The organism is Brachybacterium ginsengisoli (assembly GCF_002407065.1).
Taxonomy (GTDB): domain Bacteria; phylum Actinomycetota; class Actinomycetes; order Actinomycetales; family Dermabacteraceae; genus Brachybacterium; species Brachybacterium ginsengisoli.
Map to the genome: position 1 here is coordinate 1,652,963 of NZ_CP023564.1, position 228,054 is coordinate 1,881,016.

Annotated in this window: 205 protein-coding genes, 4 tRNA genes and 1 riboswitch (1 of these 210 running past the window's edge); of the genes, 131 read left to right on the forward strand and 78 right to left on the reverse strand. The window is 71.7% G+C overall.

Translation table 11 applies throughout. From position 1 onward, the window contains the following. The first annotated feature begins 121 nt into the window (after positions 1-121). Entirely contained in the window at positions 122-670 is a 549-nt protein-coding gene (locus CFK41_RS07295) for a DUF2199 domain-containing protein (RefSeq protein WP_169928798.1), read from the forward strand. 17 nt (positions 671-687) lie between these two features. On the opposite strand, the gene CFK41_RS07300 is transcribed toward CFK41_RS07295, so the two are convergent. Further along, positions 688-1,773 (reverse strand): LLM class flavin-dependent oxidoreductase, encoded by a 1,086-nt coding sequence (locus tag CFK41_RS07300; protein WP_096799057.1) that lies wholly within the window; start codon positions 1,771-1,773, stop codon positions 688-690. A 276-nt stretch (positions 1,774-2,049) separates the two neighbouring features. Here CFK41_RS07300 and CFK41_RS07305 point away from each other — a divergent pair, with 276 nt between their 5' ends. Continuing rightward, positions 2,050-3,099, forward strand: a complete 1,050-nt coding sequence (locus CFK41_RS07305; protein WP_151904703.1) for a WXG100 family type VII secretion target — start codon at positions 2,050-2,052, stop codon at positions 3,097-3,099. A gap of 34 nt (positions 3,100-3,133) precedes the next feature. Here CFK41_RS07305 and CFK41_RS07310 read toward each other — a convergent pair whose 3' ends face one another. Then, a complete protein-coding gene (locus tag CFK41_RS07310) occupies positions 3,134-3,970 on the reverse strand; it encodes a hypothetical protein (RefSeq protein WP_096799059.1) in 837 nt (278 codons plus the stop codon). Positions 3,971-4,032: 62 nt separating this feature from the next. After that, the gene (locus tag CFK41_RS07315) at positions 4,033-4,563 is read right to left on the reverse strand and encodes a PH domain-containing protein (protein ID WP_096799060.1); all 531 of its coding nucleotides are present in this window, start codon (positions 4,561-4,563) and stop codon (positions 4,033-4,035) included. A gap of 92 nt (positions 4,564-4,655) precedes the next feature. On the opposite strand from CFK41_RS07315, the gene CFK41_RS07320 reads away from it, so the two are divergent. From CFK41_RS07320 to CFK41_RS07345, 6 genes are all read left to right on the forward strand, one after another. Beyond that, positions 4,656-5,432 (forward strand): fumarylacetoacetate hydrolase family protein, encoded by a 777-nt coding sequence (locus tag CFK41_RS07320; protein WP_096799061.1) that lies wholly within the window; start codon positions 4,656-4,658, stop codon positions 5,430-5,432. Positions 5,433-5,484: 52 nt separating this feature from the next. Further along, on the forward strand, positions 5,485-7,005 hold the full coding sequence (gene gltX, locus CFK41_RS07325) for a glutamate--tRNA ligase (protein ID WP_096799062.1): 1,521 nt from the start codon (positions 5,485-5,487) through the stop codon (positions 7,003-7,005). A 182-nt stretch (positions 7,006-7,187) separates the two neighbouring features. Beyond that, positions 7,188-7,259, forward strand: a tRNA-Gln gene (locus tag CFK41_RS07330). Between the two features lie 33 nt (positions 7,260-7,292). Beyond that, positions 7,293-7,365, forward strand: a tRNA-Glu gene (locus CFK41_RS07335). A 28-nt stretch (positions 7,366-7,393) separates the two neighbouring features. Continuing rightward, a tRNA-Glu gene (locus CFK41_RS07340) sits at positions 7,394-7,466 on the forward strand. A gap of 84 nt (positions 7,467-7,550) precedes the next feature. Then, on the forward strand, positions 7,551-8,369 hold the full coding sequence (locus CFK41_RS07345) for a universal stress protein (protein WP_096799063.1): 819 nt from the start codon (positions 7,551-7,553) through the stop codon (positions 8,367-8,369). A gap of 18 nt (positions 8,370-8,387) precedes the next feature. On the opposite strand, the gene CFK41_RS07350 is transcribed toward CFK41_RS07345, so the two are convergent. Continuing rightward, entirely contained in the window at positions 8,388-9,122 is a 735-nt protein-coding gene (locus tag CFK41_RS07350) for an IclR family transcriptional regulator (RefSeq protein ID WP_096799064.1), read from the reverse strand. A gap of 142 nt (positions 9,123-9,264) precedes the next feature. Here CFK41_RS07350 and leuC point away from each other — a divergent pair, with 142 nt between their 5' ends. The 7 genes from leuC to CFK41_RS07385 all read left to right on the forward strand — a co-directional run bounded on the left by leuC (position 9,265) and on the right by CFK41_RS07385 (position 16,261). After that, a complete protein-coding gene (gene leuC / locus CFK41_RS07355; protein WP_096799065.1) occupies positions 9,265-10,704 on the forward strand; it encodes a 3-isopropylmalate dehydratase large subunit in 1,440 nt (479 codons plus the stop codon). A 32-nt stretch (positions 10,705-10,736) separates the two neighbouring features. Then, the gene (leuD, locus tag CFK41_RS07360; protein ID WP_096799066.1) at positions 10,737-11,351 is read left to right on the forward strand and encodes a 3-isopropylmalate dehydratase small subunit; all 615 of its coding nucleotides are present in this window, start codon (positions 10,737-10,739) and stop codon (positions 11,349-11,351) included. An 85-nt stretch (positions 11,352-11,436) separates the two neighbouring features. Beyond that, positions 11,437-12,756 (forward strand): UDP-N-acetylglucosamine 1-carboxyvinyltransferase, encoded by a 1,320-nt coding sequence (murA, locus tag CFK41_RS07365; RefSeq protein WP_096799067.1) that lies wholly within the window; start codon positions 11,437-11,439, stop codon positions 12,754-12,756. Next, entirely contained in the window at positions 12,756-13,337 is a 582-nt protein-coding gene (locus CFK41_RS07370) for a DUF2867 domain-containing protein (protein ID WP_096799068.1), read from the forward strand. The genes murA and CFK41_RS07370 overlap by 1 nt, the downstream gene beginning before the upstream one ends. Next, on the forward strand, positions 13,334-14,137 hold the full coding sequence (locus CFK41_RS07375) for a lysophospholipid acyltransferase family protein (protein ID WP_096799069.1): 804 nt from the start codon (positions 13,334-13,336) through the stop codon (positions 14,135-14,137). The genes CFK41_RS07370 and CFK41_RS07375 overlap by 4 nt, the downstream gene beginning before the upstream one ends. Next, entirely contained in the window at positions 14,134-15,132 is a 999-nt protein-coding gene (locus CFK41_RS07380; RefSeq protein WP_096799070.1) for an NAD(P)H-dependent glycerol-3-phosphate dehydrogenase, read from the forward strand. Before CFK41_RS07375 ends, CFK41_RS07380 begins: the two co-directional genes overlap by 4 nt. 13 nt (positions 15,133-15,145) lie before the next feature. Further along, on the forward strand, positions 15,146-16,261 hold the full coding sequence (locus tag CFK41_RS07385; RefSeq protein WP_096799071.1) for a D-alanine--D-alanine ligase family protein: 1,116 nt from the start codon (positions 15,146-15,148) through the stop codon (positions 16,259-16,261). Positions 16,262-16,282: 21 nt separating this feature from the next. Here CFK41_RS07385 and CFK41_RS07390 read toward each other — a convergent pair whose 3' ends face one another. After that, on the reverse strand, positions 16,283-16,774 hold the full coding sequence (locus CFK41_RS07390) for a DUF3515 family protein (protein WP_096799072.1): 492 nt from the start codon (positions 16,772-16,774) through the stop codon (positions 16,283-16,285). Positions 16,775-16,837: 63 nt separating this feature from the next. Here CFK41_RS07390 and thiL point away from each other — a divergent pair, with 63 nt between their 5' ends. The 4 genes from thiL to CFK41_RS07410 all read left to right on the forward strand — a co-directional run bounded on the left by thiL (position 16,838) and on the right by CFK41_RS07410 (position 20,725). Continuing rightward, a complete protein-coding gene (gene thiL / locus CFK41_RS07395; protein ID WP_096799073.1) occupies positions 16,838-17,866 on the forward strand; it encodes a thiamine-phosphate kinase in 1,029 nt (342 codons plus the stop codon). Positions 17,867-17,976: 110 nt separating this feature from the next. Then, positions 17,977-19,053 (forward strand): NAD(P)-dependent alcohol dehydrogenase, encoded by a 1,077-nt coding sequence (locus tag CFK41_RS07400; protein WP_096799074.1) that lies wholly within the window; start codon positions 17,977-17,979, stop codon positions 19,051-19,053. Next, positions 19,050-19,985: a GNAT family N-acetyltransferase gene (locus CFK41_RS07405; protein WP_096799075.1), complete on the forward strand. Its 936-nt coding sequence runs from the start codon at positions 19,050-19,052 to the stop codon at positions 19,983-19,985. The genes CFK41_RS07400 and CFK41_RS07405 overlap by 4 nt, the downstream gene beginning before the upstream one ends. Next, on the forward strand, positions 19,982-20,725 hold the full coding sequence (locus CFK41_RS07410) for a Type 1 glutamine amidotransferase-like domain-containing protein (protein ID WP_096799076.1): 744 nt from the start codon (positions 19,982-19,984) through the stop codon (positions 20,723-20,725). The genes CFK41_RS07405 and CFK41_RS07410 overlap by 4 nt, the downstream gene beginning before the upstream one ends. Positions 20,726-20,931: 206 nt before the next feature. On the opposite strand, the gene rpmB is transcribed toward CFK41_RS07410, so the two are convergent. Further along, a complete protein-coding gene (gene rpmB / locus CFK41_RS07415) occupies positions 20,932-21,129 on the reverse strand; it encodes a 50S ribosomal protein L28 (protein ID WP_087485416.1) in 198 nt (65 codons plus the stop codon). Positions 21,130-21,399: 270 nt separating this feature from the next. Here rpmB and CFK41_RS07420 point away from each other — a divergent pair, with 270 nt between their 5' ends. Together CFK41_RS07420 and rsmD are read left to right on the forward strand one after the other, a co-directional pair. Then, positions 21,400-23,613, forward strand: coding sequence for an ATP-dependent DNA helicase RecG (locus CFK41_RS07420; RefSeq protein WP_096799077.1), 2,214 nt, complete (start codon positions 21,400-21,402; stop codon positions 23,611-23,613). A gap of 1 nt (position 23,614) precedes the next feature. Next, positions 23,615-24,169: a 16S rRNA (guanine(966)-N(2))-methyltransferase RsmD gene (gene rsmD, locus CFK41_RS07425; protein ID WP_096799078.1), complete on the forward strand. Its 555-nt coding sequence runs from the start codon at positions 23,615-23,617 to the stop codon at positions 24,167-24,169. 9 nt (positions 24,170-24,178) lie between these two features. Here the strand turns inward: rsmD and CFK41_RS07430 are convergent, their stop codons facing one another. Continuing rightward, entirely contained in the window at positions 24,179-24,694 is a 516-nt protein-coding gene (locus CFK41_RS07430; protein WP_096799079.1) for a GNAT family N-acetyltransferase, read from the reverse strand. 366 nt (positions 24,695-25,060) lie between these two features. Here CFK41_RS07430 and CFK41_RS07435 point away from each other — a divergent pair, with 366 nt between their 5' ends. Then, a complete protein-coding gene (locus CFK41_RS07435) occupies positions 25,061-26,632 on the forward strand; it encodes an HNH endonuclease signature motif containing protein (RefSeq protein WP_174705963.1) in 1,572 nt (523 codons plus the stop codon). A 105-nt stretch (positions 26,633-26,737) separates the two neighbouring features. Beyond that, a complete protein-coding gene (locus tag CFK41_RS07440; RefSeq protein WP_096799080.1) occupies positions 26,738-27,319 on the forward strand; it encodes a GNAT family N-acetyltransferase in 582 nt (193 codons plus the stop codon). 1 nt (position 27,320) lies between these two features. On the opposite strand, the gene CFK41_RS07445 is transcribed toward CFK41_RS07440, so the two are convergent. Further along, the gene (locus CFK41_RS07445; RefSeq protein ID WP_169928799.1) at positions 27,321-27,755 is read right to left on the reverse strand and encodes a VOC family protein; all 435 of its coding nucleotides are present in this window, start codon (positions 27,753-27,755) and stop codon (positions 27,321-27,323) included. 18 nt (positions 27,756-27,773) lie between these two features. On the opposite strand from CFK41_RS07445, the gene CFK41_RS07450 reads away from it, so the two are divergent. The 6 genes from CFK41_RS07450 to mutM are packed head-to-tail and all read left to right on the forward strand — an operon-like array spanning position 27,774 to position 31,911. Beyond that, positions 27,774-28,658 (forward strand): helix-turn-helix domain-containing protein, encoded by an 885-nt coding sequence (locus tag CFK41_RS07450; protein WP_227873247.1) that lies wholly within the window; start codon positions 27,774-27,776, stop codon positions 28,656-28,658. Then, positions 28,655-29,035, forward strand: coding sequence for a DUF3224 domain-containing protein (locus CFK41_RS07455; RefSeq protein WP_096799082.1), 381 nt, complete (start codon positions 28,655-28,657; stop codon positions 29,033-29,035). The genes CFK41_RS07450 and CFK41_RS07455 overlap by 4 nt, the downstream gene beginning before the upstream one ends. A gap of 31 nt (positions 29,036-29,066) precedes the next feature. Next, a complete protein-coding gene (coaD, locus tag CFK41_RS07460; RefSeq protein WP_096799083.1) occupies positions 29,067-29,558 on the forward strand; it encodes a pantetheine-phosphate adenylyltransferase in 492 nt (163 codons plus the stop codon). A 31-nt stretch (positions 29,559-29,589) separates the two neighbouring features. Continuing rightward, the gene (locus CFK41_RS07465) at positions 29,590-30,171 is read left to right on the forward strand and encodes a YceD family protein (RefSeq protein ID WP_096799084.1); all 582 of its coding nucleotides are present in this window, start codon (positions 29,590-29,592) and stop codon (positions 30,169-30,171) included. Then, positions 30,171-30,923: a ribonuclease III gene (gene rnc / locus CFK41_RS07470; RefSeq protein WP_096799085.1), complete on the forward strand. Its 753-nt coding sequence runs from the start codon at positions 30,171-30,173 to the stop codon at positions 30,921-30,923. The genes CFK41_RS07465 and rnc overlap by 1 nt, the downstream gene beginning before the upstream one ends. Positions 30,924-30,927: 4 nt before the next feature. After that, the gene (gene mutM / locus CFK41_RS07475; protein WP_096799086.1) at positions 30,928-31,911 is read left to right on the forward strand and encodes a bifunctional DNA-formamidopyrimidine glycosylase/DNA-(apurinic or apyrimidinic site) lyase; all 984 of its coding nucleotides are present in this window, start codon (positions 30,928-30,930) and stop codon (positions 31,909-31,911) included. On the opposite strand, the gene CFK41_RS07480 is transcribed toward mutM, so the two are convergent. Further along, on the reverse strand, positions 31,892-32,233 hold the full coding sequence (locus CFK41_RS07480) for a carboxymuconolactone decarboxylase family protein (RefSeq protein ID WP_096799087.1): 342 nt from the start codon (positions 32,231-32,233) through the stop codon (positions 31,892-31,894). The genes mutM and CFK41_RS07480 overlap by 20 nt on opposite strands. 314 nt (positions 32,234-32,547) lie before the next feature. On the opposite strand from CFK41_RS07480, the gene CFK41_RS07485 reads away from it, so the two are divergent. Further along, the gene (locus tag CFK41_RS07485; RefSeq protein WP_096799088.1) at positions 32,548-33,177 is read left to right on the forward strand and encodes a response regulator transcription factor; all 630 of its coding nucleotides are present in this window, start codon (positions 32,548-32,550) and stop codon (positions 33,175-33,177) included. 10 nt (positions 33,178-33,187) lie between these two features. Here the strand turns inward: CFK41_RS07485 and CFK41_RS07490 are convergent, their stop codons facing one another. The 5 genes from CFK41_RS07490 to CFK41_RS07510 are packed head-to-tail and all read right to left on the reverse strand — an operon-like array spanning position 33,188 to position 40,328. Further along, positions 33,188-34,333: a GAF domain-containing sensor histidine kinase gene (locus tag CFK41_RS07490; protein ID WP_096799089.1), complete on the reverse strand. Its 1,146-nt coding sequence runs from the start codon at positions 34,331-34,333 to the stop codon at positions 33,188-33,190. Further along, positions 34,330-36,003 carry a thiol reductant ABC exporter subunit CydC gene (cydC, locus tag CFK41_RS07495; protein WP_096799090.1) on the reverse strand — a complete coding sequence of 558 codons (1,674 nt, stop codon included), beginning with the start codon at positions 36,001-36,003 and terminating at the stop codon, positions 34,330-34,332. The genes CFK41_RS07490 and cydC overlap by 4 nt, the downstream gene beginning before the upstream one ends. Further along, positions 36,000-37,670 carry a thiol reductant ABC exporter subunit CydD gene (gene cydD / locus CFK41_RS07500; RefSeq protein ID WP_096799091.1) on the reverse strand — a complete coding sequence of 557 codons (1,671 nt, stop codon included), beginning with the start codon at positions 37,668-37,670 and terminating at the stop codon, positions 36,000-36,002. The genes cydC and cydD overlap by 4 nt, the downstream gene beginning before the upstream one ends. Further along, positions 37,670-38,752: a cytochrome d ubiquinol oxidase subunit II gene (gene cydB / locus CFK41_RS07505; RefSeq protein ID WP_151904704.1), complete on the reverse strand. Its 1,083-nt coding sequence runs from the start codon at positions 38,750-38,752 to the stop codon at positions 37,670-37,672. The genes cydD and cydB overlap by 1 nt, the downstream gene beginning before the upstream one ends. A 19-nt stretch (positions 38,753-38,771) precedes the next feature. After that, positions 38,772-40,328 carry a cytochrome ubiquinol oxidase subunit I gene (locus tag CFK41_RS07510; protein ID WP_096799092.1) on the reverse strand — a complete coding sequence of 519 codons (1,557 nt, stop codon included), beginning with the start codon at positions 40,326-40,328 and terminating at the stop codon, positions 38,772-38,774. A 368-nt stretch (positions 40,329-40,696) separates the two neighbouring features. Between CFK41_RS07510 and CFK41_RS07515 the strand changes: the two genes are divergently transcribed. The 12 genes from CFK41_RS07515 to CFK41_RS07570 all read left to right on the forward strand — a co-directional run bounded on the left by CFK41_RS07515 (position 40,697) and on the right by CFK41_RS07570 (position 51,024). Further along, on the forward strand, positions 40,697-43,525 hold the full coding sequence (locus CFK41_RS07515; protein WP_096799093.1) for an Rne/Rng family ribonuclease: 2,829 nt from the start codon (positions 40,697-40,699) through the stop codon (positions 43,523-43,525). A 251-nt stretch (positions 43,526-43,776) separates the two neighbouring features. Continuing rightward, a complete protein-coding gene (rplU, locus tag CFK41_RS07520; RefSeq protein WP_089063991.1) occupies positions 43,777-44,085 on the forward strand; it encodes a 50S ribosomal protein L21 in 309 nt (102 codons plus the stop codon). 33 nt (positions 44,086-44,118) lie between these two features. Beyond that, complete coding sequence (gene rpmA, locus CFK41_RS07525) at positions 44,119-44,373, forward strand: 50S ribosomal protein L27 (RefSeq protein ID WP_096799094.1); 255 nt, start codon at positions 44,119-44,121, stop codon at positions 44,371-44,373. Positions 44,374-44,477: 104 nt separating this feature from the next. Then, positions 44,478-46,010: a GTPase ObgE gene (obgE, locus tag CFK41_RS07530; protein ID WP_096799095.1), complete on the forward strand. Its 1,533-nt coding sequence runs from the start codon at positions 44,478-44,480 to the stop codon at positions 46,008-46,010. Beyond that, positions 46,007-47,152, forward strand: a complete 1,146-nt coding sequence (gene proB, locus CFK41_RS07535) for a glutamate 5-kinase (protein ID WP_096799096.1) — start codon at positions 46,007-46,009, stop codon at positions 47,150-47,152. The genes obgE and proB overlap by 4 nt, the downstream gene beginning before the upstream one ends. 34 nt (positions 47,153-47,186) lie before the next feature. After that, a complete protein-coding gene (locus CFK41_RS07540) occupies positions 47,187-48,461 on the forward strand; it encodes a glutamate-5-semialdehyde dehydrogenase (protein ID WP_096799097.1) in 1,275 nt (424 codons plus the stop codon). Between the two features lie 89 nt (positions 48,462-48,550). Then, entirely contained in the window at positions 48,551-48,739 is a 189-nt protein-coding gene (locus CFK41_RS07545; RefSeq protein WP_096799098.1) for a hypothetical protein, read from the forward strand. A gap of 5 nt (positions 48,740-48,744) precedes the next feature. Continuing rightward, complete coding sequence (nadD, locus tag CFK41_RS07550; protein WP_096799099.1) at positions 48,745-49,350, forward strand: nicotinate-nucleotide adenylyltransferase; 606 nt, start codon at positions 48,745-48,747, stop codon at positions 49,348-49,350. Next, positions 49,347-49,895, forward strand: coding sequence for a hypothetical protein (locus CFK41_RS07555; RefSeq protein ID WP_096799100.1), 549 nt, complete (start codon positions 49,347-49,349; stop codon positions 49,893-49,895). Before nadD ends, CFK41_RS07555 begins: the two co-directional genes overlap by 4 nt. Further along, on the forward strand, positions 49,892-50,269 hold the full coding sequence (gene rsfS / locus CFK41_RS07560) for a ribosome silencing factor (RefSeq protein ID WP_096799101.1): 378 nt from the start codon (positions 49,892-49,894) through the stop codon (positions 50,267-50,269). Before CFK41_RS07555 ends, rsfS begins: the two co-directional genes overlap by 4 nt. After that, on the forward strand, positions 50,266-50,898 hold the full coding sequence (locus CFK41_RS07565) for a histidine phosphatase family protein (protein ID WP_096799102.1): 633 nt from the start codon (positions 50,266-50,268) through the stop codon (positions 50,896-50,898). Before rsfS ends, CFK41_RS07565 begins: the two co-directional genes overlap by 4 nt. A 53-nt stretch (positions 50,899-50,951) precedes the next feature. Then, positions 50,952-51,024 (forward strand) — tRNA-Ala (locus CFK41_RS07570). Positions 51,025-51,116: 92 nt separating this feature from the next. Here the strand turns inward: CFK41_RS07570 and CFK41_RS07575 are convergent. Then, a complete protein-coding gene (locus CFK41_RS07575; protein ID WP_227873248.1) occupies positions 51,117-52,121 on the reverse strand; it encodes an aldo/keto reductase in 1,005 nt (334 codons plus the stop codon). Positions 52,122-52,222: 101 nt separating this feature from the next. On the opposite strand from CFK41_RS07575, the gene CFK41_RS07580 reads away from it, so the two are divergent. Next, positions 52,223-53,062, forward strand: coding sequence for a helix-turn-helix transcriptional regulator (locus CFK41_RS07580; protein ID WP_096799104.1), 840 nt, complete (start codon positions 52,223-52,225; stop codon positions 53,060-53,062). Between the two features lie 15 nt (positions 53,063-53,077). On the opposite strand, the gene CFK41_RS07585 is transcribed toward CFK41_RS07580, so the two are convergent. Beyond that, the gene (locus tag CFK41_RS07585; protein ID WP_096799105.1) at positions 53,078-54,094 is read right to left on the reverse strand and encodes an NAD(P)H-dependent flavin oxidoreductase; all 1,017 of its coding nucleotides are present in this window, start codon (positions 54,092-54,094) and stop codon (positions 53,078-53,080) included. A gap of 27 nt (positions 54,095-54,121) precedes the next feature. Next, positions 54,122-54,595: a MarR family winged helix-turn-helix transcriptional regulator gene (locus CFK41_RS07590; protein WP_096799106.1), complete on the reverse strand. Its 474-nt coding sequence runs from the start codon at positions 54,593-54,595 to the stop codon at positions 54,122-54,124. A gap of 57 nt (positions 54,596-54,652) precedes the next feature. Here CFK41_RS07590 and CFK41_RS07595 point away from each other — a divergent pair, with 57 nt between their 5' ends. Then, positions 54,653-55,489 carry an alpha/beta fold hydrolase gene (locus CFK41_RS07595; protein WP_169928800.1) on the forward strand — a complete coding sequence of 279 codons (837 nt, stop codon included), beginning with the start codon at positions 54,653-54,655 and terminating at the stop codon, positions 55,487-55,489. Here the strand turns inward: CFK41_RS07595 and CFK41_RS07600 are convergent. From CFK41_RS07600 to CFK41_RS07620, 5 genes are read right to left on the reverse strand one after another with little or no spacing between them, the layout of a single operon-like run. Next, complete coding sequence (locus CFK41_RS07600; RefSeq protein ID WP_096799108.1) at positions 55,452-56,066, reverse strand: endonuclease III domain-containing protein; 615 nt, start codon at positions 56,064-56,066, stop codon at positions 55,452-55,454. The genes CFK41_RS07595 and CFK41_RS07600 overlap by 38 nt on opposite strands. Then, positions 56,063-57,073 (reverse strand): sulfate/molybdate ABC transporter ATP-binding protein, encoded by a 1,011-nt coding sequence (locus CFK41_RS07605; protein WP_096799109.1) that lies wholly within the window; start codon positions 57,071-57,073, stop codon positions 56,063-56,065. Before CFK41_RS07605 ends, CFK41_RS07600 begins: the two co-directional genes overlap by 4 nt. Next, a complete protein-coding gene (locus CFK41_RS07610; protein ID WP_096799110.1) occupies positions 57,070-57,840 on the reverse strand; it encodes an ABC transporter permease in 771 nt (256 codons plus the stop codon). The genes CFK41_RS07605 and CFK41_RS07610 overlap by 4 nt, the downstream gene beginning before the upstream one ends. Continuing rightward, the gene (modA, locus tag CFK41_RS07615) at positions 57,837-58,610 is read right to left on the reverse strand and encodes a molybdate ABC transporter substrate-binding protein (protein WP_096799111.1); all 774 of its coding nucleotides are present in this window, start codon (positions 58,608-58,610) and stop codon (positions 57,837-57,839) included. The genes CFK41_RS07610 and modA overlap by 4 nt, the downstream gene beginning before the upstream one ends. 35 nt (positions 58,611-58,645) lie before the next feature. After that, positions 58,646-59,683 carry a YeiH family protein gene (locus CFK41_RS07620; RefSeq protein WP_227873249.1) on the reverse strand — a complete coding sequence of 346 codons (1,038 nt, stop codon included), beginning with the start codon at positions 59,681-59,683 and terminating at the stop codon, positions 58,646-58,648. 71 nt (positions 59,684-59,754) lie between these two features. Here CFK41_RS07620 and CFK41_RS07625 point away from each other — a divergent pair, with 71 nt between their 5' ends. From CFK41_RS07625 to CFK41_RS07640, 4 genes are all read left to right on the forward strand, one after another. Then, positions 59,755-60,654 (forward strand): LysR substrate-binding domain-containing protein, encoded by a 900-nt coding sequence (locus tag CFK41_RS07625; RefSeq protein WP_096799113.1) that lies wholly within the window; start codon positions 59,755-59,757, stop codon positions 60,652-60,654. A gap of 69 nt (positions 60,655-60,723) precedes the next feature. Then, entirely contained in the window at positions 60,724-61,074 is a 351-nt protein-coding gene (locus tag CFK41_RS07630) for a cupin domain-containing protein (protein ID WP_096799114.1), read from the forward strand. A gap of 83 nt (positions 61,075-61,157) precedes the next feature. Further along, on the forward strand, positions 61,158-62,186 hold the full coding sequence (locus tag CFK41_RS07635; RefSeq protein WP_096799115.1) for an NYN domain-containing protein: 1,029 nt from the start codon (positions 61,158-61,160) through the stop codon (positions 62,184-62,186). A 71-nt stretch (positions 62,187-62,257) separates the two neighbouring features. Further along, positions 62,258-62,632 carry a DoxX family protein gene (locus CFK41_RS07640; RefSeq protein ID WP_096799116.1) on the forward strand — a complete coding sequence of 125 codons (375 nt, stop codon included), beginning with the start codon at positions 62,258-62,260 and terminating at the stop codon, positions 62,630-62,632. A 3-nt stretch (positions 62,633-62,635) separates the two neighbouring features. Here the strand turns inward: CFK41_RS07640 and CFK41_RS07645 are convergent, their stop codons facing one another. After that, positions 62,636-63,799 (reverse strand): benzoate/H(+) symporter BenE family transporter, encoded by a 1,164-nt coding sequence (locus CFK41_RS07645; RefSeq protein WP_096799117.1) that lies wholly within the window; start codon positions 63,797-63,799, stop codon positions 62,636-62,638. Between the two features lie 61 nt (positions 63,800-63,860). Here CFK41_RS07645 and CFK41_RS07650 point away from each other — a divergent pair, with 61 nt between their 5' ends. Next, entirely contained in the window at positions 63,861-64,823 is a 963-nt protein-coding gene (locus CFK41_RS07650; protein ID WP_096799118.1) for a squalene cyclase, read from the forward strand. A gap of 9 nt (positions 64,824-64,832) precedes the next feature. Here CFK41_RS07650 and CFK41_RS07655 read toward each other — a convergent pair whose 3' ends face one another. Then, a complete protein-coding gene (locus tag CFK41_RS07655) occupies positions 64,833-65,354 on the reverse strand; it encodes a hypothetical protein (protein ID WP_096799119.1) in 522 nt (173 codons plus the stop codon). 199 nt (positions 65,355-65,553) lie between these two features. Here CFK41_RS07655 and CFK41_RS07660 point away from each other — a divergent pair, with 199 nt between their 5' ends. The 5 genes from CFK41_RS07660 to CFK41_RS07680 all read left to right on the forward strand — a co-directional run bounded on the left by CFK41_RS07660 (position 65,554) and on the right by CFK41_RS07680 (position 72,376). Next, complete coding sequence (locus tag CFK41_RS07660) at positions 65,554-67,200, forward strand: ABC transporter substrate-binding protein (RefSeq protein ID WP_096799120.1); 1,647 nt, start codon at positions 65,554-65,556, stop codon at positions 67,198-67,200. Beyond that, positions 67,197-68,282 (forward strand): ABC transporter permease, encoded by a 1,086-nt coding sequence (locus CFK41_RS07665; RefSeq protein ID WP_096799121.1) that lies wholly within the window; start codon positions 67,197-67,199, stop codon positions 68,280-68,282. The genes CFK41_RS07660 and CFK41_RS07665 overlap by 4 nt, the downstream gene beginning before the upstream one ends. An 18-nt stretch (positions 68,283-68,300) precedes the next feature. Further along, positions 68,301-69,344, forward strand: coding sequence for an ABC transporter permease (locus CFK41_RS07670; protein ID WP_096799122.1), 1,044 nt, complete (start codon positions 68,301-68,303; stop codon positions 69,342-69,344). After that, on the forward strand, positions 69,341-71,035 hold the full coding sequence (locus CFK41_RS07675) for an ABC transporter ATP-binding protein (RefSeq protein WP_096799123.1): 1,695 nt from the start codon (positions 69,341-69,343) through the stop codon (positions 71,033-71,035). The genes CFK41_RS07670 and CFK41_RS07675 overlap by 4 nt, the downstream gene beginning before the upstream one ends. Positions 71,036-71,173: 138 nt before the next feature. Further along, positions 71,174-72,376, forward strand: coding sequence for a metallophosphoesterase family protein (locus CFK41_RS07680; protein ID WP_096799124.1), 1,203 nt, complete (start codon positions 71,174-71,176; stop codon positions 72,374-72,376). 2 nt (positions 72,377-72,378) lie between these two features. Here the strand turns inward: CFK41_RS07680 and CFK41_RS07685 are convergent, their stop codons facing one another. From CFK41_RS07685 to recQ, 3 genes are read right to left on the reverse strand one after another with little or no spacing between them, the layout of a single operon-like run. Continuing rightward, the gene (locus tag CFK41_RS07685) at positions 72,379-73,023 is read right to left on the reverse strand and encodes a (deoxy)nucleoside triphosphate pyrophosphohydrolase (protein WP_227873250.1); all 645 of its coding nucleotides are present in this window, start codon (positions 73,021-73,023) and stop codon (positions 72,379-72,381) included. A 29-nt stretch (positions 73,024-73,052) separates the two neighbouring features. Further along, the gene (locus CFK41_RS07690) at positions 73,053-74,180 is read right to left on the reverse strand and encodes a hypothetical protein (RefSeq protein WP_096799125.1); all 1,128 of its coding nucleotides are present in this window, start codon (positions 74,178-74,180) and stop codon (positions 73,053-73,055) included. Positions 74,181-74,232: 52 nt separating this feature from the next. Further along, positions 74,233-76,122: a DNA helicase RecQ gene (recQ, locus tag CFK41_RS07695; protein WP_096799126.1), complete on the reverse strand. Its 1,890-nt coding sequence runs from the start codon at positions 76,120-76,122 to the stop codon at positions 74,233-74,235. 185 nt (positions 76,123-76,307) lie between these two features. On the opposite strand from recQ, the gene CFK41_RS07700 reads away from it, so the two are divergent. Next, positions 76,308-77,816 carry a polysaccharide pyruvyl transferase family protein gene (locus CFK41_RS07700; RefSeq protein ID WP_096799127.1) on the forward strand — a complete coding sequence of 503 codons (1,509 nt, stop codon included), beginning with the start codon at positions 76,308-76,310 and terminating at the stop codon, positions 77,814-77,816. On the opposite strand, the gene CFK41_RS07705 is transcribed toward CFK41_RS07700, so the two are convergent. From CFK41_RS07705 to CFK41_RS07735, 7 genes are all read right to left on the reverse strand, one after another. Continuing rightward, entirely contained in the window at positions 77,791-78,792 is a 1,002-nt protein-coding gene (locus CFK41_RS07705; RefSeq protein ID WP_096799128.1) for a carbohydrate kinase family protein, read from the reverse strand. The genes CFK41_RS07700 and CFK41_RS07705 overlap by 26 nt on opposite strands. After that, positions 78,789-80,210: a glycoside hydrolase family 32 protein gene (locus CFK41_RS07710; protein WP_096799129.1), complete on the reverse strand. Its 1,422-nt coding sequence runs from the start codon at positions 80,208-80,210 to the stop codon at positions 78,789-78,791. Before CFK41_RS07710 ends, CFK41_RS07705 begins: the two co-directional genes overlap by 4 nt. Before the next feature lie 59 nt (positions 80,211-80,269). Beyond that, the gene (locus CFK41_RS07715) at positions 80,270-81,853 is read right to left on the reverse strand and encodes an extracellular solute-binding protein (protein ID WP_096799130.1); all 1,584 of its coding nucleotides are present in this window, start codon (positions 81,851-81,853) and stop codon (positions 80,270-80,272) included. 88 nt (positions 81,854-81,941) lie between these two features. Then, positions 81,942-82,898 carry a carbohydrate ABC transporter permease gene (locus CFK41_RS07720; protein WP_096799131.1) on the reverse strand — a complete coding sequence of 319 codons (957 nt, stop codon included), beginning with the start codon at positions 82,896-82,898 and terminating at the stop codon, positions 81,942-81,944. A gap of 5 nt (positions 82,899-82,903) precedes the next feature. After that, positions 82,904-83,908 (reverse strand): ABC transporter permease, encoded by a 1,005-nt coding sequence (locus CFK41_RS07725; RefSeq protein WP_096799132.1) that lies wholly within the window; start codon positions 83,906-83,908, stop codon positions 82,904-82,906. 3 nt (positions 83,909-83,911) lie between these two features. Continuing rightward, positions 83,912-84,931, reverse strand: a complete 1,020-nt coding sequence (locus tag CFK41_RS07730) for a LacI family DNA-binding transcriptional regulator (protein WP_096799133.1) — start codon at positions 84,929-84,931, stop codon at positions 83,912-83,914. A gap of 127 nt (positions 84,932-85,058) precedes the next feature. Next, positions 85,059-85,709 carry a response regulator gene (locus tag CFK41_RS07735; RefSeq protein ID WP_096799134.1) on the reverse strand — a complete coding sequence of 217 codons (651 nt, stop codon included), beginning with the start codon at positions 85,707-85,709 and terminating at the stop codon, positions 85,059-85,061. 108 nt (positions 85,710-85,817) lie between these two features. Between CFK41_RS07735 and CFK41_RS07740 the strand changes: the two genes are divergently transcribed. Further along, the gene (locus tag CFK41_RS07740) at positions 85,818-87,068 is read left to right on the forward strand and encodes a sensor histidine kinase (RefSeq protein WP_096799135.1); all 1,251 of its coding nucleotides are present in this window, start codon (positions 85,818-85,820) and stop codon (positions 87,066-87,068) included. A 73-nt stretch (positions 87,069-87,141) separates the two neighbouring features. Then, on the forward strand, positions 87,142-87,408 hold the full coding sequence (locus CFK41_RS07745; RefSeq protein ID WP_096799136.1) for an SHOCT domain-containing protein: 267 nt from the start codon (positions 87,142-87,144) through the stop codon (positions 87,406-87,408). 54 nt (positions 87,409-87,462) lie between these two features. Here the strand turns inward: CFK41_RS07745 and CFK41_RS07750 are convergent, their stop codons facing one another. Then, entirely contained in the window at positions 87,463-88,872 is a 1,410-nt protein-coding gene (locus CFK41_RS07750; protein WP_096799137.1) for a DUF3100 domain-containing protein, read from the reverse strand. Beyond that, complete coding sequence (locus tag CFK41_RS07755; protein ID WP_096799138.1) at positions 88,869-90,197, reverse strand: M20/M25/M40 family metallo-hydrolase; 1,329 nt, start codon at positions 90,195-90,197, stop codon at positions 88,869-88,871. Before CFK41_RS07755 ends, CFK41_RS07750 begins: the two co-directional genes overlap by 4 nt. Before the next feature lie 369 nt (positions 90,198-90,566). Between CFK41_RS07755 and CFK41_RS07760 the strand changes: the two genes are divergently transcribed. Together CFK41_RS07760 and CFK41_RS07765 are read left to right on the forward strand one after the other, a co-directional pair. Next, on the forward strand, positions 90,567-91,508 hold the full coding sequence (locus CFK41_RS07760; RefSeq protein ID WP_227873251.1) for an endonuclease/exonuclease/phosphatase family protein: 942 nt from the start codon (positions 90,567-90,569) through the stop codon (positions 91,506-91,508). 114 nt (positions 91,509-91,622) lie between these two features. Then, positions 91,623-92,723, forward strand: a complete 1,101-nt coding sequence (locus tag CFK41_RS07765; RefSeq protein ID WP_096799139.1) for a DNA glycosylase AlkZ-like family protein — start codon at positions 91,623-91,625, stop codon at positions 92,721-92,723. A 36-nt stretch (positions 92,724-92,759) separates the two neighbouring features. Here the strand turns inward: CFK41_RS07765 and CFK41_RS07770 are convergent, their stop codons facing one another. Together CFK41_RS07770 and thiC are read right to left on the reverse strand one after the other, a co-directional pair. After that, positions 92,760-93,443 carry a hypothetical protein gene (locus CFK41_RS07770; protein WP_151904705.1) on the reverse strand — a complete coding sequence of 228 codons (684 nt, stop codon included), beginning with the start codon at positions 93,441-93,443 and terminating at the stop codon, positions 92,760-92,762. A gap of 135 nt (positions 93,444-93,578) precedes the next feature. Beyond that, on the reverse strand, positions 93,579-95,330 hold the full coding sequence (thiC, locus tag CFK41_RS07775) for a phosphomethylpyrimidine synthase ThiC (protein ID WP_096799141.1): 1,752 nt from the start codon (positions 95,328-95,330) through the stop codon (positions 93,579-93,581). Position 95,331: 1 nt separating this feature from the next. Continuing rightward, a riboswitch (TPP riboswitch) is annotated at positions 95,332-95,441 on the reverse strand. A 107-nt stretch (positions 95,442-95,548) separates the two neighbouring features. Here thiC and CFK41_RS07780 point away from each other — a divergent pair. Continuing rightward, complete coding sequence (locus tag CFK41_RS07780) at positions 95,549-96,310, forward strand: SAM-dependent methyltransferase (RefSeq protein ID WP_096799142.1); 762 nt, start codon at positions 95,549-95,551, stop codon at positions 96,308-96,310. A gap of 15 nt (positions 96,311-96,325) precedes the next feature. Here CFK41_RS07780 and CFK41_RS07785 read toward each other — a convergent pair whose 3' ends face one another. Further along, positions 96,326-97,876: a DUF1846 domain-containing protein gene (locus CFK41_RS07785; RefSeq protein ID WP_096799143.1), complete on the reverse strand. Its 1,551-nt coding sequence runs from the start codon at positions 97,874-97,876 to the stop codon at positions 96,326-96,328. A gap of 393 nt (positions 97,877-98,269) precedes the next feature. Between CFK41_RS07785 and CFK41_RS07790 the strand changes: the two genes are divergently transcribed. The 6 genes from CFK41_RS07790 (at position 98,270) to CFK41_RS07815 (ending at position 104,444) form a co-directional block, all read left to right on the forward strand. Then, complete coding sequence (locus tag CFK41_RS07790) at positions 98,270-99,565, forward strand: ABC transporter substrate-binding protein (RefSeq protein ID WP_227873252.1); 1,296 nt, start codon at positions 98,270-98,272, stop codon at positions 99,563-99,565. Positions 99,566-99,576: 11 nt separating this feature from the next. Continuing rightward, entirely contained in the window at positions 99,577-100,527 is a 951-nt protein-coding gene (locus CFK41_RS07795) for a carbohydrate ABC transporter permease (protein ID WP_096799144.1), read from the forward strand. Between the two features lie 4 nt (positions 100,528-100,531). Next, positions 100,532-101,407 carry a carbohydrate ABC transporter permease gene (locus CFK41_RS07800; RefSeq protein WP_096799145.1) on the forward strand — a complete coding sequence of 292 codons (876 nt, stop codon included), beginning with the start codon at positions 100,532-100,534 and terminating at the stop codon, positions 101,405-101,407. A 92-nt stretch (positions 101,408-101,499) separates the two neighbouring features. After that, positions 101,500-102,300 carry a ThuA domain-containing protein gene (locus CFK41_RS07805; RefSeq protein WP_096799146.1) on the forward strand — a complete coding sequence of 267 codons (801 nt, stop codon included), beginning with the start codon at positions 101,500-101,502 and terminating at the stop codon, positions 102,298-102,300. Further along, positions 102,297-103,421: a Gfo/Idh/MocA family protein gene (locus CFK41_RS07810; RefSeq protein WP_096799147.1), complete on the forward strand. Its 1,125-nt coding sequence runs from the start codon at positions 102,297-102,299 to the stop codon at positions 103,419-103,421. Before CFK41_RS07805 ends, CFK41_RS07810 begins: the two co-directional genes overlap by 4 nt. Before the next feature lie 30 nt (positions 103,422-103,451). Continuing rightward, positions 103,452-104,444 (forward strand): LacI family DNA-binding transcriptional regulator, encoded by a 993-nt coding sequence (locus tag CFK41_RS07815; protein WP_096799148.1) that lies wholly within the window; start codon positions 103,452-103,454, stop codon positions 104,442-104,444. On the opposite strand, the gene CFK41_RS07820 is transcribed toward CFK41_RS07815, so the two are convergent. The 7 genes from CFK41_RS07820 to CFK41_RS07850 all read right to left on the reverse strand — a co-directional run bounded on the left by CFK41_RS07820 (position 104,410) and on the right by CFK41_RS07850 (position 112,875). Further along, complete coding sequence (locus CFK41_RS07820) at positions 104,410-105,123, reverse strand: YesL family protein (protein WP_096799149.1); 714 nt, start codon at positions 105,121-105,123, stop codon at positions 104,410-104,412. The two genes, CFK41_RS07815 and CFK41_RS07820, sit on opposite strands and share 35 nt — an antisense overlap. Then, entirely contained in the window at positions 105,120-106,055 is a 936-nt protein-coding gene (locus tag CFK41_RS07825; protein WP_096800995.1) for a carbohydrate ABC transporter permease, read from the reverse strand. The genes CFK41_RS07820 and CFK41_RS07825 overlap by 4 nt, the downstream gene beginning before the upstream one ends. A gap of 8 nt (positions 106,056-106,063) precedes the next feature. Next, positions 106,064-107,065: an ABC transporter permease gene (locus CFK41_RS07830; protein ID WP_227873253.1), complete on the reverse strand. Its 1,002-nt coding sequence runs from the start codon at positions 107,063-107,065 to the stop codon at positions 106,064-106,066. After that, positions 107,062-108,645 carry a type 2 periplasmic-binding domain-containing protein gene (locus CFK41_RS07835; protein ID WP_227873254.1) on the reverse strand — a complete coding sequence of 528 codons (1,584 nt, stop codon included), beginning with the start codon at positions 108,643-108,645 and terminating at the stop codon, positions 107,062-107,064. Before CFK41_RS07835 ends, CFK41_RS07830 begins: the two co-directional genes overlap by 4 nt. Positions 108,646-108,764: 119 nt before the next feature. Continuing rightward, a complete protein-coding gene (locus tag CFK41_RS07840) occupies positions 108,765-110,705 on the reverse strand; it encodes a glycoside hydrolase family 127 protein (protein WP_227873255.1) in 1,941 nt (646 codons plus the stop codon). 128 nt (positions 110,706-110,833) lie between these two features. Further along, positions 110,834-111,850, reverse strand: coding sequence for a LacI family DNA-binding transcriptional regulator (locus CFK41_RS07845; protein ID WP_096799152.1), 1,017 nt, complete (start codon positions 111,848-111,850; stop codon positions 110,834-110,836). After that, positions 111,838-112,875: a LacI family DNA-binding transcriptional regulator gene (locus tag CFK41_RS07850; protein WP_096799153.1), complete on the reverse strand. Its 1,038-nt coding sequence runs from the start codon at positions 112,873-112,875 to the stop codon at positions 111,838-111,840. The genes CFK41_RS07845 and CFK41_RS07850 overlap by 13 nt, the downstream gene beginning before the upstream one ends. A gap of 137 nt (positions 112,876-113,012) precedes the next feature. Between CFK41_RS07850 and CFK41_RS07855 the strand changes: the two genes are divergently transcribed. The 10 genes from CFK41_RS07855 (at position 113,013) to CFK41_RS07900 (ending at position 124,912) form a co-directional block, all read left to right on the forward strand. Beyond that, complete coding sequence (locus CFK41_RS07855) at positions 113,013-114,200, forward strand: peroxidase-related enzyme (protein ID WP_096799154.1); 1,188 nt, start codon at positions 113,013-113,015, stop codon at positions 114,198-114,200. A gap of 61 nt (positions 114,201-114,261) precedes the next feature. After that, positions 114,262-115,329, forward strand: coding sequence for an ABC transporter substrate-binding protein (locus tag CFK41_RS07860; protein ID WP_096799155.1), 1,068 nt, complete (start codon positions 114,262-114,264; stop codon positions 115,327-115,329). After that, positions 115,326-116,426: a FecCD family ABC transporter permease gene (locus CFK41_RS07865; RefSeq protein ID WP_096799156.1), complete on the forward strand. Its 1,101-nt coding sequence runs from the start codon at positions 115,326-115,328 to the stop codon at positions 116,424-116,426. The genes CFK41_RS07860 and CFK41_RS07865 overlap by 4 nt, the downstream gene beginning before the upstream one ends. Further along, entirely contained in the window at positions 116,423-117,238 is an 816-nt protein-coding gene (locus CFK41_RS07870) for an ABC transporter ATP-binding protein (protein WP_096799157.1), read from the forward strand. Before CFK41_RS07865 ends, CFK41_RS07870 begins: the two co-directional genes overlap by 4 nt. Beyond that, entirely contained in the window at positions 117,235-119,142 is a 1,908-nt protein-coding gene (locus CFK41_RS07875) for an FAD/NAD(P)-binding protein (RefSeq protein ID WP_096799158.1), read from the forward strand. The genes CFK41_RS07870 and CFK41_RS07875 overlap by 4 nt, the downstream gene beginning before the upstream one ends. Before the next feature lie 170 nt (positions 119,143-119,312). Next, complete coding sequence (locus tag CFK41_RS07880; RefSeq protein ID WP_096799159.1) at positions 119,313-121,136, forward strand: ABC transporter substrate-binding protein; 1,824 nt, start codon at positions 119,313-119,315, stop codon at positions 121,134-121,136. A 9-nt stretch (positions 121,137-121,145) separates the two neighbouring features. Continuing rightward, positions 121,146-122,156, forward strand: coding sequence for an ABC transporter permease (locus tag CFK41_RS07885; RefSeq protein ID WP_096799160.1), 1,011 nt, complete (start codon positions 121,146-121,148; stop codon positions 122,154-122,156). A 1-nt stretch (position 122,157) separates the two neighbouring features. Beyond that, a complete protein-coding gene (locus CFK41_RS07890; RefSeq protein WP_096799161.1) occupies positions 122,158-123,156 on the forward strand; it encodes an ABC transporter permease in 999 nt (332 codons plus the stop codon). Beyond that, entirely contained in the window at positions 123,153-124,082 is a 930-nt protein-coding gene (locus tag CFK41_RS07895) for an ATP-binding cassette domain-containing protein (protein WP_096799162.1), read from the forward strand. The genes CFK41_RS07890 and CFK41_RS07895 overlap by 4 nt, the downstream gene beginning before the upstream one ends. Then, a complete protein-coding gene (locus tag CFK41_RS07900) occupies positions 124,079-124,912 on the forward strand; it encodes an ABC transporter ATP-binding protein (protein ID WP_096799163.1) in 834 nt (277 codons plus the stop codon). Before CFK41_RS07895 ends, CFK41_RS07900 begins: the two co-directional genes overlap by 4 nt. Positions 124,913-124,979: 67 nt before the next feature. On the opposite strand, the gene CFK41_RS07905 is transcribed toward CFK41_RS07900, so the two are convergent. From CFK41_RS07905 to CFK41_RS07920, 4 genes are all read right to left on the reverse strand, one after another. Further along, on the reverse strand, positions 124,980-125,600 hold the full coding sequence (locus tag CFK41_RS07905; protein WP_096799164.1) for a TetR/AcrR family transcriptional regulator: 621 nt from the start codon (positions 125,598-125,600) through the stop codon (positions 124,980-124,982). Between the two features lie 83 nt (positions 125,601-125,683). Further along, a complete protein-coding gene (locus tag CFK41_RS07910) occupies positions 125,684-126,424 on the reverse strand; it encodes a sulfite exporter TauE/SafE family protein (protein ID WP_151904708.1) in 741 nt (246 codons plus the stop codon). A gap of 73 nt (positions 126,425-126,497) precedes the next feature. Beyond that, on the reverse strand, positions 126,498-128,033 hold the full coding sequence (locus tag CFK41_RS07915) for a UDP-N-acetylglucosamine 1-carboxyvinyltransferase (RefSeq protein ID WP_151904709.1): 1,536 nt from the start codon (positions 128,031-128,033) through the stop codon (positions 126,498-126,500). Positions 128,034-128,119: 86 nt separating this feature from the next. After that, a complete protein-coding gene (locus CFK41_RS07920; protein ID WP_096800998.1) occupies positions 128,120-128,647 on the reverse strand; it encodes an HNH endonuclease in 528 nt (175 codons plus the stop codon). A gap of 254 nt (positions 128,648-128,901) precedes the next feature. On the opposite strand from CFK41_RS07920, the gene CFK41_RS07925 reads away from it, so the two are divergent. Both CFK41_RS07925 and nagE read left to right on the forward strand, forming a co-directional pair. Continuing rightward, positions 128,902-130,620: a cation:proton antiporter gene (locus CFK41_RS07925; protein WP_227873256.1), complete on the forward strand. Its 1,719-nt coding sequence runs from the start codon at positions 128,902-128,904 to the stop codon at positions 130,618-130,620. A gap of 178 nt (positions 130,621-130,798) precedes the next feature. Further along, complete coding sequence (gene nagE / locus CFK41_RS07930) at positions 130,799-132,757, forward strand: N-acetylglucosamine-specific PTS transporter subunit IIBC (protein WP_096799166.1); 1,959 nt, start codon at positions 130,799-130,801, stop codon at positions 132,755-132,757. Positions 132,758-132,824: 67 nt separating this feature from the next. Here the strand turns inward: nagE and CFK41_RS07935 are convergent, their stop codons facing one another. Continuing rightward, the gene (locus CFK41_RS07935; RefSeq protein WP_096799167.1) at positions 132,825-136,220 is read right to left on the reverse strand and encodes a phosphodiester glycosidase family protein; all 3,396 of its coding nucleotides are present in this window, start codon (positions 136,218-136,220) and stop codon (positions 132,825-132,827) included. Between the two features lie 144 nt (positions 136,221-136,364). On the opposite strand from CFK41_RS07935, the gene CFK41_RS07940 reads away from it, so the two are divergent. Both CFK41_RS07940 and helR read left to right on the forward strand, forming a co-directional pair. Next, the gene (locus CFK41_RS07940) at positions 136,365-137,741 is read left to right on the forward strand and encodes a hypothetical protein (RefSeq protein ID WP_096799168.1); all 1,377 of its coding nucleotides are present in this window, start codon (positions 136,365-136,367) and stop codon (positions 137,739-137,741) included. 171 nt (positions 137,742-137,912) lie between these two features. After that, complete coding sequence (gene helR, locus CFK41_RS07945; RefSeq protein ID WP_227873257.1) at positions 137,913-140,117, forward strand: RNA polymerase recycling motor ATPase HelR; 2,205 nt, start codon at positions 137,913-137,915, stop codon at positions 140,115-140,117. On the opposite strand, the gene CFK41_RS07950 is transcribed toward helR, so the two are convergent. Both CFK41_RS07950 and CFK41_RS07955 read right to left on the reverse strand, forming a co-directional pair. Then, positions 140,074-141,594, reverse strand: a complete 1,521-nt coding sequence (locus CFK41_RS07950) for a peptide MFS transporter (protein ID WP_096799169.1) — start codon at positions 141,592-141,594, stop codon at positions 140,074-140,076. The genes helR and CFK41_RS07950 overlap by 44 nt on opposite strands. Positions 141,595-141,660: 66 nt before the next feature. Continuing rightward, positions 141,661-143,160: a phytoene desaturase family protein gene (locus tag CFK41_RS07955; protein WP_096799170.1), complete on the reverse strand. Its 1,500-nt coding sequence runs from the start codon at positions 143,158-143,160 to the stop codon at positions 141,661-141,663. 75 nt (positions 143,161-143,235) lie between these two features. Here CFK41_RS07955 and CFK41_RS07960 point away from each other — a divergent pair, with 75 nt between their 5' ends. The 5 genes from CFK41_RS07960 to CFK41_RS07980 all read left to right on the forward strand — a co-directional run bounded on the left by CFK41_RS07960 (position 143,236) and on the right by CFK41_RS07980 (position 148,172). Next, positions 143,236-144,087: a siderophore-interacting protein gene (locus CFK41_RS07960; RefSeq protein ID WP_096799171.1), complete on the forward strand. Its 852-nt coding sequence runs from the start codon at positions 143,236-143,238 to the stop codon at positions 144,085-144,087. Then, on the forward strand, positions 144,084-144,728 hold the full coding sequence (locus CFK41_RS07965) for a DNA-3-methyladenine glycosylase I (protein ID WP_096799172.1): 645 nt from the start codon (positions 144,084-144,086) through the stop codon (positions 144,726-144,728). The genes CFK41_RS07960 and CFK41_RS07965 overlap by 4 nt, the downstream gene beginning before the upstream one ends. Before the next feature lie 67 nt (positions 144,729-144,795). Then, positions 144,796-146,160 carry an O-acetylhomoserine aminocarboxypropyltransferase/cysteine synthase family protein gene (locus CFK41_RS07970; RefSeq protein ID WP_096799173.1) on the forward strand — a complete coding sequence of 455 codons (1,365 nt, stop codon included), beginning with the start codon at positions 144,796-144,798 and terminating at the stop codon, positions 146,158-146,160. 50 nt (positions 146,161-146,210) lie between these two features. Next, positions 146,211-147,347, forward strand: a complete 1,137-nt coding sequence (locus CFK41_RS07975) for an FAD-dependent oxidoreductase (protein WP_096799174.1) — start codon at positions 146,211-146,213, stop codon at positions 147,345-147,347. 60 nt (positions 147,348-147,407) lie between these two features. Then, complete coding sequence (locus CFK41_RS07980; RefSeq protein WP_096799175.1) at positions 147,408-148,172, forward strand: PIG-L deacetylase family protein; 765 nt, start codon at positions 147,408-147,410, stop codon at positions 148,170-148,172. 30 nt (positions 148,173-148,202) lie between these two features. On the opposite strand, the gene CFK41_RS07985 is transcribed toward CFK41_RS07980, so the two are convergent. The 3 genes from CFK41_RS07985 to CFK41_RS07995 form a co-directional block, all read right to left on the reverse strand. Continuing rightward, a complete protein-coding gene (locus tag CFK41_RS07985) occupies positions 148,203-149,423 on the reverse strand; it encodes a Fic family protein (protein WP_321169388.1) in 1,221 nt (406 codons plus the stop codon). 103 nt (positions 149,424-149,526) lie between these two features. Further along, complete coding sequence (gene metG / locus CFK41_RS07990; protein WP_096799177.1) at positions 149,527-151,329, reverse strand: methionine--tRNA ligase; 1,803 nt, start codon at positions 151,327-151,329, stop codon at positions 149,527-149,529. Between the two features lie 41 nt (positions 151,330-151,370). Then, a complete protein-coding gene (locus CFK41_RS07995) occupies positions 151,371-152,021 on the reverse strand; it encodes an HAD-IA family hydrolase (RefSeq protein ID WP_096799178.1) in 651 nt (216 codons plus the stop codon). 118 nt (positions 152,022-152,139) lie between these two features. Here CFK41_RS07995 and CFK41_RS08000 point away from each other — a divergent pair, with 118 nt between their 5' ends. Next, positions 152,140-153,528, forward strand: coding sequence for a UTP--glucose-1-phosphate uridylyltransferase (locus tag CFK41_RS08000; protein ID WP_096799179.1), 1,389 nt, complete (start codon positions 152,140-152,142; stop codon positions 153,526-153,528). A 101-nt stretch (positions 153,529-153,629) separates the two neighbouring features. Here CFK41_RS08000 and CFK41_RS08005 read toward each other — a convergent pair whose 3' ends face one another. The 3 genes from CFK41_RS08005 to CFK41_RS08015 form a co-directional block, all read right to left on the reverse strand. Next, positions 153,630-154,895, reverse strand: coding sequence for a glycoside hydrolase family 76 protein (locus CFK41_RS08005; protein ID WP_096799180.1), 1,266 nt, complete (start codon positions 154,893-154,895; stop codon positions 153,630-153,632). Positions 154,896-154,977: 82 nt separating this feature from the next. Then, complete coding sequence (locus CFK41_RS08010) at positions 154,978-156,084, reverse strand: acyltransferase family protein (RefSeq protein WP_096799181.1); 1,107 nt, start codon at positions 156,082-156,084, stop codon at positions 154,978-154,980. 142 nt (positions 156,085-156,226) lie between these two features. After that, a complete protein-coding gene (locus tag CFK41_RS08015; protein ID WP_227873289.1) occupies positions 156,227-159,673 on the reverse strand; it encodes a bifunctional proline dehydrogenase/L-glutamate gamma-semialdehyde dehydrogenase in 3,447 nt (1,148 codons plus the stop codon). A gap of 306 nt (positions 159,674-159,979) precedes the next feature. Here CFK41_RS08015 and CFK41_RS08020 point away from each other — a divergent pair, with 306 nt between their 5' ends. Then, on the forward strand, positions 159,980-160,396 hold the full coding sequence (locus tag CFK41_RS08020) for a hypothetical protein (protein ID WP_096799182.1): 417 nt from the start codon (positions 159,980-159,982) through the stop codon (positions 160,394-160,396). A gap of 31 nt (positions 160,397-160,427) precedes the next feature. Here the strand turns inward: CFK41_RS08020 and CFK41_RS08025 are convergent, their stop codons facing one another. Next, entirely contained in the window at positions 160,428-161,036 is a 609-nt protein-coding gene (locus CFK41_RS08025) for a thymidine kinase (RefSeq protein ID WP_096799183.1), read from the reverse strand. 62 nt (positions 161,037-161,098) lie between these two features. After that, positions 161,099-162,340 carry a GNAT family N-acetyltransferase gene (locus CFK41_RS08030; RefSeq protein WP_096799184.1) on the reverse strand — a complete coding sequence of 414 codons (1,242 nt, stop codon included), beginning with the start codon at positions 162,338-162,340 and terminating at the stop codon, positions 161,099-161,101. Between the two features lie 65 nt (positions 162,341-162,405). On the opposite strand from CFK41_RS08030, the gene CFK41_RS08035 reads away from it, so the two are divergent. From CFK41_RS08035 to holA, 8 genes are all read left to right on the forward strand, one after another. Continuing rightward, positions 162,406-163,404: a sugar phosphate isomerase/epimerase family protein gene (locus CFK41_RS08035; protein ID WP_096799185.1), complete on the forward strand. Its 999-nt coding sequence runs from the start codon at positions 162,406-162,408 to the stop codon at positions 163,402-163,404. 106 nt (positions 163,405-163,510) lie between these two features. Beyond that, a complete protein-coding gene (locus CFK41_RS08040; RefSeq protein WP_096799186.1) occupies positions 163,511-164,542 on the forward strand; it encodes a 3-oxoacyl-ACP synthase III in 1,032 nt (343 codons plus the stop codon). Further along, on the forward strand, positions 164,536-167,238 hold the full coding sequence (locus CFK41_RS08045; RefSeq protein WP_407641143.1) for an alpha/beta fold hydrolase: 2,703 nt from the start codon (positions 164,536-164,538) through the stop codon (positions 167,236-167,238). The genes CFK41_RS08040 and CFK41_RS08045 overlap by 7 nt, the downstream gene beginning before the upstream one ends. Continuing rightward, positions 167,235-168,227 (forward strand): NAD-dependent epimerase/dehydratase family protein, encoded by a 993-nt coding sequence (locus CFK41_RS08050; protein ID WP_096799187.1) that lies wholly within the window; start codon positions 167,235-167,237, stop codon positions 168,225-168,227. The genes CFK41_RS08045 and CFK41_RS08050 overlap by 4 nt, the downstream gene beginning before the upstream one ends. A 49-nt stretch (positions 168,228-168,276) precedes the next feature. Further along, positions 168,277-168,969: a vitamin K epoxide reductase family protein gene (locus CFK41_RS08055; RefSeq protein WP_096799188.1), complete on the forward strand. Its 693-nt coding sequence runs from the start codon at positions 168,277-168,279 to the stop codon at positions 168,967-168,969. An 82-nt stretch (positions 168,970-169,051) separates the two neighbouring features. Beyond that, positions 169,052-169,900 (forward strand): ComEA family DNA-binding protein, encoded by an 849-nt coding sequence (locus tag CFK41_RS08060; RefSeq protein WP_096799189.1) that lies wholly within the window; start codon positions 169,052-169,054, stop codon positions 169,898-169,900. Then, a complete protein-coding gene (locus tag CFK41_RS08065; protein ID WP_096799190.1) occupies positions 169,897-172,257 on the forward strand; it encodes a ComEC/Rec2 family competence protein in 2,361 nt (786 codons plus the stop codon). The genes CFK41_RS08060 and CFK41_RS08065 overlap by 4 nt, the downstream gene beginning before the upstream one ends. A gap of 34 nt (positions 172,258-172,291) precedes the next feature. Then, positions 172,292-173,278 (forward strand): DNA polymerase III subunit delta, encoded by a 987-nt coding sequence (gene holA, locus CFK41_RS08070; RefSeq protein WP_096799191.1) that lies wholly within the window; start codon positions 172,292-172,294, stop codon positions 173,276-173,278. 132 nt (positions 173,279-173,410) lie between these two features. Here holA and rpsT read toward each other — a convergent pair whose 3' ends face one another. Both rpsT and CFK41_RS08080 read right to left on the reverse strand, forming a co-directional pair. Then, a complete protein-coding gene (rpsT, locus tag CFK41_RS08075; RefSeq protein ID WP_096799192.1) occupies positions 173,411-173,677 on the reverse strand; it encodes a 30S ribosomal protein S20 in 267 nt (88 codons plus the stop codon). A gap of 334 nt (positions 173,678-174,011) precedes the next feature. Next, positions 174,012-174,647 (reverse strand): type II toxin-antitoxin system PemK/MazF family toxin, encoded by a 636-nt coding sequence (locus CFK41_RS08080; RefSeq protein ID WP_096799193.1) that lies wholly within the window; start codon positions 174,645-174,647, stop codon positions 174,012-174,014. A gap of 63 nt (positions 174,648-174,710) precedes the next feature. Here CFK41_RS08080 and CFK41_RS08085 point away from each other — a divergent pair, with 63 nt between their 5' ends. From CFK41_RS08085 to CFK41_RS08125, 9 genes are all read left to right on the forward strand, one after another. Further along, positions 174,711-176,354 carry a circularly permuted type 2 ATP-grasp protein gene (locus CFK41_RS08085; protein ID WP_174705964.1) on the forward strand — a complete coding sequence of 548 codons (1,644 nt, stop codon included), beginning with the start codon at positions 174,711-174,713 and terminating at the stop codon, positions 176,352-176,354. Next, complete coding sequence (locus CFK41_RS08090; protein ID WP_227873259.1) at positions 176,341-177,258, forward strand: alpha-E domain-containing protein; 918 nt, start codon at positions 176,341-176,343, stop codon at positions 177,256-177,258. Before CFK41_RS08085 ends, CFK41_RS08090 begins: the two co-directional genes overlap by 14 nt. A 49-nt stretch (positions 177,259-177,307) precedes the next feature. Beyond that, positions 177,308-177,901 (forward strand): M23 family metallopeptidase, encoded by a 594-nt coding sequence (locus tag CFK41_RS08095; protein WP_096799195.1) that lies wholly within the window; start codon positions 177,308-177,310, stop codon positions 177,899-177,901. An 80-nt stretch (positions 177,902-177,981) separates the two neighbouring features. After that, a complete protein-coding gene (locus CFK41_RS08100; RefSeq protein ID WP_096799196.1) occupies positions 177,982-179,124 on the forward strand; it encodes an L-talarate/galactarate dehydratase in 1,143 nt (380 codons plus the stop codon). 2 nt (positions 179,125-179,126) lie between these two features. Beyond that, on the forward strand, positions 179,127-179,849 hold the full coding sequence (locus tag CFK41_RS08105; protein ID WP_096799197.1) for a FadR/GntR family transcriptional regulator: 723 nt from the start codon (positions 179,127-179,129) through the stop codon (positions 179,847-179,849). A 124-nt stretch (positions 179,850-179,973) separates the two neighbouring features. Next, entirely contained in the window at positions 179,974-181,854 is a 1,881-nt protein-coding gene (gene lepA, locus CFK41_RS08110) for a translation elongation factor 4 (RefSeq protein ID WP_096799198.1), read from the forward strand. Between the two features lie 67 nt (positions 181,855-181,921). Next, positions 181,922-182,674 carry an MOSC domain-containing protein gene (locus CFK41_RS08115; RefSeq protein ID WP_096799199.1) on the forward strand — a complete coding sequence of 251 codons (753 nt, stop codon included), beginning with the start codon at positions 181,922-181,924 and terminating at the stop codon, positions 182,672-182,674. Further along, entirely contained in the window at positions 182,671-183,846 is a 1,176-nt protein-coding gene (gene hemW, locus CFK41_RS08120; protein ID WP_096799200.1) for a radical SAM family heme chaperone HemW, read from the forward strand. Before CFK41_RS08115 ends, hemW begins: the two co-directional genes overlap by 4 nt. 25 nt (positions 183,847-183,871) lie before the next feature. Next, complete coding sequence (locus CFK41_RS08125; protein ID WP_096799201.1) at positions 183,872-184,252, forward strand: iron chaperone; 381 nt, start codon at positions 183,872-183,874, stop codon at positions 184,250-184,252. A 119-nt stretch (positions 184,253-184,371) separates the two neighbouring features. On the opposite strand, the gene CFK41_RS08130 is transcribed toward CFK41_RS08125, so the two are convergent. Then, a complete protein-coding gene (locus tag CFK41_RS08130; RefSeq protein ID WP_096799202.1) occupies positions 184,372-185,220 on the reverse strand; it encodes a DUF4870 domain-containing protein in 849 nt (282 codons plus the stop codon). 152 nt (positions 185,221-185,372) lie between these two features. Continuing rightward, positions 185,373-186,254 carry a DUF3097 domain-containing protein gene (locus CFK41_RS08135; RefSeq protein ID WP_096799203.1) on the reverse strand — a complete coding sequence of 294 codons (882 nt, stop codon included), beginning with the start codon at positions 186,252-186,254 and terminating at the stop codon, positions 185,373-185,375. Positions 186,255-186,467: 213 nt separating this feature from the next. Between CFK41_RS08135 and hrcA the strand changes: the two genes are divergently transcribed. From hrcA to CFK41_RS08165, 6 genes are all read left to right on the forward strand, one after another. Beyond that, complete coding sequence (gene hrcA, locus CFK41_RS08140) at positions 186,468-187,478, forward strand: heat-inducible transcriptional repressor HrcA (RefSeq protein WP_096799204.1); 1,011 nt, start codon at positions 186,468-186,470, stop codon at positions 187,476-187,478. 102 nt (positions 187,479-187,580) lie between these two features. Beyond that, positions 187,581-188,708: a molecular chaperone DnaJ gene (dnaJ, locus tag CFK41_RS08145; RefSeq protein WP_096799205.1), complete on the forward strand. Its 1,128-nt coding sequence runs from the start codon at positions 187,581-187,583 to the stop codon at positions 188,706-188,708. Between the two features lie 19 nt (positions 188,709-188,727). Beyond that, positions 188,728-189,516, forward strand: a complete 789-nt coding sequence (locus tag CFK41_RS08150) for a 16S rRNA (uracil(1498)-N(3))-methyltransferase (protein ID WP_096799206.1) — start codon at positions 188,728-188,730, stop codon at positions 189,514-189,516. A gap of 54 nt (positions 189,517-189,570) precedes the next feature. Beyond that, positions 189,571-190,566, forward strand: coding sequence for an ABC transporter ATP-binding protein (locus CFK41_RS08155; RefSeq protein WP_227873260.1), 996 nt, complete (start codon positions 189,571-189,573; stop codon positions 190,564-190,566). After that, complete coding sequence (locus CFK41_RS08160) at positions 190,563-191,405, forward strand: ABC transporter permease (RefSeq protein WP_096799208.1); 843 nt, start codon at positions 190,563-190,565, stop codon at positions 191,403-191,405. The genes CFK41_RS08155 and CFK41_RS08160 overlap by 4 nt, the downstream gene beginning before the upstream one ends. Beyond that, a complete protein-coding gene (locus CFK41_RS08165; RefSeq protein ID WP_151904710.1) occupies positions 191,398-192,267 on the forward strand; it encodes an ABC transporter permease in 870 nt (289 codons plus the stop codon). The genes CFK41_RS08160 and CFK41_RS08165 overlap by 8 nt, the downstream gene beginning before the upstream one ends. A 50-nt stretch (positions 192,268-192,317) precedes the next feature. On the opposite strand, the gene CFK41_RS08170 is transcribed toward CFK41_RS08165, so the two are convergent. Then, positions 192,318-192,860: an NADPH-dependent FMN reductase gene (locus CFK41_RS08170; protein WP_096799210.1), complete on the reverse strand. Its 543-nt coding sequence runs from the start codon at positions 192,858-192,860 to the stop codon at positions 192,318-192,320. 77 nt (positions 192,861-192,937) lie between these two features. Here CFK41_RS08170 and CFK41_RS08175 point away from each other — a divergent pair, with 77 nt between their 5' ends. From CFK41_RS08175 to leuA, 6 genes are all read left to right on the forward strand, one after another. Beyond that, positions 192,938-193,312: a histidine triad nucleotide-binding protein gene (locus CFK41_RS08175; RefSeq protein WP_096799211.1), complete on the forward strand. Its 375-nt coding sequence runs from the start codon at positions 192,938-192,940 to the stop codon at positions 193,310-193,312. Next, positions 193,309-194,355, forward strand: coding sequence for a PhoH family protein (locus CFK41_RS08180; RefSeq protein ID WP_096799212.1), 1,047 nt, complete (start codon positions 193,309-193,311; stop codon positions 194,353-194,355). The genes CFK41_RS08175 and CFK41_RS08180 overlap by 4 nt, the downstream gene beginning before the upstream one ends. 2 nt (positions 194,356-194,357) lie before the next feature. Next, positions 194,358-194,819 carry an rRNA maturation RNase YbeY gene (gene ybeY, locus CFK41_RS08185; protein ID WP_096799213.1) on the forward strand — a complete coding sequence of 154 codons (462 nt, stop codon included), beginning with the start codon at positions 194,358-194,360 and terminating at the stop codon, positions 194,817-194,819. 46 nt (positions 194,820-194,865) lie between these two features. Next, a complete protein-coding gene (locus CFK41_RS08190) occupies positions 194,866-196,200 on the forward strand; it encodes a hemolysin family protein (protein ID WP_096799214.1) in 1,335 nt (444 codons plus the stop codon). Continuing rightward, positions 196,190-197,176 carry a GTPase Era gene (gene era / locus CFK41_RS08195; protein WP_096799215.1) on the forward strand — a complete coding sequence of 329 codons (987 nt, stop codon included), beginning with the start codon at positions 196,190-196,192 and terminating at the stop codon, positions 197,174-197,176. Before CFK41_RS08190 ends, era begins: the two co-directional genes overlap by 11 nt. A gap of 344 nt (positions 197,177-197,520) precedes the next feature. Next, entirely contained in the window at positions 197,521-199,239 is a 1,719-nt protein-coding gene (gene leuA / locus CFK41_RS08200) for a 2-isopropylmalate synthase (RefSeq protein WP_151904835.1), read from the forward strand. 33 nt (positions 199,240-199,272) lie between these two features. Here leuA and CFK41_RS08205 read toward each other — a convergent pair whose 3' ends face one another. Further along, positions 199,273-200,328: an EamA family transporter gene (locus CFK41_RS08205; RefSeq protein WP_227873261.1), complete on the reverse strand. Its 1,056-nt coding sequence runs from the start codon at positions 200,326-200,328 to the stop codon at positions 199,273-199,275. A gap of 91 nt (positions 200,329-200,419) precedes the next feature. Here CFK41_RS08205 and CFK41_RS08210 point away from each other — a divergent pair, with 91 nt between their 5' ends. The 3 genes from CFK41_RS08210 (at position 200,420) to CFK41_RS08220 (ending at position 204,520) form a co-directional block, all read left to right on the forward strand. After that, positions 200,420-201,346, forward strand: a complete 927-nt coding sequence (locus tag CFK41_RS08210; protein WP_096801004.1) for a LysR family transcriptional regulator — start codon at positions 200,420-200,422, stop codon at positions 201,344-201,346. A gap of 99 nt (positions 201,347-201,445) precedes the next feature. Next, on the forward strand, positions 201,446-203,680 hold the full coding sequence (locus CFK41_RS08215; RefSeq protein ID WP_096799217.1) for a M28 family peptidase: 2,235 nt from the start codon (positions 201,446-201,448) through the stop codon (positions 203,678-203,680). A 75-nt stretch (positions 203,681-203,755) separates the two neighbouring features. Beyond that, entirely contained in the window at positions 203,756-204,520 is a 765-nt protein-coding gene (locus CFK41_RS08220) for a methyltransferase domain-containing protein (RefSeq protein ID WP_096799218.1), read from the forward strand. Between the two features lie 23 nt (positions 204,521-204,543). On the opposite strand, the gene CFK41_RS08225 is transcribed toward CFK41_RS08220, so the two are convergent. After that, positions 204,544-205,260, reverse strand: coding sequence for an EcsC family protein (locus tag CFK41_RS08225; protein ID WP_096799219.1), 717 nt, complete (start codon positions 205,258-205,260; stop codon positions 204,544-204,546). 198 nt (positions 205,261-205,458) lie between these two features. Between CFK41_RS08225 and recO the strand changes: the two genes are divergently transcribed. Beyond that, positions 205,459-206,193, forward strand: coding sequence for a DNA repair protein RecO (gene recO / locus CFK41_RS08230; protein ID WP_096799220.1), 735 nt, complete (start codon positions 205,459-205,461; stop codon positions 206,191-206,193). A 24-nt stretch (positions 206,194-206,217) separates the two neighbouring features. On the opposite strand, the gene CFK41_RS08235 is transcribed toward recO, so the two are convergent. The 3 genes from CFK41_RS08235 to CFK41_RS08245 form a co-directional block, all read right to left on the reverse strand. Then, the gene (locus CFK41_RS08235) at positions 206,218-207,591 is read right to left on the reverse strand and encodes an LLM class flavin-dependent oxidoreductase (RefSeq protein ID WP_096799221.1); all 1,374 of its coding nucleotides are present in this window, start codon (positions 207,589-207,591) and stop codon (positions 206,218-206,220) included. Positions 207,592-207,660: 69 nt separating this feature from the next. Continuing rightward, on the reverse strand, positions 207,661-209,001 hold the full coding sequence (locus CFK41_RS08240) for an MFS transporter (RefSeq protein ID WP_096799222.1): 1,341 nt from the start codon (positions 208,999-209,001) through the stop codon (positions 207,661-207,663). Then, entirely contained in the window at positions 208,998-210,266 is a 1,269-nt protein-coding gene (locus CFK41_RS08245) for an acyl-CoA dehydrogenase family protein (protein WP_096799223.1), read from the reverse strand. The genes CFK41_RS08240 and CFK41_RS08245 overlap by 4 nt, the downstream gene beginning before the upstream one ends. Before the next feature lie 194 nt (positions 210,267-210,460). Here CFK41_RS08245 and CFK41_RS08250 point away from each other — a divergent pair, with 194 nt between their 5' ends. Further along, entirely contained in the window at positions 210,461-211,270 is an 810-nt protein-coding gene (locus tag CFK41_RS08250; protein ID WP_096799224.1) for an isoprenyl transferase, read from the forward strand. Positions 211,271-211,304: 34 nt separating this feature from the next. Here CFK41_RS08250 and CFK41_RS08255 read toward each other — a convergent pair whose 3' ends face one another. The 5 genes from CFK41_RS08255 to CFK41_RS08275 are packed head-to-tail and all read right to left on the reverse strand — an operon-like array spanning position 211,305 to position 215,014. Beyond that, positions 211,305-211,838: a DedA family protein gene (locus tag CFK41_RS08255; protein ID WP_096799225.1), complete on the reverse strand. Its 534-nt coding sequence runs from the start codon at positions 211,836-211,838 to the stop codon at positions 211,305-211,307. Next, positions 211,835-212,299: a Fur family transcriptional regulator gene (locus CFK41_RS08260; RefSeq protein WP_096799226.1), complete on the reverse strand. Its 465-nt coding sequence runs from the start codon at positions 212,297-212,299 to the stop codon at positions 211,835-211,837. Before CFK41_RS08260 ends, CFK41_RS08255 begins: the two co-directional genes overlap by 4 nt. Positions 212,300-212,334: 35 nt before the next feature. Further along, positions 212,335-213,258, reverse strand: a complete 924-nt coding sequence (locus CFK41_RS08265) for a metal ABC transporter permease (protein ID WP_096799227.1) — start codon at positions 213,256-213,258, stop codon at positions 212,335-212,337. After that, positions 213,255-213,989 carry a metal ABC transporter ATP-binding protein gene (locus CFK41_RS08270; protein WP_096801005.1) on the reverse strand — a complete coding sequence of 245 codons (735 nt, stop codon included), beginning with the start codon at positions 213,987-213,989 and terminating at the stop codon, positions 213,255-213,257. Before CFK41_RS08270 ends, CFK41_RS08265 begins: the two co-directional genes overlap by 4 nt. Positions 213,990-214,015: 26 nt before the next feature. Next, on the reverse strand, positions 214,016-215,014 hold the full coding sequence (locus CFK41_RS08275) for a metal ABC transporter substrate-binding protein (RefSeq protein ID WP_227873263.1): 999 nt from the start codon (positions 215,012-215,014) through the stop codon (positions 214,016-214,018). Positions 215,015-215,150: 136 nt separating this feature from the next. Between CFK41_RS08275 and CFK41_RS08280 the strand changes: the two genes are divergently transcribed. From CFK41_RS08280 to dnaG, 5 genes are all read left to right on the forward strand, one after another. Further along, positions 215,151-216,542, forward strand: a complete 1,392-nt coding sequence (locus tag CFK41_RS08280) for a glycine--tRNA ligase (RefSeq protein ID WP_096799229.1) — start codon at positions 215,151-215,153, stop codon at positions 216,540-216,542. A 90-nt stretch (positions 216,543-216,632) separates the two neighbouring features. Further along, entirely contained in the window at positions 216,633-217,673 is a 1,041-nt protein-coding gene (locus tag CFK41_RS08285; RefSeq protein WP_096799230.1) for a DUF4037 domain-containing protein, read from the forward strand. A gap of 107 nt (positions 217,674-217,780) precedes the next feature. Then, positions 217,781-219,007 (forward strand): tRNA dihydrouridine synthase DusB, encoded by a 1,227-nt coding sequence (dusB, locus tag CFK41_RS08290; protein ID WP_096799231.1) that lies wholly within the window; start codon positions 217,781-217,783, stop codon positions 219,005-219,007. A gap of 4 nt (positions 219,008-219,011) precedes the next feature. Beyond that, the gene (locus tag CFK41_RS08295; protein WP_096799232.1) at positions 219,012-220,337 is read left to right on the forward strand and encodes a deoxyguanosinetriphosphate triphosphohydrolase; all 1,326 of its coding nucleotides are present in this window, start codon (positions 219,012-219,014) and stop codon (positions 220,335-220,337) included. A 4-nt stretch (positions 220,338-220,341) separates the two neighbouring features. Continuing rightward, the gene (gene dnaG, locus CFK41_RS08300) at positions 220,342-222,312 is read left to right on the forward strand and encodes a DNA primase (RefSeq protein ID WP_096799233.1); all 1,971 of its coding nucleotides are present in this window, start codon (positions 220,342-220,344) and stop codon (positions 222,310-222,312) included. Here dnaG and CFK41_RS08305 read toward each other — a convergent pair. Continuing rightward, on the reverse strand, positions 222,251-222,934 hold the full coding sequence (locus tag CFK41_RS08305; protein WP_096799234.1) for a DedA family protein: 684 nt from the start codon (positions 222,932-222,934) through the stop codon (positions 222,251-222,253). The genes dnaG and CFK41_RS08305 overlap by 62 nt on opposite strands. A 245-nt stretch (positions 222,935-223,179) precedes the next feature. Here CFK41_RS08305 and CFK41_RS08310 point away from each other — a divergent pair, with 245 nt between their 5' ends. Both CFK41_RS08310 and CFK41_RS08315 read left to right on the forward strand, forming a co-directional pair. Continuing rightward, positions 223,180-224,352, forward strand: a complete 1,173-nt coding sequence (locus CFK41_RS08310) for a sensor histidine kinase (protein ID WP_096799235.1) — start codon at positions 223,180-223,182, stop codon at positions 224,350-224,352. Beyond that, complete coding sequence (locus CFK41_RS08315) at positions 224,345-225,019, forward strand: response regulator transcription factor (protein WP_096799236.1); 675 nt, start codon at positions 224,345-224,347, stop codon at positions 225,017-225,019. Before CFK41_RS08310 ends, CFK41_RS08315 begins: the two co-directional genes overlap by 8 nt. Positions 225,020-225,022: 3 nt before the next feature. Here CFK41_RS08315 and CFK41_RS08320 read toward each other — a convergent pair whose 3' ends face one another. Beyond that, the gene (locus CFK41_RS08320) at positions 225,023-225,859 is read right to left on the reverse strand and encodes a CHAD domain-containing protein (RefSeq protein ID WP_169928803.1); all 837 of its coding nucleotides are present in this window, start codon (positions 225,857-225,859) and stop codon (positions 225,023-225,025) included. A gap of 257 nt (positions 225,860-226,116) precedes the next feature. On the opposite strand from CFK41_RS08320, the gene CFK41_RS08325 reads away from it, so the two are divergent. The 3 genes in view from CFK41_RS08325 to CFK41_RS08335 are tightly spaced (each overlapping or abutting the next) and all read left to right on the forward strand, a layout consistent with a single transcriptional unit that may run on beyond the window. Beyond that, positions 226,117-226,527: a DUF6069 family protein gene (locus CFK41_RS08325; protein ID WP_096799238.1), complete on the forward strand. Its 411-nt coding sequence runs from the start codon at positions 226,117-226,119 to the stop codon at positions 226,525-226,527. Further along, entirely contained in the window at positions 226,524-227,717 is a 1,194-nt protein-coding gene (locus tag CFK41_RS08330; RefSeq protein ID WP_096799239.1) for a sensor histidine kinase, read from the forward strand. Before CFK41_RS08325 ends, CFK41_RS08330 begins: the two co-directional genes overlap by 4 nt. Beyond that, positions 227,714-228,054: the 5' portion of a response regulator transcription factor gene (locus CFK41_RS08335; RefSeq protein ID WP_096799240.1), read on the forward strand. The gene runs 316 nt beyond the window's last position; the window shows 341 of its 657 coding nt (coding positions 1-341); its start codon is at positions 227,714-227,716; its stop codon lies off the right edge, out of view. Before CFK41_RS08330 ends, CFK41_RS08335 begins: the two co-directional genes overlap by 4 nt.

The window sequence follows — 228,054 nt, forward strand, 5'->3', positions numbered from 1 at the left end:
CATCGCCCTTCCTCCCCAGTCCATCGTCGTGCACACCACGGGCTCGCGCGCGGCACCGACTTCTCTCCTCTCCCTACGGTGGCTGGCATCCCACGGCAGGGCGCCGTCGGGAGGAGGAGCGATGGAGATGACCGGGATCGACTTCGACTGCGTCGGCTGCGGCCGCCGCCACGAGGGGACCGACGGCACCGAGCACAGACCCTGGCCGCTGATCGAGTTCGAGGGCCCGGAGGCCTATCTGAGGATGTCGCCCTGGGAGCGTCTGTTCCGCAGCCGTTCCACCGAGGAGCTGTGCCTCATCGACAACGGCCGCTCGGTGGACTGCTACTTGAGCGGCTTCCTGTCGCTGCCGGTCCGGGGCGAGCAGGCGCTGCTCGTGCTCCAGCCATGGGTCAGGGTTGACGAGAGGGACTATCTGGACCTCGTCGAGCACTGGGAGCAGCCCGCGCACCGCGGGGAGTACTGCGGCACGCTCGCCAGCCGGCTCCCCGGGCACCCCGACTCGCTGTCGGTGCCGGTGCGGGTGACCGCTCCGGGTGGGCTGCCTCCGATCATCGTTCCGGAGACGGGCTCCGACCACCCGCTGGTGACGGAGGCGAGGGAGGGCGTCAGCCGCCAGGAGGCGGAGCTGCGCCTGCGCTCGATGATGCTGGAGGACCCGAGGCGCTGAGCAGCGGCCCCTGGCGCTCAGTCCTCGTCGAAGGCGGAACCGGCTGCGGACGCCGGCCCGCCCGGCTCCGACAGCAGCTCGCGCACGCGCGGGATGACCTCGGTCCCGTAGAGCCTGATCGACTCCATGAGCTGCTCGTGCGGCATGGGGCCGCTGGCGTACTTCAGGTCGAAGCGGTTCACGTCCAGGGCGCGCATCGTCGCGGCGATCTTGCGCGCCACCGTCTCCGGCGAGCCGACGTACAGAGCGCCGTGCTGCACCTCGCCGTCGAACTCGGCGACGCCGGCGGGGCCCCAGCCGCGCTCGCGACCGATCTCCGTGCGGTTGTGGATCCAGTGCGGGGCCAGCTGGTCGCGGGCCGTCGTGTCATCGGCGGCGATGTGGCCGGGGGAGTGCACGCCGACGGGCAGGCGAGGATTGCCGAGCTTCTGAGTGGCCTCGTGGAAGAGCTGCACGTAGGGCGCGAAGCGCTGCGCCGGACCGCCGATGATCGCGAGCATCAGCGGCAGGCCGTGACGGGCGGCCCGTACCACCGAGTTCGGGCTCCCACCCACGGCGACCCAGGTGGGCAGCGCCCGCTCGAGCGGCGGGAAGAGGGACTGGTCCTTCAGCGGGGGCCGGGTCGCGCCGGTCCAGGTGATCGGCTCCCCGGTGATCGCTGTGGCGAGCAGATCCAGCTTCTCCTCGAAGAGCTCCTCATAGTCCTGCAGGGCGAAGCCGAACAGCGGGAAGGACTCGGTGAAGGACCCGCGCCCGACGGTCAGCTCGGCGCGGCCCTCCGAGAGCGCATCCAGTGTCGAGAAGCGCTCGACGACGCGCAGCGGGTCGTCGGAGCTGAGCACGATCACCGCGGTCCCCAGGGTGATCCGCTCGGTGCGCGAGGCGAGCGCCGCGAGCACGACGTCCGGCGCGCTGACGGCGAAGTCGGGTCGGTGGTGCTCGCCGATGGAGAAGTGGTCGATGCCCACCTGGTCGGCGAGCTCGCCCTGAGCCACCACGTCCCGCAGCACCTGGGAGGCGGGGACGGCCTTCCCGGCGCCATCGACGGTCACGTCGCCGAAGGTGTCGAGGCCGAAGGTGAGGGACTGCGGGTCGAGGGTCATCTGCGCTCCTGCCAAAGACGGTTGAGGATTCAATCATATGTCGGTGCGGTGTCCTTGTCCACCGACGAGGACGTCCCAGCATCGTGGCGGTGAGGATCACCAGGAGGACCCCGACCGTGGTCATGTACAGGATCGAGGGGACGGCCCGATAGATCAGCGTCGGTTCGCCCTGTCGGCCTGTGCCACGTGTGACACGCCGCAGATCGCTTCCGGGCCATGGGGAGTTCTCCCCGTGGCGGGAGAGGCCACGCCTGCCTAGGATCACGGTGACGGCGGATGACGCGCGCCACGGCGGCGCGCGACACGAGGGCGAGGGGGGCGGCGATGACATTTCTCGGGGCGGACACGGACCAGGTGCGCGACCACGGCGAGCGGATCCGAAGCGGAGGTCGACGGCTCGAGGAGCTGATCCAGGCGGTGGACGGGACGGTCCGCTCCGTCGAGTGGATCGGCGCCGATGCGGACGCTTTTCTCCAGCTGTGGGAATCGCAGGTCCGCAACCGAGGTGCAGAGGCCTGTGAACGCCTCGAGCAGCGCGCCGTTCTTCTCGAGGAGGAGGCGGACGGCCAGGACACCTGCAGCGACGATGGATCGAGCGGGGGCTCGGGAGAACGCGGAGGCGGGGGTGGTCGAACTCCCTGGGATGTCTTCGGGGAGTGGCTGGAGGACTACGAACCGAAGGAGAGCGACGGATTCTTCGGCGACCTTCTCGGCGGACCGGAATCCGGGATGCTGGGCAACATCGCCTGGAACTCTCTCGGGGCCGGGGTCGACGTGACGAGCATGATCCCTGGTATCGGACTTCCCGGGACGATCGCCGGTCTCGCGATGGACATCCCGTCGATCGGCATCGGGATGTACGACATGGCTCAGAGCTTCCAGGACGGGGAGCTGTTCGGCACGATGGACGGTGCGGTCACCGCCGGCATCAACACGCTCGACACGGCAGCCGGGATTCTCAGCGTCATCCCGTACACCGCACCAGTCGGCGAGGTGGCCGGGATCTTCACCTCGGGAGCGGATGCGCTCTGGTCCGGCGCGACCGTGGCGGCGCAGCTCGACGCGATCAACGGCGGCGACCACGGTGGATCCACCTCACGTTTCCTCCTCGAGCAGGCTGGTGTCGACACAGGTGCGCTGGACTACGCAGACGACCTGTTCGGACGGGGCTCCGAGGCGGTGCGTGACGCGGTGCCGATCATCGACCCGATGATCGACAGCTCGCAGCTGGCGGTGGAGTCGATCATCCCTCAGGGAGCGCAGCAGATGATCGAGGGCGGCGCCACTGTCGTCAACGATGCTCTGGACTCCGTGCTCCCATGGTGACCAGCGGCTGGACGCGAGACGGCCTGGCGTGACCTCAGTCGACCGAACCGCTCGGGTCCAGGAGTGAGAGGGCGAGCTCTCGCAGCTCTGACGCGGAGACGACCACTGCTTCCAGCGTCGCTGCGTCATCCGCCTCGCGGAGGACCACGCTTCCGTGCTCGCCGACGGCGACGGAGAGGTCGCTGCGCACTCGTTCCTGTCGATCCTCGAGGGTGATCCGGCACCGTTGCTGCGCGCTCGTGAGGAGAGGACCCAGGGTCGGATCCTGTTCGAGGTCCTGCCAGGATCCTGAGACCAGCTCGCCAGGTGCGGCGCTCACCGGCGTGATCCCCTCAGGGTCGATGCGGGCCACGATCGCGTCGGCCGCATGATCCAGGTCGCTCATGAGGAAGCGGTGCAGGCCGTCCTGCGAGGTCAGCTCGTGCATGACGCTGAGGTCCGCATCGATGAACACTCTCAGGGTCATGGAGGGCTCGCCCGCGGGGCTGGCGATGCGAAGTGCCCGTCGGGCCAGCGCGCGCCGGGCGAGGATGCCCGACAGGAGCGCGCTCGGCGTGAAGCTCTCAGCGGCCGCACCCGGCTCCCTCCCTTCGATCGCCGCCATGACCTGCTCGGTGCTGACTCCGCCGCGGACGATCAGCGAACGAAGCGCCGCCACGCGGACCTCGTCCCTCGAATATGCCGGGAAGGCCTTCTCCCGAGCGGTGACCCACGGGAGGTCGAAGTGCTCGAGGTCCTCGGCACCGACGAGGGCGAGGATCTCCTCGTCAGTGAGGCCTGAGATGCCACGCAGCTCTCCGGAGGCATGCTCGGCCAGAGCTCCTGCCGCCATGATCGTGCGCTTGTGCAAGTCGTCGACGGATGTGGTCATGGTGTTCCCCCTGGGGTCCGTGCCGGTCCGACGTCGAGCCTATGCCGTTCCGTGCGCCGCCGTCATCGTGGGCCGAGATCTCCGCTCAGCCATCGGCGGTGGGCGTCGATCGCGGCGCGGGTGGGCCGCGCCGCGCCACGGAGTCCTGGGCCATGGTCCGAGGTGCGCTCGCCGCGCCGCATCGCCGAGCGGGCCGCTGTGATCGGGGCACCGATCCGTCGGCCGTCGCGGAGCACGACCATCGTCTGCCCCTGGTGGATCCATCCCTCATCGACCTCGATGAGAGCGATGTCCTGCCAGGGGAGACGGCGTGTGCGCAGCGGCGTGCGGATCTCGATGCCCGAGGTGGTGACGGTGAACCGAGGACGCTGTGCGAGGACCACGAGCACGACGACGACGAGCAGGAAGGGCAGCGACAGACCCAGGGCCGCCCACCCCCATGGTGACGGGCCTCCCTCGGCGACCAGCAGAGCCACGGCTCCGGGCCCCACCATGAGCACGATCCCGACGCCGACGGCGATCAGCAGAATCCGGGCCCAGAGAGCGGGCCGGGCCGTGTAGAGGATCTGGGCGGGAGGTGCGGCAGGCGTCATCGGGCGGTGACCTCACTGTTCGGGGACGCGCATCATCCTCGCATGGTGCCCCTCCACCGACGGCCGAGCGACGACGACCTAGACTGGCGCGCATGCGCATCGCCAGATTCACCACCGGTGACGACCCCATGTACGGCATCGTCCAGGAGAAGGACGGCCGGGACATGGTCTACGGAATCACCGGGGACCCCCTGTACACGGAGATCCGTCCCACCGGCACGATCGTGCCCCTGGAGGACGTCCGCCTGCTCGCCCCCGTCATCCCGCGCTCGAAGGTGGTGTGCGTGGGCCGGAACTACGCCGCTCACGCCGCCGAGCTCGGCAACGAGGTGCCCGATCAGGCGCTGTTCTTCCTCAAGCCCAACACCGCCGTCGTCGGCCCCGGCGACCCCGTGGTGATGCCGGGCTACTCCGAGGAGGTCAGCCTCGAGGCCGAGCTCGCCGTGGTCATCAAGCGGATGGCCAAGGATCTCGCCCCGGAGCAGGTCGCGGACCACGTGCTCGGCTACACCTGCGCCAACGACCTCACCGCGCGGGACGCCCAGCGCGAGGAGAGCCAGTGGTTCCGCGCCAAGGCCTTCGACACCTCGTGCCCGATCGGCCCCTGGATCGAGACGGATCTGGATGTCGCCGGCCTCTCGATCTCCAGCTCGGTCGACGGCGAGACGGCCCAGGAGGGCAGCACGGCGGACATGATCCGCTCCGTCGCCGACCTCGTCGCCGAGATCTCCGCCGTCGTCACGCTGCTGCCCGGCGATCTCGTGCTCACCGGCACGCCCGCCGGAGTCCGCACCGTCCCCGCCGGCGCCACCGTCGACATCACCATCGAGGGCATCGGCACCCTGTCCAATCCGATCGTGCGCCGCTGAGCCGCCGCATCACCGACCGCCCACCTCGCTTCACACCCCAGGAGTCCTCCGCGTGACCACCGCCCCCGCCCCGAGCACCACCACGACCGACGAGGTCCGGGTCAGGTTCTGCCCGAGCCCCACCGGCACCCCGCACGTCGGCATGGTGCGCACCGCCCTGTTCAACTGGGCGCACGCCCGTCATCACGGCGGCAAGCTCGTCTTCCGCATCGAGGACACCGACGCCGCGCGCGACAGCGAGGAGTCCTACCACCAGCTGCTCGATGCGATGCGCTGGCTCGGCATCGACTGGGACGAGGGCGTCGAGAGGGGCGGGCCCGACGGCCCGTACCGTCAGTCCGAGCGCTCGGACATCTACCAGGACGTCATCGAGAAGCTGAAGGCCTCCGGCCACATCTACGAGTCCTTCTCCACCGCCGAGGAGATCGTCGAGCGCCACAAGGCCGCGGGGCGCGACCCGCAGCTCGGCTACGACGGCCACGACCGAGACCTCACCGACGAGCAGAAGGCGGCCCTGCGCGCCGAGGGCCGCGAGCCCACCTGGCGCCTGCGCATGCCCGACGAGGACATCACCTTCACCGACATGGTGCGCGGCGAGATCACCTTCAAGGCCGGCACCACCCCGGACTTCGTGGTGGTGCGCGCCAACGGGAAGCCGTTGTACACGCTGGTGAACCCGATCGACGATGCGCTCATGCGGATCACCCACGTGCTGCGCGGCGAGGACATCCTGTCCTCCACGCCGCGGCAGATCGCGCTGTACCGCGCCCTGATCGAGATCGGCGTCGCCGAGCGCGTGCCCGAGTTCGGGCACCTGCCCTACGTGATGGGAGAGGGCAACAAGAAGCTCTCCAAGCGTGATCCCCAGGCGGACCTCTTCCTCTACCGGGAGCAGGGCTTCGTCCCCGAGGGCATGGTCAACTACCTGGCCCTGCTCGGCTGGGGCTTCAGCGCCGACGAGGACATCTTCAGCCGCGAGCAGCTCATCGAGCGCTTCGACGCCTCGGACGTCAACCCGAACCCGGCGCGCGTGGACCTCAAGAAGGCCACCGCGATCAACGCCGACCACATCCGTCTGCTGCCCGAGGCGGAGCTCGCCGAGCGCCTGCTGCCCTACCTCCAGTCCGGCGGGGTGCTCGGGGAGGAGATCAGCGAGGAGCAGCGAGCCCTTGTCGCCGCCGCCACCCCGCTGGTCCAGACCCGCATGAACCTGCTGGGGGAGGCCCCCGACCTCATGGGCTTCCTGTTCGTGGCCGACGAGGACCTGGAGGTCCAGGAGGACGCGCTGAAGAAGCTGGGCGACGACCCGGCCGCGGTGCTCGAGCGTGCGATCACGGAGATCGAGGCGCTGCCCGAGGGCTCCTTCGCCGCTCCCGCGCTCGAGGAGGCGCTCCGCGCCGCGATCATCGACGAGATGGGCATCAAGCCGCGCCTGGCCTTCGGGCCGCTGCGCAGCGCGCTCTCGGGGCGTCGGATCTCCCCTCCGCTGTTCGAGTCGATGGAGCTGCTCGGCAGGGAGTCGACCATCGTGCGGCTGCGCTCCCTGAGGGACCGGCTCTCCGCCGAGGCCTGAGCTGACGGGCGCTGTGGGGCGGCGTGCTCAGCCTCACAGCGCTCAGGGTCCCTCTCGCTTTGTCTTGTCGGGGAAGACCCGGTAGAGTCTTACCTCGGCACGGCAAGGAAGTTCGGCCCGGAAAGTCCCCGGAATCCATTCGGGAAACGGCACGGGAAGAATGGAAAAACGTGTTCTCACCATGGGGTATGGTGTAATTGGCAACACAGCGGTTTCTGGTACCGTCGTTCTAGGTTCGAGTCCTGGTACCCCAGCGCTTCACGGCTCTTCGGAGTCGTGCGGTCCGCGCCCCGTTCGTCTAGCGGCCCAGGACGTCGCCCTCTCACGGCGGTAACACCGGTTCAAATCCGGTACGGGGTACGATGCGAGATCGTCAGATCTCGCTCCGGCCCCGTTCGTCTAGCGGCCTAGGACGTCGCCCTCTCACGGCGGTAACACCGGTTCAAATCCGGTACGGGGTACGAACTGAGGAGCCGACACCTTCGGGTGTCGGCTCCTTCTGCATTTCCCTGGGCGTTTCCGCGGGGGCGGAGTATCGTCGTGACATGGAGCACAACACGGGTCCCCGCATCACGGTCGGTGTGTTCGACGCCGACGAGTCCGATCAGGCGGTCCGCTGGGCCGCGGTCCATGCCGCCGCCGTCGGCGGCAGCCTCCATCTCGTCCATGCCTTCGTGTGGACCGAGCTGGACGTCAACATCGATCCCATCTCGGGGATGGCCGGCTCGGGATTCCGCGGCGCCGCCAACTCGCTGATCCAGGGCGCCGTCGCCCTGGTGCGCGAGACCGGGGTCGAGGTCCCGGTGACCTCGGAGATCGTCGACGGCAACGCCGTCCCGGTGCTGGTCGAGGCGAGCGAGGAGTCCGACCTCCTGGTCCTCGGAGGGCGCGGCCTGGGGCGCCTGATGACGCTGATCGTCGGCTCGAAGAGCCTGGCGCTCGCTGCCCGGGCCCACTGTCCGGTGGTCGTGGTGCGCGGGCGGATCGACGGCACCGGGCCCATCGGGCTGGTGCATCACGAGGTCGCCACCGAGGTGGTCGCCCGCGCTGCGGATCTCGCCGAGGCCTACGGGCGCGACATCCATCTGGTGGTGCGGCCGGAGACCACTCCTGAGGAGGCGCAGGAGATCCTGGCCGGCACCGCGCAGAGGATCGCCATGACCCATCCCTCGGTCTTCGTGAAGGACGTCACGATCGCCGTCTCGGGCTCGCCCCGGGAGCTGATCCGGGCGAGCGAGGGCGCGAGCCTGATGATGGTCGCGGGGGAGCGGTCGCCCGGGGCGGGTGGGAAGGTCCACGCGCCGCGGCAGCTCGTGAACGTGCTGCGCTTCGCGAACACCCCGGTCTGGATCGAACGGGACTGACCGGCGCTCTCGCCGAGGTCAGGACCCGGCGCGGCGGAGCAGCTCGGTGAGGTGGTTCGCCGAGCTCATCACCGACGCGGCGTGCAGCCTGCCGGGCTGGCGGGTGATCCGCTCGATCGGCCCGGAGATGCTCAGGGCGGCGACCACGCGTCCGTTCGGCCCACGCACCGGCGCGGAGACCGAGCCGACGCCGGGCTCGCGCTCACCGATCGACTGCGCCCAGCCGCGTCGCCGCACGGCCGAGAGCTGCGTGGCGGTGAAGCGAGCTCCGAGCAGGCCGCGGTGCAGCCGGTCCGGCTCCTCCCAGGCCAGCAGGATCTGTGCCGCGGAGCCGGCGCGCATGGTCAGCGCCGCGCCCAGCGGGACGGAGTCGCGCAGGCCGATGGGCCGCTCCGCGGCGGCCACGCAGATGCGGTGGTCGCCCTGGCGGCGGTAGAGCTGGGCGGACTCGCCGGTGTGGTCCCGCAGAGCGGCGAGCACCGGGCCCGCGGAGGCCAGCAGCCGGTCCTCGCCGGCGGCGGCGGCGAGCTCGCCGAGGCGCGGGCCGAGGATGAATCGGCCCTGCATGTCCCGGGCGACGAGGTGGTGGAATTCCAGCGCCACCGCGAGGCGGTGGGCCGTGGGGCGGGCCAGGCCGGTCGACTGCACGAGCTGGGCCAGCGTCGCCGGTCCGGCTTCCAGTGCACCGAGCACGATCGCCGCCTTGTCCAGCACGCCGACGCCGCTGCCGTTCTCCTCCGAGGTCTTGTCCATGCTCCGATACTGCCGTCTTATTGTGTGAGACGCAAGTGCACCGCATCGTGGACCAGCAGACCATGGGGTCGAGCGCTCGCACCCCGAGCGCCGCTCAGCTGTCAGGAACGCGTCCCCACGAGGGGCGCAGGGAAGGATCGACATGGCGGGGACTCTCGCGGAGAAGGTGTGGGCGGATCACGTGGTCCGGCGCGGAGAGAACGGCGAGCCGGACCTCCTCTACATCGACCTCCAGCTGCTCCACGAGGTCACGAGCCCGCAGGCGTTCGACGGGCTCCGCCAGGAGGGCCGCGAGCCGCGCCGCCTGGATCAGCAGCTCGCGACCGAGGACCACAACACCCCCACGATCGACATCGACAAGCCGATCGCGGACATCACCTCGCGCACCCAGATCGACACCCTGCGCCGCAACGCCGAGGAGTTCGGCGTGCGCATCCACTCCCTCGGCGACAAGGACCAGGGCATCGTCCACGTGGTGGGCCCGCAGCTGGGTCTGACCATGCCGGGCATCACCGTGGTCTGCGGCGACTCCCACACCTCCACCCATGGCGCCTTCGGGGCCCTCGCCTTCGGCATCGGCACCAGCGAGGTCGAGCACGTGCTGGCCACGCAGACCCTGCCGCTCACGCCCTTCAAGACCATGGCGATCACGGTCACCGGCTCGCTGAAGCCGGGCGTGACCGCGAAGGACATCATCCTCGCGGTGATCGCGAAGATCGGCACCGGCGGCGGCGCGGGCTACGTGCTCGAGTTCCGCGGCGAGGCGATCCGTTCGCTCTCCATGGAGGGCCGCATGACGGTCTGCAACATGTCGATCGAGGCCGGTGCCCGCGCCGGCATGATCGCGCCGGACGAGACCACCTTCGAGTATGTCCAGGGCCGTCCCCACGCCCCGCAGGACGAGGACTGGGACAAGGCCGTCGAGTACTGGCGCACCCTGCGCACCGAGGACGACGCCACCTTCGACGCCGAGGTCGTCATCGACGCCGATGCGCTCGAGCCCTTCGTCACCTGGGGCACCAACCCCGGCCAGGGCCTACCGCTCTCGGCCGAGGTCCCCGCCCCCGAGGACTTCGTCGACGAGTCCGACCGCTTCGCCGCCGAGCGCGCGCTGGAGTACATGGACCTGGTCCCCGGCACCCCGCTGAAGGACATCAAGGTCGACACCGTCTTCATGGGCTCGTGCACCAACGGCCGCATCGAGGACCTCCGCGCCTTCGCCTCCGTGCTCGAGGGCCGCACCAAGCATCCCGATGTGCGCGTGCTGGTCGTCCCGGGCTCGGCCCGGGTGCGGGTCCAGGCGCAGCAGGAGGGCCTGGACGAGGTGTTCCTCGCCTTCGGCGCCGAGTGGCGCGAGGCCGGCTGCTCGATGTGCCTGGGCATGAACCCGGACCAGCTGGCTCCGGGGGAGCGCGCCGCCTCGACCTCCAACCGCAACTTCGAGGGCCGGCAGGGCAAGGGCGGACGCACCCACCTGGTCTCGCCCGTCGTGGCCGCCGCCACCGCCGTGCGCGGCACCCTGTCCTCCCCGTCGGACCTCGGTGCGGACTCCGCCCCCTCCGACCTCCAGCCCGTCGCCTGACCCGCAGAACCAGGAGTACCAGGAGTACCACCATGGATGCCTTCACCACCCACACCGGCATCGGCGTGCCGCTGCGCCGCAGCAACGTCGACACCGACCAGATCATCCCCGCCGTCTACCTCAAGCGGGTCACCAAGACCGGCTTCGACGACGGCCTCTTCAACGCCTGGCGCACCAATGACCCCGAGTTCGTGCTGAACAAGCCCGCCTATGCGAAGGGCTCCGTGCTCGTCGCCGGCCCGGACTTCGGCACCGGCTCCTCGCGCGAACACGCCGTCTGGGCGCTGCGGGACTACGGCTTCAAGGCCGTGCTCTCGACCCGCTTCGCCGAGATCTTCCGCGGCAACTCCGGCAAGCAGGGCCTGGTGGCCGGCATCCTCTCGCAGGACGACATCGAGCAGCTGTGGAAGATCCTCGAGGAGAACCCCGGCGCCGAGGTGACGGTGGACCTCGAGAACCGTCAGGTGCACAGCGGCGAGGCGACGTTCCGCTTCGAGATCGACGACTACACCCGCTGGCGCCTCATGGAGGGCCTGGACGACATCGGCCTGACCCTGCGCCACGAGGAGGACATCACGGCCTTCGAGGCGACCCGTCCCTCCTGGATGCCGAAGACCCTCCCGGCGCGCACCGAGGACTCCGCCTGATCCACCGTGCTCTGCGGTTGCTCCGGTATGGTGTCCCGGTCAGTCACGGGCGTCCCGGACGCCCGCCCATCGAGGCGAGGACACCATGAACTCGACGTTCCACGTGCGCGGAGGGCGCCCGCTCGACGGTGAGATCACCGTCCGCGGGGCCAAGAACCTGGTCTCCAAGGCGATGGTCGCCGCTCTGCTGGGGGAGTCCGCGAGCGTGCTCCGCTCGGTCCCGGACATCAGCGACGTCAGGATCGTGTCGAACCTCCTGTCGATCCACGGGGTGAAGGTCGAGCACGACGTCGCCGGCGGCACCCTGATGCTGGACCCCTCGAACGTCGAGCGGGCGCACGTCGCCGACATCGACGCGCATGCCGGCAGCTCGCGGATCCCGATCCTGTTCTGCGGGCCGCTGCTGCACCGGCTGGGCGAGGCGATCATCCCCGACCTCGGCGGCTGCCGCATCGGGGACCGCCCCATCAACTACCACCTCGACGTGCTGCGCAGCTTCGGCGCCGTGGTGGACAAGCGCGAGATGGGCATCTACATCACCGCGCCGAACGGCCTGCGCGGCACCAAGATCCATCTCGAGTACCCGAGCGTCGGCGCGACCGAGCAGGTGCTGCTCACCGCGGTCCGCGCGCAGGGCATCACCGAGCTGACCAACGCCGCGGTCGAGCCGGAGATCGAGGACCTCATCGCGGTGCTGCAGAAGATGGGCGCGATCATCTCGCTGCAGACCGACCGCACCATCACCATCGAGGGCGTGGACCGTCTCGACGGGTATCAGCACACCGCTCTCGGGGACCGGATCGAGGCGGGCTCCTGGGCCTGCGCGGCACTGGTCACCAAGGGCGATGTCTTCGTCCGCGGAGCCCAGCAGAAGCCGATGGCGACCTTCCTGAACGTCTTCCGACGGGTCGGCGGCGGCATCGAGATCCGCGAGGACGGCATCCGCTTCTTCCATCCGGGCACGCCCCTGCGCGCGATCGCGCTGGAGACCGACGTCCACCCGGGCTTCATGACCGACTGGCAGCAGCCGCTCGTGGTCGCGCTCACCCAGGCCGACGGCATCTCCATCCTCCACGAGACGGTGTACGAGAACCGCCTCGGCTTCACCAGCGCCCTGAACGACATGGGCGCCCGCATCCAGGTGTACCGCGAGTGCCTGGGCGGCTCGAGCTGCCGCTTCGGTCGCAGCAACTACAACCACTCCGCCGTGGTCTCGGGCCCTCACGCCCTGCACGGCGCCGACATCACCGTGCCGGACCTGCGGGGCGGGTTCTCCTATCTGATCGCCGCACTCGGCGCCGAGGGGACCTCGACCATCCGCGGCATCGACCTCATCGACCGCGGCTACGAGTCCTTCCGTGAGAAGCTCACCGCCCTCGGCGCCGAGTACTGGGAGGAGAGCTGATGACGAGCGAGGACTCCCCGCTGGACCCCGTGGTGGGCTCGCCGCCCGGTGCCTCCGGGTCGCTGGCGCTGCGGGACATCCCGATCCCCGACTACTGCGATGTGGTGATCGTCCCCACCGCCGGGGTCGACGAGTCCGATCCGCGGGTCTGGGCCGAGGCGATCTTCTCCCACGAGAACACGCCGCTGTCCTCCCGCGGTCTGCGGGCGCTGCGCGACGAGGCGGTCCGGCTCTTCGACATGGTGCCGCCGCCGGAGAAGGAGTTCGTCACCGATGAGGTGGTCGGCTCCGAGGCGCTCATCATCGACGACGACGAGAAGCTGACCGTGCGCATCGGTGTGGCGCTCCTCCCGGGCGGGGACCTGCTGCAGATCACCACCGCGGTGAAGTACCGCTCGATCCGGGGCCGGCTCGCCTTCGCGCCGCGACGGCTCATGCACGCCGCCGCCGTCAACACGCTCGCACGGCGCGCACCGACCACGCTGCGCCGCCGCGCCCTGGCGGGCGATCCGCGCGCGGCGTCCCTGACGGGGCAGGTCTCGCGCAAGGCGCTCGGCCGGGGACCCTCGGCGCGCCGATGACGTCACTGCTGCGCAGCTGGGACGTGGGCTCCGCCCGCTCCCCGCAGCGGCGGGCCGGGGCCGTGATCGGTCTCGCCCAGCTGCCGCTGCGCCCGCTCCTGACCCTGCTCTCCCGCCCTCGCTGGAGCGGCACCGAGCATCTCCAGGGCCCCGGGCCGATGATCGCCTGCGGCAACCACCTCAGCGCCCATGACGCCTTCGGCTACGGGCACCTCCTGCAGGCCTCGGGGGTCGCCCCGCGGTTCCTGGCGAAGGAGGCGATGTTCCGCATCCCGGTGCTCGGGACCCTCCTGCGCGGAGCCCGGCAGATCCCCGTGCGTCGCGGCACGCCCCGCGGCGGCGACGCCCTGAGCGATGCCCGGGCGGCGCTCGAGCGCGGCGAGCTGCTCATGATCTTCCCGGAGGGCACCTACACCCGGGATCCCGGGCTGTGGCCCATGCGCGGCCAGCTCGGCGCCGCTCGTCTCGCCCTGGAGACCGGCGCCCCGCTGCTGCCGATCGCGACCTGGGGCGGCCGCGCCCTGTGGCCCGTCGGCTCGCCGTTCCCGCGCCCCCGTCCCGGGCGTCACGTGCAGATGCTGGTGGGGGAGCCGTACACCGTCACGGCGCGGGAGGGCGAGACCACCCAGCAGGCCGCGCTGCGCGTCACGGAGGACCTCATGGCCCGCATCGCCGCACTGCTCTCCCAGCTGAGGGGGCAGGAGCCCCCCGAGGTGCTCCACGACGGCCGGAGCGACCAGCACCGCCCCGAGATCGGCAGGCCGCAGCGCGGCTACCGGGCGTACAGGCAGGTCTCGTGAGCACCCGCCCGCGCCTGAGCGTCCTCGGCGCCGGCAGCTGGGGGACCACCTTCGCCGGGGTCCTCGCCGACGGCGGCGCCGACGTCACCCTCTGGGCCCGCCGTGAGGAGGTCGCGCGGGAGATCCGCGAGCAGCACAGCAACCGCGGCTACCTGCCGGACCATCGGCTGCCCGATGCCGTCCACGGCACCTCGCACCTCGAGGAGGCGCTCGAGGGCGCAGACGGCGTGGTCCTCGCGATCCCCGCCCAGTCGCTCCGCGCCACGCTCGAGCAGTGGCCCGCGCTGCCCGACGTCCCGCTGCTGTCGCTGATCAAGGGGATCGAGCGCGGCACGGATGCCCGGATCAGCGAGATCATCACCGCCGCCGGGCGCGCCGACCCGGGACTCGTCGGCGTGCTCTCGGGACCGAACCTCTCCGCCGAGATCGCCGAGCGGCGACCCTGCGCGAGCGTGGTCGCCGCGCCCACACAGGAGATCGCGGACGTCCTGGCGAGCTGGTGCGAGGCGCCCTACCTGCGTGCGTACACCTCCACCGACGTGACCGGCGTGGAGATCGCCGGCGCCGTGAAGAACGTGGTCGCGATCGCGGTGGGCGCGGCGACCGGGCTCGGACACGGGCACAACACCACGGCCTCGCTCATCACCCGCGGCCTCGCGGAGATCACCCGGCTCGGGGTGGCGCTGGGCGGGCGCCGGGAGACCTTCTCGGGCCTCGCCGGGATGGGCGACCTCGTCGCCACCTGCGCCTCGCCCCTCAGCCGCAACCATCGGCTGGGCCTGGCCCTCGGCCGCGGTCTGGACGTGGAGGCCGCGGCCGCCGAGGTGGGGCAGACCGCAGAGGGCGTCGCCACCGCCCGCGCCGTCGCCGATCTCTCCGCCGGGCTCGACGTGGACATGCCGATCACCCGCGCCGTCGTGGCCGTGGTCGACGAGGGTGCGCGAATCGACGAGGTCACCACGGCCCTGCTGTCGCGCTCCATCCGTCCGGAGTGAATATCCTCGTCGTATGAGAACCACCGTCGCCCTCCTGTTCGGCGGCCGCAGCGGCGAGCACGGCATCTCGTGCGTCACCGCCGGCGGCATCCTGGCCGCGATCGATCGCGAGCGCTACGAGGTGATCGCCGTCGGCATCACCCGCGAGGGCCGCTGGACCCGAGTCTCGGCCGACCCCGGCGACTGGACCATGGTCGACGGCCGCACCCCCGAGGTCGACCCCTCCGGCGACGAGGTCCTGCTGCCCGGCGCGCGCCACCTCCCCGGCGAGCCGATCACCCTGCGCACCGTCACGGGCGGCGTCGTCCAGGACCTCGCCGAGATCGACGTGGTCTGGCCCCTGCTGCACGGGACCTACGGCGAGGACGGCACCGTCCAGGGCGTGCTCGAGTTGCTCGACATCCCCTACGTGGGCAGCGGCGTGCTCGCCTCGGCCTCGGCGATGGACAAGGCCGCCACGAAGCTCGTGCTGGGAGCCGCCGGCATCGACTGCGCCCCCGGCATCGTCGTGCACGAGGACCGCTGGGCCGCGGACGCCCACCGCGTCGCCACGCACCTGCGCAACACCTACCCGCTGCCCTGGTTCGTCAAGCCCGCCCGGGCCGGATCGAGCCTCGGGGTCTCCCGGGTGACCGATCCCGCCCAGCTCGAGGCCGCGATGAAGGACGCCTTCGCGGAGGACCCGAAGGTCCTCGTCGAGGCCGGTGTCGAGGCTCGCGAGGTCGAGTGCGGCGTGCTGCAGGGCGGGGAGGGCCAGGACCTCAGCACCACCCTGCCGGGCGAGGTGAAGGTCGGCGCCGATCTCGAGTTCTACGACTACGAGGCGAAGTACTTCGGCAAGGGCACCGTGAGCATCGACGTCCCCGCCGCCCTGCCGGACGCCGTGCTGGAGGAGGCCCGCGAGGTCGCCTGCCGCGCCTTCCGGGCGCTCGGGCTGGAGGGCCTCGCCCGGGTGGACATGTTCGTCACCGCGGATCACCGCGTGCTGGTCAACGAGGTCAACACGATGCCGGGCTTCACCCCGTACTCGATGTTCCCGGTGCTCTGGGAGAACATGGGCCTCAGCTACGCGGACCTCATCGCCGAGCTGATCGACCGGGCGCGCTCGCGCCGTCTCGGCGTGCGCTGAACCGGTCGTCCGCAGGATCCGCTACGGGGCGTCGCCCGGGCCCACGCAGCGGTCGGTGGCCTCGAGGTTCCGGGTGACCACCTGGCCGAGATCCAGCGCCGCCCCGGAGGGCTGGTCGGGCGCGGCCGAGCGCGGCACCGTCACGTCGATCGCGGGCTCGCGGCCGTAGGTGGTGTAGAGGAACACGTCGTCGTCGAGCTCGCGCACGATCCAGTCGACCTCCACCCCGCTGCCGTCGGTGAGGGTGGTGCACAGGTCGGTGGTGGGGCCGGGCGGCGTGACGCCGCAGCGCATCACGACCGTGTCCTCCCCGTCGCCCCAGGCCGCAGTGCCCTGGCTCGAGGTCTCCGTCCGCTCCATGCCCAGCACCTCGGGCGGCGCGCTGAGGATGATGTCGGCGCAGGTGGGATCGGCGGCGTCGGGCCCCGGGGGCACCTGGACGGTGCCGCAGGAGACGAGTCCCACCACCATCAGACCGGCGGCGGGAAGGGCGAGCAGACGGGAGCGGAGCACCCGGAGAGCCTACCGGGAGCACCTGTGGACGGGGGCCTGCCCGATCTCGGGCAGACTGGGCGCATGGCAGGCGAGAACCCCGGCAGCGGCACCTCCCACGGCGCGGACGGCGTCGGGGAGTCGGCGCTGCTGGCCCGGATGCTCCCTCATCTGCGCACCGGGCCGTCCGTCGAGGTGGGGCCGGGGGACGACGCCGCAGTGGTGCGACTGCCGTCTCCGCGCCTGGTGGTCACCACGGACACTCTCGTCGAGGGCCACGACTTCCTGCTCCACGCCACCTCGCCCCGCTGGATCGGTCACAAGGCCGCGGTCCAGAACCTCGCCGACGTCGCCGCGATGGGTGCACGGCCCGTCGCCCTCGTGGTCGCCGTCTCGGCGCCCGCGAGCACGCCCGCCGCGGTCTTCGAGGAGCTGACCGCCTCCCTCGCCGCCCGCGCCGAGGACGACGGCGCCCACGTCGTCGGCGGGGACCTGGGCCGCGCCGAGCAGCTCATCCTCACCGTCACCGCGATGGGCGCGCTGCCGGAGGACCAGGCTCCCGTGGTCCGCAGCGGCGCCCGGCCCGGCGACGTGCTGGCCCTCGGCAGCCCGCACCTGGGTCGCTCGGCGGCAGGGCTCGCCCTCGTGCTCGCCGGTCGGGTGAGGACCCGGGAGACCCGCGTGGTGCTCGAGGGGATCACCGATCCGGACGCCGCCGATCTGGTGCGCTGGCACGATGCCCCGGAGCCGGACCTCTCGCTCGGTTGGACCGTCGGCCGCACCGCGCACGCCATGATGGATCTCTCCGACGGGCTGATCCGGGACGGCGGGCGTCTGGCCGCCGCCTCCGACGCGACCCTCGACCTCGAGGGCGGGGCCCTGCGCGGCGACGTCGACGCCCTGGCGTCCCTCGCCGACGAGCTCGGCGAGGACCCCTGGCAATGGGTCCTCCACGGCGGGGAGGAGCATGCGATGCTCGCGGCCTTCGCCCCGGGTGAGGTGCCCCACGGGTTCCGCCCGATCGGTCGGGTGCTGCCGCCGACGGCGGCCGGGCCGGGCGTCCTCCTCGACGGGAACCCCGTCGCCGGGGAGGGCTTCGACCACTTCGGCTGAGAGCGATCGCTCCGGGCGGGCTCCGACCCGGCACGAGGGGCCCGCTCAGGTCTAGTCTGGTCGACGGCGCTCAGCGCCGGACCCACCCACGACCCGCCGGAGGAACCATCATGCCGATCACCGTCAAGGCACTGCAGAAGACCGGCCCCGACCAGCCGTTCCGCGTCACCACCATCGAGCGCCGCGATCCGCGTGCCGATGACGTGGTCATCGACATCGCGGCCGCCGGGATCTGCCACAGCGACATCCACACCATCCGCAACGAGTGGGGCGAGGCGAGCTTCCCGCTGACCGTCGGCCACGAGATCGCGGGCGTCGTCTCCGCCGTCGGCGCGGACGTCACCGACTGGAAGGTCGGGGACCGCGTGGGCGTGGGCTGCATGGTCGACTCCTGCGGCCGTTGCGAGGAGTGCCGCGCGGGCCAGGAGCAGAACTGCCTCGAGGGCAACGTCGGCACCTACAACGCGAAGGACGTCGACGGCACCGTCACCCAGGGCGGATACGCCGAGAAGGTCGTCGTCAACGAGCGCTTCGTGTGCCGCGTCCCCGACGGCCTCGCCTTCGACGCCGCCGCTCCGCTGCTGTGCGCCGGCATCACCACCTACTCCCCGCTGCGCCGCTGGGGCGTCGCCGAGACCGTCGACGGCCGCGCCAAGAAGGTCGCCGTGCTGGGCCTGGGCGGCCTCGGCCACATGGGCGTGCAGATCGCCGCGGCCATGGGCGCGGAGGTCACCGTGCTCTCGCGCTCCCTGAAGAAGGAGAAGGACGCCCTCGAGCTCGGGGCGACCCGCGTGCTCGCCACCACGGAGGACGACTTCTTCACCGCCCACCGCGGCGAGTTCGACCTCATCCTCAACACCATCAGCGCCTCGATCCCCGTGGACAGCTACCTGCGTCTGCTCGCGCCGCGCGGCGTGATGGCCGTCGTGGGTCTGCCGCCGGAGCAGCAGCCCCTCGGCTTCGGGTCCCTCATCGGCGGCGGCAAGGTCCTCGCCGGCTCCAACATCGGCGGCATCGCCGAGACCCAGGAGATGCTCGACTTCTGCGCCGAGCACGGGATCGCGGCGAAGATCGAGGTCATCGGCGTGGCCGACGCCGACGCCACCTATGACCGCGTGGTCGACGGCGACGTGCACTTCCGCGCCGTCATCGACACCGCGACCTTCGCGGACGCCACCGCCGAGTGAGCGACGCGAGCGCCACGGCGCGGAGGTTCCGCCCCACCACCTCGGAGGACGTCGAACGCGACGGCCATCGCTTCGACTGGCTGAAGCCCGATGGCTGGCGGGAGGGCTTCCGCGCCCTGGCGCTCGAGGTGGACGGAGAGGTGATCGGCGTGGGCCGCATCGGCACCAATCCCGTCCATCCCCGGCGCGATCTGGTCGAGCTCGAGATCGCTCCGGAGCACCGCCGCCTCGGGCACGGAACAGCGCTTCTTCACGAACTTCGTGAGTACAGCAGCAATCCGCTGTCCTCGAAGGCGGAGTCGGGGTCCGAGCGGGATCTCTTCCTGCGTGCGCACGGCGCGGTGACCTACCTCGAGGTCCCCCTGCTGCGGGTGGACCTGACCTCTGAGCGCACCGCCCGCTGGATCCGGACGGTGCGCGAGCTCGCCGACGACGGCGCCCGCGTCCTGCCCTGGAGCGAGCTGCCCCGTGAGCAGCTGGTCGACGCCCTCACAGATCGTTACCTCTGGCAGCACGCGAGCTGGTCGCCGACCGCGCCGCGCGACACGATCCGCCCGATCGTGGGGGAGGAGTTCTTCGAGGAGAGCGACCTCGCCGGCTCCTGGGCGGTGCTCCGCGACGGCACCATCACCGCCCTCGCGGACCTGTACTCCGCGGACGGCGCCGACGCTCCCGCCTCGCGCCGCGAGGGCGCTCTCGAGGCCGTGGACGCCGCCGCACCCCACGCCCGCGCCGACGTGGCCCTCTGCCTCGCCGCGCTTCTCGACGGGCTGCGGGCCGACGGCATGACCGCCCTCGACTTCGACAACCACCCCACCGATCCGCACGCCGCCCCGCTGCTGGCCACCCTGGACCGCGAAGAGGTCGATCCCGTGCACCTCGTCGAGATCCCCGGCGGCCTCACCGCGACCCTGAGAGAGCTGATCCCATGACCGCCTCCGCCCCCACGATCCTCGCCACGAGCGCCGGCTACCTGCCGCATCCGCGGCTCCGCTTCGGCTTCGGGCCGATGATGGCCCTCGCCGTCCAGCTCGCCGCGGAGCGCGATGCACGCACCGGCGGAACGCCCCGGATCTGCAACATCGGCACGGCGAGCGGCGATGACAAGGGGTTCCAGCGCGACATGGAGGAGGCGGCGCGCGAGGCGGGCTACGAGCTGCACCACCTGAGCCTGTTCTCCCTGCCCAACGTCGAGGACATCGAGGGCTACCTGCGCGGCTTCGACGTGCTGTGGGTCAACGGCGGCTCCGTCGTGAACCTGCTCGCGGTGTGGCGCGCTCACGGCCTGCCCGAGATCCTCCATCGTCTGTGGCAGGAGGGCGTTGTGCTCGCCGGGATCTCTGCCGGATCGATCTGCTGGTTCGAGGGCGGGGTGACCGACTCCTTCGGTCCTCAGCTCGCGCCCGTCACGAACGGGCTCGGCTTCCTGCCGGGGGCCAACGGCGTCCACATGGACTCCGAGGAGTCCCGTCGCCCGCTGCTGCATCAGCTGGTCGCCGACGGGACCCTGGGCCCGGCGCTGTGCACGGACGACGGCACCGGCCTGCTCTTCCGCGGCACCGAGCTCGTCGAGGCCGTCAGCGAGGTCGACGACGCGCGCGTCACCCGGATCGAACGCGCGGCCGACGGCGGAGCGGTCGAGTCGGAGCTCCCGGTGCGCCGGCTGCGCTGAGCGGCCGCCCGGCACATCCTCCGTCGCGCCCGGCCACCTCGCACCCCGTCGCGCCGCCTGCGCCGATGCCCGGTTCTGATCCACGATCGGGATCGGAACCGCGCATCGACGGGACGCGGCGGGGCGGGGCAGCAGGCGCCCGCACGCGCAGGAGCCCCCACCCGATCGGGTGGGGGCTCCTGCGGATGAATCCTTGGCGGTCTCGCTCAGGCGCCGAGCGTGCTGACCTTGCCTGCCTTGAGGCAGGAGGTGCACACGTTCACTCGCTTGCTGGTGCCGTTGATCACAGTGCGGACGGACTGGATGTTCGGGTTCCAGCGACGCGAGGTGCGGCGGTGCGAGTGAGACACGGCCTTGCCGAAGCTGGGGCTCTTGGCGCAGATGTCACACGTGGAAGCAGCCACTGTCGTCTCCTGGTACGTCGATGTTCTGATCGCGGTGCCCGCTCCACCCCCGCGCCGGTTCGGCGGGGTCGGTGACCTGGGTGAGCACGGAGGTGCGAACCCCCGGCGGTCAGGGCAACCACGGAATCATAGCCCAGATGTCGCCCCGCCTGAAGGGGAGGACCGGTGCGGCGGCCTGTGGACTCCGCCACAGCATCGCAGTGCAGTGGCACGATAGGACCTCGCAGGCCGCCGCACGGCCCCGCACATCGAGCACGAGGAGACGACCGGATGGCCAGGAGGCAGGAGTCCGCCCGTGGCTCGATGCCGCTGAAGGAGCTCCTGATCTCCAAGGAGTCCAAGGCGATGGCCTCCTTCGGCGTGCGCGACCTCGACACCATGCTGCGCTTCGCCCCCCGACGCTACGTGGTCCCCGCCCCGCTGCGCTCCCTGCGGGAGATCCACCAGGGCGAGGAGGTCAGCGCCATCGTCGAGGTCGAGTCGGTGCACGACCGCGCGATGCGCAGCCGCTACGGCTTCCTGCTCGAGGTCTCCGTCACCGATGGCACCGAGTCGCTGCCCCTCACCTTCTTCCTCACCAAGCAGCGTCAGGTCGACTGGCATCGGGGGCGGCTCCCCATCGGTGCCCTGATCCTGGTGCGCGGCACCGTCGGCTATGACGACTACCGCAAGGCCCTGCAGCTCACCCACCCCGACTACGAACCCGTCGAGGACACCGACGAGGGCCGCGCCTGGGCGCAGCGCCCCCGCCCCGTCTACCCGCTCAAGCAGAACATCGCGCAGGGCACCATGCGCTCGGCCACGGAGAAGGGCCTCGAGTACGCCGGCTCCCTCAGCCGCACCGTTCCCGAGGAGGTGATCACCCGCCGCGGCCTGCCCTCGCTGGAGGAGGCGGTGCGCCTCGTCCACGTCCCCCTCACCACCGAGGACACCCGACGGGGCATGGCCCACCTCCGCTACGAGGAGGCCTTCATCCTGCAGTCCGTCTTCGCCCAGCGGCGAGCGCAGGATGAGCGCACCCCGGCTCCGGTCCTCTCTGCCGACGGGCCCCTGCAGGGGCTGTTCGACGAGCGCCTGCCCTTCGAGCTCACCGCGGGCCAGCGGGAGATCGGCGACGAGCTCGCCGCGCGGATCGCCCACGGCCATCCGACCAGCGCACTGCTCCAGGGGGACGTCGGCTCCGGCAAGACGGTCGTCGCCCTGCGCGCCATGCTCCGCGCCGTGGACTCCGGCCACCAGGCCGCCCTGCTCGCCCCCACCGAGGTGCTCGCCGAGCAGCACCACCGCACGCTCACCACCCTGCTCGGCGAGCTCGCGCGCGCCGGCCAGCTCGACGCCCATCCCGAGGCCACCCGCGTGCGCCTGCTCACCGGCTCCCAGCGCACATCGCGCCGTCGCGAGACCCTGCTCGACGTGACCTCGGGCCAGGCGGGCATCGTCGTCGGCACCCACGCCCTGCTCACCGAGAGCGTCGGGTTCGCCTCCCTGGGCCTGGTCGTGATCGACGAGCAGCACCGCTTCGGCGTGGACCATCGCCGACGCCTGCGCGCCAAGGGGCCCTCCGGGCAGAGCCCGCACGTCATCGTCATGACCGCCACCCCGATCCCGCGCACCGCGGCTCTCGCCACCGTCGGCGACCTCGACGTCCTGACCCTGCGCGAGAGCCCCGGCCGGCGCGCCGGGGTCACCAGCTTCGTGGTCCACGAGAAGCTGCCCGCCTGGGAGCAGCGGATGTGGCAGCGCGCCGCGGAGGAGATCGCCGCAGGTCGGCAGGTGTTCGTGGTCTGCGCCCGCATCGACGAGGACGAGGCGGACGCCCCGGCGCCGCCGCTCCTGGACGAGGACGGCACGGAGCGGACGCCCGCCCTCGAGCCCGCCCGCGGCGTGCATCAGAGCGCCCTCCGGATCGCCGAACGGCCCGAGCTCGCCGGCGCCCGGATCGGGATCCTCCACGGCCGCCTCAGCGCAGAGGAGAAGCAGCACGTCATGAAGCAGATGGTCGACGGCGAGATCGATCTCCTGGTCTCGACCACCGTCATCGAGGTGGGTGTCGACGTTCCCAACGCCTCCGTGATGATCGTGCTGGACGCCGAGCGCTTCGGCGTCTCCCAGCTGCACCAGCTTCGTGGCCGGGTGGGCCGCGCCGAGCACCCGGGCATCGCGTTCTTCGACACCAGCGCCGTGGTGGGGCAGGAGCATTCCCAGCACCTGCAGCGCATCGCCGACGCCGCCGACGGCTTCGAGCTCGCCGAGCTGGACCTGCGCCGCCGCGGAGCGGGCGACCTGGTGGGGGAGGAGCAGTCCGGCCTCCAGCGCACCCTGAAGCACCTCGATGTGCTGCGCGATTCCCGCGCGATCGAGCAGGCCCGCGAGGACGCCTTCGCCGTCGTCGCCTCCGACCCCGAGCTGACCGCCCATCCCGCTCTCGCCGGCGCCATCGAGGACCGCCTGCGGGACGCCGACCCCGACGTGGAGAGGAGCTGACATGCCGCGCATCGTCTCCGGCACCCTGGGGGGCCGCACCATCCCCGGCCCGCCCGGGAAGGGCACCCGACCCACCTCCGACAAGGTCCGCGAGGCCCTGTTCAACCGCCTCGAGGGCTGGGACGCCCTCGTCGGCGCCCGCGTTCTCGACCTCTACGCCGGGACCGGAGCGCTGGCCTTCGAGGCCCTCTCCCGCGGTGCCGCGCACGCTCTGCTGGTCGAGCTCCACGGGCCGACGGCCAAGCAGCTGCGGCGCACCGCGGCGGAGCTCGGGCTCGCCGACCGCCTGGACGTCCGCGCCGGCAGGGCGACGACCGCCGCGTCCTCCCTCTCCGGTCACGGCGCGAGCCTCGTCTTCCTGGACCCGCCCTACGACGTGCCCACCGAGGCGCTCGAGGAGCTGCTGCTCACGCTCCGTCCGGCGCTGGAGGATGAGGCGCTCGTCGTGATCGAGCGCTCCTCGCGCACCCGCCCGATCGCCTGGCCCGAGGGCTGGGGCGACGACGGCACCAAGTCCTACGGAGAGACGGTCCTGCAGTTCGGCGGGCCCGCCTGAGGGGCGGGCTCATCGGGTCATACGGATCTCGCGGAGGTCGCCGAGAGCGGCATCGACCGTCAGTACTCCGTCGGCGCGGAAGCCCTCCTTCTCGTAGAAGCGCCTCGCCCGGGGGTTGTCCTCGACCACCCAGAGGTAAGCCGGACGATCCTGCAGCAGGTCCCGCACCAGGGCCTGCGCGAGACCGGTGCCGTGGAAGGCGGAGTCGACGTTCAGCGCCTGGAGCTCGAGCGGACGCGGCGCCTCCTCGTCCCGCGAGGGACCGACCGTGAGGAAGCCGACGGGCGCGCCGTCCGGCCCGCGCCCGATTCGGAGCCGTTCGGAGAGCTGCGCCGACGACCGCTGCTCGAGCGTCCGATGCCACATCGTGCGGCGCGAGGCGAGCTCGTCGGCGCCGAGCGCATGCTCCGGGAGGATCCCTGTGTAGGCCTGCCGCCACACCCGGTGGTGGAGCTCGGCGAGAGCATCGGCGTCCTCGGGCGTCGGCAGGTCAAGCGTGAAGGCGGGGGCCGGAGCGGGAGTCATCGCCTCAGGGTAGGGGTCGACAGATACGTCGTCCACAATATTCCGAGAGGTATTGCGGGGCGACCGGACATGTGTATTCAGCGGGTTCCGATTCTGACCTCGAAGTTCACTGCAACCGTCAGCGGTCTGCGCTCAGGTTGTGGTGCTGCACGGCGGGCACAGTGCCAGGTGACCGATGGGTATCCACAGAATGTGCGTTCCTTGTGGAAGAGTCGACCTTTCCTCCACAGGCATTGGTTATCCGCATTCTGAGGGGATCTCCGTCGATTCCTGGTGCACGTCGAACAGGTGATCCAAATTGAGGTGAGGATCGACGGAGGGCGGCCCGGTCCAGCGGTACTCGACGGAGAGCAGAGAGGGGGCGTCATGGGGGAGCTCATCGAGCGTTCCGAGGGGCGGCTCCGGCCGGCGGCGTCTCCCCGCCCCTCGCGGCCTCGAGGGATCTCCCCGTCGTCAGGTCCCTCCGCGCCCACCGGCCCGCCCCGCGCCGTCGTGCGGGCTCGTCGGCCCCTCACCCCGCAGGCGCTCGTCGAGCGCGCCGATGTCGTACTCCGCAGCGTCGAGGCGGAGACCGTGCTGCGGATCCATCGGCGCCGACGGGAGCTGCAGGCCGCCCTCTACGTCGACGAGATGCACGACCTCGCCTCGCTCTGGTCCGAGGGCGACGAGCACGACGAGAAGACCCTCCATGCCCTCGCCGCCGCGGCGGCGCTCCGGGTGAAGCTCCCGCGCGGCGAGGACCGGCTGCGCGATGCGCATGTCGCGGTCGAGCATCTCCCGGCCTGCTTCGCCCGCGCAGGTCGTGGCGAGCTCCCCATCGACTGGTTCGAGTGGCTGATCCGCAGCGTCCTGCGGCTCGCTCCCGCCCAGCGCCTCCAGGTCGACGAGCGCGTGGCGGCCTGGCAGCTCGAGGCGATCGACGTCGAGCGCTTCTACAGCGACCTGCGCATCCTCGTCGAGTGGTTCGGTCGCGCCGCTGTCCAGGAGAGCCCCGAGGAGCAGCGTGGCGTGCACCTCCAGCCCTCGTCGGACAGCGATGGAACAGCCTGCCTCATGATCCGCGGCCCCCTCCCGGAGCTCGCCGCCTTCGGCCATCGCCTCGACGCCGCCGCCCGCACCGTGCAGGACGCCCAGCGTCGCGCGCTCCGCGACGGAACCCCCATCCCCTTCGATCTCGACGGTGACGTCGCGAGACAGGGAGAGCACATGTCTCTCGAGGCGCTCCGCTATGAGGTCGCGCTGCGCTCCGCACTGACCACGGGCGCTGTGGAGGTGCCCGAGCCGAGCTTCCGGATCTCGGTCGTGGTGCCGGTCCTCACGCTGCTGGGCCTCTCCCACGCCCCGGCGACCCTGGACGGCACGATCCCGATCCCGGCCCGGATGGCGCGCCGCCTGGTGGCTCAGGCGCCCGCCTTCGAACGGGTGCTCACCGACCCGATCTCCGGCGCGTACCTCGCCTCCGCCTCGCGCACCTACCGGCCCACCGCCGCGATGGCCGAGCACCTGCGGCTGATCGACCCGATCTGCGCCGTCCCCACCTGCAGCCGCAACGTCATGACCATCGGCGAGGCGGACCGCATCGAGGAGTTCGACCTCGAGCATCCCGCTCGAGGCGGACCAACCTCCCTCGACAACCTCCACCGCCTGTGCCGACGGCACCATCGGCTGGAGACCACCGGCGGGCTCGATCCGCAACGGGACCCCCGCACCGGCGCCACCCGCTGGCGGATCGGCGACGCCGCGGTCAGCGAGGTCGCCGGGAACACGGATCTGGTCACCAGGGAGCTCGGAGCACGGCTCGAGCGAGCCTGGGAGCAGCACCAGGCAGATGTCGAGGTCGACGCGCTCACGCGCCTCGGCGTCCTCGACGAGTCGCCCGCAGAGATCGCGGATCGCGAAGAGGCCCACCGGTGGGGGATGCACCTCATGGAGCACTAGTCCCGCCCGGAGTACGACGAGGCCGATGACCCCGATCCCCCTCCGCTCCACCCCCTCCCGCATCACGCCCCGCCGCCGTTCTGACCGGCGGACTACGCTGGCCCGGTGAAGATCGCGCTCTCCGACCTCGACTGGCCCCGCCGCACCGACCGGCTCGAACTGCGACCGGGGCGGCCGGAGGACGCCGCGGCGATCTGGCCCTGGTACCGCCTGCCCGAGGTGCAGAAGTGGACCACCACGCTCAGCCCCACGCTCGAGGCGCATCAGCAGTGGTGGGACGGGACTCTCGACAGTTGTGTGGTGGGCCTCCTCGACGGCGCGATCGTCGCCAGCGGCAAGGCCGAGGTCCAGGACGCCTGGTCCCAGGCGGACATGCGGGAGCAGGCCGCCGGACAGCAGGCCGAGATCGGCTGGGTGCTGGATCCGACGGTGCACGGACGCGGCCTCGGCACCGAGTTCGCCGCCGCCCTCCTCGACCTCGCGATCGACGACCTCGGGGTCCGGCGCGTGGAGGCGGCCTGCTTCGCGGAGAACCTCGCCTCACGACGCGTCATGGAGAAGATCGGCCTGCGCCACGAGGGCACCTTCCGCGAGGAGTCGCTCCACCGCAGCGGTCGCTGGCTGGACGGCATGTCCTACGCCCTTCTCGCGAGCGAGCACCGCGAGCGCCGGTCGGGCACCCCCTGAACTACCCCCAGGCCGCGGCGTCGGTGAGGCAGAAGGGGTGACCTGCGGGGTCACGCAGCACGATCCAGGTCTCGCCCGGCTGCTCGGCGACGCGCTCCGCGCCGAGCTCCATGCAGCGGCCCGCCGCCGCCTCGAGATCCTGCACCGCCAGGTCGAAGTGGAACTGCTTGTGCCCGTCATCGGGCCAGGACGGCGCCCGATGATCCGGCACCGCGCCGATCCCCAGCGCATGCGCGGGCCCGGTGAGCATCGCGTACTCCGGTGTGGAGACCGCGATCGGCCAGCCCAGCACCGCGGACCAGAAGGTGGCCAGGGGCTCGGGATCGATCGCGTCGAGGGTGATCATCGCCAGTCGGGCGACGGGCTGAGGATCCGCGGGGGCGCCGGCGTCGGTGGGGTCTGCGTCCGTGGAGAATGAGGTCGTGGTGTCGGTCATGCCTGCCACACTGCCTCCATGAGCACCCCGGGCGCTTGGACGAAGGCGACACCTGCGCCTGCCCACATGCTCGGCCATGTGCTCCGGCCCGACGAGCTGCTCCGCCATTCCCGGTACGACCACGCGGAGCCCGCCCCGGCGCTGCGGCGCTGGGTCGAGCGGTACTGGTCGGTGACCTGGCAGCTGCCGCCGGGCCAGGAGCGCGTGGCGAGCACGCTCGACGACCCCGGCATACACCTCACCCATGAATGGGGCGGAGTCCGCAGGGCGGGCGCCGGCGGCGCGGGGGACTGGATCACCGGGCCCGTCGCCCGGGGCCGCTTCGACGTGACCCAGCACGGCGCCGGAGGCGTGGTCGGCGTGCGCTTCCGCCTCGGGGGCACGACCGCCTTCACGACCGCGGCACCGTCAGAGATCCGCGACCGCACCGTCCGGGCGGCGGACTGGTTCCGGCGCGGTGACCTCGTTCTGCCTGACCTCCCCGACCTCCCCGACACCGCGACCGCCGCCGCGACCGCCTTCGATTCCTGGCTGCTGGCGCTCGAGCCCCGCGAGGCGCCCGGATTCGCCGAGTTCACGCAGATCCTCGGCCTGCTGGACGACCCTGCGGTGACCGGCACCGCGGAGCTCGAGCGTCGCTCGGGCCACGGGACCCGAACCCTCCAGCGACGCTTCCACCGCTTCCTCGGCGTGGGGCCCAAGCGCATGATCCTGCGGGCCCGGGTGATCGACGCGGTGGCGGCCATCGACCGGGGCGATCGCCGGTCTCTCGGCGAGCTGGCGCACGATCTGGGCTGGTACGACCAGCCCCACTTCGACCGCGACTTCCGCGCCGTGACCGGCACCGCGCCCTCGGCCTATGCCCGCACGGCCGCGGTGCGAGGACCGATACTGGGTCTATGACCACCCACCGCGCCACCTTCACCGTCGACCTCACCCCCGGCGAGCCGGTCCCCGGCGCCGCCGGTCGCTTCGAGCTGTCCAAGACCTGGGGCGGAGGTGCCGCCGGCACCTCGCGCGGCGTCATGCTCACCGCCGGCGACCCCGCCACCGGCAGCGCCTCCTACGTCGCCAGCGAGCTCTTCGAGGGGACGCTCGACGGGCGGGAGGGCACGCTCGCCCTCCAGCAGCTCGGCACCATGGCCGGCGGCGATCCCGAGCTGCAGTACGTGATCGCCCCCGGCTCCGGCACCGGTGAGCTCGCGGGCCTCACCGGCACCCTCCTCATCGGCACGATCGACGAGGACGGCACCCACCACGTCACCATCGAGCTCGACTGATCCGTCCAGCCCGGCGCATTAGAGTGGCGCCATGAGCACTGTCGTCCTGCCCGGCTCGTTCGACCCCTTCACCCTGGGGCACCTCGACCTTACCCGTCGGGCCGCAGCGCTCGGCCACCGGGTCATCATCGCGGTCTCCCACAACCCCTCGAAGAAGGGGCTGCTCGACCTCGAGGCCCGCACGGCCGCGATCACGCAGACCCTCGACCAGGAGGGGCTCTCGGGATCCGTCGAGGTCCGCACCCTGCCCAAGGGGCTGCTGGTCGACTTCTGCCGAGACGTGGAGGCGCAGGCCGTGGTGCGCGGTCTCCGCTCCCAGCTGGACCTCGCCTACGAGGAGCCGATGGCGCGGATGAACCACCACCTCGCCGAGATCGACACCGTCTTCCTGCTCACCGACGCCGCCTGGTCCCACATCTCCTCCTCCCTGGTGAGGGAGGTCCACGCCCTGGGCGGAGACGTCTCCGACATGCTCCCCGGCCCCTCGCTGGACGCGCTGCGCTCCGCCGCGGCCGTCTCCTGACAGCCCCTCGACACGAACAGGATCCACACCGATGACCTCTGAGAACACCCCGACCACCACGCTCGACGACGCGCTGAGGTTCGACGCCGTCGACCTCGTGGGCCGCACCGGCACCCACCGCCACGTCGAACGCACCGTCGCCGCCCCGCCCCGCGAGGTGGGCGGGGTCGCCATGCAGGTCCCCGAGGGCGAGGACATCGCCGTCGAGGCCGAGCTCGAGTCCGTGGTCGAGGGCATCTACGCCCACGGCACCGTCACCGCCCACCTCGAGGGCGAGTGCTCCCGCTGCCTCGACCCCGTCGAGCAGGACGTCACCGCCCGCCTCGACGAGCTGTTCATGTACCCCGAGAAGGTCAAGGCCGACGAGCGCGAGGACACCACGCTGCTCGAGGCCGACGAGGTCAACCTCGCCACGCAGGTGCGCGACGCTCTCGCCATGGAGGCCGACGAGCGCCCGCTGTGCCGCGAGGACTGCCCGGGCCTGTGCGCTCAGTGCGGCTTCCGCATGGAGGACGACCCGGACCACGCCCACGACGTCATCGACGATCGCTTCGCGAAGCTGCAGGGTCTCTTCGACGACGCGCCGTCAGCCGAGAAGCCCGAGGAGGCCTGATGGCGCGCAGGCGTCGCGCCACCGAGGCCGCCGCCTCCGAGGGACTGCTGGACCGCCTCCCGCTCGACGCGGGGCAGGGTGCCGACCTCTCGGAGTCCGGGCTGCTCGAGCTGGCGCTGACCCACCGCTCCTACTCCTACGAGCACGACGGCCTGCCCCACAACGAGCGCCTCGAGTTCCTCGGCGACGCCGTGCTGCAGCTGGCCGTCACCGAATACCTGTACTCGAGCCATCCCACCCTGCCCGAGGGCGACCTCGCGCGCCGTCGGGCGGCGACGGTCAGCACCCGCGCCCTCGCGGTGATCGCCTCGAAGCTGGACCTCGGCGCCTACGTGCGCCTGGGCCGTGGCGAGGACCTCACCGGCGGGCGGGCGAAGTCCTCGATCCTCGCCGACACCACCGAGGCCGTCATCGGCGCGGTGCACCTGTCCCTCGGCCAGGACGTCTCGCGCCGCTTCGTGCTGGACCTGCTGCGGCCGCTGCTCGACTCCGACGAGTTCCTGGAGACCGGGTACGACTTCAAGTCCCGCCTCCAGGAGATCGCCGCGGCCGAGGGCTCGAGCGTGACCTACGAGCTCACCGAGGCAGGACTCGAGCACCAGAAGACCTTCACCGCGACCGTGACGGTGCCGGGGATCGTGACCGCCAGCGGGGAGGGCGCCTCCAAGAAGGACGCCGAGCTCGCAGCGGCGCAGAACGCCGTGCGCGGCGTCCTCGCCGAGCGCGGCGAGACCCTCATCCCGCGGGGCTGAGGCCGTGCCGGAGCTGCCCGAGGTCGAGGTGGTCCGTCGCGGGCTCGCGCCGCGGACCGTCGGCCGGAGGATCCAGGATCTCGAAGTGCTCGACGCCCGGATCATCCGCCGCCAGGTCGGGGGAGAGGACCGCCTGCGCGCGGCGCTCGTGGGCTCGACGCTCACCGCCGTCGCGCGGCGCGGGAAGTTCCTGTGGTGGCGGCTCGCCGACCCGGACGGCGCCGACACCGGCGAGGCCCTGATGGGCCACCTCGGGATGAGCGGGCAGCTGCGGCTCGCGACGGCCGACGGGATCGCGGTGACCCCGGGTGCCGACTCCGAGGGACCCGCCTCGGATCCGCTGCGCCACCGCCGCCTCTCCCTGCACCTCGAGGACGGCACCCGCGTGGACCTCATCGACCAGCGCCTCTTCGGCGGCCTGTGGACGAGCCCGCTGGTCCCCGCGGCCGATGGTGCGCTCGCCGGGGTGGGCAGCCCCGATGCGCTGCTGCCCGAGGGCGCCTCCCACATCGCCCGCGACCTGCTCGATCCCGCGGCGGACCTGCCCTCCATCGCCCGGGCGCTGCGGGCACGCCGAGCGGCGATCAAGACCCTGCTGCTGAACCAGGAGATCGTCTCCGGGATCGGGAACATCTATGCCGACGAGGCCCTGTGGGAGGCCCGCACCCGCTTCGACACCCCCGGCGCCGCCCTGTCCCAGCGGCGCGCGCTGGCGATCCTCCGCGCCGCCGGCGAGGTGATGGAGCGGGCGCTCGAGGTGGGCGGCACGAGCTTCGACGCGCTGTACGTGAACGTGGACGGACGCAGCGGCTACTTCGCCCGCTCCCTCAGCGCCTACGGGCGCACCGGCGAGCCGTGCCCGCGGTGCGGCGGCCCGATCCGGCGCGAGGTGCACATGAACCGCTCGAGCCACTTCTGCCCGAGGTGCCAGCGGGGCACGGCGCCCTCCGCTCCCGATGCGCCGGCGATTAGTCCTCGGCCTCGCTGATCTCCTTCAGCAGGGCGGTGGCACCCATGCCGGAGGGCCAGCCCGCGTAGAAGGCCAGGTGCAGCAGGGCCTCCTCGAGCTCGTCGTCGCTCACGCCGTTGCTGCGGGCATGGGTGAGATGGAACCGCAGCTGATCGGTGCGGCCCATCGCGGTCAATGCCGCGACGGTGACGAGGCTGCGGTCGCGGGGGCTGAGGCCCTCACGCTCCCAGACCTCGTCGAACAGCACGCTGTCGGTGTAGTGCGCCATCCACGGGGAGAAGTCGCCGAGGGCGTCCTTCGCGCCGGTCCATCCGTTGCTGGTGCTCTCCGTGGTGTTCATGCTCCGATTCCATCGCAGAACCATGGCGCGGGGGAGTCCCCGGTGAAGGGGGCACCAGCAGGGCATCCCTCCTCGGCGCCGTGCGCCGTAGCGTGGCCGGGAACCGGCGCGCCCAGGGCGCCGACGTGGAGGAGGAGCACAGATGGAGATCATCCCGACCCGGCCACCTCGGTGATCTGGAGGGAGCGCGTCACCGACGCCGAGTACGCGGGGACGGACGGGGCCTGAGGAGCTGTTCGTCCAGGATCGCACTGCACGTCATGCGGTAGATTCGTGCTGTTCGAGCAGCGCAGGACGATGCGAGGAGTTCCTCCGTGACAGCGACCGATCAGCCGGGACCGATCCGCGTGATGCTGGTGGACGACCACGAGGTGGTCCGGCGCGGGATCGTCACCGTGATCGACTCGAGCGACGCCCTGAAGGTGATCGGCGAGGCCTCCTCGGTGACCGAGGCGAGCCGTCGCCTGCCGGCGATCCGGCCCGATGTGCTCGTCGTCGACCTGCAGCTGCCCGACGGCACCGGTCTGGACGTCATGCGCACCGCCCGCGAGATCGATCCCGCGCAGCGGATGCTGGTGCTGACCAGCTTCGACGACGACGCGGCGCTGCGCGAGTCCCGAGCGGCCGGCGCGGCCGGTCTGATGCTGAAGTCGGCCCGCTCCCAGGAGATCGTCGACGCCGTGACCGCCGTCCATGAGGGCCGCGGGGTGTGGCCCGCGGACCACGTCGAGGACGGGCCGGAGCTCTCCGACTCCGATCAGCGGATCGTGGAGCTGATCGGGGACGGGCATTCGAACCGCGAGATCGCCGAGGCGCTGGGCATCGCGGAGAAGACCGTGAAGAACCGCGTCACCGTCATCCTGCAGGCCTTCGGGATGCAGCGCCGCACCCAGGTCGCGGCGATGGTCGCGGCCCGTCGCCGGGCCGGCTGGAAGCCCCAGTAGCTCCGCCCGCTCACACGGCCGGCAGGGTGACCCGCCACGAGACCATCGTGCCCGGCTCGAGGGAGATCGCATCGACCCAGCCGGAGTGGCGGCGGGCGCGCGAGGAGATGTTCGCCAGGCCGCTGCGGCGCTCCACGGCGGGGTCGATCCCTCGGCCGTTGTCGGAGACGTTCACCTGGACCACACGGTCCACCCCCTCGGAGAAGACGCTCACGGAGACCGCCACGGCGCTCGCGTGGGCGTGCCGCGCGGCATTCGCGAGGCACTCCCGCACCACGGCGACCACATCCTCCGCGATCTCCGGGGGCAGCTCGGCGTCCATCTCCGCGGGATGCGGAGGCAGCCGCATCGCGGGGACGAAGCCCAGGCCGGCGGTCGCGAGCCCCACCTCGTGCCGCAGCTGCTCGGTGAGCGTCGCCGCGGACCGCTCCCGGCGCAGCGACTGCACGATCTGCCGGATCTGCGCGACGGCGTTCTCGACGCCCTGCACCGAGGTCGCCACCGAGCTGCGGATCCGGGCGTTGGACGGCGTCATCCCGGGGGCCTCGAGCGAGTCGACCAGCGCCTCGAGCTCCATCCCCACCGCGAACAGCTCCTGGATCGCGAGGTCATGCAGGTCACGGGCGATCCGGCCGCGCTCGTCGTCGATCTCGATGCTCGCGCCGAGCGTCGGTGCCCGCAAGGTCAGGGCGATCAGCCCGGCGAGCGCATCCAGCCGCTCCCGATCCGCGGCGGTGAACGGCGCCTCCGCCTCGGGGCGCAGCACCGCCAGCATCCCGAGTCCGTGCTCGGCGGCGTCGATCACGCCGAGCAGGGCGCGGCTCGGCGTCGGACCGAGCTCGAGGTCGTGGACCTCCTCGAGCACCTCGAGATCCGCCCCGTGCAGGGCCAGGCCGGCGGCGCCCTCGGCAGGGATCGGCCGACCCAGCAGCTCGGCGGCATCCGGGCCGTCGGCCAGTTCCACGCCCCAGCGGTCCGGACCCACCGGCATCACCAGCAGGGCGGTGCGGGCGCCGAGGTCCGTGCGGGCCGAGCGCACCAGCAGGTCCAGCAGGTCCTCCGCCTCGCCGCCCGCGAGGACCGCCCCGGCGAGATCCTGGATCCGGGACCGGCCCGTGCGGACGGGCTGCGCGGGGGACGGATCGTCCGAGCTCATCGGTGCTCCTCGAGGCGAAGGATCGGCGTGCCGGCGGGGATCGCCTCGACGCGGTGCGTGACGACCACGACGGTACTGCTCGCGGGCACCAGGGCGGAGCCGGCGGGGGTGAGCAGCGCCTCCAGGAGGGCATCGCCGCGCGCGGTGTCGAGATGCTCGGTGGGCTCGTCCAGCAGCAGCACGGGCCCGCCGCGCACCACGGCTCGGGCCAGCAGGAGCCGGCGGCGCTCGCCCCCGGAGACGGTGGTGCCGTCGGGACCGAGCAGGGTGTCGAGCCCGAGGGGCAGGGCGGCGACCCAGTCCGAGAGGCCGACGGCATCGAGGGCCGCCTCGATCTCCGCGTCCCCGAGCCCGCCGCGCACCACCTTGAGGTTCTCCCGCACGGTGGTCGCGAAGACGTGGGAGTCCTCGGCGAACATCGTCACCGCCGCACGCACCGCGGCCGGGTCGAGGTCCGCCAGGTCCTGGCCGTCCAGCTCGACGCGTCCCGCGAGCGGATCCAGGAGGCCGGCGAGGGTGGCCAGCAGCGTGGACTTCCCGCTGCCGGAGGGGCCGACGACGGCCAGACGGGAGCCCGGGGGGAGATCGAGGTCGAGCCCGCCCACGCGCGGGGCGTCGGAGGTCCATCCGGCGGTGAGGCCGACGGCGCTCAGCACGCCCGGCCCGGGGCCCCGCCCGATGCCTGCGGTGCGGGGGAGCCGCGGGCCGACGAGGTCGGCGAGACGCTCGGCGGCCGCTCGCGAGCGGGCCAGCTGCGAGGCGGCGGCGGGCAGGGCGGTCGCCGCCTCGAAGGAGGACAGCGGCAGCAGCAGCAGGATCCCGATCTGGCCCGCCGAGGCGGCGCCCTGGATCCACAGCGCCCCTGCGGCCAGCAGGGAGCCGGTGGCGGCCAGGAGGATCGCGAGCGGCACGGCCGCGGCGGCCACCGCGGCGGGGACGGCCGCCCGGTCGATGGCATCGTCATGCGACGCCTGGCGGTCCCCGAGGAGATCCAGCGACTGCTCCAGCCGGCCCTCGAGCCGCAGGGAGGTGGCGTCGTCGAGGATCTCGAGCGATCGAGCGCCCACCTCGGAGCGGGTGGAGAGCACGGCCTGCTCCGTGATCCGGGCGGCGCGGTGCGCGGCCAGGGGAGCGAGCACGCTCGCGAGGACCAGGCCGGCGAGCATCGCCGCAGTCGCCGGCAGCGACAGCGGCGCGAAGGTGACCAGCACCGCCACCGCCATCACCACGGAGACCAGGCCCGGAACGACCGCCTTGATGACCAGGTCGCCCAGCTCCTGCGCGTCGTCCCCGAGACGGCCGAGCAGATCGCCGCGCCGCAGCCGGGAGAGGCCGTCGTCCGGCCGGTCCGCGAGCGCCGTGAAGAGGTTCGTGCGCAGAGTGACCACGCCGCGCAGCGCGACGTCGTGGGTGAGCATCCGCTCGAGCCAGCGGAACGCGCCGCGGGAGACGCCGAGCGCCCGCACCATCACCACGGCGACGGTCAGGTCCAGCACCGGCGGCATCGTCCAGGCCCGGGTGACGAGATAGGCGGAGACGGCCGCGAGGGCGAAGGCCGATCCGAGGGTCGCGCAGGCGGCGAGGACCGCCGCGATCAGGCGGGCGCGCGGGATCTCGAGGGCGCGCACGGCGCGGCGGAGCGCACCGGGGATCGGGGCTGCGGGGATCATCGGCCGGCCTCCACTCCCGCGACGTCGTCGGCCAGCTCCACCAGGCGGGAGCGGTGCGCGATGACGACCACGGTGCGGCCCGCCTCCCGGAGGGCGACGAGGAGATCCAGGACCACCTGCTCGGCGGCGCCGTCGAGGTGGGCGGTGGGTTCGTCGAGCACCACGAGAGGAGCGGGGGAGAGCACCGCCCGGGCGAGGGCCAGACGCTGGCGCTCGCCGAGGGAGATGCCCCGCCCCGCGCGTCCCAGGTCCGCCTCCCAGCCGCGCTCGGCGATCACCGCATCCAGCCCGGTCGCGACGGCGGCGGCCTCGAGCGCGTCCTGGTCGGCATCGGGCCGGGCGGCGGCGAGCACCGAGCGGATCGTTCCCGCGGGGAGCACGGGGCGCTGGGGGAGATAGGCGACCTGGTCCCACAGGCTCCTCCGCCGCAGCTCCCGCACCGGGATCGCGGTGCCGTCGGGAGCGAGGACCTCGGCTCGGCCCTCGTCGGCCTCCAGCAGGCCCAGCAGCACCTGCACGGCCGTGGTCTTGCCCGCGCCGGAGGGACCGGTGAGGGCGAGCACCCGGCCGGGGCGCACCTCGAGCGCGGCGCGGTGCGGCGCGAGGCCGTCGCGGGAACGCACCGAGACGCCGCGCAGGGCCAGGACGGCATCCTGCAGATCCGGGGCCGGGCGGTCCCCATCGGCCGGGGCCTCCTCGTCGAGCACCTCGAAGGCGGCGCCGACGGCGGCCAGACCGTCGGTGGAGGCGTGGTACTGCGCGCCGACGTTGCGCAGCGGCTGGTAGATCTCCGGGGCGAGCACCAGCACGGCGAGGGCGGGCAGCAGCTCCATCTCGCCGTAGACCAGGCGCATGCCGATGCTCACGGCGATCAGCGCCACGCACAGCGTGGCCAGCAGCTCGAGCACCATCGAGGAGAGGAAGGCGTAGCGCAGCGAGCCCATGGCGGAGGTGCGGTGTCGGTCACCGAGTCGGCGCACGGTCCTCTCCGGCCCCTTCTCCCGGCCCAGCGCCCGCAGCGTGGGCAGTCCGTCCACGAGGTCCAGCAGCTGCGCCCACAGCGAGCGCATGTCCGCCAGGAGCCGCTCGGAGCGGCCCACGGTGAGCTTCCCGACCAGGATCATGAACAGCGGGACGAGCGGCAGGGTCACCAGCGCGATGACGGCGCTGAGCGGATCCAGCAGGCCGATCACCAGCAGGCACAGCGGGGTCACCGTGGCCGAGAGCAGCAGCTGCGGCACATATCCCACGAGGTAGGGGCGGAGGTTCTCGAGACCGGAGGTGGCGAGCGCCGTGAGGTCCGCGCCGCGGCCGGCGCCGGCCCGCGGCCCGAGCTGCGCGGCATGGCCGACCACCCGGCGGCGCAGATCGCTGATGGCCGCCGTCGCGGCGCGGTGCGCGGTCGCCTCCTGGACCAGCACCGCCCCGGCGCGCACGGCCAGCGCGCCGACCAGGACCAGCAGCAGCACCGGCGTTCCCTGCGGCACGTCCCGCTGCTCGAGCAGGTCCGATCCGAGACGGGCGATCACGAGGGCGGTGACGATCACGCACACGGCCTGCACCAGGCCCAGCGCGACCGTGCGCACCACGTGCCGGCGCGCCGCGCGGACCTCGCGCACCAGGCGCGGATCCAGCGGCGCCCGTCGGGCCCGCGGGCTCTGTGCCATCAGCGCTGCTCGAAGGCGTTCCGGTAGCCCTGCTTCGCCGACTCGAGCAGCTGGGACCCGGGGGCGGGGGAGTCGTCATCGCTGATGCGGTGGCGGAACACGCGATAGGTCCAGATCGTGTACGCCAGGACGATCGGGAGCAGCACCGCGAGCGCGATGAGCATGACCGTGAGGGTGTGCTCGGTGGAGGAGGCGTTCGCGACGGTGAGCGAGTTCGCCGGGGCGTTCACGGCCGGCAGGACGTAGGGGAACAGCCCGCCGAACAGGGTCGCGACGGCGCCGGCGATCGCCGCGGTGGTCGCGGCGAAGGCGAGCCCCTCCCGCCCGGTCCGGTTCAGGGGAACCACGGCGATCAGCGCGAGCGCGGCGAGGACCAGGGGAGCCCAGGTCCAGGCGGCGTGCGAGTAGGCCAGCTGGTACCAGAGCAGGAAGGCTGCGCCGGCGGCGATCGTCGGCCACACCACGATCCCGGCGAGCCGGCGCACCCGGCCGCGCAGGGGCTGCTCGAGCTTGAGGGCGAGGTAGAGCAGGCCGTGCAGCCAGAACAGCAGCACGAACACCGCACCGCCCAGCAGCGCGAAGGGATTCAGCAGGTCCAGCAGCGAGGAGGTGACCCAGCGGTTCTCGTCGATCGCGACGCCCGCGACGATGTTCGAGAAGGCCACGCCCCACAGCAGCGGCGGCGCGATCCCGCCGAGCACGTGCACGGCGTCCCAGGCCGTCCGCCAGCGGGGATCGTCCACCTTGTCGCGCCACTTGAAGGCGCAGACCCGCACGATGAGCACCAGCAGCAGGCCCAGCAGGGCGAGATAGAAGCCGGAGAAGAGGGTGGCGTACCACTCCGGGAAGGCGGCGAAGAGGAGGGCGCCGCCGGTGATCAGCCACACCTCGTTGCCCTCCCAGACCGGGCCGATGGTCTTCAGCAGCGTGCCGCGGGTGCCGGAGCCGCGGCGCCACAGGGCGCCGACGGTGATCTGCACGCCGAAGTCGAAGCCCTCGAGCACGAAGTAGCCCAGGAAGAAGACGGCGATGAGCGCGAACCAGAGGGCCTGGAGCCAGGTGGCCTCGAGCAGGGGTTCCATGATCTGTTCCGTCCTGGTCTCAGTAGTCGAAGGAGAGGGTCGGGGTGTCGAGCTCGTCGGTCTCGGGGTCCCGCTGCGCGAGGGGGACGCCCTTCAGGGCGGCCTTCCGCATCATCTGGAACCACAGGACCGCCAGCACGCCGTAGACGAGGGTGAAGGCCACCAGCGAGGTGAGCACCATCCAGCCCGGGTGGTTCGAGACCCCCTGCATCGTCATTAGCCGCACCGTCGGGTCCAGCGGATTGGGATGGACCACCCACGGCTGGCGTCCGATCTCGGTGAACACCCAGCCGGCGGCGTTGGCGAGGAAGGGCATCGGGATCGCCAGCACCGCGAACCACTGGAACAGGCGCGATCCGGTGGTGCGCGCGTTCTCGCCCCGGCCGCGGGTCGCCCACAGCGCCCAGAGGGCGAGGACCCCGCTGAAGGCGGCCAGGCCCATCATGAGGCGGAAGGACCAGTAGGTGACGAAGAGGTTCGGGCGGTAGTCGACCGCGACCTCGTTGCCGTGGATGTCGGTGGCGGTCTCGCCGAACTGCTCCTTGTACTGCGCGTTCAGATCGTCCACGCCCTGCAGCTCGGCGTGCGGGTCGTTGGTGGCCAGGATCGAGGTGACGTAGGGGACCTCGATGAGGTGGGTGACGCCCGAGCAGTCGGTGCTGAAGGCATCGGGCCCACCCACGGTGAGGATCGAGAAGGGCACGTCCGTCGACGTGTCGCAGTGCGCCTCGGCCGACGCCATCTTCATCGGCTGCTGCTCGAACATGAGCTTCGCCTGCGCGTCGCCCGAGACCACGAGGACCACGGCGGAGATGCACATCGCGATCACACCGAAGCGGACGGTGGGACGGAAGAGGTCGCGGGCGGCGAGATGGTGCTCCTGGCCCTCCGCGGTCTCCAGCCCGAGCGCGCGGGCCCGGTTGTGGTGGCGGACCATGTGCCAGGACGCGACGCCGGTGAGGAAGGCGCCGGCCACCAGCCAGGCGCCGGAGACCACGTGGGGGAACGCCGCGAGCGCGGTGACGTTGGAGAGCACGGCGAGGATCGAGCCCTGCGAGGGGTCCAGCTCCGCCCGGCCCGTCTCGGGGTTCAGCGTCGCGCCCACGGGGTGCTGCATGAAGGAGTTCGCGGCGATGATGAAGTAGGCCGAGAGGGTGGTGCCCAGCGCCACGGCCCAGATGGTCAGCAGGTGGATCTTCTCGGGCAGCTTCCCCCAGCCGAAGATCCACAGACCCAGGAAGACGGACTCGAGGAAGAAGGCGGCCAGACCCTCCAGGGCGAGCGGCGCCCCGAAGACGTCCCCGACGAACCGGGCGTACTCGGACCAGTTCATGCCGAACTGGAACTCCTGGACGATGCCGGTCGCGATCCCGATGCCGAAGTTGACGATCAGCATCGAGCCGAAGAACTTCGTCATCCGGGTCCACGCGTCCTTGCGGACGGGGTCCTTCGCGAACACCGCACGGGTGTTCATGACGGCGACCAGCAGGGACAGGCCGATCGTCAGCGGGACGAAGATGAAGTGGTACACGGTGGTGATGCCGAACTGCCACCGTGCGAGGTCGAGGGCATCCATGGGGGCTCCAGACGGGTTGACGCTCTGCGGCGACACTACGGCTGGGCCGGGGAGCGGTACGGGGACGATGGTCCTCTGCGGGCGTGATCCGGGCCACCCCTGGTCCGCATGTCGGCATCGGACGCAGAAATGCCCTGTGCCATACTGACCGAGGCACTCTCCTGCTCCGTACCGGGTGGGGGAACCTCCCGGCGTCGTGACGTCGGAGCATCGGCTACGCGGACGACCGCGACCGCAGTGCTCCACGCTCGGCATCGCAGCGCTCTCCTCGGGGAGCTGCGCGACGGCGAGGGCCAGAGACTTCCGTCCCCAGGGACGATGACCAGACGGGACCAGGGTGCGCTGGTCCTCCAGAAGGAGACGGCCCCATGGCTGACAGCACCCACGAACCCGAGAACGACTCGTCGGAGACCACGCAGAACCCGCCGGCACGGCGTCGCCGTCGCGCCGCCGGTGCACCGGCGGGAGCCCCGGCGTTCACCCCGCCGACGGTCCCGGCGCCCGAGAGCACCGCTCCCCGCACCGTCGTCGCGCCGCAGGACTCCTCGAGCACCGAGGCGGCACCGACCACCACCCCGAAGCGCCCGCGCCGTCGCGCCGGGGCTCCTGCCGGTGCCCCGGTGGTCCAGGCGGTCCAGGAGCCGGTCGTCGAGGAGCCTGCCGAGCAGGAGCCTGCAGTCGAGGAGCCCGCCGAGCAGGAGCCTGCAGTCGAGGAGCCCGCTGCCGAGGAGCCCGTCGTCGAGGACGAGGTGACCGATGACAGCCCGGTCGTCGACGACCTGCGTGCGCTGGCCTCGGCCCGCGGCGAGAAGTCCACCGAGGACGACGACCGCGTTCGCCGTCGCGAGCAGGTCCAGATGGACTTCGCCTCCCTCCTGTTCCAGGCGCCGACCCCGCAGCCCCGCACCACCGTCGCCCCGCAGGACTCGGCCGACGAGGAGTCCGACGAGCAGGACGAGCCCGACGAGCAGGACGCTCAGGACGCCCCCGAGGAGGAGCGCAGCACCCGCTCGCGCCGCGGCCGCAGCCGGTCGCGCCGCTCGTCGCAGCGCGACCAGGGGACCGCCGAGGACTCCTCGGACAGTGCGGACGGCTCCGCCGAGGAGACCGCGGACGAGTCCTCCGACGAGGACGAGTCCGAGGACCGCTCCTCGAGTTCGAACGGCAGCTCCCGTCGTCGTCGCCGCCGCGGAGGACGCGGTCGTCGCGGCCGCGGCCGCGGCGAGGACGACGGCTCCGAGGGCGACTCCGAGGAGACCGAGGACCAGGACCCCGGCGATCGGTCCTCCCGCGAGGACTCCGAGTCGGAGGACGACGCGCAGGGCGCGGACTCCGGTCCCGACGCCGAGAACGGCTCCGGCTCCTCCAGCTCCCGTCGTCGCCGTCGACGCCGCCGCTCGGGCAGCGGGGGCAACGTCGACTCCGGCTCCACCGACGATCCGCCGAACACCGTGGTGAAGGTGCGCGAGGCACGGGACGAGGTCAAGGCCGTCAAGGGCTCGACCCGTCTCGAGGCGAAGCGCCAGCGCCGCCGCGAGGGGCGCGACGCCGGTCGCCGCCGCAACGTCATCACCGAGGCCGAGTTCCTGGCCCGTCGTGAGTCCGTCAAGCGCTCCATGGTGGTGCGCGAGCGCCCGGGCCGCACCCAGATCGCCGTGCTCGAGGACGATGTGCTCGTCGAGCACTACGTCGCCCAGAAGGCGCAGACCTCGATGGTCGGCAACGTCTACATGGGCAAGGTCCAGAACGTGCTGCCCTCCATGGAGGCCGCGTTCGTGGACATCGGCAAGGGCCGCAACGCCGTGCTGTACGCCGGCGAGGTCAACTGGGACGCCGTGGGCCTCGAGGGCCAGCCGCGCCGCATCGAGCTCGCGCTGAAGAGCGGCGACCCGGTGCTGGTCCAGGTCACCAAGGACCCGATCGGGCACAAGGGCGCCCGGCTGACCAGCCAGATCTCGCTGCCCGGTCGCTACGTCGTGTTCGTCCCCGGTGGCTCGATGACCGGCATCTCCCGCAAGCTGCCCGACACCGAGCGGGCGCGGCTGAAGAAGATCATGCGCCAGATCATCCCCGAGGACGCGGGCGTCATCGTGCGCACCGCCGCCGAGGGCGCGAGCGAGGAGGAGCTGACGCACGACGTCGAGCGCCTCCGCGCCCAGTGGGACAAGATCCAGAAGGCCCAGAAGAGCCGCAACGCCCCCGTCGCGCTCTCCCAGGAGCCCGACATCGCGATCAAGGTGGTCCGCGACGTCTTCAACGAGGACTTCACCTCGCTGATCGTCGAGGGCGGCAAGGTCTACGACGATGTCCACGCCTACGTCTCCGATGTGGCGCCCGACCTGCTCGAGCGGGTCACCAAGCACGTCGGCGAGAAGGACGTCTTCGCCAAGCACCGCATCGACGAGCAGCTGCTGAAGGCGATGGACCGCAAGGTCTACCTGCCCTCCGGCGGGTCGCTGGTCATCGACCGCACCGAGGCGATGACCGTCATCGACGTGAACACCGGCAAGTTCACCGGCTCGGGCGGCTCCCTCGAGGAGACCGTCACCAAGAACAACATCGAGTCGGCCGAGGAGATCGTGCGCCAGCTGCGGCTGCGCGACATCGGCGGCATCATCGTCATCGACTTCATCGACATGGTCCTCGAGTCCAACCGCGACCTCGTGCTGCGTCGCCTGGTCGAGTGCCTGGGCCGGGACCGGACCAAGCACCAGGTCGCCGAGGTGACCTCGCTGGGCCTGGTGCAGATGACCCGCAAGCGCGTGGGCCAGGGTCTCGTCGAGACCTTCTCCACCACCTGCGAGCACTGCAACGGCCGCGGACTTGTCGTGGACGTCGACGGCGATCACCAGCACGGCGGCGGCTCCGGCGGCAACGGCGGCGGGAACGGCGGCGACGAGGGCTCGAAGTCCTCGAAGCGTCGTGGCCGGCGCTCGCGCGGCGGGGCGAAGGACGAGGGCGAGAGCACCGAGGACGGCGCCGACGAGACGCAGGGCGACGTGCACCGCCTCGAGGACGACGAGAACAGCCGAGCCCAGGCCCGGGCCACGATCGCCTCGATCGCCGCGGCCTCCGGCGGCGGCTCGCATGCCGAGGACGCTGTGGACGCTGTGGACGCTGTGGACGCCGTGGACGCCGAGGGTGCCGGCGAGCAGGCCTCGACCGACTGGGAGCAGGACGCACCCCGTCAGGGGTGACGCGTTCCACAGGGTGTGACCGCGTTCTCGCAGGTCGGACCGTGTCCGGTGGTTGACCGGCAGGTCCAGGGATCGTAAGCTGTTCCCTGGCGCAAAACGCGTCGCAGTCGTGCTCCCGGTGGACATCGCCGACCGCATCTCCCATCCGGACCTCACGGTCCGGGACAGGTTGACGGTCGCAGGTCCGCGGTGACACCCGGCAGGGCGCATGACTCGAAGAGCAATTCCGAATCACAAGATGGAGCATTGACGTGGTGTACGCAATCGTCCGCGCAGGCGGTCGTCAGGAGAAGGTGTCGGTCGGTGACACCATCGTGATCAACCGCGTGGCAGGCGAGGCGGGCGACAGCGTCGATCTCGCTCCGGTGCTGCTGGTTGACGGTGACAAGGTCACCTCCGCCCAGAACGAGCTTGCCAAGGTGAAGGTCACCGCCGAGAAGGTCGAGGACCTCCGCGGCGAGAAGATCCGGATCCTCCGCTACAAGAACAAGACCGGTTACAAGAAGCGCCAGGGCCACCGCCAGGAGCTCACCCGGCTGAAGATCACGGGCATCGCCTGAGCGATCCCTCGACCAGACAAGGATTGATTCCAGATGGCATCTAAGAAGGGCGTCAGCTCCTCCAAGAACGGGCGCGACTCCAACGCCCAGCGCCTCGGCGTCAAGCGTTTCGGCGGCCAGGTCGTCGGCGCAGGCGAGATCATCGTGCGTCAGCGCGGCACCAAGATCCACCCCGGTGACGGCGTGGGTCGCGGCAACGACGACACCCTGTTCGCGCTCACCGCGGGCACCGTCGAGTTCGGCCGCAAGCGCGACCGTCGCGTGGTCAGCATCGTCGAGACGGTCTGACCGCTCGCCCCGGATCACCCGGGGCGCACAGCGTCCTTCGAGGGGCGGAGCCGAACGCTCCGCCCCTCGAGGCTTTTCCCCACCTTCAGCATCGGAGTGCATCCATGGCCACCTTCGTCGATCGCGTCCAGCTCCAGGTCCTCGGAGGATCCGGCGGGCACGGCGCCGCCTCGATCCGGCGCGAGAAGTTCAAGCCCCTGGCCGGTCCCGACGGGGCCGACGGCGGCCGCGGCGGTGACGTGATCCTCGAGGTCGATGCCTCCACCACGACGCTGCTGGAGTACCACCACCGCCCGCACCAGAAGGCGACCAGCGGAGGCTTCGGCAAGGGCGACATGCGCCACGGCGTGCGGGGCGGGGACCTGATCCTCCCGGTGCCGGACGGCACCGTCGTCACCGACGAGCACGGCACGGTGCTGATCGACATGATCGGGATCGGGACCCGCTACGTCGCCGCCCGCGGCGGCAGCGGGGGCCTCGGCAATGCGGCGCTGGCCAACGCCCACCGCAAGGCGCCCGGCTTCGCCCTGCTCGGCGAGCCCGGGCAGGAGCGCACCCTCGTCCTCGAGCTGAAGTCCGTCGCGGACGTCGCGCTCGTGGGCTACCCCAGCGCCGGCAAGTCCTCGCTGATCGCCGCGATGAGCGCGGCCCGGCCCAAGATCGCCGACTACCCGTTCACGACCCTGGTGCCGAACCTCGGCGTGGTCGAGGCGGGGCAGCACCGCTACACCATCGCGGACGTGCCCGGCCTGATCCCCGGTGCCAGCCAGGGCAAGGGCCTGGGGCTGGACTTCCTGCGCCACATCGAGCGCTGCCATGTGATCGTGCACGTGCTGGACTCGGCGGCGCTCGAGTCCGATCGTGATCCCCTCGCGGACCTCACCACGATCGAGCACGAGCTGGCCACCTACGCCGCGAGCCTCGACGAGGAGACCGACGGTCGGGTGCCGCTCATGGAGCGCCCCAGCGTCATCGTGCTGAACAAGACGGACCTGCCCGACGGCGTGGACATGGCCGACATGGTCCGCGAGCAGCTCGCCGAGCGCGACGTCCCCGTGCTGGACGTCTCGGCCGTCTCCCGCAAGGGTCTGCGCGAGCTGTCCTTCACCCTCGGCGAGCTCGTCGAGCAGGCCCGGGCCACCCTTCCCGTCCCCGAGGCGGCACCCATCGTCATCGCCCCTCGCGCGGTGGACGAGAAGGGCTTCCGCGTGGTCACCGAGCAGTACGACGGCGGCACCGCCTACCGCGTCCAGGGCGACAAGCCCGAGCGCTGGGTGCGCCAGACCGACTTCACCAACGACGAGGCCGTCGGCTTCCTCGCCGACCGTCTGGCCAAGCTCGGCGTCGAGGACCAGCTCTACGCCGCCGGTGCGGTCGCGGGCTCCACCGTGCTGATCGGTCCGGGCGACGACGCGGTCGTCTTCGACTGGGAGCCGACGATGGTGGGCGGCGCCGAGATGCTGGGCCGTCGCGGCACCGACGACCGGTTCGAGGACCACTCCCGCCCCACCCGAGAGGTGAAGAAGGAGCAGCAGCGCGCCCGCACCGCCGAGCGGATGGGCCGCATCGCCGCGATGGAGGCGGAGCGGAAGGCCGGCCACTGGGCCGATCCCGCGTCCGACGAAGGCTCCCGGTGAGCAGCGGGGAGCATCGCCAGCCTCTCCGGCTCACCTCCCGCGAGGGATTCCCCGCCGCCCGCCGGATCGTCGTCAAGATCGGCTCCTCGAGCCTGACCGATGAGCGGGGCAGGCTCGACGAGCAGCGGATCCAGGGGATCGCGGACACCGCCGCCGGTCTGGCCGAGCGCGGCACCGAGCTGGTCATCGTCTCCTCGGGGGCGATCGCCGCGGCGCTCGGGCCGCTGGGCCTCGCCGAACGGCCCGCCGCGGTCGCGCTGCAGCAGGCCGCGGCGAGCGTCGGCCAGGCGCTCCTGGCAACGGCCTGGCAGGGCGCCTTCGCCCGGCACGACCGGATCACCGGACAGGTGCTGCTCACGGAGTCCGATGTGATCCGTCCGCAGACATACCGCAACGTGCGCACCGCCCTCGAGGCGCTGCTGGAGCTGGGCACCGTCCCGGTGGTCAACGAGAACGACACCACCGCCACCCATGAGATCCGCTTCGGGGACAACGACCGCCTGGCCGCGCTGGTCGCGCAGCTGCTCGGGGCGGACGCCCTGGTGCTGCTCACCGATGTCGACGCGCTCTACACCGCCCCGCCCCGCGAGCCCGGCGCCGAGCGCATCGGCGTGGTCGAGGACGTCTCCCGGCTGCGCGGCGTGAGCATCGGCTCCGTCGGCTCCAAGGTGGGCACCGGCGGGATGGTCACCAAGCTCTCCGCCGCGGAGCTCGCCGCCACCACCGGCACCGCGGCCCTGATGACCTCCGCCGAGCAGTTCGCCGCCGCGGTCGAGGGGGCGGAAGTGGGCACCTTCTTCCCGGCCCACCACGGCCGCCGACGCTCCCGCCTGGTGTGGCTTCGCTTCGCGACCCGCGGCGCGGGCACCGTGCACCTCGACGACGGGGCCGCCCAGGCCATCCGCAGCCGTCGCCGCTCCCTGCTCGCCGTGGGCATCTCCGACGTCGAGGGCACCTTCCCGGCCGGGGTCCCCGTCGACGTCGCCGACCCGGACGGCCGGATCATCGCGCGCGGGCTGACCTCCTTCAGCAGCGACGAGCTGCGGGCCATGGCCGGCCGCGGCACCGACGAGGCCCGTGAGCAGCTCGGGGAGCGCTTCCGCCGCCCGGCCATCCACCGCGACCAGCTGGTGGTGCTCTGAGCGGGAGGCGTGCTCCGTCTCCTAGGATCCGGTCATGGAGAACGATGTGACCACCGCCGTCCTCGCCGCCGCGCGCTCCGCGAAGGACGCCCAGCCGTCCCTCGCGCGCCTGCACCGCGGGGACAAGGACCGCCTGCTCCTGGCGATGGCCGATGCCCTCGTGGAGCGTGCCGACGAGGTCGTCGAGGCCAATGCCCGCGATCTCGCGGCCGCCGACGCCGCCGGCATCGACGCCGGGCTGCGGGACCGGCTCGCCCTGGACCTCGAGCGCGTCACCGCCGTCGCCCGGCAGCTCCGCGATGCGGCCGCCCTGCCCGACCCCGTCGGCGAGGTGATCCGCGGCTCCGTACTGGAGAACGGCCTGGAGCTGCGCGAGGTGCGGGTTCCGATGGGCGTGATCGGCATGGTCTACGAGGCACGTCCGAACGTGACCGTCGACGCCGCGGGCCTCTCGCTCAAGGCCGGCAGCGCCGTGGTGCTCCGCGGCGGATCCGCGGCGCTGCACTCCAACACCGCGATCATCGGCGTGCTGCGATCGGTGCTGGCGGCCCATGACCTGCCCGAGGATCTCGTGGTCGGGATCGACGAGCACGGCCGGGAGGGCGTGGACGTGCTGATGCGCGCCCGCGGCCTGGTGGACGTGCTGATCCCGCGCGGGGGCGCTGGCCTGATCCGCCGGGTGGTCGAGAACTCGCTGGTCCCCGTCATCGAGACGGGCACCGGGAAGACCCACGTGCTGGTCGATGCGAGCGCCGATCTCGACCAGGCCGTGGACATCGTCGCCAACGCCAAGCTGCAGCGCATCGGGGTGTGCAACGCCCTGGAGACCCTGCTGGTCCATCGCGACATCGCCGAGGAGGCGCTGGCGCGGGTCGTCGTGCCGCTCGTGGAGGCCGGGGTGCGCCTGCACGCCGACGAGACCTCCGCGCGGCTGCTGGAGGGGACCGGCGCCGAGGTGGTCCCGGCCACCGCGGAGGACTGGGACACCGAGTACCTCGCCCTCGAGCTGGCGGTCGCGGTGGTCGAGGACCTCGACGCCGCCCTGGCCCACATCCGGGCCCACTCGACCGGACACACCGAGTCGATCCTGACGCGTGACCTGCGCAGCCAGCAGCGGTTCCTCGCCGAGGTCGATTCCGCCGTGGTCATGGCCAACGCCTCGACGCGCTTCTCCGACGGCGGCGAGTTCGGCTTCGGGGCGGAGATCGGGATCTCCACCCAGAAGCTCCACGCCCGCGGCCCCATGGGGCTGCGGGAGATCACCACCAGCAAGTGGCTCGTGGTCGGGCAGGGCCACGTCAGGCCGTGAACCGGCTCCCATCGCGCGCGTCACGAGTCTGAGCCGACGCGTCCCTGTGGGATGATGGCCCGGTCACCCGTCGAAAGGCCAGCACCACCATGATCGATCAGCTCATGATCCTCGCCGAGTCCGGCGCGCACGCGAGCGAAGGGCTCAGCGCCCCGACCGTCGGCATCGGCGTCTTCATCATCCTGCTCGTGCTGCTGGGCCTGACCTGGCTCACCGGCGGCGCGCACCACCGCAGCCTGGACAAGAGGACGAAGAACTCCTCCGACTCCGACCACTGACCCTCGTGGAGCAGCAGCGACGACGGATCGGCGTGATGGGCGGGACCTTCGATCCCATCCATCACGGCCACCTCGTCGCCGCGAGCGAGGTGCAGAGCGTCTTCGGTCTGGACGAGGTCGTCTTCGTCCCCACGGGGCGGCCCTGGCAGAAGGCCGAGCAGGAGATCTCCGATCCCGAGCACCGCTATCTGATGACGGTGGTCGCCACCGCCGCGAACCCCGTCTTCACGGTCTCGCGCGTGGACGTCGACCGTCCCGGCGCCACCTACACCAGCGACACGCTCCGCGACCTCCATCGCGAGCACCCGGACGCCGACCTCTTCTTCATCACCGGTGCGGATGCCCTCCAGAACATCCTCACCTGGAAGGACACCGAGGAGATCTTCGAGCTCGCGCACTTCGTCGGGGTCACGCGCCCCGGGCATGAACTGGACACCTCGGGCCTGCCCGAGGACGGGGTCACCCTCATCGAGGTCCCGGCGATGGCGATCAGCTCGACCGACTGCCGCACCCGCGTCGCCGCCGGTGCCCCCGTGTGGTACCTGGTCCCGGACGGGGTCGTCCAATACATCAACAAGTACGCCCTCTACACAGGAGGTGACGGCCGATGACCGAGCCCGAGACCACCCCGCGCCGCGGACGCCGAGCCCGCGCGCTGAGCCCCGAGGAGCAGGCCGAGCTCGAGGTCCGCGCCGCCGCGGAGTCCTCCGGCGAGCCGTCGTCGGCCCCGGCGATGCGCGGCGCGGTCGCCCCGCCCACGGCCGACGCCCCCGTGCCGACACTGCGCAAGTTCGGTCGTCGCGCCCGGATCATCGAGCTCAGCGAGCAGCCGGAGGCGGCACCCGCCGCCGAGGAGGCCTCGGTCGCGACGATCACCCGTGATCATGACGGCGTCGAGCTCGGCGAGCTCTCGGTCACCGAGGCTCCCGAGCCGCGGCCCGCTCCGCGCTTCGACGGCAAGGTGCTCCACCGGCCCGAGACCAGCGGCGGGCGCCTGCTGCCGTGGCTGGTGTGGGCCGTCATCGCGATCGCCCTCGTGGTGCTCGTGGTCCTTCTCCTGACCGGGGTCCTCGGCCCCGACGCGGCCTCGGCCGCGGCGTCCGCCCTGCCGGACGCCTCCCTCTCCCATCCCCTCCTGGAGGTACCCCTCGCGTGAGCGCTCCTGAAGAATCCCTCGACCTCGCCCGGGTGGCCGGCCGGGCCGCCGCCGACAAGCTCGCCGAGGAGGTGATCGCGCTCGACGTCTCCGAGCTGGTCGTGATCACCGACGTCTTCCTCGTGTGCAGCGGCGATTCCGAGCGGCAGGTCTCCGCGATCGTCGGCGGCATCGAGGAGGCGCTCCTGAAGGAGCGTCGCCGCAAGCCGCTGCGTCGTGAAGGCGAGCGGGACGCGCGCTGGGTGCTGCTCGACTACGGCGACATCGTCGTGCACGTCCAGCACGCCGAGGACCGCGCCTACTACGCCCTCGAGCGGCTGTGGCGCGACGCCCCCGTGATCGACCTGCAGATCGACGAGGACCGCTCGGCGTGAGAGGCCCGCGCACGCGCCTCGTGCTGGTGCGACACGGACAGACCGACTTCAATCGGGAGGGCCGCCTCCAGGGCCAGGTCGACATCCCGCTGAACGCCACCGGCGTCCAGCAGGCGCAGTCCCTGGCCCCGTTGGTCGCGGCCGCGCCGCCGGACGTCCTGGTGGCGTCCCCGCTCGAGCGCGCTCGGGAGACCGCGCGCCTGCTCAGCGTCGACACCGAGCTCGAGGTCCGGACCGATGCGGCCTTCCTCGAGCGCAGCTTCGGGCAGTGGGAGGGGCTCCGCGGCGAGGAGATCCGCCAGCGCTGGCCGGAGCAGCACGCCGACTGGCGCGCGCACCGTCCGGTGCTCGGGCTCGACGTCGAGGACCGCCCCGAGGTGGGGGAGCGGGTCGCCGCCGCCTGCCGCACCCTCGTGGCCGATCACGTCGGAGGGACCGTCATGGTCGTCGCCCACGGGGCCGCCATCACCCTCGGGATCACGGCCCTGCTCGGGCTGGACACCAACGAGTACCGCGGCCTCGCAGGGCTCGAGAACTGCCACCGATCGGTGCTCGAGCCGCTCTCCGGTGAGGGGGCGAACGGCCTGATGAGGTTGGTGTCACACAACCTCCCTCCCGATTTCCTCTGACCTCGGGGGACATGTAATATCGTCTCGTCGCCCCGAGGGGCGGCACCCGATACGGGGCTATGGCGCAGTTGGTAGCGCGCTTCCATGGCATGGAAGAGGTCAGGGGTTCGAATCCCCTTAGCTCCACTCGAGAAACCGTGAGACAGTGACTCGTCAGAAGGGCCCCACCGCGAGGTGGGGCCCTTCTGCTGTCCGGTGGTGGTCCGGGACCGGGCCGCTCAGCGCTCGCTGTCCAGCTGGTCCATGAAGACGGTGGGGTAGCGGTCGCCCCGGGCGGCGCCGACGGGCAGGGCCTCATCGATGCGCGTCAGGTCCTCGGCGTCCAGGTGCACGGCCGTGCTGCCCAGCATCGAGGTCACCTGGTCCATCCGCCGCGCACCGACCAGCGGCACGATGTCCTCGCCCTGCGCGGCCACCCAGGCGATCGCGAGCTGCGCCATCGAGGCGCCCTTCGCCTCCGCGAGGTCGCGGAGCTGATCGAGCAGCGCCTGGTTGTGGGCCAGGTTCTCGCCCTGGAAGCGCGGGAAGGCCTCGCGGGCGCCTCCGGAGCGCCCGGCGACCATCCCCTTGGCGAGGACGCCGTAGGCGGTGATTCCGATCCCCAGCTCGCGGCAGGTCTCCAGGATGCCGTTCGCCTCGATGCCGCGGGTGAGCAGCGAGTACTCGATCTGCAGATCGCTGATCGGGGCGACCGCGGCGGCACGCCGGATGGTCTCGGCACCGACCTCGCTGAGCCCGATGTGGCGCACGTATCCGGCCTCGACCTGCTCCTGGACCGCACCGATCGTCTCCTCGATCGGCACCTCCGGGTCGAGCCGCGCGGGACGGTAGACGTCGAGGTGGTCGACGTCGAGGCGTCGCAGCGAGTAGGCCAGCGAGGTCGCCACATGCTCCGGCCGGCCGTCGAAGCCCAGCGGCATGCCGGTCGGCGCGATGGTGGCACCGAACTTGACCGAGAGCACGGCGTCCTCGCGGGACCGCTCCCGCAGGGCGCGGCCGATGAGCATCTCGTTGTGGCCGGCGCCGTAGAAGTCGCCGGTGTCCAGGAGGGTGCCGCCGGCGTCGAGGTAGGCATGCAGCACGCGCAGGCTCTCCGCGTCGTCGGTCGGCCCGTAGGCGCCGGAGAGGCTCATCGCACCGAGGCCGGGGGAGGAGACCGACGGGCCGGTCCTCCCGAGACGTCGGGTGGCGGGGGCGGGGGCGGTGTGTTCTGTGGTGGTCATGGTGACCAGCGTGCGCGCCGAGCGCGCCGGGCACGAGGCCCGGTCGATCCGGGGAGAGGCCGTCCCTGGATGAGCGCCCGCCATGGGGGCAGGATGGGGAGATGATCGATCGTGAGGGCCTGGCCGACTTCCTGCGCCGACGGCGGGAGCAGCTGCGCCCGGTGGACGCGGGGCTGCCCGTGGGGGCGCGGCGGCGCACGCCCGGGCTGCGCCGGGAGGAGGTGGCGATGCTCGCCGGCGTCTCGGTGGACCACTACACGCGCCTCGAGCAGGGGCGCGGCTCCGCGCCCTCGGCCGGCGTGGTGACCGCGATCGCCCAGGCCCTGCACTGCGACCAGGACCAGCGGGACCACCTGCTGCGGCTCAGCGGGTACACGCCCCCGCCGCACCGGGCCGGATGCCACGTGCGGCCGGGTCTGATCGCCCTGGGCAACCGCCTCACCGACGTGCCCGTCCTGATCCTCAGCGACCTGGGCGAGGTGCTCTGGGCCAATCCGCTCGGCCAGGCGCTGATCGGCGGGATGCTGGGCGAGACCTCCAGGGAGAGGAACATCCTCTGGCACTGGTTCACCGAGCCGTCGGCGCGCCCCATGCCCCGCGAGCACTGGGAGAGGATCTCCGCCGCGCACGTGAGCGATCTGCGGGCGGCGTTCACGCGTCGTGGCGGGGATGCCGAGGTGACGGCTCTGGTCGACGAGCTCACGTCGCGCAGCGGGGAGTTCGCCGGTCTGTGGGAGCTGCACGAGGTCTCCCGGCGTCACAGCGATCAGAAGGTGGTGCTGCATCCCGAGGTGGGGGCCGTCGAGCTGCGCTGCGAGGTGCTGCTCACTCCGGACGAGGACGTGGCGATGCACGCCTTCTTCCCGCGCGAGGGGACGGATGCCGCGGAGAAGCTCGAGCTGCTGGGCGTCGTCGGCACGCAGGTGATGCGGAGCCGCTGACGTGCTGCACCGAGCTCAGAGATCCCGCGCGAGCCGTTCGACCACGTCCGCGGCCGGACCCTCGGGCGCGCTGCGCCAGCCGGTGCCGGCCCACAGGTGCAGCCGCTGTGCATCACCGGCCGCTCCCGCGGTCCGGCGCAGCTCGCGCGTGAGGTGGTGGACCTGCGGGTAGCCGGTGGGTGCTGTGGCGTGGTGGCGCTCCGCGAAGCTGTTGCGCAGGGACCGGGCGGGCCGGCCGGTGAACGCTCGGGTCAGGATGGTCTCCGAGAAGGAGTCGTCGGCGAGCGCCGCACGGTGGGTGGGGGAGGTGCCGGCCTCGTCGGTGCGCAGCAGCAGGGTGCCGACGGCCACGGACTGCGCTCCCGCCGCGAGGAGGCGCGAGACCGCCTCCGGGCCGTCGACGCCTCCGGCTCCGACCACCGGGAGATTCACCGCGGCGAGCACCTCGCGGACCAGATGCCCGGTGGCCACCGGCTCCGGCAGGCGCGAGGGGTCATGGGTGGCGCTGTGACCGCCCGCGCTCGGGCCCTGCACCACGAGGCCGTCCACGCCGACCTCCCGGGCCGCGCGGGCCTCCTCGGCGCCGGTGACGCTCGCGAGCACCGTCGACCCCGCCGCCTGCAGCGCGGCCACGTCCGCCGCGGCGGGGAGACCGAAGGTGAAGGACACCACCGGGACCGGGTCCTCGAGGAGCAGCGCGAGCTTCTCCGGGAAGCGGTCGTCGTCCCGGACGGGGGCCGGGTCCAGCTCGACGCCCAGGGCGGCCGCGTCCTCGGCGAGCTCCTCGGCGTAGGCCGCGAGGTCCTCCGCCGCGAGGTCCCAGGGCGGGAGCACGAAGAGGTTCACGCCGACGTCGACGCCGAGCGTCCGGGACCGTGCGATCTGCTCCGCGAGCGCGTCGGGGGTGAGGTTGCCGCCCGCGAGGAAGGGGAAGGCACCGGCCGCGGAGACGGCGCGCGCCAGCTCGGGCGTGGACGGGCCGCCGGCCATCGGTGCGGCGACCAGGGGCAGCGAGGAGTCCAGGAGGCGCATGCCTCGATCCTCGCACGGGGCGGTTCGTCAGCTCCTGTGCTCGGCCTCGAGAACCACGAGCGCGCGATCCATGTGATGCAGGACCCGCAGGGTGGCCTCGACCTCGGCCGCGGTGATCCCTCCGCCCACCCGTCCCAGGAGCTCGTGCTCGCGATCCGTCACCGCATCGATCACCTTCCGGCCCCGGGAGGTCAGATGCACGAGGGACGAGCGGCGATGGGACGGGTTCTCCCGGAGCTCCACCAGGCCGGCCTCCCGCGCCTCGTGCACCATCCGCTGGACGAACTGCCGGCTGAGATCCTGAGCCCTCGCCAGCTGGGGCACCGTGAGGTCCTCTCCGCGGCGGAGCTGGTCCAGGACGTTGCGCACCCCGACGCTCAGACCGCTGAGCTGCTCGTCGAGCTCGACCCGACGCGCCACCCGCCGGTACACGGGGCCGAGGGCGACATAGACCTCGGCGAGGCCGTCAGCGAGAAGGTCGGGGTCGAGCGGTCGGTTCATCCGGCCAGTATGACACCGTGGTTGTCATATGTGACGCGACATGACACCCTGGTTGTCATGATCTCGACGACCCGGACTCTCGACCTCGCAGACCAGCGCATCACCTTCGTCGAGCACGGGTCGACCGCCGCCCCGGCACTCCTCCTGCTCCACGGCGGGGCCGTGGATCGGCGGATGTGGCACCGGCAGCTCGAGGCCTTCCCGAATCATCGTGTCCTGGCGGTGGATGCCCGCGGCCATGGAGGATCCTCCGATGCCGAGCGCCCGTATCGACTGTGCGACGACGTGGTCGCGCTGATGGACGAGCTGGAGATCGAGGAGGCCGTCCTCGTCGGCATCTCGATGGGCGGCGGCACGGCGGTGGACGTCGCCCTGGAGCACCCCGGGCGTGCGAAGGCTCTCGTCGTGGGCGGGACCGGGACCAGCGAGCCGGAGTTCACCGACCCCTGGGTGCTGCGCACCTTCGCCGACTGGAAGGCCGCCGAGCTGGGTGGTGACCTCGAGGCCTGGGTCGAGGTCTTCCAGCGCTTCACCGCCGGCCAGCACCGGGACCTCGCAGCCGTCGATCCCGAGGTCGTGCAGCTGATCGGCACGATGGCGCGCGACACCGTCTCCCAGCATCTGCGCCTCGGGGCCGACGGACTCCCGCTGCCACCGCTCCCGCCCACGCCGGTCACCTCCACCTGGGAACGGCTGGGGCGGATCCGGATCCCCGTGCTCGCCGTCATCGGGGAGCATGACGGCGACGACCACCGGGAGATGGGGCGGCGTCTGGCGGCATCCGTCGCGGGCCCCTCGCGCGTCGTGGAGATCCCCGGTGCTGCGCACTACCCGAACCTCGAGCACCCCGTCGCGTTCAACCGCGCGGTGCAGTCGCTCCTCGACGAGAGCTGAGCTTCCCCTCCTCGACGATCAGGCCATGCAGCTCGGCGAGCTCGGGCACTCCGAAGTCGGCCTGGTCGATCGCCGGCCCGATCATCCGGCGGAAGGCCGGGTACGACCCCGGCACCTCGGCGCCGCGCTCGCGCAGCAGGCGCCGGGCGTACTCGTCGCAGAGGAAGGCGGGGCGCGAGAAGCAGTACAGCGAGATCGCATCGGCCGTCTCCTCGCCGATCCCCTCGACCGCGAGCAGGGAGACGCGCAGCTCCGCATCGGAGAGGCGCTCGACGGTCGCGGCATCCTCCACCCACCAGCGGGCGAGGGCCTGCACGCGCCGCGGCTTGGTGCGCGGGAAGCCGGCGCCGCGCACCAGCTCCCGGACGGTCTCCTCCTCGGCGGCGGCGAGCGGCGTCGGGGCCAGCAGTCCGGCTCCTCGCAGGTTCGCGATGGCGACGGCGGCCTGCTCCCATCGGCTGCGCTGGACCAGTACGGCGCCGACGGCGATCTCGAAGGGCTCCTCGCCGGGCCACCACCAGCCCTGGGGCCCGTGCCGGCGCAGGAGGTCCTCGCGCAGAGCCCGCAGATCGATCATGCCCGGTAGGTTGTCACGGCCTCGGCCGGCACCGCCAGCTGCACGGTGACACCGGGGGTCAGGCGGCGTTCGGCGATCTCCTGCGGCGGGAGGTCCGCAGCGATGTCCTCGGTGCCCACCCGCACCAGGTCGCCCCCAGGGGAGAGGTTCTCGACCGTGCGTCGGAGGCCGCCCTCCTCGAGGAGCCGCACGGCGGACGGTCGGAAGGCGGCATGGACCGAGGTGCCTGCCGGGAACGAGCCGGGGGCCGGGAGACGGGAGCCGTCCGCGAGGTGCACCGCCTGCCCGTCCCAGGCCCCGGTGACGAGGTTCAGCCCTGCGAAGCGGGCCGCGAAGGCGGTGCGGGGACGGGCCAGCACCTCCGCCGTCGGACCCTGCTCGAGGACCGAGCCCGCCTCGAGCACGGCGACGGAGTCTGCCAGGGTGAGCGCGTCGAGCACGTCGTGGGTGACGATCACGGCGGTCCGGCCGGCGAGGAAGCGGCGCAGCTGCTCCCGCAGCGCCGGGGCCACCTCGACGTCCAGCGCCGCCAGGGGCTCGTCCAGCAGGAGCAGCCGCGGCGCCGCGGCGAGGGCCCGGGCGATCGCCACCCGCTGCGCCTCGCCGCCGGAGAGCTGCGCGGGCCGCCGATCTGCGAGCCCGGAGAGGTCGAGCTCCTCGAGCCATCGGGCGGCCCGATGCCGGGCCTCGCGCCGCGTCGCTCCCCGGGACCGCAGACCGAAGGCGACGTTGTCGAGAGCGGTGAGGTGCGGGAAGAGCGCAGGATCCTGCCCGAGGGTGGTGACCTCGCGATCATGGACGGGGACGTGGACGCGCTCGTCATCCAGGACCCGGCCGTCCAGCTCGATGCTGCCGCGGCCGGGCCGCAGCGCGCCGGCGATCAGGGAGAGCGTCGTCGACTTCCCGGCGCCGTTCGGCCCGATCAGCGCCAGGGTCTCGCCGTCCGGGACGGAGAGGTTCAGGGCGACGCCGCGCTCGGGGACCGAGGCGCGCAGGTCGAGGCTCATGCGGGGGACCTCCGCCGGGCGAGGGCGATCACCGCGACCGCGACGACGACCAGCAGGAAGGACAGGGCGACGGCGGCATCGGGGTCGCTCTCGCGCTGGAGGTAGATCTCCAGCGGGAGGGTGCGGGTGGTGCCCTGCAGGGACCCGGCGAAGGTGATGGTCGCCCCGAACTCGCCGAGCGCCCGTGCGAAGGAGAGGACGGTGCCGGAGAGCAGCGCCGGCAGCACCAGCGGCAGGGTGACGTGCAGCAGCACCCGGGAGGGGCGGGCGCCGAGCGAGGCCGCCGCCGCCTCGTAGCGCGTGCCGGCCGTGCGCAGCGCCCCTTCGAGGCTGATCACCAGGAAGGGCAGGGCCACGAAGGTCTGCGCGATGACCACCGCGGTGGTCGAGAAGGCGATCTGCACCCCCAGCACCTCGAGGTGCCGCCCCAGCAGCCCCTGCCGCCCGAAGGTGTGCAGCAGGGCCACACCCCCCACGACCGGGGGCAGCACCAGCGGGATCAGCACCACCGCCCGCAGCACGGCGAGCCCGCGGAACCGCGAGCGAGCCAGCAGCAGGGCCATCGGGACGCCGAGGAGCACGCACAGCAGCGCGGCGAGCGTGGAGGTGCGCAGGCTCAGCCACAGCGCCGCGAGGCTGGACTCGCTCGTGATCAGCTCGCCGAAGCGGCTCCACGGCACCTGCAGCGCCAGGGAGGCCAGGGGCAGCAGCACGAGCAGGCCGCCGAGCAGGGCCGGGAGCAGCACCCAGCGAGGGAGGGACCTCATGTGCCCGCGAAGCCATGGTCCGCGAGGACGCTCTGCCCCGCCTCCGAGAGCACCAGGTCCACGAAGTCCTGCCCGAGCTCGGCGTGCTGCGACCCCTTCACCGTGGTGAGCGGGTAGGTGTTCACCGCCTTCTCGGCCTCGGGGAATCCGATCCCGTCGACCGCGCCGCCGGCGCGGCGGATGTCGGTCGCGTACACGAGCCCGGCATCGGCCTCCCCGCTGGAGACCTTGGTCAGGACATCGGTGACCGACTGCTCCTCGCTGACGGGGGCGAAGGTGAGCCCTGCGGCGGACTCGACGGCGGCGGCCGCCGCACCGCAGGGGACCGCCGGTGCGCACAGGACGAGGTTCAGGCCGTCCTCGGTGAGAGAGGCGAGATCGGTGACGCCGGCGGGATTCCCGGCGGGCACCGCGATCATCAACGTGTTGGTGGCGAAGGGGACGGGATCGGCGTCCGCCAGCCCCGCCTCGACGACGGTGGCCATGGTCGCCTCGTCGGCGGTGGCGAGGACGTCGGCCGGGGCTCCCTGACGGATCTGCTCGGCCAGCGTCGAGGAGCCGGCGTAGCTGATCTCGACCCGCGTCCCCGGGTGCTCCGTCTCGAACCGGTCGCCGATCTCGTCGAAGGGCTCCTGCAGGGAGGCGGCGGCGAAGACGGTCACGGTCGTGTCCTCGCTCGTCGGAGCGTGCGCGGCGCAACCGGTCGTGAGGAGCGCGAGAGCGGCGGTCAGCGCGGTCAGGGAGCGGAGCGGTCCCTTCGGCGGTGTCATGCAGGAGATGCTACCGAGGGTGGCCGGGAACGGGCTCAGGAGACCAGGAGCACGCCGCCGAGCGCGATCGTGGAGACCAGGAGCGTGGACAGCGCGGCGAGGGCGAGGGGGCGCGGCCCCACCTGCAGCAGCCGACGCACCTTCACCCCGGTGCCGAGGGCGAACATCGCCGCGGTGAGCAGAGCGGTCTGCAGCAGGCGGCCGACGTCGAGGACCCCGTCGGGCAGCGGGACGATCGAACGCAGCAGCACCATCGCCAGGAAGCCGAGCACGAACAGCGGCACCAGGGGAGGTCGCCTCCCCTCTGCCCCGCCCTCGCGCCGCTGCTGGAGGCTCAGCACCGCCATCACCGGGGCGAGCAGAAGCACCCGGGCGAGCTTGACGATGACCGCGAGGGTGAGAGCCGCCCCGCCGATCGCCCCGCCCGCGGCGACCACCTGGGCCACCTCATGGATCGAGGCGCCCGCCCATGCCCCGGCGATCTCCGGGTCCAGGTGCAGGACGGCCGCGAGGGCGGGGACCATGAGGATCATGAGGGTCCCGAACAGGACCACCAGGGCGATGGCGGTGATGGTGCGCTCCTCGTGCTCCTCCTCCGGGTCGGTCACCCCTGCCGCCGCCGCGACCGCCGCCGCACCGCAGATCGAGAAGCCGCAGGCGACCAGGATCGTCAGTCCGCGATCCACGCCCAGCGCACGACCGATCAGGACCGTGCCGAGAATGCCACCGGCCACCACGGCCACCACCACCGCGAGCATCGGCGCCCCCAGCGCGAGCAGGTCCTGGAGCGCCACCTGCAGTCCCAGCAGCACGATGCCCGCCCGCAGCAGCTTCTTCGAGGAGACGGCCAGGCCGGGGGAGAGGGCGGCGGGCAGGGGCAGGAGGTTCGCCGACGCGATCCCGGCGGCGATCGCGATCACCAGCGCGCTGACCCCAGGGAGCACCTGGGACAGCAGCATCGCCGCCGCCGCGACCGCGAGCGAGAGGGCGAGGCCCGGCAGGACGCCGCGGCGAGGTTCCGGCGAGGCCGGGGCGGTGGTGCCGGGACGGGCATGGGGAAGGGTGCGGGGCATGAGAAGCACCTTCCCAGCACGTGCCGGGGCCCGGTAGACGGCGGATCGCGAGGAGGGCATATGATTCTGATATGCCTGGTGCGCTCCCGAACCTGCAGGCCCTGTCGCTCTTCCTCGCCGTGGTCGACGAGGGCGGGCTCGGCGCGGGCGCTCGTCGGCTCGGAATGCACCAGCCCAACGCGAGCCGGATGATCGCCCAGCTCGAGGCGCAGGCCGGGACCGCCCTGCTCGAGCGCGGCCCCCGCGGCTCCCGCGCCACCTCGGCCGGCCTGCTCTACGCCGCCCACGCCCGCGAGTTGCTCGACGCCGCGGAGGAGTTCACCGGCTGGCTGCGCCACACCCGTGACGAGGAGGCCAAGGTGCTCCGCGTGGGGGTGAGCATGACGATCGCCGAGCACCTCATGCCGGCATGGCTCACCGAGCTGCGCCGCACCAGCCCTCGGGTGCGGGTGGACCTCGAGGTGCTCAACTCCACCGGTGTCCTGGCCGGGATCCACGACGGCCGCCTGCAGCTCGGCTTCGTCGAGACCCCGCATGTGCCCCGCGGGGTCCACGCGCTGCGGCTGCGCGAGGACGAGCTGGTGGTGGTCGTGTCCCCGGGCCACCCGTGGGCGAGCCGCCCGGACCCGCTCACGATCGCCGAGCTCGCCGCCACCGCCCTGGTGGTGCGCGAGGGCGGCTCGGGCACCCGCGACGCCTTCGAGGAGCTGGTCCCGGCGGCCGCGGCGACGGCCCCTGTCCAGGAGCTCGGCAGCAATGCCGCGGTGCGGGTCGCGGTGACCTCGGGAGCGGGTCCCGCCGTGCTCTCCATGCTCGCCGTCCGCGACGCGCTCGCCGCAGGACAGCTCCACCGTGTGCCGGTGGCCGATGTGCGGCTTCGTCGACTGCTGACCGCGGTCTGGCAGGGCCCGCGACGGCTGAGCGGACCGGCCGCGGAGCTCGCCGCCGTCGCGTCCGCGCCCGCCGGATGACAGCGACAGCCCGATGACCGCGCCCGCCCTGTACGGTCGAGAGCCGGACCGACCACAGGAGCCGCCGACATGCCCGTCCTGACCAACACCGCCCAGCAGGGTGAGGACCCCCGCCGCGGGGCCGTCTGGTCGATCACCGAGCCCGAGCGCGAGCTCGACTCCAACCTCATCCGCCTGCCCCCGGGGGACGGCATCCCGAGCCACCTCGGCGCGGAGGTGGACACCCTGGTGCACGTGGTCCGCGGCAGCGGGACGCTGCTGGGGGAGGACGGCGAGGAACCGCTGCGCCCCGGCGACGTGGCCCTCCTGCCGCGGCGCACGGTGCGCGGATTCCGTGCGGGGCCCGACGGGCTGGAGTACCTCACCGTCCACCGCCGTCGGCAGTCGCTGCAGATCGGGCGCCGTCCCGAGGACGCCTGAGCGGCGCCGATCCGGGATGCGCTCCTTCTCACCGAGCGCGCGTCCCGGCCCTGCGGCACCGCGACAGCAGGCAGACTGGGGACATGGCAGAGAACCAGGATCCCCGCGTCGCCGTCTACCTCGACTTCGACAACATCGTCATGTCCTGGTATGACCGGGTCCACGGGCGGCAGTCGTACAGCCGGGACCGTCACCGCATCGCCGAGGACCCGACCGAGCCCGAGATCGCCGAGCGCCTCGCCAAGGCCACCGTCGACGTGGGCGCGGTCATCGACTACGCCGCCTCCTTCGGCGCGCTGACCCTCACCCGGGCCTACGCGGACTGGTCCTCGCCGGTCAACGCCATCTACCGCACCCAGCTCGTGGCCCGCGCCGTGGACCTCGTGCAGCTCTTCCCCGCCGCCGCCTACGCGAAGAACGGTGCGGACATCCGCCTGGCCGTCGACACCGTCGAGGATCTGTACCTGATGCCCGACCTCACCCACGTGGTGATCGTCGCCGGGGACAGCGACTACGTGCCCCTGGCCCAGCGCTGCCGCCGCCTGGGCCGCTACGTGATCGCGATGGGCGTCGCCGGCTCCACCGCGAAGTCGCTCGCCGCCGCCTGCGACGAGTTCGAGTCCTACGAGAACCTCCCGGGCGTCGAGCGCCCCGCGGCCCCCGCCCGCAGCCGCTCGCGACGATCCGGCGGCGCGGCCGAGGCACCGGCGACCGCCGCGGCTGCGGAGACCCCGGCCGAGGGCGAACGGACCACCACCCGGACCCGCAGCCGACGCTCGGCCGATGCCGAGGCGAAGGCCCGGGCAGCGCAGCGCGCCGCCGACGAGGCGGCCGAGGCCGCCGATGCGGCGGAGGACGAGGACGACGAGACCGCCGAGGACCCCCGCGAGGCGGCGACGCGCCTCCTGCAGCGCGCCCTCCAGCTCGGCGACCGCGGGGACAGCGAGTGGCTGCACGCCTCCGCGGTGAAGTCCCACATGCGCCGGATGGACCCGTCCTTCAGCGAGAAGTCGATCGGCTTCAAGTCCTTCAACGACTTCCTCAAGGGCAACGCGGAGATCGCCGAGCTCGAGGAGAGCGGCCACGAGCGACTGGTCCGGGCGCGCGACTGACCCGTCTGGACCCGTGACAGGCGCGACCTCGCGGAGGGATACTGGGATGCCCCCTCGAAGGAGACGCGCCGATGAACGTGATGCTGTGGATCCTGGCCTATCTGCTGGCGGCGGTGTTCGCCGCCTCGGGCGTCGCGAAGCTCCTCACCGCCCGTGAGCAGCAGATCGACCGCACCCCCTATGTCGAGGACTTCCCCCAGTCCGTGATCCGAGGGATCGGGGTGCTGGAGATCCTCGGCGCGATCGGGCTGGTCCTGCCCGCGCTCCTCGACGTCGCGACCCTGCTCGTGCCGATGGCGGGAGCGGGGCTCGGGATCACCATGGTCTTCGCCGCCCTCGTGCACATCCGTCGCGGCGACGGGTTCGCAGCCGCGCTGCCGTCGATCGTGCTCGCGACCCTGGCGGTGCTCTTCGCCTGGACGCGGTTCGGGCCCTACCCCCTGTGACGGCTACACCGTGCGACGGCGGCGCGGGCGCAGCAGCGCCCGCAGGGCGAGACCGGCCAGCAGCGCCCAGAACGCGGCGCTGATCCCGCCCACGGCGATGCCGGACGCGGCGATCAGCACGGTGACCCCGGCCGGCAGCTGCTCGGCCTGCTCTGCGAGCGCGGCGCGCAGCGACACCACGAACGTGCTGATCAGCGCCAGTCCGGCGACGGCCGGCACCACGCCCTCCGGGGCGAGGCCGACGAGGTGCGCGCAGGCCGGCGCCCCGAGGCCCAGCAGCACCAGCACCACCCCGGAGGTGACGCTCGCGATCCAGCGCCGTGAGCGATCCTCCCCGGCCTCGGGGCCCGCGGCCAGGGCCGCCGTGATCGCGGCGAGGTTGATCCCGTGCCCGCCCACCGGAGCGACAGCGAGGGTCCCCAGCCCTGTCACGACCATCGTGCGCCGCCAGGGCACCTCGTAGCCGAGGGAGGTCATCACGGCGACGCCGGGCACGTTCTGCGACGCCATCGTCACCAGGTAGAGCGGCAGGGCGATTCCCAGCACGGCTCCCACCCCGAGCTCCGGAGCGGTCAGCTCGAGGACCGGCAGCAGGGAACCCGTCCCGGCGCCCGTCCCACCCCGGATCAGCGCCGCCGCGATCACCACGGCCGCGGCCACGAAGGCCAGGGGCGAGGCCCAGCGCGGGGCGAGGCGCTGGGCGAGCGCCCACACCACGACCACCGGCGCCACCGCGAGCGGATTCGCGGCGAGCCCGAGCACCGGGCCCAGGCACAGCTGCAGCAGCACGCCGGCGAGCATGGCCTGCGCGATCGACGTGGGGATGCGGGCCATCAGCCGTCCCAGCGGACGCACCAGCCCCGTCAGCACGATGAGGACGCCCACCACGAGGAAGGCCCCGACCGCCGCGGGCCAGCCGCCCGCGACCGCGCCGGTCGTGGCGAGCAGGGCGGCGCCGGGGGTGGACCAGGCGATCGTGATCGGCAGACGGGTCCAGGAGGCGAGCAGGATCGAGGCGAGGCCCATCGCGATGCTCACGGCCAGCAGGCCGCTCGCGGCCTGGTCCGGGGAGGCTCCCACAGCCTGCAGACCGGTCAGCACCACGACGAAGGAGCTGGTGAAGGCGACCAGTCCGGAGACGATCCCGGCGGAGAGGGGGCGGAGCATGAAGGCACCGTAGAACCTGCGGGGACTTGCCCGCGCGCCTGTTCACGGGGAGGATCACCAGATGGCACCGACCGACGTGATCTCCTGGCTCCTGGACACCGACCCCGCCCTGCGATGGCAGGTCGAGCGCGACCTGCTCGACGCCCCCGAGGAGCAGTGGCAGGCCACGCGCGCCCGGGTCGCGACGGAGGGCTATGGCGCCGATCTGCTGTCCCACCAGGATCCGGAGACGGGGCTCTGGGCCGGGGGCGCCTTCTTCCCGGCCGGCTTCCTCGAGGATCCCGAGAGCCGGACCCTGCCGGGCCAGCCCTGGACCGCGACGACCTGGTCCCTGACCATGCTGCGCGAATGGGGGATGGACCCTGCACCGCTCATCGCCCGGGACACGGCCGGGAAGCTCGCCCGGAACGCCCACTGGGAGTTCGATGCCTCCCTGCCGTACTGGGGCGGCGAGGTGGACGTCTGCATCAACGCGATGACGCTGTCCAACGGGCTCTGGCTCGGCGCCGAGGTGGGGCCGCTGGTCGACTGGTTCGTCGAGCACCGGATGGACGAGGGCGGCTGGAACTGCGAGTGGGAGAACGGCTCGACGCGCGCGAGCTTCCACTCCACCCTCAACGCGCTGCGGGCCCTGGATGATCACGAGCGGATCACCGGTGGCAACGACGCCACCCGGGAGGTCCGGCGCGCGGGGGAGGAGTACCTCCTGCAGCGGAACCTGACCCGTCGGGTCACGACCGGCGAGATCGTCGGCCCCTGGGTGGACCACTTCCTGTACCCGCCCCGGCACATCTACACCGCACTGCGCGCGCTGGACCGCTTCCGCGCCGTCGGTCGCCGCGATCCGCGGATGGAGGAGGCCGTCACGATGGTGCAGGACGCCCAGCAGGCCGACGGCACCTGGCTCCAGCAGCACGTGCTGCCCGGTGCGGTGTGGTTCGAGGTCGATGTGGGCGTCGGCCAGCCGTCCCCCTGGCTCACGATGCAGGCGCTGCGCGTGCTGCGGTGGTGGAACGAGGGATGAGGTCGAGGGTCAGCGCCCGGGTCGCCGGGCGAGGCGCGTGGTGAGCACCCACATCGAGATCAGCGCGCCGAGCGACCAGACCAGGTAGGCGCTCCAGAACATCTCGCCCGAGCCGCCGTCCGCGAGGTTCGCGGCGCCGATCAGCGTGAGCAGCCCCGCTCCCGCGAGGCAGCACGCGAGCAGCCCGATCACCAGCGATCCCACCCACCACGTTCTCCACGCCCCGGCCATCGCGAGCGCGACGCATACGATCGCCGCGATCGTCGTGAGGTCCAGGACGCCGAAGGAGACCGCCAGCAGCACGTCCTCCGGCTCGAGATCCCCGGACTCCGCGAAGGCGCCGAGCACGAGGGTGCCCAGGCGGATGGTCGCGGTGCCGTCCTCCGGGGACTCCTCCGTGAACCAGGGCAGGAAGGCCCCGACGGCGAGGGAGCCGATGGCGACGACGCCGACGATGCGCACGATCAACAGCTCGAGCTCGCCGATGCGGCGCTCGAGGGCGGCCGGGGAGAGATCCGGGGACGAGGTCATCGCCCGATCGTAGGGCGTGCCCACGGCGGATGCGGCATAACGTTTCTGTCACGTCGGCGGACCGGCAGGGGCGGATGTCGGGTGCTGCTGCGGGGTCCTGCTAGGTTGCAGGGCACCAACGGTGTGCCCCGTCACATGGAGCGCCCCGGTTCACGACGCCGTGACCCCAGCGGCTCGTCCCCATACCCCTGGAGGACCCATGTTCGATGCAGCCTTCACCCCCAAGCGCCGCGCCGTGCTGCTCTCGATGGCCGGAGTCCCCGTGCTCCTGTCCGCCTGCGCGAAGACCACCGACGGCGGCGGCGACGGCGGCTCCGACGGCGGAGGCGGTGGCGGCACCCTGACCGTCGGCACCACCGACAAGGTCACGGCCCTGGACCCCGCGGCCGCGTACGACAACGGCTCCTCCACCGTGTGGACCCAGTGCTACGCGTACCTGCTGAACACCTCGATCGGCTCCGAGGACGGCCGCCCCGAGCCCGACCTCGCCGAGTCCGCCGACTTCACGAGCGACACGGTCTTCACCGTGAAGCTCCAGGAGGGGCTCACCTTCGCCAACGGCCACGACCTGACCTCGGAGGACGTCAAGCACTCCTTCGACCGTCAGCTCAAGATCGCCGACCCCAACGGCCCCTCGAGCCTGCTGGGCAACCTCGACAAGGTCGAGGTCGTCGACGACCTCACCGTCGAGTTCCACCTCAAGGAGCCCGACGACCAGACCTTCCCGTACGTGCTGACCAGCCCCGTCGGTCCGATCGTCGACGCCGAGGTGTTCCCGGCCGACGCCGTGCTGCCCGACAACGAGATCGTCGATGCGAAGGCCTTCTCCGGCGCGTACACGATCACCAGCTGGAAGCTCAACGAGCTGGTCACCTTCGAGGCCTTCGCGGACTACAAGGGCCTGTTCGGCGCCCCGGCCACCAAGAGCGTGGCGATGACCTACTACGCCGACCAGAACAACATGAAGCTGGAGATCCAGGAGGGCGCGATCGACTGCGTGTGGCGCTCGCTCTCGGCCACGGACATCGCCGACCTGCAGAAGGACGACGGCATCGCGGTCCACGAGGGTCCCGGCGGCGAGATCCGCTACATCGTGTTCAACTTCGACACCAACCCCTACGGCGCCAAGACCGACGACGCAGATCCCGCGAAGGCGAAGGCCGTGCGCCAGGCCGCCGCGGACCTGCTGGATCGTGCGGCGATCTCGGAGACGGTCTACAACGGCACCTACACCCCGCTGTACTCCTACATCCCCGAGGGCCTGCCGGGATCGGGCAAGCAGTTCCAGGACCTCTACGGCGACGGCTCGGGCGGCCCGGACGCGGCGCGTGCGAAGAAGCGGCTCGAGGACGCCGGGGTCGAGATCCCGGTGAAGCTCAGCCTCCAGTACAACCCCGACCACTACGGCGCCTCCTCGGGTGATGAGTACGCCGCCGTGAAGAGCCAGCTCGAGGCCGACGGCCTGTTCGCCGTGGATCTGAAGTCCACGGAGTGGGTCCAGTACTCCAAGGACCGCACCACGGACGTCTACCCCGCCTACCAGCTGGGCTGGTTCCCGGACTACTCGGACGCGGACAACTACCTCTCCCCGTTCTTCGCGACCGAGAACTTCCTGGTCAACCACTTCACGGACAAGAAGGTCGACGAGCTGATCGCCCAGCAGCGCGGCACCCAGGACGAGGCGCAGCGCGAGGCGCTGTTCGTCGAGATCCAGGACCTCGTCGCCGAGCAGGTCTCCACGCTGCCGCTGCTCCAGGGCGCGCAGATCGCGGTCTCCGGCGCGGACGTCCAGGGCGTCACCCTGGACTCCTCCTTCAAGTTCCGCATCTCGCCGATCTCGAAGTGACCTCCGCGCTCGAGACCGAGGTCCAGGACGCCCCCCGACGCCCGCGCAAGCGGGCCTCGGGCGGCGGCCTGGGCCGCTACATCCTGATCCGCTTCCTGCTCATCATCCCCACCATCTTCATCCTGATGACGATGGTGTTCTTCCTGATGCGGATCACCGGCGACCCCCTCACCGCCGCCCTCGGCGGCCGGCTCACCCCCGCCGAGCTCGCGGAGCGCAGTGCGGCGGCCGGCTACGACCGGCCGCTGATCGTCCAGTACCTCGACTACCTCGGCGGCGTGCTGCGTGGGGACTTCGGCACCACCTACACCGACAACACCCCCGTCTCCGAGGTGCTGACCACCTACGGGGCGGCGACCTTCGAGCTGGTCCTGTACTCGCTGGTGGTGGCGCTGCTGCTGGGCGTCCCGCTGGGCATGATCGCCGCCCGGACCCGGGATCGCTGGCCCGACGCCGTGCTGCGGATCATCGCGATCCTCGGCTACGCGACCCCGGTGTTCTTCGTGGGCCTGCTGCTCAAGCTGGTGTTCTCCGTGGGGCTGGGCTGGCTGCCGGTCGCCGGACGGCTGTCCACGAGCGGCCAGATCACCATGAGCTCGATCCTGAACCCCACGCCGTTCTACCTGCTGGACGCGCTGCGGCTGGGGAACACCGAGCTGCTGCGCGATGTGGTCGAGCACGCGATCCTGCCCGCCGTGGCGCTGGGCATCCTCACCGGAGGCATCTTCCTGCGCCTGGTGCGCACGAACATGATCGGGACCCTGGAGATGCAGTACATCGAGTCCGCCCGATCCCGCGGTGTCGCGGAGAGCCGGCTGACCACCCGGCACGGGCTGCGCCCGGCGCTGATCCCGATCATCACCGTGATGGGCATGCAGATCGCGCTGATGCTCGGCGGCGCCGTGCTCACCGAGACCACCTTCGAGTGGAACGGACTGGGATACATGCTGGCCGAATACATGAAGGCCCGCGACTACGTCGCCGTGCAGGGCATCGTCATGATGCTCGCCGTGATCGTCGCGGTCTCCAACTTCGTGGTCGACGTGATCGCCGCGCTGATCGACCCGAGAGTGAGGTACTGAGATGGGTGAGGCACAGCGATGACTCTCTCGAACCCCGAACCCGTCGGCGAGGGCGACCCCGGCGCGACCGCCCTGGCCGCCGAGGCCGGCGCCGTCCTGGAGCGGCGCAGCACCCCCTGGTACCTGCGCCTGCCGATCATCAGCCATCTGCGCAGCAGCGTCGGCCTGCAGCGGGGGATGCTCATCACCGGCGTCGTGCTGGTGGCGATCCTGCTGCTCACCGCCCTGTTCGCCCCGCTGCTCGCGCCGTACGGCTTCGCCGAGACCTCCGCGGACGGCACCCGCTTCGGCACCCAGCAGCCCCCGTCGGGCGCGCACCTGCTCGGCACCACCGTCACCGGCTTCGACGTGCTCTCGCGCGTGATCTGGGGGACCCGCACCGCGGTCGCGGTGATGGCCTGCGCCGTCGCCGCGTCCCTGTTCGTCGGCGTGGCCCTCGGGCTGCTCTCGGGCTACGTGGGCGGATGGCTGGACCGGGTGCTGGTGATGGTGGCCGACGCCGTCTACGCCTTCCCGTCCCTGCTGCTGGCGATCGTGATGTCCATCGTGATCTCCGGCGGGCAGTCCAACGCCTGGGCCGGGATCGCGGCCGCCGCGGTGTCGATCACCGTGGTGTTCATCCCGCAGTACTTCCGGGTCATCCGTGCCGAGGTGGTGCGTCTGAAGGCCGAGCCCTTCGTCGAGGCCGCCAAGGTGGTGGGCACCGGCCATCGCCGCATCATGGGCACCCATCTGCTGCGCAACGCCACCCGCACCCTGCCGCTGATCTTCACGCTCAACGCCTCCGAGTCGATCCTGACCCTGGCGGCGCTGGGGTTCCTGGGCTTCGGCATCGAGCCGACCAGCGCCTCGGAGTGGGGCTACGACCTGAACCGGGCGATGGCCGATGCGACCAGCGGGATCTGGTGGACCGGGCTGTTCCCGGGCCTCGCGATCGCCCTGGCCGTGCTCGGCGTGACCCTGGTCGGCGAGTCCATCAACGATCTCAACGACCCGCGCCTGCGCACCCGACGCTCCCGTCGGCGCAAGCGCTCCACCACGACCGAGGAGGCGGCGGCATGACCGCGACCGAGAACGGCCCCCGCCTGGCGATCGAGGAGCTCGACGTCCGCTTCGCGACCGACGGCGGGGAGGTGCACGCGGTCGACGGGGTGAGCCTCGAGGTCGCCCCCGGCGAGATCCTCGCGATCGTGGGGGAGTCCGGCTCCGGCAAGTCGGTCACGGCACGTTCCGTGCTGGGGCTGCTGCCCGAGACCGCGGAGGCCTCCGGGGCGGTGATCGTCTCCGGCACCGACCTCGTGGGCCTGTCCGGGGCGCGGCTGCGCGCCCTGCGCGGCGAGGACGTCTCGATGATCTTCCAGGAGCCCTCGAGCGCCCTGAACCCGGTGTTCCCCATCTGGTGGCAGCTCGGCGAGGGTCTGCGCGCCCATCGTCCGAAGATCACCCGGAAGGAGATCCGGGCGGAGGCGGTGGCGGCGCTCGAGTCGGTCGGGATCCCCGACGCCGCCGAGCGCATCGACCGCTTCCCCCACGAGTTCTCCGGCGGGCAGAAGCAGCGCATCATGATCGCGATGGCGCTCTCGCTGGGCGCGGAGCTGATCGTCGCCGACGAGCCGACCACCGCGCTCGACGTCACGGTGCAGGCGGAGATCCTCGCGCTGCTGCGCCAGATCCGCGAGACCCGCGGCACCTCGATCATCATCATCACCCACAACATGGGTGTGGTCGCGGACCTCGCGGACTCCGTCGCCGTGATGTACCACGGGCGGATCATCGAGCGGGCCGGGGTGCAGGAGCTGTTCAGCGCCCCTCGCGAGGAGTACACGAGGAAGCTGCTCGCGGCCGTCCCGCACCTGGGCCGGAACTCCGCCTGGACCGCCCTCGACCCTGCCCAGCAGGCCGCTCTCGAGGAGGCCGAGCCCGTCGTCGTGGCGGAGGACCTCGTCATCGAGTACCCGGGCCGCCTCGGCAAGCCGCCGTTCCGCGCGGTCAAGGGCGTGGACTTCCGGATCCGCGCCGGCGAGGTCTACGGGCTGGTGGGGGAGTCGGGATCCGGCAAGACCACGATCGGTCGCGCCATCGCGGGCCTCGAGCGCACCACCGGCGGGAGCCTGTCGGTGCTGGGGCACGAGATGAACGGCATGCGGGAGAAGGCCTTCAAGCCCCTGCGCCGACGGATCGGCTTCGTCTTCCAGGACCCGGCCACCTCCTTCAACCCGCACCTGACCATCGAGCAGTGCATCGCGGAGCCGCTGGTCGTCCACGAGCCGACGATGAGCCCCGGCGAGCGGGGGAAGCGTGTGCGCTCCCTCCTGGAGTCCGTCGAGCTGCCCGGCGGCTACGCCGAGAGGTACCCGCACGAGCTCTCCGGCGGGCAGCGCCAGCGCATCTCCCTGGCGCGGGCGCTGGTGCTCGATCCCGAGCTGCTGATCGCCGACGAGCCGACCAGCGCCCTGGACGTCTCTGTGCAGGCGACCGTGCTGGAGCTGTTCCGCGAGCTGCAGTCGCGGCTCGGCTTCGCGGCCCTGTTCATCAGCCACGACCTCGCAGTGGTGGACTCCCTCGCCCACCGCATCGGTGTGCTGTTCCGCGGCGACCTCGTCGAGGACGGCCACGGCCCGGACGTGCTGCAGCGGCCCGAGCACGAGTACACGCGCAAGCTGATCGCGTCCCTGCCCGTCCCGGATCCCGTCGAGCAGGCCGCCCGGCGCGAGGCGTTCCAGCGCGGCTGGGGGAAGGGCGCCCAGGGGTGATGCCGAGAGGTTCCGGGCACGCCTCGTGCGGAGTTCATCCGGAGTTCAGGGAGGGGGAGGGGACCGGTTCCCGCCCCCGTCACAGGGACGGTGTTCCCTGCGGAGGTCCCTCCTCCCCGAGCTCCGAAGCGGTGCCCCATGACCTCCTCCTCGACCACACCCTCCCGCCGTCATCTGCTGCACGCCTCGGGCGCGGTCGCGGCCGCCGGGCTGGTGACCGCCGGTCTCGCCTCCGCCACCGCCGCGCCGGCGGCACCCTCCGGCTCGGCCCCGAAGGACGGCCTCGTGCGTGACGCGCTGCGGATGAGGGAGGGCGGCACGTTCACGGTCGTCCAGTTCAACGACACCCAGGACGGCCCCACCACGGACCGTCGCACGATCGCCCTGCAGGAGGCGGTCCTGGACGACGTCCAGCCCGACATGGTCGTGATCAACGGGGACGTGATCGACGGATCTCCGCGCACGGCGCTCGAGGCGAAGCAGGCGATCAACAACGTGGTGCGTCCGATGGAGGACCGCGGCATCGCCTGGGCCCTCACCTTCGGCAACCACGACGAGGACTCCTCGGAGGTCACCGGGCTGGACGAGTCCGACTACCTCGACTTCGTCCGGCAGTACGCCCACAACGTGAACACCGCCGGGGCCCGCGGCATCACCGGGAGCGGCAACGAGGTCCTCACGGTGCGTTCCGCGGACGGGCGGAGCGATGCCTTCGCCCTGTGGCTGCTGGACTCGGGCCGCTACGCCCCCGAGCAGATCGCCGGTCAGGACTTCGAGGGATATCCGGACTGGGACTGGCTGCGCCCCGACCAGGTCCAGTGGTATCTCGAGACCTCCGCTGCACTGGAGAAGAAGAACACGGCGCTGGTCCCGGGGCTGGTCTTCCAGCACATCGCGCTGTGGGAGCACCGGTTCATGTGGTTCGCCGGCGTGGACTCCCGCACCGACGCCGACCATGACCGCGCGGTGCAGAAGCATTCGATCGAGGGCGAGCGGAACGAGGACGAGTGCCCCGGCCCGTTCAACTCCGGCATGTTCGCCGCGATGCTGCAGCGCCAGGACGTCAAGGGCCTGTTCGTAGGGCACGACCACGTCAACACCTACGTGGGCGACTACTACGGGATCCAGCTCGGCTACGCGCCGGGCACCGGCTTCGGCCCGTACGGCCTGGGCGGGGAGGAGGAGAACCGTCTGCGCGGCGCACGGGTCTTCCACCTCGACGAGAGCGTCGAGGGCGTCTACGCGGGCACCGAGCTGCGCTTCGCCGCGGGCTACGGCATCGACCTCTCGCCGAGCGCCCAGCCGGTCGAGCCGGCGGACTTCCCCACCGGGGTGCGCTGAGCTCAGAGGGCGCGGAACCGCGGCGCGGCCCCGGCGAGGATCGTCTCCACGATCGGCACGTCGGGGCCGGCCCAGTCCCGGCCCGAGAGATCGGTGAGCGGCACCCACTCCAGCAGGTCGTGGTCGGTGCTGGTGGTCGGTGCGGCGCCGCGCACTCGCGCCCAGTAGCAGTCCAGGTGGAGCTCCCGCTCCCCGGCCTCGCCCTCGCCGCGGCCGATCAGCCAGCCCACCTCGATCTCGACATCGAGCTCCTCGCGCAGCTCCCGGGCCAGTGCCTGCTGGGGTGACTCGCCGGGCTCGATCTTGCCGCCGGGGAACTCCCACAGCCCTGCGGCGCTCCTGTCCGGAGCACGACGGGCGGTGAGGACGCGGTCGCCGTCGACGATCACCGCACCGACGACGCGCAGCGGGGCCGCCTCGCCGTCTTCGTCGTCCTCGTCCGTCTCTGCGAAGCCGACGTCGGCGGCCCACCAGGAGTGCTCGCACCCCAGGCACTCGCGGTCCGGGCCGAGCCCGACGCAGCCTGCCCAGTGCACCCACTCCGGCGAGGACCCGTACGCCTCGGCCAGGGGCATGCCGATCACGTGGTGCAGCAGCTGATCGCCGCCGCAGCGGGGGCAGGTGCCTCGCACCCAGGTCTGGTCCATGGTGACAGTGTCTCTCGGGGGTGTGACGTTCAGATCCAGGTGACCGGCAGGTCCGGGTCGGCCAGGTCGACGCGGGGGATCCCCGTGTCACCGCCGAACCAGAGGTCGCAGGTGTCCCTCTGCCCGTCCTTGGTGCACTCGAAGGAGGTCTCCACGGTCCCGATGCTGCTCCCCTCGACAGAGGTGGGGTCGTCGACGGCGGGCGTGGCCTCCATCGTGTCGATCGTGTGCTGGGAGTCCTCGGAGATCGAGCGCTTCACGGTGCCCTCGACCATGGTCCAGCCGTCGCTGGTTGTCGTCGCCAGGGGTGCGATCCCGCATCCCGCCTCGGGCGTCGTCTTCTCGAGGCAGTCGTCCACAGCGGTCCGGACGGCGCCGCGGAAGGCTGTCAGGCCCTTCTCGGTGACCTCCGGGGCCGGCCACTCCGGTACGGAGTCCCATGCCCCGACGATCAGCGGCCCCGCCGTGGACGGAGCGAGATTCTCGGTCCCGTAGGCGAGCTCGTACCCGCCCGGGAGGAGAGCGACCTGCTGCCCGTCGGTGAGCTCGACGCCGTTGAGCGTCGTCCCGAGAGCGGTCGCGCCGTCGCCCACCGTCTCGTTCACGCCGGCCCAGGTCATCTCGAGGATGCCGTCCCCGTCGAAGTCCCACATCGAGAAGGTGTCGCGGACGGGCTCGCCGCCCACCGTGAAGCTCACCGGGATTGTTGCCTCGGCGAGTCCGGATCCGTCCACGGTGGGGGTGCCCACCTCGACATCGGCGACGGGTGCCAGCTCGAGGGCCTTCTCGTAGGCCTCGAGCGGGAGCGCCTCGGACGCCTGGTCCTCCGTCAGCGGCGCGACCTCGAGGGCCGCAGCGGCATCCCCCTCTGTCAGCGCGGCGAAGTAGTCGCTGACCAGCGCGGTGGCCTGCTCCTCGGGGGAGAGGTCCGCGGTCTCCGAGCCGTCGTCGCCGCTGGCGGGCCCGCCGCCACGCACCACGAACGTCACGATCAGGACGATCACCAGCAGCAGCACCAGCAGGCACCCGGCCCCGCCCAGGATGCCGGCGAGCAGGAGGTTCCGCTTCGAGCTGGAGGCGGAGGCCGACGGTGCCGGCGGCGGCGTGAAGTGATCCGGCCCTGACGGCGGCGTCGGGCTCGGTGATGGCGCGGTCATGGTCCCCCGGAGAGCTGCGTTGTGCCTCAGCTCAGGATACCGGCGCTGCGCCTCACTCCTGTGCGGAGCCGGGCAGCGCCTCGAGCACGGCCTCGCCGTACTCGGCGAGCTTCTTCGCCCCCACGCCGCTGACGCCGCCGAGCTGAGCGACCGTCTCGGGCCGGGCCTCGATGATCCCCACCAGGGTGGCGTCGGAGAACACCATGTAGGGCGGGATCTGCTTCTCCTTCGCGACCGAGGTGCGCCAGGCACGCAGCGCCTCGAAGCGCTCCTGCTGCGCCGGCTCGAGGGACTCGGCGGCGCGGGAGGCGCCTGCGGCTCGTCGGCCGCCGCCGCGCGGTGCACGCTGCGGGGTGCGGTCCACGGCCAGCTCGACCGTGGACTCCCCGCGCAGCACGGGTCCCGCCTGCGCGCCGGGGATCAGCACGCCGTAGTCCCCCTCGGCCTCGACGACCCCGCGGGCCAGCAGCTGCCGAATCGTGGTGCGCCACTCCTTCTCGCTGAGCTCCTCACCGATGCCCCAGACGCTCAGCTCCTGGTGGCGGGACTGCGTGGAGCGCTCGTTCTCGCGGCCCCGCAGCACCTCGATGACCTGGCCGGAGCCGAACTTCTGACCGCGTTCGCGGTCCAGGCGGATCAGGGCGGAGAGCAGCTTCTGCGCGGCGACCGTCGCGTCCCAGGTCTGCGGCGGGGAGAGGCAGGTGTCGCAGTTGCCGCAGGGCTCGCTGTCCTGGCCGAAGTAGCGCAGCAGCTGGACGCGCCGGCACGAGACCGTCTCGCACAGGGCGAGCATCGCGTCGAGATGGGACCGGGCGTTGCGCTTGAACAGCTCGGAGCCCTCCCCGGTGTCGATGAACTTGCGCTGGCTGACCACGTCGCCGAGGCCGTAGGCCATCCAGGCGGTGGAGGGCTGGCCGTCGCGGCCCGCGCGCCCGGTCTCCTGGTAATAGCCCTCGATGGACTTGGGCAGGTCCAGGTGGGCGACGAAGCGGACGTCGGGCTTGTCGATCCCCATCCCGAAGGCGATCGTCGCCACGATGATCAGACCCTCGGCCCGCAGGAACCGCTCCTGGTGGTCCTGGCGCACGGCGGCGTCGAGGCCGGCGTGGTACGGCAGCGCCGGGATGCCGCGCGCCACCAGCGCCTCGGCCGTCTGCTCGACCGACTTGCGCGAGAGGCAGTAGACGATCCCGGACTCGCCCTCGTGCTCGGAGGTGATCAGCTTCAGCAGCTGCTCGCGCGGGGTGGCCTTCGGCTCGATCCGGTACTGGATGTTGGGGCGGTCGAAGCTCGAGACGAAGTGCTTCGCGTCCTGCATCTGCAGGCGGTCGGTGAGCTCGCGGTGGGTGGCCTCCGTGGCGGTCGCGGTCAGCGCGATCCGGGGCACGGACGGGAACTCCTCGGCCAGGAGCGACAGACCCAGGTAGTCGGGGCGGAAGTCATGACCCCACTGGGAGACGCAGTGCGCCTCGTCGATCGCGAACAGCGCCAGCTCCGCCCGGTGCAGCAGCTGCCGGGTGCGGGGGAGGACCAGCCGCTCCGGTGCCATGTAGAGCAGGTCCAGCTCCCCGGCGATCAGCTGCTGCTCGACCGCCTGCGCCTCGTGCATCTCGAGGGTCGAGTTGAGGAAGGCGGCGCGGATGCCGACGCCCTCGAGCGCCGCGACCTGGTCCGCCATCAGGGCGATCAGCGGGGAGACCACGATCCCGGTGCCCGGGCGCAGCAGCGAGGGGATCTGGTAGCACAGCGACTTGCCGCCACCGGTGGGCATCAGCACTACGGCGTCCCCGCCGCCGGCGACCTGCTCGATGACCGCGGACTGGTCGCCACGGAAGGCGTCGTAGCCGAAGACGGTCGAGAGGATCTCGAGCGCCCGATCGGTCCCGTCGGCATCGCCCTCGCGGAGCGCGGAGATCGGATCGGCGGCAGGCGGGGTGCTCATGACGGCCACTGTATGCGGGCCGGCCGACGCGGTGCGAGCGGGGGAGCGTCGGTGTGGACGGGGGCACGCCGGCCCGGGTTCCCGCCGGGTCCGCTCCGCATCGCCTCGCGGCACGTAACCTCCTCTCAGGGTCCACCGATGACCCACCGTGCCGGTGCACGGATCGATTCCAGAGCGGGGATCCCATGTCCAAGCGGTATCTGATGCGACTCGGCAAGACGCCGTTCGAGATCGCCGACGCCTTCCAGACCCTCGACCGGAACCTGCTCGGAACCAACAGCGGGAACCTGATCTACGGCGCCGCATCCCACAAGCTGCTCTCGACGCAGGACACCGTCGTCGAGGCGAACCACTACCGCATCAACGCCGGTCTCGCCGCCGAGGTGAACGCCGAGTACGACGGATTCATCCTGCCGCTGGCCAACGCCTTCCGCCCGGAGTTCGAGGACGAGCTGCGTCGCACCGCGGACTTCCTCGAGCGGCTCACGATCCCCTTCGTGATGCTCTCCGGCGGGGCGCAGCTCCCGCTGGACGGGGACCCGTCGGCGCTGAAGGCCATGGAGCCGACGGTGAAGCGGTTCGCACGCGCCGTGCTGAACGGCTCCTCCGCGCTGACCGTGCGCGGTGAGATGACCGCCGACTACCTGACCTCCCTGGGGTTCGAGGACGTGCTCGTCGTGGGGTGCCCGTCGCTGACGCTGCACGGGCCCGGCCATCGGGTCGAGGTGCCGGCCGCCCTCGACCCCGGAGCCCCGGTCGGCTACTCCCTGGAGACGAAGGACCCCTTCGGAGGGGAGCTCATCGCGGACGCAGAGGTCTCGTACGACGCCACCTACCTCCCGCAGGAGCACGGCACCCTGGAGATGATGCTCTGGGGGACCGACCCCTACACGTCGGCCGATCCCCGGCTGCCGCTGGCCAGATCGCATCCCCAGTTCACCGAGGACCGTGCCGAGCTGTTCATCGACGCCTATCCCTGGATCGATCGCCTCGCACAGATGGACTTCGCCTTCGGCGCCCGCGCCCACGGCACCATCGCCGCGGTCCTCGCCGGCACCCCCGGCGTCATGCTCGCCCACGACTCGAGGACCCTCGAGCTGGCGCGACATCACGGCATCCCGCACCTCGTCCACGGCCGCGACCCCCTGCCGGGATCCGTCCAGGAGCTCTACGCCCACGCGGACTACACGGAGTTCAACCGGGGCCATGCCGAGCGGTTCGAGATCCTCAGCGGCTTCCTGCACGAGAACGGCTTCACGCACATCTACGAGGAGGGGCAGGAGGCCGCTCGCAGCGCCTACGAGCAGAGGATCGCCGCGACAGCCTTCTCGCCCGCGGTCCGCACGACCTGGACCGAGGAGTCTGCGCAGGAGACCCAGCGCCTGGCCGTCCTGCAGGACAGGGAGACGCGCCGCCGGAAGACCCATGCGGCGATCCGGCGCGAGGCCCGGACTCGTCAGAAGCGGATCGAGGAGCAGCTCGACCAGCTGGTCCGGCGGGCGGAGGAGGCCGAGCAGAGGCTGGCCGAGGCCGAACGGCGCGCCACGGCGGCGGAGCAGGGTCTGCAGTCCGCCCAGAAACTCCTGCGCACGCTGACCCGGCAGGTCCAGGAGGCCGACGACAGATCCCAGCGCGCGCTGCGGATCCCGACGCGCGTGAAGAAGGCGGTCACTCGGAGCCGCGCCGAGCCTTGAGCGGCCCCGGCTGCACCGCGGTGGTGCTGATCGCCTCCGGCACGCTGCTCGTCGTGCCGTCGTGGTCCGTCGCGGCGAGCTCGGCCGCCCAGGGCGGCTGAGCGCCCGCGCGGCCCACGGTGATCGCCGCGCAGCGCATCGCCGTGCGCGCCCAGGTCTCGAGGCGCGGCCAGGTCGGTGCGCGGTCGAGGAGCTCGCGCGCGCCATCGGACTCGAGGATCGCCCAGAGCAGCCCGGCCATGAACGAGTCCCCGGCCCCGATGGTGTCCACCACCGTGGCAGGCGGGGCTGCGAGGTCGCCGCGGGCCACCGCGGTGGACAGCGTGCAGCCGCCCGCTCCACGGGTCAGGACCACCAGGGTCGCGCCGGCGTCGTGCAGCCGGTCCAGCGCCTGGTCGATGCCCAGGTCGGGATGCACCCAGGCGAGGTCCTCGTCGCTGAGCTTCAGGACATGGGCGTGCGGTGCGATGCGCTCGATCCGGTCGCGCACCTCGCCCGGAGCGAGTCCGAGGCTCGGCCGCACGTTCGGGTCGACGCTGAGGACCGTCCCGGGACTCGCCGCGGCGAAGGCCGCCTCGACCTGGGACGCGCCCGGCTCGACCATCATCGCGATCGAACCGGTGTGCAGGAGGCGCACGTCGCCGGAGTGGAACGCGCCCGGGTCCCAGTCCAGGTCGAAGGTGTACTCCGCCGCGCCGCGCCCGTCGAGCACGGCGCGGGCGGTCGACGTCACCGCGGGCGGCGGCGCCGTCGGAGCGCGCAGCCCCACCGCGGCGTCGCCGAGGTGCGCCCGCAGCGCGTCTCCGTGCCTGTCCGGTCCCAGGGTGGTCAGCAGCTCGGTGCGCACCCCGAGCCGCGCCAGCCCGACGGCGACGTTGGCCGGGCTGCCGCCGGGTCGGGAGGTCACCGAACCGTCGGCCGCATGGACGACGTCGATCAGCACCTCTCCGACGACCAGCGCCTCCGCTGCGCTCATGCGATCGGGCCGACGGCCACGCCCACCTGCGAGGCGCCGTGGAAGATCTGCTGGGAGATCAGGGCGCGCCCGCCGTCGAGCTCGACCTCGACGCAGGAGCGGTCCACCACCATCTCGATCGTGAGCTCCTCGCGCTCGGTGCCCGGGAGATAGGGCAGGGAGCGGGCATGCTCGACGGCGAAGGGCTCGGCATGTGTCCGGGAGCGGTCCAGGACCACCCCGTCCTCGGGGTCGGAGGAGAGCACGAGGTCCTGGGGGGCCTCGGGGTCTCCGAAGCTGAGCACCACGCGCCACGGGGAGCGGGAGGGGAGCGTGCCGCGCAGCCGGAACGGCTCCTCGGCGTCCAGGACGATCGGGGCCTCGGCCGCCGCGGCATCCGCCAGGTCCACGGTGCGCAGATCGTCCGGGATCACCAGGTGCTGGCGCACCGCGAGGGTGCCGTCGCCCGAGCGCTCGAGGCGGAGCGTGCGGGCCAGCGTCAGGGAGGAGCGCCACGGGGAGGTGGGCGTCTGCGCCACGTAGTCCCAGTTGTTCATCCAGCCCAGCAGCACGGGATCCCCGTCCACGCCGGAGAAGGAGACGGCGGCGTAGCAGTCCTGTCCCAGATCCAGCGGCTGGGGGGACGCCTCGGTGGTGAAGGTCCGGCCGTCGAAGTCGCCGATCAGGGTGTAGGTGCCGGAGCCTCCCGCCGGGCCGCCCGGGTTGGTGCTGAGCACGAGCACCCAGGCCTCGGCCCCTGGTCCGGTCCCGTCGCCGGAGACCGGGACGCGCACCAGGTCGGGGCACTCCCAGATGCCCCCGTCCACCTCCGGATGGGTGAAGACCGAGGCGTGCTCCCAGGTCAGCAGGTCCGCTGAGGTGTGTATGTGGACCTGGTGGTCCACTGCCTCGACCGCCACCATGACCCAGCGGCCGCTCTCCTGGTGCCGGAACACTTTCGGATCCCGGAAGTTCGCCGAGCTGCGATCCAGGACCGGATTGCCGCTGTGATAGGTCCAGACGGTGCCGCCGTCGGTCGAGGAGGCGATCGACTGCGCCTGGATGCCCGCGAGCGTGGGATGGGCGTCGGTGTAGGCACTGGTGTAGATCGCCACCAGCGGGCCCGGCTCGCCGGGCCCGGCCAGGCCCGAGCTGTTCTCCGCGTCATGGACGACGCTGCCGGAGAAGATCAGCTCCTCCTCGGAGAAGGGCAGCGCGAGCGGCAGATGGGTCCAGGACACCAGATCGTCCGAGACGGCATGGGCCCAGGAGAGGTTGGCGTGATCGCTGCCCAGCGGGTTGTTCTGATAGAAGGCGTGCCAGCGGCCCTCGTGACGGATCAGCCCGTTGGGATCGTTCATCCACGTGGACTCGGGGGTGAGGTGGTGCCGGGGCCGGAACAGGTCGGTGCGGGCCTGGGACAGGGCGGTGGGGGTCATGGTCTCTCTGTCGACGAGGTCTGGTGGGGAAGAGGGGCCGGCGGCGCTGCGCCCCGGGCTCAGGAGTTCTCGGTGAACCGGTCGTAGGCGTCCTGGTAGACCTCCACGATCTCGGGGAGGCCGATCGACTCGAGCTGGGCGACGTAGCCGTCCCACTCGTCCTCGATGCCGCCCTTGACGATCCAGGTGGAGACCTTCTCCTGCACCAGGGTGCGGACGTCGGCCTCGATGGTGCTGATCCGGTTCAGCTCCTCGACCGAGAGCATGACCGGCGGGTACTTCTCGTTCGCGCGATGGGGCTCGTAGAACTCCTTGATCTGGGCCTGGCGCTCGGCGGCGCGCGGCTCGGGCAGGACCACGGTCTCGAAGTCCTTCGCCGTGATGATCTTCGGGCCGCCGGGGGAGACCTTCACCCGGCGCTCCTGCTCGGTCCCGCCGCCCGTGACGGGGATCTGCTCGAGCATGCCGTCGGCGTTCTCCTGCTGCGAGACCCCGATCGGGCCCCAGTTCGCCTGGGCGCTCATGCGCGGGTCGAACAGCATGTCCGCCCAGCGCAGGGTCGCCGCGGCGTACTCGTTGGTGCGGCTGATGGCGAAGGCGCCGCGGTTGATCTCCTGGTTGTTGGCCGCGCAGGCGCGCTGCAAGCCGTCGGGACCCGGGAAGAGCGGCACGAGCGCGTACTGGTCGGCACGCTCGGGGCCCACCACCTCGGAGATCTCCCAGAAGGAGAAGGAGCCGAGGGTCTGCGGATCGGCCTTGCCCTTGGCGACGAACTTGACGTAGTCCTGGGCGAAGGACTCCTGGTCGATGAGCCCCTCCTTGTACCAGGTGTGCAGCGCGGAGATCGCGTCCGCGTAGCCGGTCTGGTTCGCCGTGTAGATGACCTTGCCGTCCTGCACGATGCGGTGGTCGGGGTTGTCGGCCTGGCCGCCGAGGGCGGCGATGAGATCCGGGATCTCCTCGGCGCCGATGAAGGACAGAGGCAGGACCCCGGAGGGGCCGTTCTCCTTGAACGATAGGAGCGCCTCGTGGTACTCGTCGACCGTGGTCGGCATCGACAGGCCGTCCCGCTCGAGCCAGTCGGTGTTGATGAAGAGCATCCGCGGGAACTCGACCAGGCCGAGCTCCTCCACGCTGGGCAGCGTGTAGATGTGGCCGTCCGACGCGGTGATCGCGGAGCGGATGTCGGTGCGCTCCTCGAGGATCGCGTGGAGGGTGGGGGCGTTCTCGGGGATCAGCTCCTCGAGCGCGACCAGGGTGCCGTTGGCGCCGTACTTGGCGACCTCCGCGTCGGACAGCCCGGTGTTGAACAGCGCATCGGGCAGCTCCCCGCTGGCGAGCAGCAGGTTCTTCTTCTCGGCCCAGACCTCGTCGGGCTCGTTGACCCACGAGATCTCGATGCCCGAGTCCTTCTGCCAGGTCTTCACGAGCTCCATCGACGCGAAGTCAGGGGCCAGGGCGGACTTCGCGCCGCCGAAGCGCAGGGTGAGCTCGTCGGTGACGATCGGCAGGCCCGAGTCGGTGAGGCCGACGTCGGAGGAGAGGTCCTCGGTCTGCTTCGAGGACGGCCGGCTGCAGGCGGCGAGGCCGACGGTGAGGGACAGGGCGGTGGCGCCCAGGGTGAACTGGCGACGGGACAGCATGAGGGACTCCTTCGTCACGGATTGCCGTGCGGTTGTACGTATGACCGGTGTGGTCGCTGTGGTGGGGTGCGGTGGACGGGAGGGCGGGTCAGCTCTTCAGCGCGCCGAGGGTGGCGCCCTTGATGAAGTAGCGCTGGAGGAACGGGAAGGCGATGAGCAGCGGCACCGTGGAGACGACGATCATCGAGTACTTGAGCAGCTCGCCCATCTTCTGGGCGGCGGCGGTGGAGTCCATCGAGGCCATGTCCATGCCGGAGGCGGAGGCTTGGGACTGGATGAGCACGTTGCGCAGGATGAGCTGGAGGGGGTACTTCGACTCGTCGCTGAGGTAGATCATCGCGTCGAAGAAGGCGTTCCAGTTCGCGACGATGTGGATCATCGCCATGAGCACGATGAGCGGCTTGGACAGCGGCAGGGCGATGCCGAAGAAGAAGCGGAAGTCCGAGGCGCCGTCCAGCTGGGACGCCTCGCGCAGCTCGGGGGAGAGGTTCTGCTCGAAGAAGGTGCGGGCGATGATCAGGTTCCAGACCCCCACCGCGCCGGGGAGCACCACGGCCCACATGGTGTCGAGCATCCCGAGCTCCTTGACCACGAGGTACCTCGCGATCATGCCGCCGTCGAAGAACATCGTGACCACGAACAGGATCATGAAGAGGTTCCTGCCGGGCATGTCCTTGCGGGCCAGGGCGTAGGCGCCGGAGAGGATCATCGCGACGCTGATGGCGGTGCCGACCACGGTGTACAGCACCGAGTTCAGGAAGCCGCGCACGATGGTCGAGGTGCCGAAGATCGTCAGATAGCCGTCGAAGGTGATGCCGCGGGGGAAGAGGACCACCCGGCCCTGCTGGACCAGGTTCGGGTCCGAGATCGAGGCGATCACGATGAAGTACAGCGGATAGACGATCAGCACGATCGCGATGGCGATGATGCCGTAGGTGACGATCACGAACAGCGGATCGCCGAATCGGCTCAGGAGGCTCTGGCGGCGCGGAGCGGGGCCGGTGGGCAGGTCGCCGCGGGGGCTGGTGGAGGTGGAGGTCGTCATCGGTATCACCACAGGCTCGACTGGTTGGCCTTCTTGGCGACCCAGTTGAAGGTCAGCAGAAGGAGGAGGTTCAGGACGGAGTTGAACAGGCCGATCGCCGCGGAGTAGCTGAACTGGGCGCTCTGCAGGCCGACCTTGTACACGTAGGTGTTGATCACCTCGGAGGTGGGCAGGTTCAGGTCGGTCTGCATGAGATAGACCTTCTCGAAGCCGAGGTTGAAGATGTTCCCGACGGCGAGGATGAACAGGATCGTGATCACCGGGAGGATCCCGGGGATGTCGATGTGCCGGATCCGCTGGAAGCGGTTCGCGCCGTCCATGCGGGCCGCCTCGTGCAGCGAGGGGTCGATCGCGGTGAGCGCGGCGAGGTAGATGATCATCGAGAAGCCGGCGTTCTGCCAGACGTCCGAGCCGATGTAGAGCGGGCGGAACCACTCCGGGGCGCCCATGAAGAAGATCGGCTGCCCGCCGACGGCGGAGATCAGGTGGTTGACGAGACCCGAGCTCGGGGAGAACAGCAGGTGGATCATGCCCACCACCACGACCACCGAGATGAACGACGGGGAGTACAGGATCGTCTGCGTGAGCCTCTTGAAGCGCTCGCTGGGCAGCTGGTTGACGATGAGGGCCAGGATGATCGGCACCGGGAAGGCGACGAGCAGGCCGACGGTGTTGATCGTCAGCGTGTTCGCGACGATCCGCCCGAACTGGAAGCTGTGCAGGAAGGTGTCGAAGTGCTGCAGGCCCACCCAGGGGCTCCAGAAGAAGCCGTCGACGGGGTTGTACTCGCGGAACGCGATCTGCGCGCCGTACATCGGCCAGTACTTGAAGACCACGAGGTAGACGAGCGCCGGAGCGAGTAGTACGTATAACTGCCAGCTGTGGAGGATGCGGCGCAGCCGCGATCCTCGCGAGGAGGGCCGGGAGCGGCCGGGCGTCCGCGGCGCGGACTCCTGCGGTGCCCGCGGCACCTTCGGGGTCGGCGGGCCGACGGCGGTGTCGGTGGTCATGCGTCAGCGTCCTTTCGGGGGAGCGACGGATCCGCGATGGATCACGGGGCAGGGGATGGCGTGGGTCTCGGCCGGGGCGGCCGGATCCAGGACGAGCGCGGCGGCGCGCTCGCCCATCGCGAGGAAGGGGAGCGCCACGGTGGTGAGACCGGGATGGAAGTAGTCGCGCAGGATGTCCTGGTCGTCGTAGCCGACGATCGAGACATCCTCGGGGATGGACAGGCCCATGGCGGCGATCTCCTGATAGGCGCCGAGCGCGGTGCGGTCGTTGCCGCAGAAGATCGCGGTGGCGGGATCGGCCAGGCCCAGCAGCGCTCGGGCGCCCTCCTGGCCGCTGGAGTGGATGCCCTCGCCGGCGATGAGGAGATCCGGGTCAGGGGTGATGCCTGCCTCGAGCAGGGCGCGCTCGTACCCGCGACGTCGATCGCGGGCGGCGGGGATGCCCTCGCCGGGGAAGATGTTGATCATGCCGATGCGGGTGTGGCCGGCCTCCAGGAGGATCCGGGTCGCCTCGTAGCCGCCCGTCTCGTCGTCGGGGACCACGCTCGGGATGCGCCCGGAGAGGTCCCGGGCGTTGAGCGCCACCGTGCGGGTCTCGAGCGCGGCCTCGGGGACCTCGAGCTCCTTGTGGTACATCGCCGTGTAGAGGATCCCGCGCACCTGATGGGAGAGCAGGGTGTCGATCGCGGCCGCCTCGAGCAGGGAGTCCCCGCCGGTGTCGACGGTCATCAGCGTGTTGCCGTCCTCCCAGACCCGGTCCTGGGCGCCCTTGATCATCTGGCCGGAGAAGGGGGAGGTGGCCACGTCGTCGCCGACCAGGCCGATGATCTCGGAGACGCCCGTCTTCAGGGTCTTGGCCTGGAGGTTCGTCCGGTAGCCGAGGTCGGCGGAGGCCTCGCGGATGCGGTCGGCCGTGGCCTCGGAGGCGCGACCCGCGTACCGGCCGCTGAGCACCAGCGAGACGACGGCCTGCGAGACGCCGGCCTTCGCGGCGACGTCGTGCATCGTGGGGCGCTGGGCCATCGTGTGCTCCTCGTCGGGCGGGCCCGGCCGGCCTCTCGACCGTCGGGCGTTATTCGTATGACGTAGAGAGTGGGGGGTGAGGGGCGCTGTTGTCAAGAGCGCTCCGCGGAGGACGTCCGGTCGAGGGTCAGGCGAGCCCCGACTGGAACGCGAAGACCACCAGCTGAGCGCGGTCGCGGGCGCCGAGCTTGATCATCGCCCGGCTCACATGGGTGCGCGCCGTGGCGGGGCTCAGCACCAGGCGCTCGGCGATCTCCTGGTTGGAGAGCCCCTCGGCGACCAGCCCCACGACCTCCGTCTCCCGCGCGGTGAGATCCCCGAGGCGGGGGTGCGGCGACCGGGCCCGCGGGCGCTCGGCGACGAACTCCGCGATGAGGGTGCGGGTGACGCTCGGGGCGAGCAGCGCACCGCCGTCGGCCACCGTGCGGATCGCGTCGAGCAGGGCCGCGGGACTGGTGTCCTTGAGCAGGAAGCCGGAGGCGCCCGCCCGCAGGGCGTCGACGATGTACTCGTCGCGCTCGAAGGTGGTCAGGACGATGATCCGGGTGGCGGCGAGCTCGGGACGGGCGGCGATCCTCCGGGTCGCCTCGATGCCGTCGATCCCCGGCATGCGGATGTCCATGAGGATCACGTCCGGCACGGTCGAGACGGCGCGTTCGACCGCTGCGAGCCCGTCGGCCGCCTCGCCGGCGACGTCGAAGCCGTCCTCCGTCTCCAGCAGGGTGCGCAGTCCCAGCCGCACCAGGTCCTGGTCGTCCACCAGCAGCACACGGATCATGGGACCAGTATCCGTGCCGCCGGCGGCGGGCGCCTACGCCCCGGGACGTATCCGGGGCTACGCTCCGAGGGCGGCGACCTGCGGCACGGCTCGAGGGAAGGTGGGGCGATGAGAGCACTGCCCGCCCTTGTGCACCCTCAGGACCTGAGGCTCATGATCCCGGTGGCGCTGATGGTGGCCGGTGCCCAGCTGTTCGGCGCCCCGGGCCCGTCCTGGCGGGACGGGGACGGGGCCACGTGGCCCGCGGGCGGTCGTCCTGCGGAGCAGGGTCCGTTCGGGCACGACGGCGGGCCGCCGGGCCTCGCACCGCTCGACCCCGTCGCCCTGCTGCTCGCCGCATCGGCGGTGCTCGCCATGGGGCTGCGACGCCGACCTCGCGTGGCCGCGCTGCTCTCCACGACGGCGACCGCAGCGCTCCTCGGGCTCGGTGACCTCGCCGGTCCGGAGCTGCTCGCCGTCGCGATCACCTCCTGGTCCCTCGCCCGACGGGACTCCCCTCCGCGCTCGGCCGTGGTCGCGGGGATCGCCGGCGGAGTGCTGGTGATCGGGTGCCTGCTGGGCACGGGCCTCTCGGGTGCCTCCGCGGAGGGTCTGCTCGACGCACTGCTCGCCTCGCTCCCGGTCGCGGCCTGGGTGGTGGTGCCCTTCCTCGTCGGTCTCGTGCGCTCGCTGAGCGTCGAGGCGAACAGGCGTCGCCGGGCGGAGGAGGAGCGCCGGGTGCTGGACGCGGAACGGGTGCGGCTCGCCTCCGAGGTGCACGACGTGGTGGGGCACGGACTCGCCGCGATCCAGATGCAGGCGGAGATCGCTCTGCATGTCGCCGACCGTCGGCCCGAGCAGGCGCTCGAGTCGCTGCAGGTGATCAGCCGGGCGAGCGCCGAAGCCCTCGCCGAGCTGCGGGCGACGCTCGCCGAGATCGCGCCGGACATCGCGGCCCAGGACGCCCGCGCCACGACCCCGGGACTCGAACGACTCGGCGACCTGTGCGGACGGATGCGTGAGGCGGGCATCGCCGTGGATCTCGAGATGCCCCCTCCACCGTCGGAGGGTTCGAGGCGCGGCACGCTGTCGCTCGCGGCGGACGTCGCCGCGTACCGGATCGTCCAGGAGTCCCTGACCAACGTCGTCAAGCACGCGGCCGAACGCCGCGCCGCGGTACGGGTCCGCACGGGTGAGGACGGGCTCGAGATCCTGGTGCGCAGCTCCGCGGCGCCTGCGACGCAGGTGGTCCCGGGCTTCGGCATCGCGGGGATGCAGCGGCGCGCGGCAGATGTGGGCGGCAGCTGCGAGGTGGACGTGCGCGGGCGCGAGGTGGTCGTGCGGGGGCTGCTGCCGTACGTCGACCGACGCAGAGGATGAGCCGCTCCCGGGCCGATGCCCGGGCGCTCGCCCCGACGGAGGCTGGGTGCACCTTCAACCGAGAGGATCTCTCATGCTCACCGAGACCACGACCCAGCTCATCGTCCACGGACCCTACGAGGACGGCGCGCTGCACGGCGGCTTCTTCCCCGTCTTCCCGTTCCTGTTCCTGCTCGTGCTGGTGGCGCTCTTCGTCCTCGCCGGGATGCGGCGTCGGCGATGGCACGCCGCCGCTCCTCGCCGCGAGGCCGAGACCGCGCTGGGCGAGCGCTTCGCCCGGGGCGAGATCGACGAGGACGAGTACCGCACCCGTCGTGCGGTGCTGCGCGAGAAGGGCTGAACGCCCGGACGCGGCGCGGGCCCGAGGCAGTGACGCCTCGGGCCCGCGCGGTCGTCAGATCCCCGAGACGGACAGACCGAACTGTGCGAGCAGCGCCGACCCGACATAGGTGCCGACGAACACGAAGATCGCCGTGATCGCGACCTTCCAGGAGGTCTTCGACAGATCCACCAGACGGTCGGCGACGCTGATCCCGGCGACAGCGAGGATCGGCGTGGTCAGGGAGAGGAAGTCGACCGCGCCGATCGCGTCGACGAAGCCGCTCCAGGCCAGGCAGCCGGCGAGGGAGACGAGCGAGACCCAGCCCAGGACCGGGAAGTCCCTCACCACCGGCAGGCGGCTCAGGGCCATCAGGTCCCCGATCACCAGTCCGAGCAGGGAGAACAGCCACAGCGTGGCGAGCCCGCCGAGGGTGAGGGCGGTGATCGGGGTGGCAGCGGGATCCACCCAGAGCTTCATCTGCTGGGTGAACAGCACGAGGGCGACCGAGAGCAGCAGGACCGCCATGAACATCCCGTAGCGCTTGGCGCCGAAGAGCTCTGCGGAGGTCGGCGCGGTCTTCGTGCCGTCAGCGGCCGCGCCACCGGAGCGGACTGTCGAGGCTCCGCCCGAGCTCGGGAGGCGGTCCTTGCCGCGCATCATGAGGTTGTACATCGCGCGCTGCAGCGGGACGGCCAGGAAGACCATCGTGTAGGTGCCGATGAAGCTGGTCAGGAGCTGGCTCGCCGCGGCGTAGGAGAGGATCGTGTCCTGCATCTCGGGCACCTGGGCGGCGAGCGTCGAGGAGGACGCGGTCATCATCGAGGCCGAGCCCATGCCCGAGGCGATCGCGAGCGACCGGACGTCGAGTCCGGTGCCGAGCAGGATCGGGGCCAGGAACGAGAAGAACAGCGCTCCGAACAGCGTGCCGATGAGGTAGATGGAGAGCACGCCGCGGCCGGGATCGGAGTTCAGCGTGTACTTCTCGGTGATGTAGGCGAGCTCGCCCTCGCGGCCGAGGCCCAGGGTGGAGCCGATCGCGTGACGACGCAGACCGAGCATCAGGGCGATCGGCAGGCCCAGCACGACGGTGCCGAGGTTGCCGAGCTCCTGCAGCAGGAACACCCAGCCGATCGAGAGGATCTCTCCCAGGCGCGGGGCGACGTCCGCGCCGTAGCGCGCCATGAGGGGCAGCATGATGATGATCAGGAACGCGCCCGAGAAGGCGACGTTGCGGGGAGAGTAGACCCGCCGCAGGATGCCGCGGCGCAGGATCGGGATCCCCAGCACCATCGTGAGGACCACCGCGAACACCAGAGGGAGCACGGTCAGGGTGATCCTCGGCGTCACCTGCAGAGCCTGGATGCCGATGCCCTCGGCGACGACGATGGTCAGCAGCACGAGCGCCAGCAGCAGCACCATGTCCAGGCCGACACCGCGTCGGTGCTGCGACCGGGCCGCGGTCGACGGGGGAGCGGTGGTCATCGGGTCTCCTGGGAGGATTCGGAGGGGCGCTGCGCGGGGAGCGCCTGGTCGGGGACGGGCGCGATCGCGGCGATGGTCTCGACGTAGTCGGCATAGCTGCGGCGGGGAAGAGGGGAGGGCAGGTGCGACCCCATCGTGAGGAGGGTGCGGGCGAGCAGGCGAGGGACCGCGATCAGCACGTGCTCGGGATCGACCATCCGGAAGTCCCGGCCGTGGATGGTGCCGTCGAAGCCTCCGTAGGACAGCTGGACCGTCGGCATCATGAACGACAGGTCGCCGGCGTCTCCCGCCGCGGCGATGGCGCCTCGGTCGTCGATGAGCCGGGTGATCCGATCGTCGGCCTCGAACGCTTCGCGGAAGGCGCCGTTCAGGGTGCGGTCCTGGACGAAGGGCAGGTAGCCCATCTCGGTCGTGATGCGCACGGTGCCGCCGAGGGCGGCGGCGCAGCCCTCGGCGGCGCGGTCCACGCGTGCGGCGACCTCGCCGAGATAGGCGAGATCGGTGGAGCGGACATCGGTGCCGACGGTGACGCGGTGAGGGACCACGTTGGTCGTCATCTCGGTGGAGGGGATGACGGGGTTGATCCGCACCAGCACGTCCTCGCGCAGCTGCTGACGGGCCAGACCCAGCGCGGTGGTGAACAGGGTCGCCATCGCGTACGCGTTGGTCCCGCTGAAGGGGTCCAGTCCCGCATGGGAGGCGACGCCCTCGAACTCGACCGTCTTGTAGAGGAAGCCGGCCAGATCGCAGTCGATCTCGATCGTCGGCCCGTCCTGCAGCCCGCCGATGGCGTGGAGGCACACGGCGGCATCGATGTCGTCGAACACCCCGAGCATCATCGCCTCGGGCTTGCCCCCGAACCATGTGATCTCGCCGTCCTCGCGGAGCTGCTCCCGGTGGGCGAGGTCGACGAACTCCTCCGCAGGGACGAACACGAAGCTGAGGTCCACATCCGCCCGCTCCCAGTCGCCGGAACTGACGAGCTGCGCGAAGACGCTCAGCGCGATGCCGACCTGGGTGTGGTGACCGCAGGCGTGCACGGCTCCGGTGGCGGGATCGGCGTCGGGATGAGCGGGGGAGATCACGGCGTCGAGCTCGGCGACGACGGCGAGGCGGCGACGCTCGGGATCGTCGGGGGCTGCGGAGGGGAGGGTGACCTTGAGCCCGGTGGTCGAGAAGCGCTCGACGGCGAGCCCGTCGCCGTGCCGGAGCAGGAACTGCTCGACGGCCGCCGCGGTGCGGTGCTCGGAATAGCCGAGCTCCGGGTGCTCCCAGAGATCGGTGACGAGGGCGAGGACCTCGGAAGAGAGGGGATCGGCATGCATGGCGGGGGAGCAGCTCCTGGGCGGGTCGAGGGGACGCTGCGCACACCTCAGCCGACGCACGCAGGGACGGCTCAGTGCGTCGAGTCCGACCCTCGGAACTCTAGGGCAAGGCCGCGGAACCGGCGCGGACCGCCCACGCCCGAGCTCGACCGAGGCGGTCCTGCCCGGCGAGCAGGGGACGGGCGGATCACGGACTCCTGCCCGGTGCATGAACACTCGCGGATCCGTGACGGGTATGCCCGATCTTCCCGTTGAACAGTGCTTACCGTTCCCGGTGGGCGTTCGCACGCCCACGGCGCTCGGAGACATGGGGCGGGACGACGACGCCATCGCCACAGTGCCCGCCCCGTCGACTCCGAGGAGACCCTCATGACCAGCCCCCTGAACCGCCGCACGATCCTGTCCGGACTCGGTGCCGCCGCCGGGATGACCGCCGTCGCGGCCCTCGCCGGCCCGGCCTCCGCCGAGACCCGTGGGGAGGGAGAGGCGCTCATCGGGAAGGCGAAGCGCGACCAGCTGCACGTGATGACCTTCAACATCCGCCTGGAGCGGGGCACGGCGACCCAGCCCGGCGAGGCGGATCACTGGCCGGACCGTCGGCCCGTCCTCGTGGACCTGCTCGAGCGCGAGCAGCCCACCCTGCTCGGGGTGCAGGAGGCCAAGTACATCCAGCTCTCCGCCGTGGAGGAGGCGCTGCCCCGCCATCGGATGATCGGGTACGGCCGTCAGGGCGGCAGCAAGGACGAGTACTCCGCGATCTTCTACGACGCGACCCGCCTGGAGGTTCTCTCCTGGGACCAGTTCTGGCTCTCGGACACCCCCGAGGTGATCGGTTCGGTCAGCTGGGGGAACACGGTCACCCGCATCGTGGTGTGGGCGCGCCTGCGCGATCTGGTCAGCGGGGCGGAGTTCGCCATGATCAACACCCACTTCGATCACCAGTCCGAGCCGGCGCGGATCAAGAGCGCCCAGGCGATGATCGACCTCTTCGAGGGCGGCGAGCTCGACGCCCTGCCCACCCTGGTCACCGGCGACTTCAACTCTCCCGCCCACAACTCCGGCGGGTACACCACCCTGGTGACCGACGGGCCCACGCTCGACACCTGGGACGTCGCCCAGGAGCAGGTGACCCCGGCCTGGGGGACCTTCCCCGGCTACAAGGATCCGGTCGAGGGCGCCGATCGCATCGACTGGGTGCTCAGCACCCCGGACGTCACCACCCTCCGTGCCGCCATCAACGTCTCCACGGACAGCAGCGGACGCTACCCCTCCGACCACGCGCCGGTGCAGGCGCTCGTCACCCTGCCCTGAGCGAGGGAGGTCGGTCCCGAGTCCCCGAACGGGGTGCGGGCCGGGAGGCCGGGTGCCACCATGGGGGCACCCGGCGTCCCTCGGCGCCGTCCGGCGAAGGGAGACGGTCCGACGATGCACGAGCTCACTGCGCGCCAGGCCCGACGCATCGCCGTGCGGGCCGCGGGTCTGACCGCTCCTCGTCCCACCACGCTCGAGGACGCGATCGCGGGAGTGGGTGCGATCCGACTGGACCTCACCGCCTACATCTGCCCGAGCCCCGAGCTGGTGCTGTGGTCCCGGATGGGCCGAGCCTTCGATCCCCAGGAGCTCGAGGAATGGCGCACGACGCGCCGGGTCGTCGAGATCAGGGGATATCTCCAGGCCTCCGGGCGCTTTGCGCTGCACCGCGCAGCGATGGAGGCCTGGCCGGGAGATCCTCCGCCGCCGTTCGCCCAGCAGCAGGCGAAGTGGGTGGAGGCCAACGCCGCCGCGGCCGAGGAGATCCTGCAGACCCTCCGCTCCGAAGGGCCCCTGCCGCCCAAGGAGCTCCATGCGCAGTTCCCGGTGCCGCATCGCTCCGGCGGGTGGAACAACGACCGGAGCGTGGTCATGATGCTCGAGCGGCTGGCAGACCGGGGCCAGGTCGCCGTCTCCCACCGCGAGGGGCGGCTGCGCGTCTGGGACCTCGCCGAGCGGGTCTTCCCCGACGTCGCCGCCGTCCCGCTCCTCGAGGCGGAGCGGCGGCGGAACGAAGGCCGGCTCGCCGTGCTGGGCATCGCCCGGGCCGACGGCCCCGACTGCGATCCCGGTTTGGGGCAGGTGGGGGAGGAGGCTGTCATCGACGGGGTGCGCGGCCGCTGGCGTGTGGATCCCGCCCAGCTCGAGGAGACGACCTTCCGGGGGCGCACCGCCCTGCTCTCGCCCTTCGACCCCTTCACCTTCGACCGGCATCGGCTCAAGGAGCTGTTCTCCAGCGACTATGCCCTGGAGATGTACACGCCCGCGGCCCGGCGGCGATTCGGCTACTACGCCCTGCCGATCCTCCACGGCGACCGCATCGTCGGGACCGCGGACCTGGAGGCGGATCATGTCCACGGCGTGCTCGAGGTGCATGCCCTGCGGCAGGAGGGGACCTGGTCTCCGAGCGTGACCCGCGCCGTGCACGCCGAGATCCGCTCCCTCGCGCGCATGCTCGGGCTCGACGTCGCCGACGGAGCGCTCGAGGAGCGCTGAGCACCGGCGAGCCCTCCGCCAGCGCGGCGGGACAGCTCAGTCGGTGCCGGCGAAGGTCGCTGTGGTCAGCACGACCTCCTCGGGCGCCTGCTGGTCGATCGAGCGCCGCACCGTCCAAGCATCGCCCTCGATCGAGAAGGTGTTGCTGATGTCCTCATCGGTCAGCAGCTCCGAGCCGTCCGAGCAGGCGTACCAGCTGAAGTAGTCCTCGAAGTGCTCGGCGTGGTCGTGGGACACAGGATTACAGGTGACGTCGTCCGGCAGCGTGACCTGGATCGGCAGGGCGTCCTCGTTCGCCGGAAGGTCGGTGGCCGCGGCCTGCTCCGAGGTGAAGCTGATCCCGGAGCGGTCCGGGAGGCTGGTGATGCAGCGGGCGAGCCCGTCCTCCTCGACCTGGCATGCCAGGGCGCTCGCAGCGTTGGGGCCGCAGGTGAAGAACCCCTCTTGGTCCGAGTAGGGCGCCGGAGAGGGCTCGATCATGGCGCAGAGGTCGTCGATCTCCTGCACCTCCCACGAGTCGTCGATCCAGACGTGCTCGACGCCGGTGACCGGGGAGGGAGCCTCCTCCGAGGTGGTCTCCTCGGTGGTCGGGTCCTCGGTGGTCCTCTCCGTCGTCGTGCCGTCCCCGGCCGCCGGCTCGTCGGAGCCGGCGCAGGCGGCGAGGCCGAGGACCAGCACGGGGGCGGCCAGTGCGGCGAGCAGGCATCGGACCGTTCTCATGGTGTTCCCCCGTGGCATCACGACGATGGACTCCCCGCCGCTGCGATCGCCCGACCTCGGGCGGTCGCCCCCTGCGGCGGCGAGGAGACCAGTCGACCCCATCGGGACTGCGGTCGCAAGTTCCCGATCCGCTCCTCAGCGCTCGCGCGGGAGCGCCGGATCGGGCAGGTACACGGTGCCGCCCGCGGCGAGGAACTCCTCGGACTTCGCCGCCATCCCCGCACGGGCGATCTCGGACTGGTCCGCGGCGTTCCCGTAGGTGTCGCGGATGTCCTGGGAGAGCCGCATCGAGCAGAACTTCGGCCCGCACATGGAGCAGAAGTGCGCGGTCTTCGCCGGCTCGGCCGGGAGGGTCTGGTCGTGGTACTCCTCCGCCAGCTGCGGGTCCAGCGACAGCCCGAACTGGTCCCGCCACCGGAACTCGAAGCGAGCCTTCGACAGGGCGTCGTCCCGGGAGCGCGCCGCGGGATGTCCCTTGGCGACGTCCGCGGCATGAGCCGCGATCTTGTAGGTGATCACGCCGGTCTTCACATCATCACGATCCGGCAGGCCCAGATGCTCCTTGGGGGTGACGTAGCAGAGCATCGCCGTGCCGTAGCGGGCGATCTCCGTGGCCCCGATCGCGGAGGTGATGTGGTCATACGCCGGGGCGATGTCGGTGACCAGCGGGCCCAGCGTGTAGAAGGGCGCTCCCTGGCACAGCTCCTGCTGGCGCTCCACGTTCTCCCGCACCAGGTGCAGCGGGATGTGCCCCGGACCCTCGACCATCACCTGCACGTCGTGCGCCCAGGCACGCTCGGTGAGCTCCGCGAGGGTGTCGAGCTCCGCGAACTGGGCGGCGTCGTTCGCATCGACGAGCGACCCCGGGCGCAGCCCGTCCCCGAGCGAGAAGGAGACGTCGTAGCGGGCGAAGATCTCGCACAGCTCGTCGAAGTGCTCGTAGAGGAAGTTCTCCCGGTGGTGCGCGAGGCACCAGCCCGCCAGGATCGAGCCGCCGCGGGAGACGATCCCGGTGACGCGATCAGCGGTCAGCGGCACGTGGCGCAGCAGCACCCCGGCGTGGATCGTCATGTAGTCCACGCCCTGCTCGCACTGCTCGATCACCGTGTCGCGGAAGATCTCCCAGGTCAGAGCGTTCGCATCGCCGTCCACCTTCTCGAGCGCCTGGTAGATCGGCACCGTGCCGATAGGCACGGGGGAGTTGCGCAGGATCCACTCCCGGGTGGTGTGGATGTCGTCCCCGGTGGACAGGTCCATCACGGTGTCCGCGCCCCATCGGGTGGCCCACTCGAGCTTGGAGACCTCCTCGGCGATCGATGAGGTCACCGCCGAGTTGCCGATGTTCGCGTTGATCTTCACCAGGAACGCCTTCCCGATGATCATCGGCTCCGCCTCGGGATGGTTCACGTTCACCGGGATGATCGCCCGGCCCGCGGCCACCTCGCTGCGCACCAGCTCGACGTCGCACTCCTCCCGCAGGGCGACGAACCGCATCTCCGGGGTGATCTCTCCCCGTCGGGCGTAATGCATCTGGGTGACGGACCGACCCGCCCGGGAGCGCAGCGGATCCCGCCGTCGGCCGCCCCACTCGGCGCTGGCCTCCCCGCGACGGAGGGCGCCGCGCCCGTCGTCGGCGAGGCTGCGATTCCGCCCCGGGTAGGTCTCCACGTCCTCACGGTCGGCGATCCACCGCGAGCGCATCGGCGGGAGGCCCTCCTCGGGCTCGCATCCGGGACCGGCTGTGCGGTACACCCGCAGCGGCGGGTTCTCGGAGCCGTCGGGCGCAGGATCCTGATCGATGCGGGTGACGGGCACCCGGATGCCGTGCTCTCGGTCCTCGAGCACGTCGAGGTGGTGGGTGGAGTAGTTCTCGGGGCGTGCGGACATGGCGCTGCGCTCTCCTTCTTCCTTCGCCGGCATTACCCGGGCAGGTTCGGTCGGTACTCGGACAGCGACAGTCCGATCTCAGCCCGCTGCTGCGGGCACCCGAGGGATCGGCGCCGACCCTAACATCCGTCGCGGAGGGCTCGATCCGGCGTCCGTCATCGTCCGGCGGCGCCCGCAATTCCCTGGCCCCTGCCGCCCGGGCGGGGCACCATCACGGCATGGACTCCCCGGATGCACCTCCTCCCGTCGGCAGCGGATCGGCGCTGACCTACAACTCCCCGCTCTCCGCTGAACGCGCCGAGCGACTCGTCGACCGGCTCGCACGGGCCGCGCCGAGCGATGTGCTCGACGTGGGCTGCAGCTGGGCGGAGCTGCTGCTCGACCTGCTCGACGCCGTTCCCTCCGCCCAGGGCCTCGGGATCGACGAGCACGGCCCGGACATCGAGCGCGGCCGGGAGTCGGCTCGACGGCGCGGCCTCGAGGATCGGGTGCAGCTGGAGGCACGACCGGCGGACGAGACCCTTCCGCAGGCCGATCTGGTCGTGAACATCGGGGCGTTCCAGGCCTTCGGCGATGTGCCCACGGCGCTGAGCCGTCTGCGCGAGCTGGTGCGGCCACAGGGCCGCGTGCTGCTGGGCTGCGAGTACTGGGAGCACACGCCGAGCGACGTCGAGCTCGCCGCGCTGTGGGAGGGGACGACGGCGCAGGAGAGCCTCCTGCTGCCGGACCTCGTGGACGCGGCGATCGCCGCGGGGTTCCGCCCGCTGTCCACGCAGACGGTCACCCGCCAGGAGTGGGAGGACTACGAGTCCGGGCACATGGCGCCGCTCGAGCAGGGGCTGGCCGCGAACCCGGAGCATCCGCGGGCAGGCGCAGTGCGGGAGCAGCTCGACCAGCAGCGGACGATCTGGCTGCGAGGGCACCGCGACCTGCTGGGATTCGCCTATCTCGTGCTGGTCCCCACCGACGTCCCGGCCTGAGCCCTGGGGTGCGGATCAGCGCTTGTGGTAGAGCGCCTTGTGCAGGAACCGCGGCTCCGAGGTGACCGAGATCCCGAGGTTGCGGAAGATGTCCTCGTCCACGGTGCCCAGGATCGTGGTGGTGTGCACGTCGCAGCCGGCGAGGCTGCGCAGCTGCTCCACGGCCCGCCGGGCGCCCTCGTCGGTCGAGGCGGAGACCGACAGCGCGATCAGCACCTCGTCGGTGTGCAGGCGCGGATTGCGGCTGCCAAGGTGCTCCGTCTTCAGCGACTGGATCGGCTCGATCGAGGAGGGGGAGAGCAGCTGCACCGAGTCGTCGAGACCGGCCAGATGCTTCAGAGCGTTCAGCAGCATCGCCGCGGAGCAGCCCAGCAGCGGTGAGGTCTTCCCGGTGATCAGGGTCCCGTCCGCCAGCTGGATCGCGGCGCCGGGCTCGCCGGTGCGGGCCTCGACGGCGAGGGCGGGATCGACCACGGCCCGGTCCTGGGGCACACAGCCCGCCTTGGACATGACCATCCCGATCCGTTGGGAGACGACGTCGTCCTCGTCGTTGATCCGCTCGTGCATGAGCGCCTTGTAGTAGCGGCGGATGATCTCCTGCCGCGAGGCCTCGCGGCACACCTCGTCCGCGACGATGCAGTCCCCGGCGAGGTTCACACCCATGTCGGTGGGGGAGGCGTACGGCGAGCTGCCGGTGAGCTTCTCGAGCAGCGTGCGCAGCAGCGGGAAGACCTCCACGTCCCGGTTGTAGCTGGTGACCTGCTTCCCATAGGCGGCGAGGTGGAAGGGGTCGATGAGGTTCACATCATCCAGGTCCGCGGTGGCGGACTCGTAGGCGAGGTTCACCGGATGCTCCAGCGGCAGGTTCCAGATCGGGAAGGTCTCGAACTTCGCGTAGCCCGCGCCGATGCCCCGCTGATGGTCGTGGTAGATCTGCGAGAGGCAGGTGGCGAGCTTGCCGGAGCCCGGCCCCGGGGCGGTCACCACGATGAGGTCGCGCGTGGTCTCGGTGTACTCGTTGGCGCCGAAGCCCTGCTCGGACACGATCCGGGCGGTGTCCTGGGGGTAGCCGGGGATCACGGTGTGGCGCGCGACCTTCAGGCCCAGCCGTTCGAGGCGGTCGATGAAGGCACGGGCGACGTGGTTGGAGTCCTCCAGCTGGGTGACCACCACGTTCTCCACGAGGAAGCCGTGCTCGCGGAACACGTCGATGAGCCGGAGAACATCGTCCTCGTAGGGGATCCCGAGGTCGGCGCGGACCTTCTGCCGCTCGAGGTCCTTCGCGTTCAGGCACACCAGGATCTCGAGCTCGTCCTTGAGCCGGTGCAGCATCGCGATCTTGTTGTCCGGGGTGAAGCCGGGCAGCACGCGGGAGGCGTGGTGGTCGTCGAAGAGCTTCCCGCCCATCTCGAGGTACAGCTTGCCGCCGATCTCCTCGCGGCGACGCTGGATGTGGCGCGACTGGAGCTCGATGTACTTCTCGCGGTCGAAGCCGACCCTGCTCCCGGGGTCCTCCGGGGAGGGCGAGGTGGGCGAAGCGGGGGAGCGGGTATCCGAATCGGTCACCCCGGCACGCTAGCACCGACCATCGCTCGGGACCGTCTGGGAGGTCCCCGCCGTCGCCGACGGGAGGAGCGCCTCCAAGGACCTGCCGGTGGCGAGGACCGGAGAGCGCGTGGTGATACGAATCGATCGTGAGCGGGCGTCTCCGCTTGTCGCGGCGTGTCCGGTCAGCGGCGACGCCGGCGATGAGGGGGTGCGGGCCTCGTCCGTGAGCCCGCCGGGATCCCGTCTGGCCCTTGTGCTGTGCCTGATCGTCGGTCATGATGGCTCTCGCACGAGGGATCGCCGACGGCGGCGGCCCGGGAAGTGCCCCCACCTGCAGGCCCCTGCAGGATGCCCGACATCGATATCGATACGAATCGATCCGGCGCCGAGAGAGCGATGAGAGAAGAGACGATGATGTCGAATCACCCCAGTTCCAGCAGCCCTGCCAGCCCCGCCGATCCCGCCGTGAACGGTGCGCTCCGTCCCAGCCGCCGAGCGCTCGGCGCGTTCGTCGCCGTGCCGGGACTGCTCTCCCTCGCGGCCTGCGGAGGGTCCGGCGGCGGGTCCGGCTCCGGCGAGCCGTCGGTCCTGCGGGTGGTGGACTACTACAACACCCCGGCCGACGACGTCGTGATCCAGAAGACCCTCGAGACCGTGGCCTCCGATGCCGGCATGACGATCAAGCGGGAGAAGGTCCCCGGCGAGCAGCTCATCCAGAAGGTCCTGCAGATGAGCTCCTCGAAGACCCTCCCGGACCTGCTCATGCTCGACAACCCGGACCTCCAGGAGATCGCGAGCTCCGGCGCCCTCGTGCCCCTCGAGGACTTCGGGATCGACACCAGCGGCTTCAAGAAGGAGATCCTCGACGCCGGCACCTTCGAGGGCAAGGTCTACGGACTGGCCCCCACGGTCAACACCATCGCGCTGTTCTACAACACCGCGATGCTCGCCGACGCCGGCGTGGAACCGCCCACCACCTGGGACGAGCTCACCTCCGCGGCCAAGGCGCTCACCCATGACGACGTCTACGGCATCGCCTTCTCCGCGATCGCCACCTACGAGGGCACGTGGCAGTTCCTGCCGTTCATGTGGTCCAACGGCGGGGACGAGACCGACATCTCCACCCCCGAGGTCGCCGGTGCGGCACAGCTCTGGGCGGATCTGGTCTCGGACGGATCGGCCTCCAAGGGCGTCGTGAACTGGGGACAGGGCGATGTCATCGACCAGTTCAAGGCCGGAAAGGCCGCGATGGCCGTCAACGGCCCGTGGAACATCGTCGGTCTGCAGGAGGATGCTCCCGATCTCGAGTGGGACGTGGCCATCATCCCGGTGCCCGCCGAGGGCGACGACTCCGTCGCACCGCTGGGCGGGGAGGTCTGGACCATCCCGCAGACCGGCGACACCGAGAAGCAGAAGAAGGCGGCGGAGGTGCTGCAGGCGTTCGTCAGCGCAGAGAACCAGCTGACCATGGGCACCGCGCGCAACACCATCCCGGCCGACACGGAGGCGGCCAAGACCTTCGCCTCCGATCATCCCGAGCTCGCGACCTTCGTCGAGCAGGTCTCCACGGCCCGGTCCCGCACGGGGAAGCTCGGCACCGAGTGGCCCACCACCGCCAAGGCGATCTACACCGCGTTCCAGCAGGTGCTGGTCGACGGCGCGGATCCCGAGACCGCCTTCGGCGACGCCGCCGACTCGCTGGGCTGAGCCGCCGCCCCATGACTGCTCCAGCATCCACACTCACCGAGACGACGGGGCACGACGCCCCGCGACGTCGGCGCCGGACGTCCGGCTCGGCGCTGGTCCGCTACGGCTTCATCGCCCCGGCGGCCCTCTACCTGGCGCTCTTCTTCGGGTACCCCATCGTGAAGAACCTGGTGATGAGCTTCCAGGAGTACACCTCCGCGACCTTCTTCTCCGGAGTCGCCCCGTTCGTGGGCCTGGCGAACTACCGCGCGGTGCTCTCCGACCCGATCTTCCTCAAGGCCCTGACCAACACCGGCATCTTCACGGTGGTCTCGATCGCGGGGCAGTTCGTGATCGGCATGGTGCTGGCGCTCTTCTTCCGCCGGAGCTTCCCGCTCTCGGGATTCCTGCGCTCGATGCTCCTGCTTCCCTGGTTGCTGCCGATGGTCGTCTCGGCCGCGATCTGGCGCTGGATCCTCGAGCAGGACAGCGGCATCCTCAACCAGTTCCTCTCCGCGGTGGGCCTGATCTCCAGCCCGATCCCGTGGCTCACCAGCTCGGACACGGCGCTGATCGCCGTGGTCATGGTGAACATCTGGTTGGGCATCCCCTTCAACGTGGTGCTCCTGTACAGCGGGCTGCAGGCGATCCCGGAGGAGCTCTACGAGGCCGGGGAGATCGACGGCGCCACCGGCTGGTCCGCCTTCCGGCACATCACGCTGCCGCTGCTGCGACCGGTGGTCTCGGTGGTCCTGCTGCTCGGGGTCATCTACACCATCAAGGTGCTCGACCTGATCCTGGGACTGACCGGCGGCGGCCCCGCGAACGCCACTCAGACGATCGCCACGCGCAGCTACGAGATGAGCTTCATCGAGTTCGACTTCGGGCAGGGCGCCGCGCTCGGCAACGTCCTGATCGTCATCGCGCTGATCTTCTCCGTCGTCTACCTGCGCGCCAACGCCCGCTCCGCGAAGAAGGGATGAGGACATGACCACCACCCTCGACGCGCCGCGCACCGCGGCCACCGCACGGCACCGTCCCGCGCTCTCCCGCAACGCACCGCTGCGCCGTGGTCTGCGAACCACCATCGGGATCGTGCTCGTGGCGATGATGCTCTTCCCCGTCTACTGGATGGTCAATGCCTCGCTCGCCCCGGGCGGGAACAGCCTCTCGATGCAGCTGCTGCCCCTGCAGCCCGACGTGAGCGGCTACGCGCGGGCCATCGCCGATCAGGGCCAGAACCTCGTGACCTCCCTGATCGTCGCGCTCGGCGCGGCGGTGCTGTCGCTGGTGATCGCGACCCCGTGCGCGTACGCGCTCGCGCAGTTCCCGATCCGGGGGAGCAGCACGCTGCTGTTCGTGGTGCTGATCGCGCAGATGATCCCCGGCATCGTCATCGCCAACGCGCTGTACACCGCGTACAACTCGCTGGGGATGCTGAACACGATCGGCGGCCTGGTCCTGGCCGACGCCACCGCCGGGATCCCCTTCTCGATCCTCATCATCCGCGCGTTCATGGAATCCTTCCCCCGGGAGATCGTGGAGGCCGCGCAGATCGACGGCTGCGGGCATGTCCGCGCCTTCTGGTCGATCGTGCTCCCGGTGAGCATCAACTCGCTCATCACCGCCGGGATCTTCTCGTTCCTGTTCGCCTGGAGCGACTTCCTCATGGCGCTCACGCTGACCACCGGACAGAGCATCCGTCCGGTGACACTGGGCCTGTACACCTACATCGGGACCAACGACACCGACTGGAGCTCGGTGATGGCGACCGCCGTCATCGCCTCGCTGCCGGCCGTGGTCCTGATGATCGCCGCACAGCGATACATCGCCGCCGGCGCCACCGGAGGCGCCGTCAAGTGACCACCGCCGATCACCGCTCCACCCGCGATACTCGCTCTACCACCGATCACCGCTCCACCACCGATCCCCACCACACCCGGAGAAGGACTCCCATGAGCACCACCCCTGCACCCCTGCGCGTCACCGTCTGGGGCGAGAACCGCCACGAGCAGCGCGACCAGCGCGTGCGCGACCACTATCCCGAGGGCATGCACGCCGCCATCCGCGACGGCATCGTCGAGAACCTCGGTGACCAGGTCACCACCCGCTTCGCCCTGCTCGACGACCCCGAGCACGGACTGTCCGAGGAGGTGCTCGCCGAGACCGACGTCCTGACCTGGTGGGGCCACATGGCGCACGGCGAGGTCTCCGACGAGGTCGCCGAGCGCGTCCAGCAGCATGTGCTGGCCGGCATGGGACTGGTGGTCCTGCACTCGGGCCACTGGTCCAAGCCCTTCACCCGGCTGATGGGCACCACCTGCACCCTGCGCTGGCGCAACGAGGCCGATCGCGAGCTGGTGTGGACGGTCAACCCCTCCCACCCGATCGCCGAGGGCGTGCCGCACCCGATCATCATCGACGAGCAGGAGATGTACGGCGAGCACTTCGACATCCCCGTGCCCGACGAGCTCGTCTTCGTCTCCTCCTTCAGCGGCGGCGAGGTGTTCCGCTCCGGCTGCACCTTCCGGCGCGGCAAGGGCAAGATCTTCTACTTCAGCCCCGGTGACCAGGACTACCCCGTCTACCAGCACCGCGACGTGCGTCGCGTGATCGCGAACGGCGTGAACTGGGCTCGACCCACGGTCGCCGAGCGCTCGGTGCCCTTCCTGGACCGCTACGAGACGGAATGGTTCGTCAAGGGCACCGGGGGCCAGGGCCTGGGCGACGCCGAGGCGGCGGGGAAGGGCGCATGACCGCCGCGACCTCCGGCCCCGTTCCCGTCGTCGTGGTCGGTGCCGGAGGCATGGGCCGGGCCTGGATCGGCACCGTGCTCGGCAACGAGGCGGCGCAGCTGGTGGGCGTGGCCGATGTGATCGAGGGGGCGGCCCAGAAGGCCGTGGCCGAGGTCGTGCCCGAGGAGCGCCGGGCCGGGATCGTCACCGGGACCGACGCCCTCGAGGTGGCGCGCCGCTCCGGTGCCGAGGCCGTCATCGACGTGACCATCCCCGCCGCGCACCACCCGGTCACGGCCGATGCGCTGCACGCCGGGTACCCGGTGCTGGGGGAGAAGCCGTGCGCGGCGACCCTCGCCGAGGCGGTCTCGCTCGCGGGCCACTCCGAGGCGACCGGGCTGCTGTTCATGGTCTCCCAGTCCCGCCGCAACAACCCCCACCTGCACGAGGCGCGGCGCCTGGCCGACGAGCTCGGCGGGGTCGGGATCGTGGACACCCGCTTCGCGCGGGCGCCCCGCTTCGGCGGGTTCCGCGACGAGATGGAGCAGCCCCTGATCGTGGACATGGCGATCCACGCCTTCGACGCCGGCCGGGTGCTCATCGACGGCGTGCCCGAGTCGGTCACGGCCACCTCGTACAACCCGTCCTGGAGCTGGTACGCGGGCGATGCGGCGGCGACGGTGTCGATCACCTATGAGAGCGGCGCCGTGCACACCTTCTCCGGATCCTGGTGCTCTCCCGGCATCGAGACCAGCTGGAACGGCGACTGGGTGCTCAGCTGCGAGGGCGGCGGCGTGCGATGGGACGGCGAGACGCCGCCCACGGCGCATCCCGCCGGCGCGGACGAGGTCCTGGGCCGCACCCCGGGTCCGGAGGCCCGCTGGGAGCTGGACGCCTCCCTGACGGACTTCTGCGCCGCGCTCCGCGGCGGGCTGGTCTCCGATTCCGAGGTGCATGCCAACGTCTGGACCCAGGCGATCGTCGAGGCGGCGGTGCGCTCGGCGGAGACCGGGTCGCGCGTGGTGCTCGCCGAGCTGCTCGACGAGGCGCTCGAGCAGGCCGCCGCCCTGGATGCGGCCGACGGCCGCAGCGGCGCGCTGCTCGCGTGGAAGACTGGGGTCTCCGGCCTCCTCGCAGGGTAGGAGCGCATTTCGGGAAGGGGCGGGAGCACGGTGAGCAGCAATGGACGCTCGAAGGCGCCGACGAGCCAGGACGTCGCCCGGCTGGCCGGGGTCTCCCAGTCGACCGTCAGCTATGTGCTCACCGGCTCGCGCCCCATCTCCGCGGCCACCCGCGAGCGCGTCGAGGAGGCGATCGCCAAGCTCGGCTACCACCCCAACTCGGGCGCCCGCACCCTGCGCTCCCGCCGCAGCGGGGTGATCGGTCTGATGGTCCCGGAGGCGGAGTCCGCCGACGGCGTGCTGATGGTGTTCATCGGGGCGATCGCCCGAGAGGCGCGCCGGCACGGCTACGACATCCTGCTGGTCACCGCCCAGGAGGGCGCGGAGGGGATCCACCGCGTGGTGCGCACCGGCGTGTGCGAGGCGCTCATCCTCATGGAGCTGGGCCGCTACGACGAGCGGGTCGCGCCGGTGCTCGAATCGGGGCTGCCCTTCGTGACCATCGGCAAGCCGGAGGAGTTCCCCCAGGGCTCCGTGGTGGACCTGGACTTCGAGATGCTGGGGCGGATGGTCGTCGAGCGCGCTCTCGAGGAGTCCTGCGACCGTCTGCTGCTGTTCGGCGACCCGGGCCACAAGCGGGCCCGCAACGACGTCTCCCGTCTCCTGGTCGGCATCGAGGACGCCGCCGCGGAGGCGCAGCTCGAGGTGGTGCTCGACGGCGGCCCCTACGCCACCGTCCCCGAGCGGGCGCTGCAGGTCACGCTGCCCAACGATCGCACCGCGCTGTTCGGGATGAGCGGGGTGCGCCAGGTGCTGTTCGCGATGGCCGCCACCGGGGCGCTCGTGGACGAGACCCGTCTGCTGATCGCCCTGAGCGGGGCGGACCTCGCGGACATGAGCCCGCTGCTGGCCTCCGTGCCCCAGCTGGATCCTCGCCGGGTTCAGATCAGCGAGCTGGCGGTGCAGGAGCTGGTGCGGCTGCTGCGCACCGACGGCGCGGTGCCTCGCATCACCCTCGTGGAGCCCCGCTGGCTGGAGGGCTGAGCGGCATCGCCCCGGAGCGCCACAGCACGGCTGTGACGGCCCAGGCGGGCAGCGCCAGACCGAACACCGGCACCAGTCCGGGCATGGTCTGGGCGAGCCAGATCGCGGCGGCGAGGAGCAGCGCGATCGCGAGGGTGATCGACGGCCGACGCACCAGCAGCACCAGTCCCATGCGCAGCAGGTGCGGGAGCGGATCGCTGAAGTGGGCGGCGAGCGGCCACATCACCGCGCTGAGCAGCATCAGCACCACGGTCAGCACCACCACGACACCGCTGGCCAGCGGTCCGAGGGCGGCGCTGAGCTGATCGCCGAACTGCGTGCCGGTGAGGACCCGCCGGTCCAGCGCGAGCACCAGCCAGCCCAGCGCCAGCGCTCCGCCGAGACGGTGCGCGCGCCAGAACTCCGCGCGCCAGGCGGTCCAGAACTGCGCCCACAGACCGCCCCGGGAGGGCCGATGCTCGCCGACCTCCTCGGCCGCCTGCACGAGGCGGTCCTCGCGCAGCACCGCGAAGACCGCCGCGGTCGCGGGAAGGACTCCGAGGACCACCCCTCCGGCGAGCGTGCCCAGCAGCCAGAGCAGGTGCAGGAGGAACAGCCTCAGGGCGAGCTCGCCGAGGCCGAGGTGCCAGCGCACGAGGTGCGGCATCAGGCGGCCCTGCGGAACGGTCGTGGTGCTCATCCCTTCACCGACCCGATCAGCACGCCCTTCTCGAAGTACTTCTGGAGGAACGGATACAGGATGATCACCGGCAGGGTGGAGACGATGATGACCCCGTACTTGATCTGGTCGGCGTAGCGCTGGCCGTAGGCCCCGCCCGAGCCGCCGGCGCCACCTGCTCCTCCGGAGAATGCCTGGTTGGAGAGCAGGATGTCCCGCAGCACGATCTGCAGCGGCTGCTTGTCGTAGTCGCGCACGAAGATCAGCCCCGTGAAGAAGTCGTTCCAGTGCTGGACGAGGTAGTACAGCCCGATCACGGAGATCAGCGCCTTGGACAGCGGCAGGGCGATGGTGGTGAAGAACCGGAAGTAGTCCACCCCGTCGATCATCGCGGCCTCGAAGAGCTCCTCGGGCAGGGAGTTCTCGAAGAAGGCGCGCCCGATGATCAGGTTGAAGACGTTCAGCGCCGACGGGAGGATGAAGACCAGCCAGTTGTCGAGCAGCCCGAGGTCCTTGTAGAGCAGGTAGGTGGGGATCAGCCCGCCGCTGAAGAACATCGTGAACGCGAACATCAGCATCAGCGGACGACGCGGGCGGAACTCCCGCCGTGAGAGCGCGTAGGCCGCCGGGAGCGTCACGGCGAGGTTCAGGGCCGTCCCCACCACGCTGTAGATCAGGGTGTTGCGGTATCCGGTCCAGATGCGGGAGTCCTCGAAGATCTGCTGATATCCGAAGAAGCTGATGTTCTTCGGAAGCACGGAGACCTTGCCGGTGGAGACGGCCGTCGGATCGCTGATCGAGGCGATCAGCACGAAGTACAGCGGGTACAGCGTCGTGAAGAGGACGGCGGCGCAGATGATCGTGATGACCACGGTGAACGCGAGGTCGTTGCCCCGCAGCCGGTGGCCGGCACGGCGCGAGGAGAAGGTGTCAGAGGCGGTGTCGGTGCTCATGGGTCCCTTCACCACAGGCTCGTGTCGGAAGCGCGCTTGGAGATCTGGTTGGCGATCACCAGGAAGGCGAAGTTGATGACCGTGTTGAACAGTCCGATCGCGGTGGAGTAGCTGAACTGGCTGGAGAGGATGCCGATCTTGTACGTGTAGGTCGCGATGACCTCGGAGACCGGCAGGTTCAGCGTGTTCTGCATGAGGAACACCTTCTCGAACCCGGTGTTCAGCACCCCGCCCATGGTGAGGATCAGCAGGATGATCATCGTGGGGACCAGGGCCGGGATGTCGACGTGCCGGATGATCTGCAGCCGGGTGGCGCCGTCGATGCGGGCCGCCTCGTACAGCTGGGTGTTCACACCGGCGAGCGCCGCCAGGTAGATGATGCTGTTCCAGCCGGTGTGCTGCCAGATGTCCGAGAGCACGTACACCGGGACGAAGGCGCTCGTGCTGCCCAGGAAGTTGACGCCGTCGATGCCGAAGAACGCCAGGAACCGCGTGATCAGGCCCGTGCTCGGGGAGAGGAAGACCTGCAGCATGCCCACGATCACCACCACGGAGATGAAGTGGGGCAGGTAGGTCACCGTCTGCACGAGCCGACGGATCCGCGAGTGCAGGATCTGGTTGATGACCAGGGCCAGGACGATCGGTGTGAAGAAGCCCAGCACGAGGGTGGCCAGACTGATCATCACCGTGTTGCGCATGAGCTCGCCGAAAAGCGGGCTCTCGAAGAACTGGATGAAGTACTTCAGCCCCACCCAGTCGCCGCCGGTGAGCCCCTTGGTGAAGTCGAACTCGCGGAACGCCAGCTGGATCCCGTACATCGGGACGTAGGCGAACACGAGGACGAACACCAGCGCGGGCGCGAGCATCACCCACAGCTGCCAGTACCGGCCGACGTGCCGACGGAGCCGCGCCTTCAGGGGCGGCCGGTCCCGAGAGGCGTCCAGCGCGGGTGACGCCGTGTCCGAGCGCGATCGTCGGCGCGGGGCGGAGGTCGAGGTCCCGGCGCTCACGAGGTGGACGCCATGTACTCGTCGTAGTACTTCTGACGAGTGGCGATGTTGTCCTCCACACCGGACTCGGCGACGGTGGCGACGTAGGCGTCCCAGCCCTCGTCGATCCCGCCTCCGGTGACCCAGTCGGCGAACTTCGTCATCGCGACGTTCATCAGGGTCGTGTCCACGAGGCTCATCGCGTTCAGATCCTCCTTGGTCATCTTGATGAACAGACCCGGGTAGACGTCCTTGTCCAGGTCCATGTTGTCGATGGCGGGCTGCAGCGGCTTCGACTCGTCGACGGCCTCCTGGAGGTCCGACGGGAGCTCGACCTCGATCGAATCGCGGATCCACACCGGGCCGTTGTCCGCCAGGGTGGAGGTCCACTTCCAGGTCGAGGGGTCGGTGCCGTCCTCGGCCGGCAGGACCTTGTAGGAGTTCTCGCCGGTCTTCTCGATGTTGGGGCCGATGTCCCCGAACAGCACCTGGATCGACATCTCCTGGTCGTAGAAGGCGTTGATCACCTTCAGCGCCGCCTCCGTGTTCTTCGACGCCGCGGACAGGGCCACCTGGTTGCCCGGGAAGTTCTCCCCGTACTGGTCGAAGCTCCAGGTCACCGGTTCGCTCTGCTCGGCGGTCTGCTGGAGCACGCCCACCGCCTCGTACTGATCGCTGATCTCCGGTCCGAAGCGGTCCGAGCGGGTCCAGCCCCACGTGAAGCCGACGGTTGCGACACCGTCGCCGGGACCTCGGCCCACGGACTGGTAGGTGGAGTAGTCCTGCGTCATGACGTCGCCGGAGAGCAGGCCGGCCTCCTGGCAGCGTGCGAGGAAGGTGACCACGTCGCGGTAGCGGTCGTCGGTGAGGAAGTTGCCGACCTTCCCGTCCTGGAGGTAGTAGCCCTGCCCGCCGCCCCCGGCGAGGGGGAGGCCGGTGCTGCCCAGGAGGAGGATGGACTGGAAGTATCCGAAGCCCCCGGTGTCCACGGGGCTCCAGTCCATCGGGATCACGGTCGCTCCGGTGCCCGTGGGGTCGCCCTCCTTGAAGGCGACCAGGACGTCGAACAGCTCGTCCCAGGTGGTGGGCATCTCCAGGCCCAGGGCGTCCAGCCACGTGCGGTTGATGTACTGGTGCTGGACGGTCGGCGGCCAGAACCGCTTGTAGCCGGGGATCGAGTAGATCTCTCCTCCGGGCTGCGTGGCCAGGGCCTTGAGCTCGGGCTTCTCCGCGAACATCTCGGTGACGTTCGGCAGCGAGTCCAGGGACTCGGCGAGGTTCGCGAAGAGGGTGCCGTACGTGGCGAGGTCCGTGTCGTTGACCGCCTGGGTGCCGACGATGAGGTCGGGCACGTCGCCGGCGGCGAGCATCGTGGACTTCTTCTGGTCCCAGTCCGCGGAGACCTCCTCCCACACGATCGGGATCCCGGCCGCCTCCTCGAGCGCGGCGGTCCAGGCCATCTCGGCCATCGGCTTGGTCAAGGCGTGCTTCAGCACGAGGATCCGCAGCTCGCCCTCCGTGCTGCTGCCGCTGCCGCCGCCGCATCCTGCCAGGCCGAGGGCGCTTCCGGCGGCCGCGGTCGCGGCGAGCCCGCCGAGCACCGTGCGTCGTCGAGGACGGGGGAGAGGGGGCAAAAGGGCGCGTCGGGTCGACATCATCGTCTCCTGTGAGGGTGGGGTGAGAAGGGGTGAGCGGTGGGCGGGTTCGGTCGGCGGTGCGGTCAGTGCTCGCGGGGCAGCCAGATCCGCATGGCTCCGGGGCCTCGATTGCCCCAGCGCGCGAACGGGATGCTGGAGACGGTGATCGGAGCGGCCTCCTGCGCGGGTGCCGGCGGCTCGTCGCGATAGAGCGAGTCGTCGTCGGGCCGGTAATGCAGGGTGATCTCGAGCGCACCGTCCTCCCGCACCGATGCGGCGGAGCCCTCGGGCACCACCAGATCGTCGAGCTCGACCCCTGCGGGCAGATCCACCTGCTCGAGGCAGTGGACGAGAGGCCCGCGCTCGAGGGCGAGGCAGCCGCGGGTCGCGTCCACTCGCGGGTGCGAGCGCGTCCAGCGAGGCGGCATGTCGAGGGTGACGACGCTCCCGTGGACCTGATCGAGGGGGAGCTCCAGCCGCTGGGCGGAGAGCTCGGACCCGGTCAGGGCGCGCTCGGGCCCGTCGGCCGACGCGACGGTGCCGCCGCGCACCCAGCCCGGGATCCGCACACCGAGGCGGGCGCCGGGCCCGGCGGGGCGCGGGGCGCCCTCGTCGGGCTCGAGGCTCAGCTGGAGCGTTCCGGAGTCGGGGTACGAGGTCTCGACCACGAGCGTCCCCCGGCCCACGGACTCCGGCAGCCTCACCGTCATCGCGGCGAGCTGGAGCAGCTCGAGGCTCGCCCCGTCGGGGTCCTCGCGCACGGCGGCGACGTAGGCGCCCAGCTGGGCGATCGTGCGGGCGATGTTGGGAGGGCAGCAGGCGCAGGAGTACCACTCCTGACGCTCCGCGGGGGCGTTCTCCTCGTCGAAGCGGTCCGCCCGACGCTGCAGCGGATTGGAGTAGAAGAAGCGCGTGCCGCTCTCGTCGACCGAGGCGGCCAGGGCGTTGTGGATCTCCCGTTCGATGATGTCGCCGTGGCGCGGGTCGTCCCCGGCGAGCATCATCCGCCAGGTCCACTGGAGATCGGCGATGGTCGCGCAGGTCTCGGCGTAGGCGCGGTCCGAGGGCAGCTCATGGTCGTTGCCGAAGGACTCGTCGCGATGGCGCGAGCCGAAGGCACCGGAGAGATACATCTTGCGGGTGTGCACCCTGTCCCACTGCTCGCGCATCACCTCGTCGAGCGCCTCCTCGCCGGTCTCGAGGAAGAGGTCGGTGACCCCGGCGTTGAGGTAGAGCTGGCGCACGGCGTGCCCGGTGGGGTCCTGCGCCTCGCGCACGGGCAGGTGATCCTGGAAGTAGTGGCTGCCGAAGCCGCCCCCGGGCAGGATGTCCCGGCCGCGCTGGTCCACGAGGTGCTGGGCGAGGGCCAGATGCCGCTCCTCGCCCATGAGGCGGTACAGCTCGACCAGGGCGGTCTCGATCTCGGGGTGACCCGGGATGCCGTCCTCGCGACCGGGCCCGAAGCGGCGCTCGACGAGGTCCACGAAGCGCACCGCGAGGTCCAGCAGATCCGTCCTGCCGGCGGTGCGGGCGAGCGCGATGCCGGCCTGCAGCCAGTGGCCCAGCACGTACATCTCGTGGGTCCAGTGCAGCTCGGAGAACTTCTTCTCGGGGTGCACCCCCTGCACCCAGGTGTGCAGGTAGCCGCTGGGCTCCTGGGCGCGGGAGATCAGCGAGATCATCTCGTCGAGCCAGGCGTCGTGCGCCGTGGTGCCGGAGCGGCCGATCTCCCAGGCGACGGCCTCGATGACCTTGTAGAGGTCCGAGTCGGCGAAGACGAAGCCGCGGTGCGGCGCGCCGGACTCGCCGAGCAGGCGCCGGAAGTTGTCGAGCACGCCGGAGGTCTCGAGCTGGGCGATGCAGTGCGGGATGGTCGCCGTGGCGTTGAGCTCCTGCCAGGCGCCGAGGGGGCCCTGCGGTGCCAGGTCCACGGCGTCGAGATCCAGAGGGCGCAGACCACCCGGGCGGTGAGCGCGGGGGAGGGCGGGCGCCGGGCGGGCGGTGAGCGCGGAATGGTCGAGCACTGACTCTCCTCTTCGAGATGTGATGACGGCCATCCTCGGTGGGAGATTAAGCGTTGTCAATAGGGGACACAACGTTGCAATGGATGCCGCGCACAGGCTGATGCGCACGGCGGAAGGTCGTCCGGCGGTCAGCCGACGGACGAGGAGCGGATCACCAGCGAGGGAGGAGCGCTCTCGCGACCGGCGGGCTCCGCGGACCCGTCGAGCCGGCGGGCGAGCATCTCGACGGCCTGCTGCGCCATCTCGTGGACCCCGGGGTCCACCGAGGTCAGGGGCGGCGTGGTGAACGCGGCCTCCTCGGTGGCGTCGAAGCCGGTGAAGGCGACGTCCTCGGGGATGCGCAGCCCCGCGAGCGCCGCCGCCCGCATCGCGCCCACGGCGACGGCGTCGTTCACGCACATCACGGCATCGAAGGGGATCCCGGTGCGCAGCAGGCCGACCATCGCCTCGAGCCCCGTCTCGCGCCGGTCCCAGTCCGCGCCCTGGATCGCCAGGCGCGGATCGGGGGAGAGGCCGCGCTCGCCGTGCGCGTCGAGGTACGCACGATGCCGCGGCCCCTCCCGGGAGGCGAGCCAGGGGTCGGCCACGTAGGCGATCCGGCGGCGTCCGAGGTCCAGGAGGTGTCGGGCGGCGGCGAGGGCGCCGTCGTACTCGCCCATCACCACGCAGTCGATGCCGTCCGTCGGGGCACCGCCCACCTGGACGACGGGGAAGGGCGGCGTCTGTCCGTCCAGCAGCTCGGCGGAGAGGAAGTGGGGGCAGACGATCATGCCCGCCACATCCGTCGTGGAGCGACCGAGGACGGCATCCCGCTCCGCGGCGGCATCGTAGGAGAGCCGGAGGGTGGTGTGCAGCCCGCGCTCCTCGAGCGCGAGGATCAGCGTCTCGGCCATCTTCGCGAAGTACGGCTGGCGCAGGTTCGGCACCATGATCGCGATCCGGTCGGGCCCCCCGCGCACCAGCCCCCTCGCCGCGGCGGAGGGGACGTATCCGAGCTCCCGGGCGATGCGGGAGACGCGCTCGCCGGTCTCCGCCGAGACGCGGATCGTGCCCTCCCGGTCCCCGCGTGCGCGCAGCACGTGCGAGGCCGTCGCGGCGGAGACCCCGGCCGCGGCGGCGACGTCGGCGAGCGTCACCCGCGCCATGTCGCCACCTCTTCGGACGACCTCGTGGAGCCCAGCGTCGACTCCGCGCGGATCACGGTCGTCGGGACAGTGGTGCGGGAGGGTTCGGACCTGCTGGGGTCACGCCGGCCGGCGATCAGCTCGATAGCGCGGCGGGCGAGCTCGGCGAGGTCGAGGTCGACGGTCGTCAGGGACGGCGTCGAGAAGCGGCCGTCGTCGATGTTCCCGTAGCCGGTCAGCGCGATGTCGTGGGGAACCCGGTGGCCGCGCTCCCGCAGCAGCGAGAGGGCGCCGACGGCGAGCTCGTCGTCCGCGCACACCAGTGCGTCCATCCGAGGGTGCTCATCGAGGGCCCGCTCGGCCAGGCGGTGCCCGGCGGCGCGATCGGCCACGTGGGACTCCGTCGCTCCGACGCCGATCTCGGGCCGCAGGACGGGAGCGTCCGGGAACGCCCTCATGAGTCGATCGAGGAAGGCGTCCGGCCGTCTCTCCTCCCGCCCCAGCAGCACCACGGCGTCGCGACGCACCATGTCCAGGTGGCGCGTGAGTGCCTCGGCGGCGGACGCATCGTCGCTGTCCACCGCGTCCAGGGCGACCGGATCGGCGCTCGCCCTGCCCAGCAGCACGATCGGGCGCACAGGATCCAGCGGAGGGAGGTCGAGCCCCGGAGGCAGCGGGCCCACGTGCACGACGGCGTCGAAGAGCGCACCGCGGGAGTCGAAGGTCTGCCGGATCCTCTCGGCGCGGCCGCGGGAGGGCTCGAGCGAGACCTGCAGGCCATGCCGTTCCGCCTCGCCGACCAGAGCCTGGGCCAGGCGCGCGATGGTCGGCGCTCGCAGGTCGACCACCGACAGGGCGATGAGCCCGGTGCGCCCGGTGCGGAGGGAGCGCGCCTGGGCGTTGGGCGTCCACCCCAGGTCGTCGATCGCCCGCCGCACGCGCTCCCGGACCTCCGGGCTGATGCTCGGATGGTCGTTCACCACCCGGGAGACGGTCTTCGTCGACACTCCCGCTCGGGCTGCGACCTCCTTCATCGTGGACGCCATGCTCCTCCTCGTCCGCCGTGCGCACAGCGCGCGAGCTCAGCCGGAGGATACCGCGAGGGGTCGTGCGATCGCTGACGACGCCGTCCACACCCCGACACAATGCCTGTTCGGGCTTGGGTCGACCCTAAGATGGACGTATGACTTCCCCGGCCGCACCGACCGACGCCCACCAGATCCTCGAAGCGATCCTCTCCGACGCGACCGGCGGGGGAGCGGCTCTCGAGGCTCTGCGCCCTGAGGTCCTGCAGCACACCCGTGAGGCCTACGACGCGCTCTACCGCGCGCCCCAGCCGCTGGCGGCCCCCGTGCTCCATGCGCTCGCCGCGGTCACCGCGGACTGGCAGGGCAGCGGCCCGCTGGCGCAGTGGCACCGGTCCCAGGGCGCCCATGAGGGGCTCATCGCCGCGGATCCGCTGACGGAGGACCCCGCCCTCGCCGCGCTGCGGGACCAGGTGGACCTCCTCTCGCTCTCCCCGGCGCTCGCGACCGCCGCCGACCAGGAGCGCCTCGCCGCCGCCGGGCACGACGCCCGCACCGTGGTCCTGATCAGCCAGCTCGTCGCCTTCGAGAGCCACCTGCAGCGACTGGTCGCTGCCCTCGCCGCGCTCGAGGGCCTCGAGAGCCCGTCGGCCGACGCCCCCGTGCGCGTCCCGCTCTCGCGCGGCCGCACCGCCCAGCACGGCGGGACGACCCCCACCGGTCGCGTGCGTCCCGAGGCCTTCACCCGCGAGCAGCTCCAGTGGGAGCCGTGGATCGAGGTGCCCGCCGAGGACGAGCTCACCGAGGAGCAGCGCGACTCCTTCGCCTCCAAGGCCACCACCAACAGCGTCTACTTCCGCATGCTGTCGCTGACTCCGGGCATCACCAGGGCCCGCAGCGCCCTGGACAACGCGATCTTCCTGCCCCGGGACGGGCTGCCCAAGGCGGAGCGCGAGCTCGCGGCCGCAGCGACCAGCAAGGTGAACGACTGCATCTACTGCGCCTCCGTGCATGCGCGCAAGGCGGCAGGGCTCTCCCGGCGCGAGCAGGAGGTCGACGCCCTGCTCGCCGCGAGCCTGGACCGGGACGCCGACTGGATCGCCGCGGACCTCGCGCCGCTCGGCGCCGGCCAGGATCCGCGCTGGGCGGCGGTCGTCGCCGCCGCCGCGGAGATCTCCCGGCCCCGACCCGGCGCGCTGCCGATCGAGCCGCTGCGCGACCTGGGGCTCGGCGATGCCGAGATCCTCGACGCGCTCACCGCGGCCGGATTCTTCGCCTGGGCGAACCGGCTCATGCTCAGCCTCGGCGACCCGTCCCTGCCGGACGCCGGGCGCGCCGCCGCCTGAACCCGTCCCAGCGCACGACGACCCCGCACTCCCTCTCTCCGCTCCCGACCCGAGGACCATCATGATCCCCGCCCTCCCTCGCCGCACCCTGCTCGGCGCCGCCCTCACCGCTCTTCCCGTCCTGGGGCTCGCCGCCTGCGGCGAGGTCACCGTCGAAGGGCAGGGTGATGCCGCCGAGGAGCTGACCATCGTCGACGACCAGCAGCGCGAGGTGGTCCTTCCCGGCCCCGCGAAGAAGGCCGTCGTGCTCAACAGCTACACCAACGAGTTCATCCGGGCCATCGGCGCCGGAGACGCCGTCGTGGGGGTGGACCGCGCATCCCTGGACCGCCTGCCCTACCTCGGGCTCGACGAGGAGCACGTCATCGCCGAGGGCCTGGACCAGCTGAACTACGAGGCGATCGCCGGGCTCGAGCCGGACGTGGTGATCATGCCCCGCAACGCCGTGTGGCAGGAGGCCGCCGAGCAGCTGAAGCCCTTCGGCATCCCGCTCGTGGTCGCCACCGCCTGGGACACCGAGGTCGTCGAGGACACCATCACCCTGCTCGGGCAGGTCTTCGGAACGGAGGGCGGCGCACGGACCGTGCTCGACTTCCGCACCGAGATCTCCGACCTGCTCAGCAGGGCCCTCGAGGGCGTCGAGCCCGTCCCGGTCTACTTCGAGACCGTCGAGCCCTACCTCACCACCCTGCCCGGCTCCGGCTTCCACGCCATGATCGTGGCCGCCGGCGGCGCGAACATCTTCGACGACGCCGCCGGGGGCGACGCCCAGGAGGAGCTGACCGTGGATCCCTCCGAGGTGGTGCTGCGCGACCCCGGGTTCGTCATCCACGAGTTCGAGCCCTCCGCCGAGCCCGTCGACCGCTTCGACGCCCTGCTCGAGGACCTCGCCTCCCGCCCCGGCTGGTCGGGGCTGAGCGCCCTCGAGAACAGCCGGGTCGCGATCGCCAACGGCTGGGCCACCAGCGCGCTCGGCAAGTCGCTCGGCGCGCTCTACCTGGGGACCTGGCTGCACCCCGAGCAGCTGGCCGACGTCGACCCCGACGCATACCTCACCCGCTGGGTCACCGAGTTCCAGGACACCGAGCTCTCCGATCCCGCGGACTACGTGCAGGGCCCCGCCCGATGACCGCCGCGCTCGAGAACCGCCCCGGCACCGCGGACGCTCCCGCACCCGGCGGCGCCCCGGCCGCGAGGAACCACGAGAGGCGCAAGCTCCTGGTCCTCGCCGCAGGCCTGGTCCTCTCCGCGGCCGCGCTCGTGGCCTCGGTGACCATCGGCACCGCGGGCGTGGGCGTCGGCGACGTGCTGCGATCGATCCAGGTCAGCCTCTTCGGCGGCACCATCAGCGCCGACTTCGCCTCCACCTACTCCGTCATCACCCAGCTGCGCCTTCCGCGCGTGCTGCTCGCCTTCACCGCGGGCGCGGCGCTGTCGGTCTCCGGCGTGCTCATGCAGGGCCTGCTGCGCAACCCGCTGGTCAGCCCGTTCACCCTCGGGGTCTCCCCGGCCGCGGCCTTCGGCGCCGCGCTCGTGATCACCCTGGCCGGGACCAACCAGCTCCCCGCCTGGGCCACCATCGCCGGAGCGATGGTCATGGCGCTCGCGGTCTCCGCCCTCGTGCTCGGCATCGCCACCGCCCGCCGCATGGCGGTCGCGACCCTGCTGCTGCTGGGCATCGCCATGACCCAGATCTTCGAGGCGCTCACCTCCGCGCTCCAGTTCACCGCCAACGAGAACACCCTCCAGGCGATCATCCGTTGGACCTTCGGATCGGTGAACGACGCGGTGTGGTCCGACGTCCTGATCGTCGGCGTCCTCACCCTCGTCGCGATCCCGGTGACGCTGTTCTTCTCCAAGGACCTCAACGCCATCGCCTTCGCGGGGGACGACGCCGCGCGCAGCTTCGGCGTCAACGTGGGCCCGGTGCGGATCGGGCTGATCGCCCTCTCGGTCGCGCTCGCCGCCGTGGTGGTCTCCTTCTGCGGCATCATCGGTTTCGTGGGCCTCGTCGGCCCGCACATCGCCCGCCTCGCGATCGGCGCCGACCATCGCCATCTGCTGCCCTTCGCGGCGCTGTCCGGAGGTCTGCTGCTCCTGGTGGCCGACGCCGTCGGCCGCACGGTCATCGCCCCCGCCGTGGTGCCCGTGGGCATCGTGGTCGCCTTCATCGGCGGCCCCGTGTTCATCTACCTCATCCTCACGCGAAGGAACACCCTGAAGTGAGCCTCACCGTCCAGAACCTCTCCTTCGCCTACGGCTCCCGGACGATCCTCGAGGACATCTCCTTCGAGGTCGCCCCCGGGGCGTTCTGCGCGCTGCTGGGCCCGAACGGGTCGGGCAAGTCCACCCTCGTCAAGGCCATCGCCGGAGTGCATCGCGCGAAGGCCGGCGTCGTCACCGTCGAGGGGCGGCGCACCTCCGCCCTGGGTCGCCGCGAGCTCGCCAAGGTGGTGGGCTACGTGCCCCAGGCCGGCGACGCCCCCTTCGACCTCAGCGTGCGCGAGGCCGTGATGCTGGGCCGCACCCCGCACTTCGGGATCTCCCCGCGCCCCGAGGACCGCGCAGCGGTCGAGGACGCGATCGTGCGGATGGGCCTCACGGACATCGCCGAGCAGTCCCTGTCCGAGCTCTCCGGCGGTCAGGCGCAGCGTGCGCTGATCGCCCGCGCCCTGGCCCAGGACACCCGCGTGCTGCTGCTGGACGAGCCCACCAGCGCGCTGGACCTGCGCTACCAGATCGAGACCCTGCAGCTGGTCCGCCAGATCACGCGGGAGGAGGGGATCAGCGCCCTCATCGCCATCCACGACCTCAACCACGCCGCGCGCTACTGCGACCAGGTCGTGGTGCTCCACGGCGGCCACCTGGTCGCCGACGGCACCCCGGAGGAGGCCCTGCAGGAGCCGACGCTGCGCAGCGTCTACGAGGTCGACGTCGAGGTGGCCGCCCAGGGCGGCGGCGTCGAGGTCCGGCCCCGGGTCGACGAGGCCGGATTCACCCGCACCGGCCGCCGTCTCGACGAGCTCGTGGTCCCATGAGCGCCGAGCAGTTCGACGCGGTGATCGTCGGCGGCGGTCCGCGCGGGGTGGCGACCGTGCTGCGCACCGCGGCACGGGCGGCCGCGGCAGGGACAGGTCCCGTGCGCCTCGCCGTGATCGACGCGATCGCCGTCGGCTCCGGCGCGACGTGGCTCGTGGACCAGCCCGCGCAGTACCTCAACAACACCCAGGCCGACGCCACCACCGTCCACCCCGACGACTCCACGCGCATGAGCGGCCCGTCGGCGCCGGGCCCGGACCTCGTGGACTGGGCGCGGCGGGTCCGCGCCGACGGCCACCACCCCCTCGGGAGGTGGGTGCTCGAAGAGGCCTCCGAGCTCACCGGCGCGACCTTCGCCACCCGACGCCTGCAGGGCGCGTACTACCGCGACCAGCTCGAGGCCGCCGGGGCGACCGGGACCGTCGAGATCACCGAGGTGGTGGGACTCGCCGTGGATCTCGAGCGCGAGGGCGAGGGCGAGGAGGAGCTGAGCGTCGTGCTCCTGGAGGACGGGCGTCGGCTCGCCGCACCGCTCGTGGTGCTCGCCCAGGGCATGGTGCAGGCCGAGCGCAGCGCCGAAACCGAGGCGCTGGCGGGCTTCGCGGAGCGCCACGGGCTGCGCTACGTCGAGCCCGGCATGCCGGCGGAGCGGACGTACACCGGCCTGCCCGCCGGCGAGGACGTGCTGGTGCGCGGCCTCGGCGCGAACTTCTTCGACGTCGCCGGCCAGCTGGTCCAGGAGTGGGGCGGGAGACTCGCTCCGGTCGACGGGGACCCCCATGGCCGACTGCGCTATCTCCCCTCGGGCCGAGAGCCGCACCTGGTGGTGGGATCCCGCCGCGGCGTGCCCTATCGCTCCAAGCCCGAGGGCGGGCGCTCGGTGCGCCCCTTCCGGCCCCGCTGGGCGGACGAGGAGTGGTTCGCCGGCCTCGGCACCCGCACGGACGTGGACTTCGCGCTCGAGGTGTGGCCCGTGCTGGCCCGCGAGTTCGCCGGTGCCTATCTCGAGGCGCTCGACGAGCTGCATCCCGCCGCCGTCCGTCACGGCTGGCAGGAGATGCTGGATGCCGCGGGGACGAGCGAGCAGGTGGATGCCGTGCTCGACGCCGCGATCACCGATCCCCGGTGGAGCTTCGCCCTCGAGGAGCTGCACCGGCCCACCCGCGGCGAGCACGTCGGCCCCCGGGGATGGGCGAAGCTGGTGCATCGGCTGATCGCCGACGAGCTCGGCTCGTTGTCCGACCCGTGGCACCATCCGCGCGCCGCGGTCAACGCCGCGATGGCGACGCTGCGGCGTCACGTCGGCCTGCTCACCGGGGGAGGAGCATTCACCGGGGAGTCCCTCACCCGGGACGTGCTCGGCTGGTTCGACGGCGACTCCCTCGCGCTCGCCTCGGGACCTCCGGCGGATCGTGTGCGCCTGGTGCTGGCCCTGATCGAGGCGGGGGTCGTGGAGCTGATCGGCCCCGAGATGGTGGTCGAGGCCGATGCAGGCTCCGGGCTCTTCCGCGCGTCCTCGCCGATCACGGGCCGCGAGATCACCTCCCGCGTGCTGCTCGAGACGCGGATGTCCAAGGGGCGGGTCCCGCAGACCAGCGACCCGCTGCTGCGCTCGCTGCTCGCCACCGGGCGGGCTCGTCTCCACACGGTCGACGGCGTCCCCACGCACAGCATGGAGGCCACCCGGGCCGAGCGCTCCGAGGGGATGCTCCGGGGCCACAACCTCGTCGCCGCCGACGGGACGGTCGACCATTCGGTGGTGGTGCTCGGCATCCCGGCCGCCTCCACCCAGCCCGGATCGGCGATCGGGGCGGCCCCCGGAGTGCCCTCCCCGCTGCTCGCCGGAGCCGACATCGCGGCCAAGCAGATCATGGCCCGACGGGTCGCCGCGCTCGGCGTCTGAGAAGCCGCTCCGACCTCGGGCGGAGCGTGCCGTGAGACAGATCACGATCGTTATGCGACCGTGACACCTACCAGTGGATGTTTTCTCCTCCGAACAGGTTCAATCTCAGCACGGATCAGAGTCGATCCCACGCTCCGATGGAGGAGCGGTTACGGAGAGGCAGGGCTGTCATGACCGCACGCGGAATCACTCGACGCGGGGAGGGCGCTTCGCGTCGACACTTCCTGGCCGCCACCGGCACCCTCGGCGGTGCCGCGGCCCTCGCCGCCTGCGGCGGCGCCACCGGTGGAGGCGGCGGAGGCGGTGGAGGCGGTGAGGATCTCACCGGTGTCGGCAACAACGGCAAGGCCGGCGCAGGGCGCAAGGGCGACTCGGCCGATCACCTGTTCGTCGCCGGCTTCCAGTGGAGCCCTCCCACCAACTTCAACACCTTCGCGGCCGCCCCGGCATGGCCGGCCTCCAACAACGTCGCACAGTACGTCTACGAGACCCTGCTGCGCTTCCACATCGTCTCCGGCGAGCTCCTCCCGGGCCTCGCCGCCACCCACGAGATCAACGGCAACGAGTCGATCACCCTCACGCTCCAGGAGGGCGTCACCTGGCACGACGGCACCGAGTTCACCGCTGACGACGTGCTCTACACCTTCGAGCTGGGCAAGATCGATCCGGGCCTCGGAGTCGCCTCGTTCTGGACCGAGGTCGACGAGATGACCGCGGACGGCAGCACCATCAGCATCGCGATCAACCCCGAGCGCAAGAACGTCGGCTCCGTGCTGACCTCGCTCGCCCAGCAGTTCATCGTCCCCAAGGCCGTCTTCGAGAAGGCCGCCGCGGAGACGGGGGACAAGATCGCCTCCTGGGAGACCGACGAGGCGATCGGCACCGGGCCCTTCACCCTCGAGATGGCCGACCAGACCCAGATCATCCTGGCCCGTCACGAGGACTACTGGGGCAAGGAGTTCTACAAGGGCCTGCCGGCGATGTCGAAGATCATCCACCCGATCTTCAAGTCCAACGAGGACGGCAACCTCAAGTTCCAGAACGGCGAGCTCGATGTCATGCAGCAGTTCGTGCCGCAGATCTGGAAGATGTGGGAGTCCGACAAGCCCGTGGGCACGTACCTGCAGGACAAGCCGTACTTCTCGCCCGGTTCCATGCCGATGTTCATGATCAACACGACCAAGCCGGGTCTCGACGACCCCGAGGTCCGCAAGGCCCTCGCCCACGCCGTGGACTACGGCTCGATCGCCGAGACCGCCATGTCCGGGTACTCCTCCCAGGTGCTCGCCTCGCTGGTCGTCCCGGACGGTGCCGAGGACGCATGGCTGGATCGGGACAAGGCGGAGGCCGACGGCTGGACCTTCGACGCCGCGAAGGCGGAGGAGATCCTCCAGGGGGCCGGCTACGAGAAGGGCTCGGACGGCTTCTACGCCAAGGACGGCGTCAAGCTCGGTCCCTGGAAGCTCATCACCCCTCAGGGCTGGACGGACTGGAACGCGGCACTCGAGATCGTGGCCAAGAACTTCCAGGCCATCGGCGTCGATGCCGCGACCAACTTCCCGCAGCAGGCCCAGACCTCGACCGCCTTCCAGAACGGCGACTTCGACATGGGCTGCTGGTCGGTGGCCGGCACGAACCCCGCGGCACCGTGGCAGCGGTTCAGCGACGTCATGAGCAACGTCGACATGGCGCCGCTGGGCCAGACCGCCTACCGCAACTACGGCCGCTGGGAGAACGACGAGGTCAACGACCTGCTCGAGAAGGCAGCCGCCGCACCTGACGACGCCTCCAAGAAGGAGGCGATCACCGCCCTCGACGACCTGTACCGCGCCGAGGTCCCGGCGTTCCCCCTGATGTACCGGCCCGACGAGTTCTTCGAGTTCAACGCCTCGAACTGGTCCAACTGGCCGACAGCGGAGAACGACTACGCCCCGCCGATGTTCCGCGGCGCCGGCAACGAGTGGATCTTCCGGCTGAAGAAGATCGCGGGCTGAGGGCCCTCCGTGACACTCGGTCGCTACATCATCCAGAAGACGGGGTGGTACCTGATCGCGCTGGTGGCAGCAGTAGGGCTCAACTTCCTGCTGCCCCGGCTCGTCCCCGGCAACCCCGTCGACGTCATCGTCTCCAACCTCTCCCGCGGCGGCTCGGTCACGAGCGAGCAGCAGAAGCAGATCTATGAGAGCTATGTCCAGGAGTTCGGTCTCGACCAGCCCCTCTGGCAGCAGTTCCTCACCTACGTCGGGAAGGTGTTCTCCGGGGATCTGGGGACCTCCTTCGCGTACTACCCGGCATCGGTCAACGACCTCATCGGCCAGGCGCTGCCCTGGTCGATCGCGGTGCAGCTGCCGGCGATCCTCATCGGATGGGTGCTCGGCAACGTCGTCGGCGCCATCGCCGCCTTCCGCGGCGGGAACTGGGACCGCAGCGTGTTCACCTCGTCGCTGTTCCTCTCCGCCATGCCGTACTACTGCCTCTCGATCCTGCTCCTGTACGGGTTCGCGGTCGTCGCCGGGATCTTCCCCGTCGGCGGGGCGTACTCGCTGGGGCTGACCCCGGAGTTCAGCGCCGCCTTCCTCTGGGACGCGATCAGCTACTACTGGCTGCCCTTCCTGTCGCTGGTGATCGTGTTCATCGGCGGCCAGGCCGTGGGCATGCGGTCGATGGCGATCTACGAACTGGGCGGGGACTACGTCAACTACGCGCGGGCCATGGGGATCAGGGACAACCGGATCACCCAGTACATCTTCCGCAACGCGATGCTGCCCCAGATCACGGGGCTCGCCCTCGCGATCGGCACCCTGGTGGGAGGCGCGCTCATCACCGAGCTCGTCTTCAGCTATCCGGGGGTGGGGCTGCTGCTGTTCAACGCGATCGCCTCCAACGACTATCCCGTCATCCAGGCGGTGACGCTGATCATCACCGTCGCGGTGCTCCTGGCGAACTTCGCCGTGGAGATCGTCTACGGCCTGGTCGATCCGCGCATCCGCGCCGCACAGTCCGGGGAGAAGTGAGATGAGCACAGTCACCACCGCCATGGCCGAGGAGACGGCCGCGCCCCGCGCGAACACGCTGCGCTCGTTCAACTTCTCCGGCCGCTTCTGGGTCGCCCTGGTCCTCGTGGTCCTCGTGATCGTGCTGGGCCTTGTGGGCCTGGTGTATCCCACGGGGCCGGGGGAGAAGGTCGGCTCGCTCTACGACGCCCCCGGCAACGGACTCCTGCTCGGCACCGACAACTTCGGGCACGACGTGCTCGCGGTGCTCATGGCCGGGACCCGCACCTCGCTGATCATCGGCCTGGTCGCCGGGATCGTCGCGACCACCATCGGTGTCACGGTCGGTCTGCTGGCCGGGTACGTCGGCGGCTGGTTCGAGGAGATGCTCATGGGCGTCACGAACGTGGTGCTCGCGATCCCCTCGATCGTCGTGCTGATCCTCATCTCGATGTCGCTGCCCGAGAGCTCCATCTGGTCGCTCGCCGTGGTCATCGGCATCACCTCGTGGCCGTGGACCGCGCGCGCCGTGCGCGCGCAGGCCTCCTCGGTCGCGACGCGCGAGCACATCGACGTGGCCCGGCTCTCCGGGGCGAGGCTGCCCGGGATCCTGCTCAAGGACGTCCTGCCGTACATCCTGTCCTACACGGTGATGGCGTTCGTGCTGCAGGTCGCCGGCGCCATCCTCGCCGAGGCCGCGCTGTCGATGCTCGGCCTCGGGCCCTCGGGAACGAACTCCCTGGGCACGCAGCTGCACTGGGCGCTCGCATTCCAGGCCGTCGCCACCGGCGCCTGGTGGGCGTTCCTGCCGCCGACGATCGTGCTCACCCTGGTCTCCTTCGGCTTCCTGCTGCTGCAGGCGAGCCTGGACGAGGTGTTCAACCCGAGGCTGCGCCGCGGCCGGCGGAAGCAGATGAAGCAGGCCGCCGCGCGGCGTGCTGAGGAGGCCCGCCTGCTCGCGGAGCGGGGCTCCGAGGCGTCCACCCCGACCGTCAGCACGAGAGCAGGTGAGAGCACATGAGCGCCGAGAAGCAGGCATCGGCCGGAAGCACTCCGGGCCTCCTGGCCCGGGCGGAGGACGTCCGGTGCGTCTACGGAGGCGGGGAGCAGGACTTCACCGCCGTCGACGGGGTCACCGTCGAGCTCGCGGAGGGTGAGATCCTCGGCCTGGCCGGGGAGTCCGGCTGCGGGAAGACCACGCTCGGCAACGCGCTGGCGATGATCGCGACCCCGCCGCTGTACGTCCTGTCCGGCACGCTCGAGATCGACGGGGAGCGGATCGACCTCTCGACCCTCACCCCGGCCGACGTCAAGCGGCATCGGCCCCATCGGGGTCGGACCGTCTCGATGCTCCCGCAGGGGGCGATGAACTCCATCAGCCCGACCCTGCGGATCAGCAGCCTCGTGCGGGACGTGATGCGGGCGCACGACTCCAGCATCTCCAAGGACGAGGCGCTGGATCTCGCCCGGGACCGGCTGAAGATGCTGGAGATGCCGGTCCGCGTGCTCGACTCGTACGCGCATCAGCTCTCCGGCGGGATGAAGCAGCGTCTGATCACCGTGATCTCGACGCTGCAGAACCCCCGGCTGCTCATCGCGGACGAGCCGACCTCGGCGCTGGACGTCTCCAGCCAGCGCATGCTCGTGGAGATGCTCCTGGCGATGGTCGAGCAGAGGATGATGTCGGGCGTGGTCTTCGTGACCCACGACCTGCCCGTCCTCTCGCAGGTCTCGGACAAGCTCGCGATCATGAACGCGGGCCGGATCGTCGAGACCGGGCCCACGCGCCAGCTGGTCGAGGATCCCCAGCACGACTACACGCGCACCCTGCTGTCCTCGGTGCTGGATCCCAGCCACGAGACCCGGCAGCGGGGGATCGCCCGCCGCTCCGCCGCCGCGGCCCCGGCCGCATCGGCCACGACCGTGAAGGAGGTGGGCGGAGCATGAGCGAGCCCGTCGCCGAGGACATGATCACCCGCAGCACGAGCGACCGGGAGATCCTCCTGTCCTGCCGGAACGTCACCAAGGAGTTCAGCGTCGCGGGATCGAGGATCACCGCGGTCGATGACGTGAGCCTCGAGTTCCCGGAGGCCAGCGTGCTGGCCGTGGTGGGGGAGTCGGGGTCGGGGAAGTCCACCCTGGCCCGGATGCTGCTGCGGCTGATGCCGGTCACCTCCGGGACCATCACGTTCCGCGGGCAGGACGTCACCCATCTCAAGGGCAGCGGACTGCGCGAGTACTGGACGGAGGTCCAGGCGGTCTTCCAGGACCCCTTCGCCTCCTTCAACCAGTTCTTCACCGTGGGCTCCCTGCTCCGTCGCAGCCTCGCCCTGGCCAAGATCCCCAAGGACGAGGCCGACGCCCTCATCGAGGAGTGCCTGGGCTATGTGGACCTGCGGCCGAAGGAGGTCCTCCACAAGTTCCCGCACCAGATGTCCGGCGGCCAGCGCCAGCGGATCATGGTGGCGCGGGCGCTGATGATGCGGCCCAAGGTGCTGCTCGCGGACGAGGCGACGAGCATGCTCGACGCAACCCTGCGGGTGAACGTGCTGAACGTGCTGCACGACCTCAAGAACGATCTCGGGCTGACCGTCCTGTTCATCACCCACGACATCGGCCAGGCGTGCTACCTCGCCGACCGCGTCGCAGTGATGGAGAAGGGCAAGGTCGTCGAACGGGGCACGACGGAGGAGGTCATCTTCGCTCCTCAGGCGGACTACACCCGCCGTCTGCTCGCCGACGTCCCCGATCTGAAGGGGAGCCTCAAGCACGGCTGACCCGCCGCACGCGAAGGGCCCCGCACCGCGATGATCGGGTGCGGGGCCCTCTGCTGCGTGCCGGGGCTCAGGGAACCGGCGCCAGCAGGGTCGCGAAGGACTCCAGCGTCCGCTCGAGCTCGACCGACGGCTCCAGCAGCCACTGGACCTGGAGGCCGTCGGAGGCGGCGATGAGGAGGGCGGCGATGTCGCGGGGATCCACGTCCGAGCGCACCCGGCCGGCCTCCTGCTCGACAGCCAGCCGATCGGCGAGATCCCCGCGAACGCGCGCGAAGCGGTCGCTGAAGAAGGCGTGGGAGGGCGTCTGGTCCGCGGCCAGGGCGGCGGCGACCAGGGTGCTGTAGAGCTCGACCTTGCCCGGCACGCCCACGTTGACCACCGCGGCCCGGGTCAGCACCTCGAGCGCGGTGAGATCGTCGTGCTCGGGCGACTCCAGCGTCGACTCCGCGTGCTCGTACACCGCCACCAGCAGCTGCTCGCGGGAGTCGAAGTAGTGCAGCAGCGCCGCGTGGGAGACCCCGATCGCCGTCGCGATGCCGCGCAGCGAGACCCCTCCGGACCCGCGGTCGCGGAACACCTCGATCGCTCGGTCCAGGATCTCCTGACGCCGCGCGACGCCCTTCGGATACGAGCCGGCGCGGCCGACCACCGTGGGTGGTTCATCCTCGCGACGCTGCTCGGGGGTCATGGCACCGATGATATCGAGGATCGTGCTGGTCGCCCGAGGTTCCGGGGCATTCGTCGGAGGTCCCGACAGGCGGGCCGGGAGGCTCAGCCCAGGGCCAGCACGCCCCGCACGAGCGCCAGCAGCGCACCGGCCGACGCGATCACGATGACCGGGCGCATCATGTCGGATCCGTCGACCCTCCGGGCGAGACGATCGCCGACGACGAGTCCGGCCAGGAGCGCGAGCAGCAGCGCCGTCCAGCCGGTCGGGGAGAAGGCGGGCAGCGCCCGCTTGGCCGCGAGCGACACCGCCCCGAGCACCAGGCCGTGCAGCTGCGCCGTGGCCGCGAACCGGCGATGCTCCCAGCCGGTGGCCCGGGCGTAGACGACCACCCCGGGCCCGCCGACGCCCGCGGTGACGTTCATGAACCCGGAGGCGAAGCCGCCCACGGCGCCGAGGGCGGTCGAGGGCGGGAGGGTGCGCCCGCGCATGAGGACGGTGGTGGCCAGCCCCAGCACCACCAGGAGGCTGACCACGATCGTCAGGGGAGCCTCGGGCAGCAGCGCCACGGCGAGCGCACCGGGCAGCACGCCCACCACGCCCATGGGGACCAGCACCTTCGCGCGGGTCCAGTCGATGTCACGGTGCACCTGCACCAGGATCAGGGAGTTGGCCACGCAGGAGGCGGCGTTGACCGCGAGGATCCCCTCGAGCGGTCCGAGCACGAGGACCAGGAACGGCGCCGTCAGCAGCGCGAAGCCCATGCCGGTGGCCCGCTGGGCGACCGCCCCGACGAAGGTGCCGGCCGCCATGCCGAGAACGAGCAGCGCTCCGGGATCGTCCACGTCGCTCCTCGCTCCCCACGCAGGACGGACCGCACCGAGAGCCGGTGCGGTCCGTCAGGCTGTCACATCCGGATCAGATGTCGCGGAACGTCTCGATCCGTGCGCCGAGCTTGTTCAGCCGGGCCGCCAGATCCTCGTAGCCGCGATTGATGACGTACACGTTGCGCAGCACCGAGGTGCCCTTCGCCGCGAGCATCGCCAGCAGGATCACGACCGCCGGCCGGAGCGCCGGCGGGCACACCAGCTCCGCGCCGCTCCAACGGGTGGGGCCCTCGATGAGCACCCGGTGCGGGTCCATGAGCTTCACGTTCGCGCCGAGCTTGGTGAGCTCGGTGAGGTAGATGGCGCGGTTCTCGTAGACCCAGTCGTGCAGCATCGTCTGGCCCTCGGCGGTCGCCGCGATCACGGCGAAGAACGGGAGGTTGTCGATGTTCAGGCCCGGGAAAGGCATCGGGTGGATCTTGTCGATGGGGGCCCTGAGATCCGAGGGGTGGGTGGTGACGTCGACGAGGCGGGTCCGCTCGTTCTCGGCCATGTACTCCTCGGAGCGCTCGTAGCGCAGGCCCATCTCCTCCAGCAGCGCCAGCTCGATCTCCATGAACTCGATCGGCACCCGGCGCACCGTGATGCTCGACCGGGTCACGATCGCGGCGGAGATCAGGCTCATCGCCTCGATGGGGTCCTCGCTGGGCGCGTAGTCCACGTCGGTGGAGATCTCCGAGCGGCCGCGCACCCGCAGGGTGGTGGTGCCGATGCCCTCGATCTCGACGCCGAGCTTCTCGAGGAAGAAGCACAGGTCCTGGACCATGTAGTTGGGGCTGGCATTGCGGATCACGGTCTCGCCCTCGTAGAGGGCGGCGGCGAGCAGAGCGTTCTCGGTGACGGTGTCACCGCGCTCGGTGAGCACGATCGGCCGACGCTCGCCGGTCACCTCGGAGGTGGTGGCCTGGTAGTGGTGGTCGGTCGCGACCACGCCGAGGCCGAAGTGGCGCAGCGCCGACATGTGCGGCTCGACCGTGCGGGTGCCGAGGTCGCAGCCGCCGGCGTACGGGAGCTGGAAGGTCCCGGCGCGGTGCAGCAGCGGGCCGAGGAACATGATGATCGAGCGGGTGCGGCGGGCGGCGGCGGCGTCGATGGAGGTCAGGTCCAGCGTGGCGGGGACCTGGAGCTCGAGGTCGTTGTCGGAGTTCAGCCAGGTGGCCTTCACCCCGATGGACGTGAGCACCTCGAGCAGACGGTTGACCTCCTCGATGCGTGCGACCTTGCGCAGCACGGTGGTCCCGGTGTTCAGCAGCGAGGCGCACAGCAGCGCCACGCCCGCGTTCTTCGAGGACTTCACGTCGATCGCGCCGGACAGGGTGGTCTCGCCCTGGACGCGCAGGTGGCTCGGGCCGGAGCTGCCCAGGCCCACGAGCTCGGAGTCCAGCGCGGACCCGATCTTGGAGAGGGTCTCCAGGGTGAGGTTCTGCTGGCCCTTCTCGATGCGGTTCACGGCGCTCTGGCTCGTGCCGAGCTGGCTGGCGAGCTGGGCCTGGGTGAGGCCGGAGTGCTGACGGGCGTCGCGGATGAGAGTGCCGATCCGCGCCAGGTAGTCCTCGTTCTCTGTCATGTCGTGACCGTAACTCATAGATGAGATACGTGCTGTTGGGGCGGAGTGTCTCGATGGTCACGTTGCCACAGGGCCCGTCGGCGTCCTCACGCTGGGACCAGCACCGGGAGCCTCTCCACGAACCCGCCCACGCGGTAGGCGAGAGCTGGGTCATAGGGGTCGACGCGCAGCGGCATCCCGGCCTCCTCGGGCGTGCGGTCCGCCTTGCGGTTGTTGCACTCCTTGCACGCGGAGACCAGGTTCGTCCAGGAGGAGAGCCCGCCCCGGGAGGAGGGGAGGATGTGGTCGACGGTCGCCAGCAGCGCCTCGCGGGCCGGAGACTTCGACACGCTGCGGCCGCAGTACCCGCAGGACCAATGGTCCCGTTCGTGGACCGCCCGGTAGGAGAAGCCGACGGACCGCTGCCCGGCACCTTCGACCCATGCCCCGCTGAGCTCGCGGGTGAGCTCGAGGGCGGTGGGCACGATGCGATCCCCGAGCATCGTCAGCTCGACGGGATCGGCGACCTCCCGGCGGATCATCCCGAAGGCGTGGCGGACGGTGGTCGTGTGCAGGAGCTCGCCGATGCGCGTCTCGGGGTCGTACCCGAGGTTGTAGACCCTCACGACTGCCATGGACACCACCGCCCCTCCGGGACCTCACCTCGAGTGTGGCCCGATTCACGTCCGGTCTCCACTGAATAGTGCGCCGTGGAGCGGTCTGCCCGATGGCACCCGTGCGTACGGCCTGGAAACTCTGCGTGTCGCGGCGGAGAGGGCCGCACGTTCAGCAGTCTCCCCGCGCCGAGCGGGCGGAGATGGAAAAATGGCGGTGCCCGGAGAGCGGGCGAGCCTCCTCGCGGCGGGGCGGGGGCGACGGAGGGCGATGCATGGGTCTGGAACAGATGGGGCTGGAGCAGTTCGAGGTCGTGGCCGTGCTGGCCGTGCTGATCATCGTCGGGGCGTCCTACTTCTCCAGCCGCTTCGGGCTCGCCACCCCGATCATCCTGGTGATCGTGGGCCTTGCCGTGAGCGTCATCCCCGGGATGCCGCTGATCGCCCCCGAGCCCGAGCTGATCCTCGCCGCCGTCCTGCCCCCGCTGCTCTACTCGGCCGCGGTCAACATGCCCGTGATGGACTTCCGGCGGGACCTCAGCACCATCGGGGCGCTCTCGGTGGTCCTCGTGCTGGTCTCCGCGTTCGGGGTCGGCGCTCTGCTGTGGGCGATCTTCCCGGACCTCGGCTTCGCGGCCGCCGTCGCCGTCGGCGCCGTGGTCAGCCCGCCGGACGCGGTCGCCGCGACCGCGATCGGCAAGCGACTCGGCCTGCCGCCCCGCCTGCTGACGATCCTCGAGGGGGAGGGTCTGGTCAACGACGCGACCGCCCTGGTGCTGCTGCGCACCGCCGTCGCCGCGACCGCCGGAGCCTTCTCCTTCTGGCACGCGGCGGGCGACTTCTTCTACGCGGTGGTCGTCGCGATCGTCATCGGCGCGGCCGTGGGCTTCATCGCGGTGCGGATCCGCTCCAAGATCGACCAGCCGGTGCTCACCACCGCCATCTCCTTCGTCGTCCCGTTCATCGCCTTCCTGCCCACGGAGCTCGCGCACGCCTCGGGGGTGCTGGCCGTGGTCGCCGCCGGGCTGGTCACCGGCGCCAGCGGCGTGCGGCGGCTCAGCGTCGCCGACCGCAACGCCGAGCGCACCAACTGGCTGACCGTCCAGCTGCTGCTCGAGAACGGCGTCTTCCTCCTCATGGGGCTGCAGCTGCGCACGCTGGTCACCGACGTCTCCGACGGCGGGCTCTCGGTGTGGCATGCCGTCTGGGTGGGGCTGGCGGTGACGGTGCTGCTGGGACTGGTCCGGGTCGCCTTCGTGGTGCCGGTCGTGTTCACCGCCCGCCGGCGCCGACCGGATCACGAGGAGCAGGCGCGGCGCTTCGACGAGGCGCTCGAGCGAGTCTCCCGGGACGAACGCTTCCAGCAGCACCCGCGCGGCGCCCGCATCGAGCGCTGGCTCCAGCGCCGACGCGCCGATGCACGGTTCTATGCCGGCAACGGCCTGGGCTGGCGGGGCGGGGCGGTGCTGGCCTGGTCGGGCATGCGCGGCGTGGTCACGCTCGCCGCGGCGCAGTCGCTGCCCACCGACTTCCCGTACCGCACCCAGCTCGTGCTGGTCGCCTTCGTGGTCGCCCTGGTGACCCTGGTGGGCCAGGGTGGGACGCTGCCGCTGCTGATACGGGTGCTCGGCATCCGCGGCACTGATGAGGAGCAGGCCCGGCGTGAGCTCGCGCTCCTGCTGGTCGAGGTCAACGAGGCCGCCGCGGGCCAGGTGCTGGACAACCCCGATCTGCGCCGCCGCGGCGGGGAGCGCTTCGACGACTCGGTGATCGAGAAGGCGCGGATGGTGCTGTCGCGGATCTCGGATCCGCAGGCGAGGGCCGCGGCCGGGGACCCCGTCAAGCAGCAGTACCCCGAGCTCATGCAGCTGTTCCTCGACGCCCAGCAGGATGCCCTGGACGAGGCGCGCTCCACGGGGAGCTACGACTCCCACACGATCAAGCGCGCGCAGAAGCAGCTCGACCAGGGCTCCGTGCGGCTCTCCGGCGCCTGAGCCGGACCTCGAGGACTCGAGCTCGCCCCGACGGACGGGGTGCGGCGTCGGTCATGCCGGCCCCACCTGAACGTGCTCCCGGAGCGCTCCGGGAGGACACTCTGGGCTGATCCCCGGACAGCACCCCCGGCACCGTCGTCGGCTCCTCGGGCGCGTCCCCGCTCCTCGAGAGGTACCCATGAAGTTCTTCCAGCGCCTGGGCAGATCGCTGATGCTGCCGGTCGCCGTGCTCCCCGTCGCCGCGATCCTCAGCGGCATCGGCTACTGGATCGTGGCCGCCACCGGTGACGATGCGAACATCGTCGGCGGATTCTTCACCATCGCCGGCGGTGCGATCCTGGACCAGCTGCCGCTGCTGTTCGCGATCGGTGTGGCCATCGGCATGGCCAAGAAGCCCGACGGCACCTCTGCCCTCGCCGGCCTGGTCTCCTGGCTCGTGGTCACGAACCTGCTGTCCCCGTCGAGCGTCGCGATCTTCAAGGGCATCGCCGAGGAGGACGTCAACCTCGCATTCAGCAACGTCGAGAACGTCTTCGTCGCCATCCTCTGCGGGCTCATCGGCGCGAGCGCGTACGACCGCTTCAAGGACGCCGAGCTTCCCGACGCCCTCGCGTTCTTCTCCGGCCGCCGCTCCGTCGCGATCGTCGCCGCCGGCGCCTCGCTCGTGCTCTCCCTGGCGCTCTTCTTCGTGTGGCCGCTGGTGTTCACCGGCCTGGTCGCCTTCGGCGAGTTCATCCTGACCCTCGGCCCGCTGGGCGTGGGCATCTACGGCTTCCTCAACCGTCTCCTCATCCCGCTGGGCCTCCACCACGCCCTGAACTCCGTGTTCTGGTTCGACGTGGCCGGGATCAACGACCTCGGCACGTTCATGGCGGGCACCGGCACCTACGGCGTCACCGGCCAGTACATGACCGGCTTCTTCCCCGTGATGATGATGGGCCTTCCCGGCGCGGCGCTCGCGATGTACGTGACCGCGAAGTCGTCCCGCCGCAAGGTGGCCGCGGGCGTGCTGTTCTCGAGCGCGATCGCCTCCTTCTTCGTGGGCGTCACCGAGCCGCTCGAGTTCTCCTTCATGTTCCTCGCCCCGGGCCTGTACGTGGTCCACGCGCTGTTCACCGGCATCTCGATGGCGATCAGCGCGATGCTCCCGGTGCGGATGGGCTTCGGCTTCTCCGGCGGGTTCATCGACCTCGTGCTGGGCTGGGTGAACCCCATGGCGCAGAACCCGTGGGCGATCCCGCTGATGGGCATCTTCTGGTTCGCGGTGTACTTCCTCGTGTTCCGCGCGATCATCCTGAAGTTCGACCTCAGGACCCCGGGTCGGGACGAGGACGACCTGCTCACCGATGAGGCCACCGTGCTCTCCGGCGAGAAGAAGCACCTCGCCACGGCAACCGCGTTCCTCGCTGCGCTGGGCGGCAGGGACAACATCCTGGACCTGGAGAACTGCACCACCCGCCTGCGCATGGAGATCGCGGATCTCTCCCTCGTGGACGACGCGGCCCTCAGCCACGCCGGCGCCGCGGGGACGGTGCGGCCCGGTGGACGGTCCGTGCAGGTCATCTACGGCACGAGCGTCCAGTTCGTGAAGGACGCGATGGAGTCGATCATGACCGGCCGGGTCGAGCCGGTCGACGGCGCCGAGTCGATCGCCGCGGCGGAGTCCGGCCCGGTGTCCGACACGGTGTCCGACGCCGCAGGGTCCGGCGCTGCGACCGTGGTGCGTGCCAGCAGCCTGGTGCGCCTGCGCCAGCCCCTGGCAGGTGCCGTCGTCCCGCTCTCCGAGGTCCCCGATGCGACCTTCGCGCAGGAGATCATGGGGCCGGGCGTGGCGGTCGAGCCGACCGGCGGGGAGGTCGTCGCCCCGGCGGCCGGGACCGTCGGCCATGTCTTCCCCACCTCGCATGCGGTCGCGCTCGTGCTCGAGGACGGCACCGAGCTGCTGATCCACGTCGGCGTGGACACGGTGCAGATGAAGGGCGAGGGGTTCACCACCCTCGTCGAGGCCGGTCAGCACGTCACCGCAGGGACCCCGCTGCTCCGCGTGGACCTCGACGCGGTCCGTCGGGCGGGCCATCCCACGATCACCCCGATCATCGTGATGAACGACAAGGACGCGCGGATCGAACTGGTCTGACCCCACCAGCGCACAGCGGCCGCCCGGAGCACTCCGGGCGGCCGCTGTCGTCATCGGGCGGGCGGACTCAGCGCGGGACGACCTTCACCGTGGTCGTCGCCGTGCGTCCGTTGACCGTGATCTTGAGGGTCGCGGTGCCGGGGCGCATCGCGGTGATCTCCCCGGTGGCCGGGTTCAGCCGCACCACGCCGCTGTGGTCGGAGCCCTTCGCCCCGTCGGCGTCGAGGATCCGCACGTTCCTCCCACCCCACTGGGCGGTCACCGGCCAGGCCACCGGCACGGCCCGGCCGTCCTGGGTGAAGCTCGCCGTGGCCTGGCCCGTGGTGCCCTTCCTCAGGGTCGCCGGTGCCTGCACCGTGAGCTCGTCGACCCAGGGACGGGTCTCGGCGGCGAGCCAGTCCACGCGGTCCTGGGTGCTCGGGGCCGTGCCCACGACACCGGCGGAGGGATCCACGCCCAGCATCGTCCAGCCGGTGAATCCGCCGGTCGCGGGGGTGCCGGCGGGGTTCTTGCCGGAGTTGCCGTTGATCAGCGTGGTCACCCCCTCCACCGCCGCCCCGTGGAAGACGCCGACATGGCCGTTGACCAGGGCGACGGACGTGCCCGAGGTGCGGCGGAAGTCCGCGAGGAGGTTCTCGACCGCGCGCGCCTCCCGCTGATCGGTGAGCTGGCTGCTCTTGCTGGGCAGGGGATCGGTGGGCGGGTGATGGAAGAAGACCGTGACCCCGGTCAGGTCCTCGTCCTCGGAGGCCTCCTGGAGTGAGGCCTCGAGGTCAGCGATCTGGTCGAGCCCGCCGCCGGCGAGAGTGCCCGAGGAGGTGTTCAGGGTGATCACCCGGGTGCCTCCGAGGTCCTGCTGCGAGGTCACCGGGCCGAACGCCTCCTCGAAGTTCGAGATGTCCCCGCCCATCACCTCGTGGTTTCCGGGCACGTACACGTAGGGGATCTCCTCGCCCCACTCCTCCTCGAGGATCTTCTTCGCGAGGGCGAAGTCCTCGGGGGAGGCCTCGTCGACGAAGTCGCCGTTGATCACCAGCAGGTCCGGCCGGGCCTGCTTGATCTCCCGCAGCGTGCGGCGCGCGCCCTCGACGGCTCCGGAGTCGGGATCGGCGGCGATGAACTGCGCATCGCTCATCACGGCGATCTGCTGGGGACGGTCCACCACCGTCCCGGTGGTCAGCAGCGCGGCGTCGTGGACAGGTGCCTGCTCGGGCGCATCGGTCGCCGGGGTGGTGACGGCCTGGAGGTTCGCGACGGCGATGTCCCCGGTGTACTGCGCCTCGGGACGGGTCTCCATCATCCGCACCCGCTGCACGGTGAGCGGCTGGGCGAGTCCGTCCGGCACCGTGAAGCGCACCTGGTCCCAGCCCTCGTGCTCCACGGTGTCCCCGTCGAGGTTGGTCACGGTGCCCTCGGCATCGGCGACCTGCAGGCGGGGCCACACCCCGCTGGCGTCGCCCCGCACATCCATCGTGAAGGACAGGGCGTTCCCCTCGACCGTCACGGGCTCCTTCGCGACCAGGTAGAAGCCCCGTGTGGCGGTGGAGGTGGTGAAGTCGAAGCTCATCGAGATCGCGGTTCCGGCCTCGCCGTCGGGACCCTCGGCGGCGCCGATCGTGCCGGTGGCCCGGGCCGCGTCGGTGGTGAAGGCCGTGGGATCGGAGAGGTCCAGAACGGTCGAGGTCTCGGTGCCGTGGGTGAGGGCCACCGTGGTGATGAGCTCGCCGACCGTGAGGGTGATCGAGCCGGTCTCGGTGGCGCCGGTCGCCGTGATGGTCCACGATCCCGGCCCGGCGGGCGTGGCCAGGAAGCCGCCGTCGACGGAGACGTCCACGTCGTCGGTCTCGATCGTGGCGCGCTGGCCGTCGGCGTCGAAGCCGCTCAGGGTCAGCTCGGCGGAGTCCTCGGCGTCGGCCAGGTTCATCGTGCGCTCCGAGGGCTCGAGGCCGACGGCCGGGCCGAGCACTCGGAGCTCCTGCTCGTCCGTCAGCGCTCCCGCGGTGTAGGCGACGGTGCCGGTGCCGCGGTCGGTCCCGCGCACTGTGGCGCCCTCGGCGTCCGAGGAGACGAGGTCCAGGGACCCGGTGGCGGTGAAGGTGCCGTCGGCGAGGAGCGGTTCGAGGTTCGCACCCAGGCCGGTCGCCCGCAGCGTGCGCTGCAGGCCGGGGAACACGGCGGGATCGTCGAGGGCGGTGGTGGTCTGCACGGCGGTGAGCTCCTCCTGCGGGGCGTCGGAGTAGAAGACGAGGGCGTTGGGGACCTCGCGGACCTCGCCGTCGGAGGGGCTGTTCCAGATCGAGGACCCCTCGGCACCGGCGGTGCGCGCGGCCAGCGCCGAGGACCCGCCGCCGTCGAGGTTCACGGCGTTGTGCGCGCCCATGTCGCGCAGGATCGTCCCCGCCTCGGGCAGGGACATCCCGCGGGACTCCGCGGTGCGGCCGTCGATCACCATGACGAACAGCTCGCTGCCGTCCTGGGAGACGCCGACCGCAGTGCGCGGATGATCGGCGGTCACCAGGGAGTCGTCGCCCATCTCGGGCACCTCACCGTCGGTGAGGATCTGGTGGGAGCCCGCGAGACCCATGTCGATGTCCTCGCTGGGCCCCACCTCGATGTCGACCCGGTCGCCGACGGCGAGGCCCGCGACGGTGGTCGCACCGTTCTCACGGCCCAGGAGCACCTGCTCGCCCTCGGCGATGTCCGGGGCGCCGGCGCTGTCCTGGATGCCGCTGACCGTCGTGACCACGCCGTCGACCACGCTCGCGCGGGCCACCTTCCCGGCGGGGGCGTCCGGAGCGCCGATCGGTCGGTCCAGCGTGTAGTCGCCCCAGGCCGCGGTGTACAGGCCGATGCCGTCCGCGGAGATCGAGGGGTTGTTCATCCCGGCGAGCTCGACGGAGGTGCCGTCCGGGAGGGTCGCGGTGCCGGAGGCGGAGAGCGCCTGGATCGCAGCCCGTCCCTCGGCCACGGTGAGCGCCGGCCGCGGGGAGGGCGAGCCCATCTCCACACCCTGCTGGGAGACGGAGGTGTAGATCGGGGCGTCGGAGTGGTTGATGTCGAAGAAGGTGCCGTTGACCGCGGCCACGGCCCGGTCGCCGTGGCCGCCGGAGGTCATGACCTCCTGCAGGGGAGCGCGCCCGGTGACGGAGTCGCCGTGGGCGACGTCCAGGGACAGGGTCGGCACGTCGAGGTCGGCGGTGAGGACGCTGCCCTCGTTCCAGCCGTCCTCCTCCAGCCGGGAGAAGTTCGTGAGGTCCAGGCCCGGGGCGACCTGGTAGGTGCGGGAGTCCCGTAGCACCCCGCCGGCGGCGAGCTGCTCGTCCGTGACCTCCGCCGCGGCGGGCGGCGCCTGGAGCGTCTGCAGGGCGAGGGCGGGGGGAGCGAGGAGGGCGAGAGCGGCCAGCAGGCCGAGCAGCCTCGCCGACGGGGAGGAGGGGCGGGCGGGCGAGGAGGAGGAGACCATCACGAGTCCGAGGAGAGGAAGGGTGGGAGCGCTCCTACCGTAGTGTTCGCGCGTCCCCGGGAAGAGGCGAACGGATGAACCGACGGTGACGACCTCGCGCGGTCCTCGGTGGCAGGAACCGGCCCTGGCCGTCATGCTGGTGGGATGGCGGAACGGACCGAGGGGCACTGGGAGCACGAGCGCGAGCTCGTGCTCTCCGAGTACGCCACCTGGCGGGTCATCGCCGATGACGACGCCCCTGTGGGGATGGAGGTGAGGACCCTGGAGACCCTGCTGCGCCTCAAGGCCGAGCAGCAGGGCAGCCCCGAGCCCGGTTGGTGGACCCCGGAGCTCACCGCGGAGCTGCTCACCGAGGTGGTGCCGCGCATGGTGGTCCAGCCGCGCGAGCGCGTGATGGACCTGGTGCCCACGCTGTCGCGGTTCTTCAGCTGCCTCGCGGAGACGGGCCGCTGGGAGCGCGGGGCGATGCCGATCACCGAGGCGACCGCGATGGTCGAGGCGCTCGAGTTCGCGACCCTCGAAGCGGCCGACGACCCCTCCCGTCGATCGTTCTCCACCAACGTGCTGGGCCACGGGATGTCGCTCGGGGTGGACCTCGAGGACGACGACCAGCTCGCGGGGTACATGCACTGGTACGAGTCGCTGCCGGACGCCGAGCGGGTCCGGCTGGGCGCCACCGGTCGGCTCGTCGACCCGTCCTCGCCGTTCGAGCTCGAGGCGTCGATGCGGGCCGCGGCGGCCGAGGCGCCGCCCTCTGCGGACTGGCCCTGGTTCCTGCCCGACCCCGAGGAGGCCGGGAGCATCTCCCTGGAGACGCTCGCCCCGGATGACGAGGGCACGGCCCACGCCGAGAACGCCTTCGTGCGCCGGGCCGCCGCCCTGCTCGAGCTCATCGGCGAGAAGGGGCGGCCGATCACCGCCACGGGCGCCCTCGGGCGGGCGGACTGCCGCGCGCTGCTCGTGGAGGAGTCCCGGGAGTCGAGCGCCCAGGGGACGGGAGTGCGCAGCATGTGGGAGCGGCCGGAGCTGGCCGGTCCCTGGGTCACCCTGCTGGACGGCGGCTGGCTCGAGATCGTGGGCTCCCGGGTGCGGCGCCTGCCCGGGCCCGTGCCGTTCATCCCGTTCGAGACGGACGCGGACGGCTTCGTCGAGTTCGCGCACGCGGTGCTCACCGCGCATCTGCTGGGCCGTGACGCCCGAGGGGAGGAGGACGGCGGTTTCCACGGCATGCCGGACACCCTCGCCGCGCTGCTCGCCGCCTGCCGGCCCTCGGGGCTCTCGCTGCCCGACCCGGAGTCCGCGGAGACGGCGCTGCCGTCGGTCCCGATCGATCCGGCCACCGGAGGGTGGGACCAGCAGGAGAAGGGCCGCCTCGCAGCCGTGCGCCGGGACCTCGGCGAGCTCGTGGAGAGCGGGATCCTGACGAGGGAGGGGCAGAACACGGTCGGCTCCGCCGCGGTGATGATCGCCCTGGTCGCCCTGATCCGGGAGCGGGACGACGGGAGCGGACCGCAGCGCTGAGCTCGGCGGCCGGAGGACCGGCGGCGCGCCACGGGCGAGCCCGTGCAGTCCCTGCCCGGCGGTCCCTGCCCGCCTGGGCTCAGTCTATTGCCTGGTGGGGGGCTTGCGGCAAGGCCCCCTGGAGGGTTCAGAATCACTCTCCGATCTCCACGACCCCGGGAGCCCCCTCCAGTGACCAGCGCCTTCGACATGACCACCCTCGCCGCCCACAAGACCTCGCCGGAACTCATCGCGGGCGACGACGACCGATTCCACCTCATCGACCAGGCCATGCGGAGGGACCTCGCCGAGACGGAGAACGCCCTCGAGGCGGCGCTGCGCTCACGGGGCGGGGACGCCCAGAGCCGGGTCGAGCGGGACGCGATCGTCGAGCACCACCGCCGCCGGCTCCGCGGCCTGCAGCGCGTCCGGCGGGATGCGGTGCTCGGGCGGATGTCGCCGCTGGACGGCTCGACGTCGATCCACGTGGGCCGGCTCGCGGTCCATGCGGCCGACGGGACGCCGCTGCTGGTGGACTGGCGCTCCCCGGCCGCCGAGCCGTTCTTCACCGCGACACGCGCGGAGCCGCTCGGCCTGGCCTCCCGCCGGCGCTACCGCTGGGCGGACGGCCGGGTGCGCGACTACTGGGACGAGACGCTCGCGGACGCCGCCGACGGGCAGGAGGCGGAGGGCATCAGCCCGGACGAGGACTCCGCCCTGCACGATGCCCTGACCCGCGCACGCACCCCGCAGATGGAGTCCGTGCTCACCACCCTCGCCGCCGACCAGCACGCCGTGATCCGGGCGAGCGCCCGCCGTCCCCTGGTGGTCGAGGGCGGCCCGGGGACCGGCAAGACGGTGGTCGCCCTGCACCGGGTCGCCCACCTGCTCTACGCGGAGCCGCGCCTGCGCGAGCGGGGAGGCGTGCTGGTCCTCGGCCCGCACCGCCCCTATCTCCACCACGTGGCCGATGTGCTCCCGAGCCTCGGGGAGCAGGACGCCCTCACCGCCACCCTCGCCGACCTGCTGCCCGAGGGTGCTGAGGCGCGCGCCGAGACGGATCCGGTGGTCGCAGCGCTGAAGGCGAGCCTGGTGCTGGTGGAGGCGATCGAGCCCGCCGTCGGGCTGTACGAGGAGGCACCCGACCTCGAGCACGAGCTCGAGACCGGGTGGGGGAGCGTCCAGCTGCGCACAGAGCACCTGGCGGACGCCTTCGCGGCGGTGCATCCCTCGACCCCGCACAACCTCGCCCGGGAGGAGATCTGGGACGAGCTGGCCGAGATCGTCCTGGCCGAGCTCGCGGAGGGGCTCGAGGAGACGCCCTCCGTCGAGGAGGTGCGCGAGGACCTCCTGGCCGACGAGGATCTGGTGCGCGCCGTGCACCGCGCCTGGCCCCTGCTCGAGGCGACCGACCTCGTGGGCGACCTCTTCGAGGTGCCCGCCTACCTGCGCCGGTGCGCGCCCTCGCTCAGCCCCCAGGAGGTTCAGCTGCTCCAGCGCGAGCACCCCCGCGCCTGGACGCTGGAGGACCTGCCGCTGCTGGACGCCGCCCGCCACCGGCTCGGCGACCCGGGCGAGGAGGCTCGCCGTCGAACCCGTCTCGAGGCACAGGAGGAGACGGCCGGCGAGATCGAGCTGCTGACCGACTACCTCATCGCGTCCGACAGCTCCGACATGCAGGAGATGTCCATGCTGCGCGGCGAGGACCTCCGCCGGGCGCTCGCCGAGGCCACCCCGGTCGAGGTCGCCGTGCCGGACGAGCTGGCGGGCCCCTTCGGTCACGTCGTGGTGGACGAGGCGCAGGAGCTCACCGATGCCCAGTGGGCGATGGTGGTGCGCCGCAGCCCTTCGGGCGGCCTCACCCTGGTCGGGGACCGCGCACAGGCCGCCCGGGGCTTCACCGAGTCCTGGGAGGAACGGCTGGCGCGGGTCGGCATCGACCGGATCGAGCGGTCCGTGCTGAGCCTGAACTACCGCACCCCGGCGGAGGTGATGCGATGCGCGGAGCCGGTGATCCGGGCCGCGCTGCCCGGGGCGGATGTCCCCGTCTCGATCAGGGAGTCCGGGATGCCGGTGCGTCACGGCCGGCCCGAGCAGCTCGAGGGGATCCTGCAGCAGTGGCTCGCCGAGCACGCGGAGGGGACGGCTGTGGTGATCGGCGAGCACCTCGCCCCGGATGCCGACAGCACCGCCTCCCGCACGGGGCGGGTGACGGTGCTGTCTCCGCGGCAGGTCGCCGGGCTCGAGTTCGACCTCGTGGTGCTCGTGGTGCCGGAGGCCTTCGGCACCGGCATCGAGGGCGCGGTCGCCCGCTACGTCGCGATGACCCGTGCCACCCAGGAGCTGGTGGTGCTCAGCGCACCCCGCGCATGCCCCGGCTCACGGGCTTCGCGATGAGGAGCATGAGCAGGCCGATCGCGATGGTGATCGCGCCGAGGGCCCCGAAGTACGCCGTCTCGGTCTCGGCGGAGTAGAAGCCCGCGAGCGCCCCGGAGAGCGAGGTGCCCAGGGCGACGGACAGGTTGTACAGGGCCATCATCATGACCGGGTACGCCGCGGGGGCGAGCTTCGTGGCCAGTGAGAGGCCGACGGGCGAGATCCACAGCTCGCCGACGGTCGCCACCAGCATGATCATCGCGATCCACAGCACCGGCACGGCGACCACCGATGCCATCGGCAGGAACAGCAGGAACGCGGAGCCCATGAGGATGATGCCCACCCCGAACTTCAGGGGCGTGCCGGGCTGGCGGGTGCCGAGCTTCGTCCACAGCGCCGCCAGCAGCGGCGCGAGCACGATGATGAAGAACGGGTTGAAGGACTGCACCCAGGAGATCGGCATGGTCCAGCCGAAGATCTCTCGGTTCAGCCGGGTGTCCGAGTAAAGGGTGATCACGGTGAACTGCTGCTGGAACAGGGCGAAGAATGCCGCCGTGCCGATGAACAGCGGGATGAAGGAGACCACGCGCGAGCGCTCGTCCGCCCCGAGCTTCTTGGAGGTGAGCAGCAGGGCGAAGATGACGATCGCGCCGATCACCGCGAGGGCGGCGACGACGGTGGCGAGGTTGGCCGCGTTCAGCACGCCGGTGAGCACCAGCACGAGCACCAGCACGACGACCGCGATCCCGATGCCGGCCCACAGCGGGTAGTACCTGCGGGGCAGCGGGTTCGGGACCTCGTGGACGCTCTGCGGCAGGCCCTTGCGGGTCAGCGTGTACTGCAGCAGGCCCAGCGCCATGCCGATCGCGGCGAGGCCGAAGCCGAGGTGGAAGCCCCACTGCTGCTGGGCGATGCCGGTGACCAGCGGGCCCAGCAGGCCGCCGATGTTGATGCCCATGTAGTAGATGGAGAAGCCCGCGTCGCGGCGCGGGTCGTCGCGCGAGTAGAGGGAGCCGACCAGGGTCGCGGCGGTGGACTTCAGGCCGCCCGAGCCGACACCCACGAGCAGCAGGCCGGCCATGAGGCCCGGGACGCCGGGGATCAGGGCGAGCGCGATGTGGCCCAGCATGATCATCACGGCGCTGCCGAACAGCGTCCGCTCGGCGCCCAGCAGGCGGTCCGAGACCAGGGCGCCCAGGATGGAGAAGAGGTAGACCGATCCGCCGTACGCGCCGACGATGCCCAGGGCGACCGTCTCGTCGATGCCGAGGCCGCCGTCGGTGGCGGCGAAGTACATGTAGATCGCGAGGATGCCCTGCATCCCGTAGAAGCTGAACCGCTCCCACAGCTCGACGCTGAACAGGTTCGCAAGAGGGCCGGGCTGACCCAGGAAGGTGCGCCCGGAGGGGTTGTGAGAGTCCCGCTCCGGCGTGATCGGAGGGGGACCGGGGATCGCTGGAGAATTCACGGAGAGCAATGGTGTGTCATCCGTCGACATGTTTCCACCGGGAGCGCGCCCGGTGTGAGCAGTCAGTCCCCGCGGCGATGGCAGGCTCCCCGCCTCTCAGACGGCGGCGGAGGGTGCGAGATCCGGCATCTCGCGGATCCCGAACTCGTGCTCGAGCACCCGTCGGGCGGCATGCCAGCCGGACATCCCGTGCACACCCGGGCCGGGCGGCGTCGCCTGGGAGCACAGGTACCAGCCGGTGCCCGCAAGGCGGTACGGATCCAGCCGGGCGGTGGGCCGGGCGATCATCCCGGCCATCGTGACCCGGCCCATGGAGATGTCGCCGCCGACGAGTGCGGGGTTGTGCTCGGCCATCTGGGAGGCGGGGATGCCCTGGGAGGCGACGATGAGGTCCCGGAAGCCGGGGGCGAAGCGCTCGATCTGCGCGGTCACGTGCTCGGTGGGGTCGGTGGTGTCCCCGGCGGGGACGTGCGCGTACGCCCAGAGCGGACGCAGCCCGCCGTGGATCCGTCCCGGATCCACCACTGACGGATCGCTGACCAGGGTCATCGGGCGCTGTGGGAAGCGACCCGCGGCGACCTCCGCCTCCGCGTACGCCATCTGGGCGCGGCTGCCCCCGAGGTGCTGGGTGCCGGCCTCGGCGACCTCCGGGTCGCGCCACGGCACCGGTCCCGAGAGCACGAAGTCGACCTTCGCCGCGCCGTCGCCGTGCGGGAAGCGGCGCAGCGCCCGCTCGAGCGAGGCGGGGAGGCGGCCGCCGAGGATGTCCGCCGCGGCGGGAGCGGGAGTGTCCAGCAGCACCGCGCGGGCGGCGGGCACGTCCCGCCAGCTGCGCACGTGATGTCCGGTGAGGACCCTGCCTCCATGGGCGCGAAGATCCGCCACCAGCACGTCGACGATCGACTGGGAGCCGCCGACGGGGATCGGCCAGCCCACGCCGTGGGCGATCGACCCCAGCAGCCCGGCGGTCCCCGCCATCGCGAGAGACGGCATCGGACCGATCGCGTGCGCCGCCACACCGCCCAGCAGGGCGCGGGCACGCTCGGTGCGGAAGGGGAGGTTCCAGGCAGGGGTGCCCTGGAGGCCGATGAGGGCGCCGAACAGCGGCGCGGCGAGCAGGGTCCGCGGGGACAGCAGCGCCGGGGGGACCGAGCGCTTGTCCCCGAGGGCCAGCTCGACGACGAGGTCCTGATGGCGGGAGAGCGTGCCGAGGGTCGCGCGCCAGGCCGGGCCGTCGACGCCGAGCCCGTCGGCCGTGCGCTCCACGTCGCGCCAGGCGATCGCGGCCGGCTCGTCATCCAGGGGCTGGGCGTAGGAGGCGGTGGGCGCGACGGCCCGGACGCCCCGGGCCTCGACGTCGAAGGCCGAGAAGAACGGACTGGCGAGGGCGAGCGGGTGGGCGGCCGAGCAGATGTCGTGCACGATCCCCGGGGCGAGGCCGAGATCGAGCGTCCGGGCGCCGCCGCCGATCGTGTCCTGCGACTCGAGCACCTGCACCGAGAGGCCGGCGCGCGCCAGCGTCACCGCGGCGGCCAGCCCGTTGGGGCCCGAGCCCACGACGACCACATCGACCTCGGGCACGGGATGGATGCTCATATCCCCAGCCTAGATCAGGCGCCGGGTGGATGATCCAGGGATTTACGGAAGCGGGATGTCGCGTAATGTGGGGGCATGCAGACCGCCACCGATCCCTCCCGCTCCGCCGACCTGCCCGCGAAGCGCCCCGCACGGCCGCAGGCCGTGCTCGAGGTGCAGGCGAAGACCCGGATCTCGCCGCGCCTGCTGCGCCTCACCCTGGGCGGCGAGGGCTTCAGCGCCCTGCGGCGCTCCGAGAGCACCGATGCCTACGTCAAGCTGCTCATCGCCGACCCGGCCTCCGGGCTGCACCCGCCGTACGACCTGGAGGCGCTGCGTGAGCAGAGCCCTGAGCTGCTCCCCACGCGCCGCACCTACACGGTGCGCCGCTGGGACGACGAGCACCAGCGCATCGACATCGATGTGGTGCTGCACGGCGAGGGCGAGGACAGCGGCGTGGCCGCCCGCTGGGCCGACGAGGCGCAGCCCGGCGACCTCATCGCGCTCAACGGTGCAGGCGGGGGGTACACCCCGGAGCCGGACACCCGCCGCCACGTGCTGATCGGCGACCACGCCGCTCTGCCCGCGATCGCCTCGGCGCTGGAGTCGATGGCGGCGGACGCGACCGGGATCGCGCTGGTCCATCTCGAGCACGAGGAGGACCGGCTCGAGCTGAGGCGCCCCGAGGGTCTCGAGCTGCGCTGGGTGATCGGGACGCGCGAGGAGCTGGTGGAGCAGGTGCGGGACCTGGACCTCGAGGACCACGAGGGCCTGCAGGTGTTCTGCCATGTCGAGCGCGGCGTCACCAAGCAGCTGCGGCAGGTCCTGGTGAAGGACGCCGGCATCCCGCGCGAGCAGATCTCGATCTCCGCCTATTGGGCGCTGGGCCGCATCGAGGACCAGTTCCAGGCCGAGAAGCGAGAGGCCGTCGGGAAGATCGACGGATGAGCACCGGCCTGCACATCGGCGAGGACGGGCTGGCACGACCGGCGTGGGCGTCGGTCCACGACGACCTGCGCGAGTATTACGACACCGAATGGGGCATGCCCGTCCGTGACGAGCGCGGCGTCTTCGAGCGCCTCGTCCTGGAGGGATTCCAGTCCGGTCTGAGCTGGGCCACGATCCTGCGCCGGCGCGAGGGGTTCCGCCGCGCCTTCGCGCACTTCGACGTCGACGCGGTGGCGGCCTTCGGCCCCGCGGACGTGGACCGTCTGCTCGCCGACGAGGGCATCATCCGCCACCGTGGCAAGATCGAGGCCACCCTCGGGAACGCCCGGGCGGCGATCGCGCTGCGCGACCAGGAGGGCCCCGGCACCACCCTGGCCGACCTCGTGTGGTCGTTTCGGCCCGCGCGCACGCCGATCCCCGCCACGGCGGCAGAGATCCCCACCACCAGCCCGGAGTCGGTCGCGCTGGCGAAGGACCTCAAGCGGCGCGGCTTCCGCTTCGTGGGCCCCACCACGATGTTCGCTCTGATGGAGGCCCTGGGAGTGGTGGACACCCACCTGCTCGGCTCCCACCGCCGCGGCACCTCCGGGGTGTGGGCGAACGACGGCACCCCCGTCGCGGAGGGCAACACTCCGTCATAGACCTCGCACCTCGACACCGCGCGACCTCAGGATGGGCAGGTCAGAACGGCGGGGGAGAGGAGCGGCGATGAGCACGACAGCGACGGGCGCAGCAGGGGAGAGCACGGCGGGGTCCCGGGCGTCGGCGACCAGCACGGCGGGGATCCACGCCGGGTGGGACGCCGGCGCCGACGGTCATCGAGCGCTCACCCCGCCCATCCACACCGCCAGCGCCTACGCCCAGACCTCGCACGGAGCGCTCAAGCAGCTCTTCCAGCGCCGTGCCGACGGCTTCGCCTACTCCCGCTCCGGCAACCCCACCACTGCGGTGCTCGAGCAGCGGATCACCGCCCTCGAGCACGGCATCGGGGCGATCGCCGTCGCTTCCGGCCAGGCGGCGACCACCATCGCCCTGTGCGCCCTGGCCGCCCCCGGCGGCCATGTCGTCGCCTCCTCGCGACTGTACGGCGGCACCACCGAGTTCCTCGACGACACCCTCGCCGACTTCGGGGTGACCTGCACCGTGGCCGACCCCTGGGACCTCGAGGCGTGGGAGGCGGCGTTCACCGACCGGACCCGCGCCGCGATCGTCGAATCCATCGCGAACCCGGGCGCGCAGCTGCTCGACCTCGACGCCCTCACCACGATCGCCCATGCCCACGACGTCCCGGTGGTCGTCGACTCCACCCTCGCCAGCCCCGCCCTGTACCGCCCCGGTGACCACGGCGCGGACGTGGTGGTCCACTCCGCGACCAAGTACCTGTGCGGCCACGGCACCACCATCGCCGGGCTGATCGTGGACACAGGCCGCTTCGACCCGCGGCGATGTCCGGAGCGGTGGCCCCGTCTGACCACCCCGAACCGGCGCTTCGGCGTCACCTTCGCCGACGAGTACGCCCGGGGCGGCTCCGGGCTGCTGGGCTACGCCCGCGCCAAGTACGTCACCGATCTCGGCACCACCCTGTCGGCCTCCAGCGCCCAGCAGATCCTCGTGGGGATCGAGACGCTCGACCTGCGGATGCGCAAGGTCAGCGCCGACGCCGCCGCCCTGGCCTCCCACCTGCACGGGCTGGAGGGGGTGGCGAGGGTCGAGCACCCCACCATCCCGGGCCGACCGGACGCACCGCTGGCGGACCGGGACTTCCCCCGCGGCACCTCCGGGGTGTTCTCCCTGGAGCTCACCGGGGGAGAGGACGCCGCCGCGGTGTTCTGCGATGCGCTGTCGCTGTGGACCATCGCCGTGAACCTCGGCGACGCCCGCTCGCTGGTCTGCCACCCCTCCAGCACCACCCACTCCCACCTCACCGATGCCCAGCGCGAGGCGTGCGGGGTGCGGCCCGGGACGGTGCGCCTGAGCGTCGGACTCGAGGACCTCGAGGAGCTGCGCGCCGACCTCGACCAGGCCCTCGCCGCCGCCTCGGCGAGCATCGGGGCGGTCACCGCCGCGGCGTGAGATCGCTCGCGCCGCGGAACACCACCCGGCATCGCGTCGTTGTGCCCGGCATGACGAGCGAGGACGGGACCGCGGTGCGGGACGTGGACGTGGTGGTGATCGGGGCCGGTCAGGCCGGTCTGTCCGCCGCCTATCACCTGCAGCGTCGCGGAGGTCTGCGCTTCGTCGTCCTGGACGCGGAGGACGGGCCGGGAGGCGCCTGGCGGCACCGCTGGGACAGCCTCACCATGGCCACCGTCAACGGCATCCGCGAGCTGCCCGGCATGCCCCCGGTCGAGGCCGATGATGGCGTGTCCTCGAACCGGGCGGTCCCCGCCTACTTCGCGGACTTCGAGCAGCGCTTCGCCCTGCAGATCGAGCGCCCTGTCCGGGTGACGCTGGTGGAGGACGATCCCATCGCATCCGGCCCCGGGCCCCGCCCGCTGCTGATCCGGTCCGTCGGGCGTGACGGGGCCCCTCGGCCGCTGCTGCGGACCCGGGCGGTGCTGAACGCGACCGGCACCTGGACCCGCCCCTTCCGGCCCGTGATCCCGGGTGCGGGGGACTTCCGCGGCATCCAGCTGCACACCGCCGAGTACGTGCGCGCCGAGGACTTCACCGGGGCCCGGGTGGGGATCATCGGCGGCGGCATCAGCGCGATCGGCCACCTGCTCGAGATCGCCGAGGTGGGGAGCACCTTCTGGTACACCCGCCGACCTCCCGTATTCGCCGACCGCCCCTTCACCGAGGAGCTCGGACGGGAGGCCGTCGCCGGGGTGTGGGAGCGGGTCCGCCAGGGCCTGCCCGTGCGCAGCGTCGTCTCCGCCACCGGCCTCGTGCGGACCCCCGCCGTGCAGGAGGCGGAGCGCCGGGGCCTGCTCGAGCGTCGGTCGCTCTTCACCCGCATCACGCCCGACGGCGTGATCGAGGCCGACGGGAGCGAGACCCCGCTCGACGTCCTGCTGTGGGCCACCGGCTTCCGCCACGAGCTGCGCCACCTGCGGCCCCTCGGACTGCGCAGCGAGCACGGCGGCATCGCGATCGACGGCACGACCGCCGCGGTCGACCCCCGGATCCACCTGCTCGGCTACGGCCCCAGCGCCTCCACCATCGGCGCCAACCGCGCCGGCCGCGCCGCCGTGAACCGACTGGTCCGCGACCTCCACGATCTCCACGATCTCCCTGTGCGAGCAGTTCCGGTGAGCTGAGGACCTGCCGGTGGTCGCGGTCCTAGAGTGGGCGCGAGACCCGCTCACCCAGGAGGCGCCATGTCCGGATCCCTCGAGTCGTCCGACTCCCTCGAGACCAGCGACGGGACGCTCCTGCCGGCGCTGTCGGAGCAGGACCTGCGCCGCGTGCTGTGCGTGGTCGCCCACCCCGATGACATGGAGTACGGCACCTCCGCGGCCGTCGCCGCCTGGACCTCAGCGGGCATCGAGGTCTCCTATCTGCTCCTCACCCGCGGCGAGGCGGGGATGGCGGAACCGCCGGCGGTCGTCGGTCCGCTGCGGGAGACCGAGCAGCGACGCGCCTGCGCCCGGGTGGGCGTGAGCGACCTGCGCTACCTCCACCACCCCGACGGGATGCTCGAGGGCACCCTCGACCTGCGCCGCGACATCGCCCGGGTGATCCGCCAGGTGCGTCCGGACCTCGTGCTCGTCGCGAACTTCGAGGTCGAAGCGTACGGCGGTCTCAACCAGGCCGATCATCGGGTCGCCGGTCTCGCCGCGATCGACGCCGCGCGGGACGCCGCCAACCCGTGGGTCTTCCGACCGCTGCGGGAGGACGAGGGGCTCGAGCCCTGGCGCACCTCCATCCTGGCCATCGCGGGGCATCCCGACCCCACACACGCGAAAACGGTGTCGGCCGAGCACGTCGAGGCGGCCGTGGACTCGCTGCGCGACCACGAGGCCTATCTCGCCCACGTCGAGGGTCACCCGCTGCCCGAGGAGCTCATCCCCGAGGTGCTGCGCGCCGGCGGGGAGGTCGCCGGGAGCGAGCATGCCGTCGTGCTGCGGGTGTTCACGCTGTGAGGGTCTGATCGGCGGCGATCGCCCGACCGGTCACCCGGCGCGTCGCACCTCGGCCGCGTAGTCGTCGAGCAGGGCGAGGATACCGGGGTGCTGCCAGACGCGGTTCCTCGAGCGCCCCGTGGCCTCCTGGAGCACGCCGAGCTCCGTCAGCTGGGCGAGCGCACGCTGGGCGGACATCGCGGGGACGTCGAGGGTGCTGCGCAGATGCGCCGCGCTGAGGATCGGCTGGCCGATCAGCAGCGGCAGCACCTTCCAGGCCAGCGCGTGGGGGCGCACCCCGGTGAGGCGGCCGCGGTCCTCCTCGAGCTGAGCGGACAGCGCATCCACCAGACGGGTGCCGGTCGCGGCTGCATAACGTGCCGCGCGGGCGAACTGCTCCACGATCGGTCGGGCGTCCCCGGCGCGATAGGCGCTGAGCGCCTCGGTGTAGGCGGAGAGCTGTGCGAGCAGACCCGCGGAGACGGGGGCGGTGGTCGTGAGCAGTCCCTTCCCACGCAGCATCGCGTGCACGAGGGCGCGGCCGGTGCGCCCGTTGCCGTCGGTGAACGGATGGATGGTCTCGAACTGCGCGTGGGCGATCGCCGCGTGCAGGAGGACCGGCAGGTCCTCGCGGTCCAGGAAGCTGACGAGATCGGCCATGGCCGCGGGGACGTCCTCCGCCTCCGGGGCGATGTGCACCGCGCCCAGAGGGCTCAGCCCGCTTCGTCCCACCCACACCAGCTGGTCCCGCAGCCTGCCCGCGTCCCGGGCGCCGGTGAGCAGCTCGGCATGCAGTGCGAGGACCGTCTCGAGGTCCAGCGAGTCCGCCAGGCGCAGCGCCGCCTCCATCGTGCGCACGTTGGCGATCACCGTGGCGGCGTTGCCGCTGCGGGACTCGTCGATCTCGGCGAGGGCGAGCTGCCGTGCGCCGACGGTGAGGTCCTCGATCTGTGAGGAGGAAGCGGATTCGGTGCGCAGCAGGATCGCGCTCATCGGCCCGAGGGCGGGGTTGTCGGCCCCGAGCCGGGCGATGGCGTGCGCGTCGAACGTCGTCAGCGCCTTCTCCGCATCCGCGACGTCGGCCGCCAGGTCGCCCGGCAGGGACGGGGAGTACGGCTCAGCGCCCGCGAGCGGCGCCGGGAGCGTCGCCTCATAGGGGCCGGTGCCGCGGGCCCGTGCCGAGCGGGAGGCCAGACCGTCGTCGGGCACCGTCCATCGCCCCGCACGGTGGCCCACCGGCGGGACGGTAAGCGGCGTCGGATGTGTGATCACGACACCATTGTAGTAACACTTCTTTCCAGAAGTGTTACTACCGGTCGGTGCGAGCTGCAGATCCGACGGGGCCGCGCGACGCCGCTCCCGGTCCGCGAGGCGCTCAGCCCTCCGAGACCTCGGCCTCCAGGCGCGCGAGCTCCTCCTCGGCGACCGTCGGGTCGAGCTTGACGAAGATGCCCGTGGGCTTGACGACCTTCTGGCCCACGCCCACCGGATGGTGCGCCCAGGCCGGGACCTCGGTGTAGTCGCCGGTGATGATCGGGTAGCCGGGGCCGCCGTCGAGATCCTCGACCTCGTCGATCCGGGGCATCGGTGCGATCTGGCGGTCGCCGCCCAGCGCCTTCTCCACCGCGTTCGCGGAGTGCGGCAGGAACGGCGCCATCATCGTGTTCAGATCCGTCACTGCCTGTGCGAGCACGTGCAGCACGGTGAGCAGGCGGGGGCGCTGCTCCTCGGCCTTCATCTTGAACGGCTCGGTGCGGGAGACGTACGCGTTCGCCTCGCCCACCAGGCGCATGATCTCGGCGATCGCGGCGCGCTGGCGGTGCGCCGCGATGAGGCCTCCCACGGTCGTGAACCCCTCGCGAATCTGGTCGAGCAGGGCGGTGTCGATCTCCTCGAGCTCGCCGGCCGCCGGGATCTCGCCCACGTTCTTGGCGATCATCGCGGCGGTGCGGTTGACCAGGTTGCCCCAGCCCGCGACCAGCTCGTTGTTGGTGCGGGAGATGAAGTCGGTCCAGGTGAAGTCCGCATCCTGGTTCTCCGGCCCGGCCGCGGAGATGAAGTAGCGCAGCGCGTCGGGCTGGTAGCGCTCGAGCATGTCGCGCACGTAGATGACGACCCGCTTCGACGAGGAGAACTTCTTGCCCTCCATGGTGAGGAACTCGCTGGAGACCACCTCGGTGGGAAGCTTCAGCTCGCCGAAGCGCCCGGGCTCGCCGCCCTTGTCGCCCTTGCCGTTCTGGGCGAGCATCTCCGCCGGCCAGATCTGGGAGTGGAAGACGATGTTGTCCTTGCCCATGAAGTAGTAGGCGAGGGTCTCGGGGTCGTTCCACCAGCGGCGCCATGCCTCCGGGTCGCCCGAGCGGCGCGCCCACTCGATCGAGGCCGAGAGGTAGCCGATCACGGCGTCGAACCAGACGTACAGGCGCTTGTTGGGCTGGTCCTCCCAGCCCGGCACCGGGATGCCCCAGTCGATGTCGCGGGTCATCGCACGGGGCTTGATGTCCTCGAGGATGTTCTGGCTGAAGCGGATCACGTTCGGGCGCCACAGCCCGGTCGCCTCGCGCTCGTCCAGCCAGCGGCCCAGCTCCCCGGCCAGGGCCGGCAGGTCCAGGAACCAGTGGGAGGTCTCGATGAACTCCGGGGTCTCCCCGTTGATGCGGGAGACGGGGTCGATGAGATCGGTCGGGTCGAGCTGGTTGCCGCAGTTGTCGCACTGGTCGCCGCGGGCGCCGCCGGCCCCGCAGATCGGGCAGGTGCCTTCGATGTACCGGTCCGGCAGGGTGCGACCGGTCGACGGGGAGATGGCCCCGTTGGTGGTCTGCTCGATCATGTAGCCGTTGTCCCGCACGGCCACGAACATGTCCTGCACCACCTGGTAGTGGTTGCGCGTGGTGGTGCGGGTGAAGAGGTCGTAGCTCAGGCCCAGCGCGACCAGGTCCTCGACGATGAGGCGGTTGTTGCGGTCGGCGAGCTCCCGGGCGGAGATGCCCTCGCTGTCCGCCTCGACCAGGATCGGCGTGCCGTGCTCGTCGGTGCCCGAGACCATGAGCACGTCGTTGCCGGCCATCCGCATGTAGCGGGAGAAGACGTCGGAGGGGACGCCGAAGCCGGCGACATGACCGATGTGGCGGGGACCGTTGGCGTACGGCCAGGCGACCGCGGACAGGACTGTGCTCATGGGAGTCGATTCTAGGGGAGATGGGGCCCGCTCCCGACGCGTCAGCCCTCGTCGGTGCGGAGCACGGCGTGCCAGCCGAAGCGGGAGGCGCCGCGGACATGGCGGGCGGAGTCGTCGAGGAAGCCGATCTGCTCCGGGCGCAGCTCGGTGCCGAGCTCCTGCTCGATGCGCGCATGGGCCCGAGCGAAGGCCTCCTGATCCGGCTTGGCGGCACCCAGGTCGGAGGTGTTGAGCAGGAACCGGAGGCCCTCTCCCAGGAAGGCGGTCAGGCCCAGCTCCTCGAGCTCCTCGGGGACCCGATCGGTGCCGTTGGTGAGCACGAAGACCCCCAGGCCGTCCCGGCGCAGCGCCTCGAGCTCGGCGAGGAGCTCCTGGTCGACGCGGGCGGGCGAGGCCAGCCAGGTGCGCACCGCGGCCTCCGCGGCCTCCGACGTGCTCCCCGCCTCCACCAGCGCAGCGGCGGACAGCTCCCGCCACTCGCGATGCGTGCCGCGGCCCCGCACCACCTCCTCGAGGAAGGGGTGGTGGAGAATCGCGGTGAAGGAGGTGCCCTCCGGAGTCCCGGCGACCCGGTCCACCTCGGCCCACAGCGATGGATCGAAGTGCCGGAGCACGCCGTCGAGATCCGAGACCACCGCGCGGAGGCGGTGCTCGGTCGCGAGATCGCGCAGGGTCGCCGGAGAGGTGCTCATGGATCCAGCCTACGGAGGGTCCCGCGGAGCGCCCCAGACCGGTTCACCTGCAGTTCATCTGCGGCTCGCGCGCCAGGCCGCGGCACCCCGGGCGCCTCCGCCCCGATACCCTGGACCCATGAGCACCGAAGGACTTGCCGCCGCGCAGCAGAAGATGGCCGACGACGGGGTCGCACAGACCGCGATCGACGTCTTCTCCCATTACTACGCACAGCTCGAGGACGGGGTCACCGGCTCCATCCCCGAGGACACGATCGACCCCTACCTCGATCCGCCGCTGCTCGAGGACGTCTCGATTAACCCGGCGCACGCCAAGCAGGTCTTCGACCAGCTCGCGATCATCAACCTCAACGGCGGCCTGGGCACCTCGATGGGCCTGGACAAGGCCAAGTCGCTGCTGCCGGTGCGGGACGGGAAGAGCTTCCTGGACCTCATCGTCGAGCAGGTCCTCGCCGCCCGTCGCGGCACCGGCTCCCGCCTGCCCCTGATCTTCATGAACTCCTTCCGCACCCGCGAGGACACCCTCGAGGTGCTCGCGAAGTACGAGGACCTGCCCGTCGGCGACCTCCCGCTGGACTTCCTGCAGAACAAGGAGCCGAAGCTCCGCGCCGACGACCTCACGCCGGTCGACTGGGAGGCGGACCCGACCCTGGAGTGGTGCCCGCCCGGCCACGGCGACATCTACACCGCCCTGCAGACCTCCGGCCTGCTCCAGCAGCTGCTGGACGCCGGGTTCAAGTACGCCTCGGTCTCCAACTCGGACAACCTCGGCACCGTCCCGAGCCCCGTCATCGCCTCCTGGTTCGCCTCGACCGGAGCGCCCTACGCCGCCGAGCTGTGCCGCCGCACCCCGGCGGACCGCAAGGGCGGACACCTCGCGGTGCGGAAGTCTGACGGCCGCCTGATCCTGCGCGACACCGCGCAGACCCCGGCCGAGGAGATGGACTACTTCACCGACGAGCACCGTCACCCGTTCTTCCACACCAACAATCTCTGGTTCGATCTCGAGCAGATGGCGGCGGTGCTCGCCGAGCGCGACGGGATCATGGGGCTGCCGCTCATCCGCAACGAGAAGACGGTCGACCCGGCGGACAAGGCCTCCACCCCCGTCTACCAGATCGAGTCCGCGATGGGCGCGGCGATCGAGGTGTTCGACGGCGCGACCGCGATCGTGGTGGGCCGTGACCGCTTCCTGCCCGTCAAGGCCACCAGCGACCTGCTCCTGGTGCGCTCGGACGCCTACGACCTCGACGAGCGCTCCGCCCTCGTGCAGCAGGTCGAGACGGTCCCGGCGGTGTCCCTGCATGCGGACTCGTACAAGCTGATCCAGGACTTCGAGCCGCGCTTCCCCGAGGGCGTGCCCTCGCTCAAGGAGGCCAGCAGCCTGGACATCCAGGGTGACTGGACCTTCGGCGCCGATGTCGCCGTGCACGGCGACGCGGTGCTCGGCGAGGAGGGCGGCGAGGTGCCCGAGGGCGCCCGCGTCGGGACCGCCTCGACCGTCTGAGACGCCGAGCGCCGGCTGAGAGGTCCTGGCCCCCGGAACCGCCTGCGGCCCCGTCACGGATCCCTTCGAGGATCCGCGACGGGGCCGCGGTACGTCCCGGCTCAGCTGAGGTGGTGCCAGCTGCCGCGCGGCATGCTCGCCAGCGCGAGGGAGCGCGCGAAGCCGGCCTGGTCCAGCAGGTGCGTGCCCGTCCCGGACTCGCGTGACCCGGTCACCAGATCGGTGTCGGGGTCGCGACGGTTCTCCCACAGCCGCTGCGCGTAGGCCTTCGCGACCGCTCTGCCCTGCACCTGGGCGCCGAGGGAGGCCTCGGCCATCAGCAGGTTCGAGATGAGGATCGCGTTGAACTGGATCGGCTGGTCGTCGAAGGCCGATCCCTCCTCCAGCGGCGAGTAGTGCTCGTGGACCGCCTCGACGAGGTCGAGGGCGCGCCGACGGTGGATGTCCTCGCCGGTGATCTCGTGGGCGAGCACCTCGCAGCCCAGCGGCACGCCCTGGTTGTAGGTCCAGTGGGTGCGGTCGATCGCGCCGTCGGGCTTGATGTTGTCCCAGAACAGCCCGTTGGGAGCGAGCAGCGTGTCCCGTCCCCACTCCATCCAGCGCAGGGCGTCCTCGAGCGCCTTCTCCTCGCCGGTGAGCTGGTGCCAGCGCAGCGCCACCTTCGCCGAGGGGAAGGTCGAGACGGTGTTGCGGTCGTGGTTCCAGTCGCCCTGGGTCCAGTCGATGCCGCCGGGGGAGGCGAGCTCCGGATCGGTGGACTCGCCCGAGCGGAACAGATCCAGCAGCTCGCCGACACGGTCCAGATCGCCCCGGGCTCCGCCGGTGAGCAGATGCTGCTCGATCTCCAGCAGCGCGATCCAGTCGTTGTCGTCGTAGAAGAAGTCGCCGTTGGCGCCCTGGGCGGAGTCCGTGGCGGCCGTGTAGCCCGGCAGCCCGGTGGTGCCGCCGGACGGATACCAGTAGTGCTCCTGAGCGCGGACCAGGGCGTCATCCGCCGCGCCGAGGTCCGGACCGCCCGGCTCCTGAGGACAGTCGGTGCCGCCGAGCGCGGCGATCAGCTCGGTCACCGCTGCGCGGGCCTGGGACAGCGGCCACACGTAGGTGAACTCCGGATCCCCCTCCTGGCGGGGCACCTGCTCGATGAGCATGTCGGGATCGGTCTCCGCGCGGAAGTGCTCCAGCAGGGCCGCGGCGGCCGCGGTCGCACGCCGCTCCCGGTCCAGCGGCGTCACCGCCGCCGGGGCCTCGGAGGGTGCGGCGAGGGCCGGGGCCGCGGAGAGCACGGGGGCTGCGGCCAGGGCGGCGGCCCCGGCACCTCCGGCCAACAGATGCCGACGTGACGGGGACGGGGACTCGTGCTGGGTCATTCGGTCTCACCTCGAGGAGAGCGGGGATGGTCGACCGCACACGCTACCGGCAGATGTGAGCTGGCGCACTGCCGTTCGAGGATCAGCTCCGGCCGGTGCGCCCGGGCGCCGGCTCCTCCGGCCGCACCAGGAGGTCGCCGACGGGGGGATCGGTGAGCCAGCTGGTCGCGGTGCTCACGACCTTCCGCGACAGCAGCGCGGTGAGCGCGAGGCCCACGACGATCAGCGGGAAGGGCGCCCACCAGGCGTCGACCCAGCCGAACGGCTCCTCCAGGTACCGGATCGGCAGCAGGATCATCGGGTGCAGGAGGTAGATGGTCAGGGACCGGACGCCCAGCGCGGTCCAGATCGTCCTCCCGGCCGGGGTGATCATCAGCAGCGCGATCGTCCCGATCACCCCGGAGGCGAGCACGAGGAGCTGCACGATGATCGCGAGCCAGGTCTCGTACGGACCGTCGGCGTAGCTCTCGCGCAGGAAGAACCGGGTCACGGAGAGGTGCTGGTGCGTGGCGAAGGAGACCGCCATCGCGCCCACCAGGATCACCGCCCCGAACAGGCCGCGGCGGGGGAGCGACGTGATCCGCGTCAGCAGGGCCGGGGTGGTGACCAGACCCAGCACGAAGAAGGGCAGCATCTGGAAGACGCGGCCCAGCGAGAAGGTCTCGCCGAGCTGCGGATCCAGGGGCATCAGCACGGCCAGCGCGACGGCGAACACCAGCGGATGGCGCAGCGACCGCAGCACCGGGGTGAGCAGCCGCCACATCAGCAGTGCCAGCAGGAACCACAGCGTCCACGCCGGGGTGACCAGGTCGAGCTGGTACTCATGGCCCAGCAGCAGCATCTTCACGAGCTCATGGAGGAGCTGGAAGATCACGTACGGCACGAGCATCGCCGTCAGCAGCCGGCGCACCTGGCGCGGCTCGTTGCGGTAGGAGCGGGAGAGGTAGCCGGAGATCGCCACGAAGGCCGGCATGTGGAAGGAGTAGATCCAGATCCGGAGGGTCTCGCCGAACGGCTCCGAGATCGCCTCGAAGCACTCCAGGGTGTGCCCGACCACGACGAGGGCGATGAGGATGCCGCGGGCGTTGTCCAGGAAGGGGTCGCGGGCCTTCGTCGAAGGGGCCGACGGCGGCGGAGCGCTGTGGACGGGCGCCGGCGGGCGCCGTCGGCTCGAGTCGGCGTCGGTCATGGATCTCCTCCGAGCTGGGAACACACCCGCCAGGCTATGTCGCGGCACCGGGGCGGGATCCGAGGCGCGCCCGTGACCGGCGCCGATGCGAGGTGGCCCTCAGCCGCCCGCCGGTGGCCGCTCGGCCACCGGCGGGCTCGCCTCAGGCGCGGCCGCGGGCCCAGCCGCGGCCGCCGGTGAGGTCCAGCCGATGCGGCAGCGGGTTCCCGTAGCGGTGGTCCGTGGCGCTGATCGCCTGCTCGTGCAGGAAGGGCAGCAGCTCGACGCGGCCGTCCACGACCACCTCTCCGGTGAACAGAGCCACCTCGATGCGCTCCGCGATCGCCGCGCGCAGAGCGTCGTCGGCCTCGCCGAGCAGCCGGACCCGGGACTGCTCGAGATCGGCGATGCGTCGGGCGAAGGCCGCGGCGTCCTCGACGACGGCTGACGGGCCGGCGGCGCCGGCGAGCTCCGCCTCCGCGACCGAGACCTCGATCTCGGCCCCGGCGGTCGCCGCCGCGTCCAGCACCCGCTGCAGCTCGACGGGGCTGGTGCCGGCGGCCGCGCGGATCATGACCGGCAGCGGGAGGTACCGCAGCACGTTGACCTCGCCATGGAGCTGCTGCACGTCCCGCGGGGTGAAGGTGCTCGCCCAGTGCTCGCGATCGCTGTGTCGCGCCGCGGCGAGCCAGGCCTCCTGGTCCTCCGCCCGGTCGAAGGTGCCCTCGGCGTCGGTCCAGTCCATGAGGTGGATCAGGTAGTTCGGGCCGCCGGCCTTGGCGGTCTGGCCGATCGCCGAGCGCTTCCAGCCGCCGAAGGGCTGACGCTCCACGATCGCGCCGGTGATCCCGCGGTTGACGTAGAGGTTCCCGGCCTCGACGTGCTCGGTCCACCAGGCCACCTCGGCGGGCTCGAGCGAGTGGATGCCGGCGGTGAGCCCGAAGGCGGTGCCGTTCTGGATCCGCACCGCCTCCTCGAGGGACTCGGCGTGGATGACGCCCAGGACCGGCCCGAAGTACTCGGTGAGGTGGAAGGTCGAGCCCTCCACGACCCCGGTGCGGACGCCGGGGGAGAAGAGCGTGCCCTCGTCGTCGAGCTGACGGGGCCGGGAGAGCCACTCCTCGCCCTCGGCGAGCTCGGTGAGCCCGGAGCGGAGCTTCTCGCCGGGCGGCTCGATGACCGGTCCCATCTGGACCGTGGGGTCCGTCGGCCGACCCACGTGCAGGCTCAGCACCGCATCCGCCAGCTGCGCGGAGAAGCGGCGCGAGGTGGTCACCGACCCGACGGTAATGACGAGCGAGGCGGCCGAACACTTCTGCCCGGCATGGCCGAAGGCGCTCGCGGCGATGTCGTGGGCGGCGAGGTCGAGATCCGCCTGCGGGGTGACGATGATCGAGTTCTTGCCGCTGGTCTCGGCGAGGATCCGCAGCTCCGGTCGCCACGAGGCGAACAGGGCGGCCGTGTCGGAGGCGCCGGTGAGGATGAGCTGGGAGATCCGCGGGTCGGCGATCAGGGCCCGGCCCACCTCGTCCTCGGGGACGTCCACGAGGGTGAACACGCCCTCGGGGACGCCGGCCTCGTGGAGGAGGCGGCCCACCAGAGCGCCGCAGCGGCGGGCCTGCGGGGCGGGCTTCATGATCACGGCGCTGCCGGTGACCAGGGCCGCCAGTACGCCGCCGGTGGGGATCGCGACCGGGAAGTTCCAGGGCGGGGTGACCAGCGTCAGGGCGCGGGGGGCGGCGGTCACGTCGTCGAGGCGGGCGAGCTGCTCGGCCTGCTCCGCGTAGTAGAGGGCGAAGTCGATCGCCTCGCTCACCTCGGGATCGCCCTGCTCGAGCGTCTTGCCGGTCTCCGAGGCCATCACCTCGAGCAGCTCGGCGCGATGCGCGGCGAGGGTCACGGCGACCCTGCGCAGCACCAGTGCGCGCCTCTCGACGGCGAGCGACGCCCAGGCGGGCTGCGCCGCGAGCGCGCGGGAGATGGTCGCGTCGACCGCCTCCTTCTCCTCGAGGCGGGCATCCGCGATCTCCTGGACGCCGAGCTGCGAGCCGCGGATGCGATGGGTGATGCGCGCGGCCCACTCCTGGTTGGCAGGCGTGGACATGTCGGTGTCGGGGGTGTTGCGGAAGGCGCCGGGGACGGCCGGCAGGGCTGGGGTCCCGAGCGGGAACGATCCCAGCTGTCCGCCGGTCTCCGCGCCGCGGTCCTGGTCGCGGTGGGTGGGCAGCGAGGACTCCTGCAGAGCGCGCGCCAGCGCGCGGGAGAAGCGCTCCTGCTCGCGGGCGAAGAGCTCCTCGGAGCTCTCGAGCTCGAACGCCGCCGAGAGGAAGTTCTGGGAGGAGGCGTTCTCCTCGAGCCGGCGCACCAGGTAGGAGACGGCCACGTCGAAGTGGCTCGGATGGACGATCGGCACGTACAGGCGCATGGTGCCGGTGGCCTCGCGCACCACCGCCTGCTGGCCCGGAGCCATGCCGGCGAGCATCTCGAACTCGACGCCGTGGCCGGGGCCGGCGGGGATCTCGCGACGCTGCATCAGGAGGTGGGCGAAGGCGACGTCGAAGAGGTTGTGGCCGGCCACGCCGAGGTTGACGGCCTCGAGCCGCTCGGGGTGGAGCGCCTCGAGGAGCATCCGCTTGTACTGCGCGTCGGTCTCCTCCTTCGACAGCAACGGGGCCTGGGCCCAGCCGTGGACGGAGGCATCGACCTGCTCCATGGCGAGGTTCGCCCCCTTGACCAGGCGCACCTTGATCGGTGCACCGCCTGCGGCGACCCGGCGCTCGGCGAAGCTCCGCAGCCGGGCCATGGCCGAGGGCGCGTCCGGCAGGTAGGCCTGGAGCACGATCCCGGCGCGCAGGGAGGCGAGCTCGGGGCGGTCCAGCAGCTTCTCGAAGACCCGGAGCGTGAGCTCGAGGTCGCGGTACTCCTCCATGTCCATGTTCACGAAGGTGGGGTGCTCGCCGCGGGAGGCCTCGAGGTACAGCGGCAGCAGCGTCTCGACGATGTGGTCGATGGTCTCCTCGGCCGCCCACAGCGGCAGATGGTCCACGATCGAGGAGACCTTGATCGAGACGTAGTCGACGTCCTCGCGGGAGATCAGCTCGCGCACGCCCTGGAGCCGGCGCGCGGCCTCCTGCGCCCCGAGGACGGCCTCGCCGAGGAGGTTGATGTTCAGCTTCGTGCCGTCCGCCGTGAGGCGTCGGATCGCACCTCCCAGCGGACGCGGCCGGGCGTCGAGGATCAGGTGGGAGACCATGCGGCGCATGGTCGCCTGCGCGGTGGGGACCACGAGGGACGGCGCGAGGGCGGAGGCTGCTCCGCCCATCCCGATCACCCGTCGCAGCGGAGCGGGGAGGAAGGCAGGAGGGTCCTGCGCGAGGCGGCGCAGCTCGACGGCGGCGGCGCGCGGGTCCTCGGGGCGGATCACACGGTCCACGAACGCGAGGGTGAAGTCCAGGCCCCTCGGATCCTGCAGCAGATCCGAGAGCATCTTCGCCGGACCCGGGACGGGGCGGTCGGCGGCGGCGCGCACCCAGGTGCGGACCTGCGTCGAGACCTCCTCGAGGGTCGGCGCGGACGGAGCGGCATCGAGCGGGGACTGCGAGGGGTTCACAGGGGACAACGGAGTCTTCTCCTCATTCACGGATCACGGCGACGGTGCAGTGGCGGCAGGGGCCTGCGCGACCGATGTCCCCGCCCCTAGATCGTAAGACCTCCCAGGGCCCGTCCGGCACCGTCGGCGGGCCCTGCTCGTGGAGGTTGTGTGACCGAAAGGGGACCGGAATGGGACGAGAGCTCGCGCGGCGCCCATCGGGCCCGTCGGCGGGGCGGCGACGGAACGCTCGGTCGGCCGGAGGGCATCGCGGCGCGGGGCTGTGGCACGATGCAGGGCACACACCGGACGATGCAGGAGGCAAAGATGAAGAAGTTCATTTTCGTGGCCGGACTGGCGATCGGGTTCGTGGTCGGCTCCCGCATGGGCCGCGGGCCCTACGAGTCCCTCGAGCGCACGGCGCATCGCGTCGCCGAGGACCCCGAGGTCCAGCGGCGTGCGACCCAGGCGAGGGAGACCGCGACGAAGGTCGCGCACGACACCGCGTCGACCGTCAAGGAGAAGGGCCCCGGCGTCGCCTCGTCGGTGCAGGGCGCCGTGGCCGGCGCCGCGGGCTCCGCGAAGGAGCGCCTGCGCGGCGGCTCCGATGACGGCGCGGAGTCCTCGGACCTCGACACCTCGGACCTGGATCAGGACGCCGCCGCCGTGGCCGAGAAGTCCTCCGACAGCGCGAGCTCCGGCGGCGACGCCGAGATCGGCGAGGACCACCCCCTGAGCAGCTGAGCTCGGTGCAGCTGCCCGGAACGCGCCGGCATCACCCCAGGACGGTGATGCCGGCGCGTTCCTGCTCCTCCATGAAGCACGCGCCGCACAGCGACATGTAGGTCACGGTCTCGCCGTCGATCGCGACCTGGTCGCCCTCGAAGACGAAGCGGCCGTCCACCACCCGGCAGTTGAACTCCGCCTGGGAGCCGCAGCGGCACATGGTGGGGAGCTTCTCGATGTTGTCCGCGAGCTCGAACAGCCGTGCCGCCCCGGGGAACATGGCGGTGCGGAAGTCCGCGCGCAGGCCGTAGCAGATCACCGAGACGCCGTCGAGCTTCGCGATCCGGAACAGATCGTCGATCTGATGGGGCTGGAGGAACTGCGCCTCGTCGACCAGCACGCAGTGCAGCGGGCGCAGCCCGCGCTCGTCGGCCGCGGCGCCCACACGAGCCCGCAGATCCTCGCCTGTCCCGGCGAGCACGTCGACCCTCCGCTTCGCACCGCCGCGCGCGACCACCCAGTCCTCGCCCTTGGTGTCCAGCGCCGGCTTCACGGTGAGGGTCGCCAGACCCCGCTCGTCGTAGTTGTACGCGGTCTTGATCAGGGTGTCGGACTTTCCGGAGTTCATCGCTCCGTACTTGAAGTGCAGCTTGGCCATGCGGGTGCTCCGGTGGTCGGGGGAGGAGATGCGGTGCGGGGTTGAGGAGGACGAGGGGGAGGTCAGAAGGCATCCAGGACGCTGGGCCGAGGTCCGGCCAGCAGCGCATCCAGGAACGCCTCCGCCGCGGGATCGGCCTCCGCACCGAGGCCCAGCCGACGGGCATCGGCCAGCGTGCGACCGCCGACGAGCAGGAGCGCGGCGGCGTGGACGTCGAGTCGGCAGGTGCCCAGGGCATCGCAGTCTCCGGCCGAGGACGGCTCCTGCTCGAGGACGGTGATGGCGCCGTCACGTGCGGTGACGAGGTACGAGCCCGCGGCGCGGCAGGTGCCCTCGGGGACCGTGCCGTCCTCGATGTCGAGTCGGATCGTGCCGCCCAGCACGGCCGGGGCACGGCGGGCGCGCAGGGTCGCGGCGGTGTCGACCACGCGCATCATCACCAGCGGCACGGGCGAGGAGTCGGGGCGTGCACGCCCGCTGGGCAGAACATCCAGCACGGGATCGTCGGTCCGCAGGCGCAGCCGAAGCAGCTCGGTCACCGTGGACCAGGAGCCGAGGGAGCGCAGCAGCGCCACCCGGTCGGAGCGGGTACGGCCGAAGAGCTCGTGCACGTCCAGACCGATGCCGTCGGTCGCATCGCCGCGACGGGTCCAGGAGACGTAGCCGTGCGCCGTCCCGGAGGCGTCCTCGAGCAGCACGGCGGCCCAGGGGAGGGCGGGCAGGCCCTCCGGGAACAGCGGCGGCTCCCGGCGCAGCATCGCGTTGTCCCCGGCGATCAGCTCGTGGTGGAGCTCGCGCAGCCGCGGCATCGTCGCCTCGGTGACGGGAACGAGGCGACGGTCCGGCACCGCGGCGATCCGCTGGAGGTCCACCAGCGGCACGATCAGGGACTGCGGCCGGGCGACCACCTGGTAGCCGTAGCGGCGGTAGATCGAGGGATTCGAGGCGTAGAGCATCGACAGCGGCAGCGACTCGGCGAGGCAGCGGGCGAGCACGCCGGTGACCAGCGCCCCGAACAGCCCGTCGCCGCGATGCGCCGGGTGCACGGAGAGGCCGCCGATGCCGCCGCACCCGGCCACGCCGCCGCCGAGGGCGATCCGGTCATACCGGATCTCGGCCCCGGCCGCGATCACGCCGGCCTGACCGCCCGGGATCGAGGAGGAGTCGATGCCCACCAGGGTGCGACCGGGGGAGATGCTCTGCGGTGCGTCGGCGGCGGAGGGGTCGACGGACCCGCCGAAGGCGCCGGCGGACAGCATCCGATAGGCGATGAGGTCCTCGGCGGTGAGCTCGCGAACAGGCATGCCCGAGAGTCTAGGGCGCGGGCTGTTGCATACTGACCACGCCCGTCCAGCCCCGAGGAGTTGTCGTGAGCCCACGCCGTGACCGTCCGTCGACGGATGCCCCGCGCGACGGTGCCCGCAAGCCCTACACGCGTCCCAGCAGCGCGCACCGCAGCGCGCGGGAGAAGCTCTCGAAGCGGCTCTCCGCGGGGGATCCGCGCAGCGAGCAGGATCCGCAGCGCCGGATCCCGGTGGGGCTGTCCACCTCCTCGGTCTTCCCGGCGGGGGTCGAGGAGGGCTTCCGCCTCGCGAGCGAGATCGGGTTCGACGGGATGGAGGTGATGGTCTCCTATCCCCAGGACAGCCGGGACCCCGCGATCCTGCGCGAGTACTCCGAGCGCTACGAGCTGCCGATCCTCTCGCTCCACGCGCCCACGCTGTTCTTCCTGCAGGGGCTGTGGGGTCGGGACGCCTGGGTGAAGATCGAGCGGACCATCGAGATCGCCAAGGAGCTCGAGGTCCCCACGATCGTGGCCCATCCGCCGTTCCGCTGGCAGGGGAGGTACGCGACCGGCTTCGTCGAGGGCGTGGCGGCGCTCGAGGAGGAGCACGGCATCGCGATCGCCGTGGAGAACATGTACCCGTGGCGGCTGGGCGTGCGGGAGCTGCTGAACTACCTGCCCGACCACGATCCGACCGACGAGGACTACGCCCACGTCACCGTCGACCTCTCCCATGCCGCGACCGCGGGCGACGACGCGCTGGAGATGATCGAACGGCTCGGCGACCGGCTGACCCACCTGCATCTGGCCGACGGCTCCGGGAGGACCACCAAGGACGAGCACCTGCCGCCCGGCGAGGGGAACCAGCCCTGCGCCGAGGTGCTGCGGCGGCTCGCCAACCGCGGCTGGGAGGGCTCGGTCCTGCTCGAGGTCACCACCAGCGGCAACGCCGAGATCCGGGAGCGTACCCTCCGCCAGAGCCTCGACTTCGCCCGCCACCACCTGGGCCACCATCTCGAGAACGACGCAGACGGGGGAGCAGACGGGGGAGACGGGGGAGACGTGGGATCCACCACCCCGTGAGGGACTCCCCAGGCGCGGGTGGGACAATGACGACCGCATGCGCAGGGTCCCCGCGGCCCTCATGCGACGACGACATCCACACGGAACGACGAGGTAGCGCACGCTGATGGGGAACGGGAACACAGGGATCGTCCACAGGAACACCAGCCTGCTCGCGGTCGAGATGAGCCTCCCGCAGGTCACGGTGACCTCCGATGAGATCGACGAGATGCTCTCCCCGGCGCGCAAGCGCCTGCGGCTGCCCAAGGGCGTGCTCCAGCGCGTCGCCGGGGTCTACGAGCGCCGCTGGTGGCGCGACCGCGACAACGGCTGGAAGCAGGGCGTGGTGCTCGCCGCCGAGCGCGCCATGGCCAAGGCCGGCATCATGCGCGACCAGGTGGGCCTGCTGATCAACGCCTCGGTGTCCCGCCAGCACCTCGAGCCGGCGGTGTCCACGGGCATCCACCACTCCCTGGGCATGCCGCCCAGCTGCATGAACTTCGACATCACCAACGCCTGCCTCGGCTTCGTCAACGCGATGACGATGGCGGCGAGCATGATCGACTCCGGGCAGATCAAGTACGCCCTGGTCGTCGGCGCGGAGGACGTCGAGGAGGTCCAGCGCGGCACCATCGACCGCCTGAACTCCAAGACCTCGACCCGCGCGGACTTCAACAACCAGTTCGCCTCCCTGACCCTCGGCTCCGGCGCCGCGGCCGCCGTGCTCGGCCCGGCCGACGTGCACCCCGAGGGCCACCGCCTGAAGCACACCCAGGCCCGTGCGGGCACGGAGCATCACGAGCTGTGCGTCGCGGACATGCAGGACATGCGCACCGACTCCGCGGGGCTGCTCGAGAACGGCATCCAGCTCATCCTCGACACCTGGAAGGGGGCCAACGAGGCCGGATTCGACTTCAAGAACCTCGACGTGGTCATCCCGCACCAGGTCTCCTCGGTGTACATCCGCAACTTCTCGAAGATCACCGGCGTGGGGATGGACCGTATCCCGGTCACCCTCGCGGACTGGGGCAACGTCGCCGCGGAGGCGGTGCCGATGACCCTCGCGCACGCCCAGAACGACATCTCCCGCGGGCAGCGCGTGCTGCTCATGGGAGTCGGCTCCGGACTGAACACGGCGATGATGGAGGTCGAGTGGTGAGCACCACCCGCAGCACCGGGCGCCGTCGGGCGTCCACCCCCGACGCGATCGAGATCCCGGAGCAGCCCGGCGTGGACCCGCGGCTGCACCGCAGCCTCGAGGTGCGCGACCACACGGGCGAGCCCCGCCGCTGGCACCTGCTGGACTCCGGTCCGCTGCTGGCCGAGCGCGGCATCACGCCGCGCGGCACCCTGCTGGCCGTGCACGGCAACCCGACCTACTCCTTCCTGTTCCGCTCCCTGGTGCGCGAGGACATCCCCTGGCGGCTGATCGCGGTCGACCAGCTCGAGATGGGCTACTCCGAGCGCACCGGGCTCAAGCGCCGCTACCAGGACCGCATCACCGACCTCTCGCTGCTCACGGACGCGCTGTCCCTGCGCGGCCCGGTGGTCACCGTCGGCCACGACTGGGGCGGCCTGATCTCCGCCGGCTGGGCGCTGGACAACCGCCACGACCTGGCCGGGATGATCCTGACCAACACCGGCGTGCACCAGAAGCTCGAGGAGGCCCTGCCGAAGGCCCTCCAGCTCGCGACCGCCCCCTGGTTCCGCACCCCCTCGACCTCGGTGACCGACACCTTCCTGCGCACCACGATCGCTCTGTCGAAGCCGGCGCTGCCGCGCGAGGTCCAGGACGCCTACCTCGCGCCGTACCGCGGCCGCTCCCGCCGCCTGGGCATCGATCAGTTCGTCGCCGACATCCCCGCCGCCGCGGACCACCCCTCGCGCACCACGCTGGAGCGGGTGGCCCAGGGCATCACGGAGCTCGAGGTCCCCACGCTGTTCGCCTGGGGCCCGCGGGACATCACCTTCTCGGACCGCTTCCTGCGCGATCTCATCCAGCGCGTCCCGCACGCGGACGTCCACCGCTTCGAAGGAGCCTCCCACCTGGTGTGGGAGGACGCCGACGTGGCCGGGCTGGTCGCCGAGTGGCTCGAGACCACCTTCGGCACCGCCGAGGAGCCCCGCAGCGCGGCACCGGCCTGGGCGCCGGTCTCCTCCTTCGCCGAGCCCGCGCCGGAGCGGCCGATCGGGGCGCGCATCGCGGAGCTCGCCGCCGACCCCCGTCACGCCCACCGACCGGCGGTCGTCGAGCTCGCCGGCCCGGACGGCGAGCCGCGGGAGATCTCCTGGTCCCTGCTCGACCGCCGTGTCGACGACATCGCCGCCGGGCTCCTCGCCCACGGCGTCCATCCCGGTGACCGGGTCAGCCTGCTGATCACCCCGGGCGCCGACCTGACCGGCGTCCTCTACGCCTGCTTCCGGATCGGCGCGGTCGCCGTGGTCGCCGACGCGGGCCTCGGCACCGCCGGGCTGACCCGCGCGGTCATCGGCTCCCATCCGGACTGGTTCATCGGCATCAAGCGCGCGCTCGTCGGCGCGCGGGCCCTGGGCTGGCCGGGTCGACGGATCTCCGTCGAGCAGCTGCCCACCGTGGACCGCGCGGCCCTGGGCGTGGAGACCTCCATCGCCGAGCTCGCCCGCTCCGGCGGGATGATGCGCGAGCTGGGGGCGCCGCTGAACGCCGCCTGGCCCGATCCCGATGCGGATGCCGCGATCCTGTTCACCTCCGGATCGACCGGCCCCGCCAAGGGCGCGGTGCTCACCCACCGCCAGCTGGGCGCGATGTTCGCCGCGGTGGGGGACACCCTCGACCTGGCGCCCGAGCGCGGGCTGGTCGCCGGCTTCGCCACCTTCGCCCTGCTGGGCCCGGCGCTCGGTGCGCCGACCGTGGTGCCCGACATGGACATCATGCGACCCGGCGAGCTGACCGCTCCGGCGCTGGCCGCGGCGATCGCGGCCCTCGGCCGACCGGCCGTGTTCACCGCTCCGGCCGCGCTGCGGAACATCATCGACACCGCCGATCAGCTCGACGACGCCGGACGCGCCGCGATGGCCGGCGCGGAGAGCTTCTTCTCCGCCGGGGCCCCGATCCCCGCGCACCTGCTGCGCGAGCTGCGCGACCTCATGCCCGACGCCCGGGCGCTGACCCCGTACGGCATGACCGAGTGCCTGGCCGTGGCCGCGATCGACCTCGACGGCATCGACGCCGCCGGCGAGGGCTCCGGCGTCTGCGTCGGCCGCCCGGTGCCGCGGGTCGAGATCGCGATCGCGATCATGGACGAGCACGGCATCACTACGGGGGAGATCACCGAGGAGCCCGGCGCGACCGGCGAGATCCTCGTGCGCGCACCCCACGTCCGCGACCGCTACCTGATGCTGTGGCGCACCACCCGCACGTCCATGCGCTTCGAGGGCTGGCACGCCACGGGCGATGTGGGCCATCTCGATGCCGAGGGTCGGCTGTGGGTCGAGGGCCGGGCGGAGCACGTCCTGTCCACGGCCGACGGCCTGTTCACTCCGGTCCGGATCGAGGAGGCCGCGGAGTCCGTGCCCACCGTGCGCCGTGCCGGTGCCGCGGCCGTCGGCCCTCGCGGCACCCAGCAGGTGGTGGTGATCCTCGAGACCGAGGACGGCTACCGCCCCGGCGCCGCCGGTCGCCCCCGCCCCACCGAGCCCTCCCTGCAGGAGGCCGTGCGCCGCGCGGTCCGGGACAGCTCCGGCGCGGAGGTGGTCGCGGTGTTCACCACCCGTGCCCTGCCCACCGACATCCGCCACAACTCGAAGATCGATCGCGCGGCCCTGTCCCGCTGGTCCGCGCAGACCCTCGCGGGCGAACGGGCGGACTCCCTGTGAGCGCCCCGACGATCCTGGTCACCGGCGCCTCCGGCATGCTCGGCGGCGCGGTCGCGACCGTGCTCCGGGACCGCGGCGCCACGGTCCGCGCCTTCCAGCGCCGACCGGCCGGGATCGACGGGGTCGAGGACATCACCGGTTCGCTGACGGACGCCGCCGACGTGCGGCGTGCGGTGACCGGAGCCGACGCCGTCATCCATCTCGCGGCCAAGGTCTCGATCTCCGGACCGGAGCACGAGTACCGGGCGATCAACATCGAGGGCACCCGCCACGTGGTCGACGCCCTGCGCGCCCAGGGCGGGGGAGCGCTCGTGAACGTCTCCTCGCCGTCGGTCGCCCACCTCGGTCGGGCGATCGTCGGGGCCGATGCGACCCCCGCGGATCCCTCGATGGCCCGCGGTCCGTACGCGCGCACCAAGGCCGCGGCCGAGCTGCTGGCCATGGAGGCCGACGGCACGGACGGGCTGCAGGTCACGTCCGTGCGACCGCATGTGGTGTGGGGCCCGGGGGACACCCAGCTGGTGGGCCGGATCGTGGATCGTGCGAGCCGCGGACGGCTCCCGCTGCTGGACGACGGCATGGCGCTGATCGACACCACCTACGTGGACAACGCCGCGGAGGCGATCGTCGCCGCAGCCGATCGGATCCATGAGGTCCACGGCGAGAGCTTCGTGGTCTCCAACGGTGAGCCCCGCACGGTGCGCGACGTCTTCGCCGGCTGGTGCGCGGCGGCCGGCGTCCCGGCACCGACCCTGCGGGTCCCGGGCGCGGCGGCCCGCTTCGCCGGCCGGCTGATCGAGCGTGTCTGGGAGAAGCGCCCCGGGCACGACGAGCCGCCGATGACCGAGTTCCTCGCCGAGCAGATGTCCACCGCGCACTGGTTCGACCAGCGACGCACCCGGGAGCGCCTGCAGTGGACGCCCCAGGTCAGCCTCGACGAGGGCAACGAGCGCCTCGCCGAGTGGTTCCGAGAGCATCCTGTCCTCTGAGTCCCGATCCGGACCATGGGTCCACCGCACGGAAGAGCACGGTCAACGCATGAACGAGAATCCCCCCGCCGGCACCGCGGGCACGGCCCCCGAGGACGACGCGACCCTGCTGGCAGAGATCGACGCCGAGCTGGCCGCGGAGCGCACCAGCCGCCCCCGTGCCGGACAGCGGCTCGTGGGCCTCGTGCTGCTGATCGGCGGGCTCATCGGCTGGCTCTCCTCGCTCGAGCTCCAGTCCGGCAAGGAGATCCTGCTCGCCGACCCGGGCGCGACGCTGTCCTGCGACGTGAACCCGCTGATCTCCTGCGGCAACGTCATGATGACCTGGCAGTCCTCGGCGCTGGGGATCCCGAACATGGCGATCGGGCTGGCCGGCTTCGCCATCATGGGCGCGATCGGCGCGCTGATGATCTCCGGCACGCAGCTGCCCACCTGGTTCCGCTGGGCACAGCTGGGGGGCATGACGTTCGCCGTCGGGTACGTGCACTTCCTGGCGATCTCGACGATCTTCTTCATCCGCGCCCTGTGCCCCTGGTGCATGGTGATCTGGAGCGTCACCGCCCCGATGTTCTTCGCCTCGCTCGCCCGCGCCGTCGAGAACGGGGATCTGCGCCCGCCGGCGCCGGTGGCGTCCCTGCTGCGGCGCTGGGTGGTGCTGACGCTGCTGTGGTACCTGCTGGTGATGGTGGTGATCGCCCTGGTGTTCCGTCGGCAGTGGCTGCTGATGCTGGGCCTCGGCTGACCGTTCCTCCCCAGAGCATGCTCGTCCCCACGGCGCAGCCACTCGTGGCGATCGGCGCCGGGCCCGTCCTAGGTTCGCGGGCATGGGAGCAGAGACGGGAACCGATCAGTCGCGGCGCGGCCGGTCCGGGCGGCACCGGCGGAGGCCCGGTGCGCTGATCGAGCGCCGGGACCACTCACCGACCCGGCCGTCCCGGTCCCTCCCCGCCCCCTCGCCCTCGGCCCTGGTGGGGCTCGCCGTCCTGGTGCTGATCGGGTTCGGCGTGGTGCATCTGTCCGGCTCGGGATCAGCGGTCCCACTGGAGGACGCGCCGACGGTGCAGCAGCCCTCGCCGGGCGACGAGAGCGGATCGCCGACCGCCGGTGCCGCCCGGGCGGACTCCTCGACAGGGGAGGCGGGGACCGACGACGGTCCGTCCTCCGCGGGCTCCGCCCCGTCCGCGGCAGCCGGGGACGGTGAGCAGGACACCGAGGCCGCGGAGATCGTCGTCCACGTCTCCGGAGCGGTCGCCGCTCCCGGGCTCGTCCGGCTGCCGCCCGGCTCTCGGATCGACGATGCGCTGCGCGCCGCCGGCGGCGCCCTGGAGGACGCGGACCTCTCCGCGATCAACCTCGCCCGCCCCCTCGTCGACGGCGAGCAGATCCATGTTCCCGTCCCGGGCGAGGAGCCGCGGCCGGACGCCGCCGCGGCGCCCGCGCAGGAGGGTGCGGCCGCAGGGAGCACCGGCCCCGGAGACGCGGCGCGGATCGACCTGAACACCGCGAACGCCGCCGAGCTCGAGGAGCTGCCGGGAGTGGGTCCGGCGATCGCGGAGCGGATCGTCGAGCACCGTGAGCGGAACGGCCCCTTCACCTCCGTGGAGGGCCTGCTGGAGGTCTCCGGGATAGGCCCGGCCACGCTCGAGGAGATCCGCGAGCAGGCGACGGTATGACCCGCGCCGACCTGCGCCTGCTGCCGGCCGCGACCTGCGTGTGGGCTCTCGCGGTGCTCGGCATCACCGCCGGGGCCGCGGCGGCCGTGGCCGGCGGGGCCGTCCTGGTCGCCCTCGCGCTGACCGCGGTCACGCTCCTCGGCCCCTCGGGCACGGGGCGGAGCATCCTCGCCCACCTCTGGATCCTGGTCCTGGCCGGTGCGCTGCTGTTCCCCGCGCTGCAGCGCCACGCCGGCACCGACGAGGCGCTGCGCAGCGCCGAGGAGCAGGGACTCGTCCTCGAGCTCACCGTGGTCGCGTCCGCGGACCCCGCTCCTCCCGGCAGCGGGCCGGACTGGGCCCGTGGCGGTCAGCAGCTGCGTGCGCGGACGGTCCGCGGCCCGGTCCGGATGGGCCGGGAGGAGGTGGCCCTGCCGGCGTCCCTGCCCGTCCTGGTGACCGCCGACGGGCGGAGCGCGACGGACCTGGCGAGGGTCCGGGACGGCGAGAGGGTGCTGCTGCGCGGGCGCGTCAGCGTCAGCGGCTCGCTCGTGATCCTGCGGGCCCTCGAGGTCCGACCGGTCGCCTCGACCGGTCCTGCGGGCCGGGCCCTGGCCGCACGCCACGCCCTGCGCCACCAGGCGCGGCAGGCCACCTCGCACCTGCCCGCCGACGAAGCCGCCCTGGTCCGGGGCATGACCACCGGCGACACCCGGGGGATGGGGGAGGAGACCGAGGAGATCATGCGCCGCGCCGGGATCTCGCACCTCGTCGCGGTCTCGGGCGCGAACATCGCGCTCGTCCTCCTGGCGGTGCTGGGACCGCTGCTGCTGATCGGGGTGCGGCGTCGACCCCGGCTCGCGATCGCCGCCGGCGTCGTGGCCGCCTATGTCTGGCTGGTGGGTGACGAGCCCAGCGTGCAGCGGGCGGCGACGATGGCCGCCCCGCTGCTGGCGGCGCGCTTCGCCGGGGTGCGGGCGTCCCCGGTCGCCGCCCTGGCCCTCACGGTGGCGCTGTGGTCGGTGCTCGACCCCGTCACCGCCGCGTCGGTCGGCTTCCTGCTCTCCGGGCTCGCCACCGGGGCGATCCTGCTGGCCGCACCGCCGCTGGCCACGGCGCTGGTGGAGCTCAGCAGCGAGCGGCTGCCGCGCCCGGCCGCCCTCGTGATCGCCGTCCCTCTGGTCGCACAGCTGGCCTGCACCCCGGTGCTGATCCTGCTGACCCCGGAGGTGTCGATCTGGGCGGTGCCCGTGAACATGCTGGTGGCTCCGCTGGTGGGACCTTCCACGGTGATCGGGCTCCTGGCGGTGGTGGTCGGGGCCGTGTGGCCCGCCGCGGCGGCGATGCTGTGGACGCTCTCGGCGGGCGGCGCCCACCTGGTGCTCCTGATCGCTCGCACGGCGGATGCCCTTCCCGGGTCGCGGATCGCCGTCCCCGAGGGGACGCCCGGTGTGCTGCTCGTGCTCGCGGTGCTGCTCGTCCTCACCACCGTCGTGGCGCTGCGGCGGTCGACCCTGGTGCGCTGGGTGGCGGCGGCGGTCCTGGTGGCCGCGCTGGCCCCCGGGGCAGGCCGTCTCCTCCCTCTCGGCACGGGAGGGGACTGGACGCTGGCCCTGTGCGCCGTCGGCCAGGGCGACGCCCTCCTGCTGCGATCGAGCACCGATCCGGAATCCTCCACGGTGCTCATCGACACCGGCCCCGATCCTGCCGCGCTGAGGCAGTGCTTGGACCGTCTGCAGGTGACGGGCATCGACCTGCTCGTGCTCACCCATCCCCACAGCGACCACACCGGGGGCCTGGCCGCGCTGACCGGCGGGCGCTCACCGGCTCTGCAGTGGATATGCCCGCTGCCGGAGGCCGGACGGGACCGGGTCCCCGAGGTGCAGACGCTCGTCGCGACCACGGGGGAGACCTGGCAGGCCCCGGGCCTCGCCGTGCGGGCGCTGTGGCCCGGCTCGGCCGAGGACGCCCGGCTCGCGAGCGCGGCCGAGCACGGATCGGGGGAGGGCGACGCCGCGAACGACTGCTCGATCGCCGTCGAGGTGCTCTGGGAGGACGGCACCCGACTGGTCTCCCTCGGGGACCTCGAGCCCGCCGCCCAGGAGGAGCTGACCGCGCTCGGCCCCGGGGATGCGGACATCGTCAAGGTCGCCCATCACGGCTCGCGCTTCCAGCACGCCCCGCTGTACCACCAGCTCGACCCCGAGCTCGCCCTCGTGCCGGTCGGCCGCGAGAACACCTTCGGCCACCCGACCGCCGAGGCGCTCGGCCTGGTCCAGGGCCTCGGCGCCCAGGTGCTGCGCACCGATGTGCACGGCACCGTCATCCTCCCCGCCGGGAGCGACCCGGCGCCGCGCAGCGTCGGCCCGGCCCGATAGGATCGACCAGTCCGCCCAGCAGTGAGGAGTCCCCGTGAGCGATGTCGAGTGGCACAGCGTCGCCCTCGCACCGATCGTCCTGATCCACGGCACCGAGACCCTGATCGCCGATCGCGCCGTCCAGCGACTGCGCGGCCTCGCCCGCGAGGCGGATCCCACGGTGGAGATCCATGACCTCTCCGGGGACGCCGCCGGCCCCGGCGCTCTCGCCCAGGTGGCGAGCCCGTCGCTGTTCGGCGAGCCCCGCTTCGTGGTGGTCCCCGAGCTGCAGTCCGCGCCCGATGCCCTGGTGATCGAGCTGCTGGACTATCTGCGGTCCCCGGAGCAGGACGTCACCCTGGTGCTCGTGCACCGCGGCGGCAACCGGGGCAAGAAGCTCCTGGACGCCCTCAAGAAGGCCGATGTCCCGCGCGTCGATGCGAGCCCCGTCAAGCGCGCCTCCGACAAGCAGACCTTCGTGGCCGCCGAGTTCGCCCGAGCCCAGCGCCGCATCCAGCCGGAGGCGCTGATCGCCCTGGTCGACGCCTTCGGCACCGATCTCGCGGAGCTCGCCGCGATCAGCAGCCAGCTCATCGAGGACACCACCCCCGATCCCGGCGAGCAACCTGCCCAGGTCACCGTCGCCGAGGTCCACGCCCTCACCGCGGGGCGCGTGGAGTCGACCGCCTTCGCCGTGGCGGACGCCGCCATCGCCGGGCGTGAGCAGGATGCGCTGCAGCTGCTCCAGCAGGCGCAGCTCGCCGGAGCCGATCCGGTCCCGATCGTCGCCGCGATCGCCTCCAAGATGCGGTCCCTGGCGAAGGTCTCCGCGCCCGGTGCCACCCCTCGCAGCCTCGGCATGCCCGACTGGATGCTCCGCAACCTCAGCCGCGAGGCCCGCCACTGGAACGATCGTTCCCTCGCCAGGGCGATCGAGGCGGTCGCACGCGCCGATCACGAGGTCAAGGGTGCGGGCCGCGACCCGCAGTGGTCCGTGCAGCGCATGGTCATGGGCATCTGCCGCGCACGTCGCGCACAGTGACGAGGGCCTGACGGCGCAGCTCCCCGTCATGCTCCCAGGGCCCGGGGACGCAGGAACGCCCGGTGCGGTTCATTCCGCACCGGGCGTTCCCGGGTCCCGACGGATCGGGGTGACAGCCTCAGCTGCCGGAGGTCACTTGGTGACGGCCGCGACCAGCTTGGCGAGACCGGACTTGCGGTTCGCGGCCTGGTTCTGGTGGATGACGCCCTTGGAGACGGCCTTGTCCAGCTTGCGGGACACGCTCTTGAGAGCCTCGCCCGCCACGTCGGCGTCGCCGGTGGAGACGGCGGCCTTCACCTTGCGGGTGTAGGTCTTGAGCTCGGACTTGACGGCACGGTTGCGCAGACGCGCCTTCTCGTTCGTCTTGTTCCGCTTGATCTGGGACTTGATGTTTGCCACGAAGACTCTTCTCTTGTGCTGCTGCTGCGGTGGATCATCCGTGACGGCCGAGGAACGGAGCCGACGGGGACGGCGGTGGGGACTCGCCTGGAGACGTCGGTACCGGGTCGCTGCCACGGGTACTCGCCCGGGTCGCACGAATCGTCGCCCCTGACACGGCGGGACCACGTCATGCGCACACCGAACGGTATGTCACACATACGGTGCAGGACTTTACCAGAGCAGGGGCCCCGTCCCGCACCGGATGTGCGCCGTGTCTCCTGCGGGGCAGGAGGCGCAGGACGCGTCCCGTCGGCCGGTGTCGCTCCAGGTCAGCCTCGGCGACGGGGGAGGTTCACCAGCCGTGCACGTCCGTGACGGCGGCGGCGACCCGATCGTAGCGCTCGCGGTCCAGGCGTCCGCCCTCGCGGCGCACCGCCGCCGGGGCGAGGCGCAGCAGCCGGTCCGCGCGGACCTCGGAGGGGCGGCCCCTGCTGTCCCAGTCCCCGGAGCCGATGTCGACCCAGGTCGATCCGTGCTCGTCGGTCGCGACCGTGCCGTCCGCGGTGCGGTCGCGGGAGGTGAGCATGAGGGCGATGAGCACCGGGCCGGAGCCGTCGGAGCCGCCGCGGCCGGCGTCCTCCTCGGCGATCACCAGCACGGGACGGTCCTTGCCGCGGGAGATGTCCTCCTCGAAGGGCACCCAGGCCCAGACGATCTCGCCGGGATCGGGCCGATCGTCGTCGCGCGGGGCGTAGGTGAGGGAGAGGGCGGAGGAGCCGCGCCGGTCGGCGAGGGCCTGGGCGCCCTCCCCGTCGGCGGGTCCTCCGGAGGCGCCGGAGCGCTCCGGTCGACCGGACTCCGATCCTCCGCGGCGCTGCTCCTCGATCGAGCGGACGGCCGCCCGTGTGAGATCGCGGGCTCCGCGCCGCACGGCGGGGGAACGGGCTGCTGAACGGAGGAGGGAGGTGAGACGGGAGACCAGCGACATGGTGCTCGCTTCCTGGGCGCTTCGCGCCGCGAGGGGGCGGGGGGTGGTGTGAGAATGGTAGGCATGTCTGCCACCTCGCTGTTCCACAGCGCCCGCACCGGAGCCGCAGGCGACGAGATGTTCGCGCCCGACGGCACCCTGCGGCCCACGTACCGCGCCCTGCACGACGCGCTGGCCGGCCTCGGGCTCGAGGAGTTCCGAGCCCGCTCGGAGTCGCTGGCCCGCAGCTACCTCGACCAGGGCATCACCTTCGACCATGCGGGCGAGGAGAGGCCCTTCCCGATCGATGCGATCCCGCGGGTGATCGAGGCCGAGGAGTGGGCCCACGTCTCCGCCGGCATCTCCCAGCGGGTGCGGGCGCTCGAGCGCTTCCTCGACGATCTCTACAACGACCAGTCGGCGATCGCCGACGGCGTGATCCCCGCCGAGCTCGTCACCTCGTCCACGTACGTGGTCGAGGAGATGCGCGGCTACACGCCGCCCGGTGGGGTGCGGATCCACATCTCCGGGATCGACCTGGTGCGCGATGGCGCCGGGGACCTCCGGGTGCTGGAGGACAACGTGCGCACCCCGAGCGGCGTCAGCTACGTCCTGTCCAACCGGCGTGCCATGGCGCAGGCCTTCCCGGAGCTCTTCTCCGACCGGCCGGTGCGCCGGGTGGGCGAGTACCCGGGCCGGCTGCTCGCCGCCCTGCAGGCCGCCGCGCCGGACATCCCGGACGAGGAGGCCACGGTGGTGGTCCTCACCCCGGGCCGCTACAACAGCGCCTATTACGAGCACTCCCTGCTGGCGCGCACGATGGGCGTGGACCTCGTCGAGGCCTCGGACCTCGTAGAGCGCAACGAGCGCATCTACATGCGCACCACCTCCGGGCTGCGGCGGGTCGACGTCATCTACAAGCGCACCGACGACGACTTCATCGACCCCGAGGTGTTCCGGCCCGACTCGATGCTCGGCGTGCCCGGGCTGGTCCGGGCGGTGCTCGCCCGCAACGTGGTGGTCGCCAACGGGATCGGCAACGGGATCGGGGACGACAAGCTCACCTACACCTACGTGCCCGACCTGATCCGGTACTACCTCTCCGAGGAGCCGATCCTCCCCAACGTCGACACCTGGCGACTGGAGGACCCCGAGTCACGCACCGAGGTGCTGGACCGCCTTGAGGAGCTCGTGGTCAAGCCGGTCGACGGCTCCGGGGGCAAGGGCATCGTCATCGGTCCCGCCGCGACGACCGAGGAGCTCGACGCGCTCCGCGCCCGCCTGCAGGAGGACCCGCGCGGCTGGATCGCCCAGCCGGTGGTGCAGCTCTCCACGATCCCGACCCTGGTCGAGGAGGGGCCCGAGCCCCGGCATGTGGACCTGCGCCCCTTCGCGCTCAACAGCGGGGACGAGGTCTGGGTGCTGCCCGGCGGGCTCACCCGCGTCGCCCTCCCGCGCGGAGAGATGATCGTGAACTCCTCGCGCGGTGGGGGATCCAAGGACACCTGGGTTCTCGCCGCGGAGCGCACCGCCGAGACCGGGCCGGCCGCCGCCTCGCAGGCGCAGGAGAGCCGGGACGAGGGGATCGAGGATCCCACCGACGACAGCTACGACGAGTTCGAGGACGTGCGCGAGGAGCAGATCGAAGAGCGCGAGCGCGAGCCCGATCCGGTCACCTCCGCGATCCCGATCATCGACGTCGAGGAGGCCCACCATGATGCTCAGTAGGATCGCCGATGCGATGTTCTGGATCGGTCGGTACGTCGAGCGGGCGGACCAGACCGCCCGCATCCTCGACGTCACGCTCCAGTCGATCACCGAGGACACCCCCGAGGACCTCACCGCGGCCTGCTCCTCGGTGTACCAGGTCTTCGGTGTCGATCAGGTGCCCCTCGAGGACTGCACGGTGCAGCGCGTGCTGGACCGCCTGGTCACCGATCGCATGAATCCCTCGTCGGTGGCCGGAGCGTTGCTGACCGCCCGCGAGAACGCCCGAGGGGTGCGCGAGGCGCTCTCGACCGAGGTGTGGGAGTCGCTGAACACCACCTCGCTCGGTCTGCCGCGCGGGGTGCGCCCGTCCCGGATGCACGGCGCCTTCCAGTTCGCCAAGGACCGCTGCGCGGTCGTGAACGGACTGGTGGACTCCTCGATGACGCGTGACGAGGCCTGGCTGTTCCTGCGGATCGGCCAGCTGCTCGAGCGGGTCGACATGCTGGCGCGCAACCTCCAGGACCATGACCTGGAGGACCCCTCGTCCTCGACGACGGTCATGCTGCTGCGGTCGTGCAGCGCCCATGAGGCCTACATCCGCTCCTATCGCGGCCGGGTCCGTTCCGCCCGGGCGATCGAGTTCCTGCTCCTGGACTCGATCTTCCCCCGCTCCGCCGTGCACTGCCTCGGCGAGCTCGACGAGGCGCTCGAGACCCTCGCCAAGCTGCACGGCAACAGCTTCGACCGCCTCGGCGCCTCGGAGCCGGCCCGTCGGATCGTGGGCCGCGCCCTGGCCAGCCTGCGCTTCCGCTCGCTGGACGACATCATGGACGGCTTCGACGAGGAGATGGAGCAGCTGCAGCTGGTCACCGGCGCCGTCACCCGGGCGATGGGCACCACCTACTTCCACCCGGCGAGCTGATCCGGCCGTGGGCGGAAGCGGGTCGGAGCCAGTCCTGCTGGGCCCGCCGATGCGCGGGCGGCTGCAGGCCCGCCACAGCCCGGCCGACCGCGTCCCCAGCCACGGCACGGAACTGTTCGCGACCGCCCGGGCGCTCGACCTGGTGCCGGTCGACGAACGGGGCTGCAGCGCCCCGCTGTCGCTCTCCTCGCTGCTGCGCCCCGAGGGGCCGGAGGCCTTCGTCGGCTTCGGCCGCGAGGTGCTCAGCCCCGTGGAGGGGACCGTCGTCCGGGTGCACGACGGGGAGGCGGACCATCCCGCGTCGCGCGGAGTCCCGTCGGTGGGCTACGCCCTCACCCAGCGGAGTCGGCTCTCGCAGGGCTGGTCGGCGCTGGCCGGGAACCACCTGATCCTGCGCATCGCGCACGACGGCGGCCAGGTCCATCTGGCCCTCTGCCACCTCCAGAGGGGGAGCATCGTGGTGCGCCCGGCTCAGACGGTGCGCGCCGGCGACCTTGTCGCCCGCTGCGGGAACTCGGGCAACAGCACCGAGCCCCATCTCCACCTCCAGGTGATGACCACCGCCGATCCGACGACGGCACGGGCGGTGCCCTTCGACCTGCCCGGCGGCATGCCGCGCAACGGCCAGATCGTCACCCTCTGACCACGGCCCGGACCGCACTGGTCACACAAGTACGTAACTTGTACGATAAGTAGGTCACGTCCGCCCGACGAAGGACCGCCATGCCCTCCATCACCGCAGCGCCCGACACCATCCGTCGCCTCACGCTCTCGACCCTGACCCTTCCGCTGGCCACGCCCATCTCCGACGCCAAGGTCTTCACGGGCCGCCAGCGCCCGATGACCGAGGTCGTCTTCCTCTTCGCAGAGATCATCACCGCCCAGGGGCACGAGGGGATCGGGTTCAGCTACTCCAAGCGCGCCGGCGGCCCGGCCCAGTACGCCCACGCCAAGGACGTCGCAGCCGCGGTGATCGGAGAGGACCCGAGCGACATCGCCAAGCTGAACCTCAAGCTGTTCTGGGCGGGCGCCTCCGTCGGCCGCTCCGGCGTCGCGACCCAGGCCCTCGCGGCGATCGACATCGCGCTGTGGGACCTCAAGGCGCGACGAGCCGGCCTGCCGCTGGCGAAGCTGCTGGGCGCGCACCGGGACAGCGTGCGCACCTACGACACCTCCGGAGGCTTCCTGCACGCCTCGGTCCCGGAGATCCGCGAGCGCGCCGACCGCTCTCTCGCCGACGGGATCGGCGGCATCAAGATCAAGGTGGGCCTGCCCGACGGCGCGGAGGACCTGCGCCGCGTCGACGCCATCCGCGCCCACCTCGGGGACGACGTCCCCCTCATGGTCGACGCCAACCAGCAGTGGGATCGCCGCACCGCCCTGCGCATGGGACGCCGCCTGGAGCAGTACGACCTCGAATGGATCGAGGAGCCCCTGGACGCGGAGGACGCCGAGGGGCACGCCGCGCTCGCCCGCGCCCTGGACACCCCGATCGCCACCGGCGAGATGCTCGCCTCCGTGCGCGAGCACGAGCGGCTCATCGATGCCCGCGCCTGCGACATCATCCAGCCCGACGCCCCGCGAGTCGGCGGCATCACCCCGTTCCTGCGCCTGGCGGCGCTGGCCGACCACGCGGGCCTGGACCTCGCCCCGCACTTCGCGATGGAGATCCACCTCCACCTCGCCGCTGCTTACCCCCGGGAGACCTGGGTGGAGCACTTCGACTGGCTCGACCCGTTGTTCGAGGAGTCGCTCGAGACGCGCGACGGGCGGATGCTGGTCCCACAGCGTCCCGGCCTCGGGATCACCCTCACCGAGCAGGCCCGCGCCTGGACCACCGACTCCGTCACCGTCGGGGCCGACTGAGCATGGCCGCCCATCGCACCGAGGAGCTCGTCGCCGTGCTGCGCCGAGCCGTCGTCGAGGGACGGATCGCGCCCGGGGAGAAGCTGCCCAGCGAGAACGAGCTGATCGCCGCGCACGGGGTGAGCCGCACCGTCGTCCGGGAGGCGATCACCGCGCTGCGCGCCGAGGGCCTGGTCCGCACCCGGCGCGGAGCGGGCAGCTACGTCCTCACCCCTCCGGCCGAGCCCAGCGCCGGCTGGCCCGGGCGCCCCGTGCGCACCCTCAAGGAGCGTCAGTCGCTGCTCGAGCTGCGCACCGGGATCGAGGCCGAGGCGGCCGGGCTCGCCGCGTCCCGGCGAGCACCGGAGGACCTCGCCGCGATGCGTGACGCGCTCGAGTCCTTCCGCTCCGCGTCCGACGGCCCCGCCGCGGCCCTCGCGCAGGACTTCGCCTTCCACCGCGCCGTCGCGGCCGCCTCCGCGAACCCGTACCTGCTCGAGCTCATCGATGCCCTGGGCCCGGTCATGATCGCGATGCCGCGCCGGCGCCTGGAGAGCGGATCCGGCTCCTCCGAGGGGGACGGCTCCGCCCTGCTCGCCGCCGCCCACCACGAGCACGCGGCGGTGCTGACGGCGATCGAGGAGGGAGACGCCCGGACGGCCGCGTCGGCCATGCGCCTGCACCTCGCCGGCTCCCGCCGCAGGCTCGCCGACGGCGCGACCGGCCCCGGCGGTCACGAGAGCTGAGCAGCGCACCATGTGACCTCGGCCCAGGGCGCGGACGCCGGGGACGTGGAGGCGCGGCCCCCATGAGACGATGGGCCGATGCCCGGGCGCCGCTGCGCCCGACCACGGAACGATGAGAGGACGTATGCCGGTGAGCCCGAGGATCGCTGTCGATGAGGCCCGGGACATCCTGCCCGCGTCGACACCCCAGGATCGCCTGCGCAACTTCTGCATCATCGCGCACATCGACCACGGCAAGTCGACCCTGGCCGACCGGATGCTGCAGATCACCGGGATCGTCGAGGAGCGCGCGATGCGCGCCCAGTACCTCGACCGGATGGACATCGAGCGCGAGCGCGGCATCACCGTGAAGTCGCAGGCCGTGCGCATGCCGTGGCAGGTCGACGGCGTCAACTACGCCCTGAACATGATCGACACCCCTGGCCACGTCGACTTCACCTACGAGGTCTCCCGCTCGCTGGCCGCCTGCGAGGGCGCGATCCTCCTGGTCGACGCGGCCCAGGGCATCGAGGCGCAGACGCTCGCGAACCTGTACCTCGCGATGGAGAACGACCTCGCCATCATCCCGGTGCTCAACAAGATCGACCTCCCGGGCGCCGAGCCCGAGAAGTACGCCGCCGAGATCGGCCAGCTGGTGGGCGTGGACCCGGACGACGTGCTCCGTGTCTCCGGCAAGACCGGCGTGGGCGTGCCCGAGCTGCTCGACCACGTGGTGCGGACCCTGCCCTCGCCCCAGGGCGAGCCGGATGCCCCCTGCCGCGCGATGATCTTCGACTCCGTCTACGACACCTACCGCGGCGTGGTCACCTACATCCGCGTGGTCGACGGCTCGCTCAAGGCCCGCGACCGCATCGACATGATGTCCACCGGCGCGCACCACGAGCTGCTCGAGATCGGCGTGAGCTCGCCCGAGCCGCACCCCACCCAGGGCATCGGCCCCGGCGAGGTGGGCTACCTGATCACCGGCGTGAAGGACGTCCGCCAGTCCAAGGTCGGCGACACCATCACCACCTCCGTGCGCGGGGCGACGGAGGCCCTCGAGGGCTACTCCGATCCCAAGCCGATGGTCTACTCCGGCCTGTTCCCGATCGACGGCTCGGACTACCCGGTGCTGCGCGACGCCCTGGACAAGCTCAAGCTCAACGACGCCGCCCTGAACTACGAGCCGGAGACCTCGACCGCCCTCGGCTTCGGCTTCCGTGTGGGCTTCCTGGGCCTGCTGCACCTGGAGATCATCCGCGAGCGGCTCGAGCGCGAGTTCGACCTCGACCTGATCTCCACCGCCCCCAGCGTCGTCTACCAGGTGACGATGGAGGACGGCACCGAGGTCGAGGTCCTGAACCCCTCCGACTTCCCGGTCGGCAAGGTCAACGAGATCAGCGAGCCGGTCACCAAGGCCACGATCCTCGTGCCCAGCGAGTTCATCGGCGCCGTCATGGAGCTGTGCCAGTCAAAGCGCGGCAACCTCGGCGGCATGGACTACCTCAGCGAGGACCGCGTCGAGCTGCGCTACACCCTGCCGCTGGCAGAGATCGTCTTCGACTTCTTCGACCAGCTGAAGTCCAAGACCCGCGGCTACGCCTCGCTGGACTACGACGTCTCCGGCTCCCAGGTCGCCGATCTGGTCAAGGTCGACATGCTGCTCCAGGGCGAGCCGGTGGACGCGTTCAGCGCCATCGTGCACCGCGACAAGGCCTACAACTACGGCGTCGAGATGGCCGGGAAGCTCAAGAAGCTCATCCCGCGCCAGCAGTTCGAGGTGCCGATCCAGGCTGCGATCGGCGCGCGCATCATCGCTCGCGAGAACATCCGCGCCATGCGCAAGGACGTGCTGTCCAAGTGCTACGGCGGCGACATCTCCCGCAAGCGCAAGCTGCTCGAGAAGCAGAAGGAGGGCAAGAAGCGCATGAAGAACATCGGCTCCGTCGAGGTTCCTCAGGAGGCGTTCATCGCCGCGCTCTCCTCCGACGAGGGCGACATGCCCAAGGACTCCAAGAAGAAGTGACCACCGGACGGGGCGGGCGCGCACCGGCGCCCGCCGACCCGTCCCTCCGCCGAGGAGGCGCTGCGAGATGACCGCACCGAGCACCCTCGAGGTGATGATGGACCCCGGCGCTTCCGGCCGCATCGCGGCGGTGTGCACCGTCGCCCAGCTGTTCCCGGTCGCCGCGAGCGGCCTGATGAGCGGCATCGACAAGCGGCCGACGGACTCGCCCGCGCGGCTCCTCACCCATGGCGTGCTCGGCGACGTCCAGGGCGACCGCGAGCACCACGGCGGCGTCTTCAAGGCCGTCTACGCCTACTCCCGGGAGGTCCGCGAGGCCTTCGCGACCGAGACCGGCAAGGAGCTGCCCGACGGCGCCTTCGGCGAGAACCTGGTCACCACCGGGCAGGACACCGACGAGGCCGTCATCGGGGAGCGCTGGCGCGTGGGCACGGCGGAGATCGAGGCGACCTGCCCCCGCAACCCCTGCGGCACCTTCGCCGCGTGGATCGGGGACCGTCGATGGGGGAGGACCTTCACCGCCCAGGGCCGTGCGGGCGCCTACTTCCGAGTGCTCGCCGAGGGGGAGGTCAGCGCCGGGGATGCGATCGAGGTGCTCGAGCGCCCCGCGCACGGCGTCACGATCGGGGACGCCTTCCGCGGGCTGAGCGCCGCGCAGGCCAGGGAGCTCCTCGACTGGGCGGAGGGGAGCGCCACCGTGCTGTACGAGACCCTCGTGCAGTCGGCGGAGACCGTGCTGGCCCGGGCCGGGGACCCTGTGCGGCTCCCGCAGCGGCTGCGCTCCACGGGGCGTGGCCTGGGACTGGGGATGGGTCTGTGACCGCGGTCGATGCGGGCTCGACGGGCCGTGACCTCTCGGTCTACATCCATGTCCCGTTCTGTGCGGTGCGCTGCGGGTACTGCGACTTCAACACCTACACCGCGACCGAGCTCGGCGGCGGCGGCTCGCAGGCCGAGTACCCGGCCAACGCGATGCGGGAGATGGACCTGACCCTCGCCCGCGACCGCGCGGAGGGCTACGAGTACCAGCAGGTCTCCACCGTCTTCTTCGGCGGCGGAACCCCCACCCTGCTGCCGGCCGACGACCTCGTCGCGATGCTCGGCCATCTGCGCACCCTGCTGCCGCTCGCCGCGGACGCCGAGGTCACCACCGAGGCGAACCCGGACTCCGTCACCCGAGCCTCGCTGTCCCGGCTCGCCGACGGCGGGATCACCCGGGTCTCCTTCGGCATGCAGTCCGCGGTGCCCTCGGTGCTGGCCACCCTGGACCGCACCCACGACCCCGAGAAGGTGCCGCAGGCGGTCAGCTGGGCCAAGGAGGCCGGGCTCGACGTGAGCCTCGACCTCATCTACGGCACCCCGGGGGAGACCCTCGCGGATGTCGAGACCTCGGTGAGATCGGCTCTGGCCTGCGGAGTCGACCACCTCTCCGCCTATTCGCTGATCATCGAGGGCAACACGGCGATGGCCCGGCAGCTGCGACGCGGCGAGCTGGAGGCCCCCGATCCCGACGACATGGCCGACAAGTACGAGCTGGTCGACGATCTCGCGAGCGCCGACGGGCTGTCCTGGTACGAGGTCTCCAACTGGGCCCGCACCCCGGAGCAGCGCTCCCGCCACAACCTCGCCTACTGGCGCGGCACGGACTGGTGGGGGATCGGCCCCGGCGCGCACCGGCACCGCGACGGACTGCGCTCCTGGAACGTGAAGCACCCCAGCCGCTATGCCCGGATGCTCGCCGAGGGGGAGATGCCGGTCGCGGACTCCGAGCATGTCGCGGCGGAGGACCGCCTCGTCGAGCGGATCATGCTCGAGCTGCGCATCGCCGACGGACTCCCGATCGACGTCATCCCCGAACAGCAGCGGGGGATGCTCGCCGTGCATCGCGAGCGCGGTCACCTCGAGCCCGAGGCCCTCGACGAGGGCCGGGCGGTGCTGACGCGCAGCGGCCGTCTGCTCGCCGATGCCGTGATCCGGGATCTGGTGCCCTGACCTCCCCGCGGTGCACACTGAGGCGATGAGCGCCGCTGCGAAGCCCACGACCGTCCCGGAGTACCACGCCGCCCTCGAGGGTCCGGCGGCCGAGCTGATGGGTCGCCTGCGGGCACTGATCCGCGAGGAGCTGCCGGAGAGCACCGAGGAGCTGAAGTGGGGAGCCCCGGCGGCGGTGCATCCCAGCGGCATGATCCTGCTGATCTGCAGCGCGCACCGTGCGCATGCGAACGTCACGGTCACCCCCAGCACCCGCGAGGCCTTCGCCGAGGAGCTCTCTGACTTCGAGACCGGGAAGGGGAGCGTGAAGCTGCCCTACGGGGACCCGCTGCCGGAGGACCTGCTGCGCCGCATGATCGCCCACCGTCTGCGCGAGTACGAGGCCGACGGCGTCACCTGGATGTGAGCATCGACGAGCCCCCGGGAACCTCAGGGTCCCGGGGGCTCGTCGATGCCGTTCGGCGCCTGCGCGGATCACTCCGCCGGGCGGATCACTTCACCGGTCAGATCACTTCACCAGTCAGATCACTTCACCAGGCGGATGTTGAAGGGGTAGGCCCAGTACTCGCCCTGGTTCGCCTTGACCGCACCGATGATCGAGAACACCAGCTGCAGCAGCGCCGGCACCCCGACCAGCGGGAACAGGACGGAGGCGATGCCGAAGGTGAAGATCGTCAGGATCGAGAACACGATGGTGAGCACGATCTGGGCGATCAGCACCGCGATGGCCCCGTTGAGCGCCTCGGCGGCGTGGAAGCGCACGTAGCGGTCGCGGTCCTTGTACATGAGGAAGACGACCAGCGGGCCGATCCAGCCGAGGAAGCCCCAGCTGACCACGTGGCCCACGGCCACCGCGGCCTGGGCGATGGTCGCCCAGAGGCGGGAGTCGGAGCGGCTGACGGGCTGTCCGCTGAGCGGGCCGTCGTAGACGCCCGGCGTGCCGGCCGGAGGGATGTTCTCACCGTCGGCGGCGGGCGCGCCGTAGGGAGCCTGCTGGGCGTACCCGGACTGCGGGCCCTGCTGGGCCTGGGGACCCTGCTGGGCGTACTGGTTCTGCTGGTCGTACTGGCCCTGCTGGGTGTTCGGGGCCTGCTGGGCGCCCGGCGCTCCGTGCGCAGCGGCGAACGGATCATGCCCGCCGGCAGGCTGCTGCGGGGCGGGAGCCGCCTGCTCGGCCGACGGCTGCTGAGCGGGGGTGGCGTCGATGTCCAGCGGATCGCCGGCGGCGGCGTCGTAGGCGTAGGGATCGTGGGGGTGCTGGATCGGATCGGAGGCCGGCGCCTCTCGCGGGGACTCCTGCGACGGCTGCTGCGCGTCGGCGGGGCCACCGTTCTCGGAAGCGAACGGATCGTGGGGGTGCGGCGTCTGGCTCATGATTCCTTCTCGGTCACGGGCCGGCGGAGTACCGGCAGCGGGTCGATGCATCCAGCCTAGGGACTCCCGAGCGGACCGACAGCGTGGTGAACCGCCGCGTCGTGCGGGGGATAACCCCCACGCCTGCGGGTCCCGGGCGATGCGGGGCGCGCTCAGGCCTCGTCGACGGTCACGAAGTCGATGAGCTCCTCGATGCGTCCCGAGAGGGTGGGCTCGACATCCGCGTAGGAGCGCACCGTGGAGAGGATCCGCTTCCACCCCAGGCCGATGTCCGCCGTGTCGGCATGCGGCCAGCCGAGGGCGGCGAGCGATCCCACCTTGATGTCGGTCCCCTTGGGGATGTGGGGCCATGCGGTCAGCCCCACGCGGGCGGGCTTGACCGCCTGCCACACGTCCACGTACGGGTGGCCGAGCACGGTGACATTGCCGCGAGCGCCCGGAAGAGCCATGACCTCGGCCGCGATGCGGGACTCCTTGGACCCCTTCACGAGATGGTCCACCAGGATCCCCAGGCGGCGACCGGGGGAGGGGCCGAACTCTCGGACCCGCTCGGCGAGGTTGTCCGCGCCCTCGAGCTGCTCGACCACGATGCCCTCGATGCGGAGGTCGTGCCCCCAGACCTTCTGCACCAGCTCCGCATCGTGGGTGCCCTCCACCCAGATCCGGGAGGCGCGGGCTGTGCGGGCCTTCGCGCCCTGGACGTAGACGGAGCCGGAGGCGGAGCGCTGACGCACGGGACCCTTCGCGACGGCGGCGACCGGACGATGGAGCACCACCGGCTTCCCGTCGATCATGAAGCCGGGGCCGAGGGGGAAGGTGCGCCGCACGCCGCGACCGTCCTCGAGCTCGACCACGAGCTCGCCCGCGATCTTCTCGACACGGGTGATCGCCCCGGTGAAACCTGTGGACGCCTCCTCGACGACGAGGTCCCTGCTCGCCGGGACCTCCCGGGCGGCGGGTCGGCGACGATGATGGGCGGGCGGACCGGCGGACAGCACGTCGCGGCCGTACCGGTCGGGGAAGTCAGCAGGCACGCGCGACACCGTACACCCGTGGCGAACGCCTCTCGGCGCAGCACGCCGGAGCGGCGTACGATTGGCACTTGGCACGGCAGAGTGCCAGTCTGAGGGGACACGGATCGTGCGGTCCGCGGACCGCCACGATCCCCGGACCCGCCAGAGACCCGCAGGACCATGAGCCCGGCAGGCCCACCGGAGGGTGGGACCTCGAACGACGCAGCGCAGGAGGTGAGCGAGACGGACGCCCGCAAGCTCAACATCCTCGGCGCGATCGTCGAGGACTATGTCGCGACCCGCGAGCCCGTCGGCTCGAAGTCGCTGCTGGAGCGTCACGAGCTCGGCGTCTCCGCCGCGACCGTGCGCAACGACATGTCCTCCCTCGAGGAGGAGGGGCTGATCCATCAGCCCCACACCTCGGCCGGTCGCGTGCCCACCGACAAGGGCTATCGCACCTTCGTGGACCACGTGGCCACGATCAAGCCGCTGTCGGCCCCCGAGCGCCGGGCGATCCGCGCTCTGCTCGAGGACGCCGGCGACGTCGAGGACCTGCTGGCCCGCACCGTGCGGCTGCTCGCGCAGCTCACCCAGCAGGTCGCCATGGTCCAGTACCCCGCCCGTCGGCAGGCCAGGATCCGGCACGTCGAGCTGGTCAAGGTGGCGGACTCGCTGCTGCTGGTCGTGCTGATCCTCGAGTCCGGCCGCGTCGACCAGCGCACCGTCCCGGTGACCGCGGGCCGGCCGGCCGAGTACTACGTGGCGCTGCGCGACCATCTCAACCGCGTCGTCGCCGGCCGTGAGGTCACCGACCTCGCGGCACCGCTGGGCGAGTACCTCGAGTCCCTGCCTCCGGTGGAGCGTCCGGCGGTCGTCGAGGTCGCCGAGACGCTCGCTGCGCTGGCCGCCAGCCGCGCCGAGGACCGCATCATGATGGCCGGCACCTCGAACATCGCCCGCTCCGCGCAGGACTTCGCCCGCGATGTCGAACCGCTGCTGGACGTCCTCGAGGAGCAGCTGGTGCTGCTGCGGCTCTTCACCGAGATGCACGTGTCCCCGGGAGCCGTCGAGGTGCGCATCGGCTCCGAGCTCGAGGACCGGGCCCTGCACTCGACCTCGGTGGTCGGCGCCGGCTACGGCTCGGGATCCCATCTGGCGATCCTCGGCCCCCGCCGCATGGACTACGCCACCGGCATCTCCACCGTCCAGGCCATCGCCCGCTACGTCAGCCGCTATCTCGAATAGCAGCGCCGCGGACCGGACCGGTCCGCCCCGCGCCGCCTCACCCATCGCCCGCCGCCCGCCGCGGCCCGGCCACACCGACTCCCCGCGAAGGAATCCACCCCTGTGAACGAGGACTACTACGACCTGCTCGGCGTCTCCCGCGATGCGTCGACCGACGAGATCAAGAAGGCGTACCGCAAGCTCGCCCGCACCCTCCACCCGGATGTGAACCCGGACCCGGAGGCCGCGGAGAAGTTCAAGCGCGTCTCCCAGGCCTACGAGACCCTCTCCACCGCGGACAAGCGTCGCCAGTACGACATGGGCGGCGGCCCCGGCATGGGCGGGTTCCCCGGCGGCGGCGGTGCCGGCTTCGACTTCAACGACATCTTCGACATGTTCGCCGGAGCCTCCGGGATGCGCGGCCGCAGCCAGGGCCCCGTCCCGCGCCAGCGTCGCGGCGGCGACGTGCTGCGCCGGGTGCGGATCGAGATGCGCGACGTCGTGTTCGGCACCGAGGAGAAGGTCACCTTCCGCACCGCGGAGCTGTGCGAGCGCTGCTCCGGCTCCTGCTGCGAGCCCGGCACCAGCCCCACCCGCTGCACCGCCTGCAACGGCTCCGGCCACGTGCAGCGCGTCGCCCAGTCGCTGCTGGGCCAGATGGTCACCATGGCGCCCTGCCCCACCTGCGAGGGCCACGGCGACGTCATCGAGAGCCCCTGCACCAGCTGCTCCGGCCACGGCCGCACCGCCGCCGAGCGCACCGTCACGGTGCGCATCCCCTCGGGCGTGGAGAACGGCACCCGCATCCAGCTGCGTGGCGAGGGCGAGACCGGCGAGGCCGGTGGCCCCTCGGGCGACCTCTTCGTCGAGCTCACCGTCACCGATCACGAGATGTTCGACCGCGACGGCGACGACCTGGTCACCACCATCGCGGTGCCGATGACCACCGCCGCCCTCGGAGCGACGATCCCGCTGGACACCTTCGACGGCGAGCAGGAGCTGGACATCCGCCCGGGCTCCCAGCCCGGCGAGGAGATCACGCTGAAGGGCCTCGGCGTCACGCCGCTGCGCCGCGAGCGCCGCGGAGACATCCGCGTGGTGCTCGACGTGGACGTCCCCTCGTCCCTCAGCGAGGAGGAGCAGGACCTCCTGCGCCAGTTCGCCGCCCTGCGCGGTGATGAGACCACCCGTCGCTCCAAGGGCCAGCGCGGTCCGTTCGCGAAGCTCCGCGAACGGCTGCGCGACCTCTGAGCCGGACCGGGAGCACCACGTGCCCGCGACGCCGCCCGGCTTCCTGATCCTCGACGACGCCCTGGCCCTCGCCCGCTCGGGCGACGCCCTGGTGCTCGGCGGCGAGGAGGGGCGCCATGCGGCGAAGGTCGCCCGGATCGGGGTGGGGGAGCAGCTCCTGCTCACCGATGCCCCGGGCCGCCAGGTCCTCGCCGAGGTGAGCGGCGCCCGCAAGGAGGAGCTGGACCTGACGCTGCTCGCGGACCCCGCGCCCGCCGTGCAGCGGCTGCCCCGGCTGGGCCTCGTCCAGGCGCTCGCCACGGGCGGCCGGGACGAGCAGGCCGTGGAGTCCGCGACCGAGCTCGGCGCCGATCGCCTCGTGCCCTGGATCGCGCAGCGCTCGGTGTCCGTGTGGCGCGGCGAGAAGCTGCGCAAGGGGCGCGCCAAGTGGGAGTCCACGGTGCGTGCGGCGGTCAAGCAGTGCCGTCGGCCCGGGATCCCCGAGGTGGGCGAGCCCGTGACCACGAAGGAGCTGCTGCTCCAGGTGCGCGAGCGAGCGGGGCATGGAGCTCTCGTGCTCGTGCTGCACGAGCAGGAGTCCGTCGGCCTGATGAGCCTCGCCGAGGAGCTGAGCGGGGCGAGCGAGGCCGGTGTCGAGGAGATCCTGGTGATCGTGGGCCCCGAGGGCGGCATCGCCCCCGAGGAGCTCACCGGCCTGCACGAGGCCGGTGCCCGCTCGGTGCTGCTCGGCCCCGAGGTGCTGCGCTCCTCGACCGCTGGACCCGCCGCGCTCGCGGTGCTCAGCGCGCTCGTGGGCCGCTGGGGCTGAACGACCTGGGGGAATCCCCTGTGCGGCGCGCCGCGCCGTGGCAGGATGCTTCGGGTGATCATCGCCGAGAACCTGGTCAAGGAGTTCAGCCGTCCTCGACGAGCGGTGGGCCGATTCGCGGGGGTCCGGTCCTTCTTCAGCACCGACAGGGTCGTCTCGCGCGCCGTAGACGACGTCTCCCTGCGGATCGATGACGGGGAGATCGTCGGCTACCTCGGGCCCAACGGCGCCGGGAAGTCGACCACCATCAAGATGCTCACCGGCATCCTCGTGCCCACCTCTGGCCACGTCGAGGTCGAGGGGATCGTGCCCTGGAAGGACCGCCGAGCGAACGCCCGCAACATCGGCGCCGTGTTCGGCCAGCGCAGCCAGCTGTGGACCGACCTGCCGCTGCGGGAGTCCCTCGAGCTGATCGCGAAGCTCTACGGGCTCTCCCCGGAGGATCACCGCCGCTCCCTCGAGGGCTTCGTGGACCTGCTGGACATGGGGCCGTTCCTGGACACGGCGGTGCGCTCGCTCTCGCTGGGCCAGCGCATGCGCGGCGACATCGTCGCCGCCATGCTGTACCGCCCGCCGGTCCTCTACCTCGACGAGCCGACCGTGGGCCTGGACGTGGTGGCCAAGGCACGGATCCGCGACTTCATCGCCGAGCAGAACCGCACCGAGGGCACCACGGTGCTGCTGACCACCCACGACATCGCCGACATCGAGCAGCTCGCCCGGCGCGTGGTGATCATCGACGAGGGCCGCATCCTCTACGACGGCGGCCTGGACGCCCTCCGCGTCCGCTACGCGCCCTTCCGCGAGATCGTGGTCAGCGCCTCGGAGATCCCCGAATCGATCTCCCTGGAGGGGCTCGAGCTCACGCGCCTGGTGCCCGCCGGCGACGAGCTGCGGGGCACCTTCCGCTTCGATCCCGCCGTGCTGCCCGCCCCGGCGGCGATCGGGCGCCTCACCGGGGCGCTGGAGATCACCGACCTCTCCAGCCGGGAGCCGAGCGTCGAGGACGTGATCCACCGGATCTACACCGACCGGGGCGTCGCGCCGTGAGCGCGAGCGTCGTGGCCCGCGCCGGCACCCGCCTGCCCGCCCCACAGGTGCGGGCCGGGCTCAGCGCCTCCGTCGGCCACGCCGCCCGGGCCCAGTTCGCCTTCCGCGCCTCCACCTGGACGGGGATCGTGGGCTGTGCCTTGCAGGTGGTGCTCGTGCACCTGGTCTGGACCGCCGTCTACGGGGGCCGCAGCGACGTCGCGGGGGTGGCGCAGGGCGATGCGGTCACCTACGCGGTGCTCGGCGTGCTCACCACCACGGTGTTCCAGCCCTTCGCCTTCGACTCCCTGCTGGGCCGGCTGCGCACCGGAGCGATCGCCTTCGACGTGATGCGGCCGATCTCCGCCGTGCCGGTCGCCCTCGCCCGCCAGCTCGGCGGGGCGATCGGCCAGCTCCCGGCCGTCCTGACGGCCCTGGTGGTGGGGCTCGTGCTCGGCGCGATCGCCCTGCCCGGCAGCTGGCTCTCCGGACTCGCCTTCCTGCTCTCCCTCACTCTCGGATTCGTGCTCTCGCTGCTGGTGAACTTCACCGTGGGGCTGGTGGGCTTCTGGACGCTCGAGACCGGCGGCGCCTTCATCATCTACCGCATGCTCGCCCAGTTCTCCTCGGGTGCGCTGATCCCGCTGTGGTTCATGCCGGACTGGCTCAGCGGCACCCTGACCCTGCTGCCCTTCTCCGCGCAGGTGTTCGTGCCGCTGTCGATCTACGTCGACACCGCGCCGGGGTGGCACACAGCAGGCGCGATCGGGCTGCAGGTGGTGTGGGTCGTGCTGATCGCGGGCCTCGCCTCCCTGGTGTGGTCCCGCGCCATCCGTCGGCTGGTGATCTTCGGTGGCTGAGGCGAGCACGCCCCGCCGGATGGCGGCCGACAGGGCGGGGTCCGGGACCCTCGCCCGACCTGTGCCGCTGTGGCGCACCTACGCGATCCTGCTCGGCGCCACCTGGCGCAGCATGCGCGTGCACCGCGTGAACCTGGTGATGATGTTCCTGGGCAGCGCCGCCCTGCAGGGCACGCAGCTGGCCTTCATCGGCGTGCTGCTGGGCGCCTTCGGCACGATCGCCGGCTGGAGCGTGGCCGAGGTCGCGTTCCTGTACGGCCTGCGGCTCACCGCCCACGGCGTGTGCACCATCAACTTCGGCCAGCACCGGGGGAGCGCACAGGTGGTGCGGGACGGCGACTGGGACCGGTACCTGCTGCGGCCCGCCTCGCCGCTGATCCAGCTGCTCACGAGGTTCTTCAACCCGGGAACGCTCGGGGACCTGGTGCTCGGGCTCGCGATCCTCTCGGTCGCCGCATCCCGCCTGGAGCTCGACTGGTCGCCGTGGTTGATCGCGTACGTGGCCGCGGCCGCAGTGAGCGGCGGACTGGTCGAGGCGGGGCTGCAGATCGGGATCTCCGGGCTGGACTTCCGCATGGGTCCCACCACCCGGATCAAGGACACGATCGACCGGGTCCTCACCGACTTCGGCGCCTACCCGATGACGATCTTCGGCACCGTCGGGGCCTGGCTGCTGACCTTCCTGCTGCCGCTGGCCTTCATGGCCTATCTCCCGGCGACCGTGGTGCTGGGCCGCACCGAGGAGCTCGCCGTCCCCGAGATCCTCGCCCAGCTCTCCCCGCTGGTGGGCCCGATGATGCTGGTGGCCGGAGTGCTGGTGTTCCGCCGGCTGTCGCGCCACTACACCAGCCCCGGGCACTGAACGGGCCCCGTCGGCACGATGCGCGACGGGGCCCGGAGGAGCGAGATGGTTCAGGCGACGGGAGCGAGCGCCTTCTCCTCGAGGGTCGCGAGGCCGCTCGCGAGGGCGGCGACCTTCGCCTCGGTGACGAAGAGCTCGCCCTCGACGGAGAGGTCCTCGCGGAAGCCCAGGCCGATGGAGCCCACGACGTCCGCGCCCACGCGGGTCATGAGGGTCTCGAGCACGGGGAGGACCTCGTTCGCCGCGCCCCAGCCGTAGCCGACCAGGAGGGTGGGCAGGCCGGACCACTCGGCGAACAGGTAGTCGATCGCGTTCTTCAGCGCACCGGGGTAGGAGCCGTTGTACTGCGGGGTGAGGATCACCACGGCGTCGAGCGCGTCGATCCGCTCGGCCCAGGCGGTGGCGTGGGGCGTGGTGCGGGGCTGCTCCGCCTTGGGGCTGAAGGTCTCGTCGAAGGCGGGCAGGGCCACCTCGCGCAGGTCGATGAGGTCGATGTCCGTGCCGGCGGGGGCCGCATCGCGGACCCAGTCGGCGATCCCTCCGCCGATGCGGTTCGGGCGGGCACTGGAGAGGATGATTCCGAGCTTCGTCATAGTGCTTTAAACTTCTCATATCTGGGAGCGGTTTCCCAACTCCGGGTGGCCTTCCTCGCTCCCGTAGACTCCCCACCATGGGAACCAGCGTCAACCAGACCGACACAGGGCGTCATGATCCGCAGTGCCTCTTCTGCCGGATCATCGCCGGGGAGATCCCGTCCGATCGTGTCCACGAGGACGAGCGGGTGATCGCCTTCGCGGACCTGCACCCGCAGGCCCCGGTGCACATGCTCGTCGTCCCCCGCGAGCACCGGCGGGACGTCGCCGAGCTCGCCGAGGACCCGGAGCTGCTGGCCCACATCACCCAGGTCGCCGGCCGCATCGCCGCCGACCGTGCCGACGGCGACTTCCGCCTCGTGTTCAACACCGGCCCCGGCGCCGGACAGACCGTGTTCCACGTGCACGCGCACGTCCTGGCGGGCGGGAAGCTCGCAGAAGGAGAACTGTGACCGACGCCCTCAGCCCGGCCCCCGGCCGCGCCCCCGAGGTCCTCGAGCGGAAGCTCGCGATCCCCGACCACCTCAGCCCCTTCCAGGTGCTGGGTGAGAACGACCAGGCGCTGGCCGCTCTCGAGGACGCGGTCCCCGACACCGACGTGCACGTGCGCGGGCACCAGGTGACCCTGCGCGGCACCGAGGAGGCCCTGAGCCGCAGCGTGCACATCGTGCGCTCGCTCATCGAGATGGCGAGCACCGGCCAGTCCGTCAGCGCCGAGGCGGTCCAGCGGGCCGCCGCGCTCTACGGCGACGACCGCGCCAGCGGCAGGAAGCTCGAGCAGGTTCTCTCGCGCACCATCCTGTCCTCCCGAGGCCGCACCATCCGCCCCAAGACCATGGGCCAGAAGTCCTACATCGAGGCCATCGAGTCCTCGACGATCACCTTCGGCATCGGCCCGGCCGGCACCGGCAAGACCTATCTCGCCGTCGCGATGGCGGTCCAGAAGCTGCTGAGCAAGCAGATCAACCGGATCATCCTCACGCGCCCCGCCGTGGAGGCGGGGGAGCGGCTGGGCTTCCTGCCCGGCTCGCTGAACGAGAAGATCGACCCCTATCTGCGCCCGCTCTACGACGCGCTGCACGACATGCTCGATCCCGAGTCGATCCCGCGCCTCATGGCCGCCGGGACGATCGAGGTCGCACCGCTGGCCTACATGCGCGGCCGCACCCTGAACGACGCCTTCATCATCCTCGACGAGGCCCAGAACACCACGCCCGAGCAGATGAAGATGTTCCTCACCCGCCTCGGCTTCAACTCCACCATGGTGGTCACCGGGGACGTCACCCAGGTCGACCTGCCCGGCGCCCAGCAGAGCGGCCTGCGGGTCGTCGAGCAGGTGCTCTCCGGCATCGACGACATCTCCTTCTGCCGCCTCTCCTCCCGCGACGTGGTGCGTCACCGACTGGTCAGCGACATCGTCGAGGCCTACGGCCGCTGGGAGATCCGCCCGGGAGGCAGCCGAGACTCCCGCCACCGCCCGACCAAGGGGAACTGAGCATGACCATCGAGATCCGCAACGAGACCACCGCGGTCGTCGACGAGAAGGAGTTCGTCGAGCTCTCGCGCTTCGTCTTCGAGGCGATGCACCTGAACCCTGCCACGGAGATGTCGATCCTCTTCGTGGACGAGGACGCGATGGAGAAGCTGCACGTGCAGTGGCTGGACCTGCCGGGTCCCACCGACGTGATGAGCTTCCCGATGGACGAGCTCATCCCCGGCACCCCGCAGCAGCCGGCGCCCGAGGGGCTGCTCGGCGACGTGGTGCTGTGCCCGTCGGTCGCCACCAAGCAGGCCGCCGAGGCAGGCCACAGCGCCGTCGAGGAGATGCTGCTGCTGACCGTCCACTCGATCCTCCACCTCCTGGGCTACGACCACATGGAGGAGGACGAGCGCACCGAGATGTTCGACCTCCAGCGCCAGCTGCTGCTCACCTTCCTCGCCTCGCGCTCCGAGCACTGAGCCGCCGACCCGTGCCCCTCCCGACACCGAGCTCCCGGGCGGTCCCGTGCTGACCCTGGTCCTGACGATCCTGATCCTGCTGATCGTGGTCTCCGGGGTCGTGGCGGCCGTGCTCACGGCGGTCGACTCCGCCCAGCTCTCCCTCTCCCGCAGCGTGCTCGAGAAGGCGCTGGCCTCGCGGCCCGCCGCCGTGCGGGACCGGGTGCTCGCCCAGCAGGAGGATGCCGCCCGCACCCTCTCCTCGGTCTCGCTCGCCCGGATGCTCGCCGAGACCGTCATGGTCGCCGCGGTGGCCGGGGTGACCGTGGCCGTCCGCGACCACCGCGGCCACGAGGGCCTGCTGATCCCGGGCCTGGCGACCGTGGTGGTGGCCGGGCTGCTGGTGCTCATCGTGCTCGCGATCTCGCCGCGCACCATCGGCCGCAGCCGCCCGGAGGCCGTGCTGATCTCCAACCGCTGGCTGGTCACCGCCGCCCGTGTGCTGCTGTGGCTGCCCGCCGGACTGCTGACCAGCGTGGGGGCCTCGCTCGCGACGCGATCGGGCGGGCAGGAGACCCCGGAGGACGGCGCCGAGAAGGCGCGCAAGAACGTGGACCGCGCCCTCGAGGACGAGCACGTGCGCGACGGCGAGCGCGACATGATCCAGGGCGTCTTCGACCTGCGCGGCACCATGGTGCGCGAGCTGATGGTGCCCCGCCCGGACATGGTCACCCTCGCCGCGGACTCGAGCGCCGAGGCCGCGATGCGGCTGTTCGTGCGCTCGGGCTACTCGCGCATCCCCGTGGTGGGCGAGAACGTGGACGATCTGTGCGGCATCCTGTACGTCAAGGACGTCATGCGCGCGATCCACTCCCCGTGGGACCCGCGACCGCAGCGCCCCGTCCACGAGATCATGCGCCCGGCCCGCTTCGCCCCGGAGTTCCTCGCGGCCGACGCGGTGCTCGCCCAGATGCAGACCAGCCACGTCCACATCACCGTCCTGGTGGACGAGTACGGCGGCGTGGCCGGCATCGTCACCATCGAGGACATCCTCGAGGAGATCGTGGGCGAGATCGCCGACGAGCACGACCGCCACGAGCCCGAGATCCAGGACCTCGGCCAGGGCCGCTACCGCGTCCCGGCCCGGGCCGGTCTCTCCGAGGTCGGCGACCTGTTCGACCTCGAGATCGACGACGACGACATCGACAGCGTGGGCGGGCTGCTCGCCAAGGCGACCGGCCGCGTGCCGATCCCGGGCACGCACGCGATCGTCCACGGACTCGAGCTCGAGGCCGACAAGAGCGCCGGCCGCCGCAAACGCCTGTCCACCGTGCTGGTGCGCAGGGCCCCGCAGGACGATGACCCGTCCGGCAGTGACCAGGAGGACGACAATGACCGCTGACCAGGACCGCACCGAGCCGGAGCAGAGCTCGGGACCGGACGGGGAGATCCACCGCTCGGGCTTCGTCGCGCTCGTGGGCCGCCCCAACGTCGGCAAATCCACCCTCACCAACGCGCTGGTGGGGGAGAAGGTCGCGATCACCTCGTCGAAGCCGCAGACCACCCGTCGTGCGATCCGCGGCATCGTCACCCAGGACGACGCCCAGATCATCCTCGTGGACACCCCCGGCGTGCACCGTCCCCGCACCCTGCTGGGCGAGAGGCTGAACGACCTGGTGCGCGAGACCCTCGGCGAGGTGGACGTGGTGGGCTTCTGCCTCCCCGCCGACCAGAAGATCGGCCCGGGCGACCGCTTCATCGCCGAGGACCTGGTCGAGATGCGCACCGGCCGCCGGGGTCCGAAGGTGGTCGCGATCGTCACCAAGACCGACCTGGTGGGCCGCGACGTGCTCGCCGAGCACCTCATGAGCGTGGACCAGCTGATGGGCTTCGACGAGATCGTGCCGATCTCCGCGAAGAAGAACGACCAGATCGACGTGCTGCTCGGGGTGATCTCCTCGCAGCTGCCCGTCGGCCCGCAGCTCTACCCGGACGACCAGCTCACCGAGGAGTCCCGCGACGACCGCATCTCCGAGCTGATCCGCGAGGCGGCCCTCGAGGGCGTGCGCGACGAGCTGCCCCACTCCATCGCAGTGATCGTCGAAGAGGTCGTCGAGGTCGATCCCGACGGCGACGCCTTCACCCCCGTCGAGCCCGGCACCGGCCGTCTGGTGGTGCGTGCGACCCTGTTCGTGGAGCGCGACAGCCAGAAGGGGATCATCATCGGCAAGGGCGGCTCGCGGCTGAAGGACGTCGGCTCCCGGGCGCGCTCCGAGATCAACCAGCTGCTGGGCCGCAAGGTGCACCTGGATCTGCGGATCAAGGTCGCCAAGGACTGGCAGCGCGATCCCAAGCAGCTCGGCCGCCTCGGCTTCTGAGGTGTTCGACGCGCGGCCGCCTGCGCGAGCGGCCGCCGGAGGCCCGGGCGTTCACATCGTGAGCGTGACCGTCACGGAGCTCCGGCGGTGCTACCGTGGCGGCGTGCGTGGAACGCTGCTCCTGCTTAGCCGCCGCGACGGGACCTGAACGCCGGGACCCTGTCGCGGTGGAAGTGCTGTCCGGCGACCGGTACCCCAGCGAGAAGGATCCCCTGATGACTGATTCCACGATCACCCCCGGCGCCGTCGCGACGCCCCGCACCACCCCGGAGGTCGCCGCCGTCGGCGATCCCTCGGCCCCCGTGCTCGGGCCCGCCGGCGATGCGCCTCAGCAGCCCTCGGGCATGCCGATCCACAAGTACCTGCCCTTCGAGGAGCAGATCCGGGTCGAGCTGCCGGACCGCACCTGGCCCACCCGTCGGATCACCCGCGCCCCCCGCTGGTGCGCGGTGGACCTGCGCGACGGCAACCAGGCGCTCATCGACCCCATGAACTCCGAGCGCAAGCTGCGGATGTTCGAGCTGCTCGTGCAGATGGGCTACAAGGAGATCGAGGTCGGGTTCCCTTCCGCCTCGAAGACCGACTTCGACTTCGTGCGCTCCCTCATCGAGGAGGACCGCATCCCCGAGGACGTGAGCATCCAGGTGCTCACCCAGGCGCGCGAGCACCTGATCGAGCGCACCTACGAGGCGATCTCCGGCGCGAAGCGCGCCGTCGTCCACCTGTACAACTCGACGTCCGTGGTCCAGCGCGACGTGGTCTTCCGCGCCGACGAGGACACCGTGCTGGACATCGCCGTGCAGGGCGCGCTGCTGTGCAGGAAGTTCGAGGAGACGGTGCCGGACACCCGGGTCACCTACCAGTACTCCCCGGAGTCCTACACCGGCACCGAGCTCGAGTACGCCGTGCGCGTGTGCAACGCCGTCATCGACGTGTTCCGGCCCACGCCGGAGGACAAGATGATCATCAACCTGCCGGCGACGGTGGAGATGGCGACCCCAAACGTCTACGCCGACTCGATCGAGTGGATGCACCGGAACCTGGACCGGCGCGACTCGCTGGTGCTCTCGCTGCACCCCCACAACGACCGCGGCACCGGTGTGGCCGCCGCGGAGCTGGGCTACCTCGCCGGCGCCGACCGCATCGAGGGCTGCCTGTTCGGCAACGGCGAGCGCACCGGCAATGTGGACCTGGTGACCCTGGGCCTGAACCTGTTCAGCCAGGGCATCGACCCGCAGATCGACTTCTCCGACCTCGGCGAGGTGCGCCGCACCGTCGAGCACTGCAACCAGATGCCGGTGCCCGAGCGCAGCCCCTACGGCGGCGACCTCGTGTTCACCGCCTTCTCCGGCTCCCACCAGGACGCCATCAACAAGGGCCTGGAGCGGATGAGGTCCGACGCCGCCGCGGCGGGCAAGGACGTGGACGATATCGTCTGGCGCGTCCCGTACCTGCCCGTGGACCCCAAGGACCTGGGTCGTTCCTACGAGGCCGTGATCCGCGTGAACTCGCAGTCCGGCAAGGGCGGGATGGCCTACCTCCTGCGCACCGAGCACGGTCTGGACCTGCCGCGCCGTCTGCAGATCGAGTTCTCCGGCATCGTGCAGACCAAGACGGATGCCGACGGCGGCGAGGTGAGCCCCTCGACCCTCTGGGACGTCTTCACCGATGAGTACCTGCCCGCGACCCAGGAGCAGGGCCGCTGGGGCCGCTACAGCTTCGGCGGCGTGCGCCAGGAGTCGACCGGCGAGGGCGCGGACCGCATCACGGTCTCCCTGGTGGTCGACGGCGAGGAGCACGAGATCACCGGGATCGGCAACGGCCCGCTGGACGGCTTCGTCAAGGCCCTGGCCGAGCGGAACATCGACGTGCGCATCCTGGACTACGCCGAGCACGCGCTCACCGAGGGCGACGACTCCCTGGCGGCCTCGTACATCGAGTGCGAGATCGGCGATCGGATCTTCTGGGGCGTCGGGATCGACGGCTCGATCACCCGCGCCTCCCTCGAGGCGATCACCTCGGCCCTGAACCGGGCGCATCGTGCGGAGCGCGTGAGCGCCTGAGCCCCGGTCCGGCAGCAACGGCGGCGAGCCCCCTCAGCGAGGGGTCTCGCCGCCGTCTGCGTCGGAGGTGTCGACGAGGGCGTCGTCCGCGAGGACGATCGGCATCTCGCCGGTGAGGGTCGCGTGCGTGGGGGTGGGGAGCTCCCACCCCGGTTCCTCGTCCGCCGGCTGCGGCTGGGTGGGATCGCCGCGCCGAGCGGTGAGGGTGACGCCGGCGCTCGCGACCACCACGAGGGCGGCCGCCGCGATCTTCGCCGGTGTCGCGTCCTGGCCCACCAGGAGCGCCCCCGCGAGCAGGGCCACCACCGGCTCGAGGCTGAGCAGGATCCCGAACACGTGCCGCGGCAGGCGGCGCAGCGCCGTCAGCTCGAGCGAGTAGGGGAGCACCGAGGAGAGCACCGCGGTGCCCAGGGCGAGCAGCAGGAGGTGCGGATCCAGCAGCCCCGCCAGCGCGCCGGGCGCACCCAGCGGCAGCACCACGAGCGTGCCGATCACCATCGCCAGCGCCAGCCCGTCCTGCCCGGCGACCAGGCGCCCCACCCGGGAGCTGGTGAGCACGTAACCGGCCCAGAACGCGCCGGCCACGAGCGCGAGCAGCACGCCGACGAGGTCGAGCGAGGTCGCGCCGAGGAACGACTCGAGCCCGAAAAGCCCCACTCCGGCCAGCGCGAGCAGCACCCACAGCAGATCGGTGCGCCGGGTGGAGAGGACCGCGGCGAGCACCAGCGGTCCCAGGAACTCGATCGCGACCGCGGTGCCCAGCGGGATCCGGGCCAGCGACGCATAGAAGCTGCCGTTCATCAGCCCGATCGCGAGGCCGAACGGGATGATCGCCAGCCACTGCTGACGGTTCAGGCTCCGGATCCGCGGGCGCACCACCACCATCAGCACGATCGCGGCGAAGCCCAGCCGCAGCGCCGTGGTGCCCCAGGAGCCGAGCGCAGGGAACAGCTGGATCGCGAGCGCCGCACCGAACTGCAGGGAGACGCAGGAGGCCAGGATGAACAGCACGGGCCGGGTCGAGATGCCGGAGGGCCGGTCGGGGGCGACGGAGGAGGGAGCCGTCGAGGGTGCGGGGGAGGTGCTCACGTCCCCACTGTGCACAGCACTGTCCCGCCAGGTCCAGCGAATGTTTCCGACCTGTACCGTGAAGCAGAGCTTCACGGATCTGGGAGAGATGATGCTGAACCTGCACCGGCTGTTCCTGCTGCACGAACTGCGCAGGCTGGAGACGATGACGGCGGTCGCGAGCGCCCACTCCATGTCCCCCTCGGCGGTGTCCCAGCAGCTCTCCCAGCTGGAGCGGGAGACCAAGGTCTCCCTCTTCTCCCAGGTGGGGAGGCGGGTCGTGCTCACCGATGCGGGGGTGCAGCTCGCCCGCCGCGCGGAGGAGATGCTGAGCCTGCTCGAGACGGCGCAGGCCGAGCTCTCCCTCGCCGAGGGCGGGACCGGGGGACCTCTGCGGGTGGCCTCGTTCCAGACCCCGATGATCGCCCTCGCCCCCGCGACCGTCACGGTGCTCGCCCAGCGCTCCCCGCAGCTCCAGCTCGAGATGGCCCAGCAGGAGGTGGATGCCGCCTACGAGGGGCTGCTCGCCCACCGCTACGACGTGATCCTCGGCGAGGACTACCCCGGCGGTCAGCAGGTGGTGCGTCGCGGCACCGATCGCGAGGCCCTGCTGCGCGACCCGCTGCTGCTGGTGCTGCCGGACACCGGTCCGTGGTCGGAGGTGCGCGGTCTCGCCGAGCTGGCGGAGGCTCCCTGGGCGCTGGATCCCGCCGAGGGCCGCACCGGGCTCTGGGCGCGGACCTACCTGCGCGGGGCCGGCATCGAACCGCGGATCCGCTTCGAGACCCCCGACCCTCTGCTGCAGGTGCATCTTGTCCGCACCGGGCACGCCGTCGCCTTCGTGCCGGGCATCATCGCCGCCGAGCATCTCGGCGGCACCCGCGTGGTGCGTCTGCCCGGCGACCCGCATCGATCGCTCTACACCGCGGCACGCGCCGGAGCCGCCCGCCATCCCTCGCTCCTCGCCTTCCGCGCGGCGCTGCTCGAGGCTGCCGAGGAGCTGACCGACGCGACGGACCTCGAGCGCCTGCGACCGTGAGCTCGTCTCCGGACCGGGACACGATCGTCGAGGGCACGATCCTGCGTCTCCTGCGAGAGGAGGAGGCGCGGCGGTGCGGGACCAGGTAGACAGTTCTCCATGACCTCCTCCCATGACGCCCCCGTCGACGCCGACCTCGCGACGGCCCCGCCGCACCGCCGCGGCCTCCGCCTCCAGGCGGCGTTGCTCGTGGCCCTGCTCCTCGCGGCGGCGCTGGCCGGAGTCCTCTTCCGCGGGGTCCCCTCGCCGCAGGGCGCCGACGCCCCGTCGGACGTCTTCAGCGCCACGCGCGCCTCCCAGGCCGCCGCCCCAGTGGTCGCCGCGCCGCGGCCCGTCGGCTCCCCGGCGGTGGATGCCGCCCGCGAGGAGCTCGCCGTGCAGCTGGAGGCGCTGGGCTTCGAGATCACCACGCAGGAGGGCATCGGGGTGCGCACGGTGGGCGCCGAGGCCACGAGCGGGTACGTGACCAACCTGGTCGCCAGCCGACCCGGCAGCGACCCCACCGGCACGCTCGTCCTGGCCACCCACATCGACTCGGTCCCCGGTGCCCCCGGCGCGGCCGACGCGGGGGTGGGCCTCGCGGTGATCCTCGAGACGGTGCGAGCGCTCGGGCCCGAGGCGATGCGGAATGATCTGGTGGTGCTCCTGGTCGACGGCGAGGAGCGCGGCCTGCTCGGCGCGGAGGCGTTCCTGGAGGACGGCGCCGATCAGCTGACCGCCCCTGTGGTGGTGCTGAACCATGAGGCGCGCGGCATCTCGGGGCGGCCCATGGTGACCCGGGCCGGCGGGCCGATGCACGAGGTGATCGGCGCCGCCCCGAGCCCCGAGTTCGAGTCCTTCACCGATGCGCTGTTCGAGATCATCCCCAACGACACCGACTTCACCGTCTACCGCGACGGCGGCTGGTGGGGGATGGACATGGCGATCATCGACGACGCCTGGGCCTATCACTCCGCCCAGGACGACGCCGAGCACCTCGACCCCGGCACCCTCCAGCACTACGGCGACCTCACGCTGGCCCTGACGCACGATCTCGGCCAGCGCGACCTCGACGCCCTCGGCCGGCACGCCGCCGAGCAGCCCGTGCAGACCACCGCGCCCTGGGGAGTGGTGCAGGTGCCGCCATCGGTGATGACGGGGCTCGCGCTCCTGGCGCCCGTCCTCGTGCTCGGTGCGATCGTGCTGCGCCGTCGACGCGGGGAGCTGAGCCTGCTCGGAACGGCGCTCGGTGCGGCGACCGGGCTGCTGGTCCTCATCGCCGGGGTGCTCGCCGCCTTCGTGCTCTGGTCGCTGACGGCGGCGGCGACCCCGGAGATGCTCTCGCAGACCACACGGGAGCCGGTGCGCGCCGACCCCTTCCTCCTCGCGGAGCTCCTGATCGCCGCCGCCGTGGTCGCGGCGGGCTGGGTGCTCGCCCGGCTGCTGATCTCCCGCGCGGCCCTGCTGCTCGGCGCCTCGCTGACGGTCGCCGTCCTGCTCGCCGTGCTCGGGGCGTACGCGCCGGCGCTCGGTGGATCCTTCATCCTCCCCGCCGCCCTCGCCGCGCTCGGCACGCTGCTGGCTGCCGTGCTGCCGGAGCGGGCAGGACTGGCGGTGCGCGCCGTCGCCCTGCTGCCCACGGGCTGGATGCTCGGGACCCAGCTGCACACCCTGGCCGAGTTCGGCATCGCCTCGGCCGCCGGGGGACTGGCCGGCACCGCGCTGATCGGCCTCGGCGTCGCAGCACCGCTGCTGCTGGGCCCGGCTCCCGCGGGGGAACGGCCGGCGCGGAGGCCCCACCGGCTCCTGATCCCGCTGCTCCCCGCCGTGCTGACCCTCGGCCTGGTCGTCGCCGGCACCTCCTGGACCCTCGCCGCTCCCGAGCCGACCCAGGAACGGGTCACCGCCCACATCGACGGCGAGAGCGGTGAGACCGTGTGGGAGGTCTCCGGCAGCACGGACTGGGGCCGTGCGCTCGACGGCACCGCCGCGCAATCCGATCTGACGATGCCGACCCTGGAGACCGAGACCCTGGAGGACTCCCGGGTCCGGATCACGATCACGGGCGCGCGCGATGCCTCGGCCCTCACCCTCAGCCCGCAGACCGACAGGCTGTTCGACGTCGCCGTGGACGGCGTCCCGGTCGACGCCGACGACGGGCTCGATGCGCTGCAGATCCATGGCCTGCGTGCGGGCCAGCAGGTGGAGGTCACGGCGCGGGCCGCGCCCGGGGAGCATCTCACCGTGCTCGAGACGGCCTTCGACCCCTCTCTCGCCGCCGGATGGACCGAGCCCGGTGCGGAGGTCTCGCTCATGCAGCCGCGGACCGAGGTGACTCTGACCGCGGCGCTCTGACGGCCGACGTTTGACCGTCGGGACCACGACAGGTATCTTGACGTCAAGATAAATCCACGACGAGGGGACGCACGCGTGCACAGCTGGAGCCCGGAGCAGTATCTGCAGTTCGAGGACGAGCGGGCGAGGCCCTTCGTCGAGCTCCTGGCCCGGGTGGGTGCGACCTCGCCGCAGCGGGTGGTCGATCTCGGGGCCGGGCCCGGCACCCTCGCCGCGCTGCTGCGGGAGCGGTGGCCGGACGCGGAGGTGACGGCGGTGGACTCGAGCCCCGAGATGATCGCCCGCGCCCAGGACGTGCCCGGGATCCGGGCCGTGCTCGCCGATGCGCGCACCTGGGAGCCGCCCGCGCCCGTGGACGTGCTGATCACCAACGCCGCCCTGCAGTGGGTGCCCGGGCATCTCGAGCTGCTCCCGCGCCTGGCGGGGATGCTCGCGCCGGGCGGCTGGCTGGCCCTGCAGGTGCCGGGGAACTTCGAGGAGCCCAGCCACACCCTGCGCCGTGACCTGGCCGCGCAGGGACCCTACGCCTCTCACCTGGACGGGGTGGCGGTGCCCTCCTCGCACGACGCCGAGGTGTACCTGCGCGCGCTGCAGGATCTGGGCCTGGTGGCGGACGCCTGGGAGACCACCTACCTGCATGTCCTGCACGGCCCGGACCCCGTCTTCGAATGGGTCAGCGGCACCGGGGCCCGCCCCACCCTGCAGGCGCTGCCCGCAGAGCTGCGAGGCTCCTTCGAGCAGGAGTACCGGGCCGCGCTGCGCGTCGCCTATCCGGATCAGGGACACGGCGTGGTGCTGCCCTTCCGGCGGGTCTTCGCCGTCGGCCGACGGGCGGACTGAGCCCGTCCGTCGGCCGTGAGCCCTCAGGCCACCGGCGGGAAGCTCCTGCGGGCGGACTTGGCGATCCGGTTCAGCTGCGCGCGGTCGGTCACCGCGCCGAGCACGGCGCCGAGGCCCGGGATCGCCTTGCCGAACAGCCGCGCGGAGCGCAGGCCGAAGCGTCGCAGCAGGCGACCGCCGATCGCCCCGGCCACCTGCGACTGGGGGCTCACGGGCAGCGACCTGGCCACGCCGCGGGCGGCGGCGCCGGCGACCGGACCCAGTCCCACGTTCTTCAGCACATCCCCGGACTCCTCGCCGAGCAGGGCGGCCAGCACCCGGACCCGGACCTCCTCGTCCTCGAGGTCGTAGCCGCGCACCGCGGCGATGGCCCCGACCATGCGGGTGGCCTGCACGTAGAACTCGAGCACGTTCGTGGGCAGGAGGATCGGCAGGGTGAGGAAGCCGCCGAGGCCGGTGACGAAGCCTCCCGCCGTGACACCCCATCGGTGGCGGCGCACGATCCGGCGCACCGCGACCTCCGGTCGGCGCTTCCCACGACCGCGCCGTGCGTGCTGGGCGATGTCCGCCGCCGAGGAGTAGGCGAGCTTCCCGTCGAGTCCGAGATCGCGGATCATCGTCACGATCTTCTCGAGCGCGCCGCCGGACGGCGCCTGGTCGCCTCGGCGCGCCTCCTTCATGGCCTCGCGGGCGGTGCTCCGGGCAGACTCGTCACGTCGCAGCATCGAGAAGATCCCCATGACAGCTCCTTTCGGCAGGCGTCCGACGGTCGCCGAGGCGTGCGCCGGCTGATGACGCCATCATGCCGTGCCGGACCGTCGTGCGCCGCCCGGCCGACCGCTCGGTGAGCAGGTTCCGCCGACGGCTGATCGACCTGTCGGGCGACACCGGCCGGGGATCGCTGCGCTGACGGCTCCTGGTCGTAGGCTCGGAGGATCATGCAGCAGAAGCTCTACCGTGACGACGCGATCGTCCTGCGCACCCACCCGTTGGGCGAGGCCGATCGCATCATCACGCTGCTCACGCGCCGTCACGGCAAGGTGCGGGCGGTCGCCAAAGGCGTGCGCCGCACCGGCAGCCGCTTCGGCGCACGGCTCGAGCCCTTCACCCTCGTGGACATCCAGCTCCACGCCGGCAAGTCCCTCCACACCGTCACCCAGGTGGTGACCATCGAGGCCTTCGCCGTGGGCATCAGCGCCGACTACGGGCGCTACACCGCCGCGACCGCGATGCTCGAGACCACCGACCGGCTCACCGACGAGATGGTGGACCCGAACCAGCGCGGCTTCCTCATGCTGGTCGGCGCGCTGCGGGCGATGGCCGAGGGCCGGATCCCGCCACCGCTGGTCCTGGACTCGTTCCTCATCCGCACCCTCGCCGTCTCGGGCTGGGCGCCCGAGCTGCGTGTCTGCGCGTCCTGTGGGTCCGACGGCCCCCACCACGCCCTCGACATCCGCGCCGGCGGTCTGGTGTGCACCCCGTGCCGTCGGCCGGGAGCGATCGCCGTGCGCCAGGCCGCGATCGAGCACATGATCTTCCTCCTCGCCGGGGACTGGGAGAACGTGCTCGGCGCCGAGGAGACCGTCATGCAGGAGGCGGGCCGTCTGATCACCGACACGATCACCTGGCACCTCGAACGCTCCGTCCGATCGCTGCATTACGTCGAGCGCTGAGCCCTCAGCGCCCGAGGAGCTCGCTCAGGCCTCGAAGCGGTGCTTCGCCCCCTGATGGGTGCTCGGCAGGTGCGGTCCGGCCCCGCCCAGACGCTCCCGCAGCGTGCGCGGAGCATCGCCCCGCTCGGGCAGCAGGCCGCGGCGCCGCAGCTCGGGGGTGACGAAGCGGGAGAAGCGCTCGAGGTCGGCGGGCCGCACCGCGGCGGAGATGTTGAACCCGTCGACCCCGGCCTCCTCGATCCATCGCTCGAGCTCGTCGGCGACGGTCGTGGGGGAGCCGACGATCACGGGGCCGCGGCCGCCGATCGCGACGAACTCGGCGAGGTCGCCCACGGTCCAGGTCCGGTCCGGGGACAGCGAGGTGAAGGAGGCGAGCGCGGACTGGTTCGCCTCGGTGCGCACATGCTCGACCGGATCCTCGGGGCGGGCTCCGGCGAGATCCACGCCGGTCCAGCCGCCGAACAGCGCGAGCGCCGCCTCGGTGTCCACGTAGCGGCGGTACTCGTCCAGACGCTGCTGGGCCGCCTCGTCGGTCTCGTCGACGACGATCGTGGCGAGGGAGAAGATCGAGGCGGCGTCCCGACCGCGACCGGAGGCCTCGAGACCGTCGCGCACCGCGTCGGTCCAGCGGCGCACCAGAGCCGGGGTGCCGCCGGAGAAGAAAATCGCCTCCGCATGGTCCTGGGCGAAGCGCAGCCCGCGGGAGGACGCCCCGGCCTGGAACAGGAACGGGGTGCGCTGGGGGCCCGGTGCCGACAGCGCCCGGCCGGGCACGTCGAAGTAGGTGCCGTGGTGCTCCACGTCGCGCACCAGCTCCGGGTCGACGACGACGTCGGCCTCGGTGTCCAGGCGCAGCGCCCCCTCGGCGAAGGAGCCCTCGAACAGCTGGTACATGACCTCCATGTACTCGTCGGCCCGGTCGTAGCGCTCGTCGTGCGGGATCTGTGCGGTGCGGCCCAGGTTGCGGGCCGCAGAGTCCTGGTAGCTGGTGACGATGTTCCAGGCGACCCGGCCGTCGGTGAAGTGGTCCAGGGTGCTCAGCGTGCGGGCCAGGAGGTACGGGTCCTCGTAGGAGACCGAGGCGGTGACGCCGAACCCGAGGTGCTCGGTGACGGCCGCCATCGCGGGCACCGCGACCAGCGGATCGAGCAGCGGGTACTGGACGCCGCCGCGGGCGGTCGCGTCCGGGCCGCCGCCGTAGACGTCGTACACCCCCACGATGTCCGCCAGGAACAGCGAGGCGAAGCCGCCCTCCTCCAAGGTGCGGGCGAGCTCGGTCCAGTGGGCGAGGCGCTGGAAGTCACCGGCCCGGGACTCGGGGTGGCGCCACAGCCCGGGGGACTGGTGGACGGGCGTGAGCATGTCGAAGGCGTTGAGCAGGAGCGGCTTCCGGGGCATGGTTCTCCTCGGTCGGATCGGGCGTCGGTGCGGTGGGTGCGGCGGGACGCTGGGGCGCCGCGGCGCGGGTCAGGGACGGGGCGCGCGGGCTGCGCGCAGGGCCCGACCGTGCGGATCCTCGGCGAACAGCGTCGCGACGAGGGAGATCACGGAGATGGCGGTGACGTACAGGCAGATCAACCAGGGCGTCCCGCCTCCGGCGGCGTACAGCACCGCGGCCAGCAGCGGCATGATGCCGCCGCCGATCACGGAGCCGAGCTGGTAGCCCATGTTCACGCCCGAATAGCGCACCTCGACGGGGAACTGCTCGGCGAACCAGGCCGCCTGCGGGCCGTACACCGCGTCATGGGCGATGTTCATCCCGAGGATCACCACCAGCGGGAGCAGGGCGAGGGAGCTCGCGCCGAGGTAGGTGAACAGCACCCACACGAAGACGGCGATGGCCACGTAGCCGAAGACCGTCACGGGGCGGCGCCCGACGCGGTCCGAGAGCATCCCCCACAGCGGGGTGGTCACGAGGCCGACGGCGGAGGCGATCATCACCGCGGTGACCCCGGAGGTGTCGTCCCCGCGGGTGTCCGAGAGGTAGCTCAGCAGGTACACCGCGATGAGGAAGTAGATGCTGTTCTGCGCGATGCGCTGGGCGACGATGATCAGCAGCGGCCGACGATGCCGTGTGAGCACCTCGCGCACCGGGGCGGAGGCGGTGCGGCCCTCGCGCCGCACGGCGGTGAACTCGGGGGCGTCCTGAACCCCCAGCCGGATCCAGAGCGCCAGCACCACGAGCACGGCGGAGGCCAGGAACGGGATGCGCCAGCCGAAGTCCGCGAACTGCTCGGCGGTGGTCAGCGAGCGGACCACCAGGAAGGCGCCGGTGGCCAGGAGCATGCCCGCGGCGGAGCCGACCTGCGTGAACGAGCCGTACAGACCGCGCCGGGCGGCCGGGGCGTGCTCGACGGAGAGGAGGGCGGAGCCGCCCCACTCCGCGCCGGTGGCGAAGCCCTGCACCATGCGCAGCAGCACGAGGGCGACGGCGGCCCACGCCCCGATGGCCTCGTGGTTGGGCAGCAGCCCGATGAGGAGCGAAGCGATCCCCATCACGAGCAGCGAGGCGACCAGCAGGGCCTTGCGGCCGATGCGGTCGCCGAGGTGCCCTGCCACGATGCCACCGAGCGGACGCATGAGGAATCCGATGGCCAGTGTCGAGAAGGAGGCCAGGGTGCTCGCCAGCGGATTGTCGCTGGGGAAGAACTGGGTGTTGAAGACCAGCGCCGAGGCGGTGCCGTAGAGGTAGAAGTCGTACCACTCGATGGTGGTACCGGCGAAGGCCGAGCCGAGCACGCGACGCCGCTCGCGGGGCGGGGCCAGCTCCGGCTGGGCCGCTTCGGCCGGGGGCAGCGTGGTGGTCATGAGCGCTCCTTCGAGGGGGTGCCGGCGGTGGCCGAAGTCGCCTCGCCGATGGCGTTGAGCCCCTCGGGGACCGTGCCGTTGATGAAGTGGTCGCCGACCGAGCGGGCGCGGAAGGCGATCGGGTTGTGGGTGGCGACGGTCTGGGCGTTGCGCCAGTGGCGGTCCAGGGCCTTCGAGGTGGAGGTCGCGGAGGCGCCGACGGTGAGGAAGAGGTCCTGGGCGGCGCCGAGCGCGAGCTCGGGCACGCTGATCTGGGCCTGCTCGAGAGCGATCTCCGCCCGGTCCACGCCTCGCGGACCGTCGGCACCGTCGGCGGGGTCCTCGGAGGCCACCAGGCCTTCGTCCAGGGCGCGGGCGCACTGCAGCACGACCGCCTCGGCGCTGAACGCCTTCGCGGCCAGGCGGCCCACGGCCTCCTGGATGAGGGGATCCTCCCGGAAGGGGAGCCCGCTTCCGGTGTTGAAGGTGCGGGAACGGGAGGCGACCAGGAAGGCGGCGTCGTCCCGTGCCGCCCGGGCGATGCCCGCGAGCACCACCAGGAGCACGTGCTGGAAGAAGGCCGCCTCATGGGTGGCCTCGTAGCCGCCCGGCTCGCGCTCGAGCACGCCGCCGGGCTCGACGGCGACGGATTCCAGCACAGTGGTGCCGGTCCCGGTGAGCTTCTGGCCGAATCCGTCCCAGTCGTCCTCGATCGTGACCCCCGGCGCGTCGGTGGGGACCACGGCGAAGCAGCGGCCGTCCTGACCCTCGAGGGCCGCGGAGACCCGGGTGTAGTCCGCGAAGATCGTGCCGGTCGTGTAGTACTTCGTGCCGCTCACGGTGGTGCCGTCGGAGGTCGAGGCGAGCTGGGTGTTCAGGGTGCCGAGCCGGTTGCCGCCGCGCTCGGTGGAGGCGTTTCCCACGGTCGCCCCGGCCAGGATCCGCGGGTACCAGAGATCCTGGACCTGCGCCGGCTGGAAGCGCAGCGACTCGAGGAAGCCGAAGTGGGAGCGGTACTGGTGGGCGATGTTGGAGTCCGCACGGGCCAGATCCACGAGCAGATGGGTGAACGTCTCGATGCTCACCCCCGGCCCGCCGTGCTCGCGGGGGACCCGCAGAGTGCCGAACCCGGCCTCGTCGAGCTCGGCGATCTCCGCCGCGGGGAGCCGCCGCTCGCGCTCGCGCTCCACGGTCCCGGCGGCGATCCGCTCGAACAGCGGCGAGAACCGCTCACGCAGCGGGGCGAGCTCGGAGGGCAGGACGGCGGTGCTCGTGGCGGGGGACATGCGGGCCTCTCGTGCGGGGGTGCTGCGCGACGTTCGGACGGCGACACCGTCGCAGCGTCGGCGGTGTGGACCCGCGGAACGTTACGGCGGGTGGAGCCGGGACCGCGAGGTCCCCGTCACATGGCGACATCTTCGTTCCCGAGCCGTCACCGCTACGATCAGCTGGTCCGCCCGACCGTCGATCAGGAGGCCCCATGCCCGGCGCACGCCATCACGGGTACCAGGAGCCGTCCGAGCACCCCAGCGGTGCCCGGCCGCCGCAGCTGCCCGCACCCACCATCCCCGCGCACGTCGCGGTGGTCATGGACGGCAACGGCCGCTGGGCCAACCGGCAGGGACTGCCCCGCACGGCGGGACACGAGGCGGGCGAGGCGGCGCTGCTGGACGTGGTCGCCGGGGCGCTGCAGATCGGCGTGACCCACCTGTCGGCCTATGCCTTCTCCACCGAGAACTGGTCGCGCTCCCCGGAGGAGGTGCGCTTCCTGATGGGCTTCTCCCGCTCCGTGCTGCGCCGCCAGAGGGACACCCTGAACGCCTGGGGCGTGCGGATCGTGTGGATCGGCCGGGAGCAGCGTCTGTGGGGGAGCGTGATCAAGGAGCTCAAGGAGGCCGAGGCGCTCACCCGCGGCAACACCCGCATGACCCTCTACATGTGCGTGAACCACGGCGGCCGCGCCGAGATCGTCGACGCCGTGCGCGAGATCGCCGAGGAGGCGCGCGCCGGGCGGATCAGCGGGCGGGGCATCACCCTGAAGAGCTTCGCCCGCCACCTCAACGACCCGGACATGCCGGACGTGGACCTGTTCCTGCGCACCAGCGGCGAGCAGCGCACCTCGAACTTCCTGCTGTGGCAGGCCGCCTACGCCGAGCTCGTCTTCGTCGACGAGCTGTGGCCGGACGTGGACCGCCTCGTGCTGTGGCGGGCGATCACCGAGTACGCGCGACGGGACCGGCGCTACGGCGGAGCCGTCGACGCCCCGGATGCCGGGGACGCTCCCGCCTGAGAGCGCCGGGGACGTCGGAACCCGGCCCGGCTGATCAGGCGCCGAGATCCTGCGCGCTGCTCGAGGACTCCTGCTCCGGGGATGACGGCGCGGCGGCGGCGATCCCTCCGGTGCGGCGTCGGTGGCGCAGCAGCGCCACGACCAGCACGACGAGGAGTGCGAGCACCGCGACGGCTCCCCAGGGCGAGACCAGGAACAGCTCGAACCAGGCCGCGACGGCGACCAGCCCCACGGTCGCGTAGATGACCGCCCAGGCCAGACCACCGACGGCGAGGGCCGGCAGATAGCGTCGTGCGGGCATCCCGGTCAGGCCGGCTGCGGCGTTCGCCGCCGTCTGGAAGCCGATGGTCAGGAAGCTCAGCGCCACCACGGGGGCTCCCCAGCGATGGATCAGCGCGGTGGCCCGGGTGACTGCCGGGGAGTCCAGGAAGGCGGCGACACGGCCGCGGTTCGCGGCCCGTCGGGCTCCGCGCCCCACGAGGTAGGTGGCTCCGGCACGGCACCAGATGACCGCGTAGAGGAAGGCGACCGCGCCGAGCAGCGGCAGCTCCCGGATCCACTCCATCATCGGGAGGAGGACCCGGCCTCGTCCTCGGGCGCGTCGTCGTCATCCGCCGCGTCGTCCGAGCCCGTCGCCGCGCCCGCACCGGCGGAGTGGTCGCCGCACAGGCCGAAGACCTCCAGGGTGTGGTCCACGTCGGTGAACCCGTGCTCATGGGCGATCGCCGTCATCGAGCTCTCGAGCCGCGGGGCGAGGAACTCGACGGTGCGGCCGCACTCCCGGCACACCAGGTGATGGTGATGACCGGTGTCCTCGCACTGGCGGTACAGGGATTCCCCGTCGCCGGCGACCAGCACGTCGAGGCGGCCGGAGCGGGAGAGGGCCTGGAGGTTTCGGTACACGGTCGCCAGGCCAACGGTCTCGCCGTCGGACCGCATCTGCTCATGGATCTGCTGAGCGCTGCGGAAGTCGTCCTGCCGCGAGAGCGTCTCGAGGATCGCGGAGCGCTGGCGGGTGTTCCGTTGCATGGGCTCATTGTCCCCCACGGTTCTCGGGACCTCCATCAGTGGTGGGACGACGCACGTGCCGCGGGGCGCGCGTCTCCTGCTCGCGAGGGACCGGGCCCGGAGGACGGCGTGCTGTGCCGGGAGGGCCGTACCGCCCGTGCCACCAGACCCAGGGCGTAGACGGCGATGGTCAGCAGCACGATGACACCGCCCGGCGGCAGATCCACGTACACGGTGATCAGCAGCCCGCCCAGCGAGCAGAGCACGGCGATGACCATGGCGGTGCGCATGGTGCGCGCGAACCCGACCACGAAGTGCTGGGCTGCGGCGACCGGGACGATCATGAGGGCCGAGACCATCAGAGCGCCCACGATCCGCATCGAGAGGGTGACGGTCAGCGCCGCCATCACGGCGATGAGGATGTTGACGGTGCGCACGGGCAGGCCCGAGGCGCGGGCGAACTCCTCGTCCGCGGTGACCGCCGCGAGCAGCCCGGACAGGCCCACCCCGATGACCAGCACCACGGCGGCGAGCACGAAGGAGATCAGGGCGTCGGGACCGGTGACCGTGGAGAGCGAGCCGAAGAGATAGCCCATGAGGTTCTGCGAGGTGCCGCCCGCGAGCTGGATGATCACCACGCCGCCGGCGATGCCTCCGTAGAAGAGGATCGCGAGCGCCACGTCGCGGCTGGTGTGGCTGACCTCGCGCACGTACTCGATGAGCAGGGCGCCGATCACCGACGCCGCGAGCGCTCCCGGGATCGCGAGCAGGTCCGCCGGGGTGGCGCTCAGCCAGGCGCCGACCAGCCAGCCGACGGCCACGCCGGTGAGCGCGACGTGGCCGAGCCCGTCCCCGAGCAGCGAGAGCTTCTTCTGGACCAGGTAGGTGCCCACCACCGGGGCGGTGAGCCCGATGAGCACCGCGATGATCAGCGGGTAGCGCAGCAGGTCGGAGGTGAGGATGTCGAGGGGCGAGATCATAGGGGGTGGATCTCCTGTCCGAGGCACTCATCCAGGGGAGCGGCGTCCTCGGGGTGGTCGTGGCCGGGATCGAGACGGGGGCGGGCGTGCTCGTCGCCGTCGTGGACGACATGGCCGTGGTCGAGAACCACGGCGCGGCGGATGTCGCCGGCCAGCGGACCCGTCTCGTGCAGGACGACGAGGATCGTGGTGCCGGCGGCGGAGAGCTCCCGGAACAGCTCGGCGATCAGCTCCTGCGTGGGCACGTCGACGCCGGAGAACGGCTCGTCGAGCACCAGCAGGCGCGGGTCGCGGGCCAGGGCGCGGGCGATCATCACGCGCCGCCGCTGCCCGCCGGACATCCGTGTGATGGGTCGACCCGCGAGGTCCGCCATGCCGACGGCCTCGAGGGCGCGGTCGACGCGCGGGTCGCGGACGCTGGGCCACCAGGAGCGGGCACCGAGCAGCCCGCTGGCGACCGCCTCGCGGGCCGTGGCGGGGATGGACCCGGCCTCGGTGGAGTCCTGCGGGACGTATCCGAGGCGGTCGTGGGAGGTGCCGCGCTGGACCGGCGCGCCGAAGAGCCGGGCCGATCCGGTGGCCAGCGGCAGGACGCCCACCGCGGCACGCAGCAGGGTCGACTTCCCGGAGCCGTTCGCGCCCAGCAGGGCGACCAGCTCGCCCGTCTCGATCCGCAGGTCCACCCCGTGCAGCACTCGTTGGCCCCCGCGGTCCACGGAGGCTCCGGTCATCTCGATGACGGCAGGGGCGGACCCGGTCATGACCAGCTCGCGACGAGCTTCGTGCTGTTCTCTCGCATGACGCGAGGATAGTCCGCGTCCTCGGACTGCTGGGTCTCGAGGTTGTCGAGCTCCTCGCTGCTGATCCCGAGGTTCGAGGCGAGGGTCTGGGCGACCTTGGGCGAGGCCGTGCTCTCGAAGAAGATCGTCGTGACGCCCTCCTCCTCGACCACGGACTCCAGGGCGAGCAGTCGCTGGGGCGAGGGCTCCGACTCGGGGTCGACGCCCGAGATGCCGATCTGGTGGAGGCCGTATCGCTGGGCGAGGTAGGCGTAGGCGGCATGGCTGGTGACGAAGGGCCGCTCGCCCGCGACCGCGCCGAAGGACTGCTTCAGCTCGGCGTCGAGCTCCTCGAGCTCGGTGCGCAGCGTCGCGGCGGCATCGGTGAAGGCCTCGGCGTTCTCGGGAGCGAGCTCGCTCAGGCGGTCGGCGAGCGCGTCTCCGAGGTCGGCCATCAGGGCGGGGTCGTGCCAGAAATGCGGGTCGTTCGGTCCGTGGTCATGTCCCTCGTGGGACTCGCCCTCCCCGGCGGCGTGCTCGTCCTCCTCCGCATGGGCCGCGTGCTCCTCCTCGGTCTCTCCGGCGTGCTCGTCGTGCGCCGCGTCGGCCGGCAGGAGCGTGACCACGGAGGAGACATCGAGCACGTTGTCCGCGCCGTGCTTGGCGATGGCGTCGTCCAGCGCCGTCTGGAATCCCGGGATCTGGAGCACGAGGTCGGCCTGCTCGACGGACATCACCTGTTGGACGGAGAGCTCGAGGCCGTGGGCGTCGGCGCCGGGGGAGGAGAGGTCGGTGAGGTCGACGTGCTCCCCGCCGATACGCGTGACGAGATAGGCCAGGGGATATGCCGAGGTCACGACGGTCAGGCCGCCGCTGCCGCCGCTGTCGTCCCCACAGGCGGCGAGGAGGGCCGCACCGGCACCGAGGCCGGCGGCGGTGAACAGGGTGCGACGGGTGAGGCGGAGCGGAAGCGTCATGACAATCATTCTCACGAGGCGGCGGGAGCGGTGCAAGTCGACAGGCCCCAGAAGCCCGTCGGCGTGGGCACGCTCACAGGACGGGGATGGCTATGCTGGGGCGGTCCCGATACACACCGTCACCAGGAGTCCCCCCGTGGCCAAGGCCCCCGCCAGCACGCTGGACAACGTCATCGCACTCGCCAAGAAGCGAGGCTTCGTGTTCCCGGCCGGTGAGATCTACGGCGGTACCCGCTCCGCCTGGGACTACGGGCCCCTCGGCGTGGAGCTCAAGGAGAACATCAAGAAGCAGTGGTGGCGCACCTTCGTGCAGTCCCGCGGTGACATGGTGGGCCTGGACTCCTCGATCATCCTGCCCAAGCGCGTGTGGGAGGCCTCCGGTCACGTCGACACCTTCACCGACCCCCTGGTGGAGTGCCGCAGCTGCCACAACCGCTTCCGCGAGGACCACCTCCTGGAGGCCTTCGAGGCGAAGAAGGGCCGCGCCCCCGAGGGCGGCATGGCCGAGATCGCCTGCCCCAACTGCGGCACCCGAGGCGAGTTCACCGAGCCGCAGGAGTTCTCAGGCCTCATGAAGACCTACCTCGGCGCGGTCTCGAACGAGTCGGGCCTGGCGTACCTGCGCCCCGAGACGGCGCAGGGCATCTTCGTGAACTTCCTCAACGTCGTCACCGCCACCCGCCAGAAGCCCCCGTTCGGCATCGGCCAGGTCGGCAAGGCCTTCCGCAACGAGATCACTCCCGGCAACTTCATCTTCCGCACCCGCGAGTTCGAGCAGATGGAGATCGAGTTCTTCACCCCGCCGGCGGAGGCGGACCAGCACTTCAAGGAGTGGGTCGAGGCCTGCTGGGACTGGTTCATCGACCTCGGCATCGACGCGGACAACCTCCGTCGCTTCGACGTCCCCGAGGACGAGCGCGCCCACTACAGCGCCGGCACCATCGACCTCGAGTACCGCTTCGGCTTCCAGGGCAGCGAGTGGGGCGAGCTCATGGGCATCGCCAACCGCACCGACTTCGACCTCACCAGCCACACCGACGGCTCGGGCACGAAGATGCAGTACTTCGACCAGGCGAACAACGACCGTTACACGCCGTACGTCATCGAGCCGTCCTTCGGCCTGACCCGCTCGATGATGGCCTTCCTCGTCGACGCGTACACGGAGGACGAGGCCCCCAACGCGAAGGGCGGGGTCGACAAGCGCACCGTGCTCAAGCTCGATCCGCGGCTCGCCCCGGTCAAGGCCGCGGTCCTGCCGCTGTCCAAGAGCGAGGACCTCGTGCCCCGCGCGACCGAGCTCGCCGACCGCCTCCGCAGGCACTGGAACGTCGAGATGGACGTCACCCAGGCCATCGGTCGTCGGTACCGCCGTCAGGACGAGATCGGCACGCCGTTCTGCATCACCGTCGACTTCGAGACCGCCGAGGACCAGGCCGTCACGATCCGCGAGCGCGACACCATGGCGCAGGAGCGCGTCGCCCTGGACCAGGTCGAGTCCTACCTCGCCGGTCGACTGCTCGGCGCCTGAGGACGAGGATCCGTCGAGGACGGGGCCGACGGGGGAGCACCCCGTCGGCCCCGTCCTCATGAAGGGGAGGTACGTGGCACAGTGCACTCCATGAGCAGCGTTCCCGGCCTCGAGCTGTCCCGCGCCTACTACGAGGAGGTCGTGGCGCCCCTCCTGCAGCGGCATGCGGCGGGGCTCGAGCACGCGGCGGCCCGGCTGGGGTCCGGATCGGACGTGCTCGGCTTCGACGATGCGCAGTCCCGCGACCACGACTGGGGCCTGCGCCTCACGCTGCTGGTGGAGGGCGGCGCCGCCGGAGAGGTCGACGCGCTGCTGGAGCGGGAGCTGCCCCGGCTGTGGCGCGACCATCCCGCGCGCTTCGCGACCACCTGGGATCCCGTGGTGCGCCAGCGCGTCCAGGTCGCCTCCGCGGCGGACTTCGCGTCCTCCCGGGTGGGGATCGCCCCGGAACGCCTGTCCGGGGACGCGCCGATCGAGATCATCGACTGGCTGCAGCTGACCGGTCAGGCCGCCCTCGAGGTGACCGCCGGCCCGGTGCTCCACGACGGCACCGGGGCGATCACCGCCATCCGGGACCGTCTGGCTCGGTACCCGGAGGACATCCGCCGGTACGCGATCGGAGCGGACTGGACACGGATCGGCCAGGAGCTGCAGGACGTGGGTCGGGCGGGGCTGCGCGGGGACGAGGACGGCTCCTCGGTGATCGCCGCGCGGCACGTGCGCACGCTGTTCCATCTCGCCCATCTGCTGCATCGCCGCTGGGCGCCGTACGGCAAGTGGCTGGCCCGCTCCGCGGCGGCGCTGCCGGGCGGGGGAGCGCTGCGCATCGCCGCGCTCGAAGCGCTCCAGGCCCGGGACTGGCGGTCCCGACAGGCGGCGATCGCGGATGCGGCCGAGCTCGTCGCCGAGCTCCAGGGCCAGGTGGGCCTGCCCACGCTGGACCCCGCCACCGAACCCTTCTTCGAGCGCCCCCACGTGGGGCTCCGAGGCCTGCCGGAGCTCCTGCAGGAGGAGATCTCGGACCCGGCGGTGCGGGCCCTCAGTCCCGGGATCGGCACGGCCGAGCAGATCAGCGATCACGTCAGCGTGCTGGTCGATCCGGAGCTGCGCCGGCGGCTCGTCGGCGGCTGAGCGCGGGACCCCGCCCCGGCGCTCGGTTCCTCCCCACGGATCCTCGACGCACATCACCACCCCGCCACCTCCCGCCGAAGCCCCAGTGATGGGACAATCGCAGGACGATGACCCTTCTCCACGACGCCCCGCCCTCCGCCCCCGCCCAGGCCGCACCCGGCAGTGCCTCGGCGGCTGCTCGGCGACCGCTCACGATCGGGTCGCTCACCGTGGACACCCCGGTGATGCTCGCCCCCATGGCCGGGGTCACCAACATGGCGTTCCGGGTGCTGTGCCGCGAGTTCGGGTCGATGCACAGCCAGGACGACGGCGGGCTGTACCCCACCGAGATGGTCACCACCCGGGCCCTGATCGAGGATCATCGCGAGTCCTGGCGGCTGCTGCGCATGGCGGATCGCGAGTCCCCGCGCTCCGTGCAGCTCTACGGCGTGGACCCCGCGGTCGTCGCCCGTTCGGTGAGCATGATCCTGGAGCGCGACGGCGCGGACCACATCGATCTGAACTTCGGCTGCCCGGTCCCCAAGGTCACCCGCCGCGGCGGCGGCGGCGTGCTGCCCTGGAAGGACGAGCTGTTCACGCGCATCCTCCGCGCGGCGGTCGCGGCCGCCGGCGACGTGCCGGTCACCCTGAAGACGCGCAAGGGCGTCGACGACGACCACCTGACCTATCGCGACGCGGGGCTCATCGCCCAGGAGGTCGGCGCAGCCGCGATCACGCTCCACGGCCGCACCGTCAAGGAGCAGTACTCCGGCACCGCGGACTGGAGCTCGATCGCGGACCTCAAGCAGACCGTCACCGACATCCCGGTGCTCGGCAACGGCGACATCTGGTCCGCCGAGGACGCGCTGCGCATGATGGACGAGACCGGCGCCGACGGCGTCGTGGTGGGCCGTGGCTGCCAGGGGCGCCCCTGGCTCTTCGCGGACCTCGCCGCCGGGTTCTCCGGCTCCGCCGAGCGGGTGCGCCCGGGCCTCGGCGAGGTGGCGCGCATCCTGCGTCGGCACGCCGAGCTGCTGGTCGAGTTCTACGAGGACGAGGACCGCGGCGTGAAGGACCTGCGCAAGCACGTGGCCTGGTACTTCAAGGGCTACCCCGTCGGCGGCGACATGCGCCGGCGACTGGCCACCATGGAGTCCCTCGCCGATCTCGAGGCGAAGCTCTCCGAGCTGGACCTCGACGCCCCCTACCCGGGCGCGCCCGTCGAGGGTCCGCGCGGCCGCGCCGGCCACGGGCGCAACGCCGCCGTGCCCCAGGGATGGATGGACTCGCGCACGCTGGACGACGACCACCGCCGCCGCCTCCACGAGGCCGAGCTCGACATCTCGGGAGGCTGAGCCGGTGCCCACCCCGACCCCTTCCGCACCCGGCACCCCGCCCACCGGGTACACGGAGCACGACCTCGAGCGCTTCGCTCCCGAGCCGCCGAAGTCCCAGGCCCGCACGCCCTTCCAGCGGGACCGAGCCCGGGTGCTGCACTCCTCGGCGCTGCGGCGCCTCGGGGCCAAGACGCAGGTGCTCGGAGCGGGCGCGAACGACTTCGTGCGCACCCGTCTCACCCACTCCCTCGAGGTCGCCCAGGTGGGCCGTGACATCGGTGCGGAGCTCGGCTGCGACCCCGACATCGTGGACGCGGCCTGCCTCGCCCACGACATGGGTCACCCGCCGTTCGGGCACAACGGCGAGAAGGTGCTCGACGCCCTCGCCTCCGACTTCGGGGGCTTCGAGGGCAACGCCCAGACCCTGCGCCTGCTCACCCGCCTCGAGCCGAAGGTCATCGGCGAGGACCGCCCCTACGGGCTGAACCTCACCCGCGCGAGCGTGGACGCCGCCATCAAGTACCCGTGGACGCGGGGCCGGGGCCCGGTGCCGAGCTCCCCGAAGTTCGGGGCCTACGCCGATGACGTGCCCGTCTACGAGTGGGCCCGTCAGGGCTCCGTGCCCGGCCGGAAGTGCTTCGAGGCCCAGGTCATGGACCTCGCCGACGACATCGCCTACTCGGTCCACGACATCGAGGATGCGATCACCGGGCTCACCCTCGACCTGCAGAAGCTGCAGGACCCGCTCGAGCGCTCCGCCGCGCTGTACGTGGTCCAGGACTGGTACATGCCCGAGGAGTCGATCGAGGAGCTCGACGCCGCGCTGGTCCGGCTCGAGGCCGAGCCCAGCTGGCTGCTGTCCTTCACCGGGTCGATGCGCTCCGCCGCCGCGCTGAAGAACATGGCCAGCCAGCTGATCGGCCGCTTCACGCGCTCCGCGATCACCGCCACCCGCGCAGCCCACGGCGAGGGACCGATCTCCCGCTACAGCGGCGACGTGGTCGTGCCCGAGCAGACCCATCTCGAGATCGCCGTGCTCAAGGGCCTCGCCGCCGCGTACGTGATGTCCTCCGCCTCCCAGCAGCCCGTGTACGAGGCGCAGGAGGAGATCATCCGCGACCTCTACTCGCGGCTGTGGAACACCGGCACCCAGTACCTCAGCCCGCTGTTCGCCGAGCTCTGGCAGGACGCTCCGGACGACGACTCCCGTCGGCGGGTCGTCGTCGACCAGATCGCCTCCTACACCGACGTCACCGCTCGGCGGCTGCACGAGGTGCTCTTCGACCGCACCCTCACCCACGTCACCGCGGCGGACACTCCGCTGCCCGGCCTCGGATCGGAGCTCTGAGCGGGTGGCACAGGGACTGATCCGGCGCAGCGACGTGGACCTCGTGCGCGAGCGCTCGCGCCTGGACGAGGTGGTCTCCGAGCACGTCACCCTGCGCACCGCCGGCATCGGGTCGATGAAGGGGCTGTGCCCCTTCCACGACGAGAAGACCCCGTCCTTCAACATCCGCCCCCAGCTCGGCCACTGGCACTGCTTCGGCTGCGGCGAGGGCGGGGACGTGATCTCCTTCGTCCAGAAGATCAACCACCTCAGCTTCGTCGAGGCGGTCGAGATGCTCGCCGCCCGCTACGGCGTCCAGCTCCAGTACGAGGATGCCGGCGAGGGCCGTGAGCGCACCGACTTCGGGACCCGGCGCCGGCTCCTGGACGCGCATGCGATCGCCGAGGAGTACTACAGCGAGCAGCTCGACGGCCAGGCGGCCGAGGTGGGCCGGCGCTTCCTCACCGAGCGCGGCTTCGACCAGGACGCGGCGGCACACTTCGGCGTCGGCTTCGCGCCCGAGGGCTGGGACTCCCTGACCGGTGTGCTGCGGAAGCGCGGCTTCACCGAGGCGGAGCTCGTGGCGAGCGGGCTCGTCTCGCAGGGGCAGCGCGGGGTCTACGACCGCTTCCGGGGGCGCCTGGTGTGGCCGATCCGCGACATCACCGGCAGCACCATCGGCTTCGGCGCGCGGCGCCTGCTGGAGTCCGACAAGGGCCCCAAGTACCTCAACACCCCCGAGACCGCGATCTACCACAAGTCCAACGTGCTCTACGGCCTGGACATCGCCCGCAAGGACATCTCCACCCAGCACCGCGTCGTGGTGGTCGAGGGCTACACCGACGTCATGGCCGCCCACCTCGCCGGCGTCACCACCGCGGTCGCCTCCTGCGGCACCGCCTTCGGCGCCGAGCACGTGAAGATCGTGCGCCGCGTGATGGGGGACTCGAACCCCTCGGCCGGGCTGCGCCTGAACACCGACGGCCGCGGGCTGAGCGGCGAGGTCATCTTCACCTTCGACGGCGACGCCGCCGGTCAGAAGGCGGCGCTGCGCGCCTTCGAGGAGGACCAGCGCTTCGTCGCCCAGACCTACGTCGCCGTCGAGCCCGGTGGGATGGATCCCTGCGATCTGCGGATCACCCAGGGCGACCAGGCGGTGCGGGAGCTCATCGAGACCCGTCGGCCGCTGTTCGAGTTCGCGATCCGCACCGCGATCTCCCAGGTCGACCTCGACACCGTGGAGGGCCAGGTCACCGCCCTGCGGATGGCGGCGCCGGTGGTCGCCCGGATCCGGGATCGCGCGATGCGCCCCGAGTACGCGCGGAGGCTGTCGGGCTGGCTCGGCATGGACGAGGGCACGGTGCTGCGAGCCGTGCACGACGCCGCTCGCGCCGAGGGCCGCGGCGGTCACCGCGCCGAGGAGGCCCGGCCGGCGGCGTCGACGGGGGAGCCGGGCGGGGCGCCGGCGGAGGAGAGCCCCGTGATCCCCATGGCGCGCCTCGCGGACGTCGTCAACCCTCGTGATCCCGTGGGGCAGGTGGAGACCCAGTCGCTCGCGGCGATGCTCCAGTCGCCCCAGCTGCTGGAACCCGAGAAGGTCGCCTCGCTGCCGGACGACTCCTTCCACGTGCCCGCCCTGCAGGGGGTGTGGGACGTGATGCTCGCCGCCGGCACCCTGCTCGACGCCGTCGAGGGCCGCCTCCATGCGGCGCGGTACCTCGAGCAGGTGCTCGAGATCGCCGGGGAGACGGTGCGCCCGCTGATCGTGGAGATCGCCAACCTCGATCTGCCCGCCCGCGACGAGGAGGGGCTGCGTCGGCTCGGCCACTCGCTGCTGGACCGGCTCACGGAGCTCTCGATCACCCGGGAGTACTCGGTGCTCAAGCAGCGCCTGCAGCGCACCGACCCCGCGGACGGGGAGCGCTACCAGGAGATCATGTCGCGTCTGGTGCAGGTGCAGGGCAGACGGCGCGCACTGCGCTCGAGCGAGGACTGACCCGCGCCGGCGTCCGCTTCTGGGCGCGTTCCCGGGCCCGGCGCCGCACGGTGCGTCCCAGCTCGATCCCGCCTCCCAGTGCGATCGCGAGCCCGATCCCTGCGCCCACACCCACCAGCGGCTGCTCCTGGAAGACCGCTCCGCCCAGCATCCCGATGCCCACGCTGTACAGCGACCAGAGGGCGGCGGCGATCGCGGCGAAGCCCACGAAGCGCCGGCGCGGGTATCCCACGATCCCGCTCGCGAGGGTGGTCGCGGTGCGTCCGCCGGGGATGAAGCGCGCCGAGATCAGGAGCATCCCGCCGCGCTGGGCCAGCTCCCGCTCCGCCCAGCCCAGCAGCGCCCCGCCCCAGCGTCGACCGCGGAACCAGCGTGCGATCGGTCCGGCGCCCCTCCCCAGATGATGGGCCGTCACGTCCCCGATCAGCGCGCCCGCCCAGGCCGCAGCGAACAGCCCGAGGGCATGCGGCTGCCCGGTGACGGCATAGGCGCCCGCCGCGATGATGACGGTCTCGGAGGGCACGATCGGGACGATCCCGTCGAACGTCGCGAGACCGATCACGAGCAGGTACAGCCAGGGCGAGGCCATGAGGCTCTCGGCGAGCTGGAGGACGGCATCCATCGGCAGGTTCCTGTGGTCGAGGTGGTGTGGTCGAGGTGGTCCCGCCACGCTAGGAACGCGGCAGGGGCCCCGGACACGGGGCGGACCGTGGAGGTGCCGCGGCCGTCCGCAGGGAGCATTACGGAAAACCGGAACCGGGGGAGGGGCATCCCCTCATGGGCACTGCTCAGGCACCTTGGTAGCGTGGCCGGGCATCGTCCGACCAGCCGGTCCGACGATCCTGATCCCTCGGAGAAGCCCTTCCCATGCGCCTGCCCGATCTCTCTCGCATCACGGTGCCGCGCGAGCCCGTGCGGCTCGCGCGCCGTGCCTTGCGGCACGTGGTGGGGACGGTGCTGGGCCTGCTGTTCGGCGCCCTGCTGCTGCTGACGATCCCGCTGCTCGTGATCCGTTGGCGCGGCCCGTTCCGGCGGGCGAGGCGCTGGGAGACCTGGCGCCTCGAGCGGTTCTACCGGCTCCGGCTGGGCGCTCCTCCGGACACCTTCCTGGGAGGCCGACGGGCCCTGCTGCACGCGGTCCTCGCCGGTGTGCTCGGCTACGTGATGATCGACCTGCTGCTGCTGGTCGCCAGCATCGTGCTGGGCAGCGCCACTCAGACGATCATCGCCGAACCGGTGGTCTTCGAGTACGCGCTCTTCGTGATCAGTCGCCCGGCGCTTCCGGTGCTGCTCATCTTCGGCACCTCGAGCCTCCTGGCCGCCGCGCTCTTCGCCGAGGCCGCGGCCTGGCTGCAGTCGGCGCTGCTGCGCCGCTGGACCTCGGTGAGCCGGGAGGACGCCCTCGAGACCCGCATCAGCCGCCTGCTGACCACCCGCCGCGGGGTGGTGCTCGCCATCGACGACGAGCGCCGACGGATCGAGAGGGACCTGCACGACGGGGTGCAGCAGAACGTGGTGTCGCTGTCGGTCACCCTGGCTCGGGCCCGTCGGATGAGCGACCCTCAGCGGGCGAGAGAACTCCTGGATCAGGCCCACGCCCAGTCGCAGTCGCTCATCGAGGAGGTGCGCCAGGTGGCCTGGCGCGTCTATCCCAACGCCCTCGACGAGCACGGGCTCGCCACGGCGCTCGGTGACGTGGCCGCCGCGAGTCCGCTGCCGGTGCACCTCGACCATCGCGTGGAGGGGGAGATCCCCCGGGCGGTGGAGTCGGCGGCCTACTTCGTGGTCCGGGAGGCGGTCAACAACGTCGTCAAGCACGCCCGGGCCACCGAGGTGCACCTCCAGCTGATGGTCGAGGGATCTCCCGGTCGGCGGTCGCTGCGGGTGAGCATCCGCGACGACGGTGTGGGCGGGGCGGATCCCGAGGGCGGGGGGCTGCAGGGCCTGGCCCGTCGCGTCGCCGCGCTGGACGGTACGGTGAAGGTCGACAGCCCGCTCGGCGGGCCCACCGTCATCACCGCGGAGCTGCCCTGTGACTGAGACCGAGATCGGATCCCCGCTCGGAGTCGTGCTCGCCGACGACGCCGTGCTGCTGCGGGAGGGAGTGCGCAGCCTGCTGGAGGACGAGGGCATCGAGGTGCTCGCCTCCGTCGGCGACGGCGAGGAGCTGATCGCCGAGGTGGAGCGGCACCGGCCGCGGCTCGCGATCGTGGACGTGCGGATGCCGCCCACCCACACGAACGAGGGACTGCTGGCGGCCCTGCGGATCAAGCGCGAGCATCCGCAGATCGGCGTGCTCATGCTGTCCCAGCACGTCGCGCGCGAGTACGCCAGCGAGCTGCTCAGCACCGATGCCCCCGGCATCGGATACCTGCTCAAGGACCGCATCACCGAGATCGACGGCTTCCTCGACGCCGTGCACCGGGTGGCCGAGGGCGGGACCGTCATCGACCCGGCAGTGGTCCGCTCCCTGCTGCGGGCCCCCGAGCAGCAGCGCGCCGTCTCCCGACTCACCCCGCGAGAGATCGAGGTGCTCGAGGCGATGGCGGAGGGGCTGTCCAACCGCGGCATCGCCGAGCGTCTATTCCTCTCGCTGAGCACCGTGGAGAAGGCGATCAGTGCCATCTTCGACAAGCTCGAGCTCACCGGCGACGAGCAGACCAGCCGCCGCGTCCAGGCGGTGCTGCGCTATCTGGACGAGCGCTGACGTTCACAGCAGGCGCGGAGCCTCAGCGGTGATCTCCTGGATCGTCCGCTGGGCGCGCCGTGCCAGCAGCGCGAGCGTTCGGGCGGTGCCGTCGGCGAGGTCTCCGCTGCGCGTCACCTCCTCCAGGAACTCGGTCGCGACCACCGCATCCTGCAGCCGGCCCAGCGATTCGTGGATTCCGGTCGCCTGCTCGTAGTGTTCTGCCGCTGCCGACGCGACGGGAAGCAGCATCTCCGCGGCGTAGCGCCAGCGCTTGGCCGCCTTGCGGGCCGAGTGCAGGGCATGCAGATCCTCTCCGGCGGCGAGCAGCCGGGCTCTGACCTCTTCCCGTGCGCTCTCGAGCAGGCGCAGGAGCTGCGGGTCGGCGAGCCGCGGTGGCACCTGCTGCCAGGAGTCCAGCCGGTCGGCGACGCGACCCCACCGCTGGTCGCCGCGGCGCTCGGCCACCTGTGCGAGCGCGGTGCGTCGGCGCGCGGCGAGCGCGGAGGCGAGGACCTCCCGCACCGGGCCCTGCGCCGATGAGGGGGGAAGGGAACTGATCTGCGCGCGCAGCTGCTCGGACAGCACGTCCGTGTCGCGCAGTTCGCTGAGGGCGCGGGCGACGAACTGCAGGTCACCATCGGAGGGTGCGGGAGCGGCGTGCGGCGGGTCGGGTGAACCCGGGAAGGAGCGCAGCGTCGCCCTCAGACGGCGCAGCGAGGTGCGGAGGTCGTGCACGGTCTCCACCGTGAGAACCTGATCGAGGTCTCCCGCCTCGGCGCGCTCGATGGCGCGCAGCCCCAGCACGGCACGCTCCGCGTGCTCGCGGACGTACTGGGACAGCGTATCCTCGATCGCCACCGGGACCTCCTGACGGTCGTGTCGCGGGCGCCACCGTGGTCGCCCGCCCGTAGGACGTATGTCCTGCCCAGCTCCGTACTGACGGCTCTGCCGACTGCTCACCGCGCTCCGTACCGTCGATGGCGGACATCGACTCACGATGGACCTTCGCCCACCAGGAGCATCCCATGCCGAACGACCCTACCGACCTCCGCACCGTCTCCTCGAGCAGCACCGATGGATTTCCTTCGCCACCCTCCTGGTCACGGATCCCCGGGATGAGCTCGCCCCAGGCCGCAGCGGTCATCGCCTGCGCTGCGGCGGGCGGGCTGCTGATCTGGGCCGCCGCAGTGCCGTTGGCGGGCCTCGAGCTCGAGGTCGCCGGCGCGGGGCAGCGGGTCGGGCCCACCTCGATCATCATCGCCGCACTGGTCGCCGGGGTCGCCGCCTGGCTGCTCCTGGCACTTCTGAGCAGGCTGGCGCACGGCAGGACCGTATGGACCGTCGTCGGGTCCGTGGTCCTCCTCCTCTCCCTGGCCGGCCCCGCGATCTCCGGAGCCGGCGGAGCCGTGCTCGTGGTCCTGGAGCTGATGCATGTCGTGGTCGGCGTGGTGCTGCTCCTCGGTCTGCGCCGACGTGCTGCTCCCCGGCGCGGTGCCGGGCGTACCGTGGGCACGGAGTCCTCATGAACACTCGCTCCCGCCCTGAGCCGCCCCCGCCCGCCGAGTGCGACGTGAGCCTGCTGCCCTGGGCCGCCCGACGCCCCGCCCTGGGGTACGCGCTGCTCTGGCTGCCGCTGCTGCTGCTGTCCCCGGTGGTGGCCGCCGTCCAGCACGGCCGCTTCGGCCAGCTGACGGTGCTGCTGCTCCTGGCCGGAGTGCACGTGGCCACCGTGCTGGTGCGACATCGCACAGGCTCCGGCCACAGGGCGGGCAACCCGTCGGCACTCCCCGCCGATCTGCTCTCCGAGTCGCTGGTCGCCGTCTCCACGCTGGTGGTGATCGGATATCAGATCCTGTGGAATGAGCATCAGGTGTTCCTCTACCCGTTGCTGGCCCTGGGCATGGCGGTGGGCATCCGACGGCACCTGGCGATGGGCGTCGTCGGCGGTCTCGCGATCAGCGGCGGTGTCGCCGCGGGGATCACCAGCGGGGATCTCGCCGATGCGCTCCTGTTCACCGTCGTGACCTACATGGCCGGCCTGAGCGCGTTCCTGATCGACCGTCTCCTGGAGACCACCGTGCAGCTGCGTGCCACCCGCGAGCAGCTCGCCCGCACGGCGGTGCTCGAGGAGCGCGAGCGCTTCTCCCGGGATCTGCATGACCTGCTGGGGCACACGCTCTCGCTGATCGTCGTGAAGGCCGAGGCCGTACGGCGATTCGTCCCCACCGATCCTGACACCGCCGCGGAGCATGCCCGCAGCATCGAGGAGATCGGCCGCAGCGCCCTCGGCGAGGTGCGCCAGGCCGTGGTCGGATATCGGGAGACCTCGCTCGCGGACGAGCTGGAGGCCGCGCGCACCGTGCTCGAGGACGCCGGGATCCGGTGCGACGTCGAGACCCTCGCCGATCCGGGCACTCTGCCGAGGCCCGTGGATCGGCTGTTCGCGTGGGTGGTGCGTGAGGGGGCCACCAACGTCCTGCGCCACGCCCGGGCGCGGACCTGCCGGATACTGGTGGAGACGGGCGGGGGAGAGGCGACGCTCGAGATCACCGATGACGGCACCGGGGGCGAGGACCCGCTGCGAGTCGGGTCGGGCCTGACCGGACTGCGGGAGAGAGCTGCGATGCTGGACGGCGTGCTCGCCGCAGAGCGACTGCCCAGCGGGTTCCGGCTCGGTGTGAGCGTGCCCCTGCGCGAGGAGGAGGAGAGCTCATGAACGACAGGGTGACCGAGGACGGGGCCGCACGCGAGAGCTCCGGCCTGCGCACCTCCGTGATGATCGCCGAGGACCAGACCATGATGCGCTCCGCGTTGGCCGGGCTGCTCGGCCTCGAACCCGATCTGCAGGTGATCGGCGAGGTGGGGCGTGGTGACGAGGTGGTCGCCGCCGTCGCTGACCTCCGCCCGGACGTGCTGATCCTGGACATCGAGCTGCCCGGTCGCAGCGGCCTGGACGTGATCCCGGAGGTGCGCGAGCAGAATCCGGACACCGCGATCATCGTGGTCACCACCTTCGGTCGGGCGGGATACCTGCGTCGCGCCATGGACGCCGG

Coding starts and splice junctions, on each gene's coding strand:
- CFK41_RS07445 (WP_169928799.1), bottom strand. CDS start 27,755: ATGACCGACACCACGACCTCATTCTCCACGGACGCAGACCCCACCGAC.
- CFK41_RS07800 (WP_096799145.1), top strand. CDS start 100,532: ATGACCACCACCCTCGACGCGCCGCGCACCGCGGCCACCGCACGGCAC.
- CFK41_RS08115 (WP_096799199.1), top strand. CDS start 181,922: ATGACCGCACCGAGCACCCTCGAGGTGATGATGGACCCCGGCGCTTCC.
- CFK41_RS07490 (WP_096799089.1), bottom strand. CDS start 34,333: ATGAGCTCGGACGATCCGTCCCCCGCGCAGCCCGTCCGCACGGGCCGG.
- CFK41_RS07950 (WP_096799169.1), bottom strand. CDS start 141,594: ATGTCGACGGATGACACACCATTGCTCTCCGTGAATTCTCCAGCGATC.
- CFK41_RS08210 (WP_096801004.1), top strand. CDS start 200,420: ATGCTGAACCTGCACCGGCTGTTCCTGCTGCACGAACTGCGCAGGCTG.
- rpmA (WP_096799094.1), top strand. CDS start 44,119: ATGGCATCTAAGAAGGGCGTCAGCTCCTCCAAGAACGGGCGCGACTCC.
- CFK41_RS07810 (WP_096799147.1), top strand. CDS start 102,297: ATGACCGCCGCGACCTCCGGCCCCGTTCCCGTCGTCGTGGTCGGTGCC.
- CFK41_RS08060 (WP_096799189.1), top strand. CDS start 169,052: ATGGGAGCAGAGACGGGAACCGATCAGTCGCGGCGCGGCCGGTCCGGG.
- CFK41_RS07465 (WP_096799084.1), top strand. CDS start 29,590: ATGACCTCTGAGAACACCCCGACCACCACGCTCGACGACGCGCTGAGG.
- CFK41_RS07860 (WP_096799155.1), top strand. CDS start 114,262: ATGATCCCCGCCCTCCCTCGCCGCACCCTGCTCGGCGCCGCCCTCACC.
- CFK41_RS08085 (WP_174705964.1), top strand. CDS start 174,711: ATGTCTGCCACCTCGCTGTTCCACAGCGCCCGCACCGGAGCCGCAGGC.
- CFK41_RS08270 (WP_096801005.1), bottom strand. CDS start 213,989: ATGACCGGAGCCTCCGTGGACCGCGGGGGCCAACGAGTGCTGCACGGG.
- CFK41_RS07435 (WP_174705963.1), top strand. CDS start 25,061: ATGGGGGAGCTCATCGAGCGTTCCGAGGGGCGGCTCCGGCCGGCGGCG.
- CFK41_RS08330 (WP_096799239.1), top strand. CDS start 226,524: ATGAACACTCGCTCCCGCCCTGAGCCGCCCCCGCCCGCCGAGTGCGAC.
- CFK41_RS07685 (WP_227873250.1), bottom strand. CDS start 73,023: ATGGACCAGACCTGGGTGCGAGGCACCTGCCCCCGCTGCGGCGGCGAT.
- CFK41_RS07580 (WP_096799104.1), top strand. CDS start 52,223: ATGATCGATCGTGAGGGCCTGGCCGACTTCCTGCGCCGACGGCGGGAG.
- CFK41_RS08250 (WP_096799224.1), top strand. CDS start 210,461: ATGCCCGGCGCACGCCATCACGGGTACCAGGAGCCGTCCGAGCACCCC.
- CFK41_RS08255 (WP_096799225.1), bottom strand. CDS start 211,838: ATGATGGAGTGGATCCGGGAGCTGCCGCTGCTCGGCGCGGTCGCCTTC.
- CFK41_RS08175 (WP_096799211.1), top strand. CDS start 192,938: ATGGGAACCAGCGTCAACCAGACCGACACAGGGCGTCATGATCCGCAG.
- CFK41_RS08010 (WP_096799181.1), bottom strand. CDS start 156,084: ATGACCGACGCCGACTCGAGCCGACGGCGCCCGCCGGCGCCCGTCCAC.
- CFK41_RS08065 (WP_096799190.1), top strand. CDS start 169,897: ATGACCCGCGCCGACCTGCGCCTGCTGCCGGCCGCGACCTGCGTGTGG.
- CFK41_RS07965 (WP_096799172.1), top strand. CDS start 144,084: ATGAGCACCGGCCTGCACATCGGCGAGGACGGGCTGGCACGACCGGCG.
- CFK41_RS07770 (WP_151904705.1), bottom strand. CDS start 93,443: ATGAGAACGGTCCGATGCCTGCTCGCCGCACTGGCCGCCCCCGTGCTG.
- CFK41_RS07575 (WP_227873248.1), bottom strand. CDS start 52,121: ATGACCACCACAGAACACACCGCCCCCGCCCCCGCCACCCGACGTCTC.
- CFK41_RS07350 (WP_096799064.1), bottom strand. CDS start 9,122: ATGGACAAGACCTCGGAGGAGAACGGCAGCGGCGTCGGCGTGCTGGAC.
- obgE (WP_096799095.1), top strand. CDS start 44,478: ATGGCCACCTTCGTCGATCGCGTCCAGCTCCAGGTCCTCGGAGGATCC.
- CFK41_RS07755 (WP_096799138.1), bottom strand. CDS start 90,197: ATGCATGCCGATCCCCTCTCTTCCGAGGTCCTCGCCCTCGTCACCGAT.
- CFK41_RS07675 (WP_096799123.1), top strand. CDS start 69,341: ATGACCGCGACCGAGAACGGCCCCCGCCTGGCGATCGAGGAGCTCGAC.
- CFK41_RS07795 (WP_096799144.1), top strand. CDS start 99,577: ATGACTGCTCCAGCATCCACACTCACCGAGACGACGGGGCACGACGCC.
- CFK41_RS07545 (WP_096799098.1), top strand. CDS start 48,551: ATGATCGATCAGCTCATGATCCTCGCCGAGTCCGGCGCGCACGCGAGC.
- CFK41_RS07375 (WP_096799069.1), top strand. CDS start 13,334: ATGACGTCACTGCTGCGCAGCTGGGACGTGGGCTCCGCCCGCTCCCCG.
- CFK41_RS07295 (WP_169928798.1), top strand. CDS start 122: ATGGAGATGACCGGGATCGACTTCGACTGCGTCGGCTGCGGCCGCCGC.
- CFK41_RS08245 (WP_096799223.1), bottom strand. CDS start 210,266: ATGTCCCCCGCCACGAGCACCGCCGTCCTGCCCTCCGAGCTCGCCCCG.
- CFK41_RS07370 (WP_096799068.1), top strand. CDS start 12,756: ATGACGAGCGAGGACTCCCCGCTGGACCCCGTGGTGGGCTCGCCGCCC.
- CFK41_RS08235 (WP_096799221.1), bottom strand. CDS start 207,591: ATGCCCCGGAAGCCGCTCCTGCTCAACGCCTTCGACATGCTCACGCCC.
- CFK41_RS07905 (WP_096799164.1), bottom strand. CDS start 125,600: ATGACCCCCGAGCAGCGTCGCGAGGATGAACCACCCACGGTGGTCGGC.
- CFK41_RS07420 (WP_096799077.1), top strand. CDS start 21,400: ATGGCCAGGAGGCAGGAGTCCGCCCGTGGCTCGATGCCGCTGAAGGAG.
- CFK41_RS08030 (WP_096799184.1), bottom strand. CDS start 162,340: ATGCCTGTTCGCGAGCTCACCGCCGAGGACCTCATCGCCTATCGGATG.
- CFK41_RS08225 (WP_096799219.1), bottom strand. CDS start 205,260: ATGGGGATCTTCTCGATGCTGCGACGTGACGAGTCTGCCCGGAGCACC.
- CFK41_RS08305 (WP_096799234.1), bottom strand. CDS start 222,934: ATGGATGCCGTCCTCCAGCTCGCCGAGAGCCTCATGGCCTCGCCCTGG.
- CFK41_RS07970 (WP_096799173.1), top strand. CDS start 144,796: ATGAGCACGACAGCGACGGGCGCAGCAGGGGAGAGCACGGCGGGGTCC.
- CFK41_RS07555 (WP_096799100.1), top strand. CDS start 49,347: ATGACCGAGCCCGAGACCACCCCGCGCCGCGGACGCCGAGCCCGCGCG.
- CFK41_RS07635 (WP_096799115.1), top strand. CDS start 61,158: ATGGCAGAGAACCAGGATCCCCGCGTCGCCGTCTACCTCGACTTCGAC.
- CFK41_RS07980 (WP_096799175.1), top strand. CDS start 147,408: ATGTCCGGATCCCTCGAGTCGTCCGACTCCCTCGAGACCAGCGACGGG.
- CFK41_RS08105 (WP_096799197.1), top strand. CDS start 179,127: ATGGCCGCCCATCGCACCGAGGAGCTCGTCGCCGTGCTGCGCCGAGCC.
- thiL (WP_096799073.1), top strand. CDS start 16,838: ATGGCAGGCGAGAACCCCGGCAGCGGCACCTCCCACGGCGCGGACGGC.
- CFK41_RS07705 (WP_096799128.1), bottom strand. CDS start 78,792: ATGAGCGCAGCGGAGGCGCTGGTCGTCGGAGAGGTGCTGATCGACGTC.
- CFK41_RS08000 (WP_096799179.1), top strand. CDS start 152,140: ATGAGCACCGAAGGACTTGCCGCCGCGCAGCAGAAGATGGCCGACGAC.
- cydD (WP_096799091.1), bottom strand. CDS start 37,670: ATGGCACAGAGCCCGCGGGCCCGACGGGCGCCGCTGGATCCGCGCCTG.
- CFK41_RS08260 (WP_096799226.1), bottom strand. CDS start 212,299: ATGCAACGGAACACCCGCCAGCGCTCCGCGATCCTCGAGACGCTCTCG.
- CFK41_RS07480 (WP_096799087.1), bottom strand. CDS start 32,233: ATGAACACCACGGAGAGCACCAGCAACGGATGGACCGGCGCGAAGGAC.
- leuC (WP_096799065.1), top strand. CDS start 9,265: ATGGCGGGGACTCTCGCGGAGAAGGTGTGGGCGGATCACGTGGTCCGG.
- CFK41_RS07660 (WP_096799120.1), top strand. CDS start 65,554: ATGTTCGATGCAGCCTTCACCCCCAAGCGCCGCGCCGTGCTGCTCTCG.
- leuA (WP_151904835.1), top strand. CDS start 197,521: ATGCCGATCCACAAGTACCTGCCCTTCGAGGAGCAGATCCGGGTCGAG.
- CFK41_RS07610 (WP_096799110.1), bottom strand. CDS start 57,840: ATGAGGTCCCTCCCTCGCTGGGTGCTGCTCCCGGCCCTGCTCGGCGGC.
- murA (WP_096799067.1), top strand. CDS start 11,437: ATGAACTCGACGTTCCACGTGCGCGGAGGGCGCCCGCTCGACGGTGAG.
- CFK41_RS07740 (WP_096799135.1), top strand. CDS start 85,818: ATGAGAGCACTGCCCGCCCTTGTGCACCCTCAGGACCTGAGGCTCATG.
- rnc (WP_096799085.1), top strand. CDS start 30,171: ATGGCGCGCAGGCGTCGCGCCACCGAGGCCGCCGCCTCCGAGGGACTG.
- CFK41_RS07750 (WP_096799137.1), bottom strand. CDS start 88,872: ATGACCACCGCTCCCCCGTCGACCGCGGCCCGGTCGCAGCACCGACGC.
- CFK41_RS07430 (WP_096799079.1), bottom strand. CDS start 24,694: ATGACTCCCGCTCCGGCCCCCGCCTTCACGCTTGACCTGCCGACGCCC.
- CFK41_RS08095 (WP_096799195.1), top strand. CDS start 177,308: ATGCGCGGGCGGCTGCAGGCCCGCCACAGCCCGGCCGACCGCGTCCCC.
- CFK41_RS07760 (WP_227873251.1), top strand. CDS start 90,567: ATGACCAGCCCCCTGAACCGCCGCACGATCCTGTCCGGACTCGGTGCC.
- CFK41_RS07745 (WP_096799136.1), top strand. CDS start 87,142: ATGCTCACCGAGACCACGACCCAGCTCATCGTCCACGGACCCTACGAG.
- CFK41_RS07385 (WP_096799071.1), top strand. CDS start 15,146: ATGAGAACCACCGTCGCCCTCCTGTTCGGCGGCCGCAGCGGCGAGCAC.
- CFK41_RS07725 (WP_096799132.1), bottom strand. CDS start 83,908: ATGACCACCGACACCGCCGTCGGCCCGCCGACCCCGAAGGTGCCGCGG.
- CFK41_RS07540 (WP_096799097.1), top strand. CDS start 47,187: ATGGAGAACGATGTGACCACCGCCGTCCTCGCCGCCGCGCGCTCCGCG.
- CFK41_RS07670 (WP_096799122.1), top strand. CDS start 68,301: ATGACTCTCTCGAACCCCGAACCCGTCGGCGAGGGCGACCCCGGCGCG.
- CFK41_RS07940 (WP_096799168.1), top strand. CDS start 136,365: ATGGCGGAACGGACCGAGGGGCACTGGGAGCACGAGCGCGAGCTCGTG.
- CFK41_RS07730 (WP_096799133.1), bottom strand. CDS start 84,931: ATGGCCCAGCGCCCCACGATGCACGACGTCGCCGCGAAGGCCGGCGTC.
- CFK41_RS08240 (WP_096799222.1), bottom strand. CDS start 209,001: ATGACCACCACGCTGCCCCCGGCCGAAGCGGCCCAGCCGGAGCTGGCC.
- CFK41_RS07900 (WP_096799163.1), top strand. CDS start 124,079: ATGAGCGAGCCCGTCGCCGAGGACATGATCACCCGCAGCACGAGCGAC.
- CFK41_RS07400 (WP_096799074.1), top strand. CDS start 17,977: ATGCCGATCACCGTCAAGGCACTGCAGAAGACCGGCCCCGACCAGCCG.
- CFK41_RS07805 (WP_096799146.1), top strand. CDS start 101,500: ATGAGCACCACCCCTGCACCCCTGCGCGTCACCGTCTGGGGCGAGAAC.
- CFK41_RS07820 (WP_096799149.1), bottom strand. CDS start 105,123: ATGAGCACCACGACCGTTCCGCAGGGCCGCCTGATGCCGCACCTCGTG.
- CFK41_RS07975 (WP_096799174.1), top strand. CDS start 146,211: ATGACGAGCGAGGACGGGACCGCGGTGCGGGACGTGGACGTGGTGGTG.
- CFK41_RS07710 (WP_096799129.1), bottom strand. CDS start 80,210: ATGACCCCCACCGCCCTGTCCCAGGCCCGCACCGACCTGTTCCGGCCC.
- metG (WP_096799177.1), bottom strand. CDS start 151,329: ATGAGCACAGTCCTGTCCGCGGTCGCCTGGCCGTACGCCAACGGTCCC.
- CFK41_RS07585 (WP_096799105.1), bottom strand. CDS start 54,094: ATGCGCCTCCTGGACTCCTCGCTGCCCCTGGTCGCCGCACCGATGGCC.
- CFK41_RS08325 (WP_096799238.1), top strand. CDS start 226,117: ATGAGCTCGCCCCAGGCCGCAGCGGTCATCGCCTGCGCTGCGGCGGGC.
- CFK41_RS08025 (WP_096799183.1), bottom strand. CDS start 161,036: ATGGCCAAGCTGCACTTCAAGTACGGAGCGATGAACTCCGGAAAGTCC.
- CFK41_RS07855 (WP_096799154.1), top strand. CDS start 113,013: ATGACTTCCCCGGCCGCACCGACCGACGCCCACCAGATCCTCGAAGCG.
- CFK41_RS07515 (WP_096799093.1), top strand. CDS start 40,697: ATGGCTGACAGCACCCACGAACCCGAGAACGACTCGTCGGAGACCACG.
- CFK41_RS07920 (WP_096800998.1), bottom strand. CDS start 128,647: ATGGCAGTCGTGAGGGTCTACAACCTCGGGTACGACCCCGAGACGCGC.
- CFK41_RS08020 (WP_096799182.1), top strand. CDS start 159,980: ATGAAGAAGTTCATTTTCGTGGCCGGACTGGCGATCGGGTTCGTGGTC.
- CFK41_RS07890 (WP_096799161.1), top strand. CDS start 122,158: ATGAGCACAGTCACCACCGCCATGGCCGAGGAGACGGCCGCGCCCCGC.
- CFK41_RS07315 (WP_096799060.1), bottom strand. CDS start 4,563: ATGACGCCTGCCGCACCTCCCGCCCAGATCCTCTACACGGCCCGGCCC.
- CFK41_RS07995 (WP_096799178.1), bottom strand. CDS start 152,021: ATGAGCACCTCTCCGGCGACCCTGCGCGATCTCGCGACCGAGCACCGC.
- CFK41_RS07410 (WP_096799076.1), top strand. CDS start 19,982: ATGACCGCCTCCGCCCCCACGATCCTCGCCACGAGCGCCGGCTACCTG.
- CFK41_RS07450 (WP_227873247.1), top strand. CDS start 27,774: ATGAGCACCCCGGGCGCTTGGACGAAGGCGACACCTGCGCCTGCCCAC.
- CFK41_RS08040 (WP_096799186.1), top strand. CDS start 163,511: ATGGGGAACGGGAACACAGGGATCGTCCACAGGAACACCAGCCTGCTC.
- CFK41_RS07455 (WP_096799082.1), top strand. CDS start 28,655: ATGACCACCCACCGCGCCACCTTCACCGTCGACCTCACCCCCGGCGAG.
- CFK41_RS07690 (WP_096799125.1), bottom strand. CDS start 74,180: ATGACCGCGCCATCACCGAGCCCGACGCCGCCGTCAGGGCCGGATCAC.
- CFK41_RS07320 (WP_096799061.1), top strand. CDS start 4,656: ATGCGCATCGCCAGATTCACCACCGGTGACGACCCCATGTACGGCATC.
- CFK41_RS07735 (WP_096799134.1), bottom strand. CDS start 85,709: ATGATCCGTGTGCTGCTGGTGGACGACCAGGACCTGGTGCGGCTGGGA.
- CFK41_RS07880 (WP_096799159.1), top strand. CDS start 119,313: ATGACCGCACGCGGAATCACTCGACGCGGGGAGGGCGCTTCGCGTCGA.
- CFK41_RS07300 (WP_096799057.1), bottom strand. CDS start 1,773: ATGACCCTCGACCCGCAGTCCCTCACCTTCGGCCTCGACACCTTCGGC.
- CFK41_RS07650 (WP_096799118.1), top strand. CDS start 63,861: ATGGCACCGACCGACGTGATCTCCTGGCTCCTGGACACCGACCCCGCC.
- dusB (WP_096799231.1), top strand. CDS start 217,781: ATGACCCTTCTCCACGACGCCCCGCCCTCCGCCCCCGCCCAGGCCGCA.
- CFK41_RS07895 (WP_096799162.1), top strand. CDS start 123,153: ATGAGCGCCGAGAAGCAGGCATCGGCCGGAAGCACTCCGGGCCTCCTG.
- ybeY (WP_096799213.1), top strand. CDS start 194,358: ATGACCATCGAGATCCGCAACGAGACCACCGCGGTCGTCGACGAGAAG.
- CFK41_RS07935 (WP_096799167.1), bottom strand. CDS start 136,220: ATGGTCTCCTCCTCCTCGCCCGCCCGCCCCTCCTCCCCGTCGGCGAGG.
- CFK41_RS07640 (WP_096799116.1), top strand. CDS start 62,258: ATGAACGTGATGCTGTGGATCCTGGCCTATCTGCTGGCGGCGGTGTTC.
- CFK41_RS07595 (WP_169928800.1), top strand. CDS start 54,653: ATGATCTCGACGACCCGGACTCTCGACCTCGCAGACCAGCGCATCACC.
- CFK41_RS08055 (WP_096799188.1), top strand. CDS start 168,277: ATGAACGAGAATCCCCCCGCCGGCACCGCGGGCACGGCCCCCGAGGAC.
- CFK41_RS07680 (WP_096799124.1), top strand. CDS start 71,174: ATGACCTCCTCCTCGACCACACCCTCCCGCCGTCATCTGCTGCACGCC.
- CFK41_RS08215 (WP_096799217.1), top strand. CDS start 201,446: ATGACCTCCTCCCATGACGCCCCCGTCGACGCCGACCTCGCGACGGCC.
- CFK41_RS08170 (WP_096799210.1), bottom strand. CDS start 192,860: ATGACGAAGCTCGGAATCATCCTCTCCAGTGCCCGCCCGAACCGCATC.
- CFK41_RS08100 (WP_096799196.1), top strand. CDS start 177,982: ATGCCCTCCATCACCGCAGCGCCCGACACCATCCGTCGCCTCACGCTC.
- CFK41_RS07600 (WP_096799108.1), bottom strand. CDS start 56,066: ATGATCGATCTGCGGGCTCTGCGCGAGGACCTCCTGCGCCGGCACGGG.
- CFK41_RS08005 (WP_096799180.1), bottom strand. CDS start 154,895: ATGACCCAGCACGAGTCCCCGTCCCCGTCACGTCGGCATCTGTTGGCC.
- cydB (WP_151904704.1), bottom strand. CDS start 38,752: ATGGAACCCCTGCTCGAGGCCACCTGGCTCCAGGCCCTCTGGTTCGCG.
- CFK41_RS07865 (WP_096799156.1), top strand. CDS start 115,326: ATGACCGCCGCGCTCGAGAACCGCCCCGGCACCGCGGACGCTCCCGCA.
- CFK41_RS07925 (WP_227873256.1), top strand. CDS start 128,902: ATGGGTCTGGAACAGATGGGGCTGGAGCAGTTCGAGGTCGTGGCCGTG.
- CFK41_RS08275 (WP_227873263.1), bottom strand. CDS start 215,014: ATGACGCTTCCGCTCCGCCTCACCCGTCGCACCCTGTTCACCGCCGCC.
- CFK41_RS08265 (WP_096799227.1), bottom strand. CDS start 213,258: ATGATCTCGCCCCTCGACATCCTCACCTCCGACCTGCTGCGCTACCCG.
- CFK41_RS07790 (WP_227873252.1), top strand. CDS start 98,270: ATGATGTCGAATCACCCCAGTTCCAGCAGCCCTGCCAGCCCCGCCGAT.
- rsmD (WP_096799078.1), top strand. CDS start 23,615: ATGCCGCGCATCGTCTCCGGCACCCTGGGGGGCCGCACCATCCCCGGC.
- CFK41_RS08090 (WP_227873259.1), top strand. CDS start 176,341: ATGATGCTCAGTAGGATCGCCGATGCGATGTTCTGGATCGGTCGGTAC.
- CFK41_RS07845 (WP_096799152.1), bottom strand. CDS start 111,850: ATGGCGCGGGTGACGCTCGCCGACGTCGCCGCCGCGGCCGGGGTCTCC.
- cydC (WP_096799090.1), bottom strand. CDS start 36,003: ATGATCCCCGCAGCCCCGATCCCCGGTGCGCTCCGCCGCGCCGTGCGC.
- CFK41_RS07720 (WP_096799131.1), bottom strand. CDS start 82,898: ATGACGACCTCCACCTCCACCAGCCCCCGCGGCGACCTGCCCACCGGC.
- CFK41_RS08285 (WP_096799230.1), top strand. CDS start 216,633: ATGAGCAGCGTTCCCGGCCTCGAGCTGTCCCGCGCCTACTACGAGGAG.
- CFK41_RS07875 (WP_096799158.1), top strand. CDS start 117,235: ATGAGCGCCGAGCAGTTCGACGCGGTGATCGTCGGCGGCGGTCCGCGC.
- CFK41_RS07850 (WP_096799153.1), bottom strand. CDS start 112,875: ATGGCGTCCACGATGAAGGAGGTCGCAGCCCGAGCGGGAGTGTCGACG.
- CFK41_RS08310 (WP_096799235.1), top strand. CDS start 223,180: ATGCGCCTGCCCGATCTCTCTCGCATCACGGTGCCGCGCGAGCCCGTG.
- CFK41_RS07955 (WP_096799170.1), bottom strand. CDS start 143,160: ATGAGCATCCATCCCGTGCCCGAGGTCGATGTGGTCGTCGTGGGCTCG.
- CFK41_RS07700 (WP_096799127.1), top strand. CDS start 76,308: ATGTCCAAGCGGTATCTGATGCGACTCGGCAAGACGCCGTTCGAGATC.
- leuD (WP_096799066.1), top strand. CDS start 10,737: ATGGATGCCTTCACCACCCACACCGGCATCGGCGTGCCGCTGCGCCGC.
- modA (WP_096799111.1), bottom strand. CDS start 58,610: ATGACACCGCCGAAGGGACCGCTCCGCTCCCTGACCGCGCTGACCGCC.
- CFK41_RS07715 (WP_096799130.1), bottom strand. CDS start 81,853: ATGCTGTCCCGTCGCCAGTTCACCCTGGGCGCCACCGCCCTGTCCCTC.
- recO (WP_096799220.1), top strand. CDS start 205,459: ATGCAGCAGAAGCTCTACCGTGACGACGCGATCGTCCTGCGCACCCAC.
- CFK41_RS08130 (WP_096799202.1), bottom strand. CDS start 185,220: ATGAGCCAGACGCCGCACCCCCACGATCCGTTCGCTTCCGAGAACGGT.
- CFK41_RS07305 (WP_151904703.1), top strand. CDS start 2,050: ATGACGCGCGCCACGGCGGCGCGCGACACGAGGGCGAGGGGGGCGGCG.
- CFK41_RS07825 (WP_096800995.1), bottom strand. CDS start 106,055: ATGAGCACCGACACCGCCTCTGACACCTTCTCCTCGCGCCGTGCCGGC.
- CFK41_RS07510 (WP_096799092.1), bottom strand. CDS start 40,328: ATGGATGCCCTCGACCTCGCACGGTGGCAGTTCGGCATCACCACCGTG.
- CFK41_RS07960 (WP_096799171.1), top strand. CDS start 143,236: ATGCAGACCGCCACCGATCCCTCCCGCTCCGCCGACCTGCCCGCGAAG.
- CFK41_RS07655 (WP_096799119.1), bottom strand. CDS start 65,354: ATGACCTCGTCCCCGGATCTCTCCCCGGCCGCCCTCGAGCGCCGCATC.
- lepA (WP_096799198.1), top strand. CDS start 179,974: ATGCCGGTGAGCCCGAGGATCGCTGTCGATGAGGCCCGGGACATCCTG.
- CFK41_RS07625 (WP_096799113.1), top strand. CDS start 59,755: ATGCCTGGTGCGCTCCCGAACCTGCAGGCCCTGTCGCTCTTCCTCGCC.
- CFK41_RS07310 (WP_096799059.1), bottom strand. CDS start 3,970: ATGACCACATCCGTCGACGACTTGCACAAGCGCACGATCATGGCGGCA.
- era (WP_096799215.1), top strand. CDS start 196,190: ATGACCGCTGACCAGGACCGCACCGAGCCGGAGCAGAGCTCGGGACCG.
- CFK41_RS08080 (WP_096799193.1), bottom strand. CDS start 174,647: ATGTCGCTGGTCTCCCGTCTCACCTCCCTCCTCCGTTCAGCAGCCCGT.
- CFK41_RS07620 (WP_227873249.1), bottom strand. CDS start 59,683: ATGCCCCGCACCCTTCCCCATGCCCGTCCCGGCACCACCGCCCCGGCC.
- CFK41_RS07605 (WP_096799109.1), bottom strand. CDS start 57,073: ATGAGCCTCGACCTGCGCGCCTCGGTCCCCGAGCGCGGCGTCGCCCTG.
- coaD (WP_096799083.1), top strand. CDS start 29,067: ATGAGCACTGTCGTCCTGCCCGGCTCGTTCGACCCCTTCACCCTGGGG.
- CFK41_RS07630 (WP_096799114.1), top strand. CDS start 60,724: ATGCCCGTCCTGACCAACACCGCCCAGCAGGGTGAGGACCCCCGCCGC.
- CFK41_RS07915 (WP_151904709.1), bottom strand. CDS start 128,033: ATGACAGAGAACGAGGACTACCTGGCGCGGATCGGCACTCTCATCCGC.
- CFK41_RS07765 (WP_096799139.1), top strand. CDS start 91,623: ATGCACGAGCTCACTGCGCGCCAGGCCCGACGCATCGCCGTGCGGGCC.
- thiC (WP_096799141.1), bottom strand. CDS start 95,330: ATGTCCGCACGCCCCGAGAACTACTCCACCCACCACCTCGACGTGCTC.
- recQ (WP_096799126.1), bottom strand. CDS start 76,122: ATGAGCACCCCGCCTGCCGCCGATCCGATCTCCGCGCTCCGCGAGGGC.
- CFK41_RS07345 (WP_096799063.1), top strand. CDS start 7,551: ATGGAGCACAACACGGGTCCCCGCATCACGGTCGGTGTGTTCGACGCC.
- nagE (WP_096799166.1), top strand. CDS start 130,799: ATGAAGTTCTTCCAGCGCCTGGGCAGATCGCTGATGCTGCCGGTCGCC.
- CFK41_RS07645 (WP_096799117.1), bottom strand. CDS start 63,799: ATGCTCCGCCCCCTCTCCGCCGGGATCGTCTCCGGACTGGTCGCCTTC.
- CFK41_RS07780 (WP_096799142.1), top strand. CDS start 95,549: ATGGACTCCCCGGATGCACCTCCTCCCGTCGGCAGCGGATCGGCGCTG.
- CFK41_RS08125 (WP_096799201.1), top strand. CDS start 183,872: ATGAGCGCCGCTGCGAAGCCCACGACCGTCCCGGAGTACCACGCCGCC.
- CFK41_RS07590 (WP_096799106.1), bottom strand. CDS start 54,595: ATGAACCGACCGCTCGACCCCGACCTTCTCGCTGACGGCCTCGCCGAG.